This is a genomic window from Bacillus sp. JZ34 (assembly GCF_053903205.1).
The window spans coordinates 2,361,243-2,591,928 of record NZ_CP096403.1 but is presented as its reverse complement, the minus strand read 5'-3'; the positions used below and the strand labels follow the sequence as shown (position 1 = coordinate 2,591,928).

Below are 230,686 nucleotides of genomic sequence, written 5' to 3'. Positions count from 1 at the left end.
TCTCCTTCTTGATGTCGGAGCGAATGTGGACGCCAAGCCCGAACATCTCGTTCAATATGCCATTATGGGATCTGTTTACGGAGAACAGGTGCTGGGCGTCAAAAATCCGCGCATCGGACTTTTAAACGTCGGAACCGAAGACAAAAAAGGAAATGAGCTTGCCAAGCAGACCTTTCAAAAATTAAAGGAAACCGATTTGAATTTCATCGGCAATGTGGAAGCGCGCGACATGCTGGACGGAGTCGCTGATGTCATCGTGACAGACGGCTTTACCGGTAACGTTGCCTTGAAAACGGTCGAGGGCGCGGCGCTGTCCATTTTTAAAATGCTGAGAACGACGCTGACTTCGAGCTTCACGGCGAAGCTCGCCGCCTCTGCGCTGAAGCCGAAGCTGAAAGAAATGAAAACGAAGATGGATTACTCTGAATACGGCGGAGCCGGATTGTTCGGCTTAAAGGCGCCCGTCATCAAAGCGCACGGATCATCTGACGGACGGGCCGTTTATCACGCGATCCGCCAGGCCAGAGAGATGGTCAGCCAAAATGTCGCTGAATTTATCGAAGAAAAAATTCAACAAAAAGCAGATGAATAGTCTGGAGGTTTTAACATATGGGCAAGATTGCTTTTCTATTCCCGGGCCAAGGTTCGCAGCATATCGGCATGGGACACGAATTGTATGAAAAAGAACCGAATGCAAAGAAGATTTTTGAAGAAGCGGATCAAACGCTTGAAACAAAACTGAGCACCCTCATGTTTGAAGGGGATGCAAAAGAACTGACACTTACATACAACGCGCAGCCAAGCCTTTTAACAGCGAGTACCGCAGCGCTTCAAAAACTGAAGGAATACGGCATTAAAGCCGACTATGCGGCAGGGCACAGCCTCGGCGAGTACAGCGCATTGGTAGCTGCCGGCGCCTTGTCGTTTAAAGACGCGGTTTATGCCGTCAGAAAGCGCGGCGAATTCATGAATGAAGCCGTGCCCGCAGGTGAAGGCGCGATGGCGGCCATTCTCGGCATGGATAGCCAGGCGCTGAAAGAAGTGACGGACAAAGTTTCCGAAGAAGGAAACCTTGTTCAGCTCGCCAATTTGAACTGCCCCGGGCAGATCGTCATCTCGGGAACAGCTAAAGGCGTCGAGCTCGCTTCAGAGCTTGCCAAAGAAAAGGGCGCAAAACGCGCGATTCCTCTCGAAGTCAGCGGGCCGTTCCATTCCGACCTGATGAAGCCGGCAGCTGATAAGCTTCGTGAAGTTCTTGATGCGTGCAAGATCAGCGATGCAGCCATTCCGGTCGTCTCCAACGTAACAGCCGACTTTGTAACAGATAAAGACGACATTAAGAATAAACTGATTGAACAGCTGTATTCTCCTGTGCGATTTGAAGAAACAATCAGCCGCCTGATTGACGAAGGCGTGACGACGTTCATCGAAATCGGCCCCGGAAAGGTTTTGTCAGGGCTTGTGAAGAAAGTGAACCGCAGAGTCAAAACGATTGCTGTGTCAGACCCGAACACAATTGAACTTGCCGTTCAAACGTTGAAGGAGGAAAACGAAAATGCTGGATAATAAAACAGCCGTTGTTACAGGAGCCTCAAGAGGGATCGGCCGCGCGATCGCCCTGGACCTGGCGAAAAACGGAGCAAATGTCGTCGTCAACTACGCGGGCAATGAAGCGAAAGCGAACGAAGTTGTAGACGAAATCAAAGCGCTCGGCCGCGATGCGTTTGCTTTTAAAGCGGACGTTTCAAATGCGGATGAGGTTCAGGCGATGATGAAGGAAGCGGTCGGCCGCTTCGGCACGCTTGACATCCTTGTCAACAATGCGGGCATTACAAAAGACAATCTGTTCATGAGAATGAAAGAAGATGAATGGGACGACGTCATTAACATAAACTTAAAAGGTGTGTTCAATTGTTCAAAAGCCGTAACAAGACAGATGATGAAACAAAGAAGCGGCCGGATCATCAACATCACCTCGGTTGTAGGCGTCGTCGGTAACGCCGGACAGGCCAACTATGTCGCGGCTAAATCAGGCGTGATCGGCTTGACGAAAACGCTGGCGAAAGAGCTTGCGTCAAGAAATATCACCGTTAATGCAATCGCTCCGGGGTTTATTTCGACGGAAATGACGGACAAGCTGACAAAAGATATTCAAGACGAAATGCTGAAGCAGATTCCGCTTGCACGGTTCGGCGATCCGTCTGACATCAGCAGCGCCGTTGTTTTCCTCGCATCTGACCATGCGAGCTACATGACCGGCCAGACGCTGAACATCAACGGCGGAATGGCTATGGTTTAAACGAAATCAAAAATTGAATTATCTCTGGTTTTTTAAAAACGAATCAACTATAATACTTGAGGGGAGGTGAATAGCTATGGCAGACGCATTAGAGCGTGTAACAAAAATCATCGTAGACCGCCTCGGCGTGGATGAAGCCGACGTCACTCTTGAAGCTTCTTTTAAAGAGGATTTAGGCGCTGATTCCCTTGATGTAGTTGAGCTTGTCATGGAACTTGAAGACGAGTTTGATATGGAGATTTCTGACGAAGATGCTGAAAAGATTGCAACAGTCGGTGACGCTGTGAACTACATAAATAGTAAGCAGTAAGCTCATTTAAAGTCCCGTTTAAAGACGGGGCTTTATCCCTTTATAAATGCGGCTTTAATTTTAATGTTTTGCTGCCCAATGATACACGAACCTGCCTTTTCATAGGAGGTGAGGTGAACTTGATGTGCCCATATGGAGGTTGCTATGTCAAAACATTCACATTTCAGAGACAAAAAAATGTTTCAAAAGAAAGCGGAGCAGTTTAAAAAGTTTCAGGAACGGATTTCGGTTCAATTTCAAAACGAGAAGCTTTTATATCAAGCATTTACACATTCATCTTATGTGAATGAGCATCGAAAGAAGCCATATGAAGATAATGAGAGGCTTGAATTTTTAGGAGACGCCGTTTTGGAACTGACGATTTCTCAATTTTTATACGCCAAATACCCGGCGATGAGCGAGGGTGATTTGACGAAATTGAGAGCGGCGATCGTATGTGAGCCTTCTTTGGTTTCCCTGGCCCATGAGCTTTCTTTCGGAGAGCTTGTTCTATTGGGAAAAGGAGAGGAAATGACTGGAGGAAGAAAGCGTCCGGCGCTTTTAGCCGATGTGTTTGAAGCTTTTATCGGTGCGCTCTATCTGGATCAGGGGCTCGAAGCTGTCGTGGCCTTTCTGAAAGCGTACGTTTTCCCTAAAATCGACGATGGTGCTTTTTCTCATGTGATGGATTTTAAAAGCCAGCTGCAGGAATTTGTACAGCGCGACGGACGAGGTATTCTGGAGTATAAAATCCTTCAGGAAAAAGGACCGGCGCACAACCGCGAATTTGAAGCAAACGTATCGCTAAAAGGAGAAGTACTTGGGGTGGGAAGCGGCCGTTCCAAAAAAGAAGCAGAACAGCATGCCGCTCAAGAAGCGCTCGCGAGGCTGCAAAAACACCATATGAAACAATAAATCCCCCTTGCAAAACTCAGGGGGATTTCAATGTATTTTAAGCCTTTTCGATGGGGTTATGATAGAATTGTAATACTTTAATACATAAGGAGGATCACCATGTTCCTCAAACGTTTAGACGTGATAGGATTTAAATCGTTTGCAGAACGAATTTCTGTAGATTTTGTAAAAGGCGTGACAGCTGTCGTCGGTCCGAACGGCAGCGGAAAAAGCAACATTACCGACGCGATCCGCTGGGTGCTCGGTGAACAGTCCGCCAAATCGCTCAGAGGCGGTAAAATGGAAGACATCATTTTTGCAGGCAGCGATTCGCGGAAAAAGCTGAATCTTGCCGAAGTGACGCTGACGCTTGACAATGACGACCGCTTTTTGCCGATCGATTTTCACGAAGTCAGTGTGACGAGAAGAGTCTACAGATCTGGGGAAAGCGAATTTCTCATCAACAACCAGCCGTGCCGTCTGAAAGATATCATTGATCTTTTTATGGATTCGGGGCTTGGAAAAGAAGCGTTTTCCATCATCAGCCAAGGCAAAGTCGAAGAGATTTTAAGCAGCAAGGCTGAAGAGCGGAGAAGCATCTTTGAAGAAGCGGCCGGCGTATTAAAATACAAAACGAGAAAGAAAAAAGCCGAAAACAAGCTGTTTGAGACACAGGACAATTTGAACCGTGTCGAAGACATCCTCCACGAGCTCGAGGGGCAGGTGGAGCCGCTGAAAGTGCAGGCTTCGATCGCCAAAGACTACCTTGAAAAAAAGGATGAGCTTGAAAAAATCGAAATCGCGTTAACGGCGTATGATATCGAAGAGCTTCACGGAAAATGGGAAGCCCTTCAGCAGAAAGTCGAAAAGGCGAAAGACGAAGAGATGTCTTCGTCTGCGGCCATCCAGGCAAAGGAAGCCAAAATCGAAGAGGCAAGAGACAAAATTCAAGCGCTCGACGAATCGGTCGATGAGCTTCAGCAAGTGCTGCTTTTGACAAGCGAGGAACTGGAGAAGCTTGAAGGCCGGAAAGAAGTGCTGAAGGAACGCAAAAAAAACGCGACGCAAAACAGAGCTCAGCTTGAAGAAGCGCTCGTCCAGCGCAGTGAAAAAGAGCGAAGCCTGAAAGAAAAAATCGCCGCGCAGAAGCTTGTGTTTGAAAAGCTCGAGGCCGAAGCAAAAGAGCTTGCCCGAAAGGTGAAAGAAAAGAATCAGGCTCTATCCGGATACAGCGAAAATGTAGAAGAAGAAATCGAACAGCTGAAAAGCGATTATTTCGAGCTCTTGAACGAACAGGCATCCGTCCGAAACGAGCTTCAATTTCTTGAAGACCAAATGTCCCAATCCGCGGCGCAGCAAAAACGACTCGCGCAAAACAATGAAAAATATTTAAGCGAGCGGAAGGAAATCGCCGACCGAAAGATGAAAACCGAACACGAATTCAGCCTCGTCGACGAGCGCCTTCACAGCCAGATTCAAGCATTCAGGGACGCGCAAAAAAGCTATGAACAGAAAAAAAGCCAGTACGAGAAAAAGGAATCCGCCCTTTACCAAGCTTATCAATACGTTCAGCAGGCGCGCTCCAAAAAGGAAATGCTTGAAGCGATGCAGGAGGACTTCTCAGGGTTTTATCAAGGCGTCAAAGAAGTATTAAAGGCCAAGAGCGAGCTTCCGGGCATTCGCGGTGCGATTGCCGAGCTGTTAAAGACGGACGAGCGGTATGAAACAGCGATTGAAATCGCGCTCGGCGCAACGGCCCAACATGTTGTCACTGACGATGAAGACGCCGCCAGACGGGCGATTCAATATTTGAAAAAGCATTCGTTCGGAAGGGCGACCTTTCTCCCGCTTTCCGTCATCAAAGAGCGCCGCATTCAGTCGCGAGATATCGAAGCGGCGAAAGAAAATCCGTCGTTCATCGGCATCGCCAGCGAGCTTGTTTCGTTTGATCCGGCCTACCGGACCGTCGTGCAAAACCTGCTTGGCACCGTGCTGATCACCGAGCATTTAAAAGGCGCCAACGATCTTGCCAAACGGCTCGGCCACAGATACCGGATCGTCACCCTTGAAGGGGATGTCGTCAATCCGGGCGGTTCAATGACGGGAGGAGCCGTTAAGAAAAAAAGCAGCTCGCTTCTGGGACGCAACAGGGAGCTGGAAGCCCAGACAAAACGTCTCGCCGAGATGGAAGAGAAAACCGAATTGCTCGAAAAAGAAGTGAAAGCCCTGAAGCAGACGATGCAAGAGCTTGATGCCAAACTTCAGTCACTCCGCGAGGACGGGGAAGGCTTAAGAACCGAACAGCAGGAAATCAAAGGGCGTCTGTACGAACTCGAAATCGCCGAGAAAAACGTCAACAGCCATTTGGAGCTCTACGACCAGGAAAAATCGGCTCTGCTCGAAGGGGACGAAGACAAGAAACGGCGTAAAAAAGAGCTTGAAGAAAAGCTCACATCGATCGCCGGCGGGCTGAAGCGCCTCGATTCCGAAATCGAAGCCATGACGGAGCGGAAACAGACACAGACCTCGACGAAAGAAGCGCTGCAAAGCGAGCTGACCGATTTGAAAGTGGTGCTGGCGAAAACCGAACAGTCGTGTGCGAATGAACGGGAAAAGCTCGCAAGGCTTGAAGAAGAGTATGCCGAGAATGCGGAAGCGCTCAAAATTGCCGAAGAGGATCTCTCTTTCTTGACGACAGAAATGTCCTCCAATACTTCCGGGGAGGAAAAACTTGAAGAAGCTGCGAAAAAGAAGCTGAACGACAAAAATAAAACCGCAGAGCTTATCGCATCAAGAAGAGAGCAGCGGATGAAACTGCAAAAAGGCCTTGAAACCGAAGAGCTGGAACTGAAAGAAATGAAGCGCCAGTATAAGCAGATGGCAGGCCTCTTAAAAGACGAAGAAGTCAAGCTCGGCCGCATGGAAGTCGAACTCGACAACCTGCTCTCTTTCCTGCGGGAAGAGTATGGACTTTCATTTGAAGGGGCGAGGGAAAAATATCCTTTGGAGCTTTCCCCTGAAGAGGCGAGGAAGCGCGTCAAGCTGATCAAGCTTGCAATCGAAGAGCTGGGAACGGTGAACCTCGGCAGCATTGAGGAATTCGAAAGGGTCAATGAACGCTACCTCTTCCTCTCGGAGCAGAAAGACGACCTGCTCGAAGCGAAAAATACGCTCTTTAAGGTTATCGAGGAAATGGATGAGGAAATGACGAAGCGTTTTGCGGAAACATTTGCACAGATCAGTTCTCATTTCGAAGACGTTTTCCGGGCGCTGTTCGGCGGCGGAAGAGCCGAACTCAAGCTGACAGATCCGAATGACCTGCTCCAATCGGGCGTCGATATTATCGCTCAGCCTCCGGGCAAAAAGCTGCAGAACCTGAGCCTGCTTTCCGGCGGGGAACGGGCCTTGACGGCGATCGCGCTCCTGTTTTCGATCCTCAAAGTCAGACCGGTTCCGTTCTGCGTGCTGGATGAAGTCGAGGCGGCGCTTGACGAAGCGAACGTGTTCCGCTTTGCCCAATACTTGAAAAAATACAGCCATGAAACCCAGTTTATCGTCATCACCCACCGGAAAGGAACGATGGAAGAAGCCGATGTTCTTTACGGCGTGACGATGCAGGAATCAGGCGTTTCCAAGCTGGTCTCAGTCAAGCTTGAAGAAACAAAAGAACTAGTTCAATAAAGCGAGGTTACAGGACATGAGCTTTTTTAAAAAACTGAAAGAAAAAATCACACAGCAGACCGATTCGGTTTCAGGCAAATTTAAAGAAGGCCTGGCGAAAACGAGAAATACGTTTCAGGAGCGGGTCAATGAGCTTGTCTCCCGCTACCGGAAAGTGGACGAGGATTTTTTTGAAGAGCTTGAAGAGGTTCTGATCAGCGCTGATGTCGGCGTTTCAACGGTGATGGAGCTGATTGACGAACTGAAAAGCGAGGTCAAACGAAGAAATATTCAGGACCCGAAAGAGGTTCAGTCCGTCATTTCTGAAAAGCTCGTCGAAATCTATGAAGGCGGGGAGCAGGAAGCAGCAGAGCTCCGCGTCGAAGACGGCCGCTTAAACATCATTTTATTCGTCGGCGTCAACGGCGTCGGCAAAACGACGACGATCGGCAAGCTTGCCCATCAATTCATCAAAGAAGGCAAAAATGTCGTCCTTGCTGCCGGAGATACATTCAGAGCCGGCGCGATCGATCAGCTTGAAGTGTGGGGAGAGCGCGTCGGCGCGCATGTCGTCAAACAGGCTGAAGGCTCGGACCCTGCGGCCGTTATCTATGACGCCGTTCAAGCCGCGAAAGCGCGCGGCGCCGATGTTCTGCTTTGCGACACGGCAGGACGTCTCCAAAATAAAGTGAACTTAATGAAAGAACTCGAAAAGGTAAAGCGCGTGATTCAGCGCGAAGTGCCTGATGCACCTCATGAAGTGCTGCTCGTACTGGATGCGACGACAGGACAGAACGCGATGACACAGGCGCGCGAATTTTCCAAAGCGACTGATGTCTCCGGCATCGTGCTGACGAAGCTCGACGGAACGGCAAAAGGCGGCATCGTCCTCGCCATCCGCCACGAGCTCCAGATTCCGGTCAAGTTTGTCGGACTGGGAGAAAAAATGGATGACCTGCAGCCGTTTGAAGCAGAGTCATATGTATACGGCCTGTTTTCCGATCTGATCGAGAAAGAAGAGTAGGCGCGGAAAACCCCTTCGCCGGGGTTTTCTTTTTCGCCGTCATGTATGACAAGATAAAAACTTGACAGATCAAATATTTCAGCGTAAACTAATGTATCGTAAAGGGATTTGACTTAACAAAGGGGAGAGTCTCATGACGCTTGAAAAAACAACGAGAATGAATTACCTATTCGATTTCTATCAGTCGTTGTTGACATCAAAACAAAAAAGCTACATGTCGCTTTACTACTTAGACGATTTCTCCCTTGGCGAAATAGCTGAAGAATATCATGTCTCAAGGCAAGCGGTCTATGACAATATCAAGCGGACCGAAGCCATGCTTGAGCAATATGAAGAAAAGCTACTTTTGTTTAAAAAATTTCAAGAGCGCAATAAGATTTTTGAAGAGCTGAGAAAGCTGACTGACGGTCAGCCCGAAGCGGAATCCCTGATCGACGCGCTTGAGAAATTAGATTAGGAGGCGGCACTTAATATGGCATTCGAAGGATTAGCCGACCGACTGCAGCAAACGATCTCAAAAATCCGCGGAAAAGGAAAAGTAACGGAGCAAGACGTCAAAGACATGATGCGCGAAGTCCGTTTAGCGCTCCTTGAAGCGGACGTCAATTTTAAAGTCGTGAAAGATTTTGTGAAAAAGGTAAGCGAACGAGCTGTCGGACAAGACGTCATGAAAAGCCTGACGCCCGGACAGCAGGTCATTAAAGTGGTAAAAGAAGAACTGACGGAGCTGATGGGCGGCGAGGAAAGCAAGATTGCCGCTGCAAAGCGTCCGCCGACCGTCATCATGCTGGTCGGTCTGCAAGGGGCCGGTAAAACGACGTCGACCGGAAAGCTCGCCAACCTGCTTCGCAAAAAACATAACCGCAATCCGCTGCTCGTGGCAGCAGACATCTACCGCCCGGCGGCGATCAAACAGCTGGAAACGCTCGGCAAACAGCTCGATATGCCGGTATTTTCACTGGGTGACAAGGTCAGTCCGGTTGAGATTGCCAAGCAGGCCATCGAAAAGGCGAAAGAAGATCATCATGACTACGTTCTCATCGATACGGCGGGACGCCTTCACATTGATGAAGACCTGATGGATGAGCTTGAGCAGGTAAAAGAAACAGCTCAGCCGGAAGAGATTTTCCTTGTCGTTGATTCCATGACGGGTCAAGATGCGGTAAATGTTGCCAAAAGCTTCAACGAACAGCTCGGTGTGACGGGTGTCATTCTGACGAAGCTTGACGGTGATACAAGAGGCGGGGCGGCCTTGTCGATCCGCGCCGTGACCAACACGCCGATCAAATTTGCCGGAATGGGCGAAAAGCTTGATGCGCTGGAGCCGTTTCATCCCGAACGGATGGCCTCGCGAATTCTCGGAATGGGCGATGTGCTCACCCTTATCGAGAAAGCCCAGGCCAACGTAGACGAAGAAAAGGCGAAAGAACTCGAGCAAAAAATGAAAAATATGAGCTTTACGCTCGACGACTTTTTGGAACAGCTCGGACAGGTCCGCAATATGGGGCCGCTTGAAGATCTGATTCAAATGATGCCCGGCGCAGGCAAAATGAAAGGCTTAAAAAACGTTAAGGTTGATGAAAAACAGCTCAGCCATATCGAAGCCATCATCAAATCGATGACCGGGAAGGAAAAAGAGCAGCCTGAGATCATCAATGCAAGCAGGCGCAAACGGATTGCGAAAGGAAGCGGGACATCCGTACAGGAAGTCAACCGTCTTTTAAAGCAATTTGAAGAAATGAAAAAAATGATGAAACAGATGACAAACATGACAAAAGGCAAGAAAAAAGGGTTTAAACTGCCCTTCATGTAAACCTGTTTTCAGATGATAAAAACGTTGTTAAGAAAAAACACTTTACAAACACTTTTATCATTGTTAATATACTATCTTGTTGAAATATTTTCGGAGGTGCTAGTAAAATGGCAGTAAAAATTCGTTTAAAACGTATGGGAGCAAAAAAATCTCCTTTCTATCGTATTGTTGTAGCAGATTCTCGTTCACCGCGTGACGGCCGTTTCATCGAAACAGTCGGAACTTACAACCCGGTTGCAAAACCAGCGGAAGTCAAAATTGACGAAGAGCTTGCGCTTAAATGGCTTCAAACAGGAGCTAAACCGTCTGACACGGTTCGCAACCTGTTCTCTAAAGAAGGCATTATGGAAAAATTCCACAACGCTAAACAAAGCAAATAATGAGTGATCTGCACTTGGAAGAGCTGATTGTATCACTGGTCAAACCGCTTGTGGATCATCCGGATGACGTTCAGGTTTTCAGAGAGGAAAATCCAGAGCGGACGATGTTCCGCTTGTCTGTCAACAGAGAGGATACCGGCAAGATCATCGGCAAAAAAGGGCGCACTGCAAGGGCGATACGCTCTGTCGTATTTGCGGCAGGCGCACAGTCTTCTAAGAAAGTTCAACTTGAGATCGCAGACTAAGGGGAGAGGGTGAAAACCTCCCCCTTTTTTAACATGTAAGAAAAATAGAAACAGATGAACGATTCCGATTGTCAGCTTATGCCAGGCTGCCGGGATTTCAGGGAAAGGAAAAATCACGGGACAGTAGGTGATGATGCCATGCAAATTATCCAACGTGTTACCGTTATGCAGGTTTTGACTGAAAACAGCAAAAAAAAGCTGCTGGCTTCTTTTGAAGAACGAAAGGAAATCCTTGAGCGCGAATGCAACCAGCTCTATTTTCAGCTCAGGAAGCACGAAAAGGAACACCACAATCCGGCAGCGACTGAATCATTTAAAAAAGAAATTGAAAAACGTCAGGACAAGATTAAAATGATCGTTTTTCAAATCAATCAAATCCATACACTGCCGCTTGGCAGCGAAGTAAAGGAAAAAGAAATCGACGCTTTAATGGACATTGAAGTCGGGGATAATTGGCATGATATGACGACGGGAAAAACAATCGTGATTAAAGACGGGATCGTCATTGAAATTCGTCCGAGGTGAAGAAATGCTGAAACAATGGTTTAATGTAGGGAAAATTGTTAATACTCATGGGGTAAAAGGCGAAGTCCGCGTCATTTCAAGAACCGATTTTCCTGAGGAACGGTACAAGCCCGGAAACGCTCTCTACTTGTTCCGTGAAGGAACAGACGAGCCTGTCAAGGTGACCGTCAGCGCCCACAGGCTTCATAAACAGTTCCACCTTTTGCAGTTTAAAGAGGTTGAAACGCTCACCGAAGCCGAAAAATTAAAGAATGCCTTGATTAAAGTTCCCGAAGACCAATTAAGCCAGTTGGCGGAAGACGAGTACTACTTTCACGAAATCATCGGCTGCGATGTTTTTTCGGAAGACGGGGATTTAATCGGCAAGGTCAAAGAAATTTTAACGCCGGGCGCCAACGATGTCTGGGTCGTGGCCAGACCGGGAAAGAAAGACGCGCTTATCCCTTATATCGACGCCGTTGTCAAAGAGATTAATGTGGCGGATCAAACGATCAAGATTCATATCATGGAAGGGTTACTTGACGAATGAAAATCGATTTTTTAACGCTTTTTCCGGAAATGTTTGAAGGTGTGCTCGGCTCGTCGATCCTGCAAAAAGCTCAGGATAAGGACGCTGTCCACTTTCGCGTGGTGAACTTTCGGGCCTTTTCCGACAACAAGCATCAAACCGTTGATGATTATCCATACGGCGGGGGAGCAGGAATGGTGCTGAAACCGCAGCCTGTCTTTGATGCGGTCGAAAAGCTGACAGCTGAAGCCGAAGGGTCTCCGAGAATCATCCTCGTCTGCCCCCAAGGGGAACGCTATACCCAACAGAAAGCTGAAGAACTGGCGCAGGAAGAGCATTTAATGTTCATTTGCGGGCATTATGAAGGGTATGATGAGCGGATCAGAGAGCACCTGTCTACAGACGAAATTTCGATCGGAGATTTCGTTTTGACAGGGGGAGAGCTGCCGGCGATGATGATCGCAGACAGTGTTGTGCGGCTTTTGCCGGGCGTGCTCGGCAAGGAAGAATCGCACCTTGAAGACTCTTTCAGCACGGGGCTTCTTGAACACCCTCATTATACGCGGCCGGCAGATTATAAAGGCCTGAAGGTGCCGGACGTTCTGACATCCGGGAACCATGCGAAAATCAAAGAATGGCGGCGGAAGGAGTCTCTCAGGCGCACTTTTTTAAGGCGGCCCGACCTTCTGGAAAACTATCCTTTATCTGAAGAAGAGCGAAAATGGATTTCTGAATGGAAAAACCGGTAGATTCTATTGCACCCGGAAAAAAGGTGTGGTATGATACTACTTGTGACTTGAACGGGAACGCTCGTTTAAGTTTGAAAACGATGTTCCGCTGTGCCGGTTAACTCGCGCAAGAGCATCTGTTGGAAGGAGTTGAAGACGATGCAAAAATTGATTGAAGATATCACAAAAGAACAATTGCGCACTGATTTGCCTGCGTTCCGTCCTGGTGATACTTTACGTGTACACGTTAAAGTTGTCGAGGGTAACCGTGAGCGTATCCAGGTTTTTGAAGGTGTCGTGATTAAGCGTCGTGGTGGCGGAATCAGCGAAACTTTCACAGTTCGTAAGATTTCTTACGGTGTCGGAGTTGAGCGTACATTCCCATTGCACACACCGAAAATCGCGAAAATCGAAGTTGTCCGTCATGGTAAAGTACGCCGTGCGAAACTTTATTACCTGCGCGAACTTCGTGGAAAAGCGGCTCGTATTAAAGAAATCAGACGATAAAGATAACGAACGAAAAGAGCTTGTTAACCATAACAAGCTCTTTTTTTGTCAAACAAGTATAAATGCACCGCACCATTAAAAGAATAGCAATAACAGAAAGTAGGTGTCAGACAAATGGTGATCCAATGGTTCCCAGGGCATATGGCCAAAGCGAGGCGGGAAGTAACGGAGAAACTCAAGCTGATCGACATTGTATACGAACTGGTCGACGCCAGAATTCCGATGTCTTCAAGAAACCCGATGATTGAAGAGATTTTAAAAAACAAACCGAGGATCATGCTGCTCAACAAGGCGGATAAAGCGGACTCCTCCGTGACGAAGGCTTGGAAGCAGCACTTTGAAAAAGACGGGATTCCTTCTCTCGCCATCAACTCGGTCAACGGACAGGGGCTCAATCAAATTCTTCCCGCTTCAAAAGAGCTGCTGAAAGAAAAGTTTGATAAAATGAAAGCAAAAGGTGTAAAGCCGCGCGCGATCAGAGCGTTGATCGTCGGCATTCCGAACGTCGGCAAATCGACTTTAATCAACCGGCTGGCGAAAAAAAACATCGCCAAAACGGGCGACAGACCCGGGATCACAACGGCGCAGCAGTGGGTGAAGGTCGGAAAAGAGCTCGAGCTTCTCGATACCCCGGGGATTTTATGGCCGAAGTTTGAGGACGAGCTTGTCGGGCTGAGGCTTGCGGCAACAGGTGCAATTAAAGATTCGATTATCAACTTGCAGGATGTCGCCGTCTACGGTTTGCGCTTTTTGGAAGAGAATTACCCTGAGCGCTTAAAAAAGCGCTATGATCTGGAAGAGATTCCAGAAGAGATTGCAGCGCTTTTTGATGAGATCGGAAAAAAACGCGGCTGTCTCATGGCCGGAGGCGAGATCAATTACGACAAGACGACAGAAGTCATCATCCGCGATATCCGCACCGAAAAGTTCGGTCCGCTTTCTTTTGAAAAGCCGGAGGATATGTAAAAAGGCGCGCTTTTAAAAGAGCGGGCCTTTATTTTTGCAGGAGATGCGCCGATAAGAACATTAGGGGAGAAGAGAAAGTGAAAACATTAACCGTCAAAAAAATTAAAGAACATCTTCAATCGGTGAGTGATGAAAAAGACCCTTTTATAGAGCAGTGCAAAAATGATGGGCGAAAAAGCGTCCAAGCGCTTGTCGACGCCTGGCTGAAGAAAAATGAAAGGCTTTCGGCCATGCAGGAAGAGTGGCAGGTGATGACGTCTTTCGAACGGTCGCTGAGAGCGCGGGGCTATCAATATATCGCCGGAATCGACGAGGCGGGCAGAGGGCCTCTCGCAGGGCCTGTTGTTGCCGCCGCTGTCATCCTCAAAGAAGACTGTGAAATATTAGGGCTGACAGATTCGAAAAAACTGTCAAAGCAAAAAAGAGAAGACTATTATTCATACATTATGGAAGAAGCCGCAGCAGTCGGCGTCGGGATCGCTGACGCTGATGAGATCGATGAGCTGAATATTTATGAAGCCTCGAAAGCGGCGATGCTGAAAGCGGTCCAAGCGCTGGACGTCGCTCCGGATTATCTTCTAATCGACGCCATGTCGCTTGCAGTCGATACAGAGCAGTCATCGATCATTAAAGGGGATGCAAAAAGCGCATCGATAGCGGCAGGCGCATGCATCGCAAAAGTGACGAGAGACAGGCTGATGGATGAATACGCCGCAAAGTATCCTCTCTACGGCTTTGAAAAGCATAAAGGCTACGGAACAAAAGAGCATCTGCATGCCCTTGCCAAATACGGCCCGTCGCCGATACACCGAAGATCGTTCGCCCCTGTTAAAGCACATGAATAACGTTCTGGAGGAAGAATGACTTTGATGATGCTGAACGATGTACATAACAGCTTAAGAAAACAATTTGAACAAGCTGATCCTCTCCAGCGGATCAGCGGAACGGAGACGGATCAGAAAAGGTTGATGCTCGGCAAAGTGCTCCGCTTTATCAGCGAGCAGTTCGCCGAAATACAAATCGGCAATACGAAATGGCAGGGGAAGCTTGAGGCACCCCTGAAAGCGGGCGCTCATTACTGGTTTTCGTATGAAAAGAAGCCTGATGAAGCGACAGGCCGCCTTCAGGTCGTTGAAGCGTTTGACAAAAACCCGAAGACAGTGCAGGATGCCGCTTTTAAGCTGTTGAACGGGCTTTCTCTGAAGCGGACGAAGGAAGCTGTCTTTCTGGTCGGAGCGTTGCTGAAGGAGCAGCAGCCGATCAGGGAAAACGATTTAAGAGCCGCCATCAAGTGGCTTGAAAATCTGCCGAAGTCTGACGCCCAAAAAGGCGCCGATGCCGTCATGTTCGCTCTTAAACGCGAACTTCCCGTCCATCCCGGCGTGCTCGATTCGATTTTGGCCGTCAAAAACCCCGTACCGCTGAACGAGCAGATTGCCAAAACATTTGATATGATCACGAACGCCACTCAGCAATCCGCAGGCATGGAAAAGCTGAAGCAGGCGCTTTTGCCTGTTTTACAAGCGGAGACCGAGGTGCATGCCGAAAGGCTGATTCAAAAGCTTGCAGAACACGTCAGGTCGCTAGAAAAAGGAGAACTGCAGGGCGTTCAGCCATTAAAGCCGCAGGTTCAGTCAGAAATCGGGAATCCTTTGCAAAAAGCTGACGCCGGCGGCACCCAAGGACAAGAAGCAAAAGCTGTTCAGCAGCAGCCGCAAAACGCAGAAATCGCGGCAGCTAAAGACCTGCTCAATAAATTGGCGGCACAAGCCGAAACGAACGGGACGCATATTGTAAAAGAAGCGGCAGGCGTCATCAGAGCGCTTGAATCGAGCGGATCTCTAGGACAAGCTCCGGCCGTTCCGGGCGGATTCACGCCAAAAGAGACGGAATTATTGCAGCATATCATGAAAGAAACAGCGCCTGCATTAACGAATAAAGCCGATGTATTTTCCGTTCTCCTCAAGATCAAGGACCTTTTAGGCGTCAGAGATGAACTCTCATTGTTGAGAGCGATGGAAAACGGCGCTGTTCTCAAAGATCAGGGCCTTCAATCTTTAAAGCTCGTGCTGAATGAAATGAGGCATGCTTCCGATCTTCCCGCTCCTGTAAAACAGGAAGCTGATCAAATCTTTCATCGTTTAAACGGACAGCTGTTTTTGCAAAATGATCAGCCTGCCCAGAGCCAGCTTTTTCTGTCGTACCCTTTGTTTTCAAAGAACGGCGTTCAGGATTTGACCGTTTTCTTAAAAGGGCAGAAAAAGGACGACGGAAAGATCGACCCTTCCCAGTGCCGCCTTATGTTTTACCTTCAGTTGGAGGCCTTGGAAGAGACGGTGATCGATTGTTTAATCCAGCAAAACGTCATGACGGTTACAATTGAAACAGGATTCGACTTGGAGCCTTTGCTTGAACCGCTGGTCCCCGCTTTAAAGGAAAATCTGAAAGAACTGGGCTACAGCTTGTCAGGCGTCACAGCAAAAAAACGGGAAAACATGAAGCTTGCTCCTTTTCTGGACGCCCGCTTTGAACAAATTACAGAGAGCGCAGTGGATGTGAAAATATGAAGGAAGAATCTGTTCCATTAAGAAGAGCTGTTGCGCTTCACTACGATGAAATGAAGGATAAGGCGCCGAAGGTGGTTGCCAAAGGATCGGGATACACGGCGGAGAAGATCATTGAAGAGGCGCAGAAAGCCGGCGTTCCGATTCAGGAAGATGCGACGCTTGTCGAATTAATGCGCCACTTGGAGCTTGACGATCACATTCCTGAAGCGCTTTACGAAATCGTCGCCGAGATCTTTTCATTCGTCTATACGCTTGATGAAAAATTGAAAAAGAGGGAATGACTTTTGAAAAAAAGCCGTTTCCTCTATTAATTTTATATTTTTAATAAAATAAAAGTGTGAATGTTTAGAAGGATTTTACGATTTCTCATCGAAACCTAGACAATCGATCTATGATTATATAAAATGAAAGCGCAGTCTATTTTTATTTTTGCTACATAAGTTAGGAGGATGGGAAATGAATATCCATGAGTACCAAGGGAAAGAAGTACTCAGACAATACGGAGTGGCTGTTCCGGAAGGTAAAGTGGCATTTACAGCAGATGAAGCGGTCAAAGCAGCGGAAGCGCTGTCCAGCTCGGTTTATGTCGTGAAAGCTCAAATTCACGCCGGCGGACGCGGTAAAGCTGGCGGGGTTAAAATTGCAAAATCAAAAGAAGAAGTCAAAGCCTATGCGGAAGAATTGTTGGGGAAGACGCTTGTCACTCACCAGACGGGTCCTGACGGCCAGCAAATAAAACGCTTACTTATTGAAGAAGGCTGCGATATCAAAAAAGAATACTATGTCGGTCTGGTTCTTGACAGGGCGACTTCACGCATCGTGCTGATGGCATCCGAAGAAGGCGGCACGGAAATTGAAGAAGTCGCTGAAAAAACGCCGGAAAAAATTGTCAAAGAAGTGATCGATCCGGCTGTCGGACTGCAGGGTTACCAGGCGAGAAAAATCGCCTTCGCCATCAATATCCCGAAAGAGCTTGTCGGCCAGGCTGTTAAGTTTATGATGGGATTGTACAAGGCGTTTACTGAAAAAGACTGTTCCATTGCTGAAATCAATCCGCTCGTCGTCACAGGTGACGGAAAAGTCATGGCCCTTGACGCCAAGCTGAACTTTGACAGCAATGCGCTATACAGACAAAAAGACATCTTGGAGTACAGAGATCTCGATGAAGAAGATCCGAAGGAAATCGAAGCATCCAAGTATGATTTAAGCTATATTTCGCTCGATGGAAACATCGGCTGCATGGTCAACGGAGCGGGGCTTGCGATGTCGACCATGGACATTATCAAGCACTACGGAGGGGAACCGGCCAACTTCCTTGACGTTGGAGGCGGCGCGACAGCTGAAAAGGTAACGGAAGCGTTCAAGATCATTTTGTCTGATCAAAACGTCAAAGGGATCTTTGTCAATATTTTCGGCGGTATCATGAAATGCGACGTCATTGCAGAAGGTGTTGTTGAAGCGACGAAACAAGTCGGTCTGACATTGCCGCTTGTCGTTCGCCTTGAAGGCACCAATGTCGATCTCGGCAAGAAGATCCTCGATGATTCAGGACTCAATATTACGTCTGCGGAATCAATGGCTGACGGCGCGCAGAAAATCGTATCCTTAGTGAAGTAAGAAAGGCAGGGGACCAAAATGAGTGTATTTATTAATAAAGACACAAAAGTCATTGTTCAGGGGATAACGGGTTCAACCGCTTTGTTTCACACAAAGCAGATGCTTGAATACGGAACGAAAATTGTCGGCGGAGTCACACCGGGCAAAGGCGGAACAGAGGTTGAAGGGGTGCCTGTGTTCAACACGGTCGAAGAGGCTGTAAAGCAGACCGGGGCAAATGCGTCTGTCATTTACGTTCCTGCGGCTTTTGCAGCCGATGCGATTATGGAAGCGACAGATGCTGAGCTTGATCTTGTCATCTGTATTACTGAGCACATTCCGGTGCTGGATATGGTAAAAGTTAAAAGGTATATGGAAGACAAGAAAACAAGGCTCATCGGTCCGAACTGTCCAGGAGTCATTACGCCTGAGGAGTGTAAAATCGGGATCATGCCCGGATATATCCATAAAAAAGGCCATGTCGGCGTTGTGTCGCGTTCAGGAACCCTTACATATGAAGCGGTTCATCAGCTTTCAGAAGCAGGAGTCGGCCAGTCAACGGCAGTGGGCATCGGCGGAGACCCTGTCAACGGGACGAACTTCATCGATGTGCTGAAGGCGTTTAATGAAGATCCTGATACACATGCGGTAATCATGATCGGCGAAATCGGCGGAACAGCTGAAGAGGAAGCGGCCGAATGGGTGAAAGCCAACATGACCAAACCTGTCGTCGGTTTCATAGGAGGAAAAACAGCGCCTCCTGGCAAGCGTATGGGGCATGCCGGCGCCATCATTTCCGGAGGAAAAGGAACGGCGGACGAAAAGGTCAAAACGATGAACGCCTGCGGAATCGAAGTGGCTGAAACGCCTTCTGTTATGGGAGAAACATTGATTAAAGTGCTGAAGGAAAAAGGCCTTTACGAAACGTGTAAAACACATTGATCTTAACATGAGCGGGAATAGTCCGATTGGTCTATTCCTGCTTTTTCATAACTGGTTAAATCGTTTAGTACTTTCAGATTGTTTTGTTTTAAAAATGTTTGGAGGTTTTTGAATGAACGACAGCAGCGAGCTTTTGATATTGCTCCGCCTTCGCGGCACACTCTCCCCTTCTCTGCTGACCAAGTGGTGGAAGCAGGATCCTTCCTTGTCTCTTACGGACGAAAAAAACCATCTTTTAACGAAGCTTTCATTAAAAAGATCAGACTTGTGCTCCATACGAAAACTGGCGAAACAAGAACTGTCTAATGTTAAACGGCTCATCCGTTCTTACGAAGCGGCCGGAGTCCGCATGGCCGCCATATGTTCCCCCGATTATCCAGCCAGCCTGAAAACCATTCATGACCCGCCTCCCGTCCTTTTTTTAAAAGGAGATGTTAAACTTCTCAATGAACAAAGACTGATCGGAATCGTCGGAACCCGCAGCCCGTCATTATACGGAAAAAGAGCAGCGGTTCACCTTGTCAGGGAGCTTTGCAAAAAAAGCTGGACGATCGTCAGCGGCCTTGCAAAAGGAATTGACGGTCTTGCCCATCAGGAGAGCATCTGTTCAAAGGGAAGGACAATCGGCGTCATCGCGGGCGGATTCAATAGCATATATCCCCGTGAACACCGCCAGCTCGCCGGTCAAATGGCCGAAAACCACCTGCTGGTATCAGAGCACCCTCCCCACGTTAAACCTCAAAAATGGCACTTTCCGATGCGAAATCGGCTGATCAGCGGATTAACGGAAGGAATCGTTGTCGTCCAGGGAAAGGAAAAGAGCGGGTCGCTCATCACAGCATATCAAGCCCTTGAGCAGGGGCGGGAGGTGTTCGCCGTGCCTGGTCCGATCTTTGACGCCAACTCTTGCGGTCCTTCAAGGCTGATCCAGGAAGGGGCGAAACTCGTATTGAATATTGAAGATATTTTGAGCGAACTGCCGCCTTCACGCACTCAATATCCGGAACCTGTTTAGAATTATCGTTTGACAAACTGTATTGTAATATTTAATAATAGTGAGGATTTCAAGTTTAAACGCTTTAATCGGCGTTCAACATATAGAAGGATTAAATCAGACACTTTTCGTAAAAATAATGATTATATAAACGACGATTATGCTGAATACAATAAAAAGGCTAAATTGAAAAGAGAGAGAACACCTCTTGAGGGGGATAATGTTATGTCCGAATACTTAGTCATCGTGGAATCGCCTGCAAAGGCAAAAACGATTGAGCGATACTTAGGAAAAAAATATAAAGTGAAAGCTTCGATGGGACACGTCAGAGACTTGCCGAAAAGCCAGATGGGCGTTGACATCGAGCAGAACTTTGAACCAAAATACATCACGATCCGCGGGAAAGGCCCCGTGTTAAAAGAATTAAAAACGGCCGCCAAAAAGGCAAAAAAAGTCTATCTCGCAGCCGACCCCGACAGGGAAGGGGAAGCGATCGCGTGGCATTTGGCACACAGCCTTGATCTGGATCTGAATTCCGACTGCCGCGTCGTATTTAATGAGATTACAAAAGATGCGATCAAAGATTCATTTAAGCATCCGCGCATGATCAATATGGATCTTGTCGACGCCCAGCAGGCGAGAAGAATTCTGGACCGCCTTGTAGGGTACAAAATCAGCCCGATTTTATGGAAAAAAGTAAAAAAAGGCTTGAGTGCGGGACGTGTCCAATCTGTTGCACTCCGCCTTATCATTGACAGAGAAAAAGAAATCAACGATTTTAAACCTGAAGAATATTGGACCATTGAAGGGTCTTTTCTCAAAGGCAAAGAAACATTTGAAGCGAGTTTCTTCGGAATAAACGGCGAAAAGCACCAGCTGAAAAGCGAAGAAGATGTAAAACAAATCCTCTCCCAGATCAAAGGGAACAAATTTGAGGTTAAAAAGGTTACGAAAAAAGAACGGAAGCGGAACCCTGCGCTCCCGTTTACAACATCGACGCTTCAGCAGGAAGCGGCGCGTAAATTAAATTTCCGGGCAAAGAAAACGATGATGATCGCCCAGCAGCTTTATGAAGGAATCGATCTCGGCAAAGAAGGAACTGTCGGGTTAATCACTTATATGAGAACGGATTCAACACGCATCTCGAATACAGCTCAAGAAGAAGCGGCATCATTCATCGGCGAACAGTACGGAAAAGAATTTTTGGGGAGCAAGCGAAAACCTGCCAAAAAGAATGAAAACGCCCAGGATGCCCACGAAGCGATCAGGCCGACCTCGGTGCTCAGAAAGCCTTCCGATCTGAAGGCGGTATTGGGAAGAGATCAGCTTCGACTATACAAGCTGATCTGGGAGCGCTTTGTCGCAAGCCAGATGGCTCCGGCGACACTCGATACGATGAGCGTCGATCTTGAAAACAACGGGTTGACATTTCGGGCGAACGGCAGTAAAGTCAAGTTTTCAGGTTTCATGAAGGTGTACGTTGAAGGAAAAGACGATCAGATGGAAGAGAAGAATAAGATGCTTCCGGATCTCGCTGAAGGCGACACCGTTCTTTCAAAAGATATCGAACCCGAACAGCACTTCACACAGCCACCTCCGCGCTATACGGAAGCAAGGCTGGTCAAAACGCTTGAAGAGCTGGGAATCGGCCGTCCGTCGACTTACGCGCCGACGCTTGACACAATTCAAAAGCGCGGGTATGTCGCCCTTGATAACAAACGCTTTATCCCGACTGAACTCGGTCAAATCGTGCTTGACTTGATCATGGAGTTTTTCCCTGAGATCATTAATGTTGAGTTCACCGCCAAAATGGAAAAAGAGCTTGATGACGTTGAAGACGGAAACATTCAATGGGTGCAGATCATCGATTCCTTTTACAAGGACTTTGAAAAACGCGTTGAAAAGGCGGAAGCCGAGATGCAGGAAGTGGAAATCGAACCGGAGTATGCGGGTGTGGACTGTGAAGAGTGCGGCCACCCGATGGTCTATAAAATGGGCCGCTACGGCAAATTTATGGCCTGCTCCAATTTTCCGGACTGCCGCAACACCAAGCCGATTGTAAAAGAGATCGGGGTCAAATGCCCTTCATGCAAAACCGGCAACATCGTCGAGCGCAAATCGAAAAAACGCCGTATTTTTTACGGCTGTGACCGCTATCCTGAATGCGAATTCGTATCATGGGATAAACCGCTTGAACGGAAATGTCCGAAATGTGAGGACATGCTTGTCGAGAAAAAGCTCAAAAAAGGCGTTCAAGTGCAGTGCGTGAATTGCGATTATAAGGAAGAACAACAAAAGTAGCGGTGAGCAGGGCTTTGCTCACCTTCTTTGTTGTGTTAAAAGATGAAGTCAACTCATAAATTAGGAGATGTGAATATGAATCAAACAGTAAATGTCATCGGTGCAGGACTTGCCGGAAGCGAAGCTGCATGGCAGCTTGCCAAGCGAGGTATCAATGTCCGTTTATACGAAATGAGGCCTGTTAAACAAACGCCGGCACACCATACAGATAAATTCGCAGAACTTGTCTGCAGCAACTCGCTTCGGGCGAATTCATTAACGAACGCTGTCGGTGTATTAAAGGAAGAAATGCGGGTTCTTGACTCGGCCATCATCGCTGCTGCTGACGAATGTTCTGTTCCTGCCGGCGGTGCGCTTGCCGTAGACAGGCATGAATTTGCCGCAAACGTTACCGAAAAAGTAAAGAATCATCCGAATGTGACTGTGCTCAATGAAGAAGTCACGGAAATACCGGAAGGACCGACTATTATTGCAACAGGACCGCTGACGTCAGAATCGCTTTCCGCGAAGCTCCGGGAGCTGACAGGAGAGGACTATCTGTACTTTTATGACGCCGCTGCGCCGATAGTTGAGAAAGACAGCCTTGACATGGATAAAGTCTATTTGAAATCCCGCTATGACAAAGGGGAGGCAGCGTATTTGAACTGTCCGATGACTGAAGAAGAGTTTGACAGATTTTATGACGCCCTTGTGTCTGCGGAAACTGTTCCATTGAAAGAATTTGAAAAGGAAATCTTCTTTGAAGGCTGCATGCCGATTGAAGTCATGGCGAAGCGCGGCAAAAAAACGATGCTGTTCGGCCCGATGAAGCCTGTCGGCCTTGAAGATCCCAAAACAGGAAAGCGTCCATACGCCGTTGTGCAGCTGCGCCAAGATGATGCAGCCGGCACGCTTTACAATATCGTCGGTTTTCAGACCCACCTCAAATGGGGCGACCAAAAGGAAGTGCTCCGCCTTATTCCGGGACTGGAACAAGCTGAAATCGTCCGCTACGGCGTAATGCACAGAAATACGTTCATCAACTCGCCGAGTCTTTTAAAAGCGACCTACCAGTTTAAAAAACGGGACGATCTGTTTTTCGCCGGCCAAATGACAGGTGTTGAAGGGTATGTTGAATCAGCGGCTTCAGGTCTTGTTGCCGGAATAAATGCGGCTCGGCTCATTCAGGGAAAAGAACCGGTCACTTTTTCAAATGAAACAGCGATCGGCAGCATGGCCCATTACATCACGGAAACAAACAAGAAAAACTTCCAGCCGATGAATGCGAACTTCGGTCTGTTCAAGGAATTGGGGGTTAAAATTAAAAACAAGCAGGAACGAAATGAACAGTATGCTTCGCGCGCATTGGAGACAATTCAAAATATTTCGAAAACGCTATAGTTATTCATTGCCAGATGAACTTGTTATGTGATAACATTTAAAAGCCCTTTTCGAAGAGGTGTAATGATGGCAAATGTTAAGAATTTTTTAACTTTATTCATTGAATATTTACAAATAGAAAAGAATTATTCAAAATATACAATTGTGGGTTACATTTCTTCTATTGAAGACTTTGAACGCTTTTTACAAGTTCAGGGCATAAAAGGTTTTGAAGACGTGACTTATCCGGATGTGAGAATTTTCTTGACGGAAGCGCATGAAAAAGGGCTTACTCGCAGGACGATTAGCAAGAAAATTTCGGCTCTGCGAAGCTTCTATAAATTTTTATTAAGGGAAAAGATGGTAAAAGAAAACCCGTTTCTGCTTGTCAGTCTTCCGAAACAGGATAAACGGATTCCAAAATTTTTATATGAAAAAGAACTTGAAGAACTGTTTGAGGTTTCGGACTTGAGTACACCGCTCGGCCAAAGGAATCAGGCGCTCTTGGAACTTCTTTACGCAACAGGCATGCGGGTAAGCGAACTTTGCAGCCTGAAGGAATCCGATTTGGATCTGTTTTTAGATACGGTTTTGGTTCACGGGAAAGGCAGGAAGCAAAGGTATATTCCATTTGGTTCATTCGCCCGGGAGGCTTTGGATCTGTATTTGCAAAATGGAAGACGCATCCTTCTGTTAAAAGCGAAAGAGCCCTGCCCTTTTATTTTTTTGAATCAAAGGGGCGGGCCCTTAACCCCGAGGGGGGTTCGTTACATTTTGGGAGAACTGGTCAAAAAGACTTCGGGTACATTACATATACATCCGCATATGCTCCGCCATACTTTTGCCACCCATTTGTTAAATGAGGGTGCGGATCTCAGGAGCGTTCAGGAACTGCTTGGGCATTCAAACCTTTCTTCAACCCAGGTGTATACGCATGTATCTAAAGATATGCTCAGAAAGACATATATGTCTCATCACCCTCGGGCACATAAAGGGAAATAAAGGAGGTTCTTTTATGTCATCTTTTCACGCAACGACGATATTCGCCGTCCAGCACAACGGAAAAAGCGCGATGGCGGGAGACGGCCAGGTTACGTTCGGTCAGGCTGTCGTCATGAAGCATACCGCTAGAAAGGTAAGAAAGCTCTTCAACGGGAAAGTCATTGCCGGCTTTGCCGGTTCTGTTGCGGACGCTTTCACGCTCTTTGAAATGTTTGAAGCGAAGCTTGAAGAGTACAACGGCAATTTACAGCGTGCGGCAGTCGAGCTTGCAAAAGAGTGGCGAAGCGATAAAGTCCTCAGAAAGCTTGAGGCGATGCTGATCGTCATGAACGCTGACAGCATGCTGCTCGTTTCCGGAACAGGCGAGGTGATTGAACCTGACGACGGCATTTTGGCGATCGGCTCAGGCGGAAACTATGCCCTGGCAGCCGGAAGGGCGTTGAAACGTCATGCAGGCGGCCAGCTTGACGCAAGAGCGATTGCGAGGGCCTCACTTGAAACCGCGGGCGAAATCTGTGTGTATACGAACGATCAGATCATTGTAGAAGAACTTGAATAGAAAGGATATGAGGCATATGGAAAAAAAGCCGCTGACTCCTAGGCAGATCGTCGAAAGGCTTGATCAATACATCGTCGGCCAGCTCGATGCGAAAAAAGCGGTCGCCGTGGCATTGAGGAACCGCTACAGAAGAAGTCTTCTTGATGAAAAACTGCGCGAAGAAATCGTTCCGAAAAACATATTGATGATGGGTCCGACAGGTGTGGGAAAAACCGAGATTGCAAGACGAATCGCGAAGCTCGTCGGCGCTCCGTTCGTCAAAATCGAAGCGACGAAGTTCACGGAAGTCGGTTATGTGGGCAGAGATGTTGAATCGATGGTCAGGGATCTTGTGGAAACGTCAATCCGCCTCGTCAAAGAGGAAAAAATGAACGAAGTGAAAGGCATCGCCGAAGAAAACGCAAATAAACGCCTCGTCCGCCTGCTTGTACCGGGAAGGAAAAAACAGTCAGGTGCGAAAAATCCTTTTGAAATGCTGTTTGGCGGTAATCAGGATCAAGAGACGAATGAAGCGGAAAAGCATGAAGACACGGATATCGAAAACAACCGGAAGCGGATTGCACATCAGCTTGCTCTCGGCGAGCTTGAAGACCATTATGTCACCGTGGAGGTGGAGGAGCAGCAGCCATCCATGTTTGATATGCTCCAAGGCTCGGGTATGGAACAGATGGGCATGAACATGCAGGATGCGCTCAGCAGCCTGATGCCGAAAAAGAAAAAGCGCCGCAAGCTGACGGTTAGGGAAGCACGAAAAGTGCTGACGAATGAAGAAGCGGCAAAGCTCATCGATATGGACGAAGCTGCCCAGGAGGCCGTCCTGAGAGCCGAACAGTCGGGAATCATCTTTATCGATGAGATCGATAAAATCGCCAAAAAGAGCGGTGCTTCTTCATCGGCCGACGTCTCAAGAGAGGGCGTGCAGCGCGATATTCTTCCGATTGTAGAAGGCTCTACCGTCATGACAAAGTACGGTGCGGTCAAAACGGATCACGTGCTGTTCATCGCTGCAGGTGCATTCCATATGGCGAAGCCTTCAGATCTAATTCCAGAGCTGCAGGGACGCTTTCCGATCCGCGTTGAGCTTCAAAAGCTGAGCATCGATGATTTTGTGAAAATCTTAACTGAGCCTGACAACGCTCTTCTAAAGCAGTATAAGGCTTTATTGAAGACGGAAGGTATATCTCTTGAATTTTCTGACGATGCTATTCGTAAGATTGCAGAAGTGGCTTATCATGTGAACCAGGACACAGACAATATCGGGGCGAGAAGGCTTCACACCATTTTGGAACGGCTTTTGGAAGAACTGTCATTCGAGGCTCCGGATGTAACGATGGAGGAAGTTGTCATCACGCCTCAATATGTTGAAGAAAAGCTCGGTTCGATCGCTAAGAATAAGGATTTAAGCCAGTTTATTTTATAAACAATTAAATAAGAGTAATTTAGGAGGATCAATTTATTATGGCTTTATTACAAAAAACAAGAAAGATTAATGCAATGCTGCAAAATGCGGCAGGGAAGCCGGTTAATTTTAAAGAAATGGCCGAAACGCTTCGCGATGTGATTGATTCGAACATTTTCGTCGTCAGCCGCAGAGGAAAGCTTCTCGGTTTCTCGATCAACCAGCAGATCGAAAATGACCGGATGAAAAAAATGCTTGAAGAGCGCCAGTTTCCTGAAGACTATACAAAAAGTCTGTTCAACATTCCGGAAACTTCATCCAACCTTGACATTAACAGCGAATATACGGCTTTCCCTGTGGAAAACCGCGATTTGTTCCAAGCGGGTCTGACCACAGTCGTTCCGATCATCGGAGGAGGCGAAAGACTCGGCACCTTGATTCTGTCCCGCCTTCAGGAGAAATTCGAGGATGACGATCTGATCCTTGCCGAATATGGCGCAACGGTCGTAGGAATGGAAATTCTCAGAGAGAAAGCTGAAGAGATCGAAGAGGAAGCACGCAGCAAAGCGGTCGTTCAAATGGCGATCAGTTCATTATCTTACAGCGAGCTTGAAGCAATTGAACATATTTTTGAAGAGCTTGACGGAAATGAAGGTCTGCTTGTCGCAAGTAAAATTGCAGACCGCGTCGGCATCACCCGCTCGGTCATTGTCAATGCGCTGCGCAAACTTGAAAGCGCCGGTGTCATTGAATCAAGGTCATTAGGGATGAAAGGCACATACATTAAAGTCCTGAACAACAAATTTTTAATGGAATTAGAAAAACTAAAGTCTCATTAAAAGATGAAAGCCGCAGAACATGCCGTTCTGCGGCTTTTTTTATTTCACGTTTTAAACTATATTATCGTAATTTTTTCATATCAAAAACAACTAAAATGCGGTGCTGAATCAATGCGTTGCTTGAATAAAAAATATACTAACATAATGTTTTGAAACTTTAACAAACGTAACATTACATAGTTCTTATAATCTAGGTCGAAATACCTATTCATAAAATAGATATTTATTACGATTTTTTTTTGCGTCCAGATCATAGACTTTAAGCCTATTATTCCTTACAATAGGCTTATGGTTTTTACAATTCTCGACAAGATTTTGAGACAGATGGAAAAAGATTGGAGGTATTTGGCGATGGATATATTTTCAGGAACAATACATAGACTAGAGGGAGCCTTGAATCAAGCGAACATTAAGCAAAAAGTCATAACGAACAATCTGGCCAATGTAGACACACCGAACTACAAGGCGAAAAAAGTATCCTTCAAAAATGTGCTGAATGAGGAGTCCTCCCGAATTAACGCTATAAAAACAGACTATAGACACATTGACTTCAAAGGGAATGAGTCAAATTATTCAGTTGTGTCGAGAAAGAATACAAGTTATCAGGAAAACGGGAACAACGTGGACGTTGATCAGGAAATGAGTGAAATGGCGAAAAATCAAATCCAGTATCAAGCGCTGGTTGAAAGAATAAGCGGCAAATTCAACTCACTGCGGACCGCGATTACAGGAGGTAAATAATGGGGGTATTCAATAGCATCAACATCTCAGCTTCGGCGTTGACTGCACAGAGAGTCAGAATGGATACCGTTTCTTCCAACCTGGCAAACATGGACACAACAAGAGCGAAGCTGGTCGACGGACAGTGGCAGCCGTATAGAAGAAAGCTTGTATCGACGGCTCCGAAAGGCGAATCTTTTTCATCCGTGCTCCAATCATCGATGAATGCATCGGCGAGAGTCGGTGAAGGGGTAAAGGTGACCAAGATCAGCGAAGACAAAACACCATTTAAACTCGTTTATGATCCGACGCATCCCGACGCAAACGAAGACGGATACGTGCAGATGCCGAATGTCGATCCGCTAAAAGAGATGGTTGATTTAATGGGCAGCACAAGGTCATATGAAGCGAATGTCACAGCGATGAACGCGACAAAAGGAATGCTGATGAAAGCACTAGAAATCGGAAAGTAGGGTGATGACACGAATGGTTAATGGAATCTCTCCATTTGGAATTCAACCCGTGCAGGCGGGAACGAATGCAACAAATCAGATCACGAACAAGCAGGACGGTTCAGAGAACCAAGTCAGCTTTTCCAACGTGCTGAAAGATTCTATCAATGCTTTGAATCAATCTCAAAATGAATCTGATAAACTGACAAACGCGCTTGCTCTCGGTCAGGATGTCAACCTTGATGAAGTGATGGTTGCAGCCCAGAAGGCAAATATTACATTGACGGCTGCGACGGAATTCCGCAACAAAGCGGTTGAAGCTTATCAGGAAATCATGAGAATGCAAATGTAAGAAAGGAGTCTGAAAGCGAAGAGAATTAGTGTAACTACCGGGGGAGTAAGATGAATCGTACTTTATTGCAAATCAAAACGAAAATAACAGATTTTTGGAAAAACAGATCAAAGCTGCAGAAGTTTTTGATGATCGGCATCGTCGCTCTGGCAGTGATCCTGTCAATCATCATTGGAATTGTTGCTTCGTCGAATAAAATGGTGCCGCTCTATAAAGACTTGTCAGCTGAAGAAACCGGCCAAATCAAAAAAGTGCTCGATGAAAAAGGTGTTCCATCTGAGGTTGCAGCTGACGGTTCAGTCATTAAAGTTCCGGAAGAAAAAGTCGACGGGCTGAAAGTCGATCTTGCGGCAGAGGGTCTTCCGAAAAGCGGAAGCATCGATTATTCGTTCTTTGGTCAAAATGCCGGTTTCGGTATGACGGACAACGAATTTGACGTATTGAAAGTGAAAGCAACGCAAACCGAGCTTTCCAACCTCATCAAAGGAATAGACGGGATTAAAGATTCAAAGGTCATGATTAACCTGCCGAAGGAATCCGTCTTTGTCGGAGAGGAAAAGCCGGAAGCATCCGCTTCGATTGTTCTTCAGGTGAAGCCCGGCCACACGCTTGATCAAAATGAAATCAACGGCCTTTATCATCTCGTATCGAAAAGCGTGCCGAACCTTGATCCGGAAAATATCGTGATCATGGATCAAAACTCCACGTATTACGATCAAACCGGCAAAGATTCAGGTTCATACGCTGACAGCTACTCTTCACAAAGGCAAGTCAAAGCTCAGATCGAAAAGGACCTGCAGAGACAAATTCAAACCATGCTCGGCACGATGATGGGACAGGATAAAGTAGTTGTATCCGTCACATCCGACATCGACTTCACAAAAGAAAACAGGACGGAAGATCTGGTTGAACCTGTCGACAAAGAAAATATGGAAGGGATCACGGTCAGCGCAGAGCGCGTCAGTGAAACGTATTCCGGACAGGGAGCGCAAGCTGGAGGCGTCAACGGAACAGGTGAAAACGATGTAACAAACTATGCGGAGACAGAAGGCGGAACAGGCAACGGAGACTACGAAAAAAGCGAAGAACGAATCAACAATGAAGTCAACAAAATTCATAAAGAAATCGCCGAAAGTCCGTACAAAATCAGAGATCTGGGCGTCCAGGTCATGGTTGAACCGCCTGATGCGAAGAACCCGCAGTCACTGCCTGCTGAAAGAGAAGATGATATTAAAAAAATCCTCTCAACCATTGTGAAAACATCGATCGACAAGAAGTATGAAGAAGAGCCGCTGACAGATGAGGATATTGAAAATAAAATCGTTGTTTCTGTCCAATCGTTCGACGGCAAGCAGACAATCGATGAAGGAACGGAAACAGGCGGTATACCGATGTGGATTTACATCGCAGGCGGAGCAGCGCTTGTTGCTGTAATCGGCCTCATCATCTGGCTTGTCAGAAGACGTAAAAATAGAGATGACGAATACGAGGAAGAATGGTATGAAACGCCTCAGGAACCGATTCGTGTTGCTGATGTGAACAATGAAAAAGAGACGGAAGAAACTGTCAGACGAAAACAGCTTGAAAAAATGGCGAAAGATAAGCCTGAAGAATTCGCCAAATTGTTGCGCAGCTGGCTGACCGAGGATTAGGAGGAGTATTGAAATGGCAAAAATGAAACAAGATAGGCTTACAGGCAAACAAAAAGCGGCCATTCTCATGATATCCTTAGGGCTTGATGTGTCAGCTTCCGTTTACAAGCATTTAACAGATGAAGAAATCGAAAGGCTGACGCTTGAAATATCAAATGTCAGAGCTGTATCACCAGAGAAAAAAGATGAAATTATTCAGGAATTTCATGAAACGGCTATTGCTCAAGAATATATATCACAAGGCGGCATTCACTACGCCAAGCAGGTGCTTGACAAAGCGCTCGGCGAAGACAAAGCCGCCAGCATTATCAACAGGTTGACATCGTCTCTTCAAGTCAGACCGTTCGATTTTGCCAGAAAAGCGGATCCCGAGCAGATTCTGAACTTTATCCAGCATGAACATCCGCAGACGATCGCATTGATTCTGTCTTATCTCGATCCCGTGCAATCCGGTCAGATATTATCAGAACTAAATCAGGATGTGCAGGCAGAGGTTGCAAGACGGATCGCTGTCATGGACAGGACGTCGCCGGAAATCATCAATGAAGTCGAACAGATTCTGGAGCAAAAGCTATCCTCCACATTCACTCAGGACTACACGCAGACCGGCGGCATTGAAGCCGTTGTCGAAGTGTTGAACGGAGTTGACAGAGGTACAGAGAAAACGATCCTTGACTCCCTTGAAATCCAGGATCCTGAGCTTGCCGACGAGATTAAAAAGCGGATGTTCGTCTTTGAAGATATCGTTACGCTTGATAACCGCGCCATTCAAAGGGTTATCCGCGATGTGGAAAACGACGATCTGCTTCTCTCCCTCAAAGTGGCCAGCGAAGAGGTCAAAGACATCGTCTTCAGCAATATGTCGCAGCGTATGGCTGAAACATTTAAAGAAGAAATGGAATTCATGGGTCCTGTGCGTCTGCGTGACGTAGAAGAAGCTCAATCCAGAATCGTAAGCGTCATCCGAAGACTTGAAGAAGCAGGTGAGATCGTAATCGCCAGAGGCGGAGGAGATGATATCATTGTCTAACATTATTAAACAGCGATTATCATCAATACCGCCAAAAGAAAGGCGGACGATTTCATTAAAGGAAGTCAAACTTCCTGAAACAGAAACTGAACTTGATACCGGACAGGATCCGGAATTCCTCCTCGATCATGCCAGACAGGAAGCAGGGAAAATATACGAAAAAGCGAACGCTGAACTCGAACAGGTCAGACGGCAAATCGAAGAGGAAAGGATAAGCTGGGAAACAGAACGCGAAGCGCTGATAGACCAGGCGAAACAAGAAGGCTTTCAAGCGGGGTTTGAACAGGGAAAGGCCGAGGCCCAAAGCACTTATCAATCCTATTTGGATGAAGCCAACGCCATCGTCGGAGCGGCGAGGCGTGACTATGAAGAAAAAATCGAACAATCTTCCGAAGAAATTGTCGAACTTGCCGTGTCGCTGGCTAAAAAAGTTTGGAATCAAAAGGCTGACGACAAAGAAGCTTTTTCAGCCCTCGTCAAACAGGTGCTGTCCGAAATGAAAGAGTTCGATGACATTGCCGTCTATGTGGATCCGGAGTATTACACAGAGGTTCAAAGCCACAAAAACGAACTTGAGCAGCTCCTCCAATATGGCGCCCATCTCGCGATATACGCCGATGAAAAAGCGTCAAAGGGAACGTGCTATGTTGAAACGGCTTTCGGAAGAATTGATGCAGGAATCGACACTCAATTACAGCAGCTGAAACAAAAACTGCTCAGCCTGCTTGAAACGGCAGGTGTTGTCCAGTGATGCTTGAGCAGCTGCTTGAATGTATAGAAACCGCAGACTCCTACAAACGTTACGGAAAAGTCAAACAAGCGGTCGGCCTGATGATTGAATCCAAAGGACCTGAATGCTCAATCGGCGATGTCTGCAAAATCTATACAAAAGGTGACGGGCCAAAGGCCATCAAAGCTGAGGTCGTCGGCTTCAAAGACCAAAATATTCTTCTCATGCCATATTTGGAAGCGGCCAATATTGCACCCGGCAGCATTGTCGAAGCGACGGGAGAATCGCTCAGAGTCAAAGTCGGCTCCGGCTTGATCGGGCAAGTTGTCGATGCATTCGGCAATCCGCTCGACGGCAGCACGCTTCCGAAAGGTTTGGCTCAAGTTTCGACAGACCAGGCGCCACCTAATCCGATGAAAAGGCCGCCAATCAGAGAAAAAATGGCGGTCGGCGTCAGATCAATCGACAGTCTGCTGACCGTCGGAAAAGGACAACGAGTCGGGATATTCGCCGGAAGCGGCGTCGGAAAAAGCACGCTCATGGGCATGATAGCAAGAGAGACGGCCGCAGACTTGAATGTCATCGCTCTTGTCGGAGAGCGGGGCCGCGAAGTCAGAGAGTTCATTGAGAAAGATCTCGGCGAAGAAGGGCTGAAGCGCACGATCGTTGTAGTGGCTACTTCCGACCAGCCGGCATTGATGCGGCTGAAAGCGGCCTATACAGCAACAGCGATTGCCGAGTACTTCCGCGACAAAGGACAAAACGTGATGTTCATGATGGACTCGGTGACAAGGGTTGCCATGGCTCAGAGGGAAATCGGCCTGGCGACGGGCGAACCGCCGACGACGAAAGGTTATACACCCTCAGTGTTCGCTATTTTACCTAAGCTCTTAGAACGAACAGGAACGACGGAAAACGGGTCAATAACTGCTTTCTATACGGTTCTTGTCGACGGTGATGATATGAATGAACCGATCGCCGATACTGTCAGGGGAATCTTGGACGGTCATATCGTTCTTGACCGGAGCCTTGCGAATAAAGGCCAGTTTCCGGCAGTCAACATTTTAAAAAGCATCAGCAGGGTGATGTCAAACATCGCCGGGAAAGATCATATAAGAGCAGCGAATCGGTTCAGGGAAATGCTGTCAACCTATCAAAACTCAGAGGACCTGATCAACATAGGAGCCTATAAAAAAGGGTCTTCCAGAGAAATTGATGAGGCCATACAATTCCACCCTAAGCTGATCAGCTTCCTCAAGCAGGAAGTGGATGAAGCGGCGTCGCTGGAAGAGAGCATTTCTTTATTAAAGAGTCTTACAGGAAGAGAGGATTAAGAATGGCTTATTCATTTAAATTTCAAAAGCTCCTCGAGCTTAAAGAAAATGAAAAAGACCAATCATTCGCTGAATATCAGCACTCAGTTTCCGAATTCGAAAAGGTCGCGGAAAAGCTGTATGAAAGCATGAACCAAAAAGAAACGCTAGAAAAAAACAAGGAAATCAAGATGCAGACAGGAATGAGCGTTCAGGAAATGCGGCATTATCAGCAATTTGTCACAAATCTTGAAACGACTATCTACCATTATCAAAAGCTCGTCATGATGAAGAGAAATGAAATGAATGAAAAACAGCACGATCTGACGGAAAAAAATATCGAGCTGAAAAAATTTGAAAAAATGAAAGAAAAGCAGTTTGAAATGTATTCGCTGCAAAACAAAGCAAATGAGTTAAAGGAAATGGACGATATCTCCATTGCCCAGTACATAACTCAAGGAAGCTAGGGGTAGAAAAACGATGACCGAAGAAAAAAAAGCCGGTAAATTTCAGACATTTTTGTTTGTCATCGTCATTCCGCTGATCTTTTTAATCGTTGCAGCGTTTGTCGGCATGTGGCTTTTGGGCGTCAATTTCCAGGATGCAGCCTCCAAAATCCCCGTTGTTAAAGAGCTTGTGAAAAACGGCGAGGATCAGGACAAAGATCACGCAGCAAAGCAGCAGGAGAACAAAGCAGAAAAGCTCCAAAAGACGATCGATGAACAAAAAAGCGAAATCGAAACGCTGACGAGTGACTTGAAAACGAGTGATCAAGAGATTAAAAGACTGAAACAAAAAATCAGCTCGTTCGAAAAAACGGAAAAAGATGAAAAAGAGCAGAAAGAAAAGAACACCGAAGGTCAAGGAGACGGAAAAAAAGTCGTCAAAATTTATGAAAGCATGCAAAGCAATAAAGCTGCAAAAATTTTAAGCGAATTAAAAGAAGAAGAGGCAATCAACATTTTAGATTCTTTAAGCAAAAAGAAAGTGACTGAGATCCTCTCCAAAATGTCTCCTGATAAAGCGGCTGTATTCACAGAAAAGCTTGTGAAAAACGAAGCGAAAAATGACAAGAAAAAAGAAGGGGGGGAATAGCTTGAGGCTTTTTGACGCAATCTCTTTTGATGCCAAGCCTGCGGCGGATACCGCAACTGCAAAAACGAGCAGGACGCCTCTGGGCGGACTCTTTCAAAATGTGCTCCAAAAGGAAAACAGCTCACTTTCCCCTTTTCAAAAGGGAGAAGAACCTTCTCAGGACACGTCATTGGAAGGGCTTTTGCATGAACTGAAGCAATGGCTTTTAAATAATGAAGGCGGCTCCTTCAATGAAGACTGGTTGAATTCCCTCCAGCATGTTGAAGAGCTGAATCCATCTCCGGATGAACTCGCATTGGCAGAACAGCTGTTACAGCAAATAAAAGAGCTGCTTGAAAATGCCGCTCTGCCTGGACAATCAGGCAAAACAGCTGATGCTATTGAAGCTGTGCCTGCTGACGAAAGCGGGACAGAAGAGCCGAAACTGACTGACCTGCAAATTCTTGGTCAGATTCAGCAGCTGCTCGCTGTGATCGTAAATGAAAATCAACCGGCACTCAAAACTTCACAAATCGCAGAAATATTGAAACAAGCGCCGGAATTTCTCGCCGCTCTTCAGACAAAGGCGGGAACAGAAGGGCTGATTGATGAACTTAAACGCCAATTTTTCACAAAAGATCCGGGTGAGTCGCAGCTTTTGTCCATGTCAAACGCCGAGCTGAAAAGCTTGAAAAGTGTAATGGAGCAGATGATGAACGCAAACGCTGAACCGGATCAAAAAGAGTGGAAAATGGCGGAAAGCGAACTAAAGGCAATGCTCATGAGCAAAAAAACCGATGTCTCTCTTTCTGAGAAGCCGTTGTCCTTTGTTTTGAACGGAAGGGAAATTCAAACTGAAGGAAAGCAAGGCCAAAAGGAACAGCCGATTCAACCCTCTGTACTGGCCAATCATCGGACAGGCGCAGTGCTGATCCAGGGTCTCCAAACTTCGGCGGCAGAGGAATCTTCCGCTCAGCCGAAAAGCTTTTCAGAACAAATTCTCAGCTCATGGAAACAGATGAAGTATACACCGTTCGGCAGATCGACAGGCAGTTTCACGATCCGCCTGAATCCTGAAAATCTTGGCTTTATCACGATCAAACTCGTCAAACAGCACGGGATGTTTTCGAGCAAAATCATCGCATCGACCCAGTCGGCTAAAGAGCTGCTCGAACACAATCTCGCGCATCTTAAACAGGCGCTGCCCAACATGTCTGTACAAATTGACCGCTTCGGTGTACCGCTTCAAAACGGTGATCAGACCTTCGGACAGCTGGCGGACGAACAGAAAAACCAGCAGCAGCCGAAGCAAGATCAGCAAAAAGAGCAGGAAAATGAGGGCTTTCAGGAGTTTTTGGATGATCTTATCGAGACTCGATCACAGGACAGCGAGGAGGAGATCTAATGCCTGACACTTCAATTGATACAAGAACTGCCATAGGGACAACAAACACAAAATCAACGACATCCAATTATTTGTCCGAGGCAAAAAAAGCCGAGAAAGCAGGGAGCGGCTCCAACCTTGGCAAGGATGAATTTTTGAAACTGCTCATGAAACAACTGCAGTACCAAGACCCCTTAAATCCGATGGAAGACCGTGAATTCATTGCGCAAATGGCGACCTTTTCAAGCCTTGAGCAACTAACGAATCTAAACTCAACGATGTCGACGTTTGTCGGACTTCAGGACCCGATGACGATGTATGTCAGCTGGATCGGAAAAGAAGTTACTTATGAAGGCGAAGACAGCGAAGAGAAAACGGCGCTCGTCAAATCAGTTAAAAGCTCAGACGGACAGTATCTGCTTGTCCTTGACGATGGAACCGAAGTCAATCCGTGGAATGTGACGGCGGTAAGCCATTCTGACAAATAAAAACAGATAATTCAGGGAGGAATAATTATGTTACGTTCACTATATTCAGGAATCAGCGGCATGAAAAACTTTCAGACAAAGCTTGATGTCGTGGCAAACAACATTTCGAATGTCAATACGGCAGGCTATAAGAAAAGCCGGGTTACGTTTAAAGATATTGTCAGCCAACAGCTTTCCGGTGCGTCGTCGTCTACTGCAAATCGCGGTTCTGTCAACGGCCAGCAGGTCGGGCTCGGTGCAACGATCGGATCGATCGATATCATTCACACAAACGCAGCGCCTTCAACAACAGGCCGCCAGCTTGACATGACCATTACAGGAGACGGCTACTTCCGAGTTGGAACAGGAGAAGAAGAATACTACACAAGATCCGGAAACTTCTACCTTTCTGATGAAGGTGACCTCGTCACTGTTGATGGGCTGTTCGTCTTAACGGCCAACAACGGAAGAATCAATATCCCGCAAGACGCGCAAAGCTTCAGCATCGCACCTGACGGAACCGTGTCTTATGTCGATCAAAACAACGAGAACCAGACCGCCGGCCAAATCTCGCTTGCGACATTCAGCAACACATCCGGCTTGTCAAAAGCGGGAGACAACCTTTACCGCGAAACATTGAGTTCTGGAGCTCCGCAAGTCGTCGTGCCTGGAGAAGGCGGCTCAGGAAAGATTCAAACGAGTGCGCTTGAAATGTCGAACGTCGACCTTTCAGAAGAGTTTTCCGAAATGATTATCGCGCAGCGCGGTTTCCAGTCCAATGCGAAAATCATTACAACCTCTGATGAAATTCTTCAGGAACTCGTCAATCTGAAGCGATAGGAGGGAAGGAGGCGCCCTCGTAAAGGCGCCTCTTGATAACACATGATCAAAGTTACGCGATTAAACGGACAGCCTTTTATTCTGAACGCGCTATTCATTGAGCAAATTGAATGTTTTCCGGATACGACAATTACGCTGTCAAACGGAAAAAAGTTTGTTGTCAAAGAAGATGAAGATACAGTTGTGGATACAATCGTGTCATTCTATCAAAAAATCCAAATACTTTCTTGTGACCAAAGAATTGAGGAATCTGAATGAATAAAAAACTTCTAGGAATTATGCTGACGATTATTCTGGCAATTGCTGTGTTAGGAACCGCTGCGTTCTTTGTCATTAAGGGAAGCGCAAGTGAAAAAGATCAAACGAAAGAACCTTCGATCGATGAAGTGGTCGAATCATCAGTTGAAGTCGCCGAAATCACGACAAACTTGAAATCGGACAATGTGGTCCGTTTGTCAATCAAGCTTGAAACCGATTCGAAAGAAGCGAAAGAAGAGCTTGAAAAGCGGGATTTCCAAATTAAAGATTCAGTCATCTCCCTTTTGGCAAACACGAACGCAGATGATCTTGAAGGACAAAAAGGAAAAGAAAAATTTAAAGAGCAGCTGAAAGAAAAGCTGAACACGAACTACATGAAAGAGGGAAAAGTGAAAACTGTATACATTACCTCCTTTAATCTGCAGTAGGAACATAGATGACAGAACCATGGAGGTGAAAACAGATGGCAGGAGAAGTACTCTCCCAAAATGAAATCGATGCACTGCTTTCAGCGATATCGACGGGTGAAATGGACGCCGACGAGCTGAAAAAAGAAGAGTCCGTTAAAAAAGTAAAAGTCTATGACTTTAAACGGGCGCTCCGCTTTTCAAAGGATCAGATCCGCAGCTTGACAAGGATTCACGATAACTTTGCAAGGCTGCTAACGACTTATTTCTCGGCTCAGCTGAGAACCTATATCCAGATCTCGGTCAGCTCGGTTGATCAGGTTCCTTATGAGGAATTCATCAGATCCATTCCGAATATGACGATCCTCAATCTGTTTGAGGTTCGCCCTCTTGAAGGAAGAATCATGATGGAGATCAACCCGACCATCGCCTATACGATGATGGACCGGGTGATGGGCGGGATCGGTTCGAGCCACAACAAAATTGACAGCATGACGGAAATTGAGACGAAAATCATGTCCAATTTATTTGAAAGCTGCCTCTCGAATTATAAAGATGCGTGGGAATCCATCACGGAAATCGAGCCGGAAATGTCCGATTTTGAAGTGAATCCGCAGTTTGTGCAAATGGTATCGCCGAATGAGACGGTCGTTGTCATTTCGCTGAACACGCAAATAGGAGACATCAGCGGGGTTATCAACCTGTGCATCCCGCACGTCGTCCTGGAACCGATCATTCCTAAGCTTTCCGTTCACTACTGGATGCAATCAGACAGAATTGAACCAAAACCGGAGGAAACAAAGTCGATAGAAAAGCGGATTATGACGGCGCGAATTCCAATTGTCGCAGAACTCGGATCATCGGAATTAACCATTGAAGAGTTTTTAAATTTAGAAATTGGAGATTGTATCACTTTGGACAAATCAGTAGCAGAACCTCTTACTGTTTTGGTCGGAGATAAACCGAAATTTCTAGCACAAGCCGGCCGAATGAATCGAAAGACTGCGATTCAAATTCTAGATCACGACATAAGAGGTGAAGAATATGGAGAATAACAATAGGTTATCACAGGATGAAATTGATGCGCTGCTTAAAGGCGGCGATGATACGGCTCAAGAGCAGCCGGAATCAGGGTTGTCCCTGATGGAACAGGATACGATCGGGGAAATCGGAAACATTTCCTTTGGGAGCTCTGCAACAGCTTTGTCCACTTTATTGAATCAAAAAGTCGAAATTACAACACCGACTGTTTCGGTGATTGAAAAAAGCCATTTAAATGATGAGTTCCCGCACCCGTATGTTTCAATCGGTGTGAGCTATACGGAAGGTTTTTCAGGAAACAATCTTCTCGTCATCAAGCAGGAAGATGCCGCGATCATCGCTGATTTGATGATGGGTGGAGACGGGACGAACGCAGATCCGTCGCTTGGCGAAATTCATCTAAGTGCCGTTCAGGAAGCGATGAACCAAATGATGGGTTCCGCAGCGACGTCGATGTCCACCGTCTTCAGCAAGAAGATTGATATTTCTCCGCCGGAAGTTGACCTCCTTGATGTGAATGAAGGGGAAGGAACAGAGCAAATTCCGAAAGAGGACCCGCTCGTCAAAGTATCTTTCAGACTGAAAGTCGGAGAACTGATCGATTCGCATATTATGCAGCTTTATCCGCTGACCTTTGCAAAAGACCTGATCGATGAATTAACGAATCAGGACGGCGGAGAAGAGCCTGTGCAGACTGAAGAGGTAAAGCAGCCGCCCGTACAGGAAAACCCGGCGCCTAGTCCGAGTCCGGCACCTGCTCAGACACAAAGACAGGAGCCTGCGCCTAAACGGCAAGGGACGGCAAAAGTTTCAGAGCCTGTGCAGGTGGCACCGGCAGAGTTTCAATCCTTTGCCCCTCAGACTGACGCGCAGCCGCACCTTCAAAACCTTGACATGCTCATGGATATTCCTTTGTCCGTCACAGTCGAGCTGGGGAGGACAAACCGCAGCGTCAAAGAGGTGCTTGAACTGTCAACCGGCAGTATCATTGAGCTTGACAAACTCGCAGGCGAGCCTGTCGACATCCTGGTCAACCAGCGCGTCGTTGCCAAAGGCGAAGTTGTCGTCATCGATGAAAACTTTGGCGTCAGGGTGACAGACATTTTAAGTCAGGCGGAACGAATCAGCAAATTACGATAATAACAGATTGATTGGAGAGATTAATAATGGCTTACAAGATTTTAGTAGTTGATGATGCAGCATTTATGAGAATGATGATTAAAGACATTTTAGTGAAAAACGGCTTTGAAGTCGTCGCAGAAGCGCAAGACGGAGCGCAGGCTGTTGAAAAATATAAAGAGCATTCACCTGATCTTGTCACAATGGATATCACGATGCCGGAAAAAGACGGAATCACGGCTCTTAAAGAAATCAAGGAAATCGATCCGCAGGCAAAAATCATCATGTGTTCGGCAATGGGCCAGCAATCGATGGTTATCGACGCTATTCAGGCGGGAGCGAAAGACTTTATCGTCAAACCGTTCCAGGCTGACCGCGTGATGGAAGCGATCAATAAAACGCTAAGCTAAAGGGTGTACAACTTGTTTAAGAAACCTCTTATTTTCATAGCCGGCCTTTGTCTATTTGCCTTTCTCGTGCTGCCGTATGCTCCGGCTCTCGCAGAGGAATCGGGGGATCAGACCGTTGACCATCTGTTTGAGCAAAAAGGTGCGGGCAAAGAGAAAGAAAAAGCAAAAGACAAAGACAAAACCGAGGAAAAAAGTTCTCTTAAGGAAGAGGCGGAGGCCGAACCCCCGTCTCCTTCCGTTTCCATATTTGATTTTGTGAAAATGATCGGCGCGTTACTGTTCGTCATTTTTCTGATCTACGCTTTGGTCAAATTCATGAATAAACGCAACCGCCTGTTAAAACCCTTCCAGTATGTCGAAAACATCGGCGGAACTTCGCTCGGGCAAAACAAGTCCGTACAGCTGATTAAAGTAGGGAACAGGGTGCTGGTCGTCGGTGTCGGCGAGAATATCCAGCTGCTGAAAGAGATCGATGATGAAAAGGAATATAAAGAAATTCTCACGCAGCATGAAGCTGCGATGAACAGCAAGATTGAATGGCAGAAATGGATGGATCAAGTCAAAGTTCCAGGCGTGCAAAAGCAAAGCGGCACAGCATCTTTTTCCGAGTCGTTAAAAGCACAGCTCGCGGAACTGAAACAAAATCGCGCAGAAGGCAGAAAGAAAGGCCAAAATCAACATGAATGAGTTTATGGATTTATTTAATTCAAGCGATGCGGCAAACGTCAGCGCCAGTGTCCGGCTCTTGCTGCTTTTGACAGTATTTTCGATCGCTCCGGGGATCTTGATCCTGATGACGTGTTTCACAAGGGTTGTCATCGTATTGTCCTTTGTCCGGACATCGCTGGCAACACAGTCAATGCCCCCAAACCAGGTGCTGATCGGACTTGCACTGTTTCTGACATTTTTCATTATGGGGCCGACTTTTTCCGAGATTAATAAAGAAGCGCTGACGCCGTTAATGAACAATAAAATCACCTTGGATGAAGCTTACACAAAAGCGGAAACCCCGATCAAAACCTTTATGAGCAAGCATACAAGACAGAAAGATCTGGCTTTATTTATGAATTACGCAAAGATGGAGACGCCTGAATCCATTAAAGATATTCCGCTTTCAACGATGGTTCCCGCGTTTGTCATCTCGGAATTGAAAACCGCGTTTCAAATGGGATTTATGATATTTATACCGTTTCTGATTATCGATATGGTTGTGGCAAGTGTTTTGATGTCGATGGGGATGATGATGCTTCCGCCGGTCATGATTTCACTGCCGTTTAAGATTTTGCTGTTTGTGCTTGTAGATGGCTGGTATTTAATCGTTAAATCTTTGCTGCAAAGCTTTTAGAGTAGGTGCTAATACATGAATTCAGAATTTGTTATATCGATGGCTGAAAGGGCTGTATACGTTACATTGCTTATCAGCGGGCCGCTTTTGGCGCTCGCTCTTCTCGTCGGGCTGATCGTCAGCGTTTTTCAGGCAACCACCCAAATACAGGAACAGACTCTTGCATTCATTCCGAAAATCGTCGCCGTTTTGGTCGGGCTCGTCATTTTCGGCCCGTGGATGCTGTCGACGATTTTATCATTCGCGACTGAGCTGTTCTCTAATTTAAACCGTTTTGCAGGGTAGTTTTAACATGTCAATAATTGAATCATTTCCAGCCTTTTTACTTGTATTTGTCAGAATCACAGCATTCTATGTAACGGTGCCTCTATTTTCTTATCGGTCAATTCCTGCCGTTCATAAAATAGGTTTTGCATTTTTTCTTGCGCTCGTCAGTTTTCAGGCGATTGAAAAGCCTCCTCAGCTTGATGTTGACGGAGTTTACATGATGTTGGCCATGAAGGAAGCGCTGATCGGGCTTCTGCTTGGGCTGATCGCCTACATGATGATCTCGGCCGTTCAAATCGCCGGATCATTCATCGATTTTCAAATGGGATTTGCGGTGGCGAATGTGATCGATCCCCAGACAGGAGCGCAAAGCCCGCTTGTCGGCCAGTTTTTATATACGTTGGCGCTGCTCCTCATGCTGAGCCTGAATGCGCATCATCTCCTGCTTGACGGGATTTATTACAGCTACCAATACATCCCGGTCGATAAGATGGCGCTGTCGTTTGGAAGCGAAGGATTTGCCGAGTTTATTGCAAAGAGCTTCAACACGATGTTTATAACAGCATTTCAATTGTCTGCGCCTGTTGTGGCTTGTTTGTTTTTAGTCGATCTGGCATTGGGGATTGTGGCGAGAACGGTGCCGCAGCTCAACGTGTTTGTCGTCGGGCTTCCTTTGAAAATCGCAATCACCTTTATCATGCTCATCATCTGCATGGCCGTTATGTTCAGCATGATGCAGCACGTCTTCGAATTTGCCATTCGGACAATGAGAGATCTATTAACTTTGCTTGGGGTGGCATGATGAAGCTGACGTTGGATTTGCAATTTTTCGCAGGTGAAAAAACGGAAAAAGCGACGCCGAAAAAACGGCGGGAAAGCAGAAAAAAAGGACAGGTTGCCAAAAGCGCAGATGTCAATACAGCGATCACGCTTCTTATCGTGTTTTTATCATTTTTATTCATCGGGCCTTTTATGAGAGATCGCCTGCTCGCCCTGATCGAAAAATATTACAAAGAATTGATCACGATGAAGGTGTCAGTCGCCAATATTCCCGGCCTGTTTCAAAGTCTTGTGCTTGAATCTGGCTTCATTATGGCACCGCTTTTGCTGACAGCCGTCGTCTCCGGGGTCTTGAGCAACTATATGCAAGTCGGGTTTTTATTTTCCCCTGAAGCGATCAAGCCTGATTTGAAAAAGCTTGACCCGCTTAAAGGATTCAAGCGGATTTACAGCATCAGAGCGATCGTTGAACTGCTTAAATCGATTTTAAAAATCGTGATTGTCGGCGGCGTGACATTCGCCGTTCTATGGCTGAACTTTGACAAAATTCTCAGAATCCCGGCGCTGTCCGCGGGCGAGGCTTTGTCATATGTCGGCTGGCTCACCTTTTTAATGGGGGTTTCCGCTGCAGTCGCCCTGATTTTTCTCGCGGTGCTCGATTACCTCTATCAAAAATTTGATTATGAAAAAAATATTCGCATGTCAAAACAGGACATTAAAGACGAATACAAAAAAACCGAAGGCGATCCTCTGATTAAGTCGAAGATCAAGCAGAAGCAAAAGGAAATGGCGATGCGCCGCATGATGCAGGATGTGCCAAAAGCGGATGTCATCATCACAAACCCGACCCATTACGCCGTCGCGCTGAAATATGACGAAAACAAAATGGATGCGCCGTTTATCATCGCAAAAGGGGTCGATCTGATGGCTCTGAAAATCAGGCAGATCGCCAAAGAACACGATGTCATGACAGTCGAGAACCGACCTTTGGCGAGGGCGCTTTATGACCAGGTTGAGATCGACCAGGCCGTTCCGGAAGAATTCTTTAAGGCCGTAGCCGAAATCCTGGCGTATGTTTACAAAACAAAGCAAAAAATCTAGTGAATTTTTCAGTTTTAAAAGGAGAGAAACAGCATGTCAGCAAGAGATTTATCAGTTTTATCAGGCGTTGTCCTCATTGTGGCAATGCTTATCATACCCTTTCCACCATGGTTGTTGAGCGTTTTAATTATCGTGAATATTTCTCTTGCGTTAATCGTGCTTCTCACCACAATGAACATGCAAGAACCGCTGCAATTTTCGATATTTCCTTCTTTGCTGCTCCTCTTGACGCTGTTCCGCCTCGGGCTGAATGTATCGACGACACGTTCGATTCTGTCCAACGGAGATGCGGGAAAAGTAGTCGAGACGTTCGGGTCTTTCGTTGTCGGCGGAAACGTTTTGGTCGGTCTCGTTGTCTTTATCATTTTGATCATTATCCAATTTATCGTCATAACGAAAGGGGCGGAACGGGTTTCTGAAGTTGCTGCCAGATTCACGCTCGACGCCATGCCGGGGAAACAGATGAGCATTGATGCCGATTTGAACGCCGGAATGGTGACCGAACAGGAAGCGAAAGTGCGCCGTGAGAAAGTGGCCCGTGAAGCCGACTTCTACGGCGCGATGGACGGTGCGAGCAAATTCGTGAAAGGGGATGCGATCGCAGGGATCATCATCGTCCTCATTAACGTCCTTTTCGGAATTGTCATCGGCATGCTGCAAAAACAAATGAGCATTCAGGAAGCCGCTTCACACTTTACGCTCTTGTCTGTAGGCGACGGGATCGTATCTCAGCTGCCTGCGCTCTTGATCTCAACGGCGACGGGTATCGTCGTCACAAGAGCAGCGTCGGACGGGAACCTCGGACACGATATTACAGGCCAGCTGTTTGCTTATCCAAAGCTTTTGTATGTGACGGCGGGAACGATTTTGCTGCTCGGGATTTTCACACCGATCGGCATTCTCCTGACAGGCCCTCTGGCTCTTCTTCTCGCCATCGGCGGCTATACGCTCTCCAAAGCCGGTGAAGAGAAGGAAAAAGTGGAGGATATCCTTGAGGAAGAAGCTGAAGTGGACGAATTAAAAAGTCCCGAAAGCGTCGTTCATCTGCTCGATATTGATCCGATCGAATTTGAATTCGGCTACGGATTGATTCCGCTTGCAGATGCAAATCAAGGCGGCGACCTTTTAGACAGAATCGTCATGATCAGGCGTCAGCTTGCGCTTGAACTCGGTCTCGTCATTCCGGTCGTCAGAATCAGGGATAACATCGCTCTTCAGCCGAACGAGTACAGGCTCAAAATTAAAGGAAACGAAGTCGCAAAAGGCGAGCTTCTCCTCGATCACTTTTTGGCGATGTCTCCGACAGGCGAAGACGATCAGATCGAAGGAATTGACACGATCGAACCGTCCTTCGGCCTCCCGGCAAAATGGATACCGGAATCTCAGAAAGATCAGGCCGAAATGCTCGGATACACGGTTGTCGATCCGGCTTCAGTCGTGTCGACCCACATTACAGAGCAGGTGAAAAAGCACGCTCATGAACTGATCGGAAGACAGGAAACAAAACAGCTGATCGACCACTTGAAAGAATCTTATCCTGTACTGGTCGAAGAGGTCTCGCCGAATCCGCTGTCTGTCGGTGATATTCAGAAAGTGCTGGCCAAACTTCTGAAAGAAAAAGTATCGATCAGGAACTTGGTGACAATCTTTGAAACACTGGCCGACTACGGAAAGCTGACGACGGATTCAGATATGCTGACCGAGTATGTAAGACAGGCGCTTGCCAAGCAGATCACCGCCCAATATGCGAAGGAAAATGAGACGCTGAAAGTGGTGACATGTTCGGGCCGTGTCGAAAAGGCCGTGGCGGAAGGAATTCAGCAGACTGAACACGGCAACTTTTTATCTCTTGAACCTGCATTATCCGAAAATATCATTCAATCTGTAGCAAGAGAAATCGAACAGCTCTCATTAAGGCAGGAAGTGCCGATCCTTCTATGTTCACCGCCTGTCAGAATGTATGTCAAACAGCTGTTAGAGCGCTATTTCCCTGATCTGCCGGTTCTTTCTTATAACGAACTGGAAGCCAATGTAGAAGTTCAAAGCATCGGAGTGGTGGATATTCAATGAAAATTAAAAAATTTGTAGCTGGTTCTATGCAGGAAGCCACAAAGCAAATTATACAAGAGCTCGGGAATGACGCCGTAATCTTGAATTCTAAAAAAATTCATACGAGAAAATTTCTCGGCTTTGTGAAAAAAGCCGGGGTTGAAGTGATTGCGGTTGTCGACCAGGACTTTTCCGACGCGAGGAAACCGGAGCGGCAAAAGCCAGTTTTACGTGAACAAAGCCCTTCGCCTGTCCCGCAGCCGGACCACCTCGATTTGGCAAGCCAAGTGAAAGAGCTGAAAGAACTGCTGGAAATGCGGCATCATGAGCAGCCGGTTGATGTGCTGCCTGAGCCGCTGAAAAAGGCGGACCAGCTTCTGGCAAAGCAAGGGGTATCGCCGGCCATCCGTACGAAAGCGCTCGGCCGGTTGATCAGCACTTCTTTAAAAAACGGCGAAGAATGGACGGATGAAAAGGCGCTGGCCCACTTAACAGATGCTTTGGCCGATCTTCTTCCGGATAATCGGGAACAGGACGTGGCGATTCATTCCCAATATGTCGTGCTCTTCGGATCGACCGGAGTCGGCAAAACGACGACATTGGCAAAGCTTGCCGCTTCTTCCGTGCTGGAAAAGCAGAAAAAAATCGCTTTTATCACGACGGATACGTACCGGATTGCAGCGGTTGAACAGCTCAGGACATATGCCGAGCTTCTGAATGCGCCGCTCGAGGTGTGCTACACGAAAGAAGAATTTAAAGCGGCCCAGCAAAAGTTCGCCGATTTTGACCACGTCTTCATCGATACGGCGGGCCGGAATTTCAAAGACGGGCAATATGTCAGGGAGCTGAAGGAAATCATTCCGTTTGAGCGTAAGATACAGGCGTTTCTCGTCATGTCCGCGACGAGCAAGTACGAGGATATGAAGGAGCTCATTAAGCAGTTCTCAAGCATTCCGATCGATCAGTTGATATTCACGAAAGTGGATGAAACCGATTCATTGGGAAGCGTCATGAATCTGCTCGCCGAATCGAGAATCGGTCTCGGCTATATGACAAACGGACAAAATGTTCCGGAAGATATCCGCTACTTGTCAAATGCATCATTTGTCAGACTGCTTACGGGGTGTTGAACATGGATCAGGCAGAAAGCTTACGAAGGCGGATGGGGCAGCGCTTCGCCGAACCGCCCGCCCCTGTCGCTCATCCAAAAGCGAAAACGCTCGCTGTTATGAGTGGAAAAGGAGGCGTCGGGAAGTCGAATATATCGCTGAATACGGCTCTCGCCTTCTTGGAAAAAGGAAAGAGCGTGCTGTTGATCGATCTAGATGTCGGAATGGGGAACATCGATATTTTGATCGGCCGGCAATCGCTCTGCACCGTGATGGATCTCCTTCAGCAAAAAATACCGTTTGAGCGCGCCTTGTCAGCAGGTCCGCGTGGCCTTCAATACATTTCGGGCGGAACGGGACTGGATGCGATGTTCGAATTGAACGGGGAAAACTGGGCGTTCTTTCTGAAAGAATTAACGCGGGCTTTGACAAGCTTCGATTATGTCATATTTGATATGGGAGCAGGGCTGTCGAAAGATCAGCTGCCATTCGTCCTGTCAGCGGATGAAATTCTGGTCGTCACCACGCCGGAGCCGACATCGATCATGGACGCTTACAGCGCGATCAAGCATTTGGCATTAACGGGACGCGATCTTCAGCTGAAAGTCGCTGTCAATCGCTGTACAACCCAAAAAGACGGAATTTCCGCCTTTCTCCGCCTTTCCAACACGGTAAACGCTTTTTTACAGCAAAAGCTTGCATATGCAGGGCCGATTCCTGAGGATCCCCTGGTACCAAGAGCCGTTGTGGAGCAGCAGCCGTTTCTGATGAAGAACCCGCGTTCCAAGCCGAGCAGGGCGGTTTACCTGCTGGCAGAATCGCTGCTTGATAACGGCAGAACGGAAATAGGCGAAAACCGGTCCTTTATCGATAAATTATCTTCATTCCTGAGGAGGGGCAATACATTATGATTCGTGTTCTTGTCGTTGACGACTCTGCTTTTATGAGAAACATGATCACCAAGTTTTTAACATCCAATCACGAGATTGCTGTAGCAGGAACGGCAAGAAACGGCGAGGAAGCGCTCCAAAAAATCAAGGAGCTCCGCCCGGATGTGATCACATTGGATATTGAAATGCCTGTGATGAACGGAAAAGAAACATTGAAAAGGATCATGGCGAGCGATCCGCTTCCGGTTGTCATGGTATCGAGTCTGACGCAGCAGGGGGCTGATATCACGATCGAATGTCTTGAGCTGGGGGCGATCGATTTCGTCGCAAAGCCGTCGGGTTCAATTTCAATTGATTTATATAAAGTAAGAGATATGCTGATTGAGAAAGTGTTGACAGCAGGGCGGGTGAAACTGAAAGGCCGGCCTGTTCCGATTTCAAAACCCGCCATCGAGACGGCAAAGCGGCCGCCGGTGAGCGGCAGCGATTCAGTCCGTGTTCGGGCTGGAAAACAGCTCATCTGCATCGGTACATCGACAGGGGGACCGAGAGCGCTGCAAAGAGTGCTTCCCAAGCTTCCCAAAACGTTGAAGGCGCCTGTTTTTGTCGTTCAGCACATGCCAAAGGGGTTTACAGCCTCATTAGCGAACAGGCTGAACCACCTCTCAGAAGTAACCGTGAAGGAGGCTGAAAACGGTGAGAGAGCGAAAGACGGCTGGGTTTACATTGCCCCCGGAGGGAAAAACATGGCAGTCGGCCTTGAAAAGGGCGAATTGGTGATCACGCTCGATGACCGCGACACAGAGAGCCGTCACAAGCCTTCTGTTGACTATTTGTTCCATTCCCTGGCCTCACTTCGGGAGTTTGAAAAAATCGCCGTCATTATGACGGGGATGGGAAGCGACGGAACAGAAGGCGTAAAAGGCCTTTTGAAACATGGAAGCGGAACGGTGATCGCCGAAGCAGCCGAGTCGTCCGTCGTTTTCGGAATGCCGAAATCGGTCATTAACAACGGGCTTGCAAACGACATCAAGCATGTTGATGAGATTGCCGCAGCCATTATGACGTATATGAAAAAAGAGAGGGCGTGACTCATATGGATATGAATCAATATTTAGACGTCTTTATTGAAGAAAGCAGAGAACATTTGCAAACCTGTAACGAAAAATTGCTCGAACTCGAAAAAAATCCGACAGACCTGCAGCTTGTCCATGATATTTTCAGAGCGGCTCATACTTTGAAAGGGATGAGCGCTACGATGGGCTATGAAGATATGGCTCATTTAACGCACAGTCTGGAAAACGTGCTGGACGCGATCCGTAATGAAGAAATGACCATTACGTCAGAGTGGATGGACGTCATGTTTGAAGCGCTCGATGACCTTGAAGCGATTGTCCTTTCGATCATTGAAGGGGGCGACGGCAAAAGAGACGTTTCAGAAGTCTGCGCCAAGCTTGATGTGACAGGCGCAAACAAGGAGGCGGCTGCATCGGCAGAAGCGCCTGAAGCGGCGTCGTCTGAAACGAAATGGGCCTATGACGAATTTCAGCGGACGGTCATCGCCGAAGCTGAGGAACAAGGCTTTAAATGTTACGAAATCAATGTTGCGTTGAAAGAGGACTGCCTGTTGAAGGGCGTTCGGGTGTACATGGTATTTGAACAGCTGAACGAAATCGGCGAAGTCGTCAAAACGATTCCGGAAACGGAAGTTCTCGAGTCGGAAGATTTTGATTCCGAATTCGTCGTGTGCTTTTTAAGCAAACACGGGGAAGAAGAGATTTTCAACAAAATCAACGGCGTATCTGAAATCGAAAAAATTGAAGTAACCGAGCTGAAAAACGATTTTTCGGCACAGGAAGAAGCCGCGCCTGCAGCGCCTGAAAAAGAAACCGCACCGAAAGACGCGGAGAAAACCCCGGCTAAGCAGCCGGACGGCAAAAAAGAAGCGGCGAAACCTGCAGCAGGCGGCGGAACGAAGACGATCCGCGTCAACATCGACCGCCTCGATTCATTAATGAACCTGTTTGAGGAGTTGGTCATTGACAGAGGGCGCTTAGAGCAGATCGCCAAAGAGCTTGAACACGGCGAATTAACAGATACCGTCGAACGGATGACAAGAATTTCAGGCGACCTGCAATCGATCATCCTCAACATGAGAATGGTTCCGGTAGAAACGGTGTTCAACCGCTTCCCGCGCATGGTCCGCCAGCTGACAAAAGAATTAAATAAAAAGATCGAGCTGTCGATTTTCGGGGCGGAAACCGAGCTTGACAGAACGGTAATAGATGAGATCGGCGACCCGCTTGTCCACCTCTTGAGAAACAGCCTTGATCACGGGATCGAGGCGCCTGAAGTCAGGGTGAAAAATGGTAAGCCTGAAACGGGTCAAGTCCGTCTGAAAGCATATCACAGCGGGAACCACGTCTTTATCGAGGTCGAGGATGACGGAGCCGGCATCAACCGCAAAAAGGTGCTTGAAAAAGCGCTTGAACGCAACGTCATTACCGAACGTGACGCCGAAACGATAGAAGATCATGAAATCGACGCACTCATTTTTGCACCGGGATTCTCAACCGCAGATCAAATCTCGGATATTTCAGGACGCGGGGTCGGCTTGGACGTTGTCAAAAGCAAGCTGGAATCTTTGGGCGGTTCTGTCAGCATCAGGTCGAGCGAAGGCGAAGGTTCGCTTTTCTCCATTCAGCTTCCGCTTACACTGTCGATCATATCCGTGCTGCTAGTCAAACTTGAAAACGAAACGTTTGCGATACCGATTTCTTCTATTATAGAAACGGCTGTCATCGATAAGAAAGATATTCTTCAGACGCACGACCGCGAAGTGATCGATTTCAGGGGCCATATCGTACCGGTGGTTTACCTGAAAGAACAGTTTAATGTTGAGGATTCTTCGGATGATCTTGATCAGCTTCACGCCATCGTCGTGAAAAAAGGAGACAAGCTGACGGCATTTGTTGTCGACTCCTTTATCGGCCAGCAGGAAGTCGTACTAAAATCACTCGGCGATTATTTAACAAACGTCTTTGCCATTTCCGGCGCGACGATTTTGGGAGACGGACAAGTAGCCCTGATCATCGACTGCAACGCCCTTATCAAATAGAAAGCGAAAGGAGAGCGATCCTCTTGACCACACAGACTACCACCGGTGAAAAAATGATTGTGTTCAAAGTAAATCATAAAGAGTATGCCATCTCTGTATCCGAAGTGATGTCCATTGAAAAATGGCAGCAGCCAACAAGGGTGCCGGGAGTGGAACCGTATATTTGCGGCGTCATTAATTTGAGAGGTGTTGTTACGCCTGTCATCGATTTAAGAAAGCGGATTGAAGCGCCTGGAGATACGATTACAGATGAAACGAGAATCATCATCATCACCCATCAGGACATTGAAGTCGGCTGGGTGGTGGACGAGGCGAACGATGTCATCACTGTCGAGGAAGAGGAAATTGAATCGGCTCCCGAAACGGTAGGAAAAGACGGCAGGCAATGGATTAAAGGCATCGTCAAGCAAGGGTCCAGACTTCTCAATCTGATTGACTCTGAAGCTGTTTTAAACCGGAAGTCGAGCCTTGCCGCCGCTTCTGAAAATGTGAAGAAATAAGGAGCCTATGATGAGCGTATTTAACGGAATTAGAGAAGAGCATCTTGATATATTGCGGGAAGTCGGGAATATCGGAGCGGGTCATTCCGCTTCTGCCCTGGCTCTATTGCTGAACAGGAAAATCGAAATGGAAGTGCCGTTTGTCAAGCTGATGTCGTTTGATGAGCTTGTCAACCTATTCGGCGGTGCAGACCTTCCTGTCGCAAGCATCTTTTTGCGCATGGAAGGGGATTTTCCCGGTTCTATGTTCGTGATCATGCCTTTTTCAGAGGCCGAGCAGCTGATCAGGGAGCTTGTCGGCAATCCGGAATTCGAGATTGACAGCATGACGCCGAATGATATCGGAGCCTCCGCCCTGCACGAACTCGGGAATATTATGGCGGGATCTTATTTGACCGCTCTCGCTGATTTGACAAACCGGCAAATGTACCCGAGCGTCCCTGAACTGACGCTTGATATGTTCGGAGCCGTCATCAGCGAAGGGCTGATCGAGCTCAGCCAAGTTGGAGACCAGGTTATCGTGATCGACAACTCCATTTTTGACGAGGAGCACAACCGGAAAGTAAAAGCGCATTTGTTCCTTCTGCCGGACTATGATTCTTTTGAAAAGCTCTTTCATGCATTGGGTGCAGCTCTATGAAAATCTTAGAAAAAGAAACATCGATTATCAGAGTGGGAATTGCCGATGTGAAAATAGTCCGCACTCCCGACAAGATCAGGACATCGGGTCTCGGTTCGTGCGTCGGACTCGTGCTCTATGATTTGGAAGCGAAGACGGCCGGTCTCGTCCACGTCATGCTTCCCGACTCTTCCTTATCCAAGACACCGGACATCAATGTGGCAAAGTACGCGGACACAGCTGTCGAAGCGACGGTCAAGATGCTGCTTGAAGCCGGGTGCCGAAAATACGCTTTGAAAGCGAAAATGGCCGGAGGAGCCGAAATGTTTAAATTTAAGATGACAAATGATTTGATGAAAGTCGGGCCAAGAAATGTGCTTGCGATTAAAAAACATCTATCTCTCTTAAACATTCCGATTGTAAGCGAGGATACAGGCGGAAACAGCGGAAGAACGATCGAGTTCGATCCGCAGTCAGCCGAACTTGTCATCCGGACAGTTAAACAAGGTGTAACGATGATTTAATATGCAATATAGGGGGATAAAGATGCAATCCTTGAACTATGAAGATCAGATGCTTTGGTCGCGGTGGAAAGAATGGAAAGATCCTCAGGCAGGCGATGATTTAATCCGCCGCTATATGCCGCTTGTGACATATCATGTCGGCCGGATAGCCGTCGGCTTGCCCAAGTCCGTTCATAAAGACGATTTGGTCAGCCTTGGCATGCTGGGTTTGTATGACGCCCTTGAAAAATTTGATCCGGGAAGGGATTTGAAGTTTGATACATACGCTTCCTTCAGAATCAGAGGCGCTATTATCGATGGCCTTCGCAAAGAAGACTGGCTTCCGAGAACATCCCGTGAAAAAACGAAGAAAGTGGAAGCTGCGATCGAAAAGCTCGAACAGCGCTACTTAAGAAATGTTTCGCCGAGCGAAATCGCCGCTGAGCTGGGAATGAGCGAGCAAGACGTCGTGACCACAATCAATGAAGGTTTCTTTGCGAATCTCCTTTCAATTGATGAGAAGCTTCACGACCATGAAGACGGGGAGAACGTCCAGGTGATGATCAGGGACGACAAAACGAGCACGCCGGAAGAAAAAATGCTCAAAGACGAACTGATCTCCCAGCTTGCGGAAAAAATAAACGAGCTTTCAGAAAAAGAACAGCTCGTGATCAGCTTATTCTATAAAGAAGAGCTGACCCTAACGGAAATCGGACAGGTTTTGAATTTGTCGACTTCCCGCATTTCACAGATTCACTCCAAGGCGCTTTTGAAACTGAAGCATCTGCTGGATAAAGTGGTACAATAACATGTAAGCTGCCGGCATGAAACCGGCAGCATTTTTTAAGCGTCCGACAGGGAAGTCTTTTTTTGATTAAATTTCATGGTTAGCGAGTGAAAAATATGTCAACAATATTATGGCTTGTGAGCTTTACGCTCCACGGTATATTGATTTATTTCGTCATCATTCTGAATGCGAGGCTCAGCGCTTTTAAGGCGGCGGAGAAAGAGCAAAAACAGCTTTTGGAAGAAACCGAGAATACATTGACCGCTTTTTTGATGGAGCTAAAAGACGAAAATGAAAAACTCGTTCGCGAGATTCGGGCGAATGCCGAAGAAGAGCCGCAAAGAGTGCAAACACAGCCTGACATTCCTGCTCAAACCCCCGCCCTTCCGGAAGCGGACGAATCGCGCGATCTGCCGCTTCACATCGAAGCGATGATCAATGAGGTGGAGCAGGAAGAGGATGAGCTCAATCAAAAAGAGCAGGAATCCGTATCCTATGAAGAAGAAGCTCTCGCATTATATGAAAAGGGGCTCTCTCCGGAGGAAATCGCAAGACAGCTGAAAAGCGGGAAAACAGAAATCGAGCTTTTCTTAAAATTTCGCGGAAAGCTGAAAAACGATTCTTGATTGTCGAGAAAGCTTATGTTATATTATTTCTTGGTGTTAATTACACACGCTTAACGATTTATGCAAGCGGTGCTGTGCGGTTCTCGCGTGCAGTCCTGCATAAAAATGACCTAAGCGGAGGAAAAAAACCATTATATTAGGAGGAAATAACACATGTCAGTCATTTCTATGAAGCAATTGCTTGAAGCTGGTGTTCACTTCGGCCACCAAACGCGCCGCTGGAACCCAAAAATGAAGCGTTACATCTTCACGGAGCGTAACGGAATCTACATCATCGATCTTCAAAAAACAGTCAAAAAAGTTGAAGAAGCATACAACTTCACGAAAAACCTTGCAGCTGACGGAGGAAAAATCCTTTTCGTCGGTACGAAAAAGCAAGCTCAAGACTCTGTTAAAGAAGAAGCGGAACGTTCTGGAATGTACTATGTCAACCAACGTTGGCTTGGCGGTACGTTAACAAACTTTGAAACGATCCAAAAGCGTATCAAACGCCTTAAAGATATCGAAAAAATGCAGGAAAACGGCACATTTGACGTACTTCCTAAAAAAGAAGTCGTTCAATTGAAAAAAGAATTAGAGCGTCTTGAAAAATTCCTCGGCGGAATCAAAGAAATGAAAGAGCTTCCTGACGCACTGTTCATCATCGATCCTCGCAAAGAGCGCATCGCGGTTGCAGAAGCGCGCAAGCTGAACATTCCGATCATCGGAATCGTTGACACAAACTGTGATCCTGATGAAATCGATGTTGTCATCCCTGCGAACGATGACGCCATCCGCGCTGTTAAATTGCTGACTTCTAAAATGGCAGATGCCATCCTTGAAGCAAAACAAGGTGAAGAAGTAGCTGAAACAGAAGCGAAAGAAGCAGAAACAACTGAAACAACAACTGCTTAACCTGGTCAAAAGGTGATAAGGGGGTCTGCCTTTTATCACCTTTTTTTTCACCAGATCAACACTTACATATTTTGTTTGATATATAAGGAGGAAATCAAAAATGGCAATTACTGCACAAATGGTAAAAGAGCTTCGTGAAAAAACTGGCGCAGGCATGATGGACTGCAAGAAAGCGTTAACTGAAACTGACGGCAACATGGATAAAGCGATCGATCTTCTAAGAGAAAAAGGAATCGCAAAGGCTGCCAAAAAAGCTGACCGCATCGCGGCTGAAGGTTTGACTTTGATCAAAACCGACGGCAACACAGGCGTTATTCTTGAAGTGAACTCCGAAACGGACTTCGTTGCGAAAAACGAAGGCTTCAAAGAGCTTTTGAACGACCTTGCTGACCACATTCTTGCTGAAAAGCCTGAAAGCGTTGAAGCTGCTATGGCTCAAAAAATGGCTAACGGTTCAACTGTAGAAGAATACATCACAAGCGCGGTTGCTAAAATCGGAGAAAAAATCACGCTTCGCCGCTTCACTGTCCTGACAAAAGGCGATGACGCTGCATTCGGCGCATACCTGCACATGGGCGGAAAAATCGGCGTATTGACTGTCCTTAACGGCACAACTGACGAAGAAACAGCAAGAGACATCGCGATGCACGTTGCAGCTGTAAACCCTCGCTTCATTTCCCGTGACCAAGTGTCAGAAGAAGAAGCGAACCGCGAGCGCGAAATCTTGACTCAGCAGGCGCTTCAAGAAGGAAAGCCTGAAAACATCGTCGCAAAAATGGTTGAAGGCCGCCTGAACAAATACTTCGAAGAAATCTGCCTGCTTGATCAAGCATTCGTTAAAAACCCGGATGAAAAAGTGAAACAGGTCGTTGCTGCGAAAAATGCAACAGTTGAAACATTCGTCCGCTACGAAGTTGGAGAAGGTATCGAAAAACGCCAAGAAAACTTTGCTGAAGAAGTTATGAACCAAGTGAAAAAATAAGATTGAAAAGCCGCTTGCCTTAAAACACACGGCAGGATCTTTTCAAAGAAAATAGGGGACACAATTTGTGTCCCTATTTTTAAAACAGTTTACAAACCTTTTTTTCTCTTGCATAATAAATAACGGCAAGCATGCACTTGGAGGTTATTATGGAAAAACCAAAGTATAATCGTATCGTATTAAAGCTTAGCGGAGAAGCCCTTGCGGGTGAACAGGGAAACGGCATCAACCCGACCGTGATCCAGTCCATCGCCAAACAGGTGAAAGAAATCGCCGAGCTTGATGTTGAAGTGGCGGTCGTCGTCGGCGGCGGCAACCTGTGGCGCGGAAAAACGGGCAGCGATCTCGGAATGGACCGCGCAACAGCGGACTACATGGGAATGCTTGCAACGGTCATGAATTCCCTTGCGCTGCAAGACAGCCTTGAAACGCTCGGCATTCAATCAAGAGTTCAGACATCCATCGAAATGCGGCAGGTCGCTGAGCCATACATAAGAAGAAAAGCGATTCGCCATCTTGAAAAGAAGCGCGTCGTCATCTTCGCTGCCGGTACAGGCAATCCATACTTCTCAACGGATACGACAGCAGCGCTCAGAGCGGCTGAAATCGAAGCCGACGTCATCTTAATGGCTAAAAATAATGTCGACGGTGTATACAATGCCGATCCTCGAACTGACGAAACAGCCGTAAAATATGAAAAATTGTCTTATCTCGATGTGTTAAAAGACGGTTTGGCCGTCATGGATTCAACCGCCTCTTCACTTTGCATGGATAACGACATCCCGCTGATCGTCTTTTCTATTATGGAAGAAGGAAATATTAAAAAAGCCGTTTTAGGCGAACAAATCGGTACAATCGTAAGGGGGAAATAACGTGTCAACTCAAGTGATGAATGAAACAAAAGAACGGATGGAAAAAGCGATAGGCGCTTATCAGCGCGAATTGGCGACTGTACGTGCAGGACGTGCAAATCCGTCTTTGCTGGACAAAGTGACAGTTGAATACTACGGAGCGCAGACGCCTTTAAACCAGATCGCGTCCATTACGGTTCCGGAAGCGCGCATGCTTCTCATCACACCGTATGACAAAACAGCGCTCGGCGATATTGAAAAAGCGATTCAAAAAGCCGACCTCGGCATAACTCCATCAAACGACGGCAACATCATCCGGATCACGATCCCTCCTCTAACTGAGGAGCGCAGAAAAGAGCTTGCCAAGCTCGTGAAAAAATATTCGGAAGATGCTAAAGTCGCGGTTCGCAACATCCGCCGCGATGCCAATGACGATCTGAAAAAACTAGAGAAAAATGGTGAAATGACTGAGGATGAATTGCGCTCTTCAACGGAAGACGTACAAAAGCTGACAGATGAATATGTGTCAAAAATTGATGAGATCACAAAAGATAAAGAGAAAGAAATCATGGAAGTTTAATGAAAAACTCTGTACAATAGATAATAGTGAAAAGACCCTCTCATGTTTACAGGGGGTTTTTTTGTTAATACTGTTGTTATCAAGAACGATATAACAGGAAAGCAACCTTTTGGGTGATGGAGGACTCTCATGCTCAATATACTCAAAAATTGGAAGAATCAGCATTCAGCTGCTTCCAACATGGAATGTTACACAAAAGAAAATATTTTAAAAGGAGAAATTCCTGAACATATCGCCATTATTATGGACGGAAACGGCCGTTGGGCAAAGAAACGGGCGATGCCCCGCATCGCGGGTCATCACGAAGGCATGAAGGTAGTCAGACAGACGACAAAGCTTGCCAATGAGCTCGGTGTCAAAGCGTTGACGCTGTATGCCTTTTCGACGGAAAATTGGAAGCGTCCTAAGTTTGAGGTTGACTTTCTGATGAAGCTGCCTGAAGAGTTCCTGGGAACGTATCTCCCGGAGCTGGTCGAAGAAAATGTCCGGGTCCGCTTGACAGGCGATAGGGAAGGACTGCCGCCCCACACGATCCGCGCGGTTGAAAAAGCAATCCGTGATACGGAGAACAATGACGGACTTATTCTTAATTTTGCATTGAATTACGGGGGACGTGCAGAAATCGTCAGAGCCGCAAAGAGAATTGCCGAAGAAGCGAAAAAAGGCACATTGAATACCGAGGAAATCGACGAAAAGCTATTTTCCGATTATTTAATGACAGAAGCTTTGCAGGACCCTGATTTGCTGATTCGCACAAGCGGCGAGATCAGGCTGAGCAACTTCATGCTTTGGCAGCTTGCCTACAGCGAATTTTTATTTACCGATGTATTGTGGCCTGATTTTAAAGACGTTCACTTGCTTCAGGCTATCGGAGAATATCAGCGTCGCGGGAGAAGGTTTGGCGGAATTTAGAGGATGGTGCAGATGAAACAGAGAATATTGACGGGTGTGATCGCGGCAGCGGTTTTTCTGCCGCTCGTGATTTTCGGCAAGCTGCCGTTCACCCTGCTAGTTTATGCAATAGGTATACTCGCTCTATTTGAACTTTTAAGAATGAAAGGCCTGAAGCTTATCAGCGCTCCGGGTATCATCAGCCTGCTGCTTTTGGCGGTTTTGCTGTATCCAAGCCAATATGCGGAAGACGCGGGGCTGGGCATAACCAAAGGGGAGGTCGTCTTTTTGGCCGTCCTTTTGCTTTTGGCATACACGGTGCTCAGCAAAAACTCGTTTACTTTTGACGAAGCGGCATTCGTGGCGCTGGCAGCAGTTTATATCGGATTCGGGTTTTATTACTTTATTGAAATCAGAAACATCGGACTCAGCTATGTCTTTTTTGCAATCGGTGTCGTCTGGTCAACGGATTCCGGCGCTTATTTTATCGGAAAGGCGTTTGGAAAGCGGAAGCTCTGGCCTGAAATCAGCCCTAACAAAACGGTTGAAGGCTTTTGGGGCGGGATTTTGACAGCGGTCGTTTTTTCCGCGATTTATCAGGCTGCCACAGGTTTTCCGCACGCTTATCTGTTTGTGCTGATCATTACCGTGCTTTTATCAATCGTCGGTCAGATCGGCGATTTGGCCGAGTCTGCGTTCAAAAGACACTACAAAGTGAAAGACTCGGGCCGGATCCTTCCGGGACACGGCGGAATGCTGGACCGCTTTGACAGCTTTTTATTTGTCATGCCGGTTCTATACTTCCTGCTTGTTCTTTTTCAGCCGTTCGGGCTATGATAGAAAAGGGTACTGATAGCTAGAAAGAAACAGAGGTGCGGCAATTTTGAAGAACATATGTCTATTGGGGGCGACAGGCTCCATAGGAGAACAGACGCTTGATGTGATCAAAGCGCATGACGATAAGTTTCAGCTGACCGCCATGTCTTTCGGAAAAAACGCCGAAAAAGCGGCAGAAATCATTGAAACATTTAAACCGAAGTATGTATCTGTAGGGGATGAGCATACATATGAAGCATTAAAACAGCATTCTTTTTCTTACACCTTAAAAACAGGGATCGGGGAGGAATCTTTAATCGAAGCGGCCGTTAGTCCGGAAGCGGATGTCGTCGTCAATGCTCTCGTCGGCAGCGTCGGTCTTCTGCCGACTTTAAAGGCGATGGAGCATAAAAAAACAGTCGCGCTTGCAAATAAGGAAACTCTCGTGACAGCCGGTCATATAGTGAAAGAACACGCCCAAACATACGATGTCCCGCTCTTGCCAGTCGACAGCGAGCATTCTGCGATTTTCCAGGCGCTCCAGGGGGAAAATCCGAAGCATATTAAACGGCTGATCGTCACGGCTTCAGGCGGCAGCTTCAGGGACAGAACAAGGCAGGAACTTGAAGGGGTCACAGTGGAAGAAGCCCTCAATCATCCAAATTGGTCGATGGGTGCAAAAATCACGATCGATTCGGCTACAATGATGAATAAAGGGCTCGAGGTCATTGAAGCGCACTGGCTGTTTGATCTGCCTTATGACCGGATCGATGTCCTCCTTCACAAAGAAAGCATCATTCATTCAATGGTGGAATTCCACGACCGAAGCGTCATCGCCCAGCTTGGCACACCTGATATGAGAGTGCCGATTCAATACGCGCTCAGCTATCCGGAACGCCTGCCGTTTGATGAAGCCAAATCACTCGAACTCTGGGAAGTCGGACAGCTGAATTTTGCCCAAGCTGATTTTGAAAGGTTCCGCTGCTTACAATTCGCTTATGAATCAGGTAAAATAGGCGGTACAATGCCGACTGTTTTAAACGCGGCCAACGAGGAAGCCGTTGCGGCATTTCTTTCAGGCAGGATTTCCTTTCTCGGGATTGAAGACATCATTGAAAAAGCTTTGGAACGCCATCAGGTGATCGCAAAGCCGAGCCTTCAAGAGATCCGTGAAGTGGACAAAGACGCCAGAAAGTTTGTCCAAACATTACTCACATAAGGTGGTATGTTCGTGAATACTGTGATCGCGTTTATTCTTATTTTTGGAACGCTCGTATTTTTCCATGAGCTTGGTCATCTCATCCTTGCTCAAAGAGCCGGAATACTGTGCCGGGAGTTTGCTATCGGCTTCGGTCCGAAAATCTTTTCGTTTAAGAAAAATGAGACCGTTTATACGATCAGGCTTCTTCCGATCGGCGGCTTTGTCAGAATGGCCGGCGAAGATCCTGAGATGATTGAAGTGAAGCCCGGTTATACGGTCGGGCTGTTGTTCGACAGCGAAAACAAAGTCGAAAAGATCATTATCAACCAAAAAGAAAAGTATCCTGACGCATTGGTCATCGAAGTGGAGCAGGCTGACCTGGAGCATCAGATGAGGATTACGGGCTATGAGCACGGCAATGAAGATCATCTCTCATCCTTTTCTGTCAGTGAAACGTCCTTTTTCATCGTAGACGGGGAAGAAGTCCAGATCGCTCCTTACAACCGCCAATTCCATTCAAAAACGGTTTGGCAGCGTATAAAGGCGATTGCGGCCGGCCCGATCATGAACTTTATTTTGGCTTATGTCATTCTCGTAATGCTCGGCCTGATGCAGGGAGTGCCGTCTGACGAGCCGGTGCTCGGCAAGTTGATAGACAACGGACGGGCGGCGGAAGCGGGACTCCAGGAAGGAGACCGCATTCAAACGATCAACGGGGAGAACATGAGATCGTGGACGGATATTGTCAACACGGTCAGGGAACACCCTGAAAAAGAACTGAAAATCGTTGTGATGCGCGACAACGTCAAGGTGACGAAATACGTAACACCTGAAGCAGTCAAGGCAGGGGACGAAACCGTCGGCAGATTCGGCGCTTACAACCCGGTGAAAACAGGAATCCTGACATCAATTTCCTACGGTGCGACCGAAACGGCGACAGTAGCGCAGAGCATCGTGACCAATCTCGGAAAGCTCGTCACGGGACAATTCTCAATCGACATGCTGGCCGGTCCTGTCGGCATTTATGACATGACAGACCAAGTGGCCAAGACAGGCGTTATCAATCTGCTGAAGCTGGCCGCATTTTTAAGCATTAACCTCGGGATCGTCAACCTTCTGCCAATCCCTGCGCTGGACGGCGGCAGACTGTTGTTCCTGTTTATTGAAGCGATCCGCGGAAAGCCGATCAACCGAGAAAAAGAAGCGTTTGTCGTCTTTGTCGGCGTCGCATTTTTGATGCTCTTAATGCTTGTCGTCACATGGAACGATATCCAGCGCTTATTTCTGTAAAACCAATTGCCTTTTTTAAGTGCAGCCAAGCCCTTTTAAAAGGCTCTTTTTTAGGGACGCCGTTCCCGACTCAAAAAGTAACCAACTGAAACAAATGAGGTGCGAACGAATGAGACAGAGCAGGACTTTAATTCCTACGCTCCGCGAAGTGCCGGCTGATGCTGAAGCAAAAAGCCATCAGCTTCTTCTCAGAGCGGGGTTTATCAGACAAAACACAAGCGGTGTATACAGCTATATGCCTCTTGCCAATAAAGTCATTCATAAAATCCAGAGCATTGTCCGCCAAGAAATGGAGAAAATCAATGCCGTCGAAATGCTGATGCCGGCGCTCCAGCAGGCGGAAACTTGGCAGGAATCGGGAAGATGGTACACGTACGGTCCTGAGCTCATGAGGCTGAAAGACCGCCACGGCCGCGAATTTGCCCTTGGCGCGACACACGAAGAGGTCATCACAAGCATCGTCAGAGATGAAGTGAAATCGTACAAGCGCCTTCCGCTGACCCTTTACCAGATCCAATCGAAATTCCGCGATGAAAAGCGCCCGCGCTTCGGTCTGTTGAGAGGCCGGGAATTCATCATGAAGGATGCGTATTCCTTCCATTCTTCCGCCGAAAGCCTTGATGAAACGTACAATGATATGTACCAGGCGTATACGAATGTGTTTACGCGCTGCGGCTTGAATTTCAGACCGGTCATTGCAGATTCAGGCGCGATGGGCGGAAAGGATACCCATGAATTTATGGCATTGTCCGATGTCGGTGAAGATACAATTGCGTATTCTGATCAGTCTTCATACGCTGCCAACATCGAAATGGCTGAAGTGAAGGAAGCCGGTGCTGGCGAGAAGGCTGAAATGAAAGAGCTCCAGGAAGTCCACACACCTTCGGTCAAAACGATCGAAGAAGTTGCCGCATTTCTTGGCATATCCCCGTCAGACTGCGTGAAATCAATGCTCATGAAAGCAGACGGACGTTTTGTCCTCGTGTTGACGAGAGGGGATCATGAAGTCAACGATATTAAGGTGAAGAATCTGCTCCAAGCAGAAACGATCGAATTCGCGAGCGTCGAAGAGGTTGCTGAGATAACAGGTACTGAGCCTGGCTTTGTCGGACCGGTGGGGCTCGACCGTGAAATCGAAATCTTTGCAGACTTTGCTGTGAAGGCGATGGCAAACGCAGCAGCAGGAGCGAATAAAACAGATTACCATTATCAAAACGTGAATATCAGCCGGGATGTGCACAATGTGACATTCGCCGATCTCCGCTTGATCCAGGAAGGAGACCCTTCACCGGATGGAAACGGAACGATCCGTTTTGCAAAAGGAATCGAAGTCGGACAAGTTTTTAAACTCGGCACCCGCTATTCTGAAGCGATGGACGCAACATACCTTGACGAAAACGGACGCGCTCAGCCGATGCTGATGGGCTGCTATGGAATCGGGATTTCCCGGACACTTTCGGCCATCGTTGAGCAGCATCATGACGATAAAGGCTTGATCTGGCCGCTGGAAGTGACGCCGTATGACCTGCACATCCTCGCGCTTAACATGAAAAATGACGCGCAGGTTCAGCTTGCCGAAAAGCTGTATGAAGATTTTAAAGCGAACGGCTATGACGTATTGTTTGATGACCGTGCTGAACGGGCCGGCGTTAAATTTGCAGATTCCGATTTGATCGGTCTGCCGATCCGCATCACGGTCGGAAAAAGAGCTGATGAAGGCGTTGTCGAAGTGAAGATCCGCAAAACCGGAGAATCATTTGAAGTCGCCGCTGAAGAGCTTTTGGACTTTATCGAAAAACAAGTCAAGAGCTTATCTTCTCACTCTTAAAGATGTTAAACTAGAGTAAAGGAAGGTACCTCGGGAATCGTCCCAAGGTACCTTCAATTATGATTTTCTTTTAGGGAGGAATCTGTCTTGGAAGACCAGCTTTCTGTCAACAGAAGACAGTTTCAAATTCTTCTGCAGCAGCTGAATGTAACGGAAGATACGATGATCCGTCACCTTGAAGGCGGACAAATCATAAAGCTGACCGTTCATAAAAACAAGAAGACATGGCACTTTCACTTTAAATTGAAAAATGTCCTGCCTTATCAAATCTTCGAACGGTTTCACACCCAGCTGACCCGCACCTTTTCCCATATCGCTCAGGTCACCTGTTCCATCGAGGCGGAAAACCCTTCGATTGACGAGCAGCTTGTTCAGGATTACTGGACGCGCTGCATCCAGGAACTCGATGGTATTTCCCCGCCGATTTTGACGCTTTTGAACGACCAAAAGCCCAAGCTTACGGGGAACAAAATCCTGCTTAAAACGAAAACAGATACAGAAGCATCCGCTTTAAAAAAGAAATACAGCTCGCTCATCCAGTCAAGCTACTGCACATTCGGTTTTCCTGAGCTCCAGCTCGACACAGAAATCTTTGTGTCAGATCAAGAGATTCAGAAATTCAGAGAGCAAAAAATGGCCGAAGATCAAGAGAGAGCCCTTCAGGCTTTAATCGAAATGGAAAAGCAGGATAAGGAAGCCCAAGACGATGAAGCGCCGTCAGGCCCTCTTCAGATCGGCTACCAGATTAAAGACTCTGAAGAGATCAGAACGCTTGACAGCATCATGGATGAAGAGCGGAGAATTACGGTGCAAGGCTATGTATTCGACGCTGAAACAAGAGAGCTGAAAAGCGGCAGAACGCTTTGTATCTTTAAGATAACCGACTATACAAACAGCATTCTCGTCAAAATGTTCGCACGTGAAAAAGAGGACGCTGTTTTGATGAAGTCCCTGAAAAAAGGGATGTGGGTAAAGGCGAGAGGAAGCATACAAAACGATACATTCGTCCGCGATTTGGTGATGATCGCCAACGATGTCAATGAAATCAAAGGGAAAACCCGTGAGGATACAGCACCGGAGGACGAAAAACGTGTCGAGCTCCACCTCCATTCACCGATGAGCCAGATGGATGCCGTATCAAGTATCGGCAAGCTTGTCGAACAGGCGAAAAAATGGGGGCATCCGGCTATCGCGCTCACTGATCACGCTGTTGTCCAATCGTTTCCTGATGCATTCGCGGCGAGCAAAAAGCATGGCGTGAAAATGATCTACGGACTTGAAGCCAACCTCGTCGACGACGGCGTGCCGATTGCCTACAATCCGGTGCACCGTCTGCTTGAAGAGGAGACATATGTCGTGTTCGACGTGGAGACGACGGGGCTGTCAGCCGTCTATGATACGATCATCGAGCTGGCCGCCGTAAAAGTAAAAGGCGGGGAGATCATCGAACGCTTTGAAAGGTTTGCAAACCCGCATCGCCCTTTATCGGCTACGATCATCGAGCTGACTGGGATTACCGATGATATGCTGAAAGATGCGCCTGAAGCCGAAGAGGTCATCCGAGATTTTAAAGAATGGGTCGGAGATCACACGCTTGTCGCTCACAATGCAAGCTTTGACATCGGCTTCATCAATGTCGCCTACAAGCGTCTGCTGAATTCGGAGAAAGTGCAGAACCCGGTCATTGACACACTTGAGCTGGGCCGTTTTCTTTATCCGGAATTCAAAAACCACAGGCTGAATACGCTTTGTAAAAAGTTTGACATCGAGCTCACCCAGCACCACAGGGCGATTTATGATACCGAAGCGACGGGCTATCTCCTTGTGAAAATGCTGAAAGACGCGGCCGAAAAAAATATCATGTACCACGATCAGCTGAATGAAAATATGGGGCAGTCCAATGCCTATCAGCGTTCAAGGCCATATCACGCGACCCTTTTGGCGGTCAATGAGACAGGTTTGAAAAACCTTTTCAAACTCGTGTCGCTTTCACATATCCATTATTTTTACAGGGTGCCGAGGATCCCAAGGTCACAGCTTGAAAAGTACAGAGAAGGCCTTTTAATCGGTTCGGCATGCGACAAAGGCGAAGTATTCGAAGGCATGATGCAGAAATCGCCGGAAGAGGTCGAAGACATCGCTTCATTTTATGACTATCTTGAAGTCATGCCGCCTGAAGTCTACCGGCACCTGCTCCAGCTTGAACTCGTCAGGGATGAAAAAGCGTTAAAAGAAATCATCGCCAACATCACAAAGCTCGGCGAGAAACTGAATATTCCGGTAGTAGCTACGGGGAATGTTCATTACCTGAACCCTGAGGATAAAATTTACCGCAAGATTCTGGTTTCCTCACAAGGCGGCGCAAATCCGCTCAACAGGCACGAACTGCCGAACGTTCATTTCCGTTCGACGGATGAAATGCTTGAGGCCTTTTCATTTTTGGGTGAGGAAAAAGCGAAAGAAATCGTCGTCAAGAACACCCGTTTGATCAGCGAGCGAATCGAAGAAATCAAGCCGATCAAAGACGATCTTTACACACCGAAGATCGAAGGCGCAGATGACGAAATCCGCCGCATGAGCTATGAGAAAGCAAAAAGCATTTACGGCGACGACCTTCCGGAAATCGTCGAAAAGCGGATCGAAAAAGAGCTGAAAAGCATTATCGGCCATGGATTCGCCGTCATCTATCTGATCTCTCATAAGCTTGTAAAACGCTCCCTTGATGACGGCTATCTTGTCGGTTCAAGGGGATCGGTCGGTTCTTCCCTTGTCGCAACATTGACGGAAATTACCGAGGTCAACCCGCTGCCGCCGCATTACGTCTGTCCGGATTGCCGCCATTCCGAGTTTTTCAACGATGGATCGGTCGGTTCGGGATTTGATTTGCCTGACAAAGACTGTCCGAAGTGTGGAGCGGCCTACAGAAAAGACGGCCACGACATACCGTTCGAGACGTTTCTGGGGTTTAAAGGGGACAAGGTTCCTGATATCGACTTGAACTTCTCGGGCGAATATCAGCCGCACGCCCACAACTATACGAAAGTCCTGTTCGGAGAGGATAACGTCTACCGTGCGGGAACGATCGGCACAGTCGCCGAAAAAACGGCTTACGGGTATGTCAAAGGGTATGCTAACGACAACAATTTGCATATGCGCGGGGCGGAAATCGACCGCCTTGTCCAAGGCTGTACAGGCGTCAAGCGGACGACAGGGCAGCACCCGGGCGGAATCATCGTTGTGCCTGATTACATGGATATTTACGACTTTTCACCAATCCAGTTTCCGGCGGATGCCACCGATTCCGAATGGAAGACGACGCACTTTGACTTCCATTCCATCCATGACAACCTGCTGAAGCTGGATATTCTCGGACACGATGATCCGACGGTCATCCGTATGCTCCAGGATCTGAGCGGGATTGACCCGAAGACGATTCCGACCGATGATCCCGAAGTGATGAAAATTTTCCAAGGGACAGAATCTTTAGGGGTAACCGAAGAGCAGATCGGCTGTAAAACCGGAACGCTTGGCATCCCTGAATTCGGAACCCGCTTTGTCAGACAGATGCTCGAAGACACCAAGCCGACGACATTTTCCGAGCTCGTTCAGATTTCCGGCCTGTCACACGGTACGGACGTATGGCTCGGCAACGCGCAGGAGCTGATTCACAATAATATTTGTGAACTGAGCGAAGTGATCGGCTGCCGTGATGATATTATGGTGTACTTAATCTACCAGGGGCTTGAGCCATCCCTCGCCTTTAAGATTATGGAATTTGTCCGTAAAGGTAAGGGACTGACACCTGAGTGGGAAGAAGAAATGAAGAATAATAATGTTCCGGACTGGTATATCGACTCGTGTAAAAAAATCAAATACATGTTCCCGAAAGCCCACGCTGCGGCATATGTTTTGATGGCGGTCAGAATCGCTTATTTTAAAGTCCATCATCCGCTGCTCTACTACGCAGCATACTTTACGGTGCGGGCCGATGACTTTGATATCGAAACGATGATCAAAGGGTCGACAGCGATTAAAGCCGTCATGGATGACATCAACTCTAAAGGCCTTGACGCTTCTCCGAAAGAGAAAAGTTTGCTCACGGTGCTTGAGCTGGCGCTTGAAATGTGCGAAAGGGGCTTCTCTTTCCAAAAAGTCGACTTATACAGATCGAGCGCTTCCGAATTCATCATTGACGGAAACAGCTTGATTCCGCCGTTTAATTCAATACCGGGGCTTGGAACAAACGCCGCTTTGAATATTGTCAAAGCAAGGGAAGAAGGCGAATTTCTTTCCAAAGAAGATTTGCAAAAAAGAGGCAAGGTGTCAAAAACGATCATGGAATACTTGGAGCGCCACGGCTGTCTCGAGTCGCTCCCAGATCAGAACCAGCTGTCTTTATTTTAAAGGCTGCCGACTTATTCGGCAGTCTCTTTTTTGTTTTCTAACCCAGCGCGTGCTTCGAAGATTCAGAGGCGCGTATAGTGCGGAAAGTTTGTTGGATTGATTGACAATAAAAATACATTAATGTTAATATTTTCAAAATGATATTATTCTATAAAGAAGTTCACTTTTTCAGTGAACAGAAGTTAGTTTCTTGATTAAACAAACAAAGTTCTTCGTTCCTCCGGCAAACATTGAACCTGTGTGAATCTGCAGCACATCTTCAAATTTCAAAAATTCAATCAGTCTCTTCTCCGCTTACCGAAAGACACCATTTGTCCGTCACTAAAGGAGGTGAGTGTCATGTAAACATCGGCTGTTTTGAAGGAAAACAAAATGAGGAGGAAGGAGTCCGTTGAAAGAGAAAGCTTTTTTGAAAATGAAAGCGTTTTTCTTTGTTTTACTGCTTACGTTTGCGATGTTGTTCATGCCGGCTTTCGGCAAGGCGGACATTGCATTTGCGAAAGAGAACCAAAATTATGCGGAGTTGCTGCAAAAATCAATTCTTTTCTATGAGGCGCAGCGCTCCGGAAAGCTTCCGGAAGGCAGCCGTCTGAATTGGAGAGGGGACTCTGCGCTTGAGGATGGAAAAGATGTCGGCCATGATTTGACAGGCGGATGGTATGATGCAGGAGATCACGTGAAGTTCGGCCTTCCAATGGCTTATTCTGCGGCCGTTCTGTCATGGTCCGTCTATGAGTACCGCGATGCCTATGAAGCGGCCGGACAGCTTGATGCGATATTAGACAATATCAGATGGGCGACAGACTATTTTATTAAAGCGCATACAGGCCCTTATGAGTTTTGGGGCCAAGTCGGCCATGGGGCCCAAGATCATGCCTGGTGGGGCCCGGCCGAAGTAATGCCTATGAAGCGGCCGGCTTATAAGATAGATGCAGCCTGTCCCGGGTCAGACCTTGCCGGCGGTACAGCAGCAGCCCTAGCTTCTGCATCAATCATTTTCAAGCCGACAGACGCTTCTTATTCAAATAAACTATTGGCCCATGCCAAGGAATTATACGATTTTGCCGACCGCTACCGCGGCAAATATTCAGACTGCATTACAGACGCGCAGCAATATTATAATTCGTGGAGCGGATATAAAGATGAACTGACATGGGGAGCTGTCTGGCTCTACTTGGCAACCGGCGATCAAAAATATTTGGATAAAGCGCTTGCTTCGGTCTCAGATTGGGGCGATCCCGCAAACTGGCCTTACCGCTGGACGCTTTCCTGGGATGACGTCACTTACGGAGCACAGCTGCTGCTCGCTCGTCTGACGAACGAATCCCGATTCACCGCATCTGTCGAACGCAATCTTGATTATTGGTCGACAGGCTACAATCATAATGGAAGCACAGAGCGTATCACTTATACACCAGGCGGGCTGGCATGGCTTGAGCAGTGGGGATCGCTGCGCTACGCTTCAAACGCCGCTTTTCTCGCTTTTGTTTATTCAGATTGGGTAAAAGATGCCGGCAAAGCAAAAAGGTATCGGGATTTTGCGGTTCAGCAAATGAACTATATGCTTGGGGATAATCCGCAACAGCGCAGCTTTATCGTCGGGTACGGAACAAATCCGCCGAAGCACCCGCATCACCGCACCGCACACGGTTCATGGGCCGATCATATGAATGTGCCTGAAAACCACCGCCATACCCTTTACGGCGCGTTAGTAGGCGGACCGGGAAGAGACGATTCGTACCGGGACGAAACAAATGATTATGTGTCAAACGAAGTTGCGATCGATTACAATGCGGCTTTCACGGGCAATGCAGCCAAAATGTTTCAACTGTATGGTGCCGGGCAATCACCGCTGCCTCATTTTCCCGAAAAGGAAACACCAGAAGATGAATTTTTTGCGGAGGCATCCATAAACAGCTCGGGAAACAACTACTCAGAAATCAGAGTGCAGCTTAATAACCGATCAGGATGGCCGGCAAAGAAAACCGATAAGCTGTCTTTCCGCTATTACGTGGACCTGACTGAAGCGGTGAATGCCGGATTTTCTTCGGAAGATATAAAGATCTCAACCGGATACAACGAAGGGGCGTCGGTGTCCCAGCTGAAGCCATATCACATCGGCGAACACATTTACTATACGGAAGTCAGCTTCAGCGGGGTTATGATATACCCCGGGGGTCAATCCGCCCATAAGAAAGAAGTTCAGTTCCGCCTAGCGGCTCCGGCGGGGACGTCTTTTTGGAATCCGAAAAATGACCACTCTTACCGGGGGCTGTCACACACGCTGGCAAAAACCCGGTATATACCAGTATATGATGAAGGCCGGCTTGTTTTTGGAAATGAGCCCGACTAAAAAACACCCGGATTCAATCCCCGGCAGTCCCATCATATGAAACGAAAGCTTGAAGCTTTAAAAGGAGGACGCATCATGGACAATAAAACACGCTTTATGCAATTGTATGAGCAAATTAAAAATCCGCAAAACGGCTATTTTTCGCCTGAAGGCATTCCTTATCATTCAGTTGAAACGCTCATATGCGAAGCGCCTGATTACGGCCATATGACAACATCTGAAGCATACAGTTATTGGCTGTGGCTTGAAGCGATGTACGGCCGATACACACAGGACTGGTCAAAGCTAGAAGCCGCCTGGGACAATATGGAGAAATATATCATCCCGGTCAATGAAGGCGATGGAAACGAAGAACAGCCGACGATGAACTATTATAACCCCTCAAGCCCTGCCACATATGCCGCCGAACACCGCTACCCAGATCTTTATCCTTCGGCTTTGACCGGACAATATCCGGCCGGAAACGATCCGCTTGACAGTGAGCTTAGATCCACATACGGAAGCAATGAAACGTATTTAATGCACTGGCTGCTTGATGTCGATAACTGGTATGGATTCGGGAACCTGTTGAACCCATCACACACCGCCGTTTATGTGAACACTTACCAGCGCGGTGAACAGGAGTCTGTTTGGGAAACGGTTCCGCACCCCTCTCAAGATAATCAGACGTTTGGAAAACCGAATGAAGGGTTTATGAGTCTGTTTACAAAAGAAAATCAGGCTCCTGCCCCGCAATGGCGCTACACTAATGCGACCGACGCCGATGCGCGCGCTGTTCAGGCGATGTACTGGGCAAGGCAATGGGGCTACAGCAATACTAAGTATTTAGAAAAAGCTAAAAAAATGGGGGACTTTCTCCGTTACGGCATGTATGACAAATACTTTCAAGAGATTGGAAGCGCTGCTGACGGCTCGCCTTCCCGCGGAACTGGAAAAAATGCCTGTCATTATTTAATGGCATGGTACACTGCTTGGGGAGGCGGATTGGGACAGTATGCCAACTGGGCGTGGCGGATCGGTGCGAGTCATGTGCACCAAGGTTATCAAAACCCTGTCGCTTCTTATGCACTGTCAACAGCTGAAGGCGGATTGATTCCAAATTCATCCACGGCGCGCAGCGATTGGGAAAAGGCGCTGAAAAGGCAGCTTGAACTTTACACATGGCTGCTTTCTTCAGAAGGAGCTGTTGCAGGCGGCGCCACGAATAGCTGGAACGGCAGCTACAGCGCATATCCGCAGAATGTCAGCACATTTTACGGAATGGCATACACAGAAGCGCCTGTATATCACGATCCGCCTTCTAACAATTGGTTCGGGATGCAAGTCTGGCCGCTGGAAAGGGTGGCGGAACTGTATTACATTTTCGCAGAGAAAGGTGACAAATCGTCTGAAAACTTCCAAATGGCAAAGCATGTGATTGAAAAATGGATCGCGTATTCGCTTGATTATGTGTTTGTGGGCGAACGGCCTGTTACGGATGAAGAAGGCTATTATTTAAATGAAGCGGGAGAACGCGTCCTTGGCGGCCAAAACCCGCAGATCGCCGTACAATCCGATCCAGGCGAGTTTTGGATTCCGGCAAACCTTGAATGGAGCGGCCAGCCTGATCCGTGGAAGGGATTTGATTCATTTACCGGAAATCCGGGACTGCATGTCACGACGAAGAATCCTTCTCAAGATGTCGGTGTTCTCGGCAGCTATATTAAAACGCTTGTCTTCTTTGCAGCCGGAACAAAAGCCGAAACCGGCGGCTTTACCACTCTTGGAAACAAGGCCAAAAACGTGGCAAAAGAACTGCTTGATGCAGCATGGAATAAAAATGACGGAATCGGTATCGCAGCAGAGGAAGAACATGAAGATTATATCCGCTACTTTACGAAGGAAGTCTATTTTCCGAATGGCTGGAGCGGCAAAAACGGGCAGGGCAACACCATTCCTGGTTCCAACACTGTGCCGTCTGATCCGGCAAAGGGCGGTAACGGCGTCTATATCAGTCATGCCGACCTCCGTCCGAAAATTAAAAACGATCCGATGTGGCCTTATTTGGAAAATAAATATCAGACCTCGTGGAATCCGAATACAGGCAAATGGGAAAACGGTCTGCCGACTTTTGTGTATCACCGCTTCTGGTCTCAGGTCGATATGGCGACAGCTTACGCTGAGTATGACCGTTTAATCGGAAATGCATAACAATCTGTAAGAGAATGTCAGATTGATATGCGCTTGAACGTTTGGGAAAAGGCGGCGTTCAGCCGCCTTTTTTAAATTGAGGGATTTTAGCCAGTGTTTTGCACGATCATCTAATAAAAAAGGAGTTCAAAAGTTTGAGAGAAAAATGGTTAGCCTTGTGTTTAAAGTCGATCATTCTGTTCGTTTTGATCATGGGAACCGTTCTTTTATCCGCAGTTCCGAAAGCTTCAGGAACAAACGGGCCAGCTAAGCAAGGAAAGCAGAGCATCATCACCCCGTCAGACCTTTTGGAAAACATGAGCCCCGGATGGAACCTTGGCAACACGCTGGATGCTGTTCCGACAGAAGGCTCTTGGAACAATCCGCCGGTTCGCGAGCATACTTTTGATGATATTCGCGACGCGGGGTTTAAAAGCGTCCGGATCCCGGTGACATGGGACTCCCACATCGGCAGCGCTCCCGGGTATCCGATCGACACCGCTTGGATGAACCGGGTGGAAGAAGTGACGGATTGGGCGTTGGAAAGAGAATTTTTTGTCGTGTTAAATATTCACCACGATTCTTGGCTATGGATCAGCCGCATGGGAAACAGCCAGCAGGAGACATTAGATAAGCTGGGGAAAGTCTGGAAGCAAATTGCCGAGCGTTTTAAAAACAAAAGTGAACGCCTCCTGTTTGAAATCGTCAATGAACCGACTGGAATGAACGCATATCAAATGAATCTGCTTAACCGCGAGATGCTGAACATCATCCGTTCGACCGGCGGCAACAACAGCCAGCGGCTCGTGATCGTCGGGGGGCTTGAAGATAACAAAGATGAATTGCTTCATTCATTTGAACCGCCTGATGATGACCGGATTGTCCTCACATATCACTACTATTCTCCGTGGGATTACGTATCAAACTGGTGGGGCCGGACGACTTGGGGATCGGCAGCCGAAATCTCCGAGATGGAGGAAGATATCAAACCGGTTTATGAAAAATTTGTAAGGGAAGGATACCCGGTTATCATCGGCGAATACGGTACCCTCGGCGCCAATGAAAAGCATTCAAAGCGGCTCTATCATGATACGTTTGTCCGCCTTGCCCACAAATATCAAATGGTCCCGATGTGGTGGGACAACGGGAATGACCAGTTTGACCGGACTGAGAGACAGTGGCGCGATCCTGTTGTTAAAGAGATTGTCATTCAGGCGGGACGCGGCGTTCCCAATGCGATCATCAAACCGGCAGATCTTTTTATAAAAAAAGGTCAAAACCTCAGCGATCAGACGGTGGACATTCAGCTGAACGGCAATGTGCTGACTGGCATTTATCAGAAATCCGAACCATTAAAGGAAGGCAGTGATTATACAGTTGATAATGCCGGAAAGACGGTCTCTATTAAGGAATCCTGCTTGGCAAAGCTGCTGAACGGGTCCGGGCAGCCTGGGGTAAAAGCGCAGCTCACGTTTACGTTTCATAAAGGAGCCAGCCAGGTTATGGATATCATTCTTTATGATGACCCGAAGCTTGAAAAAAGCGAATTCACCGTCAGTCAATCGGCAATCAGCGGTGATCTCAAAATCCCGGCTTCACTGAACGGAACGAAGCTGGCTACGGTTAAAGGAGTCGTCGATTCTACAGGAAGGCCGGTTCTTGAAGAAGTATGGTCATGGACGCCCTACTTGAACTATGACGAGGATTTTTACGAAAAAGACGGGGATTTGTATTTGAGAGAGCGGGTTTTAAAGTATTTGAAAAGCGATTCCACCTTTACATTTGAACTGTGGCCGAAAGGCGTCGAGACGGTCGTGAAGGTGAAAGTCACGCCTTGAACGGCCTGCTAATCTCTGAATGGCGCCGTCCATGGATCTTCTTTATGAAAGCAGGGGAAAATAATGATGACGAAAAAGTTTTTTTTGACACTGCTGATACCGTTTTTGCTTGCGCTTTCCGCCATTCAGTTTGGCAATCCCCGGCCGGCACTAGCCGCGTCTCCTTTTGTTGAGACATCCGGAACATCGTTCATTTTAAATGGAAAAGACTTTTATTTTGCCGGGACGAATAACTATTATTTCCATTATAAATCTAAAAAAATGGTCGATGATGTGTTCGAAGATATGAAAGCGATGAATTTGAAAGTGATCCGCATCTGGGGATTTCTTGACGGCCAGCCGCAGGAAAATACCGTCATGCAGCCAAGGCCGGGCATATATGATGAATCAGGTTTTTCAAAGCTTGACTATGCCATTTATAAAGCGGGACAGACAGGGATAAAACTAGTCATCCCTTTTGTGAACAACTGGGATGATTTCGGCGGGATGAATCAATATGTCAGGTGGTTTCAGGCGGATGGACATGACGCCTTTTATACTCATCCGGACATTAAAGAGGCGTATAAAAATTATGTATCCTATATGCTGAACCGAGTCAACACATATAATGGCGTCAAATATAAAGATGATCCCGCGATTATGGCGTGGGAGCTTGCCAATGAACCGAGGGTCCAGTCTGACAGAACCGGAAATACACTTGTCGAATGGGCGGATGAGATGAGCGAATTTATTAAATCTATTGATCAGAACCATCTTGTAGCGGTTGGAGATGAAGGATTTTATCATATAGAAGGGCACCCTGATTGGCATTACAGCGGCGGAGAAGGTGTGGATTGGAAAAGGCTGACTGCTCTTAAGCATATTGATTACGGCACATATCACCTCTATCCGGATCATTGGGGCAAAACGGCCGAATGGGGAAATCAGTGGATCACAGACCATATTTGCGATGGAAAAGAAATCGGCAAGCCGGTCGTTTTAGAAGAGTACGGCTATCAGGATAAGTCCAGAAGGGACGACGTCTACAGAACATGGCTTGAACTCATAGAAAAGCAGGGCGGAGCGGGCAGCCAATTTTGGATTTTGACCGGTATTCAGGATGACGGGACCCTTTATCCGGATTATGACGGTTTTCGGATCGTTTATCCGAGCTCTGCCGCTTCTGTCATTTCAGAACATGCGAAGCGGATGAATGAGAAATCATCCGCTTCCGAAATGCGTCAGACTAAACGCTGTCATGATTTGCAATAAAAATATGGTTATGGTATAGTTTTATTGGAAATGCTAACGATAGCCGAGGCGAAGAGTGGGGAAACCCGCTCTTTTGTATTGAACAGGCAATTTTGTCTCGACATGTTCATCGTTTTTTCTAAATCCCCTGCTTTTGAAGCAGGGTTTTTACGAGGGAGCTGATGAATGGGAGCCTGCACAAGGAGGAAAAGTATGAGTAACAAAGTGATCGATACCGTCAGCGAAATGGTCCAGCCTATACTAGACAATCTTCAGCTTGAACTCGTTGACATCGAATTTGTCAAGGAAGGTCCGAGCTGGTTTCTTCGCGTGTTTATTGATTCAGATGACGGCGTGGACATCGAGGAATGTGCCAAGGTTAGCGAAGCTCTTAGTGAAAAGCTCGACGAGGCTGACCCGATCAAGCAAAACTATTTTCTTGAAGTATCGTCACCTGGAGCTGAGAGGCCTTTAAAGAAAGAAGCCGATTTCATGAAAGCGCTCGGAAAAAACGTATATATTAAAACGTACGAACCTATTGAAGGCAATAAAGAGTTTGAAGGCGAGCTTTCCGCATTTGACGGTGAAAACGTGGAAGTCGCGGTGATGATCAAAACGCGCCGGAAAACGATCAATATTCCATATGATAAAGTAGCCAAAGCAAGGCTGGCTGTTTCGTTCAATTAATTTTTGACTGTTTAAGGGGGAAACCATAAACATGAGTAGTGAGTTGTTAGATGCCCTGACTGTTCTTGAAAAAGAAAAGGGAATCAGTAAGGACATTATTATTGAAGCAATTGAAGCTGCGCTCATTTCCGCTTATAAGCGGAACTTCAACCAGGCGCAGAACGTCAGGGTAGATTTAAATCGCGACACCGGTTCAATCCGCGTTTTCGCCCGCAAAGATGTCGTGGATGAAGTGTATGATCCGCGCCTTGAAATCTCGATTGAAGATGCCGTAAACATCAATCCGAACTACATTGTCGGAGATGTCGTGGAAATCGAAGTGACGCCGAAGGATTTCGGCCGCATCGCTGCACAGACGGCAAAGCAGGTCGTGACTCAGCGCGTCCGCGAAGCGGAGCGCGGCGTCATCTATTCTGAATTCATCGATCGCGAAGAAGATATCATGACAGGCATCGTTCAGCGGATCGACAATAAGTTCATCTATGTCTCTTTAGGAAAAATCGAGGCCCTTCTGCCGGTTTCAGAACAGATGCCGAATGAAGTCTACAAGCCCCATGACCGGATCAAAGTGTTCATTACAAAAGTCGAAAAAACGACGAAGGGTCCGCAGATTTACGTTTCAAGAACTCATCCAGGTTTATTAAAACGTCTCTTTGAAATCGAAGTCCCGGAAATTTACGATGGAACGGTCGAGCTCAAATCCGTGGCGAGAGAAGCGGGAGACCGCTCGAAGATTTCCGTGCGCACGGATAATCCCGACATCGATCCCGTCGGCGCCTGCGTCGGACCGAAGGGTCAGCGCGTTCAGGCGATCGTCAATGAATTGAAAGGCGAGAAAATTGATATTGTTCATTGGTCAAACGACCCGGTTGAATTCGTCGCCAATGCGCTGAGCCCTTCAAAAGTGCTCGACGTCATCGTCAATGAAGAGGATAAGGCGACAACGGTTGTCGTTCCTGACTACCAGCTGTCGCTCGCCATCGGAAAAAGAGGTCAAAACGCCCGCCTGGCAGCCAAGCTGACAAGCTGGAAGATCGATATTAAAAGCGAAACAGATGCAAGAGAGCTTGGAATTTATCCAAGGGAGCTTGAAGAAGAGGAGCCGGAAGAGCTTTTCTTTGAAAGCGAAACTCCAGAATCGGATGAATAAGAGGTGACCTTTGGTGAAAAGCCGAAAGAAGATCCCGCTTAGAAAATGCGTCGTAACAGGGGAAATGAAGCCTAAAAAGGAGCTCATCCGCGTCGTCCGTTCGAAAGAAGGGGAAGTTTCCGTAGACCCGACCGGCAAGAAAAACGGCCGGGGAGCCTACCTTACTCTTGATAAAGACGTCATTTTAACTGCAAAAAAGAAAAACAGCTTAGCAAATCAGCTTCAAGCACAGATTGATGATCAGATTTTTGATGAACTGCTGGAACTGGCGGAAAAGGAGAATTAGATAAATGTCGGAATCAGAATGGTTTTCCTTGCTGGGTCTGGCGAATCGAGCTCGAAAGGTCGTGTCCGGAGAAGACCTGGTTGTGAAAGAAATCAGGCATTCGCGCGCAAAGCTTGTTTTGCTTGCAGACGACGCATCGGCTAACACGGAGAAAAAAGTAACCGACAAATGCAGGCACTACGATGTACCGGTGAAAAAAGTCGGAGATCGTATGCTTTTGGGCCGTTCAATCGGCAAAGAATCCCGTGTGGTTGTTGCTGTCACTGATCAAGGTTTTGCGAATACGTTGCTCCGAAAGCTCGATTAATTTTTTTGGGGGTGAACGAATGGCTAAAATGAGAGTTTATGAATATGCAAAAGCCATAAATGTTTCAAGTAAGGATATTATCGCGGCATTGAAAGATATGAATATCGAAGTCAATAACCATATGGCGATGATCGAAGAAAATGCGATCAAACAGCTCGATCAAAAATTCAAGAAGAGCGCTAAACCTGCGGGAAATAAAAAGGATGCCGGTACAGGCGGACAAAAGCCGCAGCAAGAAGCCGCAAAACAGAATGCCGGAAGTAAGCCAAACAAAAATCGAGACGGAAAGAAGAATAACGTGCAGAATACTCAATTTAACAATAAAAACAAGAAGAAAAACAACAACAACAATAACAAAAAGAACAAGCGCGGTAAAAATCATCAATCTCCGCAGGAGAAGCAGTTCAAGCCGAAAAAAGAACTGCCTGAAAAAATCGAATTTACCAACTCAATGTCGGTCGGGCAGCTTGCCGAAGAGCTCGGAAAAGAACCGTCAGAAATCATTAAAAAATTAATGCTTCTCGGCACTATGGCAACGATCAACCAAGATCTTGACAAAGATACCGTTGAGCTGATCGCTTCAGAATACGGCGTCGACGTCGAAGAAGTGATCGTCCTTGAAGAAACCGAGCTCGAAAAATACGAAGAGCCGGATCAAGAAGAAGACCTTGAAATCCGTCCTCCTGTCGTAACAATCATGGGCCACGTCGACCACGGAAAAACAACGCTTCTTGACAGCATCAGAAAAACGAAGGTCGTCGAAGGCGAAGCCGGAGGCATCACACAGCATATTGGCGCTTATCAGATCGAGGAAAACGGCAAAAAAATCACCTTCCTTGACACTCCGGGCCACGCCGCATTCACAACGATGCGCGCACGCGGTGCGGAAGTTACGGATATTACGATTCTCGTCGTAGCTGCAGATGACGGGGTCATGCCGCAGACGGTCGAAGCGATCAACCATGCGAAAGCGGCTGAAGTGCCGATCATCGTCGCTGTCAACAAAATCGACAAACCGACGGCAAACCCTGACCGGGTGATGCAGGAGCTGACAGAGCACGGTCTTGTTCCTGAAGCATGGGGAGGCGAGACGATTTTCGTTCCTCTTTCAGCACTGTCAGGAGAGGGAATCGATGAGCTGATCGAAATGATCCTGCTCGTCAGCGAGGTCGAGGAGCTCAAAGCGAATCCGAACCGCAGAGCAAAAGGAACGGTCATCGAAGCCGAGCTTGATAAAGGAAAAGGTTCTGTCGCAACACTGCTCGTTCAAAACGGAACGCTTCACGTCGGAGATCCGATTGTCGTCGGGAACACATTTGGCCGCGTTCGCGCGATGGTCAATGATGTCGGCAGACGCGTTAAATCGGCGGGGCCGTCAACACCTGTTGAAATCACCGGATTGAACGAAGTTCCGAACGCAGGGGATCAGTTCCTTGTGTTCAAAGACGAAAAAACAGCCCGTTCAGTCGGCGAAGCCCGCGCTACCAAACAGCTTGAAGAACAGCGCAGCGATAAAGCGAAGCTCAGCCTTGATGACTTGTTTGAACAGATTAAACAAGGCGATGTCAAAGACATTAATCTCGTTGTCAAAGCTGATGTTCAAGGCTCTGCTGAAGCTCTCGTTGCAGCACTGCAAAAAATAGAAGTCGAAGGCGTCAGAGTCAAAATCATCCACACAGGCGTAGGTGCGATTACCGAATCAGACATTATTTTAGCTTCTGCTTCAAATGCAATCGTGATCGGGTTTAATGTCAGACCTGACGGAAATGCTAAGAGTACCGCCGAAGCCGAAAATGTGGATATCCGCCTTCACCGCATCATTTATAAAGTCATCGATGAGATCGAAGCAGCCATGAAAGGCATGCTTGATCCTGAGTATGAAGAAAAAGTGATCGGCATGGTTGAAGTCCGTCAAACATTCAAAGTCTCTAAAATCGGAACGATTGCCGGAGGCTATGTAACGGAAGGTACGATCACACGTGACAGCGGAATCCGCTTGATCCGCGACGGCGTCGTCATCTATGAAGGGGAAGTCGATGTGCTGAAACGCTTTAAAGATGATGTGAAAGAAGTTTCACAAGGATATGAATGTGGTATCACCATTAAGAAATACAACGACATTCGCGAAGGCGATATGATCGAAGCGTATGTCATGCAAGAAATTGAAAGAAAGTGATCGGTTTCGTTGAATGCGAATGCATCATTTACGATGCATCATCACTCAAGGAAAAACGGGCGGTGCTGAAGCGGGTGATCACAAGAATCCGCGCAAAGTTCAACGTTTCTGTTTCAGAAATTGACTACCAGGACACTTGGCAGCGCACAAGCTTTGGTATCGCCGCCGTTTCTTCCTCTCGCGTGCAAACGGAAAAAGAGCTGCAACGGGTTCTAAGCTTTATCGACTCTTTTCCGGAAATTGAACGGACGATCACGAGAACAGAGTGGTTTTAACGTAGAGGTGGTATGGTCATGACGATGAGAGCTACCCGTGTGGGTGAGCAGATGAAAAAAGAACTTGGTGACATTATCGGCAGAAAGCTGAAAGATCCGCGGATCGGATTTTTAACAGTCACTGATGTCAGGGTCTCAGGTGATTTGCAAATTGCCAAAGTGTATATTTCCGTTTTAGGCGATGAAAAGAAACGGGAAGAAACGCTCAAGGGCCTGGCAAAAGCAAAGGGCTTTATTCGTTCCGAACTTGGAAACCGAATCAGGCTTCGCAAAACACCTGAAATCCATTTTGAGTTCGATGAATCGATCGATTACGGAAACCGTATCGAAACATTGATTCACGAGCTGAACGCAAACAAAGAAGAATCATAAGCTGAAAAAGGATAGGCGGGCGACTGCCTGTCCTTTTTAGCTCCAAATGAGAAAGGGGCGAAGAAACACGAATGTATAACGGAGTCCTTCTGTTACATAAACCGGTCGGCATGACTTCGCACGACTGCGTCATGAAGATCCGCAAACTGTTGAAAACAAAAAAGGTCGGCCATACCGGCACATTGGATCCCGAGGTGTCGGGCGTTCTCCCGATCTGCGTCGGGAGAGCAACCAAAGTCGTCGAGTATTTGACGGAAAAGTCCAAAACATATGATGCAGAGGTCACGCTTGGCTGTTCCACGGAGACAGAAGACCAGACGGGGCAAGTCACGGAAAAGAAACCCGTCTTAGCGCCGCCTGATGAACAGGCCGTGCAGAGCGTCCTGAGATCTCTTGAAGGAACGATTGAGCAAGTCCCGCCGATGTATTCCGCTGTCAAGGTAGGCGGCAAAAAGCTGTATGAATACGCGCGGGCCGGTATCGAGGTTGAACGGCCGAAGCGAGCCATCACCATCCATCATATCGAACTGACATCCGAGATTCGCCATGAGCAGGATAAAGCCCGCTTTCGGTTTGTTGTGACATGTTCAAAAGGCACATATGTCAGGACCTTGGCGGTAACAATCGGGGAGAAGCTCGGATATCCCGCGCATATGTCCAACCTGGTCAGGACCGCATCAGGCCCTTTTACCCTTGATGAATGCTTGACCTTTGAAGACGTCGAAGGCTTGATTGCTGGTGGAACATTGTCCGAAAAGCTCGTCCCCATCGAACGTGCGCTTGATCATTTGCCGAAATGGATAATTAGTGATACATTAGCTAAGAAAGTGGAAAATGGAGCGGTGCTTGAAACGCCCGGCAGCTTTTCTCATTTGACGAGCGAAGACCGCATTGCGGTCTTTACGGAAGCAGGCCGGTGCACAGCCGTCTATTATCCGCATCCGACCAAAACCGGCCTGTTGAAGCCGGCAAAAGTACTCGTGCAAAAAAGCGAACAATAGAAAAGGTGACCGTTCTTGAAGACGATACATATTTCCCACCCACACGACTTGAAGCGTGAGGATTTTCCGACATCAGTTATGGCATTAGGCTATTTTGACGGTGTTCACCTGGGACATCAGCAAGTGATTCTTACAGCAAAAAACACCGCGGCAAGAGAAGGGGTCAAAACGGCGGTGATGACCTTTCATCCCCACCCTTCTGCCGTGCTCAAAAAAGGCCGGGAGCCAAAAGATTTAATCACGCCATTGCAGGACAAAATCAGCATCATTGAAGATTTAGGGGTCGATTTTTTATACGTTGTCACATTTACCCCTGAATTCGCTTCTCTATCGCCTGAAGAATTTATCGATCAATATATACTCGGCTTTCACGTTACTCATGTTGTAGCCGGATTTGACTTTACCTTCGGGAAATTCGGCAAAGGCACAATGGAAAACTTCCAGGAGTATGCGAAAGGCCGTGTCAAAAGCACGTCTGTCGCAAAATACTCCAATCAGGACCAAAAGGTGAGCTCCACGAGAATCCGCACCGTCCTGGGAGCCGGAGACGTCGAGTACGCCGCTGAACTGCTCGGCAGGCCGTACCATGTGAAAGGCTTTGTGATCCACGGCGATAAAAGGGGCCGAACGATCGGATTTCCGACCGCCAATATCGGCCTTAAAGACACATACATCGTCCCGCCGACAGGTGTGTATGCCGTTAAAGCCGAAATCGGCGGCGCTGTCTACAACGGCGTCTGCAATGTCGGATACAAGCCGACGTTTTACGAAAAACGGCCGGGGCAGCCTTCAATCGAAGTCAACTTATTCGATTTTGATCGTGACATATACGGGTCCGAAATTAAGGTTGAATGGTATAAGCGGCTGAGGAGCGAAAAAAAATTCGGCAGCGTTGACGAGCTTGTCGAACAGATTTCTAGAGACAAAGAAGAAGCGATCCGCTTCTTCAGAGAGCGGAAGCCGGCCGAAATCTAGATGTATGGAAACGGCAATACGCGTCAACAATGGTGATAATAGCTAAACTTCATCATAAATGGTTGCATTAGGCCCGCATTTCTAGTATCATATTGTCTGTAGCTTTAAAACCGTTCACTTGGCAAATCGAATCACCGGCGTTTGCTAGGTAATCGGGGCTAATATTATATGGAGGTGAAACAGGATGGCAATTACTCAAGAGCGTAAAACACAACTCATCAATGAGTTCAAAACCCACGAATCTGACACGGGATCACCGGAAGTTCAGATCGCTATCCTAACAGATCAAATCAACAACTTGAACGAGCATTTACGCACTCACAAGAAAGACCATCACTCACGTCGCGGTCTTCTTAAAATGGTAGGTAAACGTCGTAATCTTCTTACGTATCTTCGTAACAAAGACGTAACTCGTTACCGTGAGTTGATCAACAAACTAGGATTACGTCGATAATCGTAAAAAGCGGGAGGATTCCCGCTTTTTTATCGTATAAGAACGAATATCCGGCAACTCTAAAACGCGTTGTTCATATAAATGATTTTAAATGACACCGATTCATTCTTTACATAGCACTTTGCCATTGATATGTTCAATTCATTTCGTTCATAATAGGAGTAACGTAAAAACTATCCGAAGAGAGGAGTTCATATAAGAATGGGACAAGAGAAACATGTCTTTTCCATAGATTGGGCCGGCCGCAAGCTGACGGTAGAAACCGGCCAGCTTGCAAAACAAGCAAACGGAGCTGTCATGGTGCGTTATGGAGACACCGCTGTGCTCAGCACCGCAACGGCTTCAAAAGAACCTAAAACCGTAGATTTCTTCCCGTTAACCGTGAATTATGAAGAAAGACTTTATGCCGTCGGAAAGATTCCGGGCGGGTTTATTAAAAGAGAGGGCAGACCGAGCGAAAAAGCGATTCTCGCCAGCCGGTTAATCGACCGGCCGATTCGTCCGCTGTTCGCAGACGGCTTCCGGAATGAAGTTCAAGTCGTCAGCATCGTCATGAGTGTTGACCAGGATTGTTCGTCGGAAATGGCGGCAATGTTCGGATCGTCTCTTGCGCTGTCCGTATCGGACATCCCGTTTGAAGGGCCGATTGCCGGAGTGACGGTAGGCCGGGTTGACAACGAATTCATTATTAATCCGACACTTGAACAGCTTGAAAAAAGCGACATTCACCTCGTCGTAGCGGGAACGAAAGATGCGATCAACATGGTTGAAGCAGGAGCAGACGAAGTTCCGGAAGAGATCATGCTTGAAGCGATCATGTTCGGTCACGAGGAGATCAAGCGGCTTATTGCGTTCCAGGAGGAAATCGTCGCCGCTGTCGGGAAAGAAAAATCAGAAATCACCCTGTATGAGATCGATTCCGATCTGAAAGAAAAAGTGCGGGGAATGGCCGAATCGAACCTCTTAAAAGCGATCCAGGTTCATGAAAAGCACGCGCGCGAGGACGCGATCAGCGAAGTGAAAAACGAGGTTTTGGCCAAGTTTGAAGAAGAGGAACACGATGAAGACACGCTGAAACAAGTGAAAGACATTTTGTCGCAGCTTGTTAAAAATGAAGTGCGCCGTCTGATCACGGAGGAAAAAGTTCGTCCTGACGGCCGGGCAGTCGATGAGATCCGCCCGCTTTCTTCAGAAGTCGGACTCCTTCCGAGAACACACGGTTCAGGCCTTTTCACACGGGGGCAGACGCAGGCGCTCAGCATTTGTACGCTCGGTGCGCTTGGCGATGTACAAATTTTGGACGGTCTCGGTGTCGAGGAATCAAAACGCTTTATGCACCATTACAACTTCCCGCAGTTCAGCGTCGGGGAAACAGGGCCGATGCGCGGACCAGGACGCCGCGAAATCGGGCACGGAGCCCTCGGGGAACGTGCGCTTGAGCCGATTGTTCCGTCTGAAAAAGACTTCCCGTACACCATCCGCCTCGTCTCTGAAGTGCTTGAATCAAACGGTTCAACTTCCCAGGCGAGCATTTGTGCAAGCACGCTTGCTATGATGGATGCAGGGGTGCCGATTAAAGCTCCGGTGGCCGGAATCGCAATGGGTCTTGTTAAATCAGGTGACAACTACACGGTCCTAACCGATATTCAAGGTATGGAAGACCATCTCGGAGATATGGACTTTAAAGTAGCGGGAACGTCCAAAGGCGTCACAGCTCTGCAAATGGATATTAAAATTGAAGGCCTATCAAGAGAGATTTTGGAAGAGGCTCTTCAGCAGGCGAAAAAAGGCAGAATGGAAATTCTTGAAAGCATGCTGAGCACATTGGCTGAATCAAGAAAAGAGCTTTCTCCTTATGCGCCGAAAATCTTGACGATGTCGATCAATCCGGATAAAATCCGCGACGTCATCGGACCAAGCGGAAAACAAATCAATAAGATCATTGAAGATACAGGTGTTAAAATCGATATTGAACAAGACGGCACAATCTTCATCTCTTCCACCGATGAAAGCATGAACCAAAAAGCGAAGAAAATTATCGAAGACCTTGTCAGAGAAGTTGAGGTCGGACAGCTTTACTTAGGTAAAGTAAAGCGGATTGAAAAATTCGGAGCTTTCGTTGAACTGTTCAGCGGAAAAGACGGTTTGGTCCATATTTCAGAGCTTGCGCTCGAACGGGTAGGAAAAGTCGAAGATGTCGTCAAAATCGGCGACGAGCTCCTTGTTAAGGTTACCGAAATCGATAAACAAGGACGCGTCAACTTATCAAGAAAAGCTGTGCTGCGTGAACAGAAGGAAAAAGAAGAACAAAAATCGTAAAAAACGGTGTTTTATCTTGCTTCTGTCTTCGTCTTCAAAGCAAAAGGAAGCCTGGGTAACCCGGCTTCTTTGTTTTAAGCCGTGAAAACGGTCCGGTTCTATCTTGTCCTTTTCTCACATATTTTGTGGGGAAGGGAGGAATACAATTGAAAAGAACGATTGTTCGTGTTTCCGTTTTTTTCTTTCTTTTGCTGATGTCCTATCAGATGATGAACCGTCCGTATTCACAACATTACATAGATGCGATGAAAAAAGATGCGGTCACGGTTGCCGCTCAGAAGGACGAATTGTACCAGGAGCTTTTGCAAAAAGCGCCTGAATATGAAGTAAAGGCCCAAAATGCGAAAATTGATCAAATATGGAAAGCGATTCCCGGCTACAACGGCTTAAAAGTAAACATCGAAAAATCGTACAAAAAAATGAAACGGGCCGGAGCATTTGATGAGAAGCTGCTCGTTTATGATCAAGTGAAACCTGATGTTCATTTAGAATCCTTAAAGCCTGAGCCGATCTACCGCGGACACCCGGATAAACCGATGGTATCGTTTATTATCAATGTCGCCTGGGGTAATGAATATTTGCAGGAGATGCTTCCCGTTTTAGAAAAGCATCGTGTCAAAGCCACCTTTTTTTTGGAGGGCAGATGGGTGAAACATCACTCCGAGCTCGCAAAAGCCATCCAAAACGGCGGACATGAAATCGGAAACCATTCATACAATCATCCGGATATGAGCAAACTGACGAGAGAACGTATTTCAGAACAGCTGCGGATGACAAATGAACAAATAGAGGAAACGCTCGGCGTCAAGCCGAAATGGTTCGCCCCGCCGAGCGGCAGCTTCCGCAAAGAGGTTGTGGATCAGGCTCACAAGATGGGGATGGGAACGATCATGTGGACAGTTGATACGATCGATTGGCAGAAACCGCAGCCGGCCGTCTTACAGCAACGGGTATTAAGCAAAGTACATAACGGCGCCATGATATTAATGCATCCGACAGATCCAACTGCAAAAAGTCTTGCCGTTTTGATACAGAACCTTCATGAAAAAGGCTATCAAATCGGAACTGTTTCACAGCTGATGAATGAAAAAAGGCTTGTTGAAGAATAGGATGTGCGGCCCGTTCTTTGAATAGGAGGAACAAATTTGATTAAACGGTATACTTGTCAAAATGGGGTAAGAATCGTATTCGAAAACAATCCCACTGTCCGGTCTGTGGCCATCGGAGTTTGGATTGGAACCGGATCAAGACATGAAACACCTGAAATTAACGGTATTTCGCACTTTCTTGAGCACATGTTTTTCAAAGGGACTAAAACGCGCACTGCAAGGGACATCGCAGAGTCTTTCGACAGAATCGGCGGACAGGTCAACGCGTTTACCTCAAAGGAATATACGTGCTATTACGCCAAAGTTCTCGATGAGCATGCAAGCTATGCTCTGGAAGTGCTTTCTGACATGTTCTTTCATTCATCATTTGACGAGGAAGAATTGAAAAAAGAAAAAAACGTCGTCTATGAAGAGATTAAAATGTATGAGGACACGCCTGACGACATCGTCCACGATCTCTTGAGCAAAGCGTCATTCGGCAGCCATTCCCTCGGTTATCCGATCCTCGGCACAGAGGAGACGCTTGCTGAATTTGACGGAGATTCGCTCAGAAAATATATGGACGAATATTACACGCCTGACCGCGTCGTCATTTCGATAGCCGGAAATGTGCCGGAAGCTTTTATAAAAGAAGCTGAAAAGCACTTTGGCTCATATGAAGCCAAAGGCAAAAGAACCGGCATGACAAAACCGGATTTTCATCATGAGAAAATGACGCGCAAAAAAGAAACCGAACAGGCTCACCTCTGTCTCGGCTTTAACGGGCTGGAAGCAGGTCACCCGGAAATCTACGATTTGATCGTTCTCAATAATATTTTGGGAGGGAGCATGAGCAGCCGCCTCTTTCAGGATGTCCGGGAAGATAAAGGTCTTGCATATTCCGTGTTCAGCTACCACACTTCCTATGAAGACAGCGGCATGATGACGATCTACGCCGGAACCGGCGCAAATCAGCTTCAGCTTCTGTCAGAAACGATTCATGAAACACTGCGTGTGCTGAAAAGCGACGGAATTACACCGAAAGAGCTTGAAAACAGCAAAGAGCAAATGAAAGGCAGCCTGATGCTCAGTCTCGAAAGCACAAACAGCAAAATGAGCCGCAACGGCAAAAATGAGCTTTTGCTCGGCAAACACCGGACGCTTGATGAAATCATCGAAAAGTTGAATGCCGTCAGCCTTGAGCGTGTGAACAATCTTGCCAACCGGATTTTCACCGATGATTACTCGTCTGCATTGATCAGCCCGTCGGGTGAGCTGCCGAAATAATACCTCGTTAAAACATGCTTGTCTTTTTAGGCAGGCATGTTTTTTGTTATCGGTTCATACATCATAACAAAAGGGGGTTTTTTCATGAGGCTGAGTGAGCTTTCGGGAAAAGAAATCGTCGATGTTAAGCGGGCTGAACGGCTTGGGGTACTGGGGCAGACGGATCTTGAGATCAATGAGCAGGACGGACAGATTACCGCTCTTATTATCCCTTCTGTAAAATGGTTCGGACTTGGCAGAAAACAGGGGAATGACATCAAGGTGCCCTGGTCGCAAATTCAAAAAATCGGATCGGATATGATCATTTTGGATGTGCCGGAAAGCAGCGTGACAAAAGAAGAATAAGCAAGCCTAGAACACCCGCCCGTCCCTTGGGGCGGGCTTTTTGTTTTTCTGGATTTCAATTCACCGCTATTTCCTTTTTGTCATATGATGAAATTAGCTTATGAATTAGATCCTTGTCAAAAAAGAAGGTGAATGTTAGAGCCATGTTAACCGGATTAACAATTGCAATCATCGGCGGCGATGCAAGGCAGCTCGAGATCATCCGCAAGCTGACGGAACAGGATGCAAAGGTCTTTTTAATCGGTTTTGACCAGCTTGATCACGGGTTTACCGGAGCTACAAAACTAAAGCTGAACGAACTCGACTTTGGCACAATAGACAGCATTATTCTGCCTGTATCAGGCACATCGATGGAAGGAACGGTTGCGACTGTTTTTTCCAATGAAAAAGTGGTGTTAAAACAGGAACATTTAGAAAAAACTCCGCCTCACTGTGCGATTTATTCAGGGATTTCAAACCAGTATTTAGACGGCATGGCCAAAGGGGCAAACCGCCGTCTTGTCAAGCTCTTTGAAAGAGACGATATTGCGATTTACAACTCGATACCTACAGTCGAAGGTGCCATTATGATGGCCATACAGCATACAGACTTTACGATTCACGGCTCGAATGTGATGGTTCTCGGGCTCGGGCGGACGGGAATGAGCATCAGCCGGTCGTTCTCGGCGCTCGGAGCACGCGTAAAAGTCGGAGCGCGCGACTCCGCCCACCTCGCCAGAATCTTGGAGATGGGCCTCACTCCTTTCCACACAAACGAACTTGCAGAGCATGTTGAAAATATCGACATTTGCATCAATACCATTCCAAGCCTGATTCTCGATAAACACGTCCTCTCACGAATGACACCCAGAACATTAATTCTCGATTTAGCAACCCGTCCCGGAGGCACCGATTTTGATTTTGCTGAAAAGCAAGGCATTAAAGCGCTGCTTGCTCCGGGACTCCCCGGGATCGTCGCGCCTAAAACGGCGGGACAGATTATTGCCAATGTTTTGTGCAACCTTTTGTCTGAATTAACAACCGACCGAAAGGGGCTGTCATAATGTCGATCAAAGGAAAAAGAATCGGATTTGGTCTGACGGGTTCACATTGCACGTATGATGCTGTATTTCCGCAAATCGAAGCGCTGATCAACAATGGAGCTGAAGTGAGACCGGTCGTCACGCATACTGTCAAGTCGACGGACACACGCTTTGGAGAAGGAGAAGAATGGGTCAGGAGAATAGAGGAACTGACTGGATTTAAAGTCATTGATTCCATTCCGAAAGCGGAGCCTCTCGGACCGAAAACTCCGCTGGACTGCATGGTTGTTGCGCCACTGACGGGAAATTCGATGAGCAAGCTCGCAAACGCCCAGACGGACAGTCCGGTTCTCATGGCGGCCAAGGCGACGATGAGAAACTCCCGTCCCGTTGTCCTCGGTATTTCAACGAATGATGCGCTCGGCTTGAACGGCGTCAACTTGATGAGGCTGATGGCGGCAAAAAACGTTTACTTTATTCCGTTCGGCCAGGATGATCCTTATAAAAAGCCGAATTCGCTCGTCGCCAAAATGGATCTTTTAGTGCCGGCGGTCGAAGAAGCGCTCTCCCATAAACAAATGCAGCCTATCCTGGTCCACAGTGATCAATAAATCTTTTGAAAATAAAGTTGTAACAAAAAATATCAATCACCACGGCACACATCTATGTTAAAATAAAATGTAAAATGCATAGTCAACCAATCGTTTACGACGATTAAGGTGGAAGGAGTTTTACAATTGGGCAGAGGATTACATGTAGCAGTAGTTGGTGCGACAGGCGCTGTAGGACAGCAAATGTTAAAAACACTAGAAGACAGGAATTTTGAACTGGATAAACTGACTTTATTATCCTCAAAACGTTCAGCAGGTACGAAGCAGACTTTCAAAGGCGAAGAGTACACTGTAGAAGAAGCTCGTCCAGAGAGCTTTGAAGGCGTCAACATCGCGCTTTTCAGCGCTGGGGGAAGCGTTTCGCAGGCGCTTGCTCACGAGGCTGTCAAACGCGGGGCGATCGTTATTGATAATACGAGCGCATTCCGAATGGACCAAAACACTCCGCTCGTCGTACCTGAGGTCAATGAGGCAGATTTGCACAAGCACAACGGCATTATTGCAAATCCGAACTGTTCAACAATCCAGATGGTTGTTGCGCTCGAACCGATCCGCAAGGCTTTCGGTTTAAACAAAATCATCGTGTCGACTTATCAGGCGGTGTCGGGAGCCGGAAACGAAGCGGTAAAAGAGCTCTACGGGCAAACCGAAGCCATTTTGAACGACAAACCGTTCGAGCCTGAGATCATGCCGGTGAAGAGTGATGAAAAACACTACCAAATCGCATTTAACGCTATTCCTCAAATCGATAAATTTCAGGAAAACGGCTTTACGTTTGAGGAAATGAAAATGATAAATGAAACGAAAAAAATCATGCACATGCCTGAGCTTCAAGTTTCAGCCACATGTGTCAGACTGCCGGTTGCAACAGGGCATTCAGAATCCGTCTACATCGAAACAGACCGTGATGATGTGACAGCAGAAGATATTAAAAATCTGTTAAAAGAAGCTCCAGGCGTCGTTCTGCAGGATGATCCGGCTGAACAGGTCTATCCGATGCCTGCAGATGCAGTAGGTAAAAGAGACGTGTTTGTCGGCCGGGTGAGAAAAGACCTTGACCGCCCGAACGGCTTCCATCTGTGGATCGTTTCCGACAACCTGCTGAAAGGCGCAGCATGGAATTCCGTACAAATCGCAGAAAGCCTAAAAGCTTTAAATTTAGTTTAAGATTTCTAACGGGATGTGAGAAGAGAGTGAGGCAAAAATGAAAGCCTGCTCTCTTCTGTTACGTCCGAAATCAACTTGGAGTGAAATAAAGTGAAAATCATCGTTCAAAAATTCGGCGGAACGTCTGTAAAAGATGACCGCGGCAGAAAGCTTGCCTTAAGCCATATTCAGGAAGCGGTCAATGAAGGATACAAAGCGGTTGTCGTCGTATCGGCCATGGGCCGGAAAGGCGATCCGTATGCGACTGATTCATTGCTTGATCTGCTTTACGGCGGACAGGATACGATTACCGAGCGCGAGCAGGATATGCTTTTATCATGCGGAGAAACGATTTCCTCTGTTGTGTTCGCCAGCATGCTTTTGGAAAACGGGATTAAAGCAGCTGCTTTAACCGGTGCGCAAGCGGGCTTTTTAACGGACAACAACCATACGAATGCAAAGATTCTCGAAATGAAGCCGGAGCGGCTTGTCAGCATGCTGGCCGACCATGATGCGGTTGTCGTCGCAGGCTTCCAAGGCGCGACTGCAAAAGGGGACATTACAACGATCGGCCGCGGCGGAAGCGATACATCGGCCGCTGCGCTCGGCGCGGCGCTGGACGCGGAATTTATCGATATTTATACAGATGTCGAAGGCGTCATGACCGCTGATCCGCGCATCGTTGAAAAAGCGAAGCCGCTGCCTGTGATTACCTATACGGAAATCTGTAATTTAGCCTATCAGGGGGCCAAGGTGATCCACCCGAGAGCCGTTGAAATCGCAATGCAGGCGAAAGTGCCGATCCGCGTGCGTTCAACCTATTCAAACGAGACGGGCACGCTCGTCACAAGCCATCACAACTCAAAAGCCGGAAGCGACGTTTTTGAGCGGCTTATCACTGGCATCGCCCATGTGAAAGACGTGACACAGTTTAAAGTCCCGGCAAAAGAAGGACAATATAACGTACAGACTGAAGTGTTTAAAGCGATGGCGAATGCCGGCATCAGCGTCGATTTCTTCAATATTACACCAAGTGAAATTGTCTACACGGTGGCTGGAAACATGACCGACCGCGCCTCTGGCATCCTGAAAGAATTGGGCTATGAACCGGCCGTGACAAGAAATTGCGCGAAAGTGTCAGCAGTTGGCGCGGGAATTATGGGCGTTCCGGGCGTTACCTCAAAAATCGTTACCGCTTTATCAGAAAAAGGCATTCCGATCTTGCAGTCTGCTGACAGCCATACGACGATATGGGTGCTCGTGCACGAGAAAAATATGGCGACGGCCGTGAATGCGTTGCATGAAGTGTTTGAACTGTCAAAATAAATATGATTGAATCATGATGAGGTGAAAAAAATGAATTTCGGAAATATCGCAACCGCAATGGTTACGCCCTTTGACAAAAATGAAAATATCGATTTTCAAAAACTGTCAAAGCTGATCGATTATTTAATAAACAATGGGACGGATTCCCTGGTGGTTGCCGGAACAACCGGAGAATCGCCGACGCTTTCCGAAGAAGAAAAGGTAGCGCTCATTCAATATTCCGTCAAGGAAGCGGCAGGCCGCGTCCCGATCATCGCCGGCACGGGAAGCAACAACACGAAAGCGTCGATCAAGCTGACGAAAAAAGCTGAAGAAGCCGGCGCTGACGCCGTCATGCTCGTCACTCCGTACTACAACAAGCCTTCTCAGGAAGGCATGTACCGCCATTTCAGAGCGATTGCGGAGGAAACGTCACTGCCTGTCATGCTTTATAATGTACCGGGAAGAACGGCTGCTTCGCTCGCACCGGAAACGACGATCCGCCTTGCGGAGATCCCGAATATCATTGCGATTAAAGAAGCGAGCGGCGACTTAGATGCGATTACAAAAATCGTAGCTGAAACCCCTGAGGACTTTGCCGTTTATTCAGGAGATGACAGCCTGACACTGCCGGCCTTGTCCGTAGGAGCGAGAGGAATCGTTTCCGTTGCATCACATATCATCGGACCGGAAATGCAGGAAATGATCAAACATTATACAGAGGGGAACACGGCTCAGGCTGCTTTGATCCACCAAAAGCTGCTTCCGCTGATGAAAGGGCTTTTTGCCGCACCGAATCCGTCTCCATTAAAGACGGCTCTTCAGCTGAAGGGTCTTGATGTCGGGTCCGTCCGGCTCCCTTTGATTCCGCTAAATGAAGATGAACGACTCCGTTTAAGCAGCCTGATGAACGGCCTGTAAAAAACAATACGGACGAAAACGGTCATTCTCTTTTGGAGGGGATGACCGTTTGTCATATACATAATGGTTCTTGTTTTCTAAATTTAGATTCAGGTATAATAGGGACAAGTGATGATGGACGGGTACTTAGATTAGGAGGATTACAATTTGAAAAAAAATACAGAAAATATTAGAATCATCGCCTTAGGAGGCGTCGGAGAGATCGGAAAAAACCTTTATGTCATTGAAATCGATTCTGACATATTCGTGGTTGACGCCGGTCTCATGCATCCAGAAAATGAAATGCTGGGTATCGATGTGGTCATTCCTGACATTTCATATTTAATTGAACGATCTGACCGCGTAAAGGCGATTTTTCTCACACACGGGCATGAGGAAAACATCGGCGGCGTATTTTACTGCCTGAACAAACTTTCTGTGCCTGTTTACGGAACGAAGCTGACGCTCGCCCTTTTAAAGGAAACGCTGAAGCAGTACGGTGTAAACAAAAAGCCCGATTTAAGAGAAATTCATTCAAAATCTGTTATTACATTTGAATCGACAAAGGTGTCATTCTTTAAAACAAATCACAGCATTCCGGATTCCGTCGGTGTCAGCTTTAAAACATCCCTCGGGTCCATCGTGTGCACTGGCGATTTTAAATTTGACCAGACACCTGTTTTAAACCAGACAAGCGACATCGGCGAAATTGCCAAAATCGGCAACAGCGGTGTGCTGTGCCTGCTTTCCGACAGTGCCAATGCTGAGAAACCGGGCTATACGCCTTCAGAAGCAGTCGTCGGCGGAGAGATATCCGATGTAATGTACAATGCCGAAAACCGCGTCATTATTGCCGTGTTCGCGTCTAACTTTAACCGGATTCAGCAGGTCATTGATGCCGCGCTCCAAAACGGCAGGAAGCTTGCGGTTTCAGGAAAAAATATTTCGACGATACTCCAGCTGGCGATGAAGCTCGGGTATGTCACGGCAGATGAAGATCTGTTCATCCCTGTCCAGGAAGTTAAAAAGTATCCGAAAAGAGAAGTCGCGATTTTGACAGGGGACAACCATGGAGAGCCGCTCGCCGCATTGACCAGGATCGCAAAACAAGGGCATAAGCAGCTCGACATTGAGAAAGGGGATACCGTCCTGATCGCATCCTCCCCTATTCCGGGTCAGGAGCTTGTCTACTCCAAAGCGGTCGACCTCTTAACAAGAGCGGGCGCGCAGGTCGTTTTCGCCCAAAAACGCGTCCATGTATCAGGCCATGGCTGTCAGGAAGAACTGAAGCTGATGCTCAACCTGCTGAAGCCGAAGTATTTAATCCCCGTAAACGGTGAATACAGAATGCAAAAAGCGCATTCCAAGCTTGCCGAAGAAATCGGTATGAAACGGAGCGACATTTTCCTGATTGAAAAAGGAGACGTCGTGGAATTCCGCGGACAAAACGTGAAAATCGGCGATAAAGTGCATTCAGGCAATATTTTGATCGATGGACTCGGTGTCGGCGACATCGGCAATATCGTGCTCAGAGACCGCCGTCTTCTGTCCCAGGACGGAATCTTAATCGTTGTGATTACCCTTGATAAAAAGAAAAAACATCTTGTATCAGGACCCGAAATTATCACGAGAGGTTTTGTCTATGTCAGAGAATCTGAACAGCTGATCGTTGAAGCGACGGAACTTGTCAGGGAACTCGTCAACGAAAGCACAGAAAACGCCGTCGTCGAATGGTCCGCCTTAAAACAGGCGATGCGTGACGCACTAAACCAGTTCCTATACGAAAAAACGAAACGAAAACCAATGATCATTCCAATCATCATGGAAGTATAAAACCAAGAGATTTCTCTTGGTTTTTTTCATGCCTTTTGCGTTGAATGAAAAAAACGCCATTGTCCATAATACAAAAGAAACTCGAGAAAGAGGTGAGCCAGATGGACTCAAACCGGATACAAAACGGGGACAGCCAGGGGGAGCAGCCGGCTAAGCCGGACGCAAAAGACAGTCTCGTCAACAAAATCCAGCAGCTCGGCGAAACGACACTCCCGCAAATGGGTCAGGATACCAACATTCACTGTCTGACCATTATCGGGCAAATTGAAGGTCACGTACAGCTTCCTCCCCAAAATAAAACAACAAAATATGAACACGTGATTCCCCAGATCGTTGCAGTAGAGCAGAATCCTAAAATCGAAGGGCTGCTCATCATCTTAAACACGGTCGGAGGAGACGTTGAAGCGGGTCTTGCGATTGCGGAAATGCTGGCGTCTCTGTCAAAGCCGACGGTCTCTATCGTGCTGGGCGGCGGACATTCAATCGGAGTTCCAATTGCGGTGTCCTGCGACCACAGCTATATCGCTGAAACAGCGACGATGACGATCCATCCGGTCAGACTGACAGGGCTTGTCATCGGTGTGCCGCAGACATTTGAGTATCTCGATAAAATGCAGGAAAGGGTCATCAATTTCGTGACAAGTCATTCGAACATATCGGAAGACAAATTTAAAGAACTGATGTTTTCAAAAGGCAATTTGACCCGCGATATCGGGACGAATGTCGTAGGAAACGATGCCGTGAAATACGGATTAATCGATGAAACCGGCGGAGTCGGACAGGCGATTCAAAAGCTGAATGAATTAATCGAACAAAACAAAGGCGCCCAGGAAGGGATGATCCAATGATTCTGTATACGACAATGCCGCAGGAAATCGTGTTCGCAGGGCAGGCGGAAAACTCGAACTTAAAACAGATCGATGTCAACGGCGTGCCCCTTTTAGTCGAAATGAACGGAGAGGAAGCAAGAGTCGTCCAAGTTCTCAGCACGAACCCGATGGATTTTTTAAAACAAGAAACAGCACCTGGGCAGACGCTTAAACTGACATTTTATAAATAGCTGAAGTGTCGCAAGGATAAATATGCTATAATAGGGGAATCCAGAGGAAAATCGCAGCCGAAAAAAGGCTGCTTTCTCTTTGTTTTTACATTTTTTAACACGCAGTAAGGTGATGGAACATGGCAAAAAGAAAACGAAAATCAACAAAGAAACAAAAACAAGGAAAAAAACGGATTCATCTTAAATTTGAATTGTACGGATTAATCTGTATCGCCATCTCGATTATTGCGGTTTTGCAGCTTGGCGTAGCAGGGCAAACGTTCATTTACATGTTCCGCTTTTTCGCCGGTGAATGGTTCATCCTTTGCTTTCTCGGCCTTTTTTTAACGGGTGTGTCTTTATTTTGGAAGAAGAAAACACCCAGTTTTTTAACAAGGAGAAAAGCGGGCCTTTACTGCATCATCGCAAGCATGCTGCTTCTTTCCCATGTCCAGCTGTTTCAGCATTTGACCGAAAGGGGAATCGTTCAGTCTCCGAGCGTAATCCAAAATACGTGGGAGCTGTTTCTGATGGATGTAAAAGGCGAGACAGGATCACCTGATCTTGGAGGCGGAATGATTGGAGCCGTTTTATTTGCGGCGTCATACTTTCTGTTTGCATCTGCAGGGTCTAAAATCATCGCCGTCTTCCTGATCTTGATCGGCCTTCTTTTGATTACGGACCGTTCGTTGCAGGAGACGCTGATCAAATGGATGACCCCGGTCGCCTCCTTCATTAAAAACCAGTGGCAGGCCTTTTTAGCAGACATTAAACAATTGAAAAGCAGCTCGCCCAAAAAGAAATCAGGAAAAAAACAAAAGGCGCAGAGAAAACCGAAAGTGTCTGAAGAGCCTGTACAAGAAGCGGAGCTTGATCCAGATCCGGTGATTCAGTCAGAACCGATTATTTCAAGCTTTTCCGACCGTGATGAAAAACCCGAAGTTCAAGCGTACGAAGCTCAGGCGCCTGCCCCTGCCGAGCATTCTCCTGAGCCTGAAGCCGGTGAGGACATGCAGGCTACAGGCGCGCCCGAGATCACGTTCACAGAGCTTGAAAACAAGGATTATCAGCTTCCGTCGATTCAATTGCTGGATGAGCCGAAGCACACAGGGCAGCAGGCGGATAAAAAGAATATTTACGACAATGCCAGGAAGCTGGAAAAGACGTTTCAAAGCTTTGGAGTTAAGGCGAAAGTCACCCAGGTTCATCTCGGCCCGGCCGTAACGAAATATGAAGTCTATCCTGATGTGGGCGTCAAAGTCAGCAAAATTGTCAATTTAAGTGATGACTTGGCTCTTGCGCTCGCGGCCAAAGATATCCGCATCGAAGCCCCGATTCCCGGAAAATCGGCGATTGGAATCGAAGTCCCGAATGCGGAAGTCGCGATGGTTTCCTTGAAAGAAGTGCTCGAATCGAAACTGAATGACCGGCCGGATGCAAAGCTGATGATCGGACTCGGCCGGAACATTTCCGGAGAAGCTGTATTGGCAGAGCTGAACAAAATGCCCCATCTTCTTGTTGCAGGAGCGACAGGAAGCGGGAAAAGCGTCTGTGTCAACGGGATTATTACAAGCATTTTGATGAGGGCAAAGCCCCACGAAGTGAAGATGATGATGATCGACCCGAAAATGGTCGAGCTCAACGTCTACAACGGGATTCCGCATTTGCTCGCGCCCGTCGTGACAGATCCGAAAAAAGCATCGCAGGCTTTGAAGAAAGTCGTCAACGAAATGGAGCGGCGCTACGAATTGTTTTCTCACACGGGAACGAGAAATATCGAAGGGTATAACGACTATATTAAACGGATGAATGCCGCAGAAGAAGCAAAGCAGCCGGAGCTGCCATACATCATTGTGATCGTGGACGAGCTTGCCGACCTGATGATGGTCGCTTCCTCTGATGTGGAAGACTCGATCACAAGGCTTTCGCAAATGGCAAGGGCGGCGGGAATCCATCTGATCATCGCGACGCAGCGGCCTTCGGTCGATGTCATTACAGGGGTTATTAAAGCCAATATTCCGTCAAGGATCGCTTTCAGCGTATCGTCGCAGACAGACTCCAGAACGATTCTTGATATGGGAGGCGCTGAAAAACTTCTCGGCAGAGGGGACATGCTGTTCCTGCCTGTCGGCGCCAACAAACCGCTCCGCGTCCAAGGGGCCTTCCTGTCAGATGAAGAAGTTGAAAAAGTTGTCGATCACGTCATCACCCAGCAAAAAGCCCAATACCAAGAAGAAATGATTCCAGAAGAGACGCAGGAAACGGTCAGCGAAGTGACAGACGATCTTTACGACGAAGCGGTTGCGCTTGTCGTCAGCATGCAGACGGCGTCCGTGTCCATGCTGCAAAGGAGATTCCGCATCGGCTACACAAGAGCGGCGCGGCTTATCGATGCCATGGAAGAGCGGGGAATCGTCGGCCCTTATGAAGGTTCAAAGCCCCGTGAAGTCCTCTTGTCAAAAGAGCAATATGAAGAACTCTCTTCTTAAGAAGAGAGTTCTTGTTTTACATAATTTCATTATGTAAACTGGAAAACGTCTATTTATTTATTTGACAAAACATGATATAGTTATCCTCAATTAAAGGTAATTTGAATCTGATCTGTCAGACGGAGGGAAAACATGTCGATAAAAGCTGACAATCAACGGTTATGTTTAAAAGTGATTGATCGGATAAAAGATGATATTCAAAATGGGGTCTTTTGCGAGAATGAACGGCTCCCGTCTGAGTTTGAGCTGTCAAAGATGCTTGGTGTGAGCAGAACGGCTTTGCGTGAAGCGCTTAGAATGCTGGAAGAAGAAAACGTCATCATCAGAAGGCACGGGGTCGGATGCTTTGTAAATGCCAGACCGTTATTTCTATCTGGTATTGAGCAGCTGAACAGCGTCACAAAAATGATCGAGCAGGCAAGCATGACGCCGGGAACCATTTTTATGTCTTCACAGGTTACCGCTCCTACCGAAGAAGATATGCTCCGGTTTCAATATGCGGAAGAAACCGAGATCTTTTTGCTTGAGCGGGTGAGAACGGCAAATGGAATGCCTGTTGTCTACTGTCTTGATAAAATACCTGTGGATATCCTCCCGGAAGGCTTTTCACACGAGCAGGAATCGATGTTTGAATGGCTTGAGGACAAATCCGGCGCCGTGATCAGCTATGCTGTTGCCGATATTGTGCCGATCGGGTATCACGACACCATTTCTCAAATTCTCGAATGCGATCCTGAAACATCTTTGCTGCTGCTCAAACAGACTCATTATGACCAAAACGATAAGCCCGTTTTATATTCTTTAAACTATTTTCGGGCCGATAAATTCAGATTTCACGTCGTCAGAAAACGTTTTTGATATACGGGCGCTCGATTAGGAGCGGCTGTTTTTTTTTTGCCCATTAGCGCCCATACATAAATAAGCCCGCAACACGGAACAATAACAGATGGAAATACTGATGAATTGGGTGAAAAAAAGTTGAGCAGAAAAAAAGACATGAAAAGCATTGTTGCGCTGTCTTCGGTCCCGCTTGTGATGACGCTAGGCAATTCGATGTTGATTCCGGTTTTGCCGATGATCGAAAAAAAATTAAACATTTCTTCGTTCCAAGTGTCGCTGATCATCACGGTTTACTCTATCGTGGCGATTTTATGCATCCCGATTACCGGCTATATGTCAGACCGGTTCGGAAGAAAAAAGATCATGCTCCCATGTCTTGTAATCGCGGGAGCTGGAGGAGCTTTGGCAGGTTTGGCTTCAACTTTTTTCGAAGATCCGTTTGCGATGATTTTAGCCGGGCGCGTCCTTCAAGGTATCGGATCAGCCGGCGCAGCGCCGATCGTCATGCCGTTTATCGGCGATCTTTTTCAAAATGATGAAGAAATCAGCGCGGGACTCGGAGATATAGAGACGGCCAATACTGCCGGTAAAGTATTAAGCCCGATATTAGGGGCTTTTTTAGCATCTTGGGTTTGGTACATGCCATTTTGGTTTATTCCGGTCGTGTCTCTTGCCAGCTTTTTTCTCGTCTTGTTCTTTGTTCCCAAACCGAAGGACAAAGATGATGAAAAGCAAACATTAAAAAACTTCGCAAAAAACGTAAAGGAGATATTTAAACGGGAAGGACGATGGCTTGTTTCCATTTTTGTCATCGGCGGGATCATTATGTTTCTTTTATTCGGAGTTCTCTTCTACCTGTCGGATACATTGGAGAAGCAGCATCAAATTGACGGGATTGCAAAAGGAGCGCTTCTCAGCATTCCGCTGCTTTTCCTTTCCGTCAGCTCCTACCTTGCCGGAAAGCTGATCGGAAACGACAAAATCAGAATGAAGGCCTGCGTACTGACCGGCATGGTCCTGCTGTCTCTGTCGTTTGCCGGTTTGTGGTGGAACCACAGCTTTTACCCGCTGTTTTTATTTATGTCCATCGGCGGCATCGGGATCGGAATTGCACTCCCTTCTTTGGATGCGCTGATTACCGAGGGAATTGAAAAAGAAGAACGCGGCACGATATCTTCGTTTTACAACAGTATGCGGTTTATCGGGGTTGCGCTCGGACCGCCGGTTTTCGCCTATATGATGACAAATGCGGATTGGCTGATATTCATCGTATCGCTTTTGTGCGGTTTAGCCGCCTTAGCGCTTGTGCTGTTTAATATCGACCCGAAAGAAGACGAAAGTGAAGCGGCAAAGACGGTGTAAATCTGCACCGTCTTTTTCATAAGGTTTTTAGTTTCCTTAAATCTCCTCCAGTTGATATAATTACAACCATACAGTCCAAGCGCATATGCTGAAATGTGGTCATAATACATAATATAAACAAGGACGAAGGAGGTTCTATATGACATACCTTAACGAAATAAAAAGAAAGCACCGCGGATTGACAAGCCACATCGTCAAAACGGAAAAATTCAAAACCGTCTCGATTATTTTTAAAATGCTTGCTCCTTTAACAAAGGAAGATGTGACAGAGAGGGCGCTTTTTCCGCATGTGCTTTTGCGGGGAACGGGCACCCGCCCCAAAACTTCAGAACTCAGAATGTATCTTGATGAACTTTACGGCACTTCCGTATCATGCGATCTCTCCAAAAAAGGGGAAATGCATGTTATTACATTCAGGCTCGATATCGCAAACGAAAAATTTTTAAAGGATCAGACACCGCTTCTGGAAAAAGGGCTCGAGCTTTTGTCAGAGATCATTTTTTCGCCGGCGCTTGAAGACGGAGCTTTTCTGCCGCTGTACGTGTCTCAGGAAAAACGCACACTAAAGCAAAGAATACAGGCGGTATATAACGACAAAATGCGTTATTCAAATTTGAGGCTGATTCAGGTGATGTGCAAAGATGAGCCATACGCGCTTCACGTCAACGGAGAGCTTGATGATGTGGACGGCATCACGCCTCAAAGCCTGTATGAAGCTTATCAAAAAGCGGTCACAGAAGACCAGCTCGACATTTACGTCGTTGGGGATGTGGATGAACAGCAGGTGGATTCGTACATTTCCAAATACTTCGAAGTAAACGAGCGGGAGCTGAGACCCGTTCCCAAGCTTGAGCAAATCCGCGCAAAGGAGCCTCAGGAAGTCGTCGAGGATGCGGATGTCAAGCAAGGCAAGCTGAACATGGGATTTCGGACGGGAACGCATTTTACGGATGATGATTATCCGGCGCTTCAGCTGTTTAACGGTTTGTTTGGCGGATTTTCACATTCAAAGCTGTTTATTAATGTCAGGGAAAAGGCCAGCCTTGCGTATTATGCGGCTTCCAGAATCGAAAGCTTTAAAGGGCTGATGATGGTGATGTCGGGGATTGAAGTCGGCAATTATCAAAAAGCCGTCGACATCATCAAGGAGCAGTTCCAGGAAATGAAAAAAGGCAGCTTTACAGAAGAAGCGATCGACCAGACGAAAGCGGTCATTAAAAACCAGATTCTTGAAACGCTTGATACACCGTACGGCTTAGTCGAATTTATTTATCAGCAGGCTGCCGCCCAAACCGAATTTTCTCTTGAAGACTGGCTTGGACGAATCGACAACGTCAGAAAAGCCGAGATTATCGAAGTCGGGAAGAAAATCGATTTGGATACAACGTACTTTCTCAAAGGGACGGAGGGAGCATCTTGACGAAAACGATCGAATTTAAACAGCTGAAGGAATCATTATATTACGAAAAAATGCCTGGCGGCCTCGATGTCTATGTTCTTCCGAAAGAAGGATTTAACAAGACATATGCGGTCTTTACAACAAAATACGGATCGATTGACAATCAATTTGTCCCGCTCGGAAAAGAAGAAATGGTCCGTGTGCCTGACGGAATCGCACACTTTTTGGAGCATAAGCTCTTCGAAAAAGAAGACGGCGATGTTTTTCAGCAATTCAGCAGGCAGGGAGCTTCGGCAAATGCGTTTACCTCCTTTACCAGAACGGCCTACCTGTTTTCGAGCACGTCCAACGTGGAAGAAAACTTGGAAACGCTCGTCGATTTTGTGCAGGACCCTTACTTTACGGAAAAAACGGTTGAGAAGGAAAAAGGCATCATCGGGCAGGAAATCAACATGTATGACGACAACCCAGACTGGCGTCTGTTTTTCGGCTTGATCGAAAACATGTACCAGGAGCATCCTGTCCGGATTGATATCGCAGGCACGATCGAAAGCATCTCGCATATTACAAAAGACCTTTTGTACGAATGCTATGAGACGTTCTATCACCCGAGCAATATGCTGCTGTTTGTCGTTGGTCCGGTCGATCCCGAAGCGATCATCCGCCAGGTCCGCGAAAATCAGCAGAAAAAGCCGTATACAGACCAGCCTGAAATCGTTCGCAAAGAAGTTGAAGAGCCTGGAGCCGTATTCAAAAAAGAACAGGAAATTAAAATGAATGTTCAAAGCTCAAAGTGCCTCGTCGGTTTAAAAAGCGCTCATCCGATGAATACGGGAGAAGCCCTGCTGAAGCATGAGCTGACCATCAACCTCATTCTCGAGTGCCTGTTCGGCAAAAGCTCCAGCGATTATGAAAGAATTTATGAAAAAGGATATATCGATGAGACATTCAGCTATGACTATACTGAAGAACACGGATTTGGTTTCGTTTCTGTCGGCGGCGATACGCCTGAGCCCGACAAGCTTGCCGAGGAGCTGAAACAAGTGCTGTTCAAGGCGAAAGAAACGATCACAGCCGAAAAGCTGGAGCTGGCTAGAAAGAAAAAAATCGGCAATTTCTTAAAATCGATGAATTCGCCTGAGTATATCGCCAACCAGTTTACACGGTACGCTTTTCTGGAGACGAGTCTGTTTGATATCGTCACTGTACTCGAATCGATTACGCTTGAGGACGTTCACCGCGTCATTCAGGAAGAAATCGAAGAAGACAGAATCACCGTCTGCAAAGTCGTTCCAAAATCATAAAGCAAGGTCTGAAAGTTCAGCGTGTCAGGAGATTTTCCGATGCACGCTGAACCTTTCTTCTTTTGAACGGAAAGGTGGAAACATAGTATGACAAAACTCGCTCTTATCACCGGTGCAAGCGGCGGAATCGGGCAAAGCATCAGCGAAAAGCTGGCGCAAAACGGGTATGATCTTCTCCTCCATTACCATACAAATGAGCTGGCAGCCGCAGCACTTGCAGAAAGGCTGTCACATACATACGGCATTCACGCCGAAATCATTCACGGCGACCTATCCGACCCCGGCGGCGCAAAAGCCGTTTCCGCTTCCATCGGCGGGCGGGCGCTTGACGGCATCGTCTTAAACAGCGGTCAAAGCTTTCGCGGGCTTGTGACAGACATGACTGATGAGGCTGTGCAGGACATGGTGCAGCTCCATGTCTCAAGCCCGTTTCTGTTGACGAGGAATCTGCTGCCGGCGATGATCAGGAAAAAATCCGGCGCAATTGTAGCTGTCAGCTCCATTTGGGGTGAAACAGGGGCGTCGTGCGAAGTTTTATACAGCATGACAAAAGGCGCGCAAAATGTGTTTGTCAAAGCCCTCGCAAAAGAGCTTGCGCCAAGCGGCATCAGAGTCAACGCCGTTTCTCCGGGCGCTGTGAAAACAAGGATGATGGGCTCGTTTTCAAAAGAGGAAGAAGAGATGATCGCCGATGAGATTCCGATGGGAAGGCTCGCCGAAGCCGAAGAGGTTGCGGACGCCGTGCTGTTTCTGCTCTCGGCTAAGGCATCTTATATCACGGGTCAAATTTTGTCAGTTAATGGCGGCTGGCATTGTTAAAAACATGTATAGTTTGCGGTCCCCCAGAGAATAATAAGGCTGTAACTTCAAGAGAATGGAGGGGCCTGATATGTCCGTACTGGATAATTGGGATCAGTGGAAAAACTTTTTGGGCGACCGTTTGAACTATGCCCAAGAAAGAGGAATGTCAAACGAAACCATCTCAGATCTCGCATATGAGATCGGCGATTATTTGGCCGGTGAGGTTGATTCAAAAAACCATCAAGAACGAGTGCTCGCGGACCTTTGGAGCGTGGCTTCCGAAGAAGAGCAGCGCGCCATTGCGAATGTGATGGTTAAGCTTGTTGAAAACAACGGCTCGCATTAAGGAGAGAGTGTGTTCACTCTCTCTTTTTTATAGGCGCGGCTTTGTCAGCGGCACCGCTTTTGTTGTTTGCTTTCCGCCCCGATAGGGTAAACATCATCCAGGCGCCGTTACAGCGGGTTTTTCCCGATTATGGGAAACGGACGTTTTTCTTATTTAATCACAACATTCTGCTTTCTAATTGAGACAAAATGCTTTATGATAAAGGAAGGTAAATTTTTGCCACGATGATGGGTAGGGAGGTTATCATTTGGCAAAGCTCGAATGGTACTTAGAATATGAAATACAAGTCAACCGTCCCGGACTTCTGGGAGATATATCCTCTTTATTGGGGATGCTTTCAATTAATATTGTGACCATTAACGGCGTCGATACTCAAAGAAGAGGCCTCTTGTTAAAATGCCGTCATATAGATCAGATTAAGCGACTGGAATCGATTCTGAACACGATGGATACGATTAAAGTGACGAAGCTCCGCGAGCCGAAGCTTCGCGACCGTCTCGCTGTAAGGCACGGCCGCTATATCCAGCGGGATGCAGACGATAAAAAAACGTTCCGGTTTGAACGCGACGAGCTTGGCTTGCTTGTCGATTTTATGGCTGAGCTGTTTAAAAAAGACGGGCACAAGCTGATCGGGATCAGGGGAATGCCCCGCGTCGGCAAGACGGAATCAATTGTCGCTTCAAGCGTCTGTGCAAGCAAAAGGTGGCTTTTTGTTTCTTCGACACTGCTGAAGCAAACGATCAGAAGCCAGCTGATTGCCGATGAGTACAGTCCGGAGAATGTTTTCATTTTGGACGGCATTGTGTCGACGAGAAGAGGATCTGAACGCCATTTGCAGCTCGTCAGTGAGATCATGCGGCTGCCGGCGACCAAAGTTGTCGAGCATCCGGACATTTTCGTGCAAAATACGGAATATACGATGGACGATTTTGATTACATCATCGAATTGCGTAACAGCCCCGATGAGGTGATTACATATGAACATGCTGAAGAACCGCAGATGTTTGACCATTCAGGTTTTTCCGGCTTTGATTTTTAAAATGGAAGGTGTTTGTTGTGACTGAACTAGGAAATCGGCTGAAAGAAGCCAGAGAGGAAAAAGGGATGTCATTGGACGATCTTCAGGCGGCCACAAAGATCCAGAAAAGGTATTTAACGGCCCTTGAAGAAGGAAACTATGATATCATTCCGGGAAAATTTTATGTGCGGGCTTTTATCAAGCAGTACGCCGAAGCTGTCGGCCTCGACTCGGAGCTCTTGTTTGAAGAGTTTAAAAAAGATATCCCTAATTCTTACAATGATGAGGTTTCTGAGAAGCTTTCTTCAATCAAGCCGCAGAGAGAGCTGCCCAAGTCTGCCTCAAAAGCGCTTGAACTTTTGCCTACCCTGCTTGTGGCAGCCGGCGTTATCGTTGTGATCGCGATCATTTACGTCATCGTTCAGGCTGTAAACGGCGGAGGCAACCAGCAGGCTGAAGAGCCTAAGACAGAGGAATCGCAAAGCAAGTATGACGTCTCAAAAGATTCCCCGCTGACAAAGGGAAATCAACAGAACACGGATGCGCAGAAAGACAGCGCTGAAGGCGACAAAGAAAAAAAGGATCAGCAGTCTGATGAGAACGACAAGCTGACCATGAAAGCGACCGCAAGCGAAGGCTCTTCCACAACTTATGAAGTATCAGGATCCGACAAGCTGGAGCTTGAAGTAAAGGCAAACGCAAACTCATGGGTCAGGGTGCGCGACGAGAAAGGAAGCTCCCTTAAAGAAGGAATGATGAAAAAAGGAGAAACCTTTCAAAAGAATATTACCGATCAATCGCAAATTGATTTGCGGATCGGATATGCGCCGGGCGTTGAAATTAAAATCAACGGAGAAGTTCTTTCTTACAAGCTCGATCCTAAGACTGTGATGACACAAAACATAACGATTCAAAATAAAAAGGAGGAAAAGTCATCTTAATTGCACAGATGACTTTTTCTTGCGTTCATCATCATTAGGAAAACATACATATCTGGAGGAACCTTTATGTTTAATCTACCGAATAAAATCACGCTTTCTAGAATCGCATTAATTCCTGTTTTTATGGTCATCATGCTTGTGCCGTTTCAGTGGGGGGCTGTCTCCTTCGGCAGCGAGTCGATTCCGGTCACCCATTTGATCGGCGCACTGTTGTTTATTTTTGCTTCTGTCACCGATTGGGTTGACGGCTATTACGCGAGAAAGCTGAACCTTGTAACAAACTTTGGAAAATTTCTTGACCCGCTTGCAGACAAGCTGCTCGTGTCTTCCGCTTTAATTATTCTGGTGCATTACCATCTTGCTCCGGCCTGGATGGCCATTGTCATTATCAGCCGGGAATTTGCCGTAACGGGACTGCGGCTCGTCCTTGCGGGAACAGGGGAAGTCGTCGCGGCCAACATGCTTGGAAAAGTGAAAACATGGGCTCAGATCATCGCCATCTCTGCTCTTTTGCTTCACAATCTTCCATTTGAGCTTGTATCCTTCCCGTTCGGATCGCTTGCTTTATGGGTGGCTGTCTTTTTCACAGTCGTATCAGGATGGGATTATTTCGCTAAAAACTGGGATGCTTTAAAAACATCGAACTAAACGTGGGGAAGTGGAAACAATGAAGTTGGAAAGAAAAGCGGAAATTATCGCTGTCGGTTCTGAGCTTCTGCTCGGACAAATCGCTAATACAAATGCTCAGTTTATCAGCAGGCATTTGGCCGAAATCGGCATTAACGTCTTTTATCACACGGCGGTGGGAGATAACCCGGAACGCCTTAAACAAGTCATTCAGACAGCTCAGAAAAGGTCTGACTTCATCATTTTTTCGGGAGGCCTCGGACCGACGAAAGACGATTTGACAAAAGAAACGATCGCTGAAGTTGTCGGGCGCCCTCTTAAGCTCGACGATGAAGCCTTCGAATCGATTCAGGATTACTTCAGAAAAACGAACCGGGAGATGTCGCCGAACAACCGCAAACAGGCGTTGATCCTCGAAGGATCCGATGTTCTGCCGAACCGCTTCGGGATGGCTCCGGGAATGCTGCTTGAGCATGAATCGCGCTTTTATATGCTCTTGCCGGGACCTCCGAAAGAGCTGGAGCCGATGTTTGAAAACGAAGCGAAGCCGCTGATTTTGGAAAAGCTCGGCTCGAAGGAAAAGATCGTGTCAAGGGTGCTGCGGTTCTTCGGCATCGGAGAATCCCAGCTTGAAACCGATTTGGAAGATCTCATCGATGCGCAGACTAATCCGACAATCGCCCCGCTTGCGGCCGACGGGGAAGTCACGCTCAGGCTCACGGCAAAGCATGCGGATCCGAAGGAGACAAACCGCTTGTTAAAAGAAACGGAAGACCTCATCCTGGAGCGGGTCGGAGAGTTCTTTTACGGGTATGATGATACATCTCTTGCAGAAGAGCTTGCGAAAGCATGCAGGAGCAAGGGAATGACCTTGGCCGCTGCGGAAAGCTTTACAGGCGGGCTTTTTTCCACCTGGCTGACGGAAATGAGCGGCGCTTCCGAATATTTCAAAGGCGGTGCCGTCTGCTACACAAACGAATTGAAAGTTTCAGCGGCCGGCGTTGCTGAAGACACGCTGCAGCGCTACGGTGCGGTCAGCGCGCAATGCGCAAAAGAACTCGCCGCAGGCATCAGAGTCAAAACAGGAAGCGATATCGGCATCAGCTTTACTGGAGTAGCCGGGCCGAATACGCAAGAAGGCCATCCGGCAGGAAAGGTGTTTATCGGCATCTCCGTGAAGGACCAGGCTGAAGAAGCGTTCGAATTTCAGTTCGCTGGATCCAGGTCTGCGGTGCGAAAGCGTTCTGCCAAATACGGCTGCCATCTGTTGCTGAAAATGATGGAAAAATAAGCGGAAACCGGATTTTCGGTATATCTTTCTTATGAAAAAAGTCATTCCATTTTAGGAGATCGATTTTTCCCTCTTAAAAAAATCGAATATGCGTTCGCTTTTTTCTTGGCAAATCCGCGCAAACAAGGTATAGTAGATATAGCGGAAGTGATAAAGGAGGAAAATAGAATGAGTGATCGTCAGGCAGCCTTAGATATGGCGCTTAAACAAATAGAAAAGCAGTTTGGTAAAGGTTCGATTATGAAACTCGGCGAACAAACTGAAACGAGAATTTCAACAGTTCCGAGCGGTTCTTTAGCGCTCGACACGGCTCTTGGAGTGGGCGGATACCCGCGCGGCCGGATTATTGAAGTATACGGGCCTGAAAGCTCCGGTAAAACGACGGTGGCGCTTCATGCGATTGCCGAAGTTCAGCAGCAGGGCGGACAGGCGGCGTTCATCGACGCCGAGCACGCGCTCGACCCCGTCTATGCACAAAAGCTGGGCGTCAACATTGATGAGCTTTTGCTGTCACAGCCTGATACGGGCGAGCAGGCGCTTGAAATCGCCGAAGCTCTTGTCAGAAGCGGAGCGGTGGATATCGTTGTCATCGACTCTGTGGCAGCGCTTGTGCCGAAAGCTGAAATCGAAGGAGATATGGGGGATTCCCACGTCGGTTTGCAGGCCAGACTGATGTCTCAAGCGCTTCGTAAGCTTTCCGGAGCGATCAATAAATCGAAGACCATCGCGATCTTTATTAACCAGATTCGTGAAAAAGTCGGCGTCATGTTTGGAAATCCTGAGACGACGCCAGGCGGAAGAGCGCTGAAATTCTACTCTTCTGTCCGCCTTGAAGTGCGCCGCGCAGAGCAGCTGAAACAAGGCAACGATGTCATGGGGAACAAGACGAAAATCAAAGTCGTGAAAAACAAAGTGGCCCCTCCATTCCGGACTGCCGAAGTGGACATTATGTACGGGGAAGGGATTTCAAAAGAAGGGGAAATCATCGATCTCGGAACAGAGCTTGACATCGTTCAGAAGAGCGGTGCATGGTACTCTTATCAGGAGGAACGTCTTGGACAAGGCCGTGAAAATGCCAAACAGTTCCTGAAAGAAAACAAGGACATCCTTTTGATGATTCAAGAGCAGATCCGGGAGCACTACGGTTTGGACACTGGAGGCGTTGCTCCTGCTCAGGAAGACGAGGCCCAAGCTCAAGAAGAACTCGAATTTTAATCATGAAACATGTGAAAGGCTGCCGGCCCGATCGGCAGCCTTTTCCTTTCATCTGCGCATTCAGACGCAGCTCCTTTGTCCATCACTTTCATCCGCGCCGTTTGGAAAAGGCGCTTAATCCGGAAACGTTAAGACCGTAAGCTTGACAAGTATTTCCCACACAATTACAATGAAATTGTATCACTTGTTTTTCTTAACATGATTGATAAACATTTAAACTTGACAAGGGCTGTGAAGCCGCTTCACTCCCTGTGAAGGTTCTGTATGTTGAGAAGAAGTACAATGTACATGCCGACACTTACTTTTAGCAAGACAAGTTCATAGCAAGAGGAGGTGAAAGTTATGAATCCTTTAGCAATTCTCATCTCCATTTTGCTGAGCCTATTCTGTTTAGTTGTTGGCTACTATGTTCGTAAAATCATTGCCGAAGCAAAAATTTCAGGTGCGCGAAATGCAGCCGAACAAATTCTTGGAGACGCAAAGCGGGATGCTGAAGCGTTGAAAAAAGAAGCCCTTCTTGAAGCAAAGGACGAGATTCATACGCTTCGGATAGAAGCTGAACAAGAAGTTCGTGAAAGACGAAATGAGCTTCAAAAACAAGAAAACCGTTTACTTCAAAAGGAAGAGAACCTTGACCGAAAAGATGAATCATTAGATAAACGGGAAGCGATGTTGGAGAAGAAAGATCATTCTCTGAATGAACGACAACAACATATTGAAGAGATGGAAAGCAAAGTGGATGAAATGATTCGTATGCAGCAGTCAGAGTTGGAGCGTATTTCAAGTCTGACGCGAGATGAAGCGAAGCAAATCATTCTGGAACGGGTTGAAAACGAGCTTTCCCATGACATCGCGATCATGACGAAAGAAAGTGAAAATCGAGCGAAAGAAGAGGCTGATAAAAAAGCGAAAAATATTCTTTCATTGGCTTTACAGCGCTGTGCGGCAGATCATGTGGCCGAGACGACGGTTTCAGTTGTCAACCTTCCAAATGATGAGATGAAAGGCCGCATTATCGGACGTGAAGGACGTAATATCCGTACATTGGAAACATTGACGGGGATCGATCTGATCATCGACGATACGCCGGAAGCCGTTATCCTTTCAGGATTTGATCCGATCAGGCGTGAAACAGCCAGGATCGCTCTTGATAAACTCGTTCAGGATGGCCGCATTCATCCTGCCAGAATCGAAGAAATGGTTGAGAAATCCCGCCGTGAAGTGGATGATTACATCCGCGAAATGGGTGAACAGACGACGTTTGAAGTTGGAGTTCACGGTCTTCATCCCGATTTAATCAAAATCCTCGGCCGCTTGAAGTTCAGAACGAGCTACGGACAGAATGTACTGAAACATTCAATGGAAGTGGCGTTTCTGACAGGCCTGATGGCTTCAGAGCTCGGGGAAGACGTGACGCTCGCAAAAAGGGCAGGACTTCTTCATGATATCGGGAAAGCGATTGACCATGAGGTGGAAGGAAGCCACGTTGAAATCGGTGTGGAACTGGCCACTAAGTATAAAGAGCATCCAGTTGTCATCAACAGTATCGCATCTCACCACGGAGATCAGGAGCCGACTTCCATCATCGCCGTGCTCGTGGCCGCAGCCGATGCGCTGTCCGCCGCAAGACCAGGCGCAAGAAGCGAAACGCTCGAAAACTATATTCGCAGGCTTGAAAAGCTGGAAGAAATCTCTGAATCGTACGAAGGTGTTGAAAAATCATTCGCGATACAAGCGGGACGAGAGGTGCGGATCATGGTCAAACCTGACTCAATCAACGATCTTGAAGCCCATCGTTTGGCGCGTGATATTCGAAAACGAATCGAGGACGAGCTTGACTACCCTGGACACATCAAGGTAACCGTGATCAGGGAAACGAGAGCCGTTGAATACGCAAAATAAAGTGGTGCGAATGCGCCACTTTATTTTTTTGTTTCCTTGTGTAACACTATGATTAAAACCTATTTTAAAAAAGAAAGGGTCAAATTATGAGAATTTTATTTATTGGAGATGTTGTCGGTTCGCCCGGCAGAGACATGATCAAAACCTATTTGCCGAAGCTGAAGCTGAAATATAAACCGAACGCCGTCATCGTCAACGGAGAAAACGCCGCACACGGAAAAGGCATTACCGAAAAAATATACCACCAGCTCATTCAAGCGGGAGCCGACGTTCTCACAATGGGAAACCACACATGGGATAAAAGGGAAATATTTGATTTTATTGATGATGCGCCGCAGATCGTCAGACCCGCCAATTTTCCCGAAGGCACGCCTGGAAAAGGCATCACATACATAAAAACAAACTGTTCGAAGGAACTGGCTGTGATCAATTTGCAAGGCCGCACATTTCTGCCTGCGATCGATTGCCCTTTTCGAAAAGCTGATGAATTAATAGAAGAAGCGTCAAAAAGAACACCGTTCATCTTTATCGATTTTCATGCCGAAGCGACAAGCGAAAAGCAGGCGATCGGCTGGTATACGGACGGCCGCGTGTCAGCAGTTGTCGGAACGCATACGCATGTTCAGACAGCTGACAACCGCATTCTTCCGAAAGGCACGGCATATATAACAGACGTAGGGATGACAGGGCCTTACGACGGGATTCTCGGCGTCGACCGCGAGACGATTATCAAGCGATTTAAAACGAGCCTGCCCGTTCGTTTTGAGATTGCCGAAGGCCGCACAACACTGAGCGGAGTTGTCATTGACATTGACGAACAGAGCAAGAAAGCCGTTAAAATTGACCGGATATTAATTAATGATGACCACATGTTTTTTGAATGACTGAACAGAAAATCATTTTAGAAAAATATTAAAAGGAAAGCAGGAATATCCCGGTCCTATAGTGAATATAGTAAAAATGGAAGGTACCCTGCTATTTTTGAAAAGCAATTAAAAGGGGATGGCTTTGAAAATAGCAACATCTAATAATGATTGTTCTAATGAACACTCACTTATCCATTGTAAACTTAAGGGGGAGCAGGAATGGAAATATTAAAGGTTTCAGCAAAATCAAATCCAAACTCGGTCGCAGGTGCGCTCGCAGGAGTCTTGAGGGAACGAGGAGCTGCAGAAATTCAAGCAATCGGAGCCGGAGCATTAAATCAGGCTGTTAAAGCGGTAGCGATTGCACGGGGATTTGTAGCACCGAGCGGTGTCGATCTGATTTGCATTCCGGCGTTTACGGACATTCAAATTGACGGTGAAGAACGAACAGCGATTAAGCTAATCGTAGAGCCTCGCTGATAGAAAAATCACTCTTTTTCAAATGCTTCAACCTGCTTACTTTCACGTAAGCGGGTTGTTTTTGGTTTAGCCGTTTTTGAAAAATGCAGCCGGGAGAGGATGAACGTGAAAATTTTTGATGCCCATTCTGATTTGCTGCTGAAGCTCTGGAAAAATCCGAAGCTTAATGAGTACAGTGACCCGTCGCTTCAAACGCCGGTTCAGGCTCTGTTAAACGGAAAGGCGAAAGTGCAGTGTCTGGCGATTTTTCTGCCCGAAACCGTACCCGACACAATAACGCTTGAAATGGCGCTCGTGCAGATCCGGCTGTTTCACGAAAAAATTGCAAAGTACAAGCGGATCAAACTGATCAAACATAAAGCCGATATCGACAAGCTCAAAAGCGATGAAACCGGCATCATTCTAACGATGGAAGGCTGTGAGCCGATCTCAAAAAACTTAAGGCTGTTTGACATCTTTTTTCAGCTCGGAGTCAGAAGTTTCGGCCTGACGTGGAACTGGGCCAATACGTTCGCAGACGGCGCTTTAGAAGAAAGAAACGCAGGTTTGACTTCTTACGGGGAAAGGCTGATTCGCAAGGCGAACAAAAACCGGGCATGGACCGATCTCTCCCATTTATCAGAGAAAAGCTTTTGGGGTGCGGTTGAAACGGCAGCGTATCCGATCGCCTCTCATTCGAATGCGCACAGCCTTTGCCCTCATCCGAGAAATTTAAAAGACGATCAAATCAAAGCGCTTATTGAAAAGAACGGCGTCATCGGTTTGACATTTGTCCCTGAATTCGTGAGAAACGGAAAAACGCCTGTGATCAAAGATATCCTCTCACATATTGACCATGTCTGCTCTTTGGGAGGCGAGCGGCATATCGGATTCGGATCTGATTTTGACGGCATCGACCGGGTCATTCCGGGTCTGGAAGCCCACAAAGATTACGGGAATCTGATCGAAGCTTTGCAGCGCTCATATACACCAAGTCAAGTCGACGGATTTCTCTTTCAAAATTTCTTCAGCCGCATCCCATTTTAAAAAAATATCATACATTTTTCAGAGGGTGTTCATCTGTTTTTATCAGGAGGACACAGGTGTTTACCAATATGAATTATCGTGCTACAATCCTTTTGTAAAGCGATTTTGCAAAGGGGGTCTGTTCATCTTGGACGGAAATATGAAGGCGCTTATCAAGAAGCCGGGGGAGCCAGGCGCCAGCTTCGAGCTCGTCCCGATACCGAAGATCGACAAACACGAGGTGCTGATCAAAGTCAAAGCCGCATCGATTTGCGGAACGGATGTCCATATTTATAATTGGGATGAATGGGCGAAAAGCAGGGTGAAACCGCCTTATGTGTTTGGCCACGAATTTTCCGGCGAGGTTGTACTAGTGGGGGAAAATGTGACTGCGGTACAAGAAGGGGAGTATGTTTCGGCAGAAACGCACATCGTTTGCGGAAAGTGCCTGCCGTGTTTGACCGGAAAAGAGCATGTCTGCAGAAAAACGCTGATTCTCGGTGTCGATACAGACGGCTGTTTTGCTGAATATGTCAAAGTGCCTGCCGCAAACATTTGGAAAAATCCGGACGGCATGCCTGAGGATCTCGCTTCTATTCAAGAACCGCTCGGAAACGCCGTGCATACGGTTCTGACGGGAATGACAGCTGGAGTGAAAGTCGCTGTCGTCGGCTGCGGACCGATCGGATTGATGGCCGTGGCAGTTGCAAAAGCGTCAGGCGCGTCACAAGTGATCGCCATCGATAAAAACGAATACAGGCTCGACCTTGCATTGCAAATGGGGGCAACCGATATCATCTCCGTTGAAAAAGAAGATCCGCTCAAAAATGTAAGCGCTTTAACAGGCGGTGAAGGGGCGGACTTGGTTTGCGAAATGTCAGGCCATCCGACGGCCATCCGCCAAAGTTTAAAAATGGCTGCGAACGGAGGGCGGGTGCATGTCTTAAGTCTGCCCGAGCATCCCGTATGCATCGACATGACAAATGATATCGTCTTTAAAGGATTGACGGTTCAGGGAATTACCGGCCGCAAAATGTTTGAAACGTGGAGGCAGGTCAGCGGTCTTCTCCAGTCCGGTACGATTCAAATCAAGCCTGTCATCACCCACCGTTTCCCGATGGAAGAGTTTGAAAAAGGCTTTGAACTGATGAGAAAAGGGCAATGCGGAAAAGTCGTATTGATACCGTGAAGGGAGAGATGGATATGAAAGAATTTAATTTTTTAGCTTCCGAGCTTGATACAATGAAAGAAAACGGAACTTTTCAGGAACTGCCGATCATCGAATCGCTGCAAGGATCAACTGTCAAAATGAAGGGAAAAGACATCATTCAGCTTTCATCCAATAACTATCTCGGGTTGACGTCACATCCGCGCCTCCAAAAAGCGGCCGAAGAGGCGGTAAAACGGTACGGAGCTGGAACAGGATCGGTCCGGACAATAGCCGGAACATTCACCATGCATGATGAGCTCGAAAAGAAGCTCGCTTCATTTAAAAATACTGAAGCTGCGCTCGTATTCCAGTCCGGTTTCACCGCAAATCAAGGCATTCTTTCAAGCATTCTTACCAAAGATGATATCGTCATCTCAGACGAATTAAACCATGCTTCCATCATTGACGGCATCAGACTTACCAAAGCGGGCAAAAAAGTATATCAGCATGCGGACATGGAAGATTTAGAAAAGATTTTAAAAAAATCAATGAATTACAGAATGCGGCTTATCGTTACAGACGGCGTGTTTTCGATGGACGGAGACATCGCACCGCTTCCCGAAATCGTCCGGCTCGCTGAACAGTATGACGCATTTGTCATGGTCGACGACGCGCATGCGTCCGGCGTTCTCGGCGAGAACGGGCGCGGAACGGTTCACCATTTCGGGCTGGACGGGAAGGTTCACATTCAAGTCGGCACGCTCAGCAAGGCGATCGGTGTTTTAGGAGGCTATGCGGCCGGTTCCAAGGTGCTGATCGACTATTTAAAGCATAAAGGCAGACCGTTTCTCTTCAGTACTTCCCATCCGCCGGCCGTCACTGCGGCATGCATTGAAGCGGTCAATGTGCTGATGGAGGAACCTTCATTAATTAAAAAGCTTTGGGACAATACTTCGTACTTCAAAAAAGAGCTTGAAAAAATCGGCCTTCCGCTGATTAAGAGCGAAACGCCGATCACGCCGATTTTAATAGGTGATGAAGCCGAGGCATGCCGCTTTTCAAGCACGCTTTTCGAGCTCGGTTTATTTGCCCAGGCCATTGTATTTCCGACCGTCCCGAAAGGCAAAGCGCGGATCAGAACGATCATGACCGCCCAGCATTCGAAAGAAGAACTTGATAAAGCCCTTGAAATCATTGAAACCGGCGCCAAAAAAGCGGGTCTGCTTTAAACTCGTCGATTTCTTTTTAAACAAAGCAAATAACCATTGATAATCATTTTCAGTTAGTGTACAATGATAGGTTCTGGGTTGTGCTGACAACCGAGAACCTTTATACTGAAGAGTGGAGCTTTGTTTGAAAGGAGATCAAAAACATGAATGAGAAACAGCGCATTGAAAGCGGACAGGTCAATCCATCGGACAAAAAATCCGAGAAGGATTACAGCAAGTACTTCGAAGCTGTTTATGTTCCGCCTTCCTTAAAAGATGCGAAAAAACGCGGCAAAGAAGAGGTTAAATACCATAGCGATTTTAAAATTTCCGAGCAGTACAAAGGGATGGGTGAAGGACGGAAGTTCTACATCCGCACATACGGCTGCCAGATGAATGAACACGATACAGAAGTCATGGCCGGTATTTTCATGACCCTCGGCTATGAGCCGACGGATTCGACTGAAGACGCTAATGTGATTCTGTTAAACACATGCGCCATTCGCGAAAATGCGGAAAACAAAGTATTCGGTGAAATCGGCCATTTAAAAGCTTTGAAAAAAGACAATCCGGATTTGATCCTTGGCGTATGCGGATGTATGTCCCAGGAAGAATCAGTCGTCAACCGGATTTTAAAGAAACATCCGTTCGTCGATCTGATTTTCGGTACACACAATATCCACCGCTTGCCGGAACTTTTGTCAGAAGCTTATCTGTCAAAAGAAATGGTCATCGAAGTGTGGTCTAAAGAAGGCGATGTCATTGAAAACCTTCCGAAAGTCCGCACCGGCAAAATTAAAGGCTGGGTCAACATCATGTACGGCTGCGACAAGTTCTGTACGTACTGCATCGTGCCGTACACAAGAGGAAAAGAACGAAGCAGACGTCCCGAAGAAATCATTCAGGAAGTGAGACGACTTGCGGCTGAAGGCTATAAAGAAATCACGCTTCTCGGACAGAACGTCAACGCTTACGGCAAAGATTTCGAGGATATGGAATACGGACTCGGACACTTGATGGATGAGCTCCGCAAAATCAATATTCCGCGAATCCGCTTCACGACAAGCCATCCGCGTGATTTTGACGATCATCTGATCGAGGTGCTCGCAAAAGGCGGGAACCTTCTGGACCACATCCACCTGCCTGTTCAGTCCGGAAGCTCGGATGTCTTGAAACTGATGGCGCGCAAATACGACCGGGAACGCTATCTCGAGCTTGTCGCCAAAATTAAAAAAGCGATGCCGAACGCGTCTTTAACAACAGACATTATCGTCGGCTTCCCGAACGAAACTGATGAGCAATTTGAAGAAACGCTTTCCTTATACAGAGAAGTTGAATTTGACAGCGCCTATACGTTCATTTACTCGCCTCGCGAAGGAACGCCAGCTGCAAAAATGAAAGACAATGTTCCGATGCGCGTGAAAAAAGAACGGCTTCAGCGATTAAATGAAGTGGTCAACGAAATTTCCGCGAAGAAAATGAAGGAATATGAGGGGCAGGTTGTCGAAGTGTTAGTAGAGGGTGAAAGTAAAAACAACCCTGATATCCTTGCCGGCTATACACGGAAAAACAAGCTTGTTAACTTCAAAGGACCAAAAGAAGCGATCGGCCAGCTTGTCAACGTGAAAATCCACCAGGCGAAAACTTGGTCGCTTGACGGAGAAATGGTAGGAGAAGCAATCGAGGTGAAATAAAGTGACGCTTTATACGAAAAAAGAGATTGTTGCAAAAGCGCGGGAGCTCGCAAAAATGATTGCCGAAACGGAAGAAGTCGACTTTTTCAAAAAAGCGGAGGCACAGATTAATGAGAATGCCAAAATAACTGGCATAATCAACCAAATCAAAGCCCTGCAAAAGCAAGCCGTCAACTTTAAACATTACGAAAAGCACGAAGCGCTTAAACAAACGGAAGCAAAGATTGACGCGCTTCAGGAAGAGCTTGACGAGATCCCGATCATTCAAGAGTTCAGAGACTCCCAAATGGAAGTCAACGACCTTCTTCAGCTCGTCGCGCATACAATATCAAACCAAGTGACAAACGAGATCATCACATCAACCGGTGGAGACCTGCTGAAAGGCGAGACCGGTTCAAGAGTAAAAAATTCATCACCGAGCTGTTCTCTATAATTTGGCGGCGCCTTTTAAAGGCGTCGTTTTTTTGAATGCAATTTCCCGCCGCGACGGCTAATTGAAAAGATTCGGTTTTCGGTCTGTCTTTTTCTTTTCTGATTTAAGTCAAGTTTATCCTTTTATCTGCATACACTTAAACAGATTCATTATATGGGATGTTATTTTGATTTCTCAAGGAACGCACATTAGACGAATGCCCAGCATAGGATAATACGAGGAAAAACAAGGAGGCATGACCGAATGTCTGAATACAGGGAAATTATTACTAAAGCGGTGGTCGCGAAAGGCCGGAAATTCACCCAGTCCACTCATACAATCTCCCCTTCGCAAAAGCCAACCAGTATTTTAGGCGGTTGGATTATCAATCATAAGTATGACGCCGAAAAAATCGGAAAAACCGTGGAAATTGAAGGGACATATGATATCAACGTCTGGTATTCATATGCGGACAACACCAAAACCGAAGTTGTGACAGAACGCGTTTCCTATGTTGATGTTATTAAGCTCCGGTATCGCGACAAAAATTACTTAGATGATGAACACGAAGTGATTGCGAAGGTGCTTCAGCAGCCGAACTGCCTTGAAGTGACCATTTCTCCGAACGGAAACAAAGTGGTTGTACAGGCGGAAAGGGAATTTTTGTCAGAGGTTGTCGGCGAGACGAAGGTCGTCGTTGAGGTCAATTCTGATTGGACGGAAAGCGATGAGGAAGAAGCGTGGGAAGAAGAACTTGATGAAGAACTTGAGGATATCAATCCGGAGTTTTTGGTCGGAGATCCAGAAGAATAAAAGGAAGCTAGGGAAACACCGCCCTAGTTTCTTTTTTTTCAGCATGAATCTTTATGGTATAATGAGTGTTGGAATCAATAGAAACGTTTATACATAGTGAGGGATTAAATATGACAGGCTACACGCCTATGATACAGCAATATTTAAAGATTAAGGCAGAGTATCAGGATGCCTTTTTATTTTTTCGTCTTGGAGACTTTTATGAAATGTTTTTTGAAGATGCCAAAAAGGCGTCTCAGGAACTCGAAATCACGCTGACGAGCAGAGACGGTGGATCGAGCGAAAGAATCCCGATGTGCGGGGTTCCTTATCATTCATGCTCTTCATATATCGAACAGCTCATTAAAAAAGGCTATAAAGTCGCGATCTGTGAGCAGGTGGAGGACCCTAAATCGGCCAAAGGAGTCGTCAAAAGGGAGGTCGTGCAGCTGATCACACCCGGCACCGTGATGGACGGAAAAGGAATTCATGAAAATGAAAACAACTTTATCGCCTCTGTCAGTGAATTTCAGCATACTTACGGGCTCGCTTTTTCTGATTTGACGACGGGCGAGAACTTAGTGACGATTATCGAAAGGCTTGATGATGTCGTTTCCGAGATTTACTCTGTCGGAGCAAGGGAAATCGTCGTCAGCCGCAACTTTGACGAGAAAGATGTCGCGCTACTGAAAGAGCGCTGCGGCGCCACGATTTCTTTCGAGGATGAACAAGCAGATGAATGGCCTGACATTGTGAACGGTCTGGCGTCCAAAGAGCTTGTCGATACGTTTATGAGGCTTTACGTCTACTTGAAGCGGACGCAGAAAAGAAGCCTTGACCACCTTCAAAACGTTCAGGCTTACGAGCTCGAAGAAGCGATGAAAATCGATTTGTATTCGAAACGCAATCTCGAGCTGACGGAAACGATCCGTTCGAAAAACAAAAAAGGCTCGCTTCTTTGGCTTTTGGATGAAACGAAAACGGCAATGGGAGGAAGGCTGTTAAAGCAATGGATCGACAGACCGCTGATCAGAAAGGGACAGATCGAAGAGCGCCAGGAAATCGTCGAAACGCTGATCGCCCATTTGTTTGAGCGGGAAGATTTGCGCGAACGGCTGAAGGAAGTATACGATCTCGAGCGGCTCGCCGGAAGGGTCGCTTACGGCAACGTCAATGCCCGAGATTTGATCCAGCTAAAGGAATCGCTGAAACAAGTGCCGGCCATCAAACAGCTTGTCGGCTCCCTCGACCATCCGAAAGCAAAAGCGCGCGCCGAGAAAATCGATCCGTGCGGCGATCTTTTGAATCTTTTGGAAGATGCGCTATACGAGAATCCGCCGCTTTCATTAAAAGAGGGGAACTTGATCAAAGACGGCTATCACGCGAAGCTGGATGAATACAGGGACGCAAGCAAGAACGGAAAGGACTGGATCGCAAGGCTTGAGCAGCAGGAACGCGAGTACACGGGAATCCGTTCTTTAAAAGTCGGCTTTAACAAGGTGTTCGGCTATTATATTGAAGTGACGAAAGCCAACATCCATCTGCTTGAAGAAGGCCGCTATGAACGGAAGCAGACGCTGACCAATGCAGAACGCTACATCACGCCGGAGCTGAAAGAAAAAGAAGCGCTGATTCTCGAAGCGGAAAACAATATTTGCGAGCTGGAGTATGAGCTGTTTTCCGAGCTTCGCAGCAAGGTGAAGGAATATATTCCGCGCCTGCAGCAGCTGGCAAAAATGATGAGCGAGCTTGATGTGCTCCAATGTTTTGCGACGATCAGCGAAAACCGCCACTATGTTAAACCGGAGTTTTCCGAGGACGTCGTTCAGGTGACCGACGGACGGCATCCGGTCGTAGAAAAGGTGATGGACAGCCAGTCTTACGTTCCGAATAGCTGCGAAATGGGCAAAGGCAGACAGATGCTTTTAATCACCGGGCCGAATATGTCAGGGAAAAGCACGTATATGAGACAGATGGCGCTGATCTCCATTTTGGCGCAGATCGGCTGTTTTGTTCCTGCCAAAAAAGCGGTGCTGCCGATCTTTGATCAGATCTTTACAAGAATCGGTGCTGCGGATGATCTTATATCCGGGCAGAGCACGTTTATGGTGGAAATGCTTGAAGCCAAAAACGCGATCGTCCATGCGACGAAAAACAGCTTGATTCTATTTGACGAAATCGGCCGGGGTACGTCCACTTACGACGGAATGGCGCTTGCGCAGGCAATCATCGAGTACGTTCACGAGCACATCGGCGCGAAGACTTTATTTTCCACTCACTATCACGAGCTGACAACCCTTGAAGAAAAGCTTGCCGACTTGAAGAATGTTCACGTTCGTGCGGAAGAATACGAAGGAAAGGTCGTATTCCTTCACCAGATAAAAGAAGGCGCAGCAGATAAAAGCTACGGTATCCATGTTGCGCAGCTTGCCGAATTACCCGACGGTTTGATCAGCAGGGCGAAAACGATCCTGAAAGAGCTTGAATCCGGCGCCAAAGAAGCGGTTCCATCAACGGCTCCGAATACGGTAAAAGAGGCGGCGGAAGAAGTCGCGGCAACTGTTGCAGATCAACCGGCCCAGCTGTCATTTTTTGAAACGGACAAGCCGAAAGAAAAAGAGACGAAGCTCTCCAAAAAAGAGCAGGCTGTTTTAGCCGAATTTAAAACGATGGATCTGCTCGATATGACGCCTATACAAGTCATGAATGAACTGTACAGGCTGCAAAAAAAATTAAAGTAATAAAGAGGTGACCCAACTTGGCAAAAATTGTTCAGCTGCCCGACGATTTATCGAATAAAATCGCGGCGGGTGAAGTAGTGGAAAGGCCTGCGTCGGTCGTCAAAGAGCTTGTCGAAAATGCAATCGATGCGAACAGCTCCGTGATTGAAATCGATGTTGAAGAAGCGGGTCTCGCCTCGATTAAAGTGCTTGACGACGGCGAAGGGATGGATGCAGAAGACTGCAGAACGGCTTTTTTGCGTCATGCCACAAGCAAAATCAAAGACGAAAACGATCTGTTTCGCGTCAGAACGCTCGGATTTCGCGGAGAAGCTTTGCCAAGTATCGCGTCTGTCTCACATCTAAGCATTAAAACGAGCACCGGAGAAGGAGCAGGCACCCATTTGACGCTTCAGGGGGGAAGAATCATTTCCGAGCAAAAAGCGTCAAGCCGCAGAGGAACCGAAATTACGGTTACCAATCTGTTTTTCAATACGCCGGCAAGGCTGAAATATATGAAAACGATCCATACGGAGCTTGGCAACATTACAGATGTGGTCAACAGAATCGCCCTTGCCCACCCGGAAGTTTCGATCAGGCTGCGTCATCAAGGGAAAACGCTTCTGCAGACAAACGGAAACGGCGATGTCCGCCACGTGCTTGCGGCGATTTACGGCACGGCGGTTGCCAAAAAAATGCTCCCGCTTGAAGCGAGATCTCTTGATTTTGAAGTGAAAGGCTATATCGCCCTTCCTGAAATTACGCGTGCATCGCGAAATTACATGTCATCTGTCGTCAACGGCAGATACATTAAAAACTTTCCGCTCGTGAAAGCGATCCACGAGGGCTACCATACGCTTCTTCCGATCGGCCGCCATCCGATCACGTTTATTGAAATCAACATGGACCCGCTGCTTGTGGATGTCAACGTGCATCCGTCAAAGCTGGAGGTCAGGCTGAGCAAAGAGACGGAGCTTCACGAACTGATTCGCGACGCCATCAAAGACGTCTTTAAACAGCAGCAGCTCATTCCAAGCGTGCAAGTTCCGAAAAAAACCGCACCTCTGATCAATAAACCGGAACAGCAAAAGCTTGATTTCGACCAGGTACGAGAGCCGGCACCTCTTTCTGATCCTGATATTGAAAGAGAATATAAGCCGGAGCCATCGTTTTCGGCGATGAAATTAAGCTCGGTAGTCAAAGACCCGCCTCCTCCCGCTCCCGCAGAGCGCGAAGAAAGCATTATGCAAGACACCGAACCTGAATGGCCCGGAGCGGAAGAGTATACGCCGGAAGCCGAAGCGGCCGTACAAGCCGAACCGGAACAGGCAGGCGAAAACGCCCATGACGAAGAGACGCCAAAAGAAAGGGTGCCGATCATGTATCCGATCGGCCAAATGCACGGCACCTACATTCTCGCCCAAAATGAAAACGGGCTGTACATCATCGATCAGCACGCCGCACAGGAGCGGATCAAATACGAATATTTCCGTGAAAAAGTCGGAGAAGTCGAACCGGAAGTCCAGGACCTGCTTGTGCCGCTGACATTCCATTATTCAAAAAATGAAGCGCTGACGATCGACCAGCACTTGGACGACTTAGCCAAAGTCGGCGTCTTTCTCGAATCGTTCGGCGCCGGCAGCTATATCGTCCGATGCCACCCGACTTGGTTTCCAAAAGGGGAAGAAACGACGATCATTGAAGACATCATTCAACAGGTCCTTGATGACCGCACGATCGACATCAAAAAACTGCGTGAAGAAGCCGCAATCATGATGAGCTGCAAAGGCTCCATCAAAGCCAACCATCATCTGCGGGACGACGAAATCACCGCCCTGCTCGATGAGCTGCGCAGAACATCCGACCCATTCACATGCCCGCACGGCCGGCCGATTATCATCCACTACTCCACCTATGAGATGGAGAAGATGTTTAAGCGGGTCATGTAAATATCTAATCGCTCACAGCCCATGCTACATCAACGGCTGAGAGCGATTTTCATTTTATTGGCCACATTTTGACCACTTTTAGACGGATTGTTTCAACACCCATTAAAAAGTTTAGTGTCCAGAACATCAGGAAGCGGCGCGTATATCGTCCGGTTATTCTCAAGATAGGGAAAAAGGGCTTCATCTCATAGAGAGCCCTTTTTTAAGTGGAAACCCATAAGGCAGCCATTAGACAAATTTCGCAGTTGTTTTCATTTTTTGAGAAAATGTTATAATGAAAGGCTATGAAATGATTTGAAGGGGGAATTTGGATGCATTACATAACGGCATGCTTAAAAATTATCAGTGATAAAGACCTCAATGAAATAATGAAGGAATTCAAAATACTTGAGGAAGAAACGAACAAAGAAGAAGGATGCATTAAATTCCATGCGTATCCCCTTGAACCATCAGAACGCAAAATCATGCTCTGGGAGATTTGGGAAAACGAAGAAGCTCTTAAGGTCCATTTCACAAAAAAACACACAAAAGACGTTCAAAAACAAGAATTAACGGAAGTAGAATGGTTAATGAAAAGCAATGTGAAAGATTAAAAGGCTCCTTGAGATTTATATGAAGGTGGCCTTAAAAGGATAAATACGATCAAATAAAACGGCGGGTCAATTTACAATCTCACGACAGCTCTCGGATAATCCCGAGGGCTGTTAAGAACAAAAAAGCAGACCCTTTAGGAGTCCGCTTCAGTCATTGAAACACTGATTTAATTTTTTAGCCGGTGATTGCTTTTTCGGCAACATGAAACCCGTGCTCTTCCCCAAAAATTGGAGCGCATTTAGCATTTTGGCTAGCCTCTCGAATTGAAGCAAAATCAGATCAAATGTTTAATAAGCTGTTTGTATCTATCAAGAAAGTAATAAGTTTGGCTGGAGTAACAGAATTAAAAAATCACGAAGAAAAAAGAATGAAACAATTTGAGAATCAAGATTAAGAGGTGATTTCTGTGAACTATTCGGAAGTTGAACAATTCATAAAAGAAAATGCTGAAGATGATGATTTTACAGGTGGCATTAGCATCGAAAAAATTAATGATATTCAAGAAAACCTAAATGTAAAACTACCCGAAAGTTATAAATGGTTTTTAAAAAACTATGGGTCCGGTGGAATTTACGGTGTAGATATTTTAGGTCATGGAAAAGTTTCAAGAGTAGTAACAGTTACTGAAGATTACAGAGATCACTATGGTTTAATTGATGGTATCGTAGTCATTGAATACGTAGATGAATTCTCTTATTGTCTTGATACAAACAGGATGGTAGATGGTGAATGCCCAGTTATACTTTGGGATAATCAAGAGGGTTATGGTCGAAAAGTAGCTACTAATTTTCTAGAGTTTTTCATAGAAAACCTTAAGGAGTCTAAAGAAAACTGGGAAGAAGACGAAGAGTGGGACGATGAAGAATAATTGCATATAGCAAGCACTCGATCTCTAATTGAGTACTTTTTAAAAGGGGATAAAATGGTGGGCTTTTGGTTATTCTACTTTGTCATACGTTAAAGACAAGAAAAACGAACGTGAAGAGCGAGTCCATGACGGAGAGCCTGCGGACACTATTTGTGCACGGGTTGTATCCGCTTTTAATGGCCCTTTTCCCCTAATGATGCATGGTTTGAATGTGATTCTGATTCTACTTTAATGAAGCAAATTCTAACAATTAAGGCTCTATAGGTCGAACCATTCCCTGTAGCGCGGCGACAACCTGATCGACATGTCTTTTAGCCTCTTCATCAGTAGTACATTCAGCAAGAACGGTTTCCTCGTAACTTCTGCCCTCAAGGTGTTTATGATAAATCCAGATTTCACATAGCTCTTGGTAGGCTGTACCGGGTCTTTGGCCTGTAACTCCTAGATTATTAAATTGATCCACTCCAATTCTGACTAATACATACCCCATCCTGCCCAATAAACGAACAATATTTCTGCGAAGGTGGTCAAGATCTCTAAATGCTCGCATATTCCGAACATAGGTACTGGATTCAATTCCAAATGGCCGATGAAAAGATGGGAATGAAAACGGGTTTACAGGATATTGATCATAAAACAAGCCCTATCACTCCTTTTTATCTTACGATTTATAATAAAGAATTATATTCGACTATTTTTGGACTGGAAGTTTGTCTATACATAATTGTATATTTGCCTAGAAATCGGTGATGCAATCTTCAACGTTCAAAAAAGGCCATTATATAAAGTTTATGATTAGGTAGAAGTATATGAATTCCCAGCCTGTTGCTCTCAAAAAATAAAGGACATTGAGATTTATATGGAGATGGGGTTGAAAAAGGACAAATACTATCTGGTCAAACGGCGAGCCATTTACAATTTTTCGACAGCTCTTGGGATTATATAGCGCTCCCTTTTAAAAAGCCGCAATAGCATCTAACTTTAATCACCTAAAATCACCCCCATTAAATCAATAGTTCTTAACCCTTTCTCAAATTGCTGTTGCGGGGGGAACCGAAAATTTAATTGCGGTGGCCCGAACGTCTTTTTCGAATGATGAAATATTGTTAAAATTTACATCATTAGTATAGTTAAGGGAAGGGTGAAAAGGTTGGATAGAATCTCATCTGCAGAAGTGGGGATGAAAATTACTGAGTGGCACCAGCATATTCAAAAATTCAATGTGACAGACGCCGAAATGCTTAAAGCTGAAATTGAAAGGGATATAGAGGTTATGGAAGAAGATCAGGATTTACTAATCTATTATCAGTTGATGGCTTTCCGCCACAGTATAATGATAGAATATATAGCACCTTCGGGTGAAAAACAGATGGAATTATCAGAATATTTGAAGAGAATTGAAGGGAATAAACGAAAATTAGATCATATGCTTACGTATTATTATCATTTTTTTCGAGGGATGTACGAATTTAGGAATGGAGAATATACGAAGGCAATTACTTATTATAAAAGAGCGGAACGTCAATTTCCTGCTATATCAGATTCGATTGAAAAAGCGGAATTTCACTTTAAAATGGCTGAAGTCTATTACCACATGAAAATGACCCACGTTTCGATGTACTTTGCAGAGCGTGCATATAACATTTACAAAAAATATGAACTCTATTCTGTTCGCCTTATTCAGTGTCATTTTGTCATTGCTGGGAATTATGATGATTTAGAGAATCATGAAAAGGCTCTTCCACACCTAAATCAAGCACTTAGAGGCGCAGAACTATTAAAAAAGAAAAATCCACAGATATACGCTTCTGCTTTTTACAACCTTGGCAACTGCTATCACAAAATGGACAACTTAAATAAGGCTGCAAGATATATTGAACAAGCTCTCATTCAATATAAAAAATTAAAATCAAAAAATTTGCCGCAAGCATATCACGACTTGGCACTAATCAATTTCAAACAAAATAAGCATGATAAAGCCAAGGATTATTACCGAAAAGGGCTTAGAAGTGCTGTGGAGCTTAAAGATCATCTGTTTATAAGCCTTTTTGAAGCTCTCGAGTCACTTTATATAAGACGGGGTGAAACTACATCACTTTTTAAAATTTTCAACCGACTGGAAACAAGCAAAGGATTTCCGTATTTGGAAGAGCTGGCATTGTTAGCCGGCACCTATCTAGATTATAATGGAAAAACAGAGGATAGTCTCATCTGTCTTAAAAAGATGGTCTATGCTCAAAAGCAAATATTGAAGGGGGAATGTTTGTATGAAGTCTAAAATGAAGATCGGTTTAGGAATTATGATAATTGGACTTGGCTTTCTCAGTCATTTTTCGAACAACGATGATATCAACACAGCTTCAAGAAACATCACAAGCGCACCCAATCATTATTTTGTTATTTAATCTAAAAATGAGTTTTTGGAATATCCTTTTAGCCGTTTAATTAGCGGCTTTTTTTATGTATTTCAATCCCTTAACAAATAGGTTCAATGACCTAATCTAAAAGATTCATTTTCATGGGTTGACAGGTTTTATTCACCAATTCTTTCTATAAAGTGGTAAAATATCTCGAGATATGTCACTTTAGTATTAGAGGAGAATGCTATGAAGACTCTGGATGTTCAAGCGTTGCACAAAGCCATTGATCAAACGCTGGAACAATTAAAACATCAATCAGACGAAATTGCCAAAGTTAAAAAAAGTGTTGAGGGCATTACATCACTTGATGATGCTTTAAAGGGGAAAGGGGGAGACGCGATACGTAACTTTTATGAAGAATGCCATACTCCATTCCTTCAGTTTTACGAAACTCTTATTAGGGAATATCAGTCTGCATTGAAAAAAATCAAAAATGCGCTGAATTCCTTTGAACCGAATCATAACGGATTTATATCGCAAACCTTTCTCGAACACGAGCTCGAACAAGGGGTGAATTCAGCCGACCGCACAACGAAGCGTTTGGTATCTAAAACAAACGCCACGGTCGCAAAAGTCAGCCACATTGTCGATTTGCCTGATTTGAATGACAGCGGCTTTCACGAACAGAATCAGAAAGCCTTAAAGGAAATCAATCAGACAATTGAAAAGCTGCACACTTTTGACCGCGAACAGACAAGTGCTCTTAAAACCGCTGAAAACGACCTGGAAACGATGCAGAGATACATAACCAGGCTTGAAAAAATGTACACAGGGCCTAAAATTGAAATTACCGGCTATCAAAAAGGTTCGATTTTAAAGCCAGATGAGATGGATACTTTGCGTGGTGGACAAGACACAGCAATGGGTGTCATGTTGGATAAGCTCGATAAGAGATCAAAGCTTGAAAAAGAGGCCAGCAAAATAGAACCTATGAGTCATACTGATACGTTGAAGAATAAACTTGAAAAGTTGTATGATGATCCGGATGAGTTTCTCAAAGTTGCTAGAGAGATTGGATATGATAATCTTACATCTGAACAGATGAATTATGTTACTGCCATTGAAGAAGCTTATGAGTTCAGAGCAGATCCAATTAAAGGAACTCTGGAAGATGGAAAACATGTCTTAGAAAGTATGAAAGGCTTTGTGGTTGGAGGATATGAATTTGCAAAAGATACGATCCAAGGAACGATTGAAACAGGTAAAGTTCTTATTGGACACGCAGACAACTTTGTTAAAAACCCAAAAGCAACTGTAAATTCAGTACTTGAGTATGATTACAAAGCCACTTTTGAAAGTATGTTGCAATCAATTGCAGATTCTTGGGATGAAAAGATGGTACATGGGGATTCATATTCTCGCGGACACTATATTGCTTATGCGATTGGTACGATATGGGGGTTGGCAGAGGCCGGGCCTACTGTCGTATCAGGCTCAAAAAGTCTCGGCAAAGCTGGCAAGGCTGCAGCCCAAACAGCAAAGAAAAGTGTTAACTCTTTTAAACAACATTTCAGCCCGCCTAAAAATCGCTATACTCCTGCATTAGAAGGGATGCTCCAAAGAGCGGGAGAGGCCCCTAATGTGAAAAATACGCCTTTGCTGAGAGAGCTGCTTGAGGATAAGAAGAAGAGTGTTTTATTTAAATCCTCTAAATCTATTGGGAAACCTTCTAAAAGTGGAAAAGAAATAGCCCTTCCAAAGGTAAAAACTTACGAGCAAGCTAGAAATAAAGCCATGGATATTATTGGAGATCTAGGGCCGGACTCAAAACCACTTGTAGGGAGGTTAGAAGTAAGCGCAGGTTATGGTAAAATTATCGGCAGAAGATCTAGTGACAAAAAAGTAAGGTGGCGTTTGGATTACGATCCCGAAAAGGGACCTCATATAAATATTGAAGATTTCCGAAAGGGAAAAAAAGAAGCAAAAAAATATTATATTCCTTTTGATGGTGACGAGAAGACATTCAAAGCGCTATTGAAGCATCTTAACAGATAGAGGTGGATATTTTGGATTTATTTGATGAGTGTTTAGAAGCTTTAGGAGAGCAAAAAGAAATTTTATCTGAAGAGCTCACTGGGGAATACTTTAATTCTCTAAGTAAGCAGTTTCCTATAACAAGTTGGGCAAGAATTGATTGGGAAAAGGTAAAAAACAAAAAGAGAATAGAATATTCTGATGAATTATTCAAATGGTTAGAAGATAACGGTATAACTGACACTTCTGTCATTATTCTGTGGAATCCTTCTGATGATCCGGCAGTTAAGACTACTTTAGAAAACGCCTTAACTGTTATTGATGACGTGACTGCGGTTGGTTCAGATACGTTTATGTATAGTGAACTTGGCTATGTCATTGAGTTTTACCATGATGGAGAAGTGACAGTAGGAATGGCAAACTGAAGTTAAACCCTAATTATGGGCTTCTAGAGTTAGGTCTATTGACCTTTTTTATATTGGTATTTTCTCTCATGTCTTATTAAGCACTTAATCCTTTGATTGAGTGCTTGTTTTATATCCGCCAAAATGGAGGGCCTTTTCCCAAAAGAGCGGCTGTAAACTACTATGCAGCCCGATAGTCAGGGGACACAGGGAAGTCCTTATAAAAAAAGAAAAGCAGGAGATAACCTGCTTAAAACCTCATTTTGCCCTTGAAAATGACTCGCAAAATCAAATCTCGGGTCTTTCTATTAAGCAAAGAGAGGGCCAACAAAGCGAGAAATGTTACTTTGCGATGCAACTTTTAAATTGCCGCTCCAGCTCCTCTTTGTCCAAGTTCTTTCCAATGAAAACAAGTTCGCTTTGTTTTGTCTCGTTTTCGTTCCACTTGCGATCCGGACGTCCTGAAAACAGCATATGCAACCCTTGGAATACGATTCGATATTCTTCCTCTTTAATATAAAGGATCCCTTTATAACGTAATAAATCTTCGCCTTTTTCCCGTACGAGATAACTCATCCAATGATCCACTTTTGCCAAATCAAGAGGCTTCTCTTCCAGAAAAGCAATAGAAGACACTTTATCATCATGATGATGGTGATGATGATCCTCTAGAAAATGAGGGTCGATTTCAAGTTTTCGATTGACGTCAAACGTATTGATCCCCAGGATATCTTTTAAATTGATCTTGCAATCTCTGGCATGCAGCCTCTTAGCCGCAGGATTAATGTTGACAAGTCTTTGCTCCAAGGATTCCAAATCGTCATTTGATACTAAATCTGTTTTATTGAGGATGATGACGTCAGCAAAAGCAATTTGTTTTTGAGCTTCATCCTGATCATCCAGATGTCTGGCGATATGCTTGCTGTCTACTACCGTGACGATGCTGTCAACTTCAAATATGTCGGACAGCAGCTCATCCATAAAAAAAGTCTGGGCAACAGGTGCTGGGTCAGCCAGTCCTGTTGTTTCGATTATAACCCGGTCGAATGCAACTTTCCCTTGATCCATTGAGAATACAAGAGTTCTCAGAATGCGAATCAAATCTCCGCGGACCGTGCAACAGATACAGCCGTTGTTCATTTCCAAAATTTCTTCTTCAGAATCAACGACGAGCTGATTGTCTATCCCGACTTCTCCGTACTCATTGACAATAACCGCAATCTTTTGATTGTGTTTTTCTGTAAGTATTCGATTTAAAAGTGTGGTTTTCCCGGCGCCTAAATATCCAGTGAGAATAGTGACAGGAATTTTCTTTTTAGTTAAAGGCATGATCATTCGACCTCATTTACAATTTTTTTGATACTTTGATTACTTTTTCTTTGTCTTTTGGAATCCCGGCGATGACGCCAGATGAACGTTCGAAACGTTGGCCATCATACAAATGACTTGCTTTTTCTTGATAATCTTCATTGGTACAAAGCGAGTCAATCAGGAGGGGGACATCCTCAGGTTTTAAATCTTTATACCATGTTCCTTTCGGATAGTGGATGACCACGCACTTATCTTGGCATCTTCCATTACACCGCGTGCGCGTTGTATGAATGACATCGTCAAGCTCCCGGTCTGAAATTTCTTGCCGAATCACTTGAGTCAGTTCCTCAGCTCCGACCCGATTGCAGCTGCTGCCGTTGCATATAAAGATATGATGTTTCATATTACTTAAATCCCATGTCGCCATATGTATCTTTCCTCCGAATAAAACAGAATTATTACGATTTGAAAGCGGTAAAATGATAAAGAACTAAGTAAGCCCCGGTCGATAACTGTCCCGAAAGGTGATACCGATAACCGGGGAGACGGTGGGGTAAGCTCCGCATTTCATCGTCACCTTGAGCTTTTCACTCCTTTCGCAAGCTCTCTATATTTCAGCCTTCTCTTGCCGCCTTTGGTTGTTTATTTATATGGTCTCTCTTTCAATACGGCAAACAAAACGTAATTATTACGATTTAAAAATTATTTTATCTCTTTTTCAAGTCAAACGCAAATAGAAGAGGTTAAACGGTGCCAATGAGATCTGAGCAGCTTCTTTTTCAGCCAGAGCCTATCTGGCTCAGGGGAGGGTTTGCATTATACTATTGTACTGAATATAAAAGAACTTTACCCCTTTTCCTAAGCCGGAAAAATTGATAAAATTTTTAGCGGAGAATGAAAAAACACGATTCGGTTGGTAGTCCGGGTGCATGATTGATCATGCCAGTAACCTTCCCCTCCTCGGGATGTCCGTCATTCTCTGAAGTACATGTTGATGGAGGAGGGAATCGTTATGAAATTAACGGTTTACTATGATGGTCAGTTTTGGATAGGAGTCATTGAAGTTGTGATTGAAGGTAAGCTGAGAGCCGTCCGGCATTTGTTTGGCAAAGAGCCGAAGGATTCGGAAGTTTTGCATTTTGTTCATCATCAACTTTTACAGGCACTGTCACAAGCAGATCAGGAAGGAGTTAGGCTGGACGCCCGCCGCCCGCGCAAAATAAATCCGAAAAGGCTGCAGCGGCAAGTGTCTAAAGAATTGAAAAATGCTGGTGTGTCTCATAAGGCGCAAGAAGCGATAAAACAAGAGCTGGAAGCAAGAAAACGAAAGAAACAGCGGCTGACAAAAGAGCAGCGGGAAAAGGAAAAAGAACAAAAGTATTTACTCAGAAAGCAAAAAGCGAAACAAAAGCATAGTGGAAAATAGAATTTCTTTGGAGCAAAGTGAAGCTCAATAGAGGCGCGTTTTCCTGTATTGTATTAAAAAAAGGCTCTTTTTAAAAAGAGCCTTTCATAATGGAGTCAATAACGATAAGCAAGAGGGGAGAACATGTAAAATAAGGAGAAGGTCATAGGTTATTGCTTTTTAAAACAGAACCATTTTAGAACTTAATAGCCTCCATAACCACCGCCGAACCAGCTGGCACCAATGATGATTAAGAGAATGAACAGGACAACAATTAAAGCAAAACCGCTTCCGTATCCGTAACCTCCGCTCATATGTTTCACCTCCCTAAAGATACATAGTTTATCCTATGTATCTTTATCAATTCGGTATAGGATATTGATTTACATTTTTAAAAATAGTTGACCCATTTGCAACTGCGCCCTCATGCGGAGTCTTCGTGCAGAGAGGATGAAAATGGTGATTGGCGTCCTTTAAACGGAATATAATGCAATAAATCCACCGAAAAGGGCGCTGAGTAAATTGAATTTTCAATTAACTGAGGGAGACATGCTTTATATCATTAGAAACGGCCTTCAAACAACACAGTATCCCAAGCAAGTAATGATCGTTGGTGCCGGGTTGTCCGGGCTTGTCGCAGCGTCTTTATTAAAGAGTGCCGGGCACAGAGTGACGATCGTGGAAGCGAATGACAGAGCGGGAGGACGTGTTTTTACTTCCCGTGCGCCCTTTAGCGAAGGGTTGTATTTCAATGCCGGTCCGATGCGCATCCCCGATATTCATACTTTAACGATAGAATACATTAAGAAATTTAATCTGCCTGTCAATGAGTTTATCAACAGAACCCCCATGGATATTCTTTACGTCAACGGCGTGAAAACTCGTCTTCATGAGTTTGAAAGACATCCGGGTGTTTTAAGATTCCCGGCTGCTCCCCATGAGCAGGGGAAAACGGCTGAACAGCTGATGCTTTCTGCATTGCAGCCTATCCTCAATTTTATCAGCCAAGATCCGGCGAGAAATTGGCGTATTGTTGAAAAACAATACAGAAACGAATCGTTGGGCTCTTTTCTCAACACTCATTTTTCACACGGCTCCATTGATATGATTGGTGTGCTTTTGGACATGGAAGCGTACATGGGATTGTCACTTGTCGAAGTATTAAGGGAATCGATCTTTTTTACATCGCCGTCTCGTTTCTATGAGATTACAGGTGGCATGGACTTGCTGACGCAAGCTTTTCTTCCGCAATTAAAGGGCGATATTTTATTTGGTCATAAATTGATGAAAATATCTCAAACTGAAAACAATGTGACAGCCCATTGTATCCACCAACAGTCGGCAGAACATTCAGCTCTGACAAGTGATTTCACAATCGTAACAATTCCTTTTTCAACTTTGCGATTTGTGACATTTGAGCCGTTTGATTCGTTTTCCTACCATAAGCGGAGAGCGATTCGGGAGCTTAACTATATTGCCGCGACAAAAATAGGAATCGAATTTAAGAGCAGGTTTTGGGAAAGAGTCGGGCAGCGCGGCGGGAGATCCATTACCGATTTGCCGATTCGCTTTTCATATTATCCAAGCAGCGGTATAGGGACACACGGTCATGCTGTTATTTTAGCGAGCTATACGTGGGCTGATGAAGCGCTGATATGGGACAGTCAGCCTGAAGAAGAGCGGATCCGCTATACGCTGAAAAATTTAGCGAGAATATATGGAGATATCGTGTATTCCGAGTTTGTATCAGGCGCTTCTTTCAGCTGGACGCAAAATCCTTTTTCAGCGGGAGCATTTACAGCTTTCGAACCTGGTCAGGAATTGGAGCTGTATCCTTATATTCCTATGCCTGAGGGAAGGGTGTATTTTGCCGGGGAGCACGCTTCCCTCACTCACGGGTGGATGCAGGGAGCGATTGAATCGGGAATACGGGCGGCATATGAAGTGAATCAGTCCTCCCGCGTGTAACCATGAACTTTGCAAGTATTGAAGGAATGGGAAAGAGTCGCTTTTAAAAGGCGGCTCGTTCGTTTTTATTTAAGGCAAACAGACGGATCATGCAATAAACGCCGATCGGCTGCTTCCTAAACAGTAAGAAATGTGTTCCCGGTTCTTAAAAACAAGTTTTTAAGAACTTCATTTATAAAAAATTTTAATGCTTATGATACAATTAAATTGTAGATGTAACACGATGAGCGATAAGTGTTTTGCTGAGGTGCATGATCGGATCGCCCGCATTTTTTCGTTAAGAACCCCTCTTTTTCTAACAATAAAAAAGCCCCCAAATCGAGTTTTCCCTTAGGAAAGGCTCATGACATACCGGATGGAATGGTTTAACATTCCGCCGGGCAGAATAGCTTCGAAAGGATTGAATCACATTGAATGCTGCTCTTGAACGAAACATCATGCTTTTGCTTCTCTGTTTGACAGCAGGTATTGTAGATGTGATTGGGTACTTAAGTATCGGTCACGTATTTACTGCTAATATGACCGGGAATATCGTACTGTTAGGATTATCAATCGGCAATTCTCTTCATGCGACCGCCGTGTACTCGCTGATCGCATTGTTCGGATTTATCATCGGCGTGATTATTTCAGCAGCCATTGTCGGAAAACAAGAAAAATCGTTCTGGCCGTCAGGCGTCACGATTGCACTTGCTGTTGAAGCAGCCGTATTGCTTCTATTTGCTTGTCTGACTTTCTATGAAAGTTCGCCACACTTTTTGATCTTGCTGTTAAGCATGGCGATGGGGCTTCAGACTACAGCAGCCAGAAAGCTCGGCATTGCAGGGATTTCCACTACTGTCCTAACGGGGACGCTCGCAAACTTTTTCGAAGATGTGACAAAACGGTTCCTCAGCAAAAACGACCAAAAGGTCATCCATAAGGACGCATGGCTTCGCGCTTTGACGATTGTGCTCTATTGCCTGGGGGCCGTCATCGCCGCACTTGCTGAGCCTGCGCATCCGTTTGCCGTGATTTGGATTCCAATCACAATCATTATTGGGATTATTGCGATTGCAGGCACAAAGTTTCACGGACGGAGTGAAGACTGAAGGACGGTCCCATACACGAGCATACGCGAACATCGTTTGTTACATACGTTTTATGAGGGTGCCTGTTCGGGTAAAAGAACGGGGGACAGCACCAGTATCGGTTAAGATTGGGAGGAGGATAAATGGTTGGAACACATTAATATGGAGCAGTTTATTTTATTAGCGGCCTTATTGCTGATTATCGGTGTACTGACAACGAAATTTTCGACTAGGCTCGGAGTGCCCGCTCTCGTCTTGTTCTTGATTGTCGGGATGATCATGGGGAGCGACGGTCTCGGAATTATTTATTTTAATAATCCCGAGTTAGCCCAGCTGATCGGAGTTATCGCACTCGTCGTCATCCTTTTTGAAGGCGGTCTGCAAACAAAATGGTCTTCAATCAAAGCGGTCGCCGTTCCTTCATTGTCGCTCGCAACGATTGGCGTTTTGCTGACCACCTGTGTGGTTGCGGTTGCGGCCAAACTGATTTTTAATGTTTCCTGGATGGAAGGCTTTTTATTCGGAGCGATTGTCGGTTCTACAGATGCGGCCGCGATTTTCGCCGTTTTGAAAGGCCAGAATATTAGAGACAGATTGAGCTCTACACTGGAAGCAGAGTCGGGTACAAATGATCCGATGGCGATGTTTTTGACTTTATCGCTCATCCAGCTGCTGACGGCTGATCATTCATCTTATTTCATGCTTGTGATTTCATTTTTCTGGCAGATGGGAATGGGGCTTTTGCTCGGATATGTACTCGGGCGGTTCGCCAGCTTTGCCATCAATAAAATCAACTTGGATTCAAGCGGACTTTATCCGATCTTTGCTCTTGCTTTTGCGCTTCTTACCTACAGTCTTACAGATGTCATCGGGGCGAGCGGCTTGCTTGCCGTCTACATTGCTGCGCTTGTCATCGGAAATCAAGATTTGACTTACCGACATTCTATTTTCAGGTTTAATGAAGGCTTTGCCTGGATGATGCAGATTTTGATGTTTATTATTCTAGGATTATTGGTTTTTCCTGCCCAATTTTTATCTTTCGATATCATTTTCAAAGGCTTCCTGCTTTCGCTGATTTTAATTTTTATCGCCAGACCGGTTGCCGTTTTTCTGTCGACCATCAAAATGGGCTTTCATTTTAACGAAAAAATCTTCTTGTCGTGGGCCGGATTAAAAGGGGCCGTTCCGATCGTTCTCGCAACATTCCCCATGACGATGGGGCTTGAAAACAGCCAATTGGTCTTCAATGTCGTATTCTTCGTCGTTTTAACATCTGCTTTGATCCAAGGATCAACCATATCGGTCTTCGCAGAAAAATTGAAATTGAACGGACCGCAGAAAGTCGAAGCGCCGCATTCGCTCGAGCTTGTTTCCATCGGCAAGGCGAACGCCGAAATTATCGAATTTGAAGTCGATGACCAAACAGCCATCACCGGGCAGGCACTGAAAGACATCAGCTTTCCGAAAGATGCCCTGATCAATGCGATCATCCGAAACGGGGATTTGGTCACGCCGCACGGAGAAACGAAAATTAAATCAGGCGATATTTTGTATATTCTCGTATCGAAAAAACAAAAAAAGGAACTGAAAAAATTATTAAACAGGGAATTTGATTAAGCTTTCGGAAAAGCACAGGACAAGGCTGGCTTGCTCAGTATGTCACGAATAAAGGTCAATGAAGGGTACTGCACCGGTATTCTTCATTGGCCTTTTTTGCAATGTGAAAGTTCAGCTTATGTTCCTTACATTGATCCCTTTGTTGATCAATTGTATAATTTAAAAATCAAATATGAGGAGGCGCATGAATGATGAAGTGCAAAAAAATAAATGGGTTAACATTCGAGGGGAAAGCGCATCATTAACCCTATAAACTGCGTGATTCCCCTATAATTTTGGGGGTATCATTCAATTGAAAAACATTAAAATGCAGTCCTTCAAGCATCAAAAGAAGGCGTTTTGGTGGCTTAGCTTTGTCGCTTTCTTCAGTGTGATGAACGAAACCGTATTTAATGTTGCATTGCCGGACATAAAAAATCAATTTGGCGTGTCGCCTGCCGCGGCAAATTGGGTGAATACGAGTTTTATCATTTCCTTTGCTGCTGGTTCGGTCGTTTACAGCAGGCTTTCTGATATGTATGGTGTCAGAAAGCTGTTTGTGGCCGGACTAATCATCTATGGCGGAGGTTCATTAATAGGTCTTTCGGCTCAGTCTTATTTCACGGCCGTGATCTTTGCGCGCTTTGTTCAAGGAGCCGGGGCTTCCGCTGTACCCGCGCTTATCCTGGTCATCATTACACGCTATGTTCGTCCGGAGGGCCGGGGCAAAGCGTTCGGCCTTGTCGGATCACTGGTGGCAATGGGCGAGGGAATAGGTCCGGCTATCGGCGGAATGATTGTACATCATATTCATTGGTCGTTTCTGTTCCTTCTTCCGATGGCGGCGCTGATGTCGATTCCATTCTTCCTCAGAAATATGCCTGCTGAAGCCGCTGTAAAAGCAAATCTGGATATCATTGGGATCGTCCTGCTGACAATCAGCATTGTGATGTTCGCTGTATATATATCGCTGTATCATGTCTTTTATTTAGCGGCGGGCATTTTTTGCTTGATTGGAGCTGCGGTTCATACCCGATATGCGGAACATCCTTTTATTGACCGGTCTTTAATCAAGAATCGCAGATATATAGGCGTCGTTTTGGCAGGATGTGTCGTATTGGGAAGCGTTGCGGGAATCGTCTCCGTCGTTCCATATATGATGACAGTCTTGTTCAGTTTAAATGCCGATATTATCGGAAGCGGCATTATGCTTCCGGGTAGTGTGGGCGTTATCTTTTTCGGCGTCGCGGGGGGAGCCCTTACCGATCGCTTCGGCAGCCGGTTTGTTTTTACTCTTGGATGGTTATTGATCTTGGCAACCATAGCGGCCGCGTCACAGTTCGGTGACCGGACACCATGGTTGATGACGATGCTGCTCGTGTTTATATTTGGCGGTCTTTCATTTGTGAAGACGTCGATTTCCAATAGTGCCGCAGAAAGCTTGGAAGAAGAGGCTGCAGGCGCTGGAATGGGGATGCTGAATTTTGCCTGTTTTTTATCTGAAGGAATAGGCGTCGCATTTGCAGGAGGCTTGATGGCAGTGCGCGGGTTCGGCTATTCTGCGCTTCCGGCAATGGACAATGCCTGGGGCGCTGTATTCAGCCGCTCGTTTGCCATATTCACAGTCTTTGTATTGGCTGGCGGATTGCTATATTTATTGACTTGCAAACGCAAAAAATCTTAACATATTCGAATGGTTGGGCGGGACCGCCCAGCCGTTTTTTATGTTGTATGGATTTTCTGAAACATGATGAAAGTAAAGGATGAAGAAATTATGAAAGAAGCATCGGCACCTTTGAAATTGACGGACTGACAATTGAATATTCGCGAATAGGTGAAGGGAAGCCGATTCTAGTGATGCATGGAGGCATTTGAATTGAATTTGGGTATCAAGAGAGGTTGACGTAGAGTCGACGGCAGGGGAGCCGATTCACATTACCTCATATTGAAGCGGGAACCGTCGAACAAATTAATATACATGCAATGTAAGGGAAGTCTCGCAAACTGCTCTTAAAAGTTCATGATTTGTTTTAAAATAAGGCGGACAATCCGTGTAGTGTACACTATAGTTGATATCAAGGAGGGATTACGGTGTACGAGTCCAAGAAACATTTGAAAGAAGAAATTCATAAGCGTTATTTGTTACTAGATGGGGAGTTTGACGATATCCCCGATCAGTATAGAGATGTTCGGGATCAAGACGTAGATCGAACGCCAGGGGAAATCCTTGCTTATCAGCTCGGATGGTTAAACCTGTTGATGAGCTGGGACAGGGATGAGCGCTTGGGAAAAACCGTTGTCACTCCCTCTCCTCATTATAAATGGAACCAACTGGGTGCTCTTTATCAATCTTTTTACGATATGTATTCTCACTTTTCGTTAACTGAGCTTCGCCAAGAATTCAAGAAAGCAGAGGCACAACTTCAGTCTTGGATTGATACGCTCACGGATGAAGAATTATTCACCCAAGGTACTTTGAATTGGACAGGTGAAAACCCGAAGTGGCCTGCTATAAGGTTCATTCACGTCAACTCTGTGGCTCCATTTAAAAACTTCAGGACTAAAATAAGGAAGTGGAAGAAGAATCAACTGGGATGAAATCGTGTTAACATGAAGAAGTGCATTCAAAAGATACTCAATTTTTCTTATGAAGCTGAAATTAACAATGCTATAAAGTTATCTATATTCACTTCTTTCGAGGCATTTTCCATTTTGTGAAAAGCCCGCGATTGAAACGATGCGGCTATGCAATGTGGTAAAACTTTGCATAAAAAACTTAACATTTTAATAATCCAGCCGATATGATGGATAAATAACTGCACGCTTCCGGCGGATATGGTATGGTAGCTAGTAAGTATAGGAAAAGGGAGGATATGAATGATCATCGTCACAACAGATACAATCGCGAATCAAAATATCGTCGAAGTCAAAGGGCTTGTCACCAGCAGCATCGTTCAGTCGCGGAATATCGGAAAAGATATTCTGTCAGGATTGAAGTCGGTCATTGGCGGAGAATTAAAAAATTACACCCAAATGCTTGAGGATTCGAAAAAAGCTGTGAGAGAACGGCTCGTGAATCAAGCTGAAGAACTCGGAGCAAACGCGATCGTCGGTCTAAGGTTCGAACTATCTGCAGGCCAGGGTACCTCCGAACTAATCGGATATGGTACGGCTGTTGTAATCGGCTGACGTTCAACCGAAAAACGAAGGCGGCGGCTATCATTGCCGCCTCAGCGGGTCAAGAAGGCTTCCCTGTCTGTTTGGTCTCTTTATGTTTTTGAGTCAGATGGGGATACTTTCTGTAGATGACAAGCGCTATGATCGCCATGTATAAGCCGTAGACACCGATAGAGATCAGCTTGTTTTCACTGAAATTGGCACCTGCGATCGAGACGACGAGAACGTTAGGGATTTTTCCAAGTGTCGAAGCCGCGAAAAAGACAGCCCATTTCACCTTGCTTAAACCGCAGACAATATTCATGACAACGGCGGGGATAACGGGGATCAGTCTGCCCAATAGTACGGCTGTAAAAGCATTTTGGTTAAAATAGGCTTCATATTCGCTCATTTTCGGGTATTTCGTTAAGCGTTTGCGAGCCAAATCTCTGAATCCGTAACGTGAGAGGAAGAACAAGAGCATGGTGCCGAGCATCGACCCTGTCAGCGTGATCAGCACGCCGTTTGCGATTCCGAACAAAGCGCCGTTTAATCCGGCAATGAGCGCAAACGGGACGATCGGGAAAAATACACAGGCCGCCACAAGCAGCATGCTGAATAGCACCGAATAAATGCCTCCGTCCCTGATGACGCCGAGCCAGGAATCTTTGCAGACGAATCCGACCGCGATGATACTTGCCATGATGATGATAGTGAATAGTTTTCTGATCATACCGCTCCCGCTGCCTTTCTTTGTTTTTAGCTTCTATATTTGCAATAAAGCTTGTTCCACGTTTGCCAAAATCTCGTCTGTTTTTGACAGGTTGCAATTGCTGAGCATAATCAGCAATTTTTTCTCGTTTATGTATCGGTTAATCGAGCTGATAAAACCGTGGATTTCTCCATCATGCCATATTTTATACTTGTTTTGATGATTAATAAACCATCCGTATCCGATCGAATTGTTTTGAATGAGTGCCGGAGAAGGGCCTTCGGCTGTAAAAGCCGGTTTTTTGACACAGCTGTAAAGCGCTTCTTTCAAAGCGCCTTTTGTGACAAGCTTTTCAGTGTAAAGCGCCCTGTCCCATAAGTACAAGTCTTCAACGGTTGAATACAGCCCGCTTTCCCCGTAGCCGTATACGATAGGCGCTTTGATCATTTCGCGATTCAGGCATAAGTATCCGACTGTGGGCGAAATATCTTCCGGGGAAGCGAAGAAACCGGAGTTTTTCATGCCTAAAGGGTCAAAGATCAATTCTTGAATGACATCTCCATAAGCTTCATTTGTGATTGTTTCAATGATTTTTGTGAGTAATATGTATCCTGAATTGCTGTAATTAAACCTTTGTCCCGGGCGAAATTCGAGCGGTTTGTCAATAAACCGGCCGATAAATTGGTCTAACGGTGCGCGCTCCAGCTCAATATCGAGCAATTCTTCCTCTAGAAAATCAGGAATTCCGGACGTATGGCTTAATAAATGTTTGATGGTAATGCTGTCGCCGTTCGGATAGCCTTCTAAATAGTTTTGTACCGGATCATCAGTACGAAGCAGCCCCTTTTCTTGCAGCTGCATGACCGCTATGGCTGTGAATTGCTTTGTCAGCGAAGCAATTTGGTAGCGTGTAGACGGTTTATTCTTCACTTTGTCCTTGCAATTAGCATAACCGTATCCTTTCGATAGCAGAATACCGTTTGAGTCTGCCAGCAAAATGCTGCCGTGAAAATGATTGTTGGATGCTTGTTCCATTAAATAATCATCAAGATGTTCCGCTGTATATACCAATAACAACAGTCCTTTCATATCTAATTATGAGGAGAAGGAAACGATAAACGATAGTTTTGAAAGGAAATGAAGCAGGAAGCGCGACAAAATAACATTATAAAAATTTTTTTGTATTTACCATCATTTACAGAATAATTTAAACTAAATTTAAAATATGGCAATTTCATGACATCCGTTAAAACGAGTGCTGTTTTGACGGTTGTTTTTTGTTTTAAAACGATTGAAATATAAGTCGGCAGTATCGAAAAGGGGAATAAAGTCGAGTGCGGCCTTAAACTAAGGTCTAAAGTTTGGTGTTTTTTTGTGAGAAAAAGGACTATATTAGTATTTTTTAATTTTAATTTAATTTTGAAGGGTTTTTCCTTTATTATCTATAATATGTTGTTTAACATAGTGAAAGAGATTTAAAATCATCGTTACTGTTATGAAGCGAAAAATAACGGGAGGTTAAAAAATGGGCCAAAAACATATCGCGATTTTTAATATTCCCGCTCACGGGCATATTAATCCGACGCTTGCTTTAACGGCAAGCCTTGTCAAACGCGGTTATCGGGTAACATATCCGGTAACGGATGAGTTTGTGAAAGCTGTTGAGGAAACTGGGGCAGAGCCGCTCAACTACCGCTCAACTTTAAATATCGATCCGCAGCAAATTCGGGAGCTGATGAAAAATAAAAAGGATATGACACAGGCTCCGATGATGTTTATGAAAGAAATGGAGGAGGTTCTTCCTCAGCTTGAAGCGCTTTATGAGAATGACAAGCCTGACCTCATCCTTTTTGACTTTATGGCCATGGCGGGAAAAATGCTGGCTGAGAAGTTTGGAATAGAGGCGGTTCGCCTTTGTTCTACATATGCACAGAACGAACATTTTTCATTCAAATCAATGTCTGAAGAGTTTAAGATCGAGCTCACGCCTGAGCAAGAAGCCGCTTTGAAAAATGCGAATCTTCCGTCATTTAATTTTGAAGAGATGTTCGAACCGGCAAAATTGAACATTGTATTTATGCCTCGTGCTTTTCAGCCTTACGGCGAAACGTTTGATGAACGGTTCTCTTTTGTCGGTCCTTCTCTAGCCAAACGCAAGTTTCAGGAAAAAGACACGCCGGTTATTTCGGACAGCGGCCGTCCTGTCATGCTGATTTCTTTAGGGACGGCGTTCAATGCCTGGCCGGAATTTTATCATATGTGCATCGAAGCATTCAGGGACACGAAGTGGCAGGTGATCATGGCTGTCGGCACGACAATCGATCCTGAAAGCTTTGACGACATACCTGATAACTTTTCGATTCATCAGCGCGTTCCCCAGCTGGAAATCCTGAAGAAAGCAGAGCTTTTCATCACCCATGGGGGTATGAACAGTACGATGGAAGGATTGAATGCCGGTGTACCGCTTGTTGCCGTCCCGCAAATGCCTGAACAGGAAATCACTGCCCGCCGCGTCGAAGAACTCGGGCTTGGCAAGCATTTGCAGCCGGAGGACACAACAGTTGCTTCATTGCGGGAAGCCGTCTCCCAGACGGACGGTAACCTGGATGTCCTGAAACGCGTAAAGGACATGCAAGAGCACATTAAACAAGCAGGAGGAGCCGAGAAAGCCGCAGATGAAATTGAGTCATTTTTAGCACCGGCAGGAGTGAAATAACCATATGAAGGAACCCGGGAAATCCCCGGGTTTTTTGTTGCAGCCGAAAGGAAGCGGGAAAAGTATACAGAGGCGCTTTTTGAACATACTACCTTCTATTAAATGTATTAAAAAGGAGGAAGTGATTTGTCAAATCAGGGCAATTTCAAAAAAACGATCTCTCTGCTTGACCTGATTTTGATCGGCATGGGAGCGATATTCGGCTCGGCTTGGCTGTTTGCCGTCAGCAATGTCGCTTCAAAAGCCGGGCCCGCGGGAAGCTTTTCGTGGATTATCGGCGGTGTCATTATCCTTTTAATCGGCCTCGTTTATGCCGAGCTGGGAGCTGCTTTGCCGCGGACGGGCGGGATTATCCGCTATCCGGTGTATACCCACGGCCACCTTGTCGGATACTTGATTTCATTTATCACGATCGTTGCCTATACAAGCCTGATTTCAATCGAAGTGACCGCTGTCAGGCAATACGTAGCTTATTGGTTTCCCGGTTTGACGATAAAAGGTTCTGAATCGCCGACGATTATCGGCTGGCTTTTGCAGTTTGTGCTGCTTTGTTTGTTCTTTTTACTCAATTATTGGAGTGTCAAAGCGTTTGCGAAATCAAATTTAATCATTTCGGTTTTTAAGTATTTTGTTCCTTTGACGATCATTGTCGTATTGATATTCCATTTTAAGTCGGCCAACTTTGCGGGAGAATTTGCCCCGTTTGGCTTTGACGGGGTGCAGGCGTCCATTTCGACCGGCGGGGTGATGTTTGCATACCTCGGTCTTCATCCGATCGTTTCGGTCGCTGGTGAAGTGAAAAATCCGCAGCGGAACATCCCGGTCGCTCTGCTGATTTGCATCATTGTTTCGGCTTGCATTTATACGATACTGCAAGTGGTGTTTATCGGAGCCATCCCGACTGATATGCTGAATGACGGCTGGAAAGCGATCGGCAAGGAATTTTCTCTTCCATTCAAAGACATCGCGGTGCTTCTTGGGATGGGCTGGCTTGCCACTCTTGTCGTTCTGGATGCGATCTTATCACCCGGCGGAAACGGCAATATTTTTATGAATACGACGTCGCGCTTGGTTTATGCATGGGCGCGGAACGGCACGTTGTTCAAAGTGTTTGCCAAGGTGAATAAATCGACGGGAATTCCGCGTCCGTCGTTGTGGCTGTCGTTCGCGCTCGCCGTTTTTTGGACGCTTCCTTTTCCGTCTTGGGACGCGCTCGTCAATGTTTGCTCTGTAGCCTTGATTCTTTCCTATGCGATTGCTCCGGTTTCAGCGGCAGCGCTGAATGTGAATGCCAAGCAGCTCAACAAGCCTCTGCAAATCAAGGGGATGGCTGTCATTGCTCCTGTCTCCTTCGTATTTGCGTCGTATATCGTCTATTGGTCAGGCTGGAACACCGTGTCATGGCTGCTCGGATCGCAGCTCGTGATGTTTGCCGTTTATTGCGCGTGTAAAAAATATGTTCCCCAAGACGATGTTTCGTTTGCACAGCAGCTTAAATCAAGCTGGTGGATTGTCGGTTATTATGTCATGCTCTTGATTTTGTCGTATCTCGGCTCATTCGGTAACGGCGTGGGCCTATTGAGGACGCCGGTCGATTTAATCTTGATCGCAGCAGGATCGATTGCGGTATTTTACTGGGCGAAATATACGGCCCTTCCAAAGGCAGTCATTGATTATGATGAGAAAAAAGAAGAAACCGTTTAAATAAGAATCCCCCGCGTATGGACTGCGGGGGATTCACGTTTTCATTACAGTTGCGGAAGATCTTTAGCTGTTTCGGCAGCTTTGGTATCAACTTGAATTTGTTGAGATAAATTGGCAGGATGGTAATAACCTTTTGACATCATATAGTTTGTGATCTGTTCATGAGTATCAATCGCGTCGTTTAAATACTGCTTAAGCGTTTCACGCACTTCTGGAGAAGATGTTTCTGTGATAGCAGTGGCAATGTTTTTGACACCGGTTTTCGCTGAGATTAAAAAGTCGGTCGCTATCACTTGTTCAGTCATCGCGCCCATTCCTGTCATGTTTTGGATGAATTCGTTCATACGGTTTCACCTCTCATTGACAGCAGTCCTTGCAAATGCTCGATCTGATGCTTTGTTTGGGAAGCATCACGTTCCAAGATGTCGCGAAGCTCTTGATCCTGCACCATTCCCGTCATTGTTGATGACTTAGTCAGGCAAAGGTTTTTAAACATTAACAGCTCATGCAGTTCCAATGTTTCATGAATCCCATTATTCAATTGCAAACATTCCTTTCAGATTTGTTATTGTGTGAAGGACACATCATTAGTATCAAGGTTCGTTAGCGGGATTATTCTGTTTGCTGTTTTACAATAAATTACATGTTGCTGTCAGGCTTTTCTGACGCGAAAGAATTTGGTCAAGAGCCAGGTTCCTTGCGGAAAACTGAGCGTGAGCTGCCAGACACCGCCGCCGCCAAGTCCGTATTCGATGATGAGTTGCAGTTTTTTTCCAATACTGCGTGCGTCTTCAAACCATATGATGTGCCTTCTGCCTTGTTCATCTGTGTATTGGAGAAAAGGGGACTCAGACTTTGTATCATATTGAATCGGTACCTGGTGCTTCATGGCGAGCTGAACGGCGCCTTGGTTGGCGATTCCCGGGTATACGGTACCAGGCTGATAGGGCAGCGTCCAGTTATAGCCGTAAAGCGGAAAGCCGAGAATGATTTTTTCTTTTGGAATATGGCGAAGGGCAAATTGAATCGTCTGCCGGACTTCATTGATCGGAGCGACGGGGCCGGGTTCGCTTGTTCCGTGGTGCCAGTCGTATGCCATGATAAAGACAAGGTCGCTCACTGCGCCGATTCCGCCATAGTCATACCCTTTCAGCCAGGCGATATTTTCATTTGTTTTCGGCGGAACGGCAACCGTCAACACATAACCGGAAGGCTTCAGCCGCTCTTTCAACAGGCGGAGAAAACCTGAAAATAAATCTCTGTCTTCCTCCACAATCTGTTCGAAATCAATATTGACGCCAGCATATCCTTTTCTGGAAATCGTTTGAACAATATTGTCGATGAGTCGGTTTCTTACGTCAGGCTGATTTAATACGCGGTGCGCAAGAGACGGACTAAAGCCTGTTTCTGTCAGATTGGTGACTGTCATGAGGGGAGGAACGCGCCGCCTCCAGGCCGTTTGTACCGCCGGTGAATCATTCAGCTCGCTTAACGATCCGTCGCTTGAAATATGGTATTCAAAAAATGCCAGATATGTGGCGTAGGGGGCAAAATTATGAATCAATTCCTGGTCTAAGCCGGGGTTTCTCAATGTGTAATATCCTAAAGCGGTGATCGGTTTTTTCGGCAATTCCGGAATGGTCACTTTCATCCCCGGCCTCATATTGGCAGGCGTTACAGACGGATTTGCTTTTTGCAATGCTTCGGCGGATACAAACGTCCGGCGGGCGATCGAATCATAATTGTCTCCCTGCTGAACCGTATATGTATAAAGCGGTATTAAAAGAGCCTGTCCGGGGACAATGTTTGTTTCGACCAACCCGTTTGCCAATCGGATCTGGTCAATCGAAATTCCGAACCTGGCACCGATGACAAATAATGAATCTCCCTGCTGAACCGTATAAATAAACAACGGGCACACTTCCTTTTGTTCCTCTGTATGTGACAGGGGTTTTATGCTATGTCTATGACCGGCGCTGAAGGATCATGCGCCGATTTTCTCAATCGGAATGGTGAATAGATCCGTGAAGCGGATAATTCTTGACTGATCGATCTAAAAAGTGTATTCTTCAAATAAAGGAGGTGATAAAGGCTTGGGAAGAAGCAAAGAATTCGATACCGCCCTCGTCCTTCATAAAGCAATGGAGGTTTTCGGCCAATTCGGCTATGAAGGCGCATCGATGCAAGAGCTGCTCAGCCGCCTGGGAATTGCCAGGCAAAGTCTGTACAATACATTCGGCACGAAACGGGATCTGTTTATTGCCGCTCTTACAAGATATCTTGATGATAAAAATGCTCAAGTAATCGCCAGGCTTGAAAGCCCCGGCTCAGTGAAGCAATCGGTTCGGCAGATCTTTCAGGAAAGCTTAAACGCTTTGAAAGACCCCGAGCGCTCAAAGGCATGCTATATCATCAACAGTGCAATTGAACAAATTCCCCGTGATCAAGAGGTTGCCGAATACTTTGATAAGCAGACAAAGCAACTGGAAACCGCCTTTTACAAAGCGCTTGTCCGGGCCGAGTCACAGGGGGAACTAAAGAAGGGAGGTCAAGATCTTTCAGCAGTTGCCCGTTTTTTAAATCAAACCCGGCTGTCGCTCACGTTTCAGGCGAAGTTAACGGGGGACTTTGACGCCCTTCAGGATTTGATCGATGTCAGCCTGTCTGTTCTTGATTAAAGAATTTTTTCGTCAAGGAAGATGGGCTGCCGCTCGTTTTTATCACTATTTTTGACCAAGTGGTCAAAAAAGAATGGGGGAAAGAAAATGGCGCATACGATAACCGATGTGATGGAACAATTTTTGCAGTCGATGCTCGAAAAGGATATGGAAAAGTGGATACAGCTTTGGGATCAAGACGCGGTGTTTGAGCATCCATATGCAACGCCAGGTTTTCCTAAAAAACTAGAAGGAAAGTCGGCGATTTACGAATATATAAAGGATTTTCCCGAAAAGATCGATATTGTCCGCTTCACAGTGCCCACTATTCATCAAATGGCAAATACGGGCTATGCAGCTGTCGAATTTGAATGTGAAGGCACGGTGTGCGAGACGGGGCTTCCTTATAACCAACAGTACATCAGCCTTGTAAACATGAAAGAGGGCAAAATTGTCCACTACAAAGATTATTGGAATCCTCTGACTGTCATCGAATCGTTCGGGGGACGGCTGCAGACTTTTTAATGACGTAACAAGGAGTGATAAAAGTGGAGAAAAAAATATTGATTACCGGCGGAACCGGCACGACTGGAAGCCGAATCGCCAAACGGCTTGTACGTTCGGGGGCCGGTGTCCGGATCGCAAGCCGGAGAATGCCTGCAATGGCCGGAACGGAACATGTGTATTTTGACTGGAATGATCAAAAAACTTACAGAGACGCATTAAAAAACACGAACTCATTGTATTTGGTTGCGCCTGTCGGTGTATTCGAACCGTCGCCGCTCGTTGTGCCGTTTTTGGAAATGGCAGCGGCATCCGGCGTCCGCCGCATTGTTCTGCTCAGCGCTGCCATTATTGATGAAGACGGACCCGTATTCGGGAAGCTTCATCACGCGGTAAGGCGATATGTTCCTGAATGGACGGTGCTAAAGCCTTCATATTTCATGCAGAATTTTGACCATCAGCATGGCGCTTCGATTCGGAAGAAAAATGAAATCGTCACGGCGTCAGGCAGCGGCAAAGTCGGGTTTATAGAGGCAGACGATATTGCTGAAGTGGCTGTGCGCGCATTGCTTGATCAAAAGCCGCATAATACGAGCCATATCTTGACCGGGCCGGAAGCCTTGAGTTATGCTGAAGCCGCGGCAATCATCGGCAGAGCGGCAGGCCGCGACGTCAGGCATGTCAATGTCGAAGTGCCCGCTTTGAGGGAAAGGTATATAAAAGCAGGATTATCTCCCGATTATGCCGGATTCATGTCGGAACTAGACGAGAAAATCAAGAATGGCAAAGAAAACCGCATCACAGATACAGTAGAACGCATCACGGGAAAAAAACCGCGTTCACTGGCTGATTTCGCCAATGAACACGCCGGACGCTGGCGTCTGCTTTAACCCGTTCCTGAGACTGAACGGTCTTTTCTCTTTATTTTTGACCATTCAGTCTAATTAGTAGAATGTTTCGTTGATTTCCCATGACTCAACTGTACAGTAGGCCAAGTGAGGGTCCATACCCATGCCCATTAAATAAGCCATTGCCGCTACTTCTTCCATGGCGTGGTGATAGGAAGTGGTTTGCGCTTCATTTAAACCGTAATGAACAAAAGGCGCAACTGTGCACAACGTCTTATGTTTCAAGTGCGGAAACAACGGACATTTGATGTGGTGCACGGCTGCTTCGGCGTGCTGATACTGGGGGATATGCATATGCTGTTCGGGAGCCGGTGTCTGCTGTAAATGTTCTACATTCTCCATTTCTTTTCGTCCTTTCTTGCGCGGATTTTCGTTGTATTCTATGTTCCGCTCATGCCCCGTGTGTTAGACGGCTGTCACGGTTTACCGGTTTTTTAGGCAAATCAACAGACAGAAAGGTCAAATACCGGTAGACTTTAAGCAGGATAAAAAAAGGAGGTATTTTTTATGGCTAGACATCATTTTTACCTTCAGGCAGACTGGCCTGGAAAACGTAACGACATCGGAAGGATTGAAAGCGGGAATTTAAAAACAGAAATTTCAATTCCAAAGGAAATGGACGGTCCGGGGGCAGGGACAAACCCTGACGAAATGCTGCTCGGCGCCGCTGCGACTTGCTATATCATCACGCTTGCAGCCATGATGGAAAGAAGCGGATTGGAAAAAGAGAGCCTGACGATGGAATCCGAGGCTGTTGTCGATGTGACAGGCGGGGTGTTTACGTACGAAAAAATCATTCACAGACCTCTGATCCGCCTTCCGAAAGAAGCGGCGGAAAAAGAGGTCCAACTTGCCGAAAGACTGGCTGAAAAGGCGGAGACATCCTGTATGATATCAAGGGCGGTTCAGGGCAATGTCGCCATTGAATTAGACCCCAAGATTGTCGTCTCCAAAGCGGATTAGATTTCGATCGTGAGCTGAGCCTTTTGGTCTGCGGCGTCAGCATGCTTTGAATTGAGCAAAAAGACGCCGCCGATGATCAATACAAGCCCAATAAGAGTTTTGAGATTGAATGGCTCCTGAAATATAAAATACCCGATCGCAGCTGTCAAAGCCGTCCCGGTGCCGGCCCAAGTCGCATAAGCCGCAGATAAAGGCAGTGTTTTTAATGAAAAGCTCAGAAACGTAAAAGAAGCCGCAAAACCGATCATGACACCGGCCGCGGGCAGGGGGGCGCTAAAGCCTTCTGACAGCTTCAGCATCGTGCTTCCGAATACTTCGGACAAAATGGCAGCCGCCAAAAAGATCATGCCTTTCATGACATTCTCCTCCTTATGACAGATTGATCAGGACAACGCCTGACACGAGACAAATAATGCCGGCGATATTTCGCCGGTTCAGCTTTTCTTGAAACCACAAGACGCCGATGATTGCAGTCAGTACGGTGCCCGCTCCGCTCCAAGTCGCATAGGAGAGGCTTAGCGGGATGACCTGCAATGTGAGCGACATCATGTAAAATGCGAGACCGTAGCCGATCACTACGAGAACCGACGGCCGCCAGCGCGCGAACCCGTCAGATATTTTCAGCATGGCGGCTGCCGCCGCTTCTGACAAGATGGCGATCATTAGAAAAATGTAGCCTGCAATCATATGAAATCCTCCTCTATCAATGTTATTCCATGATTCAAAAGGAGAGCTTTCTCTTCGTCAGCCAGCAGTTCCAATTGAAACAAAAGACTTTGACCATTTGCCAGCGCTCTTTTCACACAACTCACGCTGCGGTTTAAGACATGCTGCCGCAGCAAGGGCGCTTGTACAAAGTTAGTTTTCATTCGAATATCAAAAAACGCAGCCCATAAACGATCTTAAAGTGTTAAAGGTGTATTTCGCAATCGTCATGAGGCCGCTTCAAAGATTTCTTCTTTTTTAGACATAAAAAAAACCCGTATTACTAACCGGTTGGTAAAATCCATCTTAATTGATGCAAAAGTTCTAAGTCAAGAAAAAAGTTATGTAAAAAGGCCCCTGGAAGAGCCTTTATCTGTCAGAAAAAAGGATAGTAAGGATACGGCGGATACGGATATCCCCAAGGGCCGAGAAGCGCTCCGGCAGTAAGTCCGCCCAAAAAACCTCCGAAGAAGGGGCCCGGACCGAAAAACGGACGCGGGCCGAAAAACGGGCGCCCAAAAGGTCCGCCAAAGAAAGGTCTGCCGATGATGCGCTGGTTGTCGTCGCCATATACAGGAGCGTGCTCGAAATGATTCATAAAAAAATCCCTCCAATAATAAAATGAAACCTGACTAACATCACTGTATTCTGCCCAGCCGTTTTTGCTTGGGCGCCCGTCGTATTTTTTAGTGAAGCCGCCCTTAAAAAGGAGTGAATGAAACATGACGCTGTATCAGTCGGATTGGTCAAAAGCGCCTCCCCATGCCCACGCCTACAGGGCGAGAACATCGACTGCCAATGGCCATTACCACCTAATTGAAGGCTTTTCCCAGCCGGCAAACGGGAGCAATACAGATGGGCACGTTCATTTTTATTCCGGCATCACTTCTTTCGATAAGGGACATTATCACAGGTATTACGCGATTACGGGGCCCGCGATTCCGCGGGCGGACGGCACGCATTATCATGAAATCGGGGGCACGACCTATCTGGCATATTCTGCGGCTCCCCCGATCAGATTTGGCGGAGTCGTGTATGTAAGCGATGGAATAAAGGAGAGGCACCGGCATACTTTTAAAGGTTCCACTAGAGAAATTGTGGGGAATGAGCCGATAGGGTGGTGAGGGAATGTTTGGAAAGTAATGAAAACGGGTAAAATGAAATGGATGTTTTTGAACGTGAAATGGTATAATGGGAGGAGCTTGTTTAAAGAGAGTGATCAGCAGTGAATAAAACGAAACCGCCGGTCATCGTTTTGATCGGACCGACCGCTGTCGGTAAAACAAAATTAAGCGTGATGCTGGCCGAGCATTTGAATGCGGAAATTATCAGCGGAGATTCGATGCAGATTTACAAAAGAATGGATATCGGCACAGCAAAAATTAAAGAAGAAGAAATGAACGGGGTTCCGCATCACTTGATCGATATTAAAGAACCGACGGAATCTTTCTCGGTTGCTGAATATCAGGAGATCGTCAGACAAAAAATCGCAGAGATTGGCAGGCGAGGGAAGCTTCCGATGATTGTGGGGGGGACAGGGCTCTATATCCAGTCTGTCCTTTACGACTATTCATTCACAGAGGAAGCGGGCGACCCTGAGTTCCGAGCGGAGATGGAGGCGCTCTCTGACAAGAGAGGAGCCGAATATGTTCACTGTCTATTGAAAGAGCGCGATCCCGGAGCGGCAAAAGCCATTCATCCAAACAATAAACGAAGGGTCATCAGGGCGCTTGAAATTTTCCATACGACAGGAAAAACGATGTCTGAACATATGGAAGGACAGCGGAAAGAGCTTTTATACACCACGGCTCTCATCGGTTTGACGATGGAGCGGGAAGTGCTGTATGACAGGATCAACAGCCGCGTAGACCAGATGATGGATGAGGGGCTGCTGAATGAAGTGAAACAGCTTTATGATGAAAACATAAGAAATTGCCAGTCTGTTCAGGCCATCGGGTACAAAGAGCTTTATGCGCACCTTGAAGGCAGAGCGTCCTTGGAAGAGGCGGTTGAGACGTTGAAGCGGAATTCGAGACGCTACGCCAAAAGACAGCTGACATGGTTCAGAAATCAAATGGATGTCGCCTGGTATGACATGACGCCCCCTGTCAATATCGAGCAGAAAAAACAGGAAATTTTCACTTACATAGCAGGAAAGCTCGAACTTTAATCGAAACAGTATGGTATAGAGAAACAAGGAGGACCAGAAACATGAAATCGATAAATATTCAAGATCAGTTTTTGAATCAGATTCGGAAAGAAAGTACATTTGTCACGGTCTTTTTACTGAATGGATTTCAGCTGCGCGGACAAGTAAAAGGATTTGACAACTTTACAGTGTTGATTGAATCGGAAGGAAAGCAGCAGCTTATATACAAACATGCCATTTCCACATTTGCACCGCAAAAAAACGTTCAACTCGAACTCGAATAGCGATTTACGGCTAAAAGACCATGCCTGGCATGGTCTTTTCAGATTGCCTGACAAAATCCTGAAACAGTTTACTGTTTTGGGATTTTGTCGTTTTCGAGGCGACTTTACAATCAACTGCGGCCGTTGCCGGTCCGAGCAGGAGTCTGGGAATAAAAGGAACGGCGACCAATTGCCTGACATCCTGTCTAAAACGCCGCCGTCATCACGTCCTGTGAAAGACCGAGGCATTCAAATTTACAAAGCGGCATCTAATCGCTAAACTAAGTAGTGTTTACATCAATTCAGTTTGAAAATGAAAAGGAATGAGCGAACAATGAAACCTAAGATCGTCATCAACCATTGGGAAGAGACGTGTGAAGATGATTCCTGCTATGAATACGGCACAAGTATTCTCGTCAATGGAAAAGAACTTGTCAGGGAAGCGTCGATCATGACGGCTGTTCAGTCGGTTCTTAAGGAACTCGGCATCGAAGCCGATATTAAAGAGGTATGCGAGAACAAGTGCTGTGACACTTACAAAAAATAAGCGAAAAAGTCTAGTCTACTAACTCAATTTTTTTCGTGTTATGATAGATTTCGGTTTGTGAGTAGGATGAGCGAACGGCTCTCATTCTACTCATATTTCTTTGGCCTTAGGCCTCCTAAGCTGAAGCAAATTGTGAACTTTCATCAACCTGAGCACAATATATTGTGTTTTCTTGAATGATAGTATACTATATATTGTGTAAGGTTCGAGTTGAAAGACTCGGAAACAATTTTACTAGGTCGTGATAATGATGATTCAGATCGTATTTGATTCAAAAACGGGAAACGTTCAGCGCTTTGTGGATAAGACGCCTTTTCGCAATAAACGGAAAGTCAGCACAGAGGAGTATCTAGACGAACCGTTTGTTTTGATCACGTACACGACAGGGTTTGGGGAAGTTCCGAAAACGACTGAGATGTTTCTTGAGAAAAACGCCCATCTTCTTTTGGGAGTTGCGGCAAGCGGAAACAGAGTGTGGGGAGACAATTTTGCGAAAAGCGCAGAAAAAATCTCGAAGCAGTATCAGGTTCCGATTCTCGGCAAATTTGAGCTCAGCGGGACGGCCAAAGACGTTGAACTGTTTACTCAGGAGGTAGAAAGAATTGTCACAAAATCAAGTGCCAAAATGGATCCAGTTAAACAATGAGATCATGATCCAAAAAGACGGGAAATTCCAGTTTGATAAAGATAAAGAAGCTGTACATAGTTATTTTGTAGACTATATCAACCAAAATACGGTATTTTTCCATGATCTGAAAGAGAAAATCGATTACTTAATCAAGAATGACTACTATGAAGAAGAGTTTTTAAGCCGCTACACGTTCGAAGAAATCAAGGAAGTGTTCAAAGAGGCTTACGCTAAAAAATTCAGATTCCCGTCCTTTATGAGCGCTTTTAAGTTTTACAATGACTATGCGCTGAAGACAAACGACAAGAAAAAAATTCTTGAACGCTATGAAGACAGAATCTCTATCGTAGCTTTATTTTTTGCAAACGGGGATAAGGAGAAGGCGAAGGAATTCGTCAGAATGATGATCAACCAGGAGTATCAGCCGAGCACGCCGACGTTCTTAAATGCCGGCCGCAAACGCCGCGGAGAGCTGGTCAGCTGCTTCCTCTTGGAAGTCAATGATTCCTTGAACGACATCTCGAGAGCGATTGATATTTCAATGCAGCTGTCAAAGCTAGGCGGAGGCGTATCGTTGAACCTTTCAAAACTGCGTGCGAAAGGCGAAGCGATCAAAGATGTCGAAAACGCGACAAAAGGCGTTGTCGGCGTGATGAAGCTTCTTGACAACGCATTCCGTTACGCTGATCAGATGGGACAAAGACAAGGCTCAGGGGCTGCATACTTAAACATTTTCCACCGCGACATCAACGATTTCCTCGATACGAAGAAGATTTCCGCTGATGAGGATGTCCGGGTGAAAACATTGTCCATCGGAGTCGTCATTCCAGATAAATTCATCGAGCTTGCAAGAGAGGATAAAGCGGCATACGTATTCTATCCGCACACCGTTTATAAAGCGTACGGCGAGCACCTCGATGAAATGGACATGAACGAGATGTACGACCGGCTTGTGGAAGATCCGCGCGTCAAAAAAGAAAAAATCCACCCGCGCAAGATGCTCGAAAAGCTTGCGATGTTAAGATCGGAATCAGGATATCCGTACATTATGTTCCAGGACAATGTCAACAACGCGCATGCGAACAATCATATTTCCAAGGTTAAATTTTCCAACCTTTGCTCAGAGGTTCTTCAGGCTTCACAGGTTTCTTCATACACAGACTACGGTCAAGAAGATGAGATCGGCCTTGACATCTCCTGCAACCTTGGTTCATTGAACATATTGAACGTCATGAAAAACAAATCGCTTGAGCAGACGGTTAAGCTTGCAACCGATTCGCTGACGCACGTTTCTGAAACGACGAACATTACAAACGCACCGGCGGTCAAAAAAGCGAACAAAGCGATGAAATCCATCGGCCTTGGAGCGATGAACCTGCACGGATTCCTGGCACAGAACAATATCGCCTACGAAAGTGAGGAAGCGAGGGACTTCGCGAACACTTTCTTTATGATGATGAACTTTTACTCGATTGAACGGTCTGCCGAAATCGCCAAAGAAAAAGGTGAGACGTACCATAACTACGAAGGTTCGGCTTACGCAACGGGTGAATACTTCGAAAAGTATGTTACACAAGATTTCTCGCCTAAATTCGAAAAAGTGGCCAAGCTTTTTGAAGGCATGCACATCCCGACAAAAGAAGACTGGGAACAGCTGAAACAGTTTGTCAAAGAACACGGATTGTACCACAGCTACAGACTGTGCATCGCACCGACCGGGTCCATTTCATATGTACAGTCAAGCACGGCATCAGTCATGCCGATCATGGAGCGGATTGAAGAAAGAACTTACGGCAACTCCAAGACGTACTATCCGATGCCTGGACTTGCGCCGAGCAACTGGTTCTACTATAAAGAAGCGTATGATATGGACATGTTCAGAGTTGTCGACATGATCTCGACGATTCAGCAGCACGTTGACCAAGGCATAAGCTTTACATTGTTCCTGAAAGATACAATGACGACACGCGATCTGAACCGGATCGATCTTTATGCCCACCATAAAGGAATCAAAACACTTTACTATGCAAGAACGAAGGATACAGGGCAAGAAGGCTGCCTTTCTTGTGTCGTTTGATTAAAGGAGAGTATGCGAAAGTGACGAAAATTTATGATGCAGCAAACTGGTCAAAGCATGAAGATGATTTTACCCAAATGTTTTACAACCAAAATGTGAAGCAATTTTGGCTTCCGGAAGAGATTGCGCTTAATGGAGACCTTCTGACATGGAAGTACTTGGGTAAAAATGAACAGGACACATACATGAAGGTGCTCGCGGGGCTGACGCTTCTCGATACAGAGCAGGGGAACACGGGAATGCCCCTTGTCGCTGAGCATGTGGAAGGGCATCAGCGCAAAGCGGTGCTGAACTTCATGGCGATGATGGAAAACGCGGTCCACGCCAAGTCCTATTCAAACATTTTCATGACGCTTGCCCCGACAGAGACGATCAACGAAGTCTTTGAATGGGTTAAACAAAACAAATATTTGCAGAAAAAAGCTCAGGTCATTGTCGGACTCTATGAGAAAATCCGCCAGGGCGATAAAATTTCGCTGTTTAAAGCGATGGTCGCATCCGTTTATTTAGAAAGCTTCCTGTTTTACAGCGGCTTCTACTACCCGCTTTATTTTTACGGACAGGGCAAGCTGATGCAAAGCGGCGAAATCATCAACCTGATCTTGCGGGACGAAGCGATTCACGGCGTCTATGTCGGCCTGCTTGCTCAGGAGATTTACAATCAGCAGACACCTGAGAAAAAAGAAGAGCTGTACGCGTTTGCCATTGATCTATTAAAAGAGCTTTATGAAAATGAGCTTGAATATACAGAAGATCTGTACGACCAGGTCGGCCTTTCACACGACGTGAAGAAGTTCATCCGCTATAATGCCAACAAAGCGCTGATGAACCTTGGCTTTGAAGCTTATTTTGAAGAAGAAGAGATCAATCCGATTGTGTTGAACGGGTTGAATACGAAAACGAAGTCACACGACTTCTTCTCAATGAAAGGAAACGGCTATAAAAAAGCAACAGTTGAACCGATAAGAGACGACGATTTTTACTTTGACGATAAGTAAGCCGGCCGGGCTAAAAGGGCGCATCCGCGCCCAAGCCCCGCCTTTCAGTTATAGATACACGGCAAAATGAGAGCAGAACGAATCTGCTCTTTTCACTTTGAGGAGGAAACGGATACAATGGGAAAAATGGATGAAATCATTCTCGTGGTCCCGCGGGAAAACGTATTTGCAAATGAAACGCTGACCTTCCAAGGCGTCAACAGCGACGGTGAGAAGGTCGGGAAGATCATGGCGCATATTGAACAGCATTTCAGTGAAATGAGAAGGGGAGACGCCGAAGAAGATCCTGCGTTTAAACAGCCGATCCCTTATGTTGTCATCAAAAGAGAAGACGAAATATTTGTATACGAGCGGCTCGAAGGCGGAGGGGAAGCGCGGCTTCACAACAAGCTGTCACTCGGCTTCGGCGGCCACATGAACTTTGCCGAAGGGCTTGATTTTTCCGGTATTCTGAAGTTAAACACAGACCGTGAACTTGATGAAGAGCTTCTGATTGAGGAATCAGATAAAGAAAAAATGGTGACGCTCGGACTGATTAATGATGATGAAAACAGCGTCGGAAAAGTACATATCGGAATCCTTTCAGCGCTTGAATTAAAACCGGGCGCACACGTTGAAGTTAAAGAAAAGGAGCAGATTGCCGGCCGGTGGATGAAAGCCAGTGATCTGAAAGATAAAAGCGTCTATGACAGACTTGAATCTTGGTCACAGTTTGTCGTTGATATCTTAGTTTAAATTGGAAAACTCGCTGATTCAGCGAGTTTTCTTTTCGTATTGGACCGGTTTCCATTGAAAAAGTGAGCCCTGCTTTTCGATTAACCCGAAACCAGGGTAGGGGAAATGACACCCGTGGAGCAGGACCTGTCCGTTATAAGCCTGCCGGGCCAGCAGTCTTCTTGTCTTTTCTCCCTCTTTAGGGTCATGCTCAAGCGAAACCCGCAGCTTTGGATTGGAGATGCTTTCGGGAATGTGAAATGCGTCATTGATGATCTGACAGACCCCGTCTTTTGTCTGTAATTCAATAGTCAAGTGTCCAGGCGTATGTCCGGGCGTATGGATCAGCTTCAGTCCGGGAAGCAGTTCGGTATCTTCTGTCAGCAGCTTCAGAAGCGGCCGGACAGTGGAGAGAATGCGAAACTGTTTAGAAGCCGGCGTTTGTTTTGCGTACAGCCATTCTGCTTCACTGATCAGATGAACAGCGTTTGGAAAAGCGGGTTTCCCGTTATTCAGAAGACCTCCCGTATGATCTAAATGACTGTGTGACAAAATGACATAGTCTATGGAGTCAGGTATAATTCCCGCCTGTGTCAGGTGATGAATCAAGTGCCCGCTTTCTTGTCCGCCTGTTTCGCCAAATCCCGTATCAATCAGTATCCGTTTTTCGTTCGTTTCCAGGCAGATAAAGTTCAGCGCTACTTCAAATTCTTCAGGATAATGTTCTGCTTCATGAGGGTCTCCTCCCGCCAAAAAGAAATCCCTTGAAACTCGAAATGCTCCATCAGATAAAATTGTCATTTGAAAAGAATCGAGTTGAATGCGGTCTGGCTCCTTCATAATAAATCTTCCCCCTTTGCGTTTGACCGATCTGTCTCTTTATTAGAAGAGGCAGTTTCATTGTGTCTTTTCATTTGCGGTGAGCTTCTTGATCGGTTATTATTAAATCGTAATGATTACGATTTAATAACGGAAGTATAACTAAATCCGTTTGTTCTTTCAACCAAAATACAACTTTTTAAAAGGGAAGGAGCATCATTTCATGCCGAAACTGGAAGAGCTGTATCGGTCCGTCATTATGGATCATGCAAGATACAGGCGAAATTTTCGAAAAATCGATAAACACAGCGCGTATTACGTCCATTACAAAAATCCAACATGCGGTGATGTGATGACTTTGTTTATCGACATTAAAAATGAAAAGATCGAAGACGCAGCTTTTATCGGAGATGGGTGCAGCATCAGCATGGCTTCCTCATCAATCATGACTGAACTGATAAAAGGAAAGACGTTAAAAGAAGCCGGGCTAATGCGTGAAGCGATGGAAAATATGATCAGAAAAGGAGAAGAACCGGCAGAGGATCTGCTGGGAGATGCCGTTTCCCTGATTGGCGTCCATCCGTTACGGGCCCGCCATAACTGTGCCCTGATGCCTTGGCAGGCGCTCGATCGGATCAAGGAGAACGTTTATTAAATGAACATCACATCTAAAGCACTCCGTTTCTAAGGCAGCCAGGCAAAGAATATCGGAAGATTCAAGGGAAAAAAGGGGCAGTGACGAAAGAGGTATGGAAAACGAAACGAATGTAAAGCAGGAAGCGATGGCGCAGCTTAAACGGAAAGGCATTCGAATGACGCCGCAGCGGCTGGCCATCTACCATTATTTTTTAGCCAACAGGAACCACCCTACAATAGCTGAAATTCAACAATCATTGAGGGAGATATATCCTGCCGTCAGTACAGCGACGATATACAACACCATCCGCTATTTTAAACAAGAGGGCCTTATAAAAGAAATGGGGTTTACCGATCCGCTTCGTTTTGATCTGGCTCTAGAGGAACATGATCATGTCATATGCGAAGTATGCGGGAAAATCGTCGATTTTCATTGTCCGCAACTGGAGAAAGTAAAAGACATTGCGGCACGGCTGACCGGATTTAAAGTGACACATCACCGATTGGAACTGTACGGCATCTGCAAAGATTGCCAGGCGAAAAGAAAATACGCCGCTAAAGAGAAAGGGGTTAGATAAAAAATTTGGTTGTGCATAAAACCAAAATCCGATATATTGGTTTTATGATGAAAAATAACATTAAACGAATCAAACGAATTTCGCTTCGGGAAGAAGTGTATCAAACGCTGAAGCGCACCATCGTACATTTGGAACTAAAGCCGGGGGAGCGTCTGCATGATCAGGAGCTTGCAGAGCAGTTTGGCATCAGCCGCACACCTGTCAGGGAGGCGCTCAAACGACTGGAAGATGAAGGACTTGTTGAAACTGTTCCGGGTTCAGCAACACGTGTAGCACCGTTAAATCGCGAGGAAGCTGAACATGCTTTTACAGTCACTGCAGCACTGCATGCGCTGGCTGTCAAGCTGTCGTTTCCTTTTTTAACGGATTCAGACCTTGATCAACTGGAGGCGCATAATCAAACGTTGCAGCAAGCGATTCAAAAAGAAGACATTATCGAAGCAATCGAATCGGATGCTGCTTTTCATGAGGTGTTTTTACAAGCATCAAAAAACCCAGAAATTACCCGGGCATTGGAGAGAATTTCTTCAAAAATTTACCGCCTTGAGATGTCGCAGTTTTCCTCGATCGGCAGCTTGAAATCTGTCGAACAGCATCAGAACATCATCGATGCCTGCAGACAGGGGGATCGGAATGCGGCCATCAAGCTTGCCGAGGAAAACTGGCTCAGTCTCGGAGACCGATTGGCCGGACATCAGGAAAAGGAGTGAGGGGATTGTGAGGCCGATTATACTGGGCGTTTTTGCAGCCTTCTTTTTTGCTTTTACATTCGTTTTAAACAGGGCGATGGAGCTTGAAGGGGGAAGCTGGATCTGGAGCGCATCGCTAAGATTTATCTTTATGGCGCCTCTTTTATTTGTCATTGTTTGGCTGAGGGGGAACGTAAAAGAACTTTTTCAGGAAATCAAAAAAGCACCGGGCATTTGGCTGAGATGGAGCATCGTCGGCTTCGGCCTCTTTTATGCGCCGCTCTGTTTCGCGGCGGCTTACGGGCCGGGCTGGCTGATTGCAGGAACATGGCAAATCACGATTATTTCCGGCTCCCTTTTGGCGCCGCTTTTTTACGAAACCATCCAAACAAAAACAGGTCCCGTACAGATGAGGGGCAAAATTCCCTATAAAGGGCTGGCGATGTCGTTGATCATTTTAATCGGGGTGGCGCTGATGCAGGCTGAGCATGCGGCACAGCTTTCTTTGCATGAGATGCTGCTGTGCGTCGTGCCGGTTATGTTGGCTTCATTTACATATCCGCTTGGGAACAGAAAAATGATGGAAGCATGCGCCGGGCGCCTTGATGCTTATCAGCGGGTATTGGGGATGACGTTGGCAAGCCTTCCGTTTTGGCTGATCCTCTCACTGTACGGGCTGGCATCGGCGGGTGCGCCCAGCCGGGGACAAGTCATTCAGTCAGGTTTGGTGGCTGTCTTTTCCGGAATATGCGCAACTGTGCTGTTCTTTGCCGCAACCGATCTTGTAAAAGGGGATATGCGAAAATTAGGGGCTGTCGAGGCCACACAATCGTTTGAAGTGCTGTTTGCTGCCGCTGGTGAAATTTTGCTTCTTTCAAGTCCGCTTCCTGGTGCCATCTCATGGAGCGGCATGGCACTTGTGATTATCGGAATGGTGTTGAACAGCCATGCATCGAATCAAACGCAAAAGCCGGCGATTCAAAGTAAAGCTGCAAAAGCATAAAAAAAGCCTGCGATCTATACGAGACAGATCGCGGGCTTTTCTTGATGATTGTCCCTATTCCTGGTAAATGAAAGCGTCAAATCCGGCGTTTTTGGCTTGCTGAACGAGCGCTTCGGCATTTTCTTTGGAAGAAAAAGCGCCAATTTGCACTTTGTAAAGGCTGTCCCTGTAAATCACAAGGGCATCAAACCCTTTCGCTTCCGCTTGAGCGGCAAGCGAATCGGCATTGGCTTTGGTCCTGAAAGCGCCGATCTGCACTTTATAGAGAGCTGCTGCGTTTTTGGAAAGGTTAAATGCCCTTGCGAGTCCGTTGGCGTGGCCTCTGGCAATGGATTGAATAAACGCGGAAGACTTCAGTTTCTCGGCGTCGTTTGTATTGTCTACAAAGCCATTTTCCGTAAGGAGTGCGGGCATGGCTGTTTCTCTAAGAACATGAAAATTGGCCGTTTTCTTGCCGCGATCCCTGAAATCGACAACTTTTAAAATCTCTTCATGCATGATATCCCGATAGGTGGTGGTAGGTGCGCCGACGCCGGGATAAATGTAATCCTCGAAACCTGTCCCGCCCCCGGCATTCATGTGAATCGATAGAAAGTAGTCCGCTCCCCAGCTGTTCGCGGCGTTCGTGCGTTGCGTCAGACTGACGGTTTGGTCGCTTGTCCTGCTCAACAGGACTGAAACATTTTGATATTCATTCAGCAGCATGTTTCTTAAAGCCAAGGCGGTTTGCAATGTTAACTGTTTTTCTTGCAAACCATTAGCTGAAGCACCTGTATCAGACCCGCCATGGCCGGGATCGATAAAAATTTTTACCACAAGACATCACCTCAATAGACAGTCTATGAACAGATGGACATGAAGGGTTGTACGAACGCCACAATATTGCAGAATTTTGTAAATATTCAACTTATTATAGAGCGTCATATTCTCTTCAGGCAAGAGGTTGCATTTTTAATGTTTTTATCATATAATTCAATTACGCTGCATTGTACGTAATGATAATTAAGTTTTAACCTTTAAGCTGTAATAGGGAGTTTTATATCGGAACCGGAATGTCATGCCTTCCTCGAAAGGACGACAGGAACGTTTCTGCAGACACCCACTTTGAGGAGTGTGGTTTAAAACTTTCTTACTTGCATACGGCAATTGCAGCACTTCACTTAAGTCATTTGAATAAAATGGCTTTTTTTATTTGCTTAAAATCGGTTTACTGTAAATGTTTTATGTAAACTAACTTGCTGTAAATAAAGGGCGGACACCGCCCTTTTATTCATTTTAAAGGTAGAAGGTGCAAAAATGACTGGCATCAAAAATGCTGAATGATGATAATTCCCGTGATCATCAGGACAATTCCCAGCATGCGCTGCACATTTAAGCGGTGTTTGGGGGTTCCGAACCAGCCAAAATGATCGATGATGAGGGCGATGATCATTTGGCCGCTTAAAGCCAAAACAACAGTAAGTGACGCTCCGACAATCGGCAAAAGCAAAATATTGGATGTGATAAAGATGACGCCAAGTATTCCACCAGTCCAGAGCCACCAAGGGCTGCCCGTGATAAAGGTTTTTGCTGTATGTAAATTGTTTAAATGAAATAACCGCCGATGTTCAATGATCGACGTAAGAAAGAGAAGAATGACCATTCCAACCAAAAACGAAATAAGTGAAGCGATAAAAGGTGATTGGAGAGCATTTCTCAGCTCTGAATTAATAGATGTTTGAATCGGTGATGCCATTCCGGCAAAAAGCCCGAGCATCATGTAAAGAAAAACGTTCATAGTGTTGTTTTTCATCGGTGATGAACTCCCTTGCTATTAATATTTTTTGATAATGAAAACCCCGGAGATGATGAACAAAATGCCGATGATTCTAGGAAAGTTTAATTCATGAACGGGAATATGAAACCATCCGAAGTGATCGATGGCCAGAGCCATCACCATCTGCCCAAGCAAAGTGACGACAACTGTCAGTGCTGATCCAAGACGCGGAAGCAACAAAATATTTGAAGTTAAATAAAAAACGCCTAAACATCCGCCTCCAATGAGGATCCACAAGGGGATGGAAGGGAGAAGTCCGATGATAGACAAAAAATGGCGCTCTGTCACTAAGGCGACAATGACCAGGATAAGCGTACCGGCAAAAAAAGATATGGCCGCCGCCCCGTAAGGAGACCCGATCTTCATGCCTAGCCGTGAATTAATTGAGGTTTGAACAGGAATGGCCATTCCGGCCAAAATCCCGGCTATAAGTATTAAAATGATCATATTTTTAAAAACTCCTTTTTGCGGTAATTGGACGATTATTTCAAAGCTGAAAGTCTTGCTGTTTTTGAGGGACACTTTGTATTTTGGCGAAAAGGAGTTCATGATGCAAGTGCTGATTGATGAAAAGAATTCAAAATTTGCAGCTTTGTATCTATATCATGTTTTTCTTTTTTGAAAATCATGTTTCAAGAAGATTTTGAGATTCAATAAGGTGATGTAGCGATAAAAAAACCAAAGAGGACTCCGGCTGAGTTCTCTTTGGTTTTTGTAAGTCCGGTTCCTCGTGTTCAAAGCCGTAAAATCTCTCCATAAAAAGTAAGTTGGAATCCCGGCAAAATTCAGCTCATCCAAATCGTACAAGCAAATTTTCAGGAAAGAAGAATTGTTAAACTGAAAAAAGTCCTATAAACTACAAGTAATATTTTGTTAGGGGGTGGGAATGTGTTCAACGAAAGAGAGGCGCTCCGATTAAGACTGGAACAACTGAACAATGCCGAGATACAAGCCATACGCGAACTCCAAAATGAGCGGAAAGACATTTATTCCAGGCTGCGGGAATTAGATCATCAAAAAGTTTCATCATCACATCATAAAAAAACGTTATTAGAATTAGTCGATGAAACTGTAAATCTCTTGAAAAAATAAACCGAAAGCCGTTTGATCCAGTGGCCGTGAGGGGGGATGAAAGAATGAAATAGAGGTTTTGCTTTGTTCATATTTTGTAATTGCGCGAAAAATGGAAAGGTTAGCAACTTGACTAGGAAAAGAACATTGTATAAGATTATTCTTACAAATCCAATAGGAATAATGGCCCTAAAACTGACTGACTTGTCAATCGAGATTCCGGGTAAGGAGGAAAACACTTGGGAAATACGGATACAAGAGAGGAATTGCTACATATCGCGCTTGAGATTTTTGCTACGAAAGGATATCACGCGACAAAAATTTCAGACATCGTAAAACAGGCTGGCGTTGCACAGGGAACTTTTTACTGGCACTTCAAAAGCAAAGAAGAAATCGTCAAGGAAATCATAGACAAGGGGAAAAAAAACCTTCTTGCAGCCATTCATCAAGGCTACAGGCAGACGTTTGCTCTTACAGATGATATGATCCAATCCACGACAGCCCTTATGAAAAGAATTTTTACGTTTGCACAGGAGAACCGAAACTTAATGACGTTTTTATTAGTCAAGGGACAAGGCGCCGATCCGGAAATCAGGGAGGCAATCGAAGAGGCGCTGATCAGTGTTGAACAAGCATTTAAAAAGAACATCCAAAGGGCTACAGAGCTTGGCATGCTAAATTCCTCCCATAATACTGATCTGCAGGCCACCATGTTAACAAGTCTTGTGTTGGGCACACTATCAAAATGGCTGTTTGGGCCAAAGCATGATCTGAATTATGTCCCCAAGTTTTCAGTTGATGAAATGACTGAAGAATTGGTTCATTTTGAATTTTTCGGGCTGATAGGCCAAAGGAGGAATTAAATTTGTCTATTATTCAAAAAACAAATGGAGAGTTTGGGATTTTTCATGAAGCCGGTATGCAGGCCAAGGGGTCTTTCACTCCGAATTCAGACGGCCTTTCGCCGATTGAGCTGTTGGAAGCTTCATTAGGGATGTGTATCACCATTTCTTTGCAAAGGATGTTTGAAAGGGACGGCATAGAAGTGCAGGAGGATGAATTTTCAGTTTCTGTTTCCGCTGCTAAAGCGCCCGATGGCCCGTCCCGTGTTGAAAAATGTACGGTTAGCGTCAAATTGCCCGAGCATCTTCCGACCGACTATAAAAAGAAATTAATCACCTCTGCTGAAAGGGCATGTACAATCGGCAATACGTTAAAACGAGGGGTAACGATTGATACGAATATGGTGTAACAACCTACATGATGAAACGAAGGAGCATGAAAATGGAAAACAACAGTAAAAAACCTTCCTATACAAATGCTGATGATTTTGCTGTTACATCAGTGCCTGAAAATAAGAGAAAATCGATTTTTAACATTACGATTACAAGCTGTGCCTGGATTATCTCATTGTCGACGATTGTGACTGGAGGAGCGCTGATCCAGGGATTGAATTTTGCGCACGCCGTTTTGGCTGCCGTCTTAGGTATGCTGATTCTTGCGGTCTATGGCTTTTTTCAAGGTGTAATGGGTGCAAAATACGGAATATCGACAACCGTTCTTGCCCGTCAGGCTTTTGGACGCTACGGATCGGGCCTTTTTGGAATCGTCTTGGCGCTGACACTGGGAATCGGCTGGTTTGGCTGGCAGGTTGCTTTTTTCGGCACGACCATTTCTGAAATGTTTCCGGGTGTTTGGCTTGCAAAGCCTGAAGTCGCCATCGTTTGGGGCGGCATTTTAATGATCCTTACCGCTTTTATAGGATATCGCGGACTTGCCGCTTTAAGCTTTATCGCTGTACCTTTAGTCGTCATCTTTTCTATATGGGGCATTGTGAGTGCTGTCAATTATTCTGGAAGCTGGCATAACTTGCTGACGTTTCATCCGACAGGGGACCCTATGACGATATTTGCCGGAATTACAATCGTAGTTGGAAATGCTGCATTGGGTGCGGTTGTTTTTCCTGATGTGACGAGATATGCAAAAGGAGCGGTTTCAGGAGGAATAGGTGCGTCTGTCGGTTATTTCCTCGGAGGTGTTTTCTGTCTTGTTGCAGGAGCGGCAATGGCCATTGCTGCGAATGTTCCGGATATCGGGTCAACACCGAATATTCCTGCCGCGATGAGCAAGCTCGGACTTGGATTTTTGGCATTTTTCATCATCGTTTTTGCACAGTGGACGACGAATGATAACAATTTGTATACCGGATCTCTGGGGCTTCGCAATGTTGTGAACATTCCTAAGAAAGCACTTGTGGCGATCATGGGCGTGATCGGCATCATGATTGCATTATTAGGTGTCCAGAATATGTTTGTGCCATTCTTAACATTTTTAGGTTTGTATGTTCCGCCGATCGCAGGCGTGATGATCGCAGATCATTGGATCACAGCACCTGTCATCAAGAAAAAACAATATCGATTCGGGGCTGGAACAACTTATTCGAAGCTGAATGTTGCGGCGATTCTTTCGGTGATCATCGGAGGTTTTACCGCTTCAAAGGTAACGTTCGGCATCGGACCGATTAACTCTACTGTACTTGCATTTTTGATTTATATCGTTTTTACATTTATTTTCACAAAATTAAATCTCCGTTACGAAATCGGAGAAGCGACAGAGGAATCGTCTGGTTTTTAAGCGGATAAGGAGGAAAGGTTTTCAATGATGAATGAAAAAAACCAATGGGTATTTGGAATTGATGTCGGCGGGACGTTTACAGATTTAGTGGCTGTCAACAAGGGAGGGAAAATGGTTTCGACGAAGACGCCTTCAACCCCTGATCAGTCTGATGGTGTCATGAACGGAATTAAAAAAATGGCTGAAATCATCGGAATAGACGTAAAGGACCTGTTAGCTAATAGTCCATTAGTAGTACATGGAACAACAGTTGCCACTAACGCTTTGCTGGAATATAACGGAGCAAAGGTGGGGCTTCTCACAACGGAAGGCTTTCGGGACGAAATCGAATTCCGCCGCGCGTACAAAGAAAGCGTGTTTTCTCCGCGCTTGGAAGCACCTTATCAAATTGTCCCAAGAAGATATCGTGTGGGGATTCCTGAACGACTGGATCATACAGGAAATATCGTAAATGAGCTTGATGAAGAAGCCGTCCGCCGGGCAGTCCGCGGGTTTATCCAAGAGGGGATCGAGGCGATTGCTGTATGCTTTCTGTTCAGCTTCATGAATCCTTCGCACGAAATCCGCGTTAAAGAGATTATTCAAGAGGAAGCTCCCGGCATGTTTGTATCGTTATCGTATGAAGTGCTGCCGCAGATTCGGGAATTTGAACGGGTGAGCACGACCATTGTCAACGCGTTTACCGGCCCTTCCATGCAAAGCTACTTGAACCATCTTGACGAACGGCTTCGCGAAGACGGATTTGCCGGAGAACTGTTTGTCATGCAATCTAACGGCGGGGTCCAAAATGTCATTCAAAGCGGAAAATTTGCCGCAGGAGGCCTTCTCTCAGGTCCAGCCGGAGGAGTGACGGCTGCTTCCTTTATCGGAGAAAAATCGGGCTACGAGAACGTCATTACCGTAGACATGGGCGGAACAAGCTACGATGTCTCGGTTATCGAAAAGTTAAATCCGGCGATCACGACTGAGAACTGGATCAGCAGATACCGGGTTGCCCTGCCGATGATGGATATTCACACGATCGGCTCCGGCGGCGGAAGCATCGCCTGGATTGACAGCGGCGGAGCTTTACAAGTCGGCCCGCGAAGCGCAGGCTCCAATCCGGGGCCGACCTGCTACGGAAGAGGCGGAGAAGAACCGACAGTTACGGACGTGAATGTTTTCTTAGGCTATATTAACCCAGATAACTTTCTAGGCGGAGAAATGAAGCTTGACCGTTCACTGGCTGAAAAGGCGATCCGCACACAGATTGCCGATCCGCTCGGAATTTCGACAGTAGAAGCCGCTCTTGCAATCTCACAAATCGTCAATAGCGATATGTCAAATGCAGTCCACTTTGTGACGACACAACGGGGTCATGATCCAAGGAATTTCGCCCTAATGGCTGTCGGCGGCGCCGGAGCCATCCATGCAGGCAAGCAGGCGGAAGACCTCGGCATTAAAACCGTTATTGTTCCGTCCCTTGCCCCGGTCTTCTGTGCGCTCGGCGATGTGGCAGCAAACCTTAAAGTAACGGAGCTCAGGACGCGCTTTGAAAGTCTGAAAAACGTTGACCTGCAAGCGATGAATGCCGATTTTGAAAAGATGGAACAGACGGCCCGCGAAAAACTTGGAGGCCAGTCGGTCACCAATCAATATGAAACCCGCCGCTTTATCGATATGCGCTACGCCGGGGAAGTCCATGAAGTAACCGTACCGGTAAAATCGAGGACGCGGAGGATTACAGAATTGAATCTTGAAGCAACGGCGGCAGATTTCCATGACCTTCATGAAAGAATGTTTGCCCATAAAGATCCCGAGCACGACATTGAAATTTTAAATCTCCGCCTTGACCTGGTTGGCGTCAGAGAGCCGTTAAAGCTTAAAGAGGAGCCGTTTGAGCAGGAGGACCCTTCAAAAGCGAAAACAGGTGAACGCGATATGTATTTTGACATCGAACCGACGAGGACGCCTATTTTCAACGGATCAATGCTTGAGCCGGGCAACTTGATTGTCGGTCCGGCCATCATTGAGCAATGGGGTACGACCATTGTTGTTTATCCGGGACATGAGGCTCTAATCGATTCTTACCGCAACTGTGTCATTGAAGTAAAGCACTCTCAGCAGGCGACTAGAGGTGGAAATGCATGATCCAAGCTCAAATTCTTTATAGCAAGCTGCAATCGATCGGCAGAGAAATCGGGGATAATTTGCAGCGAATCTCCCGTTCCTCTTTGCTTTCGCAAGACCGGGCATTTGCTACAACGATTTTTACGAATGAGCTGAAAATCGCGGTTCAACATCAATATGAGCCTGAACATTTGTTCGCATTAAAAGAAAGCGTGGAAAATCTGTTCGACTATTTTTCATTTGATATCGCAGATGGAGATGTGTTGCTCGTCGCAGATCCATACAGCGGCGGAACGAAAGGACAGTCGCTCACCATGGCGGCGCCGTTATTTCTTGAAGGGGAGCTCGTACTCTTCCCTGCTGTCCGCGCTCAGATGATCGATTTGGCCGGCGAGTATCCGGGCGGATTCCATCCCGATGCATTTGAAGTATGGCAGGAAAATATCAGAATTACACCTGTTAAGCTTTATAAGCAAGGCGTTCTGCAGACCGATATTCTTCGTTTCTTATTATCAAACAGCCGGGTGCCCGCTTCTTTTAAAGCGGATTTGGAAGCCATGTATACATGTTTGCATGGCGCCAAACAGCAATTGAAAACGTTTCTTGGTAGCTACGGCCAGAAAACAGTGACCGAATCGATCGACAGCATGTTTGAATACAGCCGCAAAAGGGTTGAGCACCATGTCTCTTATCTGCCTGAAACAGAAATGAGCGCTGTCCAGGAGTTTGAAGTTTCCGAAGGAAGCAAGAGTACAATTCATGTGCAAATTTCAAAGAAGGACGATGCGGTTGAAATCGATTTGAGCAGATCATCGGCGCAATCCGTAAAGCCGGTTAATTCGCCTGCCGCTTTAACGAAGGCGTTTGCCGTTTGGCCGTTCCTGGCGAGAATTGCCGATGAAATACCGATCAATGAAGGAACGCTTCAACCTTTTCAAACGAAGACGAGGCTGGGTACGATTTTGGATCCGGGATTTCCTGCAGCGACAGCATTAGCTCCAAGCATTACCGGCCATTTCATCGCTGAAGCGGTATATAAAGCCATTCAAAACGGACAAAGCACGAATGAAGAATTTCCGCCGATTTACGGGACAGGTCCGCAGGCCGTTTTTTATCCGGAGCTTGGCGCTGAAGCTGAAACGAAATCAATCGTTTTGGCGCCCGGGTATCCATCAGCTTCAAAAGGCTTCGGGCCGCCTGCTTTATTTGGTCAACGGATGCTTGTCTCTGCAGAGGAATTGGAGCTTTACCACGGTTTTAAAATGGTTTCCCGGGAGTGGACGGACAATGGGGAGGAAATGAAAGTGTCTCTGCTTAACCAGGAGGACGATATTTATTTCAACCTTCTTCTGCCTTTTAGTGAAAGGGGAGAATACGGGTCTCTGTCAAGAACGGGAGATCGTGACGAAATCTTTTATGAAAGCACGGTAAACCAACATGTGAAAAAAGGCGAGCTCCTCGTCTTTACGTACTCTCAAAAGGAGGAGCAGCTATGATTAATCAGGACTTTATTCTATCACAGGTGGTCGGCGGTTCCCTTGATGCGGTTGCCAGGGAAATGAGCGCCACTGTTACGAGAACGGCCCGTTCACCATTGTTTAACGAAGCACACGATTTTACGACGGGCGTCTTTGACCTTTCTGGCAAAAAATCGCGCCTTGTCGCGCAAGCCCCGGGCTGTACGCTGCACCTTTATGCGGTAGTAGGCGCAGTTGACCATTTATTGGACGCTTTTCGGTACGATCTTCATCCCGGAGATATTCTCCTGGTGAATGATCCGTATCATGGAGGCTCGCACAGCCTTGACTGGACAATCGTCATGCCGGTTTTTTATAATCGCAAGCCGATCCTGCTCCCTGCTGTCCGAAGCCATATGGCCGATAATGGAGGACCGGTTGCCGGAGGGTACAATCCGCGCTCAAAAGACATTTGGCATGACGGGCTGCGGATTCCGCCATTAAAAATTTATGAGCGGGGAGAAAAGCGCAGGGATGTATTCGATTTAATTGTTGCAAACAACCGGCTTTCCCATTGGCTTGAAGGCGACTTAAACGCGATGATCGGGGCATGCAAGGTCGCTGCCTCCCGAATCCAAACGATGCTGGATAAGTATGGCGCCGAGAAGGTGATTACGGCCATTGACAACCGGATTCAATATACAGAAAACAGGGTTCGCGATGAAATCACCAGCTGGCCGGACGGCACCTATGTCGGTGAAACATTTGCTGACCACGACTTTCAAGGCAACCGCGATATTAAGGTTCGCGCAACGGTGACCGTCAAAGGCAGCGATCTTCACATTGACTTTACCGGCTCCTCTCCGCAAGTAAAGGGCTTCATCAACAGCCCGCTTTCAAATACGACTTCATTTGCTTTTGTCGGTATTTCGACTTGCTGTGATGAGGATATTCCGATCAATGAAGGATATATGAATCCGGTAACAGTAACTGCGCCTGTAGGAACAGTTGTGAACCCGCAGCTGCCGGCACCGTGCGGACACGCAACTGCGTGCGTAGGAGCAGAAATAGCCGAGGCTGTTCTCCAGGCCATTTCCCAATGTGCGCCAAAACGCGTCGGAGTGAACGCCCATAAGCTTCCTCTCGCTTATTCCCACGGAAAATACGACGACGGGAAGCCGTGGGTGAACCTGAATTTTTACGGCTATACCGGCGGTGCGGGGGCTGCATACGAAACGGACGGATGGGGGCTTTATCCGCCTGTTATGACAGGAGTTATTCTGCCATCTATTGAAATGACTGAAGTTCAATACCCGAGCCGTGTATTAAAGCATGAATATACGAGCGATTTTACGGGAGCAGGCCGATGGAGAGGCACCCCCGGGTTGGATGTTCAGATCCAGCACTTAAAGGAAAGCCGCACAAGCGTCATGATGGCAGGGGTCCGAAATACAACAAAAGGCTTCTGCGGAGCTGGCGATGCACCAAGCAACAAGGTGATCGTCGGGTATGGAACAGACGAAGCCAAAGAGATCGAGGAAACGGCTTTTGAAGTCAAAATGCCTGCGGGCGGCATCATCCAATTTTACCGTGCAGGCGGCGGAGGCTGGGGAAATCCGCTGGAACGTGAACCCGAAAAGGTGCTGGACGACGTCTTCAACGAGTTTGTCAGCATTGAATCAGCATTGCAAGATTACGGTGTCGTGATTGACCCTGAGACACTTACCATTAATGAAATGGAAACAAATCGTGTGCGGGCTTCACGCCTTTCATAAATAAAAAAGCTGATCTGAAAGGAATGAAGACACCTTTTCGGATCAGCTTTTTAAATACTCATATGGTAAAAAGAGGATAATCGCTTTCGGGAGAGAATGTAAACATAACCGGTTTGATCTTTTAAGCAGGCGGGTACATAACAGATTAGCAAGTAAAGGAGGACAAATCATATGAAAAACAAAAAAGCGTTTTGGGGACCTTTTCTGTTCGGTGTGGGTATCATCGCCATGATCGATGGCATTGTTTTTCACCAATTGCTTCAATGGCACAGCGTGTACATGGACACAGACCGCTCTCACCAAATTATGAGCGACGGACTGTTCCATCTGTTTTCGCTCGTCATTCTTTTTATCGGCGGGATCCTGTTGTGGAACAGAGGTGACTTGAGCAGCAGCCGGCCGCAACACATCTTTTGGGGAGCCTCTTTGTTAGGAGCGGGCTGGTTTAATTTCCTCGAGGGCATCATCAATCATCATCTTCTTCAGATTCACCACGTCAACCCGCTAAGCCCGAACCGCCTCTTATTCGACCTTGCCTATGACGCATCAGGCCTTTTGATCATTCTGGCCGGATGGCTGATCTACAGAAAAGGCAAACAGAAATGAAAAATTGGTTTGACTCGCACAATTATTTCTCGGGAAAGCGCAGGTTTCAACAAGACCTGCCCTGTTTTTGTCAAAATTTGAAGAAATAAAAAACTCCATTTTAAAAGTTGATATGATCAGTGACCGCCGCTTGAAGAATTCGGTTTATGTAACAAGTTTTTAAAGAGCGGCAAAGTGCAACTGTTCACTTCAAGCAAAAAGGGGATTCACATATTCAATGGAAAAAGGTGTCTATATCGTTTGACTGCCATCTTTTAATAGGAGGTTTACATATAAAATGTTAAGTGTGCTGCTGCCTAATTTGCTTATCCTTTCTGTATCATTTTATTTTTATATTACATGATCGTATTGGTAAAGGAAAACAAGATAAATCGCAAACAAAACGAGGAAACTCAACAGTTGCTTAGGGAGATATTAAAGGAAGTGAAAAGCAAAGATTTAGAGCGGAAATAAAAGATATTATATTATTTATGAGCGCAGTCCTTATTTTAAAAGCGATTAATAAACCTAAAAAAGTGTAATGCATTAACATCGGATCGAATAGACCCCTGATTGGCGAACTGCAATTAGGGGCTATTTCGCATGATGAAGCGTCAATTCATAGTTGAAAATGAAAACACGAAAATTCAAAGATGCTCTCATAAGCAAATAAGAATTTTTAGGTGTTCGAAGCGAATTTCCTCCCTGCGAAGAGAAAACTGGAAAGGTTATAAAATAAGTAGCCTAATCCTTTAAATAAAAATTACCTTAATTATTCCAAATTGTCATTGACATAATCCGGGAATAGGATATCCTTAAAGACAAACTTGCTGTAAGAATGAGGGATTTGTGGTAAGGGGGATCTTTAAGAATGAATAGCAATACTGTGTGGCAAAAAAACTTCACCTTTCTGTTTTGCTCTAAGATGATAAAGATAACGGCCGATTCTTTGGCATTTAACACAATCCTGTGGTTTCTTATTTTAGATGGAAAAGGGGCTATCGGGACAGCTTTTTTAATAGCTGTAAGTTTTCTTCCTCAAGCTATTTTGGGGCCAATCATTACTCCTTTGATGAAAACGGATAAATTAAAATTTTGGATGTTCTTTTCAGACTTAACTAGGGCATTCATAATGTTGATTATCCCGGTTTTCTATTTTAATGGTTTTTCTCCTTTGACGTTTATCATATTGCTTATGCTTTTGCATTCCGCAACGGGAGCCTCATATGATCCTGCTTCTGTTTCTTTAATTCCGAAAATTGTGAAAGAGGATATTATTCAAAAGGCAAATGCGACAATACAATCTGCAGGTCAAGCAATAAAACTAGGAGCAGTTACACTATGCGGTGTTTTAATTGTATTGATCGGCGCAGCTCCTACAATGCTTCTGATATTACCTCTCTATGTAATGTCAGCTATTTTGGTCTTATTCATTCAATATGGTGGGAGTGAGGCGGAAGAGAATGCGGGAGCAATTCAATCGCGAGAGCCATATTTGAAGAAGTTAAGAAGGGGATTTACGCTTGTAAGACGTCATCATATTTTGTTTCCATTAGCGATTTTCTGTGTGTTTTTGAACTTAGGATCGGCACCATGGGAAGCACTTGCAGCAGTCTATATAGCGGAAGATTTAAACCAGGGGGCAATCATTCATTCTATAGTGAGAGTTCTAACTACCGGCGGAGCATTTTTAATGGGTTTCATACTGACTAGAGTGAGAGTAAATCGTTATGGATTGTTGTTTGTTGCCGCTGGCATTGTAGAAGGAACAGCTTTTTTCATTACAGGTATCAATTCGCTTTTAATATTGGTGTTTGCAGCAGCTTTTATCTTAGGAGCAACAATTAGTGCAATAAATGTTCCGGAACATACGATCATTCAAATTTCGGTAAATGATGAGGATCAGCCGCAGGTATATGCTGTCATCAGTATGATTTCATATGTGATGATTCCTGTCGGTGCTTTAACGGCGGGGTATGCTGCGACTGTTTTTGGGGCAGGGAAGGTCATCGCTTTTGGAGGAGTCGTCGAGATACTTGCAGGACTCGGTATTTTGGCCTTCACAAAACTTGGGAAATCGCAACGATCCGATTTATCCAAGGCCAAAGAAGATACCATGGATCTCTAATTATATTTGTGCATTTAACTTATGCGATCCTATATTTCTTAATATTCAGATAAATATACATGAACAAAAAACGCTCTGTTATTTGTGTGAATTTTTTGTGTTTAGCAAAAAGAGTGTCGATTTTCTCATTAAAAAAAAGAGAGGCTGAATGGGACAGAGATTGTTATTCATCAAATTGGTTTTGTTTTAGCTTAATGAAAGGGGTTTAGGAAATGTCTACTGAAAGTGTGATACCTTATGATCTAGTGGCAACGAAAATGAACTATTGGTATAACTGCATAAAAAACAATAGAAGCGCTGCTGCTGAAAAAGCAAAAGCTGAAGTTGAACAAGAAATAAAGGTCATGGAAGAAAATCAGGATGCTCTTGTATACTTTTCATTATTGGAATTCCGTCACCAACTTATGTTAGAAGAGCTATATCCGGGCTCCGAAATAAAGATAGACAAGCATTATAAAAAGTTGAAGGAAGCAAAAGGCAGTCAAGATCTATACGGAATGCTCGAATATTATTATCAATTTTTTATGGGGATGTACCACTTCAGACAAAAAGAACTTGTATTATCATTAAATTATTACAGAAAAGCTGAGTTGGAAATAGAAGCAATTGAAGGGGATAATACAGAAAAGGCCGAGTTCTATTTTAAAATGGCTGAGGTATATTACCACATGAAACAAACATATTTCTCTATGAATTATGCTAAGCGTGCTTACGCCATTTATAAAGAAGAGCCAACTTACGGCAACAGGCGGGTACATTGTCAATTTGTTATTGCAGGCAACTGTTTAGACAATATGCATATTGAAGAAGCCTTAAAACACGCAAAGCAAGCACTAGGGGATGCAGAGAAATTTGGCGAAAATTATTTGGTCAGAAAAGCACTTTTTAACATTGGAGTATGTTATACTAACCTTGAAGAATTTGATAAAGCATCCGAATTTTATCTAAAATCCCTAGATATTCTTGCGCCGAAAAATGATGATTTTACAGCAAGAGCTTTATACCTTTTGGCTTACATCAAAGCAAGGCAAAATGATTTCAGGTCGTCAAAAAAATTCTATGAGCAATCATTAAAGCTAGCTCAGCAAAACAATATTGCAGAAACATTGGCGACATTGAAGATTGTTAAAGGAATTTACTTAGGTTCTAATTTGGATCTTGTTAGAGAAGCCTTCGGGTTTTTCGAAGAAAAAAAGTTATATCCTGATATGGAATGGTATGGAGTGTGTATAGGTGACACTTTAACTGAACAAGGTGAAATTCGGGGTGCAAATGAGTTTTATCGTAAAGCAATTGAAGCACGAAAACAAATTCGAAGGGGAGATTTTCTAAATGAAATCTAAACTATTGATTTGTGCAGTTTTATTGCTGGGTTTCACAGGAGTTGCTGCTTCTTCGTATATTCATACGGAAAATGACAGCTATGATGTTGCAATTAGACTTGAAACTTGAAATTAAATCATAAGGTTTTAAGATAACCCTCTCTCTGTTTCTTGCAATATACAGAGGGAGGGTTATTATTCTCACTAATATTTGGCGTATTGCATTCCCACTTCCTTCTTTAACACTTATAAGTACACAAAGTTACTTTAATGTCGGTTCAACATATTGATTAAAACATTTTTTAAAGTGTTTCTATGCCTTTTCCCAGCAACATTTTAAAATATGTTAAATAACCTTTTCTTGTTAAATCAAGTAATATGAAATGTAGATCAGCCAAATTTTCTGCTGGTCTTTTTTAGTGTAGAAATAAAGGGAGAAAAAGAACTTTATTATCCGTTTAAAGTTTAAATGGATTTATTTTCTTGAATATCAGTTTATATACCTGCATAGCATTTGGTCATTTTATAGATAGGAGGATAGTGTTGGATTATTAAACTTATTTACCAGTCAGGAGCTCTCTGGTTTTGAAAGAACTCTTGTTGGAGTAAGTGTCGTTACATCAGGGACTGCTAGCTTGTAGGGAGAGCACTATATATTTCAGAAAAAACTGCTAAGACTGCAAAAGTTGTTGAAAAACGGTGAAAAAGCAATATTGATGCTGGCAAAAAGGCAAATAGCGCATATGACATCGCTAAAAACAGTGGAAAACACTCAGGCTTTTATAAACAATATATAGATAAATCACCGGAACAGATTAAGAAAGGCATAAGTTCTATAGATAGACAGATTGCTGAACACAAAGATAAAATAGAGAATCCCGAAAAACATATACCTCACTTTAAAAGTTTAGACCCTAGACAGCAAGAAGCTTTAATCACTAAAAAATGGCCTTCTGATATCAAAAGACAGCAAGAACAAAAACAAATTATTGAAGGTATATTAAAATCAAAATAAGGAGATGTAAAAATGGAAAACGACATGAAAAATTTCTTAGTGGATTTAGTGAGCGAAATTCAAGAGAAGTACAATGAATCATTGAACCCTACAGAAGGAGAAAGTGCCGAAGAAACAAATTATAGATTAGGATCGAATTTCTCTTATTATGAGGTCTTAGAATTAATCAAAAATCAATTGAATTCCTTTGGCTATTCCCCTGAAGAATTAGGCACGATCACACTGTTAATAGGTGAAAAAATTAAAAGACAATGAGGCACCGACTATGGAATAGCTTTCGCGGAGAACATGAGTGGTGGAATATACACCCTGCTAAATTTCCAAATGAACATCAATCTGGTATCCGCGGTACAGGATCACCTGCGAATAAATTATTTAAAGGGGGTAAATAAAATGAAATACGATTTTATTAAAGATTATCAAGAAAATCAATTTTATCCAGTAAGTGAGGAAGAAATACAAGAGGTAGAAGAAACATTGGGATTAAAGATGCCTTTTGAATTACGGAAGTTTCTATTGGAAGTAGGCTATGGTTTTCTGAAAAAATCAGAATATAACATCAATCGGATTATGGGGCCATCTTCAATAAGAGACGCTAGATTGAAAACAAATGATTTTGATTTTTATCCTGACATCGAAATTTATGAGGATCTGGAAGAAGATAAATTAATATTTTTTGAGGCGAATGAAAGTGCGTTATTATTAATTGAATTAAGTGAAGAGCAAAACAATCCAATTTATTATGATGATATAAAGATAGCAGATTCATTGGAAGAATTTCTAATTAAAGTTATGGATGACGACAAATATTATATTGATTTAGCCTAACGAAAAATGAGAGTGACACTGGGGATGAAATTCCCCTAGCAGAGGATATGAAAAAATGGATTATTCTAAGGTGGAAAAATTCATAAAAGAAAATGACAGCAAAGACCATGCGACTATTACAGGAGGAGTTTCTGAAGAAAAAGTTAAATTTATTGAAAATGAACTTAATGTCAATCTTTTTAGAAGGGAAACGATTGATTGTGAAATCCCTTTTTCACCTTAATGTTTCTTAAATTATTCCTCTCCTACATTGACCAAGAAACCAAATATAGGATATGCTTTGGTGAGAGACCTGTAAAATTGAGGGATTTATGTAAGGGGGATTTTTTGAGGAATGAATAGTGTCTCCACTGTGTGGGAAAGAAATTTTTCCTTTCTGTTTGTCTCTAAAATGGTGAAAATAACCGCAGACAGCTTTGCTTTTACTTCTATTTTGTGGTTTCTCATTTTAGATGGAAAAGGGGCTGTCGGAACAGGTATGCTAATAGCTGTCACCCTTCTTCCCCAAGCTTTAATAGGACCGTTGAATTCACCTTTTATGAAACCAAAAACTCTTAAGTTCTGGATGTTCTCCGCAGATATAACAAGGGCTTCATTGATGCTGATCATTCCAATATTTTTTATTTTAGTGGATTTTCACCATTGCTTAAAGAGTAAGAAAATTCACACGTTTAAATACCAATGATTAAATAAACTTTCAAGAGTCAAGTATCAGAAAAACTGGAGAAGAAAGGGGTTTTAATTTTGGTTGATAAAAGCGTAATACCTTATGATCTGGTCGCAACGAAAATGAATTATTGGTATGTAGCTCTTAAAAATGACTGGGTTGATAAAGCTGAAAAAATGAGATCTGAGGTTAAACAAGAGATCGCTATAATGGAAGAAAATCAGGATGTTCTTATATATTTTTCATTGCTTGAATTCCGTCATAAGTTGATGTTGGATTACCTTTGTCCAGAAGCTGCAAAAGATATTCAGGTTCATTATGAAGAGTTACGGGAAAAGACTAAAGGCGGGAAAAGTTTGAATGGTATGCTCGAATATTATTACTATTTATTCACAGCAATGTATCATTTTAGACAAAAAGAACTTCTTCATGCTTTGGCTTACTACCAAAATGCTGAAAATCAGCTGAATTCATTTGAAAGCGATGAGATTGAAAAGGCAGAATTTTATTTCAAATTGTCAGAAATTTATTTTTATATGAAACAAACATATTTTTCAATGTATTATGCTAATCATGCATATAAGATTTATTTAAAACAGCCTACGTATGGGCAGCGTAGAGTACAATGCCAATTTTTAATGACTGGTAACTGGCTGGATAAAATGAATCCTGAAAAAGCTCTGGAGCATACCAGCAAAGCACTGTCAGATGCAAAGGAATTGCAAGTTGATTATTTAATTGGTTCTTCACACTTGAATATTGGAATATGTTATAGTCAACTAGAAGAACATTACAAAGCAGAGAATCACTTTCAAATGGCTGCTAAACTTTATAAAAATGAAAAGCACAGCTTTTTGCCAAAAGCCCTCTTTAATATTTCACACGTTAAAGCGAAACAAGAGAAGTGGATTGAAGCAGAAGACCTGTACTTCGAGGGTAGGGAGTGGGCTCAAAAGTTTGAGGATCAAGAATTCCTTGCAAAGCTGAAAATGATTTACGGGTTGTACTTATCATTTGACCTTGACGTTGTTCGAGAATCCTTTCAGTTCTTCAGTGAAAAAGGTATGTATGCAGACATAGAAGAGTATGGAGTCATCACGGCAGAACTTCTACAAGGAAAAGAAATGCTACATGATTCACTTGAGTTTTACCGCAGAGTAGTTGAGGCAAGAAGACAAATACAAAGAAGTGAGACAGTAAACGAAAGCTAAGTTGCTAATTTGCTCTTTTATGTTATTGGGTGCAGTTGGTTTATTGGGCACTTCTTACGATCAATCAACAAATACAGCAAATCATGTTGCTGACAGGGTAGCAATTTAACTCTGAGACTGCTAAATTAATATATAGAACTTTTAAAAGAGACCAGTACGTGAAACTCACCGTGAGTTTATGGGCTGGTCTTTTTCATTTCTGAAATATCGATTAGTTTTCCGGATTTCACCAATATATTCAATCCAGTAAAGAAGCGGCTCTCAAATATACTCCCAGCACCAGATTTGCCTCTAGAAAAAATGGGAGGATTGATGCTGAGGAATGCAATTAAAGTAAATCCTAAGTGAAAAGTGATTAAAGTTATGGCTAATCAATTGTAAAAATGTGTATTATTTTTGAATTATTTTTCAATTCTACACCATTTGACAATTTTTTCATCCTTTTGGTGTTAAGCTCAAGGTGTCTATTAAATGGACAAGCATTTAATAGGTAAACAAAACGAAAAGGGGATGTGTTTATGTTTAAAAACAAACTCAAAAAAGTAGCGGGAGCGGTTGCAGTTGCTGGGGCTCTGTTGGTATCCGGATTACCTGCAAGTGCTGCGCCGGATTTAACTCCGATTCGAGACAAGTATCCAGACGCCTATCAATTCCAATGGAATGGCAACAATACTGTAACTGTTTTCTTTAGAGACAGCCAAGGTAAATCTTATCATGAAACATATACATGTGTTACGGTTATACAAGGAACTTGCTACGTGTATAAGTAAACCGTAAGACAAAATTCTGTCTCAATCGTTTGTATTCTTATTCTTTCTGAGACAGAATTTTTTTCATTAACCAAATCAGTTACTTTCACCTCTCTGTGTCCAAATCCTCTTTATTTATGCCCCTCTCGTTGATCAATGAAAACAAAGCTGGAACAGTTTTCAGCGGCACCATCAGAATATGCTTGCGCCAATATGAGTTTTTCACAGTTTACAGGGGAGAGCTGAACAGCGGCCGCAGCACACCTTCAGACTGACTGGCCTAAGGGTCTTATCTAGCGAATAATGTCGGAGACGCTCTCATAGCATCATTATTGAAAAATAAGTCTGTTTCATGTGGTAATCGATTGATTCCAGATATTTCTGAAGTGAGAGTGTCAATGAAATGGAACATTCCTATCAAAGTCCCGGCATTCCTGTAAGTTTTTAGCTCACCATCGTTTTTCACAAGTTATCATTCATTAATGTCTAAACGCGAGTAGATTCGTATAGTAAGACATCATGGGTTTCTTCCATGACTTTTATTTCTTGCGTAACCACTAAGCGGCTGATTTACATCATCAATAGGCAATGCTATAAGTTTGGCAGAACCTTTCTTGCACCTAAAAACAGCCATGAACAAAGAACAAACGGCATTGTTAGCGCGGGGAGTCCATATGGCAAAAGATATGTGCTGAGTCCCGCTGTTATAGGCACCGTCAGACAAGCTGAAATGATCCCTGACAAAAATGAAAACCGGTTATGTTCACTTTTAAAAATGGCAGATACGGCCAGGATTGTTAAAATTGCATTATACCCGTAAAGACCCAATGTGATGAGAGAACGCTCTCCTCCTAAAAGGAATGCAATGATGATGGCAACTGCATTTCCGGTAACTGCATAAAGTCCTAGTTTTCTTCCTGCCCAAAATACGGCGAGAAAAATTAAAATCCCGGATACTGTGTTATTCAGAAAAAATACTTGTCCAATTCCATGAAAGACCCCGTCTATTAAATTGACTTCCCCTGCTGTCTTTAGTTCCCAGTGTGTTAAATCCTGAGGTATCAGGGCAGAGCTTAATTTAATCCTATTTAATTTGTATGAAGCCAGCAATATAAACCACGTCAGGATAACAAAGGGGAATGTAAGAATTGGAACTTCGGTTCTTTTCGTAAAATGCATCATGGCGGCTGTAAAAATGGCTGCTAAGGCTGATCCAATTAAAGCGACAAGCCACATGTAAGGGCCAGTTAAGAATGATGCCAATGCCATTCCTGTTAACACAGAATTATATCCTAATAGTCCCTCATTTATAATCTTTTCATCTGCCGCTCCCAATTTCCCTACTAAAGTACCGATAACAGCGGACAACAAAGCGATTATACCTAAATAATAGGAAAAAATAGTAATGGCTATAAGGATTAGAAAGCCGGTCATCACATTCTCAATCAGGATGACTTGAGAGATGCCTTTGAGAGAAGCTGTTATTAAACGGAAAAACACCCCCTCGCTTAATAAATGGAGTTTGTTTTTTCGCATAATGAATATTCTCCTTTCTTTTCAAGGTTATATATCTTCAGTGTATCATATATAAATTTTTTGATATATAAATTGACATATATGTAAAAAATGATATACATTTAAAACAGAAGCAGGGGAATCAAATATATTTTCAGTTTTTTAGTTTTTGCGCTTTCAGCTCAGAATGTTAATGAACTGGCTCCCCCTTATATGAATGCTCACCGTTTGGTCGTAATAAAAATACAGGGAGGTTTTGTGATGCAACTATTACCGCGTGAAGTAGACAAGCTTATGATTGTTGTCGCAGCAGATCTTGCGAAGCGACGTAAAGAACGGGGGTTAAAATTGAATCACCCGGAAGCAGTAGCCCTGATAACGTATGAAGTGTTGGAAGGAGCACGGGATGGAAAAACAGTTGCGGAGTTGATGGAATATGGAACAACCATATTGTCGCGGGAAGATGTAATGGAAGGCATTCCGGAAATGATTGATGATATCCAGGTAGAAGCTACATTTCCAGACGGCACAAAGCTTGTAACTGTACATAGTCCAATTAAATAAAATGGATAGGAGGCTATTGAAATGGAACCGGGGCAACTATTTTTAAAAGAAACGGATATCATTTGTAATGTCGGAAGAGCGGCGTCCAAATTGAATGTAACGAATACAGGTGACCGCCCAGTTCAAGTAGGTTCACATTTTCATTTTTATGAAGCGAATGAAGCGCTTCAATTCAAACGAGAAGAAGCATTTGGAAAGCGACTAAACATTCCGGCAGGAGCAGCTGTGCGTTTTGAGCCCGGGGATGAAAAAGAAGTGGAATTAGTGCCTTACGCCGGCGAACGCCGGGTATACGGATTTAATAATAAAGTGGACGGATCATTGGAAAAAGAGGGGAACCAATCATGAGTTTCAAGATGCCAAGAAAGCAATACGCTGAAATGTACGGCCCGACTACAGGGGACTCTATTCGTCTGGCAGATACAGATTTGCTCATCGAAATTGAGAAAGACTACACGACATATGGAGATGAAGTGGTATTCGGCGGCGGTAAAGTTATTCGTGATGGAATGGGACAACACCCTTTAGTTACACGTGGAGAGGGAATAGCAGATGTTGTCATTACGAATGCTGTTGTCTTAGATTACACTGGTATTTATAAAGCGGACATTGGAATTCGTGATGGCAAAATCGCTGGAATCGGGAAAGCAGGTAATCCGCTAATCATGGACAATGTGGATATTGTGATTGGCTCTGGTACAGAAGTTATTGCTGCTGAAGGTATGATTGTAACTGCGGGCGGAATTGACACTCACGTCCATTTTATTAATCCGGAGCAAATCAGAACAGCATTAGCTTCAGGTCTTACCACCCTAATTGGAGGAGGAACAGGCCCTGCTGCAGGATCAAAGGCTACCACAGTTACACCGGGCGAGTGGCATATGCACCGAATGCTTGAAGCGGCAGAGGGCATGCCGATTAATGTTGGGTTTACAGGAAAAGGACAAGCCGCTTCAGAAGCTCCGCTGGTAGAGCAAATACGCGCCGGCGCCATTGGACTGAAAGTTCATGAGGACTGGGGCGCTACAGCTTCAGCTATCGATCATGCGCTAAGTGTGGCTGACAAATATGATGTTCAGGTTGCCCTTCACGCGGATACATTAAACGAAGGCGGATTTATGGAAAATACAATGGCAGCTATTAAAAATCGCGTCATTCATATGTACCATACAGAGGGTGCAGGGGGAGGACATGCTCCTGACTTAATTAAATCGGCCAGCTTTAACAATGTTCTGCCGTCATCTACGAACCCGACATTACCTTATACAGTCAATACGGTAGATGAGCACTTAGATATGTTAATGGTCTGTCACCACTTGAATCCATCTATTCCGGAAGATTTGGCGTTTGCTGACTCACGTATCAGACGCGAAACGATTGCAGCTGAGGATATTCTCCAGGATATGGGTGTATTCAGTATGACTAGTTCGGATGCCCAAGCGATGGGACGGATTGGAGAAGTCATTTTACGTACATGGCAAGTAGCCGATAAGATGAAAAAACAAAGAGGAACAATGGCGGGCGACAGCGAGCTTTCGGACAACAACCGCGTAAAACGTTATATTGCCAAATATACAATTAATCCTGCCATTACTCATGGTATTTCCGAATATGTCGGTTCTATCGAGAGAGGGAAGATGGCCGATCTCGTTGTCTGGAATCCAGCATTTTTCGGTGTGAAGCCTGAAATGGTGATGAAAAGCGGCTTTGTTGCAGAGAGCTTAATGGGAGATGCTAACGCCTCTATCCCGACACCGCAGCCTGTTATTTACCGTCCGATGTATGGGCAGTTTGGCAAGGCGTTGTCCAGCACTTCCATTACGTTTATTTCCCAGGCAGCTTTCGATGACAAAGTGCATGAGAAGCTTGGGTTGCAAAAAATCATTCTTCCGGTTCGCGGCATTCGCAAACTAACGAAAAAAGATATGAAGCTGAATTGCGAAACTCCTGAAATAACGGTCGATCCACAAACATATGAAGTAAAAGTAAATGGCCAATTAATTACATGTGACCCTGTTGATAAGGTGCCAATGGGTCAACGATATTTCCTATTCTGAGGTGAGAGTCATGATCATTGAACAAATCGTAACAAATCTTGAAAACATGGAAAAAGAGGAAATTGAAAAACGCCATATTGAAAAAGTTTACCTTGAAAGTGCTTATTTAGTAAAACGAATCCAACGGGTGAAAACAGATCATGGCAACGAAATTGGAATACGCTTAAAAGAAGCGCGTGACCTTGTCGCTGGTGATGTTTTGTATATGGACGATAAAAATATGATCGTCATCGATGTACTGTCCGATGATTTATTAGTTATCAAACCGCGCACCTTGAATGAAATGGGAACGATCGCTCATCAATTAGGAAATCGCCACCTGCCGGCGCAGTTTGAAGAGGACGAAATGCTTGTTCAATATGATTATCTTGTAGAAGAGTTACTTCAAGACCTGCAAATTCCATATAAACGTGAAGACCGAAAAGTAAAACAGGCTTTCCGCCATATCGGTCATAGCCATGATTAATATTTTATCTTTACTCCAACTATGTGATTCAAATTTCCCTATAGGGGCTTTTAGTCATTCGTATGGTCTTGAGACCTATATTCAAGAAGATAAAGTCCATGATCAAGCAACGTTCGTACAATGGCTTCATACGTATGTAAACGAGCAGCTCATCTATTCAGATGGGTTGGCTTCCCGTCTTGTATATGAAGCTTTAGAGAACGAAGATTTACAAACAGTATGGAAATTAGATCGCATGTTGACTGTTCAAAGTTTGCCGCGTGAAACAAGAGAAGGAACCCAAAGGATGGGCGAGCGGATGTTAAATCTTATAGAATCCCTATATGATATACCCATTCTTTCAATATATCGGGAGCGTATAGATCAAAAGCAATCGTTTGGACATCCCTCCATTGTATTTACGATTGTAGGTCATCATCTTGGTGTCCCTTCATCAACGACTACACTGTACTATTTGTATTCAGCAGTCTCAAATCTTGTTCAAAATGCGGTACGGGCTGTCCCTTTAGGGCAAGTGGCAGGTCAAAAGACAATTCAAGAATTTCAGACTGTTTTAATCGAAGCAACAGAAAAAATTCAAAGTTTAAATGAAGAAGAATTCGGGATTGTTTCTCCCGGTTTAGAATTATCTCAAATGATGCACGAGCGTGTAAATATTCGTATTTTCATGTCTTAATAAAAAAGGAAGTGTTAGGTATGAAACCAATTAGGATCGGTGTAGGAGGACCTGTAGGAGCAGGGAAAACGATGTTAGTCGAAAAATTAACCCGGCATTTGCAAGATGAAATGAGTATGGCAGTTGTGACAAACGACATTTATACAAAAGAAGATGCCAAGTTTTTAATGAACAACGGGGTGCTTCCCGCAGATCGGATTATAGGTGTGGAAACAGGCGGCTGCCCTCATACGGCAATACGCGAAGACGCGTCAATGAACTTTGCAGCCATTGATGAGCTAGTGAAGAAGAATCCAGACGTTGAACTTATTTTCGTTGAAAGCGGCGGAGATAATCTGGCAGCTACATTCAGCCCTGAACTTGTTGACTTTTCAATCTATATTATTGATGTGGCCCAAGGGGAGAAAATACCGCGAAAAGGCGGTCAAGGAATGATTAAATCTGATTTGTTTATCATCAATAAAACAGATTTAGCGCCTTTCGTTGGAGCAAATCTGGACGTTATGGCATCTGATACGAAGGTTTTCCGCGGAGACAAGCCGTTCGCTTTTACAAATTTAAAAACGAATGAAGGTCTTGATCAAGTCATTGACTGGATTAAGGAAAATGCACTATTAAAAGGACTGGAGTAAGATGGGGGACTGGACAGGCGTTTTGCGTTTGAGCGCTGAAGAAAAAAATGGAAAGACCATTGCGAAAAATGTGTATTTTCAGGGGGCGTATAAAGTCATGCGTCCTATTTATCATGATGAATCAGGACAAGCCTGTTATTATATTTTAAACCCCGGCGGCGGTTATTTAGACGGTGATCGCTATCAAATGAAGATTTCACTGGAGAAACAAGCAAGATTAACATTAACAACCCAATCGGCAACTAAAATATATAAGACACCGCATACACATGCATATCAGGAAACGGAATTTAACCTTAAGGAAGGCAGTTATCTTGAGTACATTCCCGATCCGCTTATCGGCTATCAAAATGCACGGTATAAACAAAAAAATATAGTATATATTGAAAAAGGATGTACGTTCCTTTATTCAGATATTGTGACTCCTGGATGGTCTCCTAGTGGAGAAAAGTTTACCTATGAGATGCTTCAATTCATTAATGAAATCTATATGGAAAATGAGCTGGCAGTCTATGACCATATCAAACTATGCCCGGCCAAACAAAATATAGATGGTCTGGGTTTAATGGAAGGCTATTCTCACTTAGGTTCCATGATTGTGATCAATGAACAAGTAGATCATGACCTTCTTGATCGTTTATATCAGGCCGTGGATACTCAGACAAAAGAATATAAAATAGGCATATCTTTATTGCCTGTCCCTGGGTTTTCCGTACGGGTATTAGCAAATCAAACACAGATCATCGAAAGTCTGTTTTCCGAATTTCATCATCTCCTCAACCAAGTATGGTTTAACAAAACCCCAAGTTTTTTAAGAAAATATTAACGGTTAAAAAACCAGCAACTGTTCAATTGTTGGTTTTTTTCAGATTCAAGAAGGGGCTGTATTTTGTGGAAGGTACATTATTCTCGGTTTTAATGCTGGCATTAATTTTAGGAATCAAGCATGCGATTGAACCTGACCATGTGATTGCGGTATCGACAATTGCAAGTCAAAGTAAAAAGTTATGGCAAGCTTCTTTAGCGGGCATATTTTGGGGCATTGGCCATACTGTAACATTGTTTATAGTTGGAATCATTGTCATTGTAATGAAGGGGCAAATATCAGAAAAATGGTCGATGTCCTTAGAATTTTTAGTAGGAGTCATGCTTGTTTATTTAGGGGTTAAAACGATTCTTTCTTTCAAGAATAGCCCTGTACATACGCATCAACACAAACATCTCCACACCCATCAAAGCAGCGGCGACCATAAGCGCCGCCATAAAAACGTAACGTACTTAAGATCAACATTCATCGGTTTAGTTCATGGTCTTGCAGGAAGTGGAGCCATGGTCTTATTAACGATAAGTACTGTCAAGAGTGTAGAGGAAGCGGCAATATATATTCTTATATTCGGGGCAGGAACAGTTATTGGTATGCTTTTCTTTACAACAATCATTGGAATTCCCTTTGTGCTGAGTAAGAAGCGAGGGGCAATCAGCGGAACACTAGGGATGACGACGGGTGTAATAAGTGCTGTTTTTGGTGTATACTATATGTATAACTTGGGTATTAATGAGGGTTTATTTAACCTTTGGATTTAAAAATAGTATAAAGTAACCGCCATTTAAAGATTGAGGTGAATGATATAAATACTTTAGGGTATGCCATTCTGAGCGTTCTCGGCAGAAGACCTTGTTCAGGATATGAGTTAGTTCAGTACCTGGAGGTAGTGTGGCCGGCAAAACATAGTCAAATATATCCTTTGCTAAATAAAATGGAACAAGAAAAATTTCTTGAATACGAGCATGTAGAGCAAATAGGGAAACCTGATAAAAAAATATACTCCATTACTGACAAGGGAAAAGAAGCGTTAGAAGATTGGATCGCTGTATCTCCTTCAGATCCAATAAATAGGGACGAATTTCTTATTAAAGTATATTCGATTTGGTTGTTGAAAGAGGAAGATTCTGTAAAACTGATTCAGGATCGAATCAAAAATTTAGAAAAAACAATTGATACCCAATTGAACAAAATGGCGGAGCTAGAAAAAAACAAGGAATCGGATAGCATGTCAAAAAACTTTGGCCGTTATATCTTGATTGATCGCAAATTCAGACTGGCCAAAGAGGAAAAAACATGGTGTCAGAAGGTTTTAAATCTAATAAAAGATAAGAAATTTAATTTTCCCTTTCTGTGTTATGTCAGTGTAGAAGGGATAAATGGAGCGTCACTGCTTATCTAGACAGAAAACGAATATCACGTACATAAAATAAGGCGCCTCAATATAACACAGTGAGAACGCCGCATGTTTACGCCCGCGTTCAAAAAAACGAATGGTGCAGAAAAACGAAACGTGCCATTTTTGATAAACAAACGAGGGAACTGCCGGACTGCCCCACAAGATGAGACAAATAAAAAAACACCTTCGAGTTTGAAATCGGATCAATCTTATCCGAAATATGACTTGGAGGTGTTTTTAAATGAGAATCGGGTTACATGGTTTGGTGATGGAAACGTGACTGAAGGAGAACTGAAGATGGTTGGTGAAAAAACATTTGCTGTTCATTGGGATGACGGAAGCTATATTGAGTACCCTAATGATCACCATGACGCAATAAAGAAAATAAGAAAGAAGAGGGCAGAATGCAATCACGAGTGAAAAACAGACAACACCAATATATAAATAATCCAATAATCAACTTCGTAGATAAATTAATAGAACTCATGAAAAAAGCGCTTTATGGAATTGCTGGCGTTCTTTTGGTTTTTGTAGTAATGGCAGCTCTATACGTGATTGGGAGTGGAGGAGACGATAAAGCAGGGGATGAATTACGGCTCGGACAGTCTATTACAGGTGCTAATTCTATTGAGAATTTAGAGAAAAACTCCGGTAATTTATTCAACGTTGAAGGGGAGACAATTACTATTTCAAAGCATCAAAGAATAAAAATTATAAAAATTTTAGAAGAAGATAACTTGGCATTAATAGAAGTATTAAGCGGGTCTAATAAGGGCACTCAATGGTGGGTAAAAAAATCATCTATTAGAAGAGAGTATAAATCACGATCTTCGAAAAAGTAGGAAAATAAATATGAAGGCTTTTAATGAATATGCAAAAGGATATTTTGATGCTGAATTATATAGCGCTTAACATGAACTTGAAACACTAGTCAGTATCAGAGAGAGACTAACGGAAACTTTGGGGAAGATAGCATTCTAGTGAAGGGAATTATTTTATTTTTTGGAGGTTATAAATGTACTTTATATCAGGATTCATGTCGTGTTTGCTGGGGCTATCAATGTTATTTTCTGTACAGTTGTTATCTGTTGCTTTTCCTAATTATGTGATTGATGGGATTAGTGATGAAGAGACTTCAGCTTATTTTAAATCATCTGTGTTATTTTATCCTGTATTGTTAATGATCTTAGGTGTAATATTAATTATTGTTCATTTTCGAACAAAAAAGTGAGATTTTGAATAAAAATTACGGTTTTATTCTGAGCAAAGAGAGATGTGAAAATGGTAAATGTCTTAACAAATGTCTTAAAAAATGACAGATTGGATGCATATCCATTATTTAAAAAGTTTTGTTTCCTCAAAGAAAAAGGGTTGCGAAAGGAATCCTTTAAAGCATTGTCCGCCTTTATTGATGAAGCAAAGACGTGGGATAATAATGTACAACAGCATTTTGCCAGTTGGCTATTTGCCTTATTTGAAGAATCAGATAATATTCATCATATACTCGTTTATCCTTTGGAGGAGGAACTTTTGAAGCCTTTACTTGAGAGATGGATGAAGAGTAATCCCGAAGATCCAAGACCATATAGATGGTATGGCGTGTTTTTAAATACTGAAAAACGTGTCGATTACTTAAACAACGCACTTAGACGTGGTGGCAGCAATGAACAATTATCCCTATTAACGCTAATCGATATTTATTTGAATGCTCTTTGGTATTCATTTCATCATATATCTGAAGATTTATATCTTGGCGATATTAAAGAAGATACAGTACTTCTTGCTAAGTCCCGGCAGTTAAATAACAAAGTAGAATGTGAACAAACAAGAAAAAACAATAACGAAGCACTTAACTATTATCAAGATCTATTGAATGACTGGGTGATGTTTACAAAAGAACAATCAAAGGGATTTGTTGAATGGTGTGAACATAAGGGGAGAAACTATTATTGGGTCAAAGCTTATTATTACGAAAAATAACAATATGAAAAAGGACACAGCTAAGGAAATGAAATGCTGCAACAAGTATCCATTGACTGCACATTTTTTAATTAATTGCAAGCTTTAATTTTAAATAAACGAACTGAATAGGGTCTAAAACATTTTAAGGAGGATTATACGTGATTTGGTGGGCTAAACAAGGATGGCAGCTAATCTTAGGGTTTATTGTTGTTGCTGCGCTTTTTAGTTGTCTAGAGATTCCGATTCTCCATTAAATCACCTTCAGATATAAGTTTCGACTTTACGATGATTTAATCTTTTTGGTGCGATGAGCGCAGGGATAGGAATCATATTATTTGTTTCTCAGTTTGGCCAATAATTCTTTCCTTTGTTGTATAATGGAACCAAAACACAGGTTTCGTATGTCTTACGTTTTAGTTTCTTAAGTGCCCATTGTTTAGACGACTCGAAAATAGGTTCATACTTTGGTTTTGGCGAAAGGGGAGCCTAATAATGAAAATGGATGAGAAGAGGAAAGAGCTTCAAGAAAAATATAGGGAGGAAATGAAAAAGAAGAAAAATCACAGAACCTATACTATCGAAACAATTATTGTAATAGCAATTGTTCTGTTGTTTATTGCTTTAAATTTAATAATTGATGAATTTTAGCTCTAATAATCATTTTACGTAGAGGGGTTAATTTTGGTACTCAAAGAAAGAGGGCAAATAGATCAAGAATTTGGTGCTGAAGAAATCGCTGATTATTTAAGATTAAGAGGCTTTAAGCCGAAAGTAGATGTAATGCATTTTGGAGACCATTCCGGGGGAAGCATTACCTTTTGGTACAGACTCAGAAGATATTATATAGCTCTTGTTCAGTTCGATAAACCAGGAGATAAAGATCCATTAAGCAGCAAAAATGGTTTTACTCAATTAGGAATGGATTCTAAAGGACGAGCAGAAGAGATAATGATGCATTTGGTAGCATATTTTAATGGATGGTATCGTACAAATAAGGAGCCATTCCCAGAGGAAGAAGAATGGCTTAACTTATATCTTGAATACAATGAATGCGAATAAAAACCATCGTTTTATCTAGATATTAGAAAGCTTAAAGATATAATGAAAGTAAATACTCAAATCTCAATAATTAATTGTTTCATTAGATTAAAACTAATAATAATAAACAATTGTCATCCTGTTGCTAATCTGTAGTAAAAGTAATTGATCTTGATTTAATATGCGTTAATTGCCACGCATTTCATCACTTAGGATTTACTCAATCAAAAGCTAACAAAGAGAAGATGAAAGAACTGAGCTGAGCAACAGCCGCAACAATCTTCAGACTGACTGGATCCATTTTCCAAAGGTCCTCATCATTCATCATTTTCTTCCAATCTAACATGTCAACCCGTTAAGCATTCACCAAAAAAGCAAACAGAAATAAAAAATTGGTTTGTCCGCACAGCTTACCTGAATACAATAAGAAATAAAGTATTTCTCGGGAAAGCGCAGGTTTCAACAAGACCTGCCCCGTCCTTCTCAAAAAACATCGGAATGCGCAGTCATGTGGGCGTCTGTCACGGCTTAAGCGCGCCATGAATAGGATATAAAGAGAGAATGGTGAGGTGAGTGTGTTGGAAAGGGCTGTTACTTATAAAAACAACGGACAAATCAATATCATACTGAACGGTCAAAAGCAGGTTTTGGCCAATTCAGAGGCTGAAGCCGAATATCAGGCCGCACTGCAAAAAAATGAAGCCAAACACAGCATTCTGAAGGAAATTGAAAGGGAAATGAACACGCTGGTCGGGATGGAGGAAATGAAGCGCAATATTAAGGAAATCTACGCCTGGATTTTCGTCAATAAAAAGCGCGAAGAACAAGGCCTTAAAGCCGGAAAACAGGCGCTACACATGATGTTCAAAGGAAACCCGGGAACCGGAAAAACGACCGTCGCCAGGCTGATCGGCAGGCTTTTTTACGAGATGAATGTTCTCTCAAAAGGCCATCTGATCGAGGCGGAGCGCGCCGATCTTGTCGGTGAGTACATCGGTCATACGGCGCAAAAAACGAGGGATTTAATCAAAAAAGCGATGGGCGGAATCCTGTTCATTGATGAAGCCTATTCCCTTGCCAGAGGCGGAGAGAAAGACTTCGGCAAGGAGGCAATCGATACATTAGTCAAACATATGGAAGATAAGCGGAACGAATTTATTTTAATCCTCGCCGGATATTCGCGGGAAATGGATCATTTTCTTTCATTAAATCCAGGCCTTCAGTCAAGGTTTCCGATCAGCATCGATTTTCCCGATTACTCAGTCAGCCAGCTGATGGACATTGCGAAACGGATGATGGCGGAAAGGGAATATCAGTTCAGCCCTGAGGCCGAATGGAAGCTGAAAGACCATCTGATGGCCGTCAAAAGCACGGTCAGCCCCGCGAAGTTCAGCAACGGCCGCTTCGTCCGCAACCTGATCGAAAAATCCATCCGGTCGCAGGCGATGAGACTACTGATGGGAGACTGCTATTTAAAGAATGATCTGATAACCATTAAAAGCCAGGATCTCGACTTGAAGGAAGACGCGCCGCACGTATAATGGCGCGTTCTTTTTTTATTTTCGAGGATTTCTGGCAACCGCTCCCTCCGTTTGTTATGATAGTACTGCTTATTGACTAACGTTAAGAAAGGAACATGATCATTTGAACGGACAGGAAGTCATGAAAGAGAAAGCCATATTAGTCGGATGCCAGCTTCCGCACGTATCTGATGAGCGTTTTTCATACTCGATGGAAGAGCTCGCCGCGCTGACGAAAACGGCCGATGGAACGGTTGTTTCCACGGTCACGCAGAAGCGGAACCGTGTGGATGCTGCTACATATATCGGAAAAGGAAAAGTAGATGAATTGTCGGTGCTCTGTGAAGAGCTGTCGCCCGATGTTTTAATTTTTAATGATGAATTGTCGCCGAGTCAGCTGAAAGCGCTTGTCACAACGCTTGACGTGAAAATTATCGATAGGACGCAGTTGATCCTCGATATTTTCGCCAAACGCGCGCGGACAAGGGAAGGAAAGCTGCAAATTGAGCTGGCGCAGCTGCAATACGCCCTCCCGCGGTTAAGCGGCCAGGGAATCAACCTGTCAAGGCAAGGCGGCGGAATCGGAACAAGAGGCCCAGGGGAGACAAAGCTGGAAACCGACCGGCGCCATATCCGAAACCGGATTCATGAAATCAATGTTCAGCTGTCTACCGTCATTCGCCACAGAAGCAGATACAGAGAAAGAAGAAAGAAAAACGGCGTACTGCAAATCGCGCTCGTCGGCTACACCAATGCAGGGAAATCGACATGGTTTAACAGGCTTACAGACGCCGACAGCTATGAAGAAAACCTGCTGTTTGCCACACTTGACCCGATGACCCGCAAAATGACGCTGCCGAGCGGATACAGCGTGCTGCTCTCAGATACGGTCGGGTTTATTCAGGATCTGCCGACGACTTTGATCGCGGCTTTCAGATCGACGCTCGAAGAGGTGAAAGAAGCCGATCTGATTCTTCATATGATCGATTCTTCACACGAAGACTACGAGGGCCACGAAGCGACGGTCAAGCGCCTTCTTGAAGAACTTGAAGCCGATGATATTCCCGTTTTAACCGTCTATAATAAAAGAGACCGGAAGCGGCCGGATTTCATCCCTTCTTCAGGGAGAGGTCATATCATGACGAGCGCCAAAATAGACGGAGACTTGCCGCTGTTTAAGCAGGCGGTTGAAGACTATCTGAAAAAGGAACTGCTCGTTCCGTATGATGTGAGAATTCCCGCTTCAGAAGGAAGGCTGTTGTCGAGAATCAAGTCTGAGACAATGACGAACAGCACCATTTTTGACGAAGATCGCGAAGCATATGACGTGGAAGGATATATTCTCCCTGACCAAAACATTTTGGGAGAGCTGAAGAAGTATATGTAGGAAAGGACACTGTAGAACATGTTTGAGACATTAAAACACGGAGATCTACTAAAAAAAACGGCGGTGGAGGCTGAAACCGATATCGCTCAGATCCATAAAACAATTGATGAAATCAGTGAACGAAATGAGTGGAGGGTGCTTGAAAGCTACAGAAAGCACAAAGTATCGGACACGCATTTCACACCATCGACTGGCTACGGCTACGATGACATCGGCCGCGATACGCTGGAAAAAGTCTATGCCGACGTCTTCGGCGGTGAAGCGGCCCTTGTCAGACCGCAGATCATCTCGGGAACCCATGCGATATCAATTGCTTTATTCGGCGTTCTCCGCCCGGGAGATGAACTTCTTTACATCACAGGCAAACCGTACGATACCCTCGAAGAGATCGTCGGCGTCAGAGGTGAGGAAAACTCGGGGTCTTTGAAAGATTTCCAGATCGGATACAGCCATGTCGAGCTGACTGAAGAAGGAGCCGTTGATTTTGACCGCGTGGCAGCTTCCGTCACACCGCAGACAAAAGTTGTCGGAATCCAGCGCTCAAAAGGATACGCAGACCGTCCGTCTTTTACAATTGATGAGATTGAGAAGATGATTCGCTTTGTTAAAGAAGTAAACGAAAACATCATCGTTTTCGTCGACAACTGCTACGGCGAATTTGTAGAAGAGCGTGAGCCGTGCCATGTTGGAGCGGATCTGATGGCAGGCTCGCTGATTAAAAACCCGGGAGGCGGCCTCGCTAAAACAGGCGGCTATATCACCGGCAAGGAAAAATGGGTGAAAGCCTGCTCCTACAGAATGACGTCACCTGGAATCGGAAGTGAAGCCGGTGCGTCGTTGTACACCCTTCAGGAAATGTACCAGGGCTTTTTCCTTGCGCCGCATGTCGTCTCCCAGGCATTAAAAGGAGCCGTGTTCACAGCCCGCTTTCTTGAAAAGCTCGGCTTTAGGACGAATCCTTCGTGGGACAGCAAGCGGACCGATTTGATCCAGTCTGTCGAATTTTCCACCCCGGAGCAGATGATCGCGTTTTGTCAGGCCATTCAGTACGCTTCTCCTGTCAACGCCCATGTGACACCATATCCGAGCTATATGCCGGGCTATGAAGACGATGTCATTATGGCGGCCGGCACTTTTGTACAGGGAGCAAGCATTGAACTATCAGCGGATGGCCCTATAAGACCGCCTTATGTGGCATATGTCCAAGGCGGATTAACCTATTCCCATGTGAAGAATGCGATATGCAGTGCTGTGGATGCGCTCATGAAGCAGGGATTAATGTAAAGAAAATAAAGAATATTTTCATGTAAAGAATCCTTACATCATGTTGACACATTATATAACATCACATATAATAAATTTATATAAGAAAAGGAGGAAATTGAGATGAGTGATAAAATTCGCCGCTCAATGCCCTTATTTCCGATAGGTATCGTCATGCAGCTGACCGAACTGTCCGCAAGACAAATTCGGTATTATGAGGAAAATGGACTGGTATTTCCTGCAAGAAGTGAAGGGAACAGACGTTTATTTTCATTCCATGATGTAGATAAGCTGCTCGAAATTAAAGATTTGATCGAACAAGGTGTAAACATGGCGGGGATCAAACAAATTTTCGCCAAAACAGAAAACGAACAAAAAGAAGACAAACAAGACAAGCCGAAAAAAGCAGAGAAACACAACTTGTCGGATGAAGAACTGAGAAAACTGCTGAAAAACGAGCTTATCCAAGCAGGCCGTTTCCAAAGAGGGACGACATTCCGCCAGGGAGACATGTCCAGGTTTTTTCATTAATTTGTTAGCAACTGCATTGCTATATACATTTACCTTTTAGAGGAGGAGTTTTACGAATGGCAAAGTATACAAGAGACGATATTGTTAAACTAGTAAATGAGGAGAATGTAAAATATATTCGCCTTCAGTTTACAGACATTCTTGGAACGATTAAAAACGTTGAAATTCCTGTGAGCCAGCTGGAAAAAGCACTTGATAATAAGGTTATGTTCGACGGCTCTTCAATCGAAGGATTCGTCCGCATTGAAGAATCCGATATGTACTTGTACCCTGATTTAGATACATTTGTGATTTTCCCGTGGACCGCCGAAAAAGGTAAAGTAGCCCGCTTCATCTGCGATATTTATAATCCGGACGGCACGCCGTTTCAAGGCGATCCGCGCAACAACTTGAAGCGCATTTTGAAAGAAATGGAAGACATGGGCTTCTCAGATTTCAATCTTGGACCGGAGCCGGAATTCTTCCTGTTCAAGCTTGACGAAAAAGGCGAGCCTACCCTTGAACTGAACGACAAAGGCGGATACTTCGACCTTGCGCCGACTGACCTTGGCGAAAACTGCCGCCGCGACATCGTACTTGAGCTCGAAGAAATGGGTTTTGAAATCGAAGCGTCTCACCACGAAGTTGCACCTGGACAGCACGAGATCGACTTTAAATACGCTGGAGCCATCCGCGCTTGCGATGATATCCAAACGTTCAAGCTCGTCGTTAAAACAATCGCGCGCAAACATGGCCTGCACGCAACATTCATGCCAAAACCGTTGTTCGGCGTAAACGGATCAGGCATGCACTGCAATCTATCACTCTTCCGAAACGGCGCCAACGCTTTCTTTGACAAAGACACTGACCTTCAGCTGAGTGAAACGGCAAAGCAATTCATCGCCGGCATCGTCAAGCACGCAACAAGCTTTACAGCTGTGACAAACCCGACTGTCAACTCTTACAAGCGCCTAGTTCCAGGCTATGAAGCACCTTGCTATGTGGCATGGAGCGCGCAAAACAGAAGCCCATTGATCCGTATCCCGGCTTCCCGCGGCATCAGCACGCGCGTAGAAGTCAGAAGCGTAGACCCTTCTGCGAACCCGTACCTTGCTTTGAGCGTACTTCTTGCAGCAGGACTTGACGGCATCAAAAACAAGCTTGAAGCACCGGCTCCGATCGACCGCAACATCTATGTCATGACAAAAGAAGAGCGCCTCGAAAACGGAATCGTCGACCTTCCTGCGACACTCGCAGACGCTCTCGAAGAATTCAAATCAAACGAAGTCATGGTCAAAGCCCTCGGCGACCATCTATTCGAACACTTCGTCGAAGCAAAAGAAATCGAATGGGATATGTTCCGCACACAAGTCCACCCTTGGGAGCGCGAGCAGTATATGTCTCAGTATTAATCTAGGAACCCCCTTGGCACCAGTGGTGCCAGGGGGGGTTGAATTTTGGTCAAAAGATTGGGTGACCAAAATATGACCAAAAAAATTTGAAGTTTCAATCTAACTCCATAATCGATGAGACATAACCTTCGTAATCTTCGATTCTATCTTGGTCAAGTTTCTTACTGATATTGGGAGTAAACATCAGCTGCTTTTCTTAATATATTTCATGTCTGTACCTGAATTCCAAGAGTAAAACCACGTGTGTTAGGCGAAAAGTGTGGTCAGCTTGGAATGACGCGGCAAAAGTGACCAAATACTGATTGGAATGAATATGTTATATTTAGGGGAACAATAAGCGAAGGGGAAACTATTAAATGTTTGAGTTGGATAAGATGATAAACAAAGTAAACGGCCTTAAAGAAGAGCACGCAAAGGGAACCCTTAAGGTTATTTGCGGAAAACTGGATAATCTAAAACACGGGGGTGGTCAATATACAGAGAAAGAATTTGTTGAAGATATTCGATCAATGATTGAGGATTTTCCAGAATTGGATAATAAAGAAGAGAATAATGAATAAAAAACCCTTCTTGCAAGAAGGGTTTTTTTTATAACAATACCACACCGACGACATATACGATAGATTTAGTTATAAACAATTTTTTTAAAACGGGAGGTTTTGAAAAAGCGAAATAGTAATAACTAAGGTTGATAAAGAGCCCAAAGATATCAAAGATACAATTTTTCGGTTGTTTTGCTTTTTTGGAGATTTACTTAATTCATAGATTAATGCACTCCATAAAAGTATGGATGCCAAAATAATAATACTCATATACACATAATCCTCCTTTTTATGGTTAACATTGTCATCGATTTTACCACATTTAGGATTGAGATGTCGATGAAATAAGCATCTTTATTTCATTCTTTGACTGAAGAACAAAACCGTTTGTTTTCAACTCGGACATTATAGTTCCTTCGGAGTTCTCACTATGAACACTGGCATTCACTTACTCTCTAGTATGAGTTCCTTATTGAAATGTCTTTATTTCTTTTGTTGTCGAAAATGAAATGAAAACCTATCATATCCAGAACAGAAAGAGGCATTGAAACAAAAAGGTTAACAAAATGAGGTTGCAAGCTGCAGCCTTTTTAGTTTGAAAAAAGTTAGTACAAATGGAAAGAAATCATCCAACACACTGTTGGTCGGCATCTTTAAAGTGACAAACGCATGAAATGAAAGGAGCGGCTGTACGTCAGGTTCAGGAAACGTTGGCTGTTCTTTAGCCCTAAGAGAGCAAGGTATTGACGGCAATACGGTCAGAAAGCGGCGGGACCGTCACTGATGGTATTTACGGGTCTAAGACAAAAAATAGAAAAGTTAAATTACACAACAATTAATAGAATGAAGTATAAGCAGATAAAAATTTTGAACGAAATCTGTTGAGTTGAAGGGAAATTAAATTGGTCTTGAGGAATAAAAAGCTGATTTAAGAGGGAAAGAAACAATGCTGCTGAAAAACAACTATTGACATATGTAAGTAAATAGAATAAATTAATTATTGTTATAAAAAACACCTAATTTTATCATAGCACACAAGATATAAAAAGTCAATGTTTTTTTTAAAAAAGATGCTTTTGAAAGGAAGAGAGGTTATGAACTTATCTCGTTTTTTGAATTCCATTCAATTATCCCCTCAATCAAAACCTATGATGGAACTGCTTGAATTAAATGAAAAAACAAAAGAGCATGGCTTGATCTTAACACCCAGCGATATCAAAACATTAATCGTTTATAGAAATAAAGTGCTTCATGATCATGGACGTATAGAGCTTGGGATTGAAGTACTAAAGGAATTAATTGAGGTGTTTGCTGCTTCACCCTATATGGATGAGGATCATGATGTCGAAACGTTAATCGAGCTTCAGGAGATTTTTTATTATCTCAGAAATGAAACAGAAGATAAGATAGGTGACATGAAACTGATTCATCAGATGATGGAGTGTTTTAACGGACCTTCTGCGGGGTCTTTAGAGTTATTAAGAAGTAAAATGGAGGAACTCGCGGAGAGTTTCAGAAGAAATACGATGAGAAGTGAGTCTTTATATAAAGGTGATGAATAACATGGGAAAAGAAAATACTTTAAATCGCTATGATTTGGTTTCAAATTTTACGATTGATAAATCAAAGTTAAAGCAAAGCCAATTTATGTTGTCGCTTCTAAAAGAAGGCCAAAGGGTTGGAGTTATTACCAGCGAAAAAGCTTACAAGATACAGGTAGAGATTATGCAAATCCTGCAACGATTGATAGGCCAGTATACCAAAGGGGAAAGTACGTCGGTTACTACAGAAACGGCGGAAGGGATTATGGTTTCCCTCATGTATGCAATAGATGCTTATGCTCTCCATTTTGAGAAACCTGAAGAGGTTATCGTACATTTACGTTCTGATAGTATAAAAAAAATATATACCAAAGGTGTCGAATTACTTCACTGTTATTTTGAAGAAGCTAAACAATTGTATCAAGACGTAAAAAAATTAAAGTTAGATGTGCCTGTTGATGCTTATAATTTAACCATTGACGAATCGTTACCTGTATTTATGAATCATTATAATATTATTTTTGAAGCTCAAAATACGATGGCGAGCATTGACTATCCTTTAGCTATTGACAACATGGAACTGCAAGGTGTTTTTTATATTAAACAGTATTTAGAGCGACTGCTGATAGAAACGAGATTCTGTCACTTTTTTAACCATCAAGATCTAATGTATATCTTGACAAACTTCGGGAGAATATGCCGCTTTAATTATCGCATAGAACTTTTTAATATTTTTGAGTTAATGATAAACAATGCTGTTTTTTCACTGCTATCCGGGGGCGAAGCCAATCAAGTCAGAATTTCTGAAGTTCAATATGACAGGTTGAGTCGGTTGTTAAGTGATTGCCATGCTGATAAAAGGGCAAACTTGATTAACGAAGCATTTGATCGGTTACAGCGGGATTTAAAGACAGATCAAACGATTACTGATTATATCAATTTGTATCGCAATGAATGTATTCAAAGGGTAAATAACGCTGCGGAAATTGATGGCTTCAAAATGTTGATCATCAGAGAAATTGAAGAGAGAGAAAAACCAATAGCGTTAATGTTAAATGAAAATGATCGCATGAGTGATATTGAAATGCGGAAATTGGTGGATTGCATCATGGAAAGAAAAAACACAGCAGAAAAAATATCGCTGATCCGCGATCATTTTGTTTCACTGCATGATTATTTGGATTTGCTAAATTCGGGATGTCTGTTTGACGACGAATATAACGCACTTTTTGCTACGTTTGGGAATTTTGAATTGGCCATTTTTGCGAAAATTGTATTTTATGAAGAATTAAGAGGGGGAATCCTCAATTTCATTGACATTGTTGCTGACTGCTCTGAAGCAAAGAGCGAGTGGGAAACATATTATATGAAATTTATTAAACAATTAGAAGATGAGCGCATTGCAACGATTGGACAGCTCATCAATGATATTGACTATGAGGAGATATCGTTTTATTAAGTTAAAGACGTTTTTATAAGTTTTTACAAAGGAGAGTCTAAAGAAAGACGAAGATAAATAACAGCACTCGATAAATGCAATCTTATCCCGCCAAGAAAGTTATTTTTCAACACAACTTAAAAGCTTAAAGTAATTCTACTCCAACTTGCTTAGTGAATTTTACTTTTATTCTCTCTTCTTCTCCAATACTTACAACCATGAAATTTTCAACTTTCTTAATGCTAGTTACGTTTTGAAAAACACCTGTAAATACCGCGAAATCTTTATAGGTTATATCCAGGCTGCAAGTTAGTTGATAAACATCCAGCGTCAAGATTAACTTGAAGTTTTGATTATCTTTATAAGTATAAATAAATTCGCCAGCCTCTGGATCATCAGCTATACTGGCTGGCTCACTCTCAAAAAGTTCTAGTAAATCATATTCATTATATTTTATAAACATCCAACTGACTCCTTAAAATTATAGTGATATTAATGAAGTTAAAAAAACCGCAGATCTTTAACTATATCGATCATTACTGGGCAATAAGAATTTCTGATTTTCAATCGCAACTCCAAACGCTGTCTTAAGGAAATAACTCATGTATCAATCGAACTGTATCTATATATAGGTTGATATGTTATTATCTGTATATAAAATAAGGTAGCATGCTAAGCTGCCGACAAATGATTAGATTAAATGAAAGAATTCGAAGCAATGAAAAATTATCAGAAGGGGAGATTGTTATTAGATTTTTGCCGCCGGTATTCGCGGGTATTGCTGTATTTTTAGTGACTTTTTATATTGAGTATTCTTCCAAAAATTTATCCCTGGAGAATAAACTTATACTCAATGTTGCAGCGGCAATTGTCGGGTGTATTTTGGGAATGTTTATAAGAAAAAGAAATCAATATTAAAGAGACCGATTAATAAAGTTCGGTTTCTTTCTCTATTTTAACATGCAGGGAAAATATTCTTTGGATTAATAAAGGAAGGTAATCATTTCGAATTTCGGATTAAACATAGCTAGATCATTTTTCAAATATCTCTAGTTTATAAAGGATCTTAACGAGTTGTGAGTTTGGGCATCCGAAAAAACTTCAGAAAGAGAGGGACACTTAACAAAGTGTGGGTAGTGAAATGGACAAATGTATATTTTGTGAAATCGTTAGTCAAAAAATTTCAAGTTATGAGGTTTATAAAAATGACGATGTAACAGCATTTCTTGATATAAATCCTGTTACATGTGGCCATACAATAATCATACCAAATAAGCATATTGAAAGACTCGATCATATTAACGATCCCCATCTATCTAATGAAATAATGGATTCTTTAATTAAAGTACCTCAAATATTAATTCATTCAGGTATTTGTGATGATTACACGATACTCTCAGACAACGGTCACTTTGCTCAGCAAGATATTAAGCACCTGCATTTTCATGTCATACCGAGACACATGAATGAAAAGTTTGAATTCAAATTAAACACCGACTTTACTGCAGCTGAGAAAAGTAACTTACTTTCGGTATGGAGAAAGATTACAGGGAGATGATGAGAAAAGATTGTCCTAGAATTTAAAAATGGAAAGATGATTTGATATGATCTCGTGCAGGTTTTGCTGAATTCATCATTTCGTCCAGAAATTCTTTCCTTTGTTGTATAATGGTGATGATTAACAATGGTTGCAAGGGAGTAAATTATGTTTTTAATAGCTTTTGTATTGGCGTATTTTATCAAGCAGCCGATATTAAGCATGGGGACACTTTTTCTTTTCATCTACGGATTTAGATTTTCTCTTCTAAAGGCATTAATGCTGAAAAATACGATTGTTATATTAATCAATATAGACTTATATTTTGCTTCGTCATCCCTTTCCTTAATTTTTATATGTAATGGACAACGATAGGAGGGAATGCGGGAGTCGGGTTTACGTTTAGTCCACTTACCCTGATGCAAAAGCTGTCTTTCTTGTCCCAAGTTATTTTGATATTATTACCCGAGATTCGCAAATTTTTATCTCGTAAAAACTTCATTCATATTGATGAAAAGAAGCAGAGATTAGCATCGGTTTTGTATCCATTTGCTTTAATCCTAACAGTTTGTATGGCATATCGGTAAGGACCGTAAGCAAAGGCCTTACTCTACATAAAAGTTGCATCCACTATACTTTAAAGGGGACTATTGATGAATTTCGATCCGGAAAAACTAAGGAAATTTCTTAATTGCGCGTCAAACCCATCAAACCCAATGGAGACAAAAGTAAAGAATTACTATGTGAATCAAGAGATTCAAGAGTTTGCATCCTTTGATATTGACTTTGAAAATGTAGACATCGCCCTGCGTATTGCCGGTATGTTGGGGAAATCCGCCACGAAATTTACGATAAATCATTTTCTTTTCCCTGATACGAACAAAATAGATTATATTCAATTTATAATTTTTGAAATTAATGATTCAGAACTATTAGCATTTTTAGAACAACTATAACAGCATTCTTGTTTGAATACAGTTCTCTTGGTGAAAATAAAGCAAGTTCTACCCGATAAACCGCAGCAATCATAATTACCTTTGATATTTGGTGTTGTGAACAGCCCCTTTTGTCAAGGCAGCTTCGTGGATTCATCAGGCTCAGCCGATTAAATGGCCAATGGTCTGTGTGAAAGGACTTGGCGGAACTGCCTTCAATCAAAAAAGCACCATTACTTATACCAATCAGGAGGACAAAAAGTGTTTTTGGCAAAGATGATCGATCGTTTAGCGTTATATGATTTGCACAGGAAAAGAAGTAAAAAAAAACACTTTTCCGCTTTTTCATTGGATTCGATTGACAGGGACGAATTCTATCAAGCAAAAGCGGCTGATGTCTCCTTTACTCTTCATGAAGCGAGAAAAAACTATTTGGCTGGACATTTCAGCTATGAATCTATCATTCCATCCGGGGACCCTGTCAATGATAGTTTAAAAGGCGAGGTTTTTTTAAATAAGAATGATATAGATCAACCTAATGTTATTTTTGTACACGGCTGGCGAATGGATTCATACGACAGAATAAAAAAGATATTTCATGATCGTATGATGAACGATTTAGGCTGGAACATGTACTACTATTCTCTTCCGTATCATTTTGAAAGAGAGCCGGAACATTCGCTTTACAGCGGTGAATTGATGATAAGTGCGAATTTGAATCGTACAGTTGAATCAACAAGACAAGCTGTCGTGGATTTACGGGCACTCATTCACTGGATCAAAGCAAATAAAACCGGCCCTGTTATTATAGTGGGCGTCAGTTTAGGCGGGTGGATGACAAATTTACTGGCTGCCCTTGAGACTGAAATCGACATCGTGGTATCGATATTTTATGCCAATCGTCTTTCTTATGCGATATGGAATACCATCCCGGGTAAATTCATAAGAGAAGAATTGGAACAGTACGGTGTGACATATGAAGATTTACAAACATATTGGGAAATTACAGATCCCAGTCAGGCTGTGCCGAAAGTTAACAAAGATCACATTTTGCTGATTTCCGCCGTTCATGACCAATATGTTCACTTAGAGGATGCCGATAAGTTATGGGAGAGCTGGGGGAAACCCGAAAGACATCTCTACAATTGTGGCCATGCCGGAATTGTTCTTTGTCGTAAAAAGCTGGCATTAGATACGATTTCTTTCATCCGAAAAAAATTAAAGCAGCTTCATGAGGGATAATTTCTTTAATTTATTAAAAAGCTGGCAATTTTCAAAATGTGCGAATAGGAGGTTTTTTTATGTACTTTGTTTCCGGATTTGTTTCAATTTTGCTGGGTCTATTAACGCTGTTTTTCTTACAGGTGTTATCTGTTGCTTTTCCTCATTATATAATGGATGCAGATGGCAATAGTGAAGCTTCGGTTTATTTTCAATCATCTGTATTGTTTTATCCTGTTTTGCTTCTCATTTTAGGCGTCATCATGATTATTGTTCATTTGCGAACAAATGATAAGGGTTAATTCGAAGGAGAGTATCGAGTTTGACTGCGAAGCGAAAATGAGATGCATCATCTAAAAGAAACGGGTATATCATTGATATGAAAGCTTCTAAAAAAAGGAGAACAAAAACGATGAACTTTTGGCACGAGCGCTTTCAAGATGAGAACTATGTGTATGGAACGGAACCGAATGCGTTTTTGGCAGATTCGCAGAAAAAACTTCAATTGTCGGGTGATGCTTTAGCCATTGCAGAAGGCGAGGGGCGCAATGCGGTTTTTTTAGCAGAACAAGGGATGAACGTCACGTCATGGGATTATGCCGAGTCAGGGTTGGAGAAAACGAAAAAGCTTGCTGAAACCCGTCATGTATCGGTGAAGACGGAGCTTGTTGACTTAAATGAAGCGTCTTGGAATCAAGGGCAGTGGGACGAGATTGTATGTATTTTTGGACATTTTCCAGAAGAGCTGCGTCGAAAAACACTTCTTGGAGTAAAAGAAGCCGTGAAGCCCGGGGGATTTTTCGTGACGGAAGTGTATTCGACGCACCAAATTCCTTACAAAAGCGGCGGGCCGCAGGATCCGAAGCTTTTATATACACCGGAAGAATTTTTACAAACCTTTTCAGATTGGCGTATTGTCCACTTTTTTATGGGAGAAGTCGTTCGTCATGAAGGGGCTTGGCACAACGGCCTGTCTCATGTCATTCAATTTATTGGTCAAAAGCGCTGAATACTCCGAGGAAATATGATTTTAAAAAGGTGCCGTTTATGGCGCCTTTTTTGCGTAACTTTTTTCACCGTCATCACTACTATTGTGATGAAAGCGGGGGAAATGATGAAAAACAAAAATGGACTCAAACGGCTGCTGATAATCAGCAGCGCATTTCTGCTTTTAATTGGCGGGGGATATGTCAGTGCAATGATCTTCGGAAAGAAAGTGGTGTATGAAGGAGAGGGGGAAAGCGGTCTGTGGCATGCTTCGATTGAGAAATCAGATAAAACGTCAATCGGGCCTAATTATTTTTTGAATTTGTATTGGGATGGCGCGAAAGAAGATGCGAAAAGAACGATTGTGAAAACAATCACCTTATACATAGACGGCAAAAAGTATGATGATAGAGGAGAATACGATCTTTCTGAGTATACCGGAGAGGAAATGGATGACGGAGGCCATATGGAAGATCATATCGCGACTTTTGATTTTATGCCTGAAGAGGATGTCATCGGGCATGCGTTATCAGTCAAAGTGGAGTGGAAAACCGGAGATGAAGAGAACGCAGAAATAATGAAATTAACCAAGATTCCGTGGTATAAATGAAACGACAATCACTGAATAAGGAAGTGATTTAAAATGAACGAGATTGAGATCAGAAGGCCGCAAATTGACGACGTTGAAGAGCTGAATCAGTTTTTCAGAATCGTGGTCGAGGATACTTTTGCTAAAGAGGGGATATCCGATCTGCTTGATCATCAAGAAAGTGAAATTGAAAGTAAGAGGCAATACTTGAAAGCAGACTTAGACAGCAAAGGGAAGAGCCGGCATTTTTTTATCGCTTCAGATCAACGTCTGAATAAAATCATCGGTACAATCGAATATGGCCCTGCAAGCGAATTGATCGATATTTGTACGGATGGGGCTTTAAAGGATTTATATGAGGTAGGGACGGTATTTGTCCACCCGGATTATCAAAGACGCGGAATCGGGTCTTTGCTGTTCAACGTTATGTTTTTGACCTTTCTGAATCGGGGAGTGAAGGAATTTTGTTTGGACAGCGGTTATCCCGGTGCACAGAAAATATGGAAGAAGAAATTCGGCGAGCCTGACTATATGCTGAAGGATTATTGGGGGAAAGGATATGATCATATGATTTGGAGGAGACGGACGAAGGATATGCCGATTGATACAAGAACATCAATAACGTAATCATCCTTTATATTCCTTATGCGTTTTAACGATAAAAAGAACTTTTCTTGAATTTATTTTTAAATAAATTGTTAAAGTTAAAAAAGTCCTATAAACTATAATGGAATCTTAATTTTAGGATGTGGGAGATATGTTCGACGAAAGAGAAGCGTTGCGTTTGAGACTTGAACAGCTAGGTGATGCGGAGATTCAGGTGATGCGGGAATTGCGGAAAGAACGACAAGACATTTATTCGAAGCTGCGTGAATTGGATCAGGAGAGTGATCCCGCAATTAACAAAAAATCTTCATTAATCGACTTGGCAAGCGCTGCAGCAGAGGAATTAAAACAATCCCAGATTGCCGTTGACAAACATCCACCCATCAAAACTCCATCTCATACTATTTTCCAATCAAAAACAACCATACAGCGTGAGGCTGCCTTAAACATTTTAAGCCGCTATGAAGAGGGCTTGAAAGGCATTAAGCTCAAAACTGAAATCGAGAAAGAAACCGGCTTTCCGATTAAAAACATGACGACATTTATGAAGAGCTTAATGAAACATCGCCCAGATATTAAAAAACCTGCCCGCGGCCATTATATTTTGCATAAAGAAAAAGACCTTTGAGGTTTTCGTCATTATTCCAGATTCATATTGTCATAAATCAGAGCGGAATCTTTAAAAATTGAAACCAAACAACACCTATATCGTATATTTAGCTAAAACTAATGCAAGGGTGTTCTACATGTTGGATAAAAAGAAATACTTCATGATTATGGTACCGGCTTTAATTTTAGCGTTTTTATTTCAATTTTTTGTTCCCTCAGAACAAAGGTACTTGGGGATTGTGTTTATTTTAGCAGGCGGGGTGATTTATTATCTTTGGGTGCATATAGAAAAGGACAAACAGAAAGATTGAGCGCATCCTTTGATTTGCGAATCCACTAAAAAAACGTCTATATAGACGTTTTTTTGTTATTGATATCCATTGTTAGCCAACCTGCTGGGCGGCAACCGACTGAGCCGGTAAACAAATGCTCAAGCAGCCGTTTCTCCCAGATTTTATCGATCTTTTAACTTTAAGGCGTAAGCTTTGAACTGTTAAGAGCTTTGATACTTAAGCTGTAAACGCTGAACGTTGAGCTTTGAGCTTTTATCTCAATGTTGGCACAGCGTCTCTTTGGCTGTGCAGATGAAATAAAAGGAGGGAGTCACCTTTCCCTCGGAAGGTGTTTAGTTTTATCGGTTTTCGGTTGGCTAACAATCGGCTGTTAATCGATTTTGATTTTGGTGAGTGTATTGCTCTCGGACAATGCAAAGTCAACTTCCATTTCAAAGTCCTCGATCTTTTTTGACAAGGAATCGATCTTCTCTTTTAGGTTCAGCGGATCGATGATTTTTGCTTCATTTTCAGCGAGGAAAGATTTGACGATTTCCTGGTTTTCAGCCGCTTTTACTTTGCCGTCTTTTCCGAAAAGAGTCTCCAGATGTTTGTCTAGTCTTTCTGTTACTTTTTGATTGACGCTCTCGGCCTCGTCGACTAAATCAGCGTACACTTCTTTCAGCTTATCCAAAAGCTGAATGTCGTAGCTGATGGAGGTTTTTCTTTCGATGGCTTCAGCCACAGTCATCTTGACTCCGGCCACTTCGATTTTGGTCGTCGCGTTGGATACAACAATGGCAGACTTAATGGCATTTCGCCTTTTGATTAAGGCTTCAATTGATTGATAATCGGCTTTCGCCCTAGTTTCCAAGTCTTCGGCTGTCCGAAATCCGTTCGGCAGTTTCTTTCCGATCATCAAACCTCCGAATGTGCTCTCATTTACGGCCCGCTTGATTCTTTTATCCAACATTTTGAGTTCGCTTAGTGCTCTGGTGATCGTAAGTTCCATTCTATAGCCCCTTCGTCGTTTATATATTTAAAAAAGCTCTTTATTTACTCATTAGAGTAATGATTATATCATATTGATTTTCCAAGTGTTATATTTTTTGTGCATATTTTCATATAGCATAATAGTCCAAAAAGATTCATAGAAAGCTGTAGGAGGTCTAATCGATTATTCGATTTCATGATCACTATGCATTGCATTTCTCTTTAAAATGAACAGGGAGATCAACAAAAAAACTTTTAGCAAAAGAAAAGCTTTGCTGAGAACTTTTCCTAATTCCTATTGTTTGTCTTTGCTCCGTTTCACTGCAAAACATATTGCGAGGACGGCTGCGATAAGAGAGGCAGCTCCGCATGCCAGCTTGATCAGCGGTTTCAACAATATCAACTCCATCTGTTTTCGGTATATGTGTAAAGTATAAAAGGGATTCATATCCAAAGACAGCTTATGCTTAGGATTTTAAAGAAATTTTAAGGAAATAAGTCCTGCGCCGCCCGGTTGACAATGAAAAGCCGCTCCACTAAAATGAATGATAGTCATTCATTTTTAGGGAGGTCTGCAACATGCCAAAGCAAACGTCCGGGAAATATGAAAAGATTTTGCAGGCGGCCATTGAAGTCATTTCTGAAAAGGGGCTGGATAAGGCGTCGATTTCAGATATCGTGAAAAAAGCAGGTACTGCGCAGGGCACTTTTTATCTTTATTTCTCATCCAAAAATGCATTGATTCCCGCGATCGCGGAAAATCTTCTGACACATTCTTTGGACCATATTAAGAGCAAGGTCGACGGAACCATGTCTTTCTGGACCGCCTTGGACATCATGATCGATGAGACGTTCAACATGACGGAACTTCATCAGGATATTATCGTTCTTTGCTACTCAGGTCTTGCCTTTGACCATTCGATGGAAAAATGGGAGGCGATCTATCAGCCTTATTATTCCTGGCTTGAAGGACTTATTGAAAAAGCAGTTGAGAAAAACGAGGTCATTCCGGACATCAATGTGCGCTGGACGGCCAGAACGATTATCAACTTTGTCGAAAACACAGCGGAACGTTATTACATCGGGGCGGAAAAAGACGAAGAGCTCAGTGTGTTCAAAAAAGAAATATTTACTTTTCTGAAGAGAAGCATAGGAACCAAGTGAAAAATGACCGGCTGCAGCTGTTCATTTTTTATCGGCCTAAAAATGACTGACGTTCATTCACAACAGGAAGGGTGTTATCATTGAGTTGGCTCCTCGTCATTATTGCGGGTTTTTTGGAAGTGGTTTGGGCCTCAGGTCTTAAACATGCGGATTCCTTCGCCGATTGGCTGATGATCTTTGTACTGATCGCGGCAAGTTTTCTCATGCTGATACGATCTTACAGGAACATTCCGATGGCGTCGGCTTATACCGTATTTGTCGGAATCGGAACGGCCGGCACATATGTGACGGGTGTTTTTATGGGCGAACCCTTTTCAGGAGGGCAAATATTTTTTTTGATCGTGCTGTTGGGAGGCATTATTGGCATGAAAATGTTTACAAAAGAGAACAATACCCAGTCAGGGGGTGATTGATCATGCCGTGGTTACTTTTGGTGATTTCTGGAATCGAAGAGGTCATTGCCGCCATCGCTATGAAATATGTAGACGGCACAAGAAAAAAATGGCCGATTATTGTCATGGTATTGGGGTTTGCTTTGTCTTTTTTCTGCCTTTCGAAAGCCATGCAGGCACTTTCAGCCGGTGTTGCCTATGCCGTTTGGACCGGGATCGGCAGCATCGGCATTACGGCAGTCAGCTTATTTTGGTTTAAGGAGCGGATTCGCGCTCCGCAGCTCATCTCACTTGGCTTTATTATAATCGGGGTGATCGGCCTGCGCCTTACATCATCTTAAATTTTAATTTATATTGGAGGTTGCTGATATGTTCAATCAGCTTAAATTGCGTCCGCTCGAAAGAGAAGACCTTCCGTTTGTCCACCGTCTTAACAACGATGCGAAGATTATGTCGTATTGGTTTGAAGAACCGTATGAGACTTTTGTTGAGCTGCAGGATTTGTTTGACAAACACATTCATGACCAAAGCGAACGGCGCTTTATCATAGAGAAAGAGACTGAGATGATCGGATTGGTTGAGCTGGTCGAAATTGATTATATTCACAGACGGGCGGAGTTTCAAATCATCATTGATCCCGAGCATCAAGGGAACGGGTATTCGTCAAGCGCAACGTATTTGGCGATGAACTACGCGTTTTCCGTTTTGAATTTGCACAAATTGTATTTGATCGTCGACGAAGATAATGCAAAAGCGATTCACTTGTATAAAAAGGCAGGGTTCACAATCGAGAGCGAGCTGCAGGATGAATTTTTCGTTGACGGCTATTATCGTAACGCTATTAGAATGTGCATTTTTCAGGATGAATTTTTATCACTTAAAAAAAGCAAAAAGGAAGGCATGCAAGGATAAACAAAAGAGATGGCGCCGCCATCTCCCGCATGTTTTTTAATTTTTCACACCTAATCGATCTTTGGCTTTGTCGGGAATATCGTCTTTTTCAACCTCTTCCCACGATTTCACGCCTTTATTTTCAGAATAGAAAAGCCGTAAAAACGCGCCTGTACGAAGGTTTTTATCAGCTGTGAATTCCATTGTTTTTTCTTGACCGTCCTCATCAAAACCGGCCAGTTCATATTTGAAGACGGAGTATTCCTCGCCGTCGTCAAACTTCGACGTGTCTTCCTTCCCGTTTCCGGTAATGTGAACATAATATTCGTCTGTTCCCACACGGTTTAAGTTACATCCGCTTAATAATGCGGTAAATATGATCATCAGGCTGATCCATACGATATGCTTTTTCACAATTTCACCTCATTTATCATTCTAAGATTCATTGTCTGATAAAAAAATCGAATAACGTGACATGAACATTACACTTTTGTAAGGGATCGTTCGGCACACTCATCTTGAAACGGGAGATTAAATTTCAATATCCTTTTTATTCAATAAAGTTTATAATATGGAAAAAGGGAGGGGCGCCAATGAAAAAAAATTTATTTTTGATGTTGTTTTCAATCATGATGGCCTGCAGTTTTCATATTCAGCCTGCTGATGCTGCGGTTACAAAAGATGAGAAAAAGACGACCATGACAATGACTGAAGATCAAGTGGGATTTTTTATGGCGGACAGCACCAATGTAAATTACTACCCGACATGGCTGTATTATAAGTTTACGATTTTTAATGCAGAAGGCTGTACACTCAAGATCAAGCTGCAGAGAATCACGTTAACAGGACATGCGATCACTTTAAGCGAGAAAGAATTTACTGGAAATCATCTTCATTTAAGTGCTGCAGATAAAGTGAGCGGGACGCCGCACCGCAATCATTTCCTGGATATCACAAAAGTGTCAGGCTGCGGAGATGTTGGAATTACAGGCTTTTACGGCTTTGAGCATGAAATGCCGGACTACTCATCATAAAGAAAGCCCAGCAGAGGAGAGTCCTTTTTTCATATTAGGGCTAACATATCGGGAGAAAAAAATGAAAAAACAAACGCTGCTTTTATTGAGAGGCGCCATCCTCTTGCTCCTATGTTGTGCGTCTGGTTATGCTCTTTATCAGCATATTGCCGGAGGCCGGAATGAACAGGCAGGCATTACATTTTAAATTATCGACTTTAGAGGGCGGTGACATCGAACTGAAAAAATTACGGGGAAAGGCGGTACTTGTTAACTTTTGGGGGACTTTTTGTACACCGTGCCAAGAGGAGATGCCGGTCATGCAAAAAGCTTATGACCGTTTTAAAGGAGACGGTTTTGAAATCATCGCTGTCAATGTGCGTGAATCGAAAGGTGCAGTAAAGAGCTTTGTCGACCGCCATGGCTTAACTTTTCCGGTCGCTTTGGATCAATCGGCTGAAGTTTACCGTTCTTGGGAAATTTATTATTTGCCTACAAGTATATTCATTAATCGGGAAGGAAGACCAGAGCGGATGTATGTCGGAGGAATGTCTGAGCGGCAAGTTGATATGTGGATTGAAGACCTTCTTAGCGGTTCATAGAAACTCATTTAAAAGGGATAGACAAACACCTATTGTTCTTATCGTTCATAAGGTAGCTCAGGAGAGGAGCGATCTTATGTTTTTTCATATTAAAGAACTGCAGTATCATGCAAAGCCTGAAAAACCCGATCCATTATTTGCGAAAAAGCTGCAGGAAATACTGGGAGGACAGTTCGGCGAAATATCAGTAGCTCTGCAATATCTTTTTCAAGGCTGGAGTGTCAGAGGAAACGGCAAGTACAAAGATCTGCTGATGGATACAGGGGCTGAAGAGCTCGCCCATATCGAGATGCTGGCGACGATGATTGCAAGGCTTTTGGACGGTGCGCCGGTCGGCGATCTTGAAAAAGCTGCAAAAGATCCTGTGCTCGGTGCCATTCTCGGAGGGATGAATCCGCAGCATGCCATCGTATCAGGATTAGGGGCAATGCCGGCCGACAGCGTGGGAAACCGCTGGACCGCCGATTATATTATTGCAAGCGGAAATTTGCTTGCCGACTTTCGAGCAAATTTAAACGCGGAATCACAGGGACGCCTGCAGGCTGTCCGGCTTTATGAAGAGACGACGGACCGCGGTGTCAAAGATATGCTGTCCTGGCTGATTGCAAGGGATACGATGCATCAAAACCAGTGGCTTGCGGCCATTAAAGAACTGGAAGCGAAAGAAAATGTCGTCGTCCCAAGCACGTTTCCGCGCCATCTGGAAAAAAGGGAAGTCTCCCATGTATTATTTAATTTTTCAAGAGGCAACGAGAGCGCTACAGGCAGATGGGCGAAGGGACCGAGCATGGATGGGGAAGGCGTTTTTCAGTATGTTGAACATCCTCAGCCCCTTGCGAAAAAACCAGTGCTAAAACCTGCGCCTGCATATATTCATGATACGCCGCCATCGGTTATTCAACATCCCCGGGATGACATACTGCCTCCGAATCTTTATTGATCAGCTTCTATTTGCATGATCATATTTCGGGCTTGCAGCGAATAGCCATAGTGAAGAATGGTATTTAAAGGGAGGCGCAAGCTTGAAAACTTATAAGGAGACGGCCGTTTTTGAACATAAATTTTGGCTTCAAGTTTTGGGTGATCATGCGCGTTTTATTTTGGATTCTTTGGCTGAAAGGGAAAAAGAAGATATTCAAAAGGCGAAGCAGTTCAAGCAGACGTTTGATGTTTTGCTGAAAAAAGTGAATGCTTCGCCTGATTTGTATTCATTAACGCTTGAAGCTGAAGAATATGCCCTTCAATTCAGGAAATTTAAACTCTCCATCATTAAAAGGCACCTGACAGGCGATATTAAAATTCACCTTCCCCCGACTTTTATCAACCATATGGTAAATGAACTGGAGGAGTACTTGCTTGTGCTAAAATACTTAAAAAAACGGGAAGTGCCGCCTGTTTTCCACGAGTTGCACCACCATATGCTGTGGCTGATGGATGCCGCCGGACATGCTGGAGCAATTGCCGATGACCTGGATGCGGTGGAAAAACGGTTGAAAGAGAAGAGCAGGGAGTTTGTCAAACACTTTGAACAGTTCTATATTAAATCCGTTGAATTGACGGGGTATCTCAGAGCGAATGTTGAATCTTTTCCCGCTCTCAGAAGGATGAATAAAGACGTGAAGCTTGAGATTGAGCTGTTTCGTACCTTTTTGAAAGAAGTGGAGGAGCTGGAGCTTACAGATCAGATGCTCGGTACGTTCTCCGCGCTGATGGCAGACCACATGATGAGGGAAGAATGCTATTATTTAATGAAAATCGCCGAATCGACAAATACGCAAAAACCTGCGTGCGACCCTGCGAAACCGAGGCTGCTTGAAAAGTAATGCCGACGGTTTTGCTATTTTTTTTGATGAAGCCGCGAATCGATCTTGGCACCTGCGGTTTGCACAGCCTTTTTCATGCGATTATAATTCAGAATATATAGATAATCTAAAAACTGTTTGGAGGGCCTTTCTTGCATATCAGAAAATTAACAGCTTCAGATGCAGAAAACTATCTGAAGCTTTGTGAAACGATCGATGAAGAATCTGAATTCATGCTGTTTGAACCGGGTGAACGAAAGCTTCAGGCACAACGTCAAATCAAACAGATCCAATCCGGCGTGTGTGAAGTTTTTGTTTGTGCGGCTGATGACGGAAGCTTAGTCGGATATGTTGCAGCAGTCAGAGGACAGGTTCAGAGAACACGCCACCGTGCCCATATCATCATTGGCATACGCCAAACATATATTGGACAAGGTATTGGAGTAAAGCTGTTTCAGGCATTGGAAAAATGGGCCTGTGAAGAAAAGCTTCACAGACTTGAGCTGACTGTCATGACCCATCATATAGCCGCCGTGCGTTTATACAAAAAAATGGGTTTTATCATTGAAGGCACTAAAAAGCACGCTTTGAAAGTAAAAGGACAATATGTTGATGAATATGTCATGTCCAAATTAATCAACGAATAGCAAATGGAGGTTTCAAATGAAAGACGGGTGCCATCAGGCCATCGCCGCTGTCAGCTACTACAAAACAGAACGGACGATTGATTTTAACCGGCAAACCTATACAAAAAAGCATAATCAAATGTACCTGTACAACGATAAAATTTTAACGGCAAGCCGCCAGTATCGCCTTGAGCACGTCCACGATGTATCATACAGACCTTTTTCCGAGGCCGGTTTGCTTTACCTCCATACGAACCAAGGGGTATTTGCTTATGAAGTGGATGTGGACCCCGGGTATTTCATAGAGGCTTTTAAAAAACAGAAAAATCCAATTAAATAAATTACAATATATATGAAGTTTTTAGCAGTAAATGCTAGAATGAATGTTGGGAATTTTGCAAGGAAAGGAACATACGGCTACCGGCCTGTTAGGGCGATTGGCCTTGTTGACTTACCGGGCTAATGTCACTTGGCGGTGTTTATATGTCACTGCTATGCTTGATGAAAGAACGTCCGCTTAGGCTGCAAGTGTATGTTTGAGCAGAAGATTTTAAGCGTCTTTTTCCAATTTTCTTTAACATAACGAGTCCTTGACGTTCCCAGTATATCTCAATACATAGATGGTCAACTTAATTAGAGAAGTAGAGAGGACAGGACAGCTTAATGAAAAAGAAGACACAGAATACGGTTCAAAAGATCGTAGAAGCCGGATATCATCTGTTCGCCCAAAATGGATATTCGGCAACCTCTGTAGATGAAATTATGAAAGAAGCCGGATTTTCTAAAGCTACGTTTTATTTGTATTTCAAGTCAAAGGAGATGCTGTTTCTCCATATTATGAATGAGCAAATGGAAGATCGCTTTCAAACCAGCATGAATTGTTTTCGAAAAAAGACGCTGAGGGGATTGCTCGCAGGGATTGAACACTTGATTCAAACATCAAATAAAGAGCATTCGACAGCTTTGTTTTTGGAATTTATGGCAAATAGTCATAGATATCCTGAGATTCAAAGAAAAGTAGCCCTTCTGTATGAACAGTGGAGGGAGTTTTTTGTCGAACTGATCGAGCAGCTCCAGGAAGAAGGCATCGTTCAGAAACAGCTCAATCCGAAGGTGATGGCCACCACGCTGATTGCAATCTTTAACGGATACAACCATCAACACCACGCGGATCCCTCGATTAATAAACAGGAACAGCTTCAGTCCATTATTTTCTTGCTGAATCCGAAGCTGCATCTCCAGATAAAAGACAAACTATTTCATGCATGACAAGACTTCTGAAACAGCCGGCGCTGCCGACCTTGAGTCGGCGGTTTTTTGTGTTAGATCCGAATCCTGCTTCGGCAATGGAAATGCATCCGTTTAACAATTCTGTCTCATCTGTTTTAACTCGTAATAACATAAACCGTTTTAAAAAGTTGACAACAGCAAATCGTTATTATACAATTATCTCGAATTCGAGATAATTAAAAAGGATGAATACCGTGGGCAGTCAGGAAATGGAGAGATACGAAGAGGAGTTGTCTTTAAAGGCATTTATTGTCTTGTCTCGTGCACTGCAATCGATTAAAAAGCGCGTGGAAGAGGATATTAAATGTTTAGGACTAAACCCAACTGAGTTTGCTGTTCTAGAATTAGTCTATAGTAAAGGCGATCAGCCGATCCAAAAAATAGGCGAAAAAGTATTAATCGCAAGCAGCAGCATTACCTATGTTGTAGATAAGTTGGAGAAGAAAAAGTTAATAGAGAGAAGGCCTTGTCCTAAAGATCGCCGTATAACATACGCTGCTTTAACGAATGAAGGAACTGCACTGATGAACAATCTTTTTCCAAAACATAAAACAGCTATGAAAGGCATTTTCGGCGGCTTAGACATAAAAGAAAAAGAAGTTCTAATTGAAAAGTTAAAAAAACTTGGCTTCCATGCCCAAAGCATGTAAATTTTTTTATAATAATATCTCGAATTCGAAATATATGAATTCATGATAATGAGAAATAAATATTGAACTGGGTATTCTATTTCTGAACAGGAGCTTCATGACATAACAAGATCCTGGGCTCATCGGCAGTCATCATCGTTAGCAAGCAACAGAAATCTACGAAGGTTGAAAACTGCCCGGAGTCCTATAAAGAAAAAGGCAGGGATGCTTGTCCATTGATTTTGATCTTTTAAAGAAGGAAAAAATAAAAAGCAGAAAAATCACGGGGATTTAGAAAACCTGTAAATGAATTTGTAACGTATTTCTCATCATAAAGCTATGTTTCATGAAAGAGGAGTGAAATGGAATGAAAAAGAAAACAACTGGAATCCATCACATTACAGCGATTGTCGGCCATCCGCAAGAGAACGTGGATTTTTACGCTGGCGTTCTTGGTTTACGTTTAGTGAAAAAAACCGTTAATTTTGATGATCCGGGAACATATCACCTCTATTTTGGCAATGAAGGCGGGAAACCGGGAACGATTATTACATTCTTTCCTTGGGCAGGTGCCCGTCGAGGAGTCATTGGAGATGGTCAAGTGGGAGTGACTTCTTACGTCGTTCCTAAAGGCGCTATGGCTTTTTGGGAAAACAGATTAGCAAAATTCAATGTGCCTTATACAAAAATGAACCGTTTTGGAGAGGAATACTTGGAGTTCGATGATCCTCATGGTCTTCATCTGGAAATTGTCGAAAGAGAACAAGGGGAAAAGAACAGCTGGAAAGTAGGGGAAATAACACCGGACAATGCAATCAAAGGATTTGGCGGAGCAACACTGTTATCCAAACAACCCGAAAAAACGGCTGAATTATTAGAAAAGGTCATGGGACTTGAAAAAGTTGGAGAAGAAGGAGATTTTGTACGTTTTCGTTCTGCTGGTGACATAGGAAATATGATTGATTTGAAATTAACAACTATAGGAAGCGGACAAATGGGGACGGGTACAGTTCACCATATTGCCTGGAGAGCCATTGATGACAATGATCAATTGGAATGGCAAAAATATGTTGCGGAAAACGGATACCGTGTTACACCTGTGCAAGACAGAAATTATTTTAACGCGATTTATTTCAGAGAACACGGGGAAATCTTATTTGAAATTGCAACAGATCCACCAGGATTCGCCCATGATGAATCATATGAAACAATGGGAGAACAGTTAATGCTGCCGGCCCAGTATGAACACTACAGAGAGCAGTTAGAAAGAAGATTAATTCCTGTAACAGTGAAGGCGCTGGATTAATTTTTGTAAGGAAGTGATTCGATGCTGTCCATTGATCCCAATACAAAAACAGAAAGAGAGAACTACAAGTTTTTAATCGGGAGTATTATACCGAGACCGGTTGCATTTGTTACAAGTTTATCAGAGGAGGGCGTCTTAAACGGAGCTCCTTTTAGCTACTTTAATATTGTATCTTCAAATCCTCCGATGATCTCCCTTTCTATTCAACGTTTTGCAGGGAGCCAAAAGGATACAGCGAGAAACATTTTGAACAGCAAAGAATTTGTGGTCCATATCGTTGATGAACAAAACGTTGAAAAAATCAATTTAACGGCCGCCAGCCTACCACCAAGTCAAAGTGAAGTTCAGTTAGCGGAGTTAACCCCCGTCGAAAGTGTGAAAGTCTCGGTGCCGGGCGTGAAAGAAGCAAAAGTGCGTATGGAATGTGTTCTGGAGTACTCATTAGAGTTGGGAGATAAGCACTCTGACGGATGCGATTTCATGATAGGCAGAGTCGTTCAATATCATATCGAAAGCGACATCTATGAAAATGGAAAAATCGATCCAAGAGGCCTCGGCGCCATCAGTCGTTTAGCCGGGCATGATTACGCAAAGATTGGCGAAATCTTCACCAGAAAAAGACCGAAGTAATATAACCATCCATAATATCTCGAAATTGAGATTCATTAAATTGAAATGTTTTAAGTTTATTCTAGCAAGGAATAATAATGGCAGCGAAACACTTCAAGGGGGTGGTTCTTAAAAGGTTTGCCGAAAAGAAAACAAAAAAGCAGGTGTTAAAACATGGGATTTTTAGACAAACTATTTAGAAAATCAAAGGAGCTGGATCATATGTCAAATGTAAAATTAGCTGTAGTTTTTTATAGTATGGGCGGAACAAACTATCAATTAGCCAAATGGGCTGCAGAAGGTGCGGAAGAAGCAGGTGCTGAGGTCAAAGTTTTAAAAGTACAAGAATTGGCTCCGCAATCAGCCATTGAGGGAAATGAAGTGTGGAAATCCACTGTTGATGCAACAAAGGACATTCCAGTCGTATCCTCAGAAGATATAGAGTGGGCAGATGCTATTATATTCAGTACACCAACACGCTTTGGCAATATGGCATCCCAAATGAAACAGTTTCTTGATACACAAGGCGGACTTTGGGCAAACGGAAAGACAGTAAATAAGGTTGTAAGCGCAATGTCCTCCGCTCAAAATCCACATGGTGGTCAAGAAGCAACAATCTTGTCCTTATATACTTCAATGATGCACTGGGGAGCTATTATTGCTTCTCCGGGATACACTGATCCTGTCCTCTTCGGGGCTGGCGGAAATCCATATGGAACGAGTGTTACAGTCGATCAAAACGGGAAGATGATTGAAGACGTGGAAGCTGCAGTGAAACATCAAGCTAAACGCACAGTGACAGTAGCTGAATGGGTTAAAAAGGGCAATCAACAATAATTGAAATTTAATATTTTTAAAAGAGCCAATCATTTGGCTCTTTTTTTAGTATGTGCCCAGCTGATAGTTGGTTCGGCATGCCGCTTCGTCTTCATTTGACTGCGAACACGCCATGATATACGCGGCATAAAGAGTAAGATATCCGACATATCCTTTAACGATGCCATTGATTTCGCAATTGCAATGATAAAATTTTTTCTATTACATTTTAAAAAAATGAAACTTTAAGTTCATATGAACGTAAACATAAGTGAAATGATTTTATTTAGTCATACGATCAATCAACAAATGCAAAAGGGGTGAAACAAAAGTGAAAGTCATGATTGGTTCGATCATATTGCTATCCATTATAGGGTTTGGCGTATGGCTTATGTTAAGCCCGCTTTTTAAAAAAGTCGGAAGCGGGGCGAGCAAAATAAAGAAAACGCTGGAGGATGACAAAGATGAATGAAAAACAACCAAAGAAGAATAAAAACAAAACGCTGCTCGGCGGAATCATTGTCGCTGTTGCTTTAATTATCGGAGGATTCACAGCTTCCTTGTTCATCGAGAAAATTCCGAACGGATATGTCGGCGTCGTTTATTCTCCGAATGGCGGGGTGAAATCGGAAACGCTTGATCAAGGCTGGCATTTAGTCGGACTGTTTGACAAAGTCACAAGATATCCGGTGCGGATGCAGACTGTAAACAATCAGGATATTCAAGTGGCTACTTCTGACGGCAAAAACATCTCAATGGACATCGCCTACAACTATGTCGTTCAGCCTGATAAAGTCGTAGAATTGTTTAATAAATTCGGAGCGGTCGATATTGAATCAATCGAAAACAGCTACTTGAAAACAAGGCTGTGGGACGCTGCAAGAAAGTCGATTTCCAAATACTCCGTCATTGATACATACGGACAAAAATCATCTGATGCCGCCGCAGAAATCCAAAAAACATTTGCAGATGATATGAAGGGGCTCGGCTTTGTCATTGACGATTTAACACTCGGTGTGCCAAAGCCTGATAAAGCGACCCAGGAAGCGATTGACGCGCGCGTGAAGTCTTCGCAGGAACTGGAAAGAACGCAGACAGAGCTGAAGATCGCCGAAGCGGAAGCGAAAAAGAAAAAGATCGAAGCTCAAGGTATTGCCGAGTATAATGAAATTATTAAAAAATCGATGTCAGATGAAATGATCAAGTATCAATGGATCCAAAAATGGGACGGAAAAATGCCTAAAGCGACAGGATCGAATTCCCTGATCCAGATTCCGACTGATGAGAAAGGAAAATAAAACGAAAAAATCCCTTGCTAAGGGATTTTTTTCGTCTCGGTCGCCCGTATATAATAGTGTTAACAATCGCTTCTGGACAGGGGGGAAGATGATGTTTGCTCCGGATGCCATTCTCCGTACGTGGAGAAGATTCGACGCTTTTCCGATGGAAACGCTGACAAAGGCATGGTTTTATCATCAGGGAGGGGATCAGAAACAGCGGAACGTCTCAATGATGAAGGAACACCACCAAGAGTACGGCATTGCCGGCAATTGCTTTGACCTTTCGATTTGGCTGCTGGACGAGTTTACAAAAGACGGAGTGGAAGCTTTTCCGATCGGCCGTTCGTTCAAAACAGAACGCGCGCATGCCGCAGTCATCGCGCTTGATGAAAGAGGACGGCGCTTTTTATGTGATCTGGGAGATCAATGGCTGCAGCCGATTCTGATCGACTGCGAATGTGAAGATTATACCAGTGAAAAGCTGGACGGTTTTTTCCCGGCAGCACAAATTCAAGTCAAGCCGACAACCGGCGGAGTTAAGGTCCTTTACCATCGGCCGAACGGAAAGGTGTCAACTCAAGTCTACTCTACAGAGCCTGTTGACATGTCCGTTTTTTGGGAGGCAGCTGAATGCTCGCAAGCGGCATTGAAGCCTGCGCCATTACTGGAATGCAGAATTCCGTTTCAACATGAAATCGCGCATTGGGAATTCAGCGGCTGGGACATATATCTTAGCACGAGCAAAGGATTATACAGAGAAGCGAAGCCGGACACAATTGAAGGCTGGACTGAGAAAATCCATGATGTCACCGGATACGATAAAAATGTTATCAAGAAAGCGTTGGAGATTTATCAAACCCGCGCATGATCTTAAATCTTGAAAAAAACTCATTTTATACATATCATGTGGAAAGAGGAGAGGATAAGATGAGCCATTATGACCAGCAATACAATGCAATCATTCAAAAAATTATTGAATCAGGGATCTCCGATGAAGAATATCAGGTCCGGACGAAGTGGGATTCAGACGGAACGCCGGCTCATACGCTGAGCATCATGAGCGAAAAAATGCGGTTTGACAATTCGGAAGTGCCGATTTTGACGACGAAGAAGGTGGCGTGGAAAACGGCCATCAAAGAGCTGCTTTGGATCTGGCAGCTGAAATCCAATGATGTTCAAGTTTTGAACGATATGGGGGTTCATATTTGGGATCAATGGCGGCTTGAAGACGGCACAATCGGAGCAGCCTACGGCTATCAATTAGCGAAGAAAAACAGAACGGTTAACGGGCAGAAAGCCGATCAAGTGGATTATTTGCTCCATCAGTTAAAGCATAATCCGTCTTCACGCAGGCATTTGACCATGCTGTGGAATCCCGATGACTTGGACGGCATGGCCTTGACGCCCTGCGTCTATGAGACGCAATGGTATGTGAAAGAAGGAAAGCTCTCTTTGGAAGTAAGAGCGAGAAGCAATGACATGGCGCTTGGCAACCCGTTCAATGTGTTCCAATATAACGTCTTGCAGCGCATGATCGCCCAAGTCCTCGGTTATGAGCTGGGCGAATACATCTTCAATATCGGCGACTGTCACATCTATACCCGTCACATCGATAATTTAAACATTCAGATGAAACGCGAGCAATATGAAGCGCCGAAGCTGTGGATCAACCCGGACATCAAAAACTTTTATGACTTTACAATCGATGATTTTAAATTAATTGACTATAAGCACGGCGACAAGCTGACATTTGAAGTTGCCGTATAAACAGGCGGATTTTCCGCCTGTTTTTTTGTTGTGTGAATGAATCATTTTTAAAAAATACAACGATGAAAAAATTTGCATATCCGGCTGCCGCATGTTTCCTGACGGCAGCCGTGTATACGTTTAGAGCGGACGCAAAAAGCACATGCAGTTTTTCACGGGTATGCCCCGAGCATTTAACTTACGTTTATTTACACATTCTAAACGTCTTTTTCACAAAGAGCCCGAAAAGCAAAAACAATTCTCTCTTAATCTGTTAGTGACACCAGCATATACAAGAGGAGGTTGTTTTTGTCATGATCAAAAAATGGGCGGTTCATCTGCTGTTTTCCGCATTGGTGCTGCTTGGGCTTTCGGGAGGGGCTGCATATTCTCCTCAGCATGCCGAAGGCGCTGCAAGGTATGATGACGTATTGTATTTTCCGGCATCGCGCTATCCTGAAACAGGTGCTCATATAAGCGATGCGATCAAAGCGGGCCATTCAGATGTCTGCACAATTGAAAGATCTGGAGCGGATAAGCGCCGTCAGGAATCATTAAAGGGGATTCCGACTAAGCCGGGCTTTGACCGTGACGAATGGCCGATGGCCATGTGTGAAGAAGGGGGAAAAGGAGCGTCGGTCAGATATGTCAGCTCATCGGATAACCGCGGAGCCGGCTCCTGGGTCGGGAACAGGCTGAGCGATTACGCTGACGGGACGAGAATTTTGTTTATCGTTCGATAAAAGGGAGACAACGATAAATGTTTCCTCAAGGAAACATTTTTGTTGACAGGAAAACTTGTTTGGGGGATAATGGTAATGTAAGCATATGATCAATCCCTCTGTTTCAGGCTCGCATCCTTCATTTCCGTATGGATGTGAGCCTGTTTTTTCGTGCGAAAAAAAACCGCCGACCGGCGGTTTTGCTGATGAGTCCGTTTTTTAATGAACCGTGCGGAATACGCCAATGACTTTTCCGAGAATCGTCACATTCTGGAGGATGATCGGTTCCATCGTCGGGTTTTCCGGCTGAAGGCGGATATGGGTTTCTTCCTTGAAAAACCGCTTAACAGTCGCTTCGTCGTCTTCGGTCATCGCAACGACGATATCTCCGTTGTTTGCGGTATTCTGCTGTTTGACTATCACATAATCCTGATCAAGAATTCCGGCATCGATCATGCTTTCGCCCATGATCTCCAGCATAAAGACATGCTCATCCGGCGGCGCCAGGCGGTCTGGAAGCGGAAAGTATTCCTCAATGTTTTCGACTGCGGTAATCGGCGTACCGGCCGTCACCTTTCCGATGACCGGGACATTGACAACCTGGTTTTTTGGAATGTGAATTTCTTCCTCTGTATCGAGAATTTCGATCGCTCTCGGCTTCGTCGGATCCCTTCTGATCAATCCCTTCGTTTCAAGCCTTGCCAAGTGGCCGTGTACCGTTGAACTTGACGCCAGGCCGACCGCTTCTCCGATCTCCCTGACGGAAGGCGGATAGCCTTTGCGTTTCACTTCTTCTTTAATGAAACGCAAAATATCAAGTTGTCTTTTTGATAGCTTCGTCATTTTTTGCACCTCAAAACGTCGATTTTAGCTAGATTATAGCATGTTTTTCCTTTGAGTACAAACATAGGTTCGAAAAAAACGATTGACAGAAACATTTGTTCGTATGTATACTGAAATCATAAAACCGAACAAACATTCTGGGGTGATGGATATGAAAAGAGAATCATTGATTTTTGTCAGTCTGTTTACTGCTGTGATCAGCTGCTGTATTCTGTTTGTGTCTTTTGCCGGTAAAATCGAAGAAAGAAAGCAATATGTTAAAATAGAAGTGCAGGAAGGCGATACATTGTGGGAGCTGGCCGACCGGATCAAAGGCGGAAAACCCGCTGACAAACAAAAATTCATCGAATGGGTCGCCGATAAAAACAATCTGCCGACCTCCGTTATTAAACCGGGCGATGTTTTGGTCCTGCCGGTAGCCAAACAGCACTCCGATCAATATCAGCTTGCAGTTGTAGAATAAATGATTGAGGGGATTTCCATGAATGCGATTATTTACACCAGGGTAAGCACTGCGAAGGAGCAGCAGGAAACCTCATTAAAACGGCAGGCTGAAGAGCTCCAGTCGCTTGCCGCCGAGCACGGGATGAACGTCGTGAACGTCATTTCCGAACAGGCGAGCGGATATGAGATGGACCGCGACGGCGTCTTCGATCTGCTCGAGGAAATCAAAACATCAGACATTGACGCAGTTTTAATACAGGATGATACGCGACTTGGAAGAGGGAATGCCAAAATTGCCCTTCTTCACTGTTTATATAAAGAAGGCGTTCAAATCTACACGCTGGCTCACCGGGGAAAACTTGAGCTTTCCGAAGCGGATTCGATGGTTTTGGAGATTGTCGGCATTGTCGAAGAATACCAGCGGAAAATACATAACCTGAAAATTAAGCGGGGAATGAAGAAGGCGGTCGAAAACGGCTACCGCCCGGAGAGGAATCTGAAACACCGCAATGAAGGCGGCGGGAGAGAGCGGATCGAAGCGCCTCTTTCAGAAATCGTCAGGCTCAGGGAGAACAAGCTGACGTTTGCGGAGATTGCAGCCGTGTTGAGAGGGTTCGGATACAGCATTTCAAAAGCAACCGTTCACCGCCGCTACCAGGAGTATAAGGACGGCCTTGCAGACTAATCTGTTGTCAAACGAAAGCGGATTTAGTAGTATGATGGATATATACCGAATCAAAGGAGTATCTTATGATTTCTAATGAAAAAATAGCCAGAATTAACGAGCTTGCCAAAAAAGCAAAGAGCGGATCTTTAACAGACGAAGAAAAAGCAGAACAGCAGAAGCTTCGCCAGGAATATCTTCAAGGCGTCCGCGCGTCTATGAAAAACACGTTGAAAACTGTGACGATTGTTGATCCTGAAGGTAATGATGTGACGCCTGAAAAGCTCAAACAGGAAAAAAGAAACCGCCGATTGCATTAATTTGGGGAATACGCCGATATCGTATTCCCTTTTTGTATATACTACAATTTAAAATGAAGGTAAAGATTCGTCATTTTTCACTGCTTTTGAGCTGAAATGGTTGTGAAAACCGATGGGTAGATTTATGATAAGAAAGTAGAGTCCATACAGGAAGGGGATCATAATGAAAACGATTGAATTAAAATCTGTCGCAACAATACGAACACTCTCCATAGACGCGATTGAAAAAGCTAAATCCGGTCACCCCGGCATGCCGATGGGGACTGCTCCGATGGCTTATGCGCTTTGGACAAAAATGATGAATGTCAGCCCTGAAAATCCGAATTGGTTTAACAGGGACCGTTTTGTGCTGTCCGCCGGACACGGATCAATGCTTCTGTACAGCATGCTTCACTTAAGCGGATATGACGTTTCAATTGAAGACCTCAAGAATTTCCGCCAATGGGGAAGCAAAACGCCTGGACATCCGGAATTCGGACATACTCCGGGTGTAGATGCGACGACAGGCCCGCTTGGCCAAGGAATCGGAATGGCTGTCGGAATGGCGCTTGCTGAACGTCACCTTGCGGAAACTTACAACCGTGACGACTATCGCGTCGTTGATCATTATACATACAGCATTTGCGGTGACGGAGACTTGATGGAGGGAATTTCATCGGAAGCGGCTTCGCTTGCGGGACATTTGAAACTCGGCCGTCTCATCGTGCTTTATGATTCAAATGACATTTCGCTTGACGGTGAATTAAACCGCTCATTCTCTGAAAATGTGAAGCAGCGTTTTGAAGCGATGAATTGGGAAGTGCTTTATGTTGAAGACGGCAATAACATTGCCGAGATTACGGCGGCCGTCGAGAAAGCGAAACAAAATGAAAAGCAGCCGACATTAATTGAAGTGAAAACAACGATCGGTTTCGGCTCTCCAAACCGCGCGGGAACATCCGGCGTTCACGGTGCTCCGCTTGGCTCAGAAGAGGCGAAATTAACGAAGGAAGCGTATGAGTGGACATACGAAGAAGATTTTCATGTCCCTTCTGAAGTGTACGAACACTTTAACGAAACAGTGAAAGAAGCGGGCAAGAAAAAAGAGGCGGAATGGAACGAGCTGTTCTCGGCATACAAGAAAGCCCACCCGGAACTTGCCGAAGAGCTTGAACTTGCGATGAAGGGCGAGCTTCCTGAAGGTTGGGATCAGAAAGTACCTGCCTATGAGAAAGGAAGCAGCCTTGCTTCGCGTGCATCCTCAGGGGAAGTATTAAACGGAATCGCACAACAAGTGCCGTTCTTCTTTGGCGGATCCGCTGACTTGGCCGGCTCCAACAAAACGACAATCAAAAACGGCGGAGATTTTTCAGCGAGAGATTACGCCGGCAGAAATATCTGGTTCGGTGTACGTGAATTTGCGATGGGAGCAGCTTTGAACGGAATGGCTCTCCACGGTGGCCTTCGCGTATTCGGCGGAACGTTCTTCGTTTTCTCCGACTATCTGAGACCTGCGATCCGTCTTGCGGCATTAATGGGGCTTCCTGTCACATATGTGTTTACACATGACAGCATTGCCGTCGGAGAAGACGGACCGACTCATGAGCCGATTGAACAGCTGGCATCACTTCGTGCGCTGCCGAACTTGTCCGTCATCAGACCTGCAGACGGAAATGAAACAGCAGCAGCCTGGAAACTGGCGCTTCAATCAAAAAGTCAGCCGACTGCGCTTGTGTTGACACGTCAAAACTTGCCGACAATCGATCAGTCTGCTGAAGCAGCTTATGAAGGCGTTGAAAAAGGTGGATATGTCGTTTCGAAAAGCCAAAACGAAAAACCGGAAGCGATCTTGCTTGCGAGCGGATCTGAAGTTGGCCTTGCGCTTGACGCACAAAGCGAGCTGAAAAAAGAAGGCATTGACGTATCCGTTGTCAGCGTTCCGTCTTGGGATCGTTTCGACAAGCAGCCGGCCGAATATAAAAACGCTGTTCTTCCAACTGATGTGACAAAGCGTCTCGCAATTGAAATGGGATCACCGCTCGGATGGGAGAGATATACCGGCACTGACGGGGACATTCTCGGAATCGACCATTTCGGTGCTTCAGCTCCCGGCGAAACGATCATGAAAGAATACGGTTTTACGCCTGCGAATGTAGTTGACCGGGTGAAAAAACTGTTAAATCGCTAATCGGGCATATGAAAGAGAATGATCTGCGGATCATTCTCTTTTTTTCATTTCGACAAAATTAGTCGCTTCTTTTATCATCATCAGACAATTATTTCTAACCCCCTTTTGTATAATAGAAAGCATATATTCTTCGATACAGGGGGATGAGACTGTGATGGAACGCCATTATTATACGTATTTGATAGAAGAGGAATTTGCCAGCCATTATTTTGGAAGAGAGTCTGTCATGTTCAAGCTGTTTTACGATTATCATTGGACGAGCCCCGATCAAAAGTCTCCATTAGCCGCCAAGCAGATCGAGTTCATTACAAAACCGATTCCCGCAGCCCATATACACAAAAGAATGAAAATGAACCTCTGCCGGGAAGACTATACACAAGTTGACTATGTATACAGATTGATTGTTCCAAAAGGAAGCGCTTCTTTTATTATCAAAGACCGACATATTGAGATTTTGGCGAAGGGTCCATTCGATGCCGAAACGGTATTCTTTGAGGTTTTGCGGAAAGTAAGTCCGTGTTTCCTTGCGATGGATTTTAATATGAAACGTTACGGCTGGCTGAACCCTGTGAAAGAAAGAAATTTTGTATAAAAAAAAGAATTTGGACTGTAAATGTTGTATAATAGCGTTTGGTTTAGTACACTTTATACGAGACAACATGAAGGAGGAAATTAAATGGATTTATGGGTTGTCATCCTAGTGGGCGTTTT

The 230,686-nt window shown here is 44.9% G+C and carries 243 protein-coding genes, 1 other RNA gene and 5 pseudogenes (2 of these 249 only partly in view); 227 read left to right on the top strand and 22 right to left on the bottom strand.

Features of this window, described 5'->3' with window-relative positions:
* From plsX to M1D90_RS12445, 121 genes are all read left to right on the top strand, one after another.
* Positions 1 to 592 carry the 3' portion of a phosphate acyltransferase PlsX gene (plsX, locus tag M1D90_RS13045; RefSeq protein ID WP_020451361.1) on the top strand. It extends 401 nt beyond the left edge of the window, so only the last 592 of its 993 coding nucleotides appear in the window; the start codon falls outside the window, past its left edge; the stop codon is at positions 590 to 592.
* Positions 593 to 609: 17 nt separating this feature from the next.
* A complete protein-coding gene (fabD, locus tag M1D90_RS13040; RefSeq protein WP_020451362.1) occupies positions 610 to 1,566 on the top strand; it encodes an ACP S-malonyltransferase in 957 nt (318 codons plus the stop codon).
* Entirely contained in the window at positions 1,556 to 2,299 is a 744-nt protein-coding gene (gene fabG, locus M1D90_RS13035) for a 3-oxoacyl-[acyl-carrier-protein] reductase (protein ID WP_103749013.1), read from the top strand. Before fabD ends, fabG begins: the two co-directional genes overlap by 11 nt.
* Before the next feature lie 76 nt (positions 2,300 to 2,375).
* On the top strand, positions 2,376 to 2,609 hold the full coding sequence (gene acpP, locus M1D90_RS13030; RefSeq protein WP_003181706.1) for an acyl carrier protein: 234 nt from the start codon (positions 2,376 to 2,378) through the stop codon (positions 2,607 to 2,609).
* Between the two features lie 144 nt (positions 2,610 to 2,753).
* Complete coding sequence (gene rnc, locus M1D90_RS13025; RefSeq protein ID WP_023857216.1) at positions 2,754 to 3,503, top strand: ribonuclease III; 750 nt, start codon at positions 2,754 to 2,756, stop codon at positions 3,501 to 3,503.
* A 99-nt stretch (positions 3,504 to 3,602) separates the two neighbouring features.
* The gene (gene smc / locus M1D90_RS13020) at positions 3,603 to 7,163 is read left to right on the top strand and encodes a chromosome segregation protein SMC (protein WP_023857215.1); all 3,561 of its coding nucleotides are present in this window, start codon (positions 3,603 to 3,605) and stop codon (positions 7,161 to 7,163) included.
* A 16-nt stretch (positions 7,164 to 7,179) separates the two neighbouring features.
* Positions 7,180 to 8,166 carry a signal recognition particle-docking protein FtsY gene (ftsY, locus tag M1D90_RS13015; protein ID WP_020451366.1) on the top strand — a complete coding sequence of 329 codons (987 nt, stop codon included), beginning with the start codon at positions 7,180 to 7,182 and terminating at the stop codon, positions 8,164 to 8,166.
* A 133-nt stretch (positions 8,167 to 8,299) separates the two neighbouring features.
* Positions 8,300 to 8,623 (top strand): putative DNA-binding protein, encoded by a 324-nt coding sequence (locus tag M1D90_RS13010; protein ID WP_020451367.1) that lies wholly within the window; start codon positions 8,300 to 8,302, stop codon positions 8,621 to 8,623.
* 15 nt (positions 8,624 to 8,638) lie between these two features.
* A complete protein-coding gene (gene ffh, locus M1D90_RS13005; protein ID WP_023857214.1) occupies positions 8,639 to 9,979 on the top strand; it encodes a signal recognition particle protein in 1,341 nt (446 codons plus the stop codon).
* A gap of 107 nt (positions 9,980 to 10,086) precedes the next feature.
* Complete coding sequence (rpsP, locus tag M1D90_RS13000; protein ID WP_006638197.1) at positions 10,087 to 10,359, top strand: 30S ribosomal protein S16; 273 nt, start codon at positions 10,087 to 10,089, stop codon at positions 10,357 to 10,359.
* On the top strand, positions 10,359 to 10,604 hold the full coding sequence (locus M1D90_RS12995; protein ID WP_023857213.1) for a KH domain-containing protein: 246 nt from the start codon (positions 10,359 to 10,361) through the stop codon (positions 10,602 to 10,604). The genes rpsP and M1D90_RS12995 overlap by 1 nt, the downstream gene beginning before the upstream one ends.
* A 138-nt stretch (positions 10,605 to 10,742) precedes the next feature.
* A complete protein-coding gene (locus tag M1D90_RS12990) occupies positions 10,743 to 11,129 on the top strand; it encodes a YlqD family protein (protein WP_020451370.1) in 387 nt (128 codons plus the stop codon).
* Positions 11,130 to 11,133: 4 nt separating this feature from the next.
* Complete coding sequence (gene rimM, locus M1D90_RS12985; protein WP_020451371.1) at positions 11,134 to 11,658, top strand: ribosome maturation factor RimM; 525 nt, start codon at positions 11,134 to 11,136, stop codon at positions 11,656 to 11,658.
* Complete coding sequence (gene trmD, locus M1D90_RS12980; RefSeq protein WP_020451372.1) at positions 11,655 to 12,386, top strand: tRNA (guanosine(37)-N1)-methyltransferase TrmD; 732 nt, start codon at positions 11,655 to 11,657, stop codon at positions 12,384 to 12,386. Before rimM ends, trmD begins: the two co-directional genes overlap by 4 nt.
* A gap of 138 nt (positions 12,387 to 12,524) precedes the next feature.
* Positions 12,525 to 12,872 (top strand): 50S ribosomal protein L19, encoded by a 348-nt coding sequence (gene rplS, locus M1D90_RS12975; protein ID WP_020451373.1) that lies wholly within the window; start codon positions 12,525 to 12,527, stop codon positions 12,870 to 12,872.
* A 114-nt stretch (positions 12,873 to 12,986) separates the two neighbouring features.
* Positions 12,987 to 13,838, top strand: a complete 852-nt coding sequence (gene ylqF, locus M1D90_RS12970; protein WP_020451374.1) for a ribosome biogenesis GTPase YlqF — start codon at positions 12,987 to 12,989, stop codon at positions 13,836 to 13,838.
* A gap of 77 nt (positions 13,839 to 13,915) precedes the next feature.
* On the top strand, positions 13,916 to 14,683 hold the full coding sequence (locus tag M1D90_RS12965) for a ribonuclease HII (RefSeq protein WP_020451375.1): 768 nt from the start codon (positions 13,916 to 13,918) through the stop codon (positions 14,681 to 14,683).
* A gap of 24 nt (positions 14,684 to 14,707) precedes the next feature.
* Complete coding sequence (locus M1D90_RS12960) at positions 14,708 to 16,405, top strand: hypothetical protein (protein WP_035400131.1); 1,698 nt, start codon at positions 14,708 to 14,710, stop codon at positions 16,403 to 16,405.
* Positions 16,402 to 16,686 carry a FlhB-like flagellar biosynthesis protein gene (locus tag M1D90_RS12955; protein WP_020451377.1) on the top strand — a complete coding sequence of 95 codons (285 nt, stop codon included), beginning with the start codon at positions 16,402 to 16,404 and terminating at the stop codon, positions 16,684 to 16,686. The genes M1D90_RS12960 and M1D90_RS12955 overlap by 4 nt, the downstream gene beginning before the upstream one ends.
* Before the next feature lie 175 nt (positions 16,687 to 16,861).
* Positions 16,862 to 18,022 (top strand): ADP-forming succinate--CoA ligase subunit beta, encoded by a 1,161-nt coding sequence (sucC, locus tag M1D90_RS12950; protein ID WP_020451378.1) that lies wholly within the window; start codon positions 16,862 to 16,864, stop codon positions 18,020 to 18,022.
* Between the two features lie 18 nt (positions 18,023 to 18,040).
* The gene (gene sucD, locus M1D90_RS12945; protein ID WP_020451379.1) at positions 18,041 to 18,943 is read left to right on the top strand and encodes a succinate--CoA ligase subunit alpha; all 903 of its coding nucleotides are present in this window, start codon (positions 18,041 to 18,043) and stop codon (positions 18,941 to 18,943) included.
* A gap of 112 nt (positions 18,944 to 19,055) precedes the next feature.
* Positions 19,056 to 19,958, top strand: a complete 903-nt coding sequence (gene dprA, locus M1D90_RS12940) for a DNA-processing protein DprA (protein ID WP_020451380.1) — start codon at positions 19,056 to 19,058, stop codon at positions 19,956 to 19,958.
* Between the two features lie 204 nt (positions 19,959 to 20,162).
* Positions 20,163 to 22,238, top strand: a complete 2,076-nt coding sequence (gene topA / locus M1D90_RS12935; RefSeq protein WP_020451381.1) for a type I DNA topoisomerase — start codon at positions 20,163 to 20,165, stop codon at positions 22,236 to 22,238.
* Between the two features lie 75 nt (positions 22,239 to 22,313).
* A complete protein-coding gene (gene trmFO / locus M1D90_RS12930) occupies positions 22,314 to 23,618 on the top strand; it encodes an FADH(2)-oxidizing methylenetetrahydrofolate--tRNA-(uracil(54)-C(5))-methyltransferase TrmFO (protein WP_020451382.1) in 1,305 nt (434 codons plus the stop codon).
* A gap of 66 nt (positions 23,619 to 23,684) precedes the next feature.
* Entirely contained in the window at positions 23,685 to 24,599 is a 915-nt protein-coding gene (xerC, locus tag M1D90_RS12925) for a tyrosine recombinase XerC (RefSeq protein WP_020451383.1), read from the top strand.
* Positions 24,600 to 24,612: 13 nt separating this feature from the next.
* Positions 24,613 to 25,158: an ATP-dependent protease subunit HslV gene (gene hslV, locus M1D90_RS12920; RefSeq protein ID WP_020451384.1), complete on the top strand. Its 546-nt coding sequence runs from the start codon at positions 24,613 to 24,615 to the stop codon at positions 25,156 to 25,158.
* Positions 25,159 to 25,174: 16 nt separating this feature from the next.
* Positions 25,175 to 26,578: an HslU--HslV peptidase ATPase subunit gene (gene hslU, locus M1D90_RS12915; protein ID WP_020451385.1), complete on the top strand. Its 1,404-nt coding sequence runs from the start codon at positions 25,175 to 25,177 to the stop codon at positions 26,576 to 26,578.
* Positions 26,579 to 26,616: 38 nt separating this feature from the next.
* Positions 26,617 to 27,396, top strand: coding sequence for a GTP-sensing pleiotropic transcriptional regulator CodY (codY, locus tag M1D90_RS12910; protein ID WP_003181756.1), 780 nt, complete (start codon positions 26,617 to 26,619; stop codon positions 27,394 to 27,396).
* Between the two features lie 351 nt (positions 27,397 to 27,747).
* Positions 27,748 to 28,137 (top strand): flagellar basal body rod protein FlgB, encoded by a 390-nt coding sequence (gene flgB / locus M1D90_RS12905; RefSeq protein ID WP_020451387.1) that lies wholly within the window; start codon positions 27,748 to 27,750, stop codon positions 28,135 to 28,137.
* The gene (gene flgC, locus M1D90_RS12900; protein ID WP_020451388.1) at positions 28,137 to 28,589 is read left to right on the top strand and encodes a flagellar basal body rod protein FlgC; all 453 of its coding nucleotides are present in this window, start codon (positions 28,137 to 28,139) and stop codon (positions 28,587 to 28,589) included. The genes flgB and flgC overlap by 1 nt, the downstream gene beginning before the upstream one ends.
* A gap of 13 nt (positions 28,590 to 28,602) precedes the next feature.
* The gene (gene fliE, locus M1D90_RS12895; protein ID WP_020451389.1) at positions 28,603 to 28,920 is read left to right on the top strand and encodes a flagellar hook-basal body complex protein FliE; all 318 of its coding nucleotides are present in this window, start codon (positions 28,603 to 28,605) and stop codon (positions 28,918 to 28,920) included.
* A gap of 50 nt (positions 28,921 to 28,970) precedes the next feature.
* Complete coding sequence (fliF, locus tag M1D90_RS12890) at positions 28,971 to 30,572, top strand: flagellar basal-body MS-ring/collar protein FliF (protein WP_020451390.1); 1,602 nt, start codon at positions 28,971 to 28,973, stop codon at positions 30,570 to 30,572.
* Between the two features lie 13 nt (positions 30,573 to 30,585).
* Complete coding sequence (gene fliG, locus M1D90_RS12885) at positions 30,586 to 31,602, top strand: flagellar motor switch protein FliG (RefSeq protein WP_020451391.1); 1,017 nt, start codon at positions 30,586 to 30,588, stop codon at positions 31,600 to 31,602.
* A complete protein-coding gene (gene fliH, locus M1D90_RS12880; protein ID WP_080131371.1) occupies positions 31,586 to 32,353 on the top strand; it encodes a flagellar assembly protein FliH in 768 nt (255 codons plus the stop codon). Before fliG ends, fliH begins: the two co-directional genes overlap by 17 nt.
* Positions 32,353 to 33,666 carry a flagellar protein export ATPase FliI gene (gene fliI, locus M1D90_RS12875; RefSeq protein ID WP_269146012.1) on the top strand — a complete coding sequence of 438 codons (1,314 nt, stop codon included), beginning with the start codon at positions 32,353 to 32,355 and terminating at the stop codon, positions 33,664 to 33,666. Before fliH ends, fliI begins: the two co-directional genes overlap by 1 nt.
* A gap of 2 nt (positions 33,667 to 33,668) precedes the next feature.
* Positions 33,669 to 34,112: a flagellar export protein FliJ gene (gene fliJ / locus M1D90_RS12870; protein WP_020451394.1), complete on the top strand. Its 444-nt coding sequence runs from the start codon at positions 33,669 to 33,671 to the stop codon at positions 34,110 to 34,112.
* 13 nt (positions 34,113 to 34,125) lie between these two features.
* Positions 34,126 to 34,740, top strand: coding sequence for a MotE family protein (locus tag M1D90_RS12865; protein WP_105978906.1), 615 nt, complete (start codon positions 34,126 to 34,128; stop codon positions 34,738 to 34,740).
* 1 nt (position 34,741) lies between these two features.
* Positions 34,742 to 36,124 carry a flagellar hook-length control protein FliK gene (locus M1D90_RS12860; RefSeq protein ID WP_195536291.1) on the top strand — a complete coding sequence of 461 codons (1,383 nt, stop codon included), beginning with the start codon at positions 34,742 to 34,744 and terminating at the stop codon, positions 36,122 to 36,124.
* Positions 36,124 to 36,591: a flagellar hook assembly protein FlgD gene (gene flgD, locus M1D90_RS12855; RefSeq protein WP_144497632.1), complete on the top strand. Its 468-nt coding sequence runs from the start codon at positions 36,124 to 36,126 to the stop codon at positions 36,589 to 36,591. The genes M1D90_RS12860 and flgD overlap by 1 nt, the downstream gene beginning before the upstream one ends.
* A 27-nt stretch (positions 36,592 to 36,618) precedes the next feature.
* Positions 36,619 to 37,410 (top strand): flagellar basal body rod protein FlgG, encoded by a 792-nt coding sequence (flgG, locus tag M1D90_RS12850; protein ID WP_075752825.1) that lies wholly within the window; start codon positions 36,619 to 36,621, stop codon positions 37,408 to 37,410.
* Between the two features lie 42 nt (positions 37,411 to 37,452).
* Entirely contained in the window at positions 37,453 to 37,668 is a 216-nt protein-coding gene (locus M1D90_RS12845; protein WP_003181786.1) for a flagellar FlbD family protein, read from the top strand.
* Entirely contained in the window at positions 37,665 to 38,096 is a 432-nt protein-coding gene (gene fliL, locus M1D90_RS12840; RefSeq protein ID WP_020451399.1) for a flagellar basal body-associated protein FliL, read from the top strand. The genes M1D90_RS12845 and fliL overlap by 4 nt, the downstream gene beginning before the upstream one ends.
* A gap of 35 nt (positions 38,097 to 38,131) precedes the next feature.
* The gene (fliM, locus tag M1D90_RS12835) at positions 38,132 to 39,130 is read left to right on the top strand and encodes a flagellar motor switch protein FliM (protein WP_020451400.1); all 999 of its coding nucleotides are present in this window, start codon (positions 38,132 to 38,134) and stop codon (positions 39,128 to 39,130) included.
* Positions 39,120 to 40,256 (top strand): flagellar motor switch phosphatase FliY, encoded by a 1,137-nt coding sequence (fliY, locus tag M1D90_RS12830; RefSeq protein WP_020451401.1) that lies wholly within the window; start codon positions 39,120 to 39,122, stop codon positions 40,254 to 40,256. Before fliM ends, fliY begins: the two co-directional genes overlap by 11 nt.
* 26 nt (positions 40,257 to 40,282) lie before the next feature.
* Positions 40,283 to 40,645: a response regulator gene (locus tag M1D90_RS12825; protein WP_003181796.1), complete on the top strand. Its 363-nt coding sequence runs from the start codon at positions 40,283 to 40,285 to the stop codon at positions 40,643 to 40,645.
* 12 nt (positions 40,646 to 40,657) lie between these two features.
* A complete protein-coding gene (gene fliZ / locus M1D90_RS12820; protein ID WP_025811387.1) occupies positions 40,658 to 41,332 on the top strand; it encodes a flagella biosynthesis regulatory protein FliZ in 675 nt (224 codons plus the stop codon).
* Positions 41,325 to 41,990, top strand: coding sequence for a flagellar type III secretion system pore protein FliP (gene fliP / locus M1D90_RS12815; protein ID WP_020451403.1), 666 nt, complete (start codon positions 41,325 to 41,327; stop codon positions 41,988 to 41,990). Before fliZ ends, fliP begins: the two co-directional genes overlap by 8 nt.
* 15 nt (positions 41,991 to 42,005) lie before the next feature.
* Positions 42,006 to 42,275 carry a flagellar biosynthesis protein FliQ gene (gene fliQ / locus M1D90_RS12810; protein WP_020451404.1) on the top strand — a complete coding sequence of 90 codons (270 nt, stop codon included), beginning with the start codon at positions 42,006 to 42,008 and terminating at the stop codon, positions 42,273 to 42,275.
* Positions 42,276 to 42,282: 7 nt separating this feature from the next.
* A complete protein-coding gene (gene fliR / locus M1D90_RS12805; RefSeq protein WP_020451405.1) occupies positions 42,283 to 43,059 on the top strand; it encodes a flagellar biosynthetic protein FliR in 777 nt (258 codons plus the stop codon).
* Positions 43,059 to 44,138 carry a flagellar biosynthesis protein FlhB gene (gene flhB / locus M1D90_RS12800; protein ID WP_161517518.1) on the top strand — a complete coding sequence of 360 codons (1,080 nt, stop codon included), beginning with the start codon at positions 43,059 to 43,061 and terminating at the stop codon, positions 44,136 to 44,138. Before fliR ends, flhB begins: the two co-directional genes overlap by 1 nt.
* 33 nt (positions 44,139 to 44,171) lie before the next feature.
* Positions 44,172 to 46,208 carry a flagellar biosynthesis protein FlhA gene (gene flhA / locus M1D90_RS12795; RefSeq protein WP_020451407.1) on the top strand — a complete coding sequence of 679 codons (2,037 nt, stop codon included), beginning with the start codon at positions 44,172 to 44,174 and terminating at the stop codon, positions 46,206 to 46,208.
* Positions 46,205 to 47,317 (top strand): flagellar biosynthesis protein FlhF, encoded by a 1,113-nt coding sequence (gene flhF, locus M1D90_RS12790; protein WP_020451408.1) that lies wholly within the window; start codon positions 46,205 to 46,207, stop codon positions 47,315 to 47,317. The genes flhA and flhF overlap by 4 nt, the downstream gene beginning before the upstream one ends.
* Before the next feature lie 2 nt (positions 47,318 to 47,319).
* Positions 47,320 to 48,207: a MinD/ParA family protein gene (locus M1D90_RS12785; protein ID WP_026579734.1), complete on the top strand. Its 888-nt coding sequence runs from the start codon at positions 47,320 to 47,322 to the stop codon at positions 48,205 to 48,207.
* A complete protein-coding gene (locus M1D90_RS12780) occupies positions 48,204 to 49,277 on the top strand; it encodes a protein-glutamate methylesterase/protein-glutamine glutaminase (RefSeq protein ID WP_020451410.1) in 1,074 nt (357 codons plus the stop codon). Before M1D90_RS12785 ends, M1D90_RS12780 begins: the two co-directional genes overlap by 4 nt.
* Positions 49,278 to 49,282: 5 nt before the next feature.
* Positions 49,283 to 51,304, top strand: a complete 2,022-nt coding sequence (locus tag M1D90_RS12775) for a chemotaxis protein CheA (protein WP_095290479.1) — start codon at positions 49,283 to 49,285, stop codon at positions 51,302 to 51,304.
* Between the two features lie 23 nt (positions 51,305 to 51,327).
* A complete protein-coding gene (locus M1D90_RS12770; protein ID WP_003181816.1) occupies positions 51,328 to 51,804 on the top strand; it encodes a chemotaxis protein CheW in 477 nt (158 codons plus the stop codon).
* A gap of 10 nt (positions 51,805 to 51,814) precedes the next feature.
* Entirely contained in the window at positions 51,815 to 52,444 is a 630-nt protein-coding gene (locus M1D90_RS12765) for a chemotaxis protein CheC (RefSeq protein WP_003181818.1), read from the top strand.
* Positions 52,441 to 52,947 (top strand): chemotaxis protein CheD, encoded by a 507-nt coding sequence (locus M1D90_RS12760; protein ID WP_026579732.1) that lies wholly within the window; start codon positions 52,441 to 52,443, stop codon positions 52,945 to 52,947. The genes M1D90_RS12765 and M1D90_RS12760 overlap by 4 nt, the downstream gene beginning before the upstream one ends.
* Positions 52,948 to 52,969: 22 nt before the next feature.
* The gene (locus M1D90_RS12755) at positions 52,970 to 53,734 is read left to right on the top strand and encodes a FliA/WhiG family RNA polymerase sigma factor (RefSeq protein WP_003181822.1); all 765 of its coding nucleotides are present in this window, start codon (positions 52,970 to 52,972) and stop codon (positions 53,732 to 53,734) included.
* 95 nt (positions 53,735 to 53,829) lie between these two features.
* Positions 53,830 to 54,339 (top strand): DUF6115 domain-containing protein, encoded by a 510-nt coding sequence (locus M1D90_RS12750; protein ID WP_023857198.1) that lies wholly within the window; start codon positions 53,830 to 53,832, stop codon positions 54,337 to 54,339.
* Between the two features lie 153 nt (positions 54,340 to 54,492).
* On the top strand, positions 54,493 to 55,233 hold the full coding sequence (rpsB, locus tag M1D90_RS12745; protein WP_020451414.1) for a 30S ribosomal protein S2: 741 nt from the start codon (positions 54,493 to 54,495) through the stop codon (positions 55,231 to 55,233).
* Between the two features lie 100 nt (positions 55,234 to 55,333).
* Positions 55,334 to 56,215 (top strand): translation elongation factor Ts, encoded by an 882-nt coding sequence (gene tsf, locus M1D90_RS12740; protein ID WP_020451415.1) that lies wholly within the window; start codon positions 55,334 to 55,336, stop codon positions 56,213 to 56,215.
* 149 nt (positions 56,216 to 56,364) lie between these two features.
* Positions 56,365 to 57,087: a UMP kinase gene (pyrH, locus tag M1D90_RS12735; protein WP_020451416.1), complete on the top strand. Its 723-nt coding sequence runs from the start codon at positions 56,365 to 56,367 to the stop codon at positions 57,085 to 57,087.
* Positions 57,088 to 57,103: 16 nt separating this feature from the next.
* Positions 57,104 to 57,646, top strand: coding sequence for a ribosome recycling factor (frr, locus tag M1D90_RS12730; RefSeq protein ID WP_154495759.1), 543 nt, complete (start codon positions 57,104 to 57,106; stop codon positions 57,644 to 57,646).
* 129 nt (positions 57,647 to 57,775) lie between these two features.
* On the top strand, positions 57,776 to 58,558 hold the full coding sequence (locus M1D90_RS12725) for an isoprenyl transferase (protein ID WP_020451418.1): 783 nt from the start codon (positions 57,776 to 57,778) through the stop codon (positions 58,556 to 58,558).
* 12 nt (positions 58,559 to 58,570) lie between these two features.
* On the top strand, positions 58,571 to 59,374 hold the full coding sequence (locus M1D90_RS12720) for a phosphatidate cytidylyltransferase (protein WP_020451419.1): 804 nt from the start codon (positions 58,571 to 58,573) through the stop codon (positions 59,372 to 59,374).
* Between the two features lie 46 nt (positions 59,375 to 59,420).
* Positions 59,421 to 60,572 (top strand): 1-deoxy-D-xylulose-5-phosphate reductoisomerase, encoded by a 1,152-nt coding sequence (gene dxr / locus M1D90_RS12715; protein ID WP_456282805.1) that lies wholly within the window; start codon positions 59,421 to 59,423, stop codon positions 60,570 to 60,572.
* A gap of 6 nt (positions 60,573 to 60,578) precedes the next feature.
* Entirely contained in the window at positions 60,579 to 61,844 is a 1,266-nt protein-coding gene (rseP, locus tag M1D90_RS12710) for an RIP metalloprotease RseP (protein ID WP_095323561.1), read from the top strand.
* A gap of 109 nt (positions 61,845 to 61,953) precedes the next feature.
* Positions 61,954 to 63,672 (top strand): proline--tRNA ligase, encoded by a 1,719-nt coding sequence (locus tag M1D90_RS12705; RefSeq protein WP_079289131.1) that lies wholly within the window; start codon positions 61,954 to 61,956, stop codon positions 63,670 to 63,672.
* Between the two features lie 87 nt (positions 63,673 to 63,759).
* On the top strand, positions 63,760 to 68,076 hold the full coding sequence (locus M1D90_RS12700) for a PolC-type DNA polymerase III (RefSeq protein WP_020451423.1): 4,317 nt from the start codon (positions 63,760 to 63,762) through the stop codon (positions 68,074 to 68,076).
* Positions 68,077 to 68,467: 391 nt separating this feature from the next.
* The gene (locus tag M1D90_RS12695) at positions 68,468 to 70,429 is read left to right on the top strand and encodes a glycoside hydrolase family 9 protein (protein WP_080131378.1); all 1,962 of its coding nucleotides are present in this window, start codon (positions 68,468 to 68,470) and stop codon (positions 70,427 to 70,429) included.
* 75 nt (positions 70,430 to 70,504) lie between these two features.
* Positions 70,505 to 72,619 carry a glycoside hydrolase family 48 protein gene (locus M1D90_RS12690; RefSeq protein ID WP_277868612.1) on the top strand — a complete coding sequence of 705 codons (2,115 nt, stop codon included), beginning with the start codon at positions 70,505 to 70,507 and terminating at the stop codon, positions 72,617 to 72,619.
* Between the two features lie 134 nt (positions 72,620 to 72,753).
* Positions 72,754 to 74,436, top strand: a complete 1,683-nt coding sequence (locus M1D90_RS12685; protein ID WP_277868613.1) for a cellulase family glycosylhydrolase — start codon at positions 72,754 to 72,756, stop codon at positions 74,434 to 74,436.
* 63 nt (positions 74,437 to 74,499) lie between these two features.
* Positions 74,500 to 75,687 (top strand): glycoside hydrolase 5 family protein, encoded by a 1,188-nt coding sequence (locus tag M1D90_RS12680; protein WP_026579726.1) that lies wholly within the window; start codon positions 74,500 to 74,502, stop codon positions 75,685 to 75,687.
* 192 nt (positions 75,688 to 75,879) lie between these two features.
* A complete protein-coding gene (gene rimP, locus M1D90_RS12675) occupies positions 75,880 to 76,353 on the top strand; it encodes a ribosome maturation factor RimP (RefSeq protein WP_023857195.1) in 474 nt (157 codons plus the stop codon).
* 31 nt (positions 76,354 to 76,384) lie between these two features.
* The gene (nusA, locus tag M1D90_RS12670; RefSeq protein ID WP_020451429.1) at positions 76,385 to 77,503 is read left to right on the top strand and encodes a transcription termination factor NusA; all 1,119 of its coding nucleotides are present in this window, start codon (positions 76,385 to 76,387) and stop codon (positions 77,501 to 77,503) included.
* 13 nt (positions 77,504 to 77,516) lie between these two features.
* On the top strand, positions 77,517 to 77,789 hold the full coding sequence (gene rnpM, locus M1D90_RS12665) for an RNase P modulator RnpM (RefSeq protein ID WP_020451430.1): 273 nt from the start codon (positions 77,517 to 77,519) through the stop codon (positions 77,787 to 77,789).
* Positions 77,790 to 77,793: 4 nt separating this feature from the next.
* Positions 77,794 to 78,096: a YlxQ family RNA-binding protein gene (locus M1D90_RS12660; RefSeq protein WP_020451431.1), complete on the top strand. Its 303-nt coding sequence runs from the start codon at positions 77,794 to 77,796 to the stop codon at positions 78,094 to 78,096.
* A 19-nt stretch (positions 78,097 to 78,115) separates the two neighbouring features.
* Complete coding sequence (infB, locus tag M1D90_RS12655; protein ID WP_020451432.1) at positions 78,116 to 80,272, top strand: translation initiation factor IF-2; 2,157 nt, start codon at positions 78,116 to 78,118, stop codon at positions 80,270 to 80,272.
* Complete coding sequence (locus M1D90_RS12650) at positions 80,269 to 80,547, top strand: DUF503 domain-containing protein (RefSeq protein ID WP_020451433.1); 279 nt, start codon at positions 80,269 to 80,271, stop codon at positions 80,545 to 80,547. Before infB ends, M1D90_RS12650 begins: the two co-directional genes overlap by 4 nt.
* Before the next feature lie 18 nt (positions 80,548 to 80,565).
* Positions 80,566 to 80,919: a 30S ribosome-binding factor RbfA gene (gene rbfA / locus M1D90_RS12645; protein WP_003181873.1), complete on the top strand. Its 354-nt coding sequence runs from the start codon at positions 80,566 to 80,568 to the stop codon at positions 80,917 to 80,919.
* A 71-nt stretch (positions 80,920 to 80,990) separates the two neighbouring features.
* Positions 80,991 to 81,920 carry a tRNA pseudouridine(55) synthase TruB gene (truB, locus tag M1D90_RS12640; protein WP_025811410.1) on the top strand — a complete coding sequence of 310 codons (930 nt, stop codon included), beginning with the start codon at positions 80,991 to 80,993 and terminating at the stop codon, positions 81,918 to 81,920.
* 15 nt (positions 81,921 to 81,935) lie between these two features.
* Positions 81,936 to 82,895: a bifunctional riboflavin kinase/FAD synthetase gene (gene ribF, locus M1D90_RS12635; protein ID WP_020451435.1), complete on the top strand. Its 960-nt coding sequence runs from the start codon at positions 81,936 to 81,938 to the stop codon at positions 82,893 to 82,895.
* Between the two features lie 184 nt (positions 82,896 to 83,079).
* Positions 83,080 to 83,349 carry a 30S ribosomal protein S15 gene (gene rpsO, locus M1D90_RS12630; RefSeq protein WP_003181879.1) on the top strand — a complete coding sequence of 90 codons (270 nt, stop codon included), beginning with the start codon at positions 83,080 to 83,082 and terminating at the stop codon, positions 83,347 to 83,349.
* Positions 83,350 to 83,550: 201 nt separating this feature from the next.
* Positions 83,551 to 85,668: a polyribonucleotide nucleotidyltransferase gene (gene pnp / locus M1D90_RS12625; RefSeq protein ID WP_020451436.1), complete on the top strand. Its 2,118-nt coding sequence runs from the start codon at positions 83,551 to 83,553 to the stop codon at positions 85,666 to 85,668.
* 146 nt (positions 85,669 to 85,814) lie between these two features.
* A complete protein-coding gene (locus M1D90_RS12620) occupies positions 85,815 to 86,777 on the top strand; it encodes a polysaccharide deacetylase family protein (RefSeq protein WP_026579722.1) in 963 nt (320 codons plus the stop codon).
* Positions 86,778 to 86,813: 36 nt separating this feature from the next.
* Positions 86,814 to 88,043: a M16 family metallopeptidase gene (locus tag M1D90_RS12615; RefSeq protein WP_025811414.1), complete on the top strand. Its 1,230-nt coding sequence runs from the start codon at positions 86,814 to 86,816 to the stop codon at positions 88,041 to 88,043.
* 84 nt (positions 88,044 to 88,127) lie between these two features.
* A complete protein-coding gene (locus M1D90_RS12610; protein WP_003181887.1) occupies positions 88,128 to 88,388 on the top strand; it encodes a YlmC/YmxH family sporulation protein in 261 nt (86 codons plus the stop codon).
* 143 nt (positions 88,389 to 88,531) lie between these two features.
* Positions 88,532 to 89,431, top strand: a complete 900-nt coding sequence (gene dpaA, locus M1D90_RS12605; RefSeq protein ID WP_020451439.1) for a dipicolinic acid synthetase subunit A — start codon at positions 88,532 to 88,534, stop codon at positions 89,429 to 89,431.
* Positions 89,428 to 90,021 carry a dipicolinate synthase subunit B gene (gene dpaB / locus M1D90_RS12600; protein ID WP_025811418.1) on the top strand — a complete coding sequence of 198 codons (594 nt, stop codon included), beginning with the start codon at positions 89,428 to 89,430 and terminating at the stop codon, positions 90,019 to 90,021. The genes dpaA and dpaB overlap by 4 nt, the downstream gene beginning before the upstream one ends.
* A 126-nt stretch (positions 90,022 to 90,147) precedes the next feature.
* Positions 90,148 to 91,188: an aspartate-semialdehyde dehydrogenase gene (gene asd, locus M1D90_RS12595; RefSeq protein ID WP_025811420.1), complete on the top strand. Its 1,041-nt coding sequence runs from the start codon at positions 90,148 to 90,150 to the stop codon at positions 91,186 to 91,188.
* A 90-nt stretch (positions 91,189 to 91,278) separates the two neighbouring features.
* Positions 91,279 to 92,493 carry an aspartate kinase gene (gene dapG / locus M1D90_RS12590; protein WP_020451442.1) on the top strand — a complete coding sequence of 405 codons (1,215 nt, stop codon included), beginning with the start codon at positions 91,279 to 91,281 and terminating at the stop codon, positions 92,491 to 92,493.
* Between the two features lie 30 nt (positions 92,494 to 92,523).
* Positions 92,524 to 93,393, top strand: a complete 870-nt coding sequence (dapA, locus tag M1D90_RS12585) for a 4-hydroxy-tetrahydrodipicolinate synthase (RefSeq protein ID WP_020451443.1) — start codon at positions 92,524 to 92,526, stop codon at positions 93,391 to 93,393.
* A gap of 147 nt (positions 93,394 to 93,540) precedes the next feature.
* Positions 93,541 to 95,205: a ribonuclease J2 gene (gene rnjB / locus M1D90_RS12580; RefSeq protein WP_020451444.1), complete on the top strand. Its 1,665-nt coding sequence runs from the start codon at positions 93,541 to 93,543 to the stop codon at positions 95,203 to 95,205.
* A gap of 101 nt (positions 95,206 to 95,306) precedes the next feature.
* The gene (locus tag M1D90_RS12575; RefSeq protein WP_020451445.1) at positions 95,307 to 96,053 is read left to right on the top strand and encodes a ClpP family protease; all 747 of its coding nucleotides are present in this window, start codon (positions 95,307 to 95,309) and stop codon (positions 96,051 to 96,053) included.
* The gene (locus tag M1D90_RS12570; protein ID WP_003181904.1) at positions 96,050 to 96,265 is read left to right on the top strand and encodes a YlzJ-like family protein; all 216 of its coding nucleotides are present in this window, start codon (positions 96,050 to 96,052) and stop codon (positions 96,263 to 96,265) included. The genes M1D90_RS12575 and M1D90_RS12570 overlap by 4 nt, the downstream gene beginning before the upstream one ends.
* A gap of 119 nt (positions 96,266 to 96,384) precedes the next feature.
* Complete coding sequence (locus tag M1D90_RS12565) at positions 96,385 to 98,733, top strand: DNA translocase FtsK (RefSeq protein ID WP_023857194.1); 2,349 nt, start codon at positions 96,385 to 96,387, stop codon at positions 98,731 to 98,733.
* A gap of 132 nt (positions 98,734 to 98,865) precedes the next feature.
* On the top strand, positions 98,866 to 99,591 hold the full coding sequence (locus M1D90_RS12560; protein ID WP_020451447.1) for a GntR family transcriptional regulator: 726 nt from the start codon (positions 98,866 to 98,868) through the stop codon (positions 99,589 to 99,591).
* Positions 99,592 to 99,729: 138 nt separating this feature from the next.
* Positions 99,730 to 100,935, top strand: a complete 1,206-nt coding sequence (locus M1D90_RS12555; RefSeq protein WP_149208610.1) for an MFS transporter — start codon at positions 99,730 to 99,732, stop codon at positions 100,933 to 100,935.
* A gap of 139 nt (positions 100,936 to 101,074) precedes the next feature.
* Positions 101,075 to 102,355, top strand: a complete 1,281-nt coding sequence (gene yfmF / locus M1D90_RS12550) for an EF-P 5-aminopentanol modification-associated protein YfmF (RefSeq protein WP_020451449.1) — start codon at positions 101,075 to 101,077, stop codon at positions 102,353 to 102,355.
* Positions 102,352 to 103,638, top strand: coding sequence for an EF-P 5-aminopentanol modification-associated protein YfmH (gene yfmH, locus M1D90_RS12545; RefSeq protein ID WP_020451450.1), 1,287 nt, complete (start codon positions 102,352 to 102,354; stop codon positions 103,636 to 103,638). Before yfmF ends, yfmH begins: the two co-directional genes overlap by 4 nt.
* Positions 103,639 to 103,725: 87 nt before the next feature.
* Positions 103,726 to 104,457: an elongation factor P 5-aminopentanone reductase gene (gene ymfI / locus M1D90_RS12540; protein ID WP_035338737.1), complete on the top strand. Its 732-nt coding sequence runs from the start codon at positions 103,726 to 103,728 to the stop codon at positions 104,455 to 104,457.
* 70 nt (positions 104,458 to 104,527) lie between these two features.
* Entirely contained in the window at positions 104,528 to 104,785 is a 258-nt protein-coding gene (locus M1D90_RS12535; RefSeq protein ID WP_020451452.1) for a DUF3243 domain-containing protein, read from the top strand.
* A gap of 247 nt (positions 104,786 to 105,032) precedes the next feature.
* A complete protein-coding gene (locus tag M1D90_RS12530) occupies positions 105,033 to 105,824 on the top strand; it encodes a YmfK family protein (protein ID WP_003181917.1) in 792 nt (263 codons plus the stop codon).
* Between the two features lie 17 nt (positions 105,825 to 105,841).
* Positions 105,842 to 106,744 carry a helix-turn-helix domain-containing protein gene (locus M1D90_RS12525; protein ID WP_020451454.1) on the top strand — a complete coding sequence of 301 codons (903 nt, stop codon included), beginning with the start codon at positions 105,842 to 105,844 and terminating at the stop codon, positions 106,742 to 106,744.
* Between the two features lie 66 nt (positions 106,745 to 106,810).
* Positions 106,811 to 107,392, top strand: a complete 582-nt coding sequence (gene pgsA / locus M1D90_RS12520) for a CDP-diacylglycerol--glycerol-3-phosphate 3-phosphatidyltransferase (protein ID WP_003181921.1) — start codon at positions 106,811 to 106,813, stop codon at positions 107,390 to 107,392.
* Positions 107,393 to 107,411: 19 nt separating this feature from the next.
* Positions 107,412 to 108,662 (top strand): competence/damage-inducible protein A, encoded by a 1,251-nt coding sequence (locus M1D90_RS12515; protein WP_020451455.1) that lies wholly within the window; start codon positions 107,412 to 107,414, stop codon positions 108,660 to 108,662.
* Between the two features lie 168 nt (positions 108,663 to 108,830).
* The gene (recA, locus tag M1D90_RS12510; RefSeq protein WP_020451456.1) at positions 108,831 to 109,877 is read left to right on the top strand and encodes a recombinase RecA; all 1,047 of its coding nucleotides are present in this window, start codon (positions 108,831 to 108,833) and stop codon (positions 109,875 to 109,877) included.
* A gap of 342 nt (positions 109,878 to 110,219) precedes the next feature.
* The gene (rny, locus tag M1D90_RS12505; protein WP_020451457.1) at positions 110,220 to 111,779 is read left to right on the top strand and encodes a ribonuclease Y; all 1,560 of its coding nucleotides are present in this window, start codon (positions 110,220 to 110,222) and stop codon (positions 111,777 to 111,779) included.
* An 86-nt stretch (positions 111,780 to 111,865) separates the two neighbouring features.
* Positions 111,866 to 112,663, top strand: a complete 798-nt coding sequence (locus M1D90_RS12500; RefSeq protein ID WP_256163804.1) for a TIGR00282 family metallophosphoesterase — start codon at positions 111,866 to 111,868, stop codon at positions 112,661 to 112,663.
* 201 nt (positions 112,664 to 112,864) lie between these two features.
* Positions 112,865 to 113,125 (top strand): stage V sporulation protein SpoVS, encoded by a 261-nt coding sequence (gene spoVS / locus M1D90_RS12495; RefSeq protein WP_003181955.1) that lies wholly within the window; start codon positions 112,865 to 112,867, stop codon positions 113,123 to 113,125.
* A 105-nt stretch (positions 113,126 to 113,230) separates the two neighbouring features.
* Entirely contained in the window at positions 113,231 to 114,151 is a 921-nt protein-coding gene (locus M1D90_RS12490; RefSeq protein WP_256163805.1) for a dipeptidase, read from the top strand.
* Between the two features lie 124 nt (positions 114,152 to 114,275).
* The gene (gene tdh / locus M1D90_RS12485; RefSeq protein ID WP_095290538.1) at positions 114,276 to 115,319 is read left to right on the top strand and encodes an L-threonine 3-dehydrogenase; all 1,044 of its coding nucleotides are present in this window, start codon (positions 114,276 to 114,278) and stop codon (positions 115,317 to 115,319) included.
* Positions 115,320 to 115,333: 14 nt separating this feature from the next.
* Entirely contained in the window at positions 115,334 to 116,509 is a 1,176-nt protein-coding gene (locus M1D90_RS12480) for a glycine C-acetyltransferase (protein WP_020451461.1), read from the top strand.
* Positions 116,510 to 116,652: 143 nt separating this feature from the next.
* The gene (gene miaB, locus M1D90_RS12475; protein ID WP_020451462.1) at positions 116,653 to 118,182 is read left to right on the top strand and encodes a tRNA (N6-isopentenyl adenosine(37)-C2)-methylthiotransferase MiaB; all 1,530 of its coding nucleotides are present in this window, start codon (positions 116,653 to 116,655) and stop codon (positions 118,180 to 118,182) included.
* A 1-nt stretch (position 118,183) separates the two neighbouring features.
* Positions 118,184 to 118,615 carry a RicAFT regulatory complex protein RicA family protein gene (locus M1D90_RS12470; protein ID WP_020451463.1) on the top strand — a complete coding sequence of 144 codons (432 nt, stop codon included), beginning with the start codon at positions 118,184 to 118,186 and terminating at the stop codon, positions 118,613 to 118,615.
* A gap of 243 nt (positions 118,616 to 118,858) precedes the next feature.
* Positions 118,859 to 119,407, top strand: a complete 549-nt coding sequence (gene cotE, locus M1D90_RS12465) for an outer spore coat protein CotE (RefSeq protein ID WP_020451464.1) — start codon at positions 118,859 to 118,861, stop codon at positions 119,405 to 119,407.
* A 110-nt stretch (positions 119,408 to 119,517) separates the two neighbouring features.
* Positions 119,518 to 122,127, top strand: coding sequence for a DNA mismatch repair protein MutS (gene mutS / locus M1D90_RS12460; RefSeq protein WP_256163806.1), 2,610 nt, complete (start codon positions 119,518 to 119,520; stop codon positions 122,125 to 122,127).
* 17 nt (positions 122,128 to 122,144) lie between these two features.
* Positions 122,145 to 124,055 carry a DNA mismatch repair endonuclease MutL gene (gene mutL / locus M1D90_RS12455; protein WP_020451466.1) on the top strand — a complete coding sequence of 637 codons (1,911 nt, stop codon included), beginning with the start codon at positions 122,145 to 122,147 and terminating at the stop codon, positions 124,053 to 124,055.
* A gap of 311 nt (positions 124,056 to 124,366) precedes the next feature.
* Positions 124,367 to 124,648: a putative quinol monooxygenase gene (locus tag M1D90_RS12450; RefSeq protein WP_020451467.1), complete on the top strand. Its 282-nt coding sequence runs from the start codon at positions 124,367 to 124,369 to the stop codon at positions 124,646 to 124,648.
* A gap of 407 nt (positions 124,649 to 125,055) precedes the next feature.
* Positions 125,056 to 125,517 carry an SMI1/KNR4 family protein gene (locus M1D90_RS12445; RefSeq protein ID WP_020451468.1) on the top strand — a complete coding sequence of 154 codons (462 nt, stop codon included), beginning with the start codon at positions 125,056 to 125,058 and terminating at the stop codon, positions 125,515 to 125,517.
* A gap of 250 nt (positions 125,518 to 125,767) precedes the next feature.
* On the opposite strand, the gene M1D90_RS12440 is transcribed toward M1D90_RS12445, so the two are convergent.
* Positions 125,768 to 126,157 carry a hypothetical protein gene (locus tag M1D90_RS12440; RefSeq protein WP_020451469.1) on the bottom strand — a complete coding sequence of 130 codons (390 nt, stop codon included), beginning with the start codon at positions 126,155 to 126,157 and terminating at the stop codon, positions 125,768 to 125,770.
* 192 nt (positions 126,158 to 126,349) lie between these two features.
* Here M1D90_RS12440 and M1D90_RS12435 point away from each other — a divergent pair.
* The 4 genes and pseudogenes from M1D90_RS12435 to M1D90_RS12420 form a co-directional block, all read left to right on the top strand.
* A pseudogene (locus tag M1D90_RS12435) lies at positions 126,350 to 126,463 on the top strand (ArpU family transcriptional regulator); the annotation flags it as partial.
* Between the two features lie 204 nt (positions 126,464 to 126,667).
* Complete coding sequence (locus M1D90_RS12430) at positions 126,668 to 127,795, top strand: response regulator aspartate phosphatase (RefSeq protein ID WP_023857670.1); 1,128 nt, start codon at positions 126,668 to 126,670, stop codon at positions 127,793 to 127,795.
* A gap of 328 nt (positions 127,796 to 128,123) precedes the next feature.
* On the top strand, positions 128,124 to 129,932 hold the full coding sequence (locus M1D90_RS12425) for a T7SS effector LXG polymorphic toxin (protein WP_456282804.1): 1,809 nt from the start codon (positions 128,124 to 128,126) through the stop codon (positions 129,930 to 129,932).
* Positions 129,933 to 129,943: 11 nt separating this feature from the next.
* A complete protein-coding gene (locus tag M1D90_RS12420; protein WP_020451473.1) occupies positions 129,944 to 130,336 on the top strand; it encodes a CDI toxin immunity protein in 393 nt (130 codons plus the stop codon).
* 321 nt (positions 130,337 to 130,657) lie between these two features.
* On the opposite strand, the gene M1D90_RS12415 is transcribed toward M1D90_RS12420, so the two are convergent.
* Both M1D90_RS12415 and M1D90_RS12410 read right to left on the bottom strand, forming a co-directional pair.
* Positions 130,658 to 131,650 (bottom strand): CobW family GTP-binding protein, encoded by a 993-nt coding sequence (locus tag M1D90_RS12415; protein ID WP_456282803.1) that lies wholly within the window; start codon positions 131,648 to 131,650, stop codon positions 130,658 to 130,660.
* A 10-nt stretch (positions 131,651 to 131,660) separates the two neighbouring features.
* The gene (locus tag M1D90_RS12410) at positions 131,661 to 132,053 is read right to left on the bottom strand and encodes a (2Fe-2S) ferredoxin domain-containing protein (RefSeq protein WP_020451475.1); all 393 of its coding nucleotides are present in this window, start codon (positions 132,051 to 132,053) and stop codon (positions 131,661 to 131,663) included.
* Between the two features lie 512 nt (positions 132,054 to 132,565).
* Here M1D90_RS12410 and M1D90_RS12405 point away from each other — a divergent pair.
* Positions 132,566 to 133,052 (top strand): annotated as a pseudogene (locus M1D90_RS12405) (YjdF family protein).
* A 182-nt stretch (positions 133,053 to 133,234) separates the two neighbouring features.
* On the opposite strand, the gene M1D90_RS12400 reads toward M1D90_RS12405, so the two are convergent.
* Positions 133,235 to 133,345 (bottom strand): YjcZ family sporulation protein, encoded by a 111-nt coding sequence (locus M1D90_RS12400; protein WP_020451477.1) that lies wholly within the window; start codon positions 133,343 to 133,345, stop codon positions 133,235 to 133,237.
* 235 nt (positions 133,346 to 133,580) lie between these two features.
* Between M1D90_RS12400 and M1D90_RS12395 the strand changes: the two genes are divergently transcribed.
* From M1D90_RS12395 to M1D90_RS12370, 6 genes are all read left to right on the top strand, one after another.
* Entirely contained in the window at positions 133,581 to 134,999 is a 1,419-nt protein-coding gene (locus tag M1D90_RS12395; RefSeq protein ID WP_033155136.1) for a flavin monoamine oxidase family protein, read from the top strand.
* 410 nt (positions 135,000 to 135,409) lie between these two features.
* A complete protein-coding gene (locus tag M1D90_RS12390; RefSeq protein WP_020451479.1) occupies positions 135,410 to 136,087 on the top strand; it encodes a YoaK family protein in 678 nt (225 codons plus the stop codon).
* Positions 136,088 to 136,213: 126 nt separating this feature from the next.
* Positions 136,214 to 137,683 (top strand): potassium/proton antiporter, encoded by a 1,470-nt coding sequence (locus tag M1D90_RS12385; protein ID WP_020451480.1) that lies wholly within the window; start codon positions 136,214 to 136,216, stop codon positions 137,681 to 137,683.
* A 292-nt stretch (positions 137,684 to 137,975) separates the two neighbouring features.
* Positions 137,976 to 139,346 (top strand): MFS transporter, encoded by a 1,371-nt coding sequence (locus M1D90_RS12380; protein WP_328037542.1) that lies wholly within the window; start codon positions 137,976 to 137,978, stop codon positions 139,344 to 139,346.
* Between the two features lie 401 nt (positions 139,347 to 139,747).
* Positions 139,748 to 140,260 carry a ClbS/DfsB family four-helix bundle protein gene (locus M1D90_RS12375; RefSeq protein WP_026579708.1) on the top strand — a complete coding sequence of 171 codons (513 nt, stop codon included), beginning with the start codon at positions 139,748 to 139,750 and terminating at the stop codon, positions 140,258 to 140,260.
* 279 nt (positions 140,261 to 140,539) lie between these two features.
* Positions 140,540 to 140,851 carry a YbjQ family protein gene (locus M1D90_RS12370; RefSeq protein WP_003182008.1) on the top strand — a complete coding sequence of 104 codons (312 nt, stop codon included), beginning with the start codon at positions 140,540 to 140,542 and terminating at the stop codon, positions 140,849 to 140,851.
* Positions 140,852 to 140,900: 49 nt separating this feature from the next.
* Here the strand turns inward: M1D90_RS12370 and M1D90_RS12365 are convergent, their stop codons facing one another.
* Together M1D90_RS12365 and M1D90_RS12360 are read right to left on the bottom strand one after the other, a co-directional pair.
* The gene (locus M1D90_RS12365) at positions 140,901 to 141,551 is read right to left on the bottom strand and encodes a TVP38/TMEM64 family protein (protein WP_026579707.1); all 651 of its coding nucleotides are present in this window, start codon (positions 141,549 to 141,551) and stop codon (positions 140,901 to 140,903) included.
* Between the two features lie 33 nt (positions 141,552 to 141,584).
* Positions 141,585 to 142,601, bottom strand: a complete 1,017-nt coding sequence (locus M1D90_RS12360; protein WP_456282802.1) for a serine hydrolase domain-containing protein — start codon at positions 142,599 to 142,601, stop codon at positions 141,585 to 141,587.
* Between the two features lie 454 nt (positions 142,602 to 143,055).
* On the opposite strand from M1D90_RS12360, the gene yjiC reads away from it, so the two are divergent.
* Both yjiC and M1D90_RS12350 read left to right on the top strand, forming a co-directional pair.
* Positions 143,056 to 144,246 carry a UDP-glycosyltransferase YjiC gene (gene yjiC / locus M1D90_RS12355; protein ID WP_020451485.1) on the top strand — a complete coding sequence of 397 codons (1,191 nt, stop codon included), beginning with the start codon at positions 143,056 to 143,058 and terminating at the stop codon, positions 144,244 to 144,246.
* Positions 144,247 to 144,372: 126 nt separating this feature from the next.
* Positions 144,373 to 145,950, top strand: coding sequence for an APC family permease (locus tag M1D90_RS12350; protein ID WP_020451486.1), 1,578 nt, complete (start codon positions 144,373 to 144,375; stop codon positions 145,948 to 145,950).
* Between the two features lie 44 nt (positions 145,951 to 145,994).
* On the opposite strand, the gene M1D90_RS12345 is transcribed toward M1D90_RS12350, so the two are convergent.
* From M1D90_RS12345 to M1D90_RS12335, 3 genes are all read right to left on the bottom strand, one after another.
* Positions 145,995 to 146,294, bottom strand: a complete 300-nt coding sequence (locus tag M1D90_RS12345) for a spore coat protein (protein ID WP_020451487.1) — start codon at positions 146,292 to 146,294, stop codon at positions 145,995 to 145,997.
* Positions 146,291 to 146,491, bottom strand: coding sequence for a spore coat protein (locus M1D90_RS12340; RefSeq protein ID WP_023857660.1), 201 nt, complete (start codon positions 146,489 to 146,491; stop codon positions 146,291 to 146,293). Before M1D90_RS12340 ends, M1D90_RS12345 begins: the two co-directional genes overlap by 4 nt.
* Before the next feature lie 111 nt (positions 146,492 to 146,602).
* On the bottom strand, positions 146,603 to 147,862 hold the full coding sequence (locus tag M1D90_RS12335) for a glycosyl hydrolase family 18 protein (protein ID WP_186440050.1): 1,260 nt from the start codon (positions 147,860 to 147,862) through the stop codon (positions 146,603 to 146,605).
* A 181-nt stretch (positions 147,863 to 148,043) separates the two neighbouring features.
* On the opposite strand from M1D90_RS12335, the gene M1D90_RS12330 reads away from it, so the two are divergent.
* The 3 genes from M1D90_RS12330 (at position 148,044) to M1D90_RS12320 (ending at position 150,001) form a co-directional block, all read left to right on the top strand.
* On the top strand, positions 148,044 to 148,628 hold the full coding sequence (locus tag M1D90_RS12330; protein WP_020451490.1) for a TetR/AcrR family transcriptional regulator: 585 nt from the start codon (positions 148,044 to 148,046) through the stop codon (positions 148,626 to 148,628).
* A gap of 87 nt (positions 148,629 to 148,715) precedes the next feature.
* Positions 148,716 to 149,132, top strand: coding sequence for a nuclear transport factor 2 family protein (locus M1D90_RS12325; RefSeq protein ID WP_456282801.1), 417 nt, complete (start codon positions 148,716 to 148,718; stop codon positions 149,130 to 149,132).
* 17 nt (positions 149,133 to 149,149) lie between these two features.
* Entirely contained in the window at positions 149,150 to 150,001 is an 852-nt protein-coding gene (locus tag M1D90_RS12320; RefSeq protein WP_456283501.1) for an NmrA family NAD(P)-binding protein, read from the top strand.
* 54 nt (positions 150,002 to 150,055) lie between these two features.
* On the opposite strand, the gene M1D90_RS12315 is transcribed toward M1D90_RS12320, so the two are convergent.
* Complete coding sequence (locus M1D90_RS12315; RefSeq protein ID WP_020451493.1) at positions 150,056 to 150,361, bottom strand: hypothetical protein; 306 nt, start codon at positions 150,359 to 150,361, stop codon at positions 150,056 to 150,058.
* A gap of 165 nt (positions 150,362 to 150,526) precedes the next feature.
* Between M1D90_RS12315 and M1D90_RS12310 the strand changes: the two genes are divergently transcribed.
* Positions 150,527 to 150,982, top strand: coding sequence for an OsmC family protein (locus tag M1D90_RS12310; protein ID WP_023857657.1), 456 nt, complete (start codon positions 150,527 to 150,529; stop codon positions 150,980 to 150,982).
* Here the strand turns inward: M1D90_RS12310 and erbB are convergent.
* The 3 genes from erbB to M1D90_RS12295 all read right to left on the bottom strand — a co-directional run bounded on the left by erbB (position 150,979) and on the right by M1D90_RS12295 (position 152,285).
* Positions 150,979 to 151,338: an SMR family multidrug efflux transporter EbrB gene (gene erbB / locus M1D90_RS12305; RefSeq protein WP_026579703.1), complete on the bottom strand. Its 360-nt coding sequence runs from the start codon at positions 151,336 to 151,338 to the stop codon at positions 150,979 to 150,981. The two genes, M1D90_RS12310 and erbB, sit on opposite strands and share 4 nt — an antisense overlap.
* Positions 151,339 to 151,351: 13 nt before the next feature.
* Positions 151,352 to 151,669, bottom strand: a complete 318-nt coding sequence (gene erbA, locus M1D90_RS12300) for an SMR family multidrug efflux transporter EbrA (protein WP_023857655.1) — start codon at positions 151,667 to 151,669, stop codon at positions 151,352 to 151,354.
* A gap of 394 nt (positions 151,670 to 152,063) precedes the next feature.
* Positions 152,064 to 152,285 (bottom strand): hypothetical protein, encoded by a 222-nt coding sequence (locus M1D90_RS12295; RefSeq protein ID WP_020451497.1) that lies wholly within the window; start codon positions 152,283 to 152,285, stop codon positions 152,064 to 152,066.
* 124 nt (positions 152,286 to 152,409) lie between these two features.
* On the opposite strand from M1D90_RS12295, the gene M1D90_RS12290 reads away from it, so the two are divergent.
* The 8 genes from M1D90_RS12290 to M1D90_RS12255 all read left to right on the top strand — a co-directional run bounded on the left by M1D90_RS12290 (position 152,410) and on the right by M1D90_RS12255 (position 159,084).
* A complete protein-coding gene (locus M1D90_RS12290; protein ID WP_020451498.1) occupies positions 152,410 to 152,811 on the top strand; it encodes a YmaF family protein in 402 nt (133 codons plus the stop codon).
* 101 nt (positions 152,812 to 152,912) lie between these two features.
* Positions 152,913 to 153,857 carry a tRNA (adenosine(37)-N6)-dimethylallyltransferase MiaA gene (miaA, locus tag M1D90_RS12285; RefSeq protein ID WP_020451499.1) on the top strand — a complete coding sequence of 315 codons (945 nt, stop codon included), beginning with the start codon at positions 152,913 to 152,915 and terminating at the stop codon, positions 153,855 to 153,857.
* A gap of 41 nt (positions 153,858 to 153,898) precedes the next feature.
* Complete coding sequence (gene hfq / locus M1D90_RS12280; protein WP_020451500.1) at positions 153,899 to 154,120, top strand: RNA chaperone Hfq; 222 nt, start codon at positions 153,899 to 153,901, stop codon at positions 154,118 to 154,120.
* A gap of 313 nt (positions 154,121 to 154,433) precedes the next feature.
* Positions 154,434 to 154,646, top strand: a complete 213-nt coding sequence (locus M1D90_RS12275; protein ID WP_020451502.1) for a hypothetical protein — start codon at positions 154,434 to 154,436, stop codon at positions 154,644 to 154,646.
* 250 nt (positions 154,647 to 154,896) lie between these two features.
* Positions 154,897 to 155,292, top strand: a complete 396-nt coding sequence (gene nrdI, locus M1D90_RS12270) for a class Ib ribonucleoside-diphosphate reductase assembly flavoprotein NrdI (protein ID WP_020451503.1) — start codon at positions 154,897 to 154,899, stop codon at positions 155,290 to 155,292.
* Entirely contained in the window at positions 155,249 to 157,351 is a 2,103-nt protein-coding gene (nrdE, locus tag M1D90_RS12265; protein ID WP_020451504.1) for a class 1b ribonucleoside-diphosphate reductase subunit alpha, read from the top strand. The genes nrdI and nrdE overlap by 44 nt, the downstream gene beginning before the upstream one ends.
* A gap of 20 nt (positions 157,352 to 157,371) precedes the next feature.
* The gene (gene nrdF, locus M1D90_RS12260) at positions 157,372 to 158,349 is read left to right on the top strand and encodes a class 1b ribonucleoside-diphosphate reductase subunit beta (protein WP_020451505.1); all 978 of its coding nucleotides are present in this window, start codon (positions 157,372 to 157,374) and stop codon (positions 158,347 to 158,349) included.
* 117 nt (positions 158,350 to 158,466) lie between these two features.
* Entirely contained in the window at positions 158,467 to 159,084 is a 618-nt protein-coding gene (locus M1D90_RS12255) for a hypothetical protein (protein ID WP_020451506.1), read from the top strand.
* An 18-nt stretch (positions 159,085 to 159,102) separates the two neighbouring features.
* Here M1D90_RS12255 and M1D90_RS12250 read toward each other — a convergent pair whose 3' ends face one another.
* The gene (locus tag M1D90_RS12250; RefSeq protein ID WP_128822440.1) at positions 159,103 to 159,903 is read right to left on the bottom strand and encodes an MBL fold metallo-hydrolase; all 801 of its coding nucleotides are present in this window, start codon (positions 159,901 to 159,903) and stop codon (positions 159,103 to 159,105) included.
* A 202-nt stretch (positions 159,904 to 160,105) separates the two neighbouring features.
* Between M1D90_RS12250 and sufU the strand changes: the two genes are divergently transcribed.
* From sufU to M1D90_RS12230, 4 genes are all read left to right on the top strand, one after another.
* Entirely contained in the window at positions 160,106 to 160,537 is a 432-nt protein-coding gene (sufU, locus tag M1D90_RS12245; RefSeq protein WP_020451508.1) for a Fe-S cluster assembly sulfur transfer protein SufU, read from the top strand.
* A 94-nt stretch (positions 160,538 to 160,631) separates the two neighbouring features.
* On the top strand, positions 160,632 to 161,096 hold the full coding sequence (locus tag M1D90_RS12240; protein WP_026579698.1) for a Fur family transcriptional regulator: 465 nt from the start codon (positions 160,632 to 160,634) through the stop codon (positions 161,094 to 161,096).
* A gap of 44 nt (positions 161,097 to 161,140) precedes the next feature.
* Positions 161,141 to 161,806, top strand: coding sequence for a GntR family transcriptional regulator (locus M1D90_RS12235; RefSeq protein ID WP_026579697.1), 666 nt, complete (start codon positions 161,141 to 161,143; stop codon positions 161,804 to 161,806).
* Between the two features lie 7 nt (positions 161,807 to 161,813).
* Positions 161,814 to 162,788 (top strand): DMT family transporter, encoded by a 975-nt coding sequence (locus tag M1D90_RS12230; protein ID WP_456282799.1) that lies wholly within the window; start codon positions 161,814 to 161,816, stop codon positions 162,786 to 162,788.
* A gap of 54 nt (positions 162,789 to 162,842) precedes the next feature.
* On the opposite strand, the gene M1D90_RS12225 is transcribed toward M1D90_RS12230, so the two are convergent.
* Positions 162,843 to 163,604: an N-acetylmuramoyl-L-alanine amidase gene (locus M1D90_RS12225; protein ID WP_025811494.1), complete on the bottom strand. Its 762-nt coding sequence runs from the start codon at positions 163,602 to 163,604 to the stop codon at positions 162,843 to 162,845.
* Positions 163,605 to 163,763: 159 nt separating this feature from the next.
* On the opposite strand from M1D90_RS12225, the gene ssrS reads away from it, so the two are divergent.
* Positions 163,764 to 163,947: non-coding RNA, 6S RNA (gene ssrS / locus M1D90_RS12220), on the top strand.
* 147 nt (positions 163,948 to 164,094) lie between these two features.
* Here the strand turns inward: ssrS and M1D90_RS12215 are convergent.
* Positions 164,095 to 164,580, bottom strand: coding sequence for a DMT family transporter (locus tag M1D90_RS12215; RefSeq protein ID WP_020451514.1), 486 nt, complete (start codon positions 164,578 to 164,580; stop codon positions 164,095 to 164,097).
* Between the two features lie 21 nt (positions 164,581 to 164,601).
* Positions 164,602 to 165,051, bottom strand: a complete 450-nt coding sequence (locus M1D90_RS12210; protein ID WP_023857645.1) for a DMT family transporter — start codon at positions 165,049 to 165,051, stop codon at positions 164,602 to 164,604.
* 441 nt (positions 165,052 to 165,492) lie between these two features.
* Between M1D90_RS12210 and M1D90_RS12205 the strand changes: the two are divergent.
* The 17 genes and pseudogenes from M1D90_RS12205 to M1D90_RS12125 all read left to right on the top strand — a co-directional run.
* A pseudogene (locus M1D90_RS12205) lies at positions 165,493 to 165,615 on the top strand (hypothetical protein); the annotation flags it as partial.
* Between the two features lie 299 nt (positions 165,616 to 165,914).
* The gene (locus M1D90_RS12200) at positions 165,915 to 166,538 is read left to right on the top strand and encodes a TetR/AcrR family transcriptional regulator (protein WP_020451517.1); all 624 of its coding nucleotides are present in this window, start codon (positions 165,915 to 165,917) and stop codon (positions 166,536 to 166,538) included.
* 2 nt (positions 166,539 to 166,540) lie between these two features.
* A complete protein-coding gene (locus tag M1D90_RS12195; protein WP_020451518.1) occupies positions 166,541 to 166,927 on the top strand; it encodes an OsmC family protein in 387 nt (128 codons plus the stop codon).
* Between the two features lie 32 nt (positions 166,928 to 166,959).
* On the top strand, positions 166,960 to 168,309 hold the full coding sequence (locus tag M1D90_RS12190; RefSeq protein ID WP_075213262.1) for a cytosine permease: 1,350 nt from the start codon (positions 166,960 to 166,962) through the stop codon (positions 168,307 to 168,309).
* A gap of 24 nt (positions 168,310 to 168,333) precedes the next feature.
* Complete coding sequence (locus M1D90_RS12185; protein ID WP_456282798.1) at positions 168,334 to 170,439, top strand: hydantoinase/oxoprolinase family protein; 2,106 nt, start codon at positions 168,334 to 168,336, stop codon at positions 170,437 to 170,439.
* Positions 170,436 to 171,914: a hydantoinase B/oxoprolinase family protein gene (locus M1D90_RS12180; RefSeq protein WP_456282797.1), complete on the top strand. Its 1,479-nt coding sequence runs from the start codon at positions 170,436 to 170,438 to the stop codon at positions 171,912 to 171,914. The genes M1D90_RS12185 and M1D90_RS12180 overlap by 4 nt, the downstream gene beginning before the upstream one ends.
* On the top strand, positions 171,911 to 173,650 hold the full coding sequence (locus M1D90_RS12175; RefSeq protein ID WP_023857639.1) for a hydantoinase B/oxoprolinase family protein: 1,740 nt from the start codon (positions 171,911 to 171,913) through the stop codon (positions 173,648 to 173,650). Before M1D90_RS12180 ends, M1D90_RS12175 begins: the two co-directional genes overlap by 4 nt.
* A gap of 171 nt (positions 173,651 to 173,821) precedes the next feature.
* Complete coding sequence (locus M1D90_RS12170) at positions 173,822 to 174,256, top strand: DUF2243 domain-containing protein (protein WP_020451523.1); 435 nt, start codon at positions 173,822 to 173,824, stop codon at positions 174,254 to 174,256.
* A gap of 850 nt (positions 174,257 to 175,106) precedes the next feature.
* On the top strand, positions 175,107 to 176,363 hold the full coding sequence (locus M1D90_RS12165; protein WP_456282796.1) for an MFS transporter: 1,257 nt from the start codon (positions 175,107 to 175,109) through the stop codon (positions 176,361 to 176,363).
* Between the two features lie 212 nt (positions 176,364 to 176,575).
* On the top strand, positions 176,576 to 177,706 hold the full coding sequence (locus tag M1D90_RS12160; protein WP_456282795.1) for a response regulator aspartate phosphatase: 1,131 nt from the start codon (positions 176,576 to 176,578) through the stop codon (positions 177,704 to 177,706).
* A gap of 1,006 nt (positions 177,707 to 178,712) precedes the next feature.
* The gene (locus M1D90_RS12155) at positions 178,713 to 178,955 is read left to right on the top strand and encodes a hypothetical protein (RefSeq protein ID WP_456282794.1); all 243 of its coding nucleotides are present in this window, start codon (positions 178,713 to 178,715) and stop codon (positions 178,953 to 178,955) included.
* Between the two features lie 14 nt (positions 178,956 to 178,969).
* Positions 178,970 to 179,092 (top strand): annotated as a pseudogene (locus M1D90_RS12150) (hypothetical protein); the annotation flags it as partial.
* Position 179,093: 1 nt separating this feature from the next.
* Positions 179,094 to 179,528, top strand: a complete 435-nt coding sequence (locus tag M1D90_RS12145) for an SMI1/KNR4 family protein (protein ID WP_095290566.1) — start codon at positions 179,094 to 179,096, stop codon at positions 179,526 to 179,528.
* Between the two features lie 55 nt (positions 179,529 to 179,583).
* Positions 179,584 to 179,751, top strand: a complete 168-nt coding sequence (locus M1D90_RS12140) for a hypothetical protein (RefSeq protein ID WP_224146065.1) — start codon at positions 179,584 to 179,586, stop codon at positions 179,749 to 179,751.
* A gap of 111 nt (positions 179,752 to 179,862) precedes the next feature.
* Positions 179,863 to 180,173, top strand: a pseudogene (locus M1D90_RS12135) (MFS transporter); the annotation flags it as partial.
* Between the two features lie 99 nt (positions 180,174 to 180,272).
* Positions 180,273 to 181,406, top strand: coding sequence for a response regulator aspartate phosphatase (locus tag M1D90_RS12130; RefSeq protein ID WP_179289495.1), 1,134 nt, complete (start codon positions 180,273 to 180,275; stop codon positions 181,404 to 181,406).
* Between the two features lie 518 nt (positions 181,407 to 181,924).
* Positions 181,925 to 182,176 (top strand): hypothetical protein, encoded by a 252-nt coding sequence (locus M1D90_RS12125; RefSeq protein ID WP_020451531.1) that lies wholly within the window; start codon positions 181,925 to 181,927, stop codon positions 182,174 to 182,176.
* Positions 182,177 to 182,746: 570 nt separating this feature from the next.
* Here the strand turns inward: M1D90_RS12125 and M1D90_RS12120 are convergent.
* On the bottom strand, positions 182,747 to 183,691 hold the full coding sequence (locus M1D90_RS12120; protein ID WP_456282793.1) for an urea transporter: 945 nt from the start codon (positions 183,689 to 183,691) through the stop codon (positions 182,747 to 182,749).
* A 240-nt stretch (positions 183,692 to 183,931) separates the two neighbouring features.
* On the opposite strand from M1D90_RS12120, the gene M1D90_RS12115 reads away from it, so the two are divergent.
* The 23 genes from M1D90_RS12115 to M1D90_RS12005 all read left to right on the top strand — a co-directional run bounded on the left by M1D90_RS12115 (position 183,932) and on the right by M1D90_RS12005 (position 202,921).
* Positions 183,932 to 184,234, top strand: coding sequence for an urease subunit gamma (locus M1D90_RS12115; RefSeq protein WP_020451534.1), 303 nt, complete (start codon positions 183,932 to 183,934; stop codon positions 184,232 to 184,234).
* Positions 184,235 to 184,255: 21 nt separating this feature from the next.
* Positions 184,256 to 184,582 carry an urease subunit beta gene (ureB, locus tag M1D90_RS12110; RefSeq protein WP_020451535.1) on the top strand — a complete coding sequence of 109 codons (327 nt, stop codon included), beginning with the start codon at positions 184,256 to 184,258 and terminating at the stop codon, positions 184,580 to 184,582.
* On the top strand, positions 184,579 to 186,291 hold the full coding sequence (ureC, locus tag M1D90_RS12105) for an urease subunit alpha (protein ID WP_075213267.1): 1,713 nt from the start codon (positions 184,579 to 184,581) through the stop codon (positions 186,289 to 186,291). The genes ureB and ureC overlap by 4 nt, the downstream gene beginning before the upstream one ends.
* A 10-nt stretch (positions 186,292 to 186,301) precedes the next feature.
* Positions 186,302 to 186,757 carry an urease accessory protein UreE gene (ureE, locus tag M1D90_RS12100; protein WP_020451537.1) on the top strand — a complete coding sequence of 152 codons (456 nt, stop codon included), beginning with the start codon at positions 186,302 to 186,304 and terminating at the stop codon, positions 186,755 to 186,757.
* The gene (locus M1D90_RS12095; protein ID WP_105980967.1) at positions 186,750 to 187,433 is read left to right on the top strand and encodes an urease accessory protein UreF; all 684 of its coding nucleotides are present in this window, start codon (positions 186,750 to 186,752) and stop codon (positions 187,431 to 187,433) included. Before ureE ends, M1D90_RS12095 begins: the two co-directional genes overlap by 8 nt.
* Positions 187,434 to 187,453: 20 nt before the next feature.
* Entirely contained in the window at positions 187,454 to 188,065 is a 612-nt protein-coding gene (gene ureG / locus M1D90_RS12090; protein ID WP_020451539.1) for an urease accessory protein UreG, read from the top strand.
* A 1-nt stretch (position 188,066) separates the two neighbouring features.
* Complete coding sequence (locus tag M1D90_RS12085) at positions 188,067 to 188,891, top strand: urease accessory protein UreD (RefSeq protein ID WP_105980968.1); 825 nt, start codon at positions 188,067 to 188,069, stop codon at positions 188,889 to 188,891.
* Positions 188,892 to 188,956: 65 nt separating this feature from the next.
* A complete protein-coding gene (locus M1D90_RS12080; RefSeq protein ID WP_020451541.1) occupies positions 188,957 to 189,649 on the top strand; it encodes a HoxN/HupN/NixA family nickel/cobalt transporter in 693 nt (230 codons plus the stop codon).
* A gap of 35 nt (positions 189,650 to 189,684) precedes the next feature.
* Entirely contained in the window at positions 189,685 to 190,290 is a 606-nt protein-coding gene (locus M1D90_RS12075; RefSeq protein ID WP_081691824.1) for a PadR family transcriptional regulator, read from the top strand.
* A 63-nt stretch (positions 190,291 to 190,353) separates the two neighbouring features.
* On the top strand, positions 190,354 to 190,707 hold the full coding sequence (locus tag M1D90_RS12070) for a hypothetical protein (protein WP_075213269.1): 354 nt from the start codon (positions 190,354 to 190,356) through the stop codon (positions 190,705 to 190,707).
* A complete protein-coding gene (locus M1D90_RS12065) occupies positions 190,692 to 191,129 on the top strand; it encodes a hypothetical protein (protein ID WP_026579677.1) in 438 nt (145 codons plus the stop codon). Before M1D90_RS12070 ends, M1D90_RS12065 begins: the two co-directional genes overlap by 16 nt.
* 173 nt (positions 191,130 to 191,302) lie before the next feature.
* Positions 191,303 to 191,518 (top strand): hypothetical protein, encoded by a 216-nt coding sequence (locus M1D90_RS12060; RefSeq protein WP_145654414.1) that lies wholly within the window; start codon positions 191,303 to 191,305, stop codon positions 191,516 to 191,518.
* A 50-nt stretch (positions 191,519 to 191,568) separates the two neighbouring features.
* The gene (locus tag M1D90_RS12055) at positions 191,569 to 192,267 is read left to right on the top strand and encodes a hypothetical protein (RefSeq protein WP_145654415.1); all 699 of its coding nucleotides are present in this window, start codon (positions 191,569 to 191,571) and stop codon (positions 192,265 to 192,267) included.
* A 474-nt stretch (positions 192,268 to 192,741) separates the two neighbouring features.
* Entirely contained in the window at positions 192,742 to 192,897 is a 156-nt protein-coding gene (locus M1D90_RS12050; protein WP_023857627.1) for a hypothetical protein, read from the top strand.
* Positions 192,898 to 192,930: 33 nt separating this feature from the next.
* Positions 192,931 to 193,308 (top strand): hypothetical protein, encoded by a 378-nt coding sequence (locus M1D90_RS12045; protein ID WP_103750441.1) that lies wholly within the window; start codon positions 192,931 to 192,933, stop codon positions 193,306 to 193,308.
* A gap of 554 nt (positions 193,309 to 193,862) precedes the next feature.
* Entirely contained in the window at positions 193,863 to 194,828 is a 966-nt protein-coding gene (spoVK, locus tag M1D90_RS12040; RefSeq protein ID WP_003182136.1) for a stage V sporulation protein K, read from the top strand.
* Between the two features lie 103 nt (positions 194,829 to 194,931).
* Entirely contained in the window at positions 194,932 to 196,194 is a 1,263-nt protein-coding gene (gene hflX, locus M1D90_RS12035) for a GTPase HflX (RefSeq protein WP_101560873.1), read from the top strand.
* 18 nt (positions 196,195 to 196,212) lie between these two features.
* Positions 196,213 to 197,478 carry a methionine gamma-lyase family protein gene (locus M1D90_RS12030; RefSeq protein WP_101560874.1) on the top strand — a complete coding sequence of 422 codons (1,266 nt, stop codon included), beginning with the start codon at positions 196,213 to 196,215 and terminating at the stop codon, positions 197,476 to 197,478.
* A 102-nt stretch (positions 197,479 to 197,580) separates the two neighbouring features.
* Positions 197,581 to 197,988 (top strand): MerR family transcriptional regulator, encoded by a 408-nt coding sequence (locus tag M1D90_RS12025; protein WP_003182143.1) that lies wholly within the window; start codon positions 197,581 to 197,583, stop codon positions 197,986 to 197,988.
* Positions 197,989 to 198,044: 56 nt separating this feature from the next.
* Complete coding sequence (glnA, locus tag M1D90_RS12020) at positions 198,045 to 199,379, top strand: type I glutamate--ammonia ligase (RefSeq protein ID WP_020451550.1); 1,335 nt, start codon at positions 198,045 to 198,047, stop codon at positions 199,377 to 199,379.
* Between the two features lie 356 nt (positions 199,380 to 199,735).
* Positions 199,736 to 199,939, top strand: a complete 204-nt coding sequence (locus M1D90_RS12015; RefSeq protein ID WP_035338640.1) for a hypothetical protein — start codon at positions 199,736 to 199,738, stop codon at positions 199,937 to 199,939.
* A 1,076-nt stretch (positions 199,940 to 201,015) separates the two neighbouring features.
* Positions 201,016 to 201,483 carry a DUF6323 family protein gene (locus M1D90_RS12010; RefSeq protein ID WP_020451555.1) on the top strand — a complete coding sequence of 156 codons (468 nt, stop codon included), beginning with the start codon at positions 201,016 to 201,018 and terminating at the stop codon, positions 201,481 to 201,483.
* A 1-nt stretch (position 201,484) separates the two neighbouring features.
* A complete protein-coding gene (locus M1D90_RS12005; RefSeq protein WP_035338642.1) occupies positions 201,485 to 202,921 on the top strand; it encodes a DUF6179 domain-containing protein in 1,437 nt (478 codons plus the stop codon).
* Positions 202,922 to 203,045: 124 nt separating this feature from the next.
* On the opposite strand, the gene M1D90_RS12000 is transcribed toward M1D90_RS12005, so the two are convergent.
* Positions 203,046 to 203,363 carry a hypothetical protein gene (locus tag M1D90_RS12000; RefSeq protein ID WP_039072731.1) on the bottom strand — a complete coding sequence of 106 codons (318 nt, stop codon included), beginning with the start codon at positions 203,361 to 203,363 and terminating at the stop codon, positions 203,046 to 203,048.
* Positions 203,364 to 204,029: 666 nt separating this feature from the next.
* Between M1D90_RS12000 and M1D90_RS11995 the strand changes: the two genes are divergently transcribed.
* From M1D90_RS11995 to M1D90_RS11955, 9 genes are all read left to right on the top strand, one after another.
* Positions 204,030 to 204,458, top strand: coding sequence for an HIT domain-containing protein (locus M1D90_RS11995; protein WP_026579666.1), 429 nt, complete (start codon positions 204,030 to 204,032; stop codon positions 204,456 to 204,458).
* A 632-nt stretch (positions 204,459 to 205,090) separates the two neighbouring features.
* Positions 205,091 to 205,393 (top strand): hypothetical protein, encoded by a 303-nt coding sequence (locus M1D90_RS11990; RefSeq protein WP_039072733.1) that lies wholly within the window; start codon positions 205,091 to 205,093, stop codon positions 205,391 to 205,393.
* Positions 205,394 to 205,633: 240 nt separating this feature from the next.
* Positions 205,634 to 206,614: an alpha/beta hydrolase family protein gene (locus tag M1D90_RS11985; RefSeq protein ID WP_095290603.1), complete on the top strand. Its 981-nt coding sequence runs from the start codon at positions 205,634 to 205,636 to the stop codon at positions 206,612 to 206,614.
* Between the two features lie 59 nt (positions 206,615 to 206,673).
* Complete coding sequence (locus M1D90_RS11980) at positions 206,674 to 206,895, top strand: hypothetical protein (RefSeq protein ID WP_026579662.1); 222 nt, start codon at positions 206,674 to 206,676, stop codon at positions 206,893 to 206,895.
* A gap of 110 nt (positions 206,896 to 207,005) precedes the next feature.
* Positions 207,006 to 207,602: an SAM-dependent methyltransferase gene (locus M1D90_RS11975; RefSeq protein WP_023857610.1), complete on the top strand. Its 597-nt coding sequence runs from the start codon at positions 207,006 to 207,008 to the stop codon at positions 207,600 to 207,602.
* A 105-nt stretch (positions 207,603 to 207,707) separates the two neighbouring features.
* Positions 207,708 to 208,190: a DUF4944 domain-containing protein gene (locus tag M1D90_RS11970; RefSeq protein WP_026579661.1), complete on the top strand. Its 483-nt coding sequence runs from the start codon at positions 207,708 to 207,710 to the stop codon at positions 208,188 to 208,190.
* Positions 208,191 to 208,223: 33 nt separating this feature from the next.
* Positions 208,224 to 208,796 carry a GNAT family N-acetyltransferase gene (locus M1D90_RS11965; RefSeq protein WP_023857608.1) on the top strand — a complete coding sequence of 191 codons (573 nt, stop codon included), beginning with the start codon at positions 208,224 to 208,226 and terminating at the stop codon, positions 208,794 to 208,796.
* Positions 208,797 to 208,926: 130 nt separating this feature from the next.
* A complete protein-coding gene (locus tag M1D90_RS11960) occupies positions 208,927 to 209,403 on the top strand; it encodes a Rok-like winged helix domain-containing protein (protein ID WP_023857607.1) in 477 nt (158 codons plus the stop codon).
* 121 nt (positions 209,404 to 209,524) lie between these two features.
* A complete protein-coding gene (locus M1D90_RS11955) occupies positions 209,525 to 209,695 on the top strand; it encodes a hypothetical protein (protein WP_162157328.1) in 171 nt (56 codons plus the stop codon).
* Positions 209,696 to 210,047: 352 nt separating this feature from the next.
* Here the strand turns inward: M1D90_RS11955 and M1D90_RS11950 are convergent, their stop codons facing one another.
* Positions 210,048 to 210,668 carry a hypothetical protein gene (locus tag M1D90_RS11950; RefSeq protein WP_020451570.1) on the bottom strand — a complete coding sequence of 207 codons (621 nt, stop codon included), beginning with the start codon at positions 210,666 to 210,668 and terminating at the stop codon, positions 210,048 to 210,050.
* A gap of 560 nt (positions 210,669 to 211,228) precedes the next feature.
* Here M1D90_RS11950 and M1D90_RS11945 point away from each other — a divergent pair.
* The 4 genes from M1D90_RS11945 (at position 211,229) to speG (ending at position 213,117) form a co-directional block, all read left to right on the top strand.
* The gene (locus M1D90_RS11945; protein WP_020451571.1) at positions 211,229 to 211,813 is read left to right on the top strand and encodes a TetR family transcriptional regulator; all 585 of its coding nucleotides are present in this window, start codon (positions 211,229 to 211,231) and stop codon (positions 211,811 to 211,813) included.
* Positions 211,814 to 211,893: 80 nt separating this feature from the next.
* A complete protein-coding gene (locus M1D90_RS11940) occupies positions 211,894 to 212,226 on the top strand; it encodes a DMT family transporter (protein WP_020451572.1) in 333 nt (110 codons plus the stop codon).
* Positions 212,227 to 212,228: 2 nt separating this feature from the next.
* Positions 212,229 to 212,546 (top strand): DMT family transporter, encoded by a 318-nt coding sequence (locus M1D90_RS11935; protein WP_456282792.1) that lies wholly within the window; start codon positions 212,229 to 212,231, stop codon positions 212,544 to 212,546.
* 28 nt (positions 212,547 to 212,574) lie between these two features.
* A complete protein-coding gene (gene speG / locus M1D90_RS11930; protein WP_020451574.1) occupies positions 212,575 to 213,117 on the top strand; it encodes a spermidine N1-acetyltransferase in 543 nt (180 codons plus the stop codon).
* Between the two features lie 36 nt (positions 213,118 to 213,153).
* Here speG and M1D90_RS11925 read toward each other — a convergent pair whose 3' ends face one another.
* On the bottom strand, positions 213,154 to 213,480 hold the full coding sequence (locus tag M1D90_RS11925) for a YxeA family protein (RefSeq protein ID WP_217626321.1): 327 nt from the start codon (positions 213,478 to 213,480) through the stop codon (positions 213,154 to 213,156).
* A 209-nt stretch (positions 213,481 to 213,689) separates the two neighbouring features.
* Between M1D90_RS11925 and M1D90_RS11920 the strand changes: the two genes are divergently transcribed.
* The 17 genes from M1D90_RS11920 (at position 213,690) to M1D90_RS11840 (ending at position 225,558) form a co-directional block, all read left to right on the top strand.
* Positions 213,690 to 214,130, top strand: a complete 441-nt coding sequence (locus M1D90_RS11920) for a hypothetical protein (protein WP_023857604.1) — start codon at positions 213,690 to 213,692, stop codon at positions 214,128 to 214,130.
* A 61-nt stretch (positions 214,131 to 214,191) separates the two neighbouring features.
* Positions 214,192 to 214,317, top strand: a complete 126-nt coding sequence (locus M1D90_RS11915; RefSeq protein ID WP_256163837.1) for a hypothetical protein — start codon at positions 214,192 to 214,194, stop codon at positions 214,315 to 214,317.
* On the top strand, positions 214,259 to 214,711 hold the full coding sequence (locus tag M1D90_RS11910; RefSeq protein ID WP_316072860.1) for a redoxin domain-containing protein: 453 nt from the start codon (positions 214,259 to 214,261) through the stop codon (positions 214,709 to 214,711). Before M1D90_RS11915 ends, M1D90_RS11910 begins: the two co-directional genes overlap by 59 nt.
* A 76-nt stretch (positions 214,712 to 214,787) precedes the next feature.
* Complete coding sequence (locus M1D90_RS11905; RefSeq protein ID WP_023857602.1) at positions 214,788 to 215,651, top strand: manganese catalase family protein; 864 nt, start codon at positions 214,788 to 214,790, stop codon at positions 215,649 to 215,651.
* Positions 215,652 to 215,733: 82 nt separating this feature from the next.
* Positions 215,734 to 216,534 carry a DUF2935 domain-containing protein gene (locus tag M1D90_RS11900; RefSeq protein ID WP_020451579.1) on the top strand — a complete coding sequence of 267 codons (801 nt, stop codon included), beginning with the start codon at positions 215,734 to 215,736 and terminating at the stop codon, positions 216,532 to 216,534.
* Between the two features lie 131 nt (positions 216,535 to 216,665).
* Positions 216,666 to 217,160 (top strand): GNAT family N-acetyltransferase, encoded by a 495-nt coding sequence (locus M1D90_RS11895; protein ID WP_026579655.1) that lies wholly within the window; start codon positions 216,666 to 216,668, stop codon positions 217,158 to 217,160.
* A 16-nt stretch (positions 217,161 to 217,176) separates the two neighbouring features.
* On the top strand, positions 217,177 to 217,479 hold the full coding sequence (locus tag M1D90_RS11890; RefSeq protein ID WP_023857601.1) for a hypothetical protein: 303 nt from the start codon (positions 217,177 to 217,179) through the stop codon (positions 217,477 to 217,479).
* Between the two features lie 323 nt (positions 217,480 to 217,802).
* A complete protein-coding gene (locus M1D90_RS11885; protein ID WP_023857600.1) occupies positions 217,803 to 218,408 on the top strand; it encodes a TetR/AcrR family transcriptional regulator in 606 nt (201 codons plus the stop codon).
* A 215-nt stretch (positions 218,409 to 218,623) separates the two neighbouring features.
* Positions 218,624 to 219,079, top strand: coding sequence for a MarR family winged helix-turn-helix transcriptional regulator (locus M1D90_RS11880; RefSeq protein WP_020451583.1), 456 nt, complete (start codon positions 218,624 to 218,626; stop codon positions 219,077 to 219,079).
* Positions 219,080 to 219,425: 346 nt separating this feature from the next.
* Positions 219,426 to 220,364, top strand: a complete 939-nt coding sequence (locus M1D90_RS11875; protein ID WP_026579654.1) for a ring-cleaving dioxygenase — start codon at positions 219,426 to 219,428, stop codon at positions 220,362 to 220,364.
* A gap of 21 nt (positions 220,365 to 220,385) precedes the next feature.
* On the top strand, positions 220,386 to 220,994 hold the full coding sequence (locus M1D90_RS11870; protein ID WP_023857599.1) for a flavin reductase family protein: 609 nt from the start codon (positions 220,386 to 220,388) through the stop codon (positions 220,992 to 220,994).
* Positions 220,995 to 221,195: 201 nt separating this feature from the next.
* Positions 221,196 to 221,810, top strand: coding sequence for an NAD(P)H:quinone oxidoreductase (gene wrbA, locus M1D90_RS11865; protein WP_026579653.1), 615 nt, complete (start codon positions 221,196 to 221,198; stop codon positions 221,808 to 221,810).
* Positions 221,811 to 222,120: 310 nt separating this feature from the next.
* The gene (locus tag M1D90_RS11860; protein ID WP_023857597.1) at positions 222,121 to 222,261 is read left to right on the top strand and encodes a hypothetical protein; all 141 of its coding nucleotides are present in this window, start codon (positions 222,121 to 222,123) and stop codon (positions 222,259 to 222,261) included.
* Positions 222,254 to 223,087 (top strand): prohibitin family protein, encoded by an 834-nt coding sequence (locus M1D90_RS11855; RefSeq protein WP_020451587.1) that lies wholly within the window; start codon positions 222,254 to 222,256, stop codon positions 223,085 to 223,087. The genes M1D90_RS11860 and M1D90_RS11855 overlap by 8 nt, the downstream gene beginning before the upstream one ends.
* Before the next feature lie 88 nt (positions 223,088 to 223,175).
* Positions 223,176 to 223,937: a hypothetical protein gene (locus tag M1D90_RS11850; protein WP_025809940.1), complete on the top strand. Its 762-nt coding sequence runs from the start codon at positions 223,176 to 223,178 to the stop codon at positions 223,935 to 223,937.
* Positions 223,938 to 223,996: 59 nt separating this feature from the next.
* Complete coding sequence (locus M1D90_RS11845; RefSeq protein ID WP_026579651.1) at positions 223,997 to 224,836, top strand: thymidylate synthase; 840 nt, start codon at positions 223,997 to 223,999, stop codon at positions 224,834 to 224,836.
* Positions 224,837 to 225,129: 293 nt separating this feature from the next.
* Positions 225,130 to 225,558 carry a NucA/NucB deoxyribonuclease domain-containing protein gene (locus M1D90_RS11840; protein WP_020451590.1) on the top strand — a complete coding sequence of 143 codons (429 nt, stop codon included), beginning with the start codon at positions 225,130 to 225,132 and terminating at the stop codon, positions 225,556 to 225,558.
* 198 nt (positions 225,559 to 225,756) lie between these two features.
* Here the strand turns inward: M1D90_RS11840 and lexA are convergent, their stop codons facing one another.
* The gene (gene lexA / locus M1D90_RS11835) at positions 225,757 to 226,380 is read right to left on the bottom strand and encodes a transcriptional repressor LexA (RefSeq protein WP_020451591.1); all 624 of its coding nucleotides are present in this window, start codon (positions 226,378 to 226,380) and stop codon (positions 225,757 to 225,759) included.
* A gap of 151 nt (positions 226,381 to 226,531) precedes the next feature.
* Here lexA and yneA point away from each other — a divergent pair, with 151 nt between their 5' ends.
* The 6 genes from yneA to M1D90_RS11805 form a co-directional block, all read left to right on the top strand.
* Positions 226,532 to 226,843 carry a cell division suppressor protein YneA gene (gene yneA / locus M1D90_RS11830; RefSeq protein WP_020451592.1) on the top strand — a complete coding sequence of 104 codons (312 nt, stop codon included), beginning with the start codon at positions 226,532 to 226,534 and terminating at the stop codon, positions 226,841 to 226,843.
* Between the two features lie 18 nt (positions 226,844 to 226,861).
* Positions 226,862 to 227,509: a YneB family resolvase-like protein gene (locus M1D90_RS11825; RefSeq protein ID WP_020451593.1), complete on the top strand. Its 648-nt coding sequence runs from the start codon at positions 226,862 to 226,864 to the stop codon at positions 227,507 to 227,509.
* Positions 227,510 to 227,574: 65 nt separating this feature from the next.
* Complete coding sequence (locus tag M1D90_RS11820) at positions 227,575 to 227,808, top strand: DUF896 domain-containing protein (protein ID WP_020451594.1); 234 nt, start codon at positions 227,575 to 227,577, stop codon at positions 227,806 to 227,808.
* A gap of 163 nt (positions 227,809 to 227,971) precedes the next feature.
* The gene (tkt, locus tag M1D90_RS11815; protein WP_195258789.1) at positions 227,972 to 229,975 is read left to right on the top strand and encodes a transketolase; all 2,004 of its coding nucleotides are present in this window, start codon (positions 227,972 to 227,974) and stop codon (positions 229,973 to 229,975) included.
* A 154-nt stretch (positions 229,976 to 230,129) separates the two neighbouring features.
* The gene (gene sirA / locus M1D90_RS11810; RefSeq protein WP_020451596.1) at positions 230,130 to 230,567 is read left to right on the top strand and encodes a sporulation inhibitor of replication protein SirA; all 438 of its coding nucleotides are present in this window, start codon (positions 230,130 to 230,132) and stop codon (positions 230,565 to 230,567) included.
* Positions 230,568 to 230,651: 84 nt separating this feature from the next.
* Positions 230,652 to 230,686: the 5' end (the start) of a YneF family protein gene (locus tag M1D90_RS11805; RefSeq protein ID WP_003182236.1), read on the top strand. 184 nt of this gene lie beyond the right edge of the window; only the first 35 of its 219 coding nucleotides appear in the window; its start codon is at positions 230,652 to 230,654; the stop codon falls past the right edge of the window.

Excerpts from the sequence above, each read along its gene's own strand:
- M1D90_RS12845 (WP_003181786.1), top strand. The coding sequence starts at position 37,453 with ATGATCAAAGTTACGCGATTAAACGGACAGCCTTTTATTCTGAACGCG.
- M1D90_RS12370 (WP_003182008.1), top strand. The coding sequence starts at position 140,540 with ATGATCATCGTCACAACAGATACAATCGCGAATCAAAATATCGTCGAA.
- M1D90_RS12565 (WP_023857194.1), top strand. The coding sequence starts at position 96,385 with ATGGCAAAAAGAAAACGAAAATCAACAAAGAAACAAAAACAAGGAAAA.
- M1D90_RS13010 (WP_020451367.1), top strand. The coding sequence starts at position 8,300 with ATGACGCTTGAAAAAACAACGAGAATGAATTACCTATTCGATTTCTAT.
- ymfI (WP_035338737.1), top strand. The coding sequence starts at position 103,726 with ATGACAAAACTCGCTCTTATCACCGGTGCAAGCGGCGGAATCGGGCAA.
- frr (WP_154495759.1), top strand. The coding sequence starts at position 57,104 with ATGAATGAAACAAAAGAACGGATGGAAAAAGCGATAGGCGCTTATCAG.
- M1D90_RS11935 (WP_456282792.1), top strand. The coding sequence starts at position 212,229 with ATGCCGTGGTTACTTTTGGTGATTTCTGGAATCGAAGAGGTCATTGCC.
- cotE (WP_020451464.1), top strand. The coding sequence starts at position 118,859 with ATGTCTGAATACAGGGAAATTATTACTAAAGCGGTGGTCGCGAAAGGC.
- sirA (WP_020451596.1), top strand. The coding sequence starts at position 230,130 with ATGGAACGCCATTATTATACGTATTTGATAGAAGAGGAATTTGCCAGC.
- mutS (WP_256163806.1), top strand. The coding sequence starts at position 119,518 with ATGACAGGCTACACGCCTATGATACAGCAATATTTAAAGATTAAGGCA.
- M1D90_RS12400 (WP_020451477.1), bottom strand. The coding sequence starts at position 133,345 with ATGAGCGGAGGTTACGGATACGGAAGCGGTTTTGCTTTAATTGTTGTC.
- M1D90_RS11965 (WP_023857608.1), top strand. The coding sequence starts at position 208,224 with ATGAACGAGATTGAGATCAGAAGGCCGCAAATTGACGACGTTGAAGAG.
- truB (WP_025811410.1), top strand. The coding sequence starts at position 80,991 with ATGTATAACGGAGTCCTTCTGTTACATAAACCGGTCGGCATGACTTCG.
- fabG (WP_103749013.1), top strand. The coding sequence starts at position 1,556 with ATGCTGGATAATAAAACAGCCGTTGTTACAGGAGCCTCAAGAGGGATC.
- M1D90_RS12250 (WP_128822440.1), bottom strand. The coding sequence starts at position 159,903 with ATGAAGGAGCCAGACCGCATTCAACTCGATTCTTTTCAAATGACAATT.
- M1D90_RS12055 (WP_145654415.1), top strand. The coding sequence starts at position 191,569 with ATGGTAAATGTCTTAACAAATGTCTTAAAAAATGACAGATTGGATGCA.
- M1D90_RS12160 (WP_456282795.1), top strand. The coding sequence starts at position 176,576 with ATGTCTACTGAAAGTGTGATACCTTATGATCTAGTGGCAACGAAAATG.
- rbfA (WP_003181873.1), top strand. The coding sequence starts at position 80,566 with ATGACGATGAGAGCTACCCGTGTGGGTGAGCAGATGAAAAAAGAACTT.
- M1D90_RS12785 (WP_026579734.1), top strand. The coding sequence starts at position 47,320 with ATGGATCAGGCAGAAAGCTTACGAAGGCGGATGGGGCAGCGCTTCGCC.
- M1D90_RS12065 (WP_026579677.1), top strand. The coding sequence starts at position 190,692 with ATGCAATCACGAGTGAAAAACAGACAACACCAATATATAAATAATCCA.
- rimP (WP_023857195.1), top strand. The coding sequence starts at position 75,880 with ATGAGTAACAAAGTGATCGATACCGTCAGCGAAATGGTCCAGCCTATA.
- M1D90_RS12325 (WP_456282801.1), top strand. The coding sequence starts at position 148,716 with ATGGCGCATACGATAACCGATGTGATGGAACAATTTTTGCAGTCGATG.
- M1D90_RS12395 (WP_033155136.1), top strand. The coding sequence starts at position 133,581 with ATGCTTTATATCATTAGAAACGGCCTTCAAACAACACAGTATCCCAAG.
- rpsB (WP_020451414.1), top strand. The coding sequence starts at position 54,493 with ATGTCAGTCATTTCTATGAAGCAATTGCTTGAAGCTGGTGTTCACTTC.
- M1D90_RS12575 (WP_020451445.1), top strand. The coding sequence starts at position 95,307 with ATGGACTCAAACCGGATACAAAACGGGGACAGCCAGGGGGAGCAGCCG.
- M1D90_RS12660 (WP_020451431.1), top strand. The coding sequence starts at position 77,794 with ATGTCGGAATCAGAATGGTTTTCCTTGCTGGGTCTGGCGAATCGAGCT.
- M1D90_RS12560 (WP_020451447.1), top strand. The coding sequence starts at position 98,866 with ATGTCGATAAAAGCTGACAATCAACGGTTATGTTTAAAAGTGATTGAT.
- M1D90_RS11925 (WP_217626321.1), bottom strand. The coding sequence starts at position 213,480 with ATGATCATATTTACCGCATTATTAAGCGGATGTAACTTAAACCGTGTG.
- M1D90_RS12570 (WP_003181904.1), top strand. The coding sequence starts at position 96,050 with ATGATTCTGTATACGACAATGCCGCAGGAAATCGTGTTCGCAGGGCAG.
- M1D90_RS11870 (WP_023857599.1), top strand. The coding sequence starts at position 220,386 with ATGCTGTCCATTGATCCCAATACAAAAACAGAAAGAGAGAACTACAAG.
- M1D90_RS12690 (WP_277868612.1), top strand. The coding sequence starts at position 70,505 with ATGGACAATAAAACACGCTTTATGCAATTGTATGAGCAAATTAAAAAT.
- M1D90_RS12315 (WP_020451493.1), bottom strand. The coding sequence starts at position 150,361 with ATGGAGAATGTAGAACATTTACAGCAGACACCGGCTCCCGAACAGCAT.
- M1D90_RS12535 (WP_020451452.1), top strand. The coding sequence starts at position 104,528 with ATGTCCGTACTGGATAATTGGGATCAGTGGAAAAACTTTTTGGGCGAC.
- M1D90_RS11920 (WP_023857604.1), top strand. The coding sequence starts at position 213,690 with ATGAAAAAAAATTTATTTTTGATGTTGTTTTCAATCATGATGGCCTGC.
- rpsP (WP_006638197.1), top strand. The coding sequence starts at position 10,087 with ATGGCAGTAAAAATTCGTTTAAAACGTATGGGAGCAAAAAAATCTCCT.
- rnc (WP_023857216.1), top strand. The coding sequence starts at position 2,754 with ATGTCAAAACATTCACATTTCAGAGACAAAAAAATGTTTCAAAAGAAA.
- rpsO (WP_003181879.1), top strand. The coding sequence starts at position 83,080 with ATGGCAATTACTCAAGAGCGTAAAACACAACTCATCAATGAGTTCAAA.
- M1D90_RS12070 (WP_075213269.1), top strand. The coding sequence starts at position 190,354 with ATGTTTACGCCCGCGTTCAAAAAAACGAATGGTGCAGAAAAACGAAAC.
- M1D90_RS11915 (WP_256163837.1), top strand. The coding sequence starts at position 214,192 with ATGAAAAAACAAACGCTGCTTTTATTGAGAGGCGCCATCCTCTTGCTC.
- M1D90_RS12085 (WP_105980968.1), top strand. The coding sequence starts at position 188,067 with ATGGGGGACTGGACAGGCGTTTTGCGTTTGAGCGCTGAAGAAAAAAAT.
- flgC (WP_020451388.1), top strand. The coding sequence starts at position 28,137 with ATGGGGGTATTCAATAGCATCAACATCTCAGCTTCGGCGTTGACTGCA.
- M1D90_RS12030 (WP_101560874.1), top strand. The coding sequence starts at position 196,213 with ATGTTTGAGACATTAAAACACGGAGATCTACTAAAAAAAACGGCGGTG.
- fliH (WP_080131371.1), top strand. The coding sequence starts at position 31,586 with ATGATATCATTGTCTAACATTATTAAACAGCGATTATCATCAATACCG.
- M1D90_RS11970 (WP_026579661.1), top strand. The coding sequence starts at position 207,708 with ATGAAAAACAAAAATGGACTCAAACGGCTGCTGATAATCAGCAGCGCA.
- M1D90_RS11840 (WP_020451590.1), top strand. The coding sequence starts at position 225,130 with ATGATCAAAAAATGGGCGGTTCATCTGCTGTTTTCCGCATTGGTGCTG.
- M1D90_RS12025 (WP_003182143.1), top strand. The coding sequence starts at position 197,581 with ATGAGTGATAAAATTCGCCGCTCAATGCCCTTATTTCCGATAGGTATC.
- M1D90_RS11990 (WP_039072733.1), top strand. The coding sequence starts at position 205,091 with ATGAATTTCGATCCGGAAAAACTAAGGAAATTTCTTAATTGCGCGTCA.
- pgsA (WP_003181921.1), top strand. The coding sequence starts at position 106,811 with ATGTTTAATCTACCGAATAAAATCACGCTTTCTAGAATCGCATTAATT.
- M1D90_RS11950 (WP_020451570.1), bottom strand. The coding sequence starts at position 210,668 with ATGGAACTTACGATCACCAGAGCACTAAGCGAACTCAAAATGTTGGAT.
- M1D90_RS12990 (WP_020451370.1), top strand. The coding sequence starts at position 10,743 with ATGCAAATTATCCAACGTGTTACCGTTATGCAGGTTTTGACTGAAAAC.
- flhF (WP_020451408.1), top strand. The coding sequence starts at position 46,205 with ATGAAAATTAAAAAATTTGTAGCTGGTTCTATGCAGGAAGCCACAAAG.
- M1D90_RS12680 (WP_026579726.1), top strand. The coding sequence starts at position 74,500 with ATGATGACGAAAAAGTTTTTTTTGACACTGCTGATACCGTTTTTGCTT.
- M1D90_RS12165 (WP_456282796.1), top strand. The coding sequence starts at position 175,107 with ATGAATAGCAATACTGTGTGGCAAAAAAACTTCACCTTTCTGTTTTGC.
- sucC (WP_020451378.1), top strand. The coding sequence starts at position 16,862 with ATGAATATCCATGAGTACCAAGGGAAAGAAGTACTCAGACAATACGGA.
- M1D90_RS12780 (WP_020451410.1), top strand. The coding sequence starts at position 48,204 with ATGATTCGTGTTCTTGTCGTTGACGACTCTGCTTTTATGAGAAACATG.
- M1D90_RS12140 (WP_224146065.1), top strand. The coding sequence starts at position 179,584 with ATGGATTATTCTAAGGTGGAAAAATTCATAAAAGAAAATGACAGCAAA.
- M1D90_RS12215 (WP_020451514.1), bottom strand. The coding sequence starts at position 164,580 with ATGAAAAACAACACTATGAACGTTTTTCTTTACATGATGCTCGGGCTT.
- M1D90_RS11905 (WP_023857602.1), top strand. The coding sequence starts at position 214,788 with ATGTTTTTTCATATTAAAGAACTGCAGTATCATGCAAAGCCTGAAAAA.
- pnp (WP_020451436.1), top strand. The coding sequence starts at position 83,551 with ATGGGACAAGAGAAACATGTCTTTTCCATAGATTGGGCCGGCCGCAAG.
- rny (WP_020451457.1), top strand. The coding sequence starts at position 110,220 with ATGAATCCTTTAGCAATTCTCATCTCCATTTTGCTGAGCCTATTCTGT.
- M1D90_RS11825 (WP_020451593.1), top strand. The coding sequence starts at position 226,862 with ATGAATGCGATTATTTACACCAGGGTAAGCACTGCGAAGGAGCAGCAG.
- M1D90_RS12995 (WP_023857213.1), top strand. The coding sequence starts at position 10,359 with ATGAGTGATCTGCACTTGGAAGAGCTGATTGTATCACTGGTCAAACCG.
- M1D90_RS11855 (WP_020451587.1), top strand. The coding sequence starts at position 222,254 with ATGAATGAAAAACAACCAAAGAAGAATAAAAACAAAACGCTGCTCGGC.
- M1D90_RS12425 (WP_456282804.1), top strand. The coding sequence starts at position 128,124 with ATGAAGACTCTGGATGTTCAAGCGTTGCACAAAGCCATTGATCAAACG.
- fliI (WP_269146012.1), top strand. The coding sequence starts at position 32,353 with ATGCTTGAGCAGCTGCTTGAATGTATAGAAACCGCAGACTCCTACAAA.
- M1D90_RS12555 (WP_149208610.1), top strand. The coding sequence starts at position 99,730 with ATGAAAAGCATTGTTGCGCTGTCTTCGGTCCCGCTTGTGATGACGCTA.
- M1D90_RS12450 (WP_020451467.1), top strand. The coding sequence starts at position 124,367 with ATGCATTACATAACGGCATGCTTAAAAATTATCAGTGATAAAGACCTC.
- M1D90_RS12415 (WP_456282803.1), bottom strand. The coding sequence starts at position 131,650 with ATGATCATGCCTTTAACTAAAAAGAAAATTCCTGTCACTATTCTCACT.
- M1D90_RS11845 (WP_026579651.1), top strand. The coding sequence starts at position 223,997 with ATGAGCCATTATGACCAGCAATACAATGCAATCATTCAAAAAATTATT.
- M1D90_RS11945 (WP_020451571.1), top strand. The coding sequence starts at position 211,229 with ATGCCAAAGCAAACGTCCGGGAAATATGAAAAGATTTTGCAGGCGGCC.
- M1D90_RS12345 (WP_020451487.1), bottom strand. The coding sequence starts at position 146,294 with ATGAACGAATTCATCCAAAACATGACAGGAATGGGCGCGATGACTGAA.
- nusA (WP_020451429.1), top strand. The coding sequence starts at position 76,385 with ATGAGTAGTGAGTTGTTAGATGCCCTGACTGTTCTTGAAAAAGAAAAG.
- fliM (WP_020451400.1), top strand. The coding sequence starts at position 38,132 with ATGGCAGGAGAAGTACTCTCCCAAAATGAAATCGATGCACTGCTTTCA.
- M1D90_RS12960 (WP_035400131.1), top strand. The coding sequence starts at position 14,708 with ATGATGCTGAACGATGTACATAACAGCTTAAGAAAACAATTTGAACAA.
- xerC (WP_020451383.1), top strand. The coding sequence starts at position 23,685 with ATGGCAAATGTTAAGAATTTTTTAACTTTATTCATTGAATATTTACAA.
- ureB (WP_020451535.1), top strand. The coding sequence starts at position 184,256 with ATGGAACCGGGGCAACTATTTTTAAAAGAAACGGATATCATTTGTAAT.
- M1D90_RS12725 (WP_020451418.1), top strand. The coding sequence starts at position 57,776 with ATGCTCAATATACTCAAAAATTGGAAGAATCAGCATTCAGCTGCTTCC.
- M1D90_RS12010 (WP_020451555.1), top strand. The coding sequence starts at position 201,016 with ATGAACTTATCTCGTTTTTTGAATTCCATTCAATTATCCCCTCAATCA.
- recA (WP_020451456.1), top strand. The coding sequence starts at position 108,831 with ATGAGTGATCGTCAGGCAGCCTTAGATATGGCGCTTAAACAAATAGAA.
- pyrH (WP_020451416.1), top strand. The coding sequence starts at position 56,365 with ATGGAAAAACCAAAGTATAATCGTATCGTATTAAAGCTTAGCGGAGAA.
- fliP (WP_020451403.1), top strand. The coding sequence starts at position 41,325 with ATGAATGAGTTTATGGATTTATTTAATTCAAGCGATGCGGCAAACGTC.
- M1D90_RS12050 (WP_023857627.1), top strand. The coding sequence starts at position 192,742 with ATGAAAATGGATGAGAAGAGGAAAGAGCTTCAAGAAAAATATAGGGAG.
- M1D90_RS12290 (WP_020451498.1), top strand. The coding sequence starts at position 152,410 with ATGACGCTGTATCAGTCGGATTGGTCAAAAGCGCCTCCCCATGCCCAC.
- M1D90_RS12515 (WP_020451455.1), top strand. The coding sequence starts at position 107,412 with ATGAAGTTGGAAAGAAAAGCGGAAATTATCGCTGTCGGTTCTGAGCTT.
- fliR (WP_020451405.1), top strand. The coding sequence starts at position 42,283 with ATGTCAATAATTGAATCATTTCCAGCCTTTTTACTTGTATTTGTCAGA.
- M1D90_RS12480 (WP_020451461.1), top strand. The coding sequence starts at position 115,334 with ATGAAAGAATTTAATTTTTTAGCTTCCGAGCTTGATACAATGAAAGAA.
- yneA (WP_020451592.1), top strand. The coding sequence starts at position 226,532 with ATGAAAAGAGAATCATTGATTTTTGTCAGTCTGTTTACTGCTGTGATC.
- dpaA (WP_020451439.1), top strand. The coding sequence starts at position 88,532 with ATGTTAACCGGATTAACAATTGCAATCATCGGCGGCGATGCAAGGCAG.
- M1D90_RS12210 (WP_023857645.1), bottom strand. The coding sequence starts at position 165,051 with ATGATCATTTTAATACTTATAGCCGGGATTTTGGCCGGAATGGCCATT.
- M1D90_RS12410 (WP_020451475.1), bottom strand. The coding sequence starts at position 132,053 with ATGGCGACATGGGATTTAAGTAATATGAAACATCATATCTTTATATGC.
- yjiC (WP_020451485.1), top strand. The coding sequence starts at position 143,056 with ATGGGCCAAAAACATATCGCGATTTTTAATATTCCCGCTCACGGGCAT.
- ffh (WP_023857214.1), top strand. The coding sequence starts at position 8,639 with ATGGCATTCGAAGGATTAGCCGACCGACTGCAGCAAACGATCTCAAAA.
- M1D90_RS12500 (WP_256163804.1), top strand. The coding sequence starts at position 111,866 with ATGAGAATTTTATTTATTGGAGATGTTGTCGGTTCGCCCGGCAGAGAC.
- M1D90_RS12145 (WP_095290566.1), top strand. The coding sequence starts at position 179,094 with ATGAAATACGATTTTATTAAAGATTATCAAGAAAATCAATTTTATCCA.
- tsf (WP_020451415.1), top strand. The coding sequence starts at position 55,334 with ATGGCAATTACTGCACAAATGGTAAAAGAGCTTCGTGAAAAAACTGGC.
- fliY (WP_020451401.1), top strand. The coding sequence starts at position 39,120 with ATGGAGAATAACAATAGGTTATCACAGGATGAAATTGATGCGCTGCTT.
- glnA (WP_020451550.1), top strand. The coding sequence starts at position 198,045 with ATGGCAAAGTATACAAGAGACGATATTGTTAAACTAGTAAATGAGGAG.
- miaB (WP_020451462.1), top strand. The coding sequence starts at position 116,653 with ATGAATGAGAAACAGCGCATTGAAAGCGGACAGGTCAATCCATCGGAC.
- M1D90_RS12120 (WP_456282793.1), bottom strand. The coding sequence starts at position 183,691 with ATGCGAAAAAACAAACTCCATTTATTAAGCGAGGGGGTGTTTTTCCGT.
- fliF (WP_020451390.1), top strand. The coding sequence starts at position 28,971 with ATGAATCGTACTTTATTGCAAATCAAAACGAAAATAACAGATTTTTGG.
- fabD (WP_020451362.1), top strand. The coding sequence starts at position 610 with ATGGGCAAGATTGCTTTTCTATTCCCGGGCCAAGGTTCGCAGCATATC.
- hslV (WP_020451384.1), top strand. The coding sequence starts at position 24,613 with ATGTCATCTTTTCACGCAACGACGATATTCGCCGTCCAGCACAACGGA.
- codY (WP_003181756.1), top strand. The coding sequence starts at position 26,617 with ATGGCTTTATTACAAAAAACAAGAAAGATTAATGCAATGCTGCAAAAT.
- M1D90_RS12760 (WP_026579732.1), top strand. The coding sequence starts at position 52,441 with ATGAAAATCTTAGAAAAAGAAACATCGATTATCAGAGTGGGAATTGCC.
- ureE (WP_020451537.1), top strand. The coding sequence starts at position 186,302 with ATGATCATTGAACAAATCGTAACAAATCTTGAAAACATGGAAAAAGAG.
- M1D90_RS11980 (WP_026579662.1), top strand. The coding sequence starts at position 206,674 with ATGTACTTTGTTTCCGGATTTGTTTCAATTTTGCTGGGTCTATTAACG.
- M1D90_RS12610 (WP_003181887.1), top strand. The coding sequence starts at position 88,128 with ATGAGGCTGAGTGAGCTTTCGGGAAAAGAAATCGTCGATGTTAAGCGG.
- M1D90_RS12115 (WP_020451534.1), top strand. The coding sequence starts at position 183,932 with ATGCAACTATTACCGCGTGAAGTAGACAAGCTTATGATTGTTGTCGCA.
- M1D90_RS12170 (WP_020451523.1), top strand. The coding sequence starts at position 173,822 with ATGAAAAACAAAAAAGCGTTTTGGGGACCTTTTCTGTTCGGTGTGGGT.
- ureC (WP_075213267.1), top strand. The coding sequence starts at position 184,579 with ATGAGTTTCAAGATGCCAAGAAAGCAATACGCTGAAATGTACGGCCCG.
- M1D90_RS12185 (WP_456282798.1), top strand. The coding sequence starts at position 168,334 with ATGATGAATGAAAAAAACCAATGGGTATTTGGAATTGATGTCGGCGGG.
- erbB (WP_026579703.1), bottom strand. The coding sequence starts at position 151,338 with ATGAAAGGCATGATCTTTTTGGCGGCTGCCATTTTGTCCGAAGTATTC.
- flgG (WP_075752825.1), top strand. The coding sequence starts at position 36,619 with ATGTTACGTTCACTATATTCAGGAATCAGCGGCATGAAAAACTTTCAG.
- M1D90_RS12365 (WP_026579707.1), bottom strand. The coding sequence starts at position 141,551 with ATGATCAGAAAACTATTCACTATCATCATCATGGCAAGTATCATCGCG.
- ylqF (WP_020451374.1), top strand. The coding sequence starts at position 12,987 with ATGGTGATCCAATGGTTCCCAGGGCATATGGCCAAAGCGAGGCGGGAA.
- flhA (WP_020451407.1), top strand. The coding sequence starts at position 44,172 with ATGTCAGCAAGAGATTTATCAGTTTTATCAGGCGTTGTCCTCATTGTG.
- M1D90_RS12235 (WP_026579697.1), top strand. The coding sequence starts at position 161,141 with ATGATGAAAAATAACATTAAACGAATCAAACGAATTTCGCTTCGGGAA.
- M1D90_RS11890 (WP_023857601.1), top strand. The coding sequence starts at position 217,177 with ATGAAAGACGGGTGCCATCAGGCCATCGCCGCTGTCAGCTACTACAAA.
- spoVS (WP_003181955.1), top strand. The coding sequence starts at position 112,865 with ATGGAAATATTAAAGGTTTCAGCAAAATCAAATCCAAACTCGGTCGCA.
- topA (WP_020451381.1), top strand. The coding sequence starts at position 20,163 with ATGTCCGAATACTTAGTCATCGTGGAATCGCCTGCAAAGGCAAAAACG.
- M1D90_RS11875 (WP_026579654.1), top strand. The coding sequence starts at position 219,426 with ATGAAAAAGAAAACAACTGGAATCCATCACATTACAGCGATTGTCGGC.
- sufU (WP_020451508.1), top strand. The coding sequence starts at position 160,106 with ATGCCGAAACTGGAAGAGCTGTATCGGTCCGTCATTATGGATCATGCA.
- dprA (WP_020451380.1), top strand. The coding sequence starts at position 19,056 with ATGAACGACAGCAGCGAGCTTTTGATATTGCTCCGCCTTCGCGGCACA.
- M1D90_RS12180 (WP_456282797.1), top strand. The coding sequence starts at position 170,436 with ATGATCCAAGCTCAAATTCTTTATAGCAAGCTGCAATCGATCGGCAGA.
- infB (WP_020451432.1), top strand. The coding sequence starts at position 78,116 with ATGGCTAAAATGAGAGTTTATGAATATGCAAAAGCCATAAATGTTTCA.
- tkt (WP_195258789.1), top strand. The coding sequence starts at position 227,972 with ATGAAAACGATTGAATTAAAATCTGTCGCAACAATACGAACACTCTCC.
- M1D90_RS12755 (WP_003181822.1), top strand. The coding sequence starts at position 52,970 with ATGCAATCCTTGAACTATGAAGATCAGATGCTTTGGTCGCGGTGGAAA.
- M1D90_RS11960 (WP_023857607.1), top strand. The coding sequence starts at position 208,927 with ATGTTCGACGAAAGAGAAGCGTTGCGTTTGAGACTTGAACAGCTAGGT.
- smc (WP_023857215.1), top strand. The coding sequence starts at position 3,603 with ATGTTCCTCAAACGTTTAGACGTGATAGGATTTAAATCGTTTGCAGAA.
- ureG (WP_020451539.1), top strand. The coding sequence starts at position 187,454 with ATGAAACCAATTAGGATCGGTGTAGGAGGACCTGTAGGAGCAGGGAAA.
- hslU (WP_020451385.1), top strand. The coding sequence starts at position 25,175 with ATGGAAAAAAAGCCGCTGACTCCTAGGCAGATCGTCGAAAGGCTTGAT.
- trmFO (WP_020451382.1), top strand. The coding sequence starts at position 22,314 with ATGAATCAAACAGTAAATGTCATCGGTGCAGGACTTGCCGGAAGCGAA.
- rimM (WP_020451371.1), top strand. The coding sequence starts at position 11,134 with ATGCTGAAACAATGGTTTAATGTAGGGAAAATTGTTAATACTCATGGG.
- yfmF (WP_020451449.1), top strand. The coding sequence starts at position 101,075 with ATGACATACCTTAACGAAATAAAAAGAAAGCACCGCGGATTGACAAGC.
- M1D90_RS11820 (WP_020451594.1), top strand. The coding sequence starts at position 227,575 with ATGATTTCTAATGAAAAAATAGCCAGAATTAACGAGCTTGCCAAAAAA.
- M1D90_RS12095 (WP_105980967.1), top strand. The coding sequence starts at position 186,750 with ATGATTAATATTTTATCTTTACTCCAACTATGTGATTCAAATTTCCCT.
- M1D90_RS12000 (WP_039072731.1), bottom strand. The coding sequence starts at position 203,363 with ATGTTTATAAAATATAATGAATATGATTTACTAGAACTTTTTGAGAGT.
- trmD (WP_020451372.1), top strand. The coding sequence starts at position 11,655 with ATGAAAATCGATTTTTTAACGCTTTTTCCGGAAATGTTTGAAGGTGTG.
- M1D90_RS12190 (WP_075213262.1), top strand. The coding sequence starts at position 166,960 with ATGGAAAACAACAGTAAAAAACCTTCCTATACAAATGCTGATGATTTT.
- M1D90_RS12155 (WP_456282794.1), top strand. The coding sequence starts at position 178,713 with ATGGAAAACGACATGAAAAATTTCTTAGTGGATTTAGTGAGCGAAATT.
- M1D90_RS12015 (WP_035338640.1), top strand. The coding sequence starts at position 199,736 with ATGTTTGAGTTGGATAAGATGATAAACAAAGTAAACGGCCTTAAAGAA.
- M1D90_RS11850 (WP_025809940.1), top strand. The coding sequence starts at position 223,176 with ATGATGTTTGCTCCGGATGCCATTCTCCGTACGTGGAGAAGATTCGAC.
- M1D90_RS11910 (WP_316072860.1), top strand. The coding sequence starts at position 214,259 with ATGCTCTTTATCAGCATATTGCCGGAGGCCGGAATGAACAGGCAGGCA.
- M1D90_RS12765 (WP_003181818.1), top strand. The coding sequence starts at position 51,815 with ATGAGCGTATTTAACGGAATTAGAGAAGAGCATCTTGATATATTGCGG.
- sucD (WP_020451379.1), top strand. The coding sequence starts at position 18,041 with ATGAGTGTATTTATTAATAAAGACACAAAAGTCATTGTTCAGGGGATA.
- rplS (WP_020451373.1), top strand. The coding sequence starts at position 12,525 with ATGCAAAAATTGATTGAAGATATCACAAAAGAACAATTGCGCACTGAT.
- wrbA (WP_026579653.1), top strand. The coding sequence starts at position 221,196 with ATGTCAAATGTAAAATTAGCTGTAGTTTTTTATAGTATGGGCGGAACA.
- fliJ (WP_020451394.1), top strand. The coding sequence starts at position 33,669 with ATGGCTTATTCATTTAAATTTCAAAAGCTCCTCGAGCTTAAAGAAAAT.
- M1D90_RS12005 (WP_035338642.1), top strand. The coding sequence starts at position 201,485 with ATGGGAAAAGAAAATACTTTAAATCGCTATGATTTGGTTTCAAATTTT.
- M1D90_RS12240 (WP_026579698.1), top strand. The coding sequence starts at position 160,632 with ATGGAAAACGAAACGAATGTAAAGCAGGAAGCGATGGCGCAGCTTAAA.
- M1D90_RS12775 (WP_095290479.1), top strand. The coding sequence starts at position 49,283 with ATGGATATGAATCAATATTTAGACGTCTTTATTGAAGAAAGCAGAGAA.
- M1D90_RS12175 (WP_023857639.1), top strand. The coding sequence starts at position 171,911 with ATGATTAATCAGGACTTTATTCTATCACAGGTGGTCGGCGGTTCCCTT.
- fliG (WP_020451391.1), top strand. The coding sequence starts at position 30,586 with ATGGCAAAAATGAAACAAGATAGGCTTACAGGCAAACAAAAAGCGGCC.
- dapA (WP_020451443.1), top strand. The coding sequence starts at position 92,524 with ATGAATTTCGGAAATATCGCAACCGCAATGGTTACGCCCTTTGACAAA.
- M1D90_RS12295 (WP_020451497.1), bottom strand. The coding sequence starts at position 152,285 with ATGAATCATTTCGAGCACGCTCCTGTATATGGCGACGACAACCAGCGC.
- speG (WP_020451574.1), top strand. The coding sequence starts at position 212,575 with ATGTTCAATCAGCTTAAATTGCGTCCGCTCGAAAGAGAAGACCTTCCG.
- M1D90_RS12720 (WP_020451419.1), top strand. The coding sequence starts at position 58,571 with ATGAAACAGAGAATATTGACGGGTGTGATCGCGGCAGCGGTTTTTCTG.
- M1D90_RS12125 (WP_020451531.1), top strand. The coding sequence starts at position 181,925 with ATGTTTAAAAACAAACTCAAAAAAGTAGCGGGAGCGGTTGCAGTTGCT.
- rseP (WP_095323561.1), top strand. The coding sequence starts at position 60,579 with ATGTTCGTGAATACTGTGATCGCGTTTATTCTTATTTTTGGAACGCTC.
- ftsY (WP_020451366.1), top strand. The coding sequence starts at position 7,180 with ATGAGCTTTTTTAAAAAACTGAAAGAAAAAATCACACAGCAGACCGAT.
- erbA (WP_023857655.1), bottom strand. The coding sequence starts at position 151,669 with ATGATTGCAGGCTACATTTTTCTAATGATCGCCATCTTGTCAGAAGCG.
- M1D90_RS12825 (WP_003181796.1), top strand. The coding sequence starts at position 40,283 with ATGGCTTACAAGATTTTAGTAGTTGATGATGCAGCATTTATGAGAATG.
- lexA (WP_020451591.1), bottom strand. The coding sequence starts at position 226,380 with ATGACGAAGCTATCAAAAAGACAACTTGATATTTTGCGTTTCATTAAA.
- M1D90_RS12865 (WP_105978906.1), top strand. The coding sequence starts at position 34,126 with ATGACCGAAGAAAAAAAAGCCGGTAAATTTCAGACATTTTTGTTTGTC.
- hfq (WP_020451500.1), top strand. The coding sequence starts at position 153,899 with ATGAAATCGATAAATATTCAAGATCAGTTTTTGAATCAGATTCGGAAA.
- M1D90_RS12750 (WP_023857198.1), top strand. The coding sequence starts at position 53,830 with ATGTCAACAATATTATGGCTTGTGAGCTTTACGCTCCACGGTATATTG.
- fliE (WP_020451389.1), top strand. The coding sequence starts at position 28,603 with ATGGTTAATGGAATCTCTCCATTTGGAATTCAACCCGTGCAGGCGGGA.
- M1D90_RS11975 (WP_023857610.1), top strand. The coding sequence starts at position 207,006 with ATGAACTTTTGGCACGAGCGCTTTCAAGATGAGAACTATGTGTATGGA.
- flhB (WP_161517518.1), top strand. The coding sequence starts at position 43,059 with ATGAAGCTGACGTTGGATTTGCAATTTTTCGCAGGTGAAAAAACGGAA.
- M1D90_RS12275 (WP_020451502.1), top strand. The coding sequence starts at position 154,434 with ATGAAACCTAAGATCGTCATCAACCATTGGGAAGAGACGTGTGAAGAT.
- M1D90_RS12255 (WP_020451506.1), top strand. The coding sequence starts at position 158,467 with ATGGGAAAAATGGATGAAATCATTCTCGTGGTCCCGCGGGAAAACGTA.
- M1D90_RS12705 (WP_079289131.1), top strand. The coding sequence starts at position 61,954 with ATGAGACAGAGCAGGACTTTAATTCCTACGCTCCGCGAAGTGCCGGCT.
- acpP (WP_003181706.1), top strand. The coding sequence starts at position 2,376 with ATGGCAGACGCATTAGAGCGTGTAACAAAAATCATCGTAGACCGCCTC.
- M1D90_RS12060 (WP_145654414.1), top strand. The coding sequence starts at position 191,303 with ATGTACTTTATATCAGGATTCATGTCGTGTTTGCTGGGGCTATCAATG.
- flgD (WP_144497632.1), top strand. The coding sequence starts at position 36,124 with ATGCCTGACACTTCAATTGATACAAGAACTGCCATAGGGACAACAAAC.
- M1D90_RS12310 (WP_023857657.1), top strand. The coding sequence starts at position 150,527 with ATGGCTAGACATCATTTTTACCTTCAGGCAGACTGGCCTGGAAAACGT.
- nrdI (WP_020451503.1), top strand. The coding sequence starts at position 154,897 with ATGATTCAGATCGTATTTGATTCAAAAACGGGAAACGTTCAGCGCTTT.
- flgB (WP_020451387.1), top strand. The coding sequence starts at position 27,748 with ATGGATATATTTTCAGGAACAATACATAGACTAGAGGGAGCCTTGAAT.
- fliQ (WP_020451404.1), top strand. The coding sequence starts at position 42,006 with ATGAATTCAGAATTTGTTATATCGATGGCTGAAAGGGCTGTATACGTT.
- M1D90_RS12955 (WP_020451377.1), top strand. The coding sequence starts at position 16,402 with ATGAAGGAAGAATCTGTTCCATTAAGAAGAGCTGTTGCGCTTCACTAC.
- fliL (WP_020451399.1), top strand. The coding sequence starts at position 37,665 with ATGAATAAAAAACTTCTAGGAATTATGCTGACGATTATTCTGGCAATT.
- M1D90_RS11885 (WP_023857600.1), top strand. The coding sequence starts at position 217,803 with ATGAAAAAGAAGACACAGAATACGGTTCAAAAGATCGTAGAAGCCGGA.